We start from the raw sequence: 230,686 nt of genomic DNA, 5'->3' as shown, positions 1-230,686 counted from the left end.
TTTCAGGGAACTCGCCAGCATGCCGTCACTCTAAGGCGTCAATCTTTCTTGACCGATCGGGTGCTTCCTGCCTGCAGAAACTGACCGGTCGGTGCAGAAAACCGGACGGACGTCTTGCTACATGCCCTCTGACCTGCGGAAAAAGTGTGATCCCCGCCGCAGACAGCATCGCCCGACCCTGCCACACTTCCCGTCACCCGCAGCTCTCGGCGGTTCTGCGACGCAACTCGTCGGAGGCATCGACCGAGTTTCCAGGCCCCGTGTACCCGGCGTGACAACGCTGGGCCGGTGCGCCGTTTGGTGATGAGCCCATGTCTGGGCCACTACGCCGCCCGCACCGCAGGAGGGACGCCGTGACAGCCGTGAACGAAGCCCGCATCGAGAACTCCGATCCGACGCAGTTGACGGACGAGGAGATCTTCAACGCGCACCTGGGCGGGAAGCTCGAGGTCGGCGCGACCGCCTCGCTCGCTGACCCGAAGGCGCTGTCCATCGCGTACACACCTGGTGTCGCACGAGTGAGCAAGGCCATCGCCGAGGACCCCTCGCTGGCCGCGAAGTACACGTGGGCGCACCGCCTGGTCGCCGTCGTCAGCGACGGCACCGCGGTGCTCGGTCTCGGCGACATCGGCCCGAGCGCGTCGCTGCCCGTCATGGAGGGCAAGTCCGCGCTGTTCAAGACGTTCGGCGGCCTCGACTCCATCCCGCTCGTGCTCAACACGACGGACGTGGACGAGATCGTCGAGACGCTCGTGCGACTGCGCCCGTCGTTCGGCGCGGTCAACCTCGAGGACGTCTCCGCGCCGCGCTGCTTCGAGCTGGAGCGGAAGCTGATCGAGGCGCTCGACTGCCCGGTCATGCACGACGACCAGCACGGCACGGCCGTCGTGTCGCTGGCGGCTCTCAACGGCGCGAACACGGTGCTCGGCAAGAACATCGGTGACCAGCGGGTGGTCATCTCCGGTGCGGGCGCCGCGGGCATCGCGATCGCCAAGATCCTCATCGCCGCCGGTGCCGGCGACATCACGCTGATCGACTCGCGCGGCATCGTCCGCGCGGGCAGGGCCGGGCTCAACCCGGTCAAGGAGGAGATCGCGGCGGTCACGAACTCCAGCGACCTCGACGGCGGCATCGACGTGGCGCTGCGGGGCGCGGACGTCTTCATCGGTGTCTCGTCCTCCAAGGTCTCCGAGGACCTGATCGCGAGCATGGCGAGCGGCTCGATCGTCTTCGCGCTGTCGAACCCGGACCCCGAGGTGCACCCGGAGGTCGCCGCCCGGCACGCCGCGATCGTGGCCACCGGACGCAGCGACTTCCCGAACCAGATCAACAACGTGCTCGCGTTCCCCGGCATTTTCCGCGGGGCTCTCGACGCGGGTGCGCGACGGATCACGGAAGGCATGAAACTCGCCGCCGCGGATGCCATTCTCGCGGTCGCGAAGGATGATTTGGGCCCAGACCGAATTGTGCCCTCGGCATTGGACCCGCGCGTCGGACCCGAGGTCGCAGCGGCTGTGGCCATCGCGGCGAAGGCTGACGGAGTCGCCTGATCACACCCTTCTATTCGCCACTCATTTGCATCTTCACGGAGACCGGAACCACGACCGTGGCTTTTCGTTAACCCGTGCAGGGGTGGGCGATGACGCTCTGAAGCGCTACCGTCCCTCTACTCGGGTGTTCACCCGAGTAGAGGGTTCGTGTTTGCCGCCGTTCGGGTGCCGTTGTCGTGCCCACCTGAATTGCCGCGGGCGGCGGATGCGGGAGAGGGTGGGCCGGTGCCCAAGTGGGTGGGACGCGCGACGGTGGTGAACGGCCGTGCACGGACGGCTGTCCCGGAGAACGGGAAACCTCCGATGACGCTGGGCGGGTTGGCCCTGCCCGACGCACCGTCGTTGCTCGTCGACGCCAAGGGTGTCGTCATGCAGGCGAACCCCGCCGCCGTGGAACTCGCGGTCGCGCAGGGCCCCGACGACCTGGTCGGGCACGCGCTCGGTGACCTGCTCCTCGGCAACTCCGCCGACCTGAGGCTGCTGCGCGCGGACGGCACCGAACTGCCGGTGCGCGTCGCCCGGCACGCCGTTCCCGGCACGGGACTGCAGGCCGTCCTGCTGATCGACGTCTCCGACCTCGCCTCCGCCGCGGACGCGCTGCGCGACGAACAGCGCCGGCTGCGCAAGGTGCAGCGGGTCGCGAACCTGGGCTCGTGGGAGTTCGACCCCCAGACCGGCCTCACCGTCTGGTCGGACACGCACTACGAGCTCCTCGGCCTCGAACGCGGCAGCGTCGTGCCGGGCGCGCAGGCCGTTCTCGACGTCGTGCACCCGGACGACTACCGGATGGTGGAGACGTACTGGCACGGTCGCGAGATCACCGGCGACCCGATCGACATCGAGTACCGGATCGTGCGCCCGGACGGCCAGCTGCGGTGGATCCGCGGCGTCGCCGAGGCGAGGCTGGACGACGCCGGCAGCCTGGACAAGATCACCGGCTACATCCGCGACATGACCGACTCGAAGCGCGCGGCCACCGACCTCGCCCAGGAACGGGCGCGGCTGCTGGAGGCGCAGCGCATCGCCCGCATCGGCAGCTGGGCGTACGAGACGGGCACGCGTGCCGTGCACCGCAGTGAAGTGCTGATGGAGATGTACGCCGAGCTGGGCATGCACCCGGACGACGACCTGCTCAGCGGCGTGCACCCGGACGACCGCGAGGCGGTCAAGGCGATCCGCCACTCGTTGCTGCACGCGAGCGACGGCGAACCGGTCGAGGTCGAGGTCCGCAGCGAGGTCGGCGAGCGCGTCTACATGTGCCGTGCGCGCGCGGAGATCGCGCCGTCCGGCCGCATCGAGCGCTACCACGGCACCATCCAGGACGTCACCGAGGCGCGTGCGCTGGAACGCCAGATGCGCGAGGACCGCCGGAGACTGGCCGACGCGCAGCAGGCCGCCCGCCTCGGCATGTGGGAGTGGAACCCGGCGACCGGCGCCGTCGTGTGGTCGGACATGTTGAGCGAGCTCTTCGGCATCGCGGGCGAAGCCGTGGGCAACTACGAGACCTACCTCGGACTCGTGCACCCGGAGGACCGCGGCTGGGTCGACGACCTGTGGCGCCAGCTGGCCGTCGACGAGGTCGCCGTGCAGTGCGAACACCGCGTGGTGCGCCGTGACGGCTCGATGCGGATCTTCCGCTGCCACGGCATGATCGTCCACGACGCGCACGGCAAGCAGCTCGCCGTCGGCACCGCCCAGGACGTCACCGAACAACGTGCCGCCGAGACGCGCATGAAGCGTTCCTCGCAGCGCTTCACCGACCTCGTGTCCGTGACGCCGGTGGGCATCGGCCTGTTCGACGAGGGCGAGCGCCTGGTCGACGCCAACGACGCGTTGTGCGACCTGCTCGGCATGGAACTGGAACAGCTGCGCGGCATGACCGCCGAACAGCTCACCCACCCCGAGGACACCTCGCCCGGCCTGCAGTGGGCCGCCGAGCGCACGCAGAAGATCCCGCAGCGCATCCTCGTCCGCCCGGACGGCGAGAAGGTCTACTGCGAACTGCACATCGCGTTGTCCGTGCAGGACGACGGCCGCCGCTTCTGGCTGATCGTGTTCCTGGACATCACCGAACGCCGCCGCGCCGCCGAGGCGTTGCGGCACCAGGCCACGCACGACGAGCTGACCGGACTGCCGAACCGCGCGCTGGTGAAGGAGATCCTCGGCAAGCTGCTGGAGGGCCCCGGCCGTTCCAAGGTCGCCGTCCTCTTCTGCGACATCGACAACTTCAAGCGCGTCAACGACTCCCTCGGCCACGACGCGGGCGACGAGCTCCTGGTCGCCCTGGCGCGACGCCTCGAAGGCGGCCTGCCGGACGGCTGCACCGCGGCCCGACTGTCCGGTGACGAGTACGTGATCATCGCCGAGGACCTCGACGCCGTGGGTGGCGTCGACGCTCTCGCGACACGGGTCGCGTCCCTGCTGAGGACCGCGGTCCCGGTGCACGGCCAGCTGGTCAGGGTTTCGGCCTCGATCGGCGCGGCCGTGCCGAACGGCTCGCGCGCCAACGGTGCCGACCTGCTCAGGTTCGCCGACGCCGCGATGTTCGAGGCGAAGCGCGCCGGTGCCGGACGGGTGTCGCTGGCCTCGGCCGCGCTGATCGCGTCCGCGGACCGCCAGGTGCACCTCGAAGGCCAGCTCCGCGAGGCCCTGCAGAACGACGGCCTGGCGCTGCACTACCAGCCCGTCGTCGGCGTCGACGGCGCCATCCTGACCGCCGAGGCCCTCGTGCGCTGGCCGCATCCCGATCGCGGACTGCTGCCGCCGGACGTGTTCCTGCCGGTCGCCGAGCAGGGCGACCTGATGCGCGAACTCGACCGCTGGGTGCTGCGGACGGCGTTGAAGGAGGCCTCGACCTGGCCCGCGCCCGACGGCCGCCCGGTGTCGGTGGCCGTGAACCTCGCCGGCCTGGTGCCGGGCGATCCCGAGTTCGTCGACATCGTGTCGACCGCGATCATGGAGTCCGGCGTCCCGTGGGAACGCGTGGTGCTGGAACTGGTCGAGACGGCGTTCGTCGACCTGCCGTCCCGGGTCCGGCAGTCGATGGACGAACTGGTGAAGCGCGGTGTGCAGTTCGCCGTCGACGACTTCGGCACCGGCTACTCGTCGCTGGCCCGCCTGAAGGACCTGCCGGCCCAGATCATCAAGGTCGACCGGCGCTTCGTTTCGGGCGTGGGCAACGACTCCTCGGACTTCGCCGTCGCCCGCGCCGTCGTGGACATGGCGCGTGCGATGGGACGCAAGTGCGTCGCGGAAGGCGTGGAGACCGCCACCCAGTTCCACGTCCTGCGCGGTGTCGGCGTGGACGCCTACCAGGGCTGGTTGTTCTCGCGCCCGGTGCCGCCCAAGGAGTTCCGCGCGGTGCTAGCTCTCGGGCCGCTCCACATACCCCGCGCTGGCTGAGATCTCCGGCAGCAGTGCCGCGATCCGGTGCTTGGGCAGGTCGATCAACCGCAGTTCGAGGTCGTCCTGCGCCACCGGGGCGTTGTCGATGATCTCGGCTGCCTGCTTCTTGGTCAGCACGCCCTGCGACGCGGTGATCAAGGCCTCGCGCCAGCTGTTGCGCAGCTTGCCGTGCGCCTTCATCAGCACCTCGCGGACCGCGCGCTCGCCCAGCGACAACGTGCCGGTCAGCACCTGATCGGCGACGACGATCGTCGTCTTGCCATCTGGGTTGTTGCGCAGGAACTTCAACTTGAACCTGGTCGCCACCAGCTCCTGCAGTTCCCTCTGCCCTGCCTCCGACGACACCGCCGGGTGGTTGTTCGGCACCAGGCACGCCAGCCGCGCGGGCGACGAGGCGAGGAGCGTGCGCAGCAGCCACGGACCGGGGTCCGCCGACAGGTCGACGGCCAGCGAGGCCGCGCCCTTGCCGACCGGCTCGGCCCAGCCCGCCGGACGGGGCTTCGGCGGCGGGGAGGACTCCGGGCGGGGAGCGAGGTCGGACAACGCGGCCAAGGCTTCCTGCGACGGCCCGGACGACTCCACCGACTGCGCGCCGTGCGTGTAGATCCGCGTGCCACCGGACACCGCGCGGCGGCCCGTGGGACGGCACACGTAGAGGTCGGCGGCCGAGCCGATGGCCTGCGCACCGTCGAAGCGGTGGAACGCGGGCAGGATCGCCTCGAACACCAGGCCGAGCTTCTGCAGTTCCTGCTGCACCTTCAGGCCGAGGGCAGGCGTGCGGTCCGAGTAGCCGTACGCGAGCAGCAGACGGCCCGACGCGATGTCCTCCAGCGCCTCGATGCCGCGGCCGGCGAACAGCCCCATGCCCTCCGGCGAGTAGGGCGGGTCGCTGAAGACGAGGTCGAACGACTCGAGGAGCGAGGCGGGCAGCCCGAAACGCATGTCGCAGTGCAACGTTCGAACGTCGAGCCCGCGCGCGGCGGCCCGCGAGTCGATGAACTCCAGCAGGCGCTCGTCCAGGTCGACGACCGTGATCGACACGTGCGGGTCGACCGCGGCGACGGCCAGCGAGGTCAGGTCGTGGTCGCCCAGGCACAGCAGGCGCCTGCCCGTCAGGTCGTACGCCGAGTCCAGCCACACCGCGCGGTTCAGCGCCGTCTCGGCCGTGGCCTGCACGTGGTCCAACGAGGACAACGGCGGCGGGACGTCGGCGATGTCCACGAGGATCTGGCGCAGCACGTCCGTGTGGTCGCGGACACCCGAAACGCCGAAGGCCGAGCGGTACGAGGCGACCAGGCCGGGAGCGATGCGGTAACGATCGCCTGAAGATTCGGCGTCGTCGCCGAGGGCCTTGAGCAGGTCCTGCACGGTGCGGCGGGGCACAGCGGGAATGCGCACGAGTTCAGCCAGCGGGTGCCAGTCCTCGGAGAGCAGGGACAACACCTCGCGGAGCTTGCGGGCGTGCACGCCGCGCTCTGCTACCAACTGCCGGACCTGATCGATCGTCACAAGCGGTAAACCATACGGGCCGTCACATAGTGGAACGCTGTGCCGGGGTACGCCGAACGAGTTAAGGTCTTTGGGATCTACATCCAGGGCGGCCCAATCGGGGTGGTCGTCACGACCGGAGGGATCCGAAGGGTGATCGAGTTCCGGGCCGTAACCAAGCGGTTCGAGGACGGGACCATCGCTGTCGACGAGCTCGACCTCACGGTCGAGGCGGGCACCATCACAGTGTTCGTCGGTCCTTCCGGCTGTGGCAAGACGACGTCCCTGCGCATGGTCAACCGCATGATCGACCCCACGTCGGGCACGATCCTCGTGGACGGCAAGGACGTCCTGACAGTCGACCCGCCCACACTGCGGCGCGGCATCGGCTACGTGATCCAGCAGGCGGGTCTCTTCCCGCACCGGACCGTGCTCGACAACATCGCGACCGTTCCTCTTCTGTCCGGTTGGGACAAACGCAAGGCCCGCACGCGCGCGGCGGAACTGCTGGAGATCGTCGGGCTCGACGCGAACTTCGGCAAGCGCTACCCGGCGCAGCTCTCCGGCGGCCAGCAGCAACGCGTGGGTGTCGCCCGCGCGCTCGCGGCCGACCCGCCGGTGCTGCTGATGGATGAACCGTTCAGCGCCGTCGATCCCGTGGTCCGCGAGGACCTGCAGAACGAACTCCTTCGCCTGCAAGCGGAATTCGACAAGACGATCGTGTTCGTCACGCACGACATCGACGAGGCGCTCAAGCTCGGCGAGCGCGTCGCGGTGTTCCAGACGGGCGGGCACCTCGCGCAGTACGCGAAGCCGGCCGAGCTGCTCAGCGCACCCGCCAACGACTTCGTGGCCTCGTTCGTCGGACGGGACCGCGGCTACCGCACCCTCACGTTCCTGCACGCGGACGTGCCCGTGCACCCCGTCACGACCGCCAAGCTGGGCGAGCGCGTCACTATCACCGACTGGACGCTCGTCGTCGACGAGGAGAACCGGCCGAAGGGCTGGCTGTCCGGTGTGGACGGTGAGGTCGAGGTCGCCGAGAAGGACCTGATCTCCGGCGGCTCGCTCTACGACGGCACGACGTTGCGCGGCGCGCTCGACGCGGCGCTCAGCTCGCCGTCCGCGCTCGGCGTGGTCGTCGACGGCGCCGGTGCGGTCACGGGCGTGGTCCACGCCGGTGACGTGATCCAGGCCCTCGCGAAGGCCCGCGCGGCGGGTGAGGTCCCGAAGTGACCTGGATTTTCGAGAACTGGGAAAGGTTCTGGGAAGTCACCGCGGTGCACCTCCGGCTCTCCGTCGTGCCGGTGCTGATCGGTTTCGTGCTCGCCATCCCCATCGGGTGGTGGGCGAGCCGGTCGCAGACGGCGCGCGCGATCCTCTTCCCGTTCGCCAACGTCCTGTTCACGATCCCGTCCATCGCGCTCATCGTGATCACGCCGGTGCTGATCGGCGTGAAGATCCTCGACGAGATCAACGTCATCGTGCCGCTGGTGGTCTACACGGTCGCGCTGATGGTGCGCGCGGTCGCGGACGCGCTGGCCGCGGTGCCGGGCAACGTCGTCGCCGCGGCGAACGCGATGGGGTTCCGGCCCCTGCGCCGCTTCCTCACCGTCGACTTCCCGCTGGCGCTGCCGGTCACGATCGCGGGCCTGCGGGTCGCGACCGTGTCGAACATCAGCATGGTGAGCGTGGGCGCGCTCGTCGGGCTCGGCGGCTACGGTCAGCTCTTCACCGAGGGCTACCAGACCGACAACACCGACAAGGTCCTCGCGGGCCTGATCGGCACGGTGGTGCTGGCGCTGCTCGCGGACGGACTGCTGTTGCTGGTCGGACGGCTGCTCACGCCGTGGGCACGGGTGGGGAGGTGAGCTGAGATGGGCTGGCTCTTCGATCCCGCGCACTGGTCCGGCTCGAGCGGGATTCCAGTGCGGTTGCTGGAGCACTTCGGCTACACGCTGTTGACCATGGTGATCGCGGCGCTGATCGCGATCCCGCTCGGCGCGTTCGTCGGGCACACCGGCAAGGGCGGGTTCGTGATCGTCGGACTCTCCAACGCCCTGAGGGCGCTGCCGACCACGGCGGTGCTGATCCTCGTCGTGCTCTGGGCGGGCCTGGGTGACTTCCCGGTGTACGTCGCGCTGGTGCTGCTGGCGATTCCGCCGATCATGGCGGGCACGTACGCGGGCGTCCGCGCGGTCGACCCGGTGACGGTCGACGCCGCGAGGGGCGTCGGCATGCGCGAGTCGGGCGTGCTGCTCCAGGTGGAGATCCCGAACGCGCTTCCCCTGATCTTCGGCGGTTTTCGCGGCGCCGCGCTGCAAGTGGTCGCGACCGCCACCATCGCCGCCTACACCGGCGCCGGTGGACTCGGCAGGTTCGTCTTCGACGGACTCGCACTGCAGGATTTCGGACAGATGCTCGCCGGCGCGGTGCTCGTGGCACTGCTCGCCGTTCTCGTCGACCTGGGGTTCGCCGGCCTGCAACGGCTGACGGTCTCGCCAGGATTGCGTCCAGTGGGAACCGGAGGAAACAGATGAAGCGCATCGCCACGGCTGTCGCTGCCGTGATGCTTCTGTCGGCGTGCGGTGGTGACCCGCTGACGGGCGGCGCCGACAACCCGGCCCCGACGGACACCATCGTCGTGGGTTCGGGCAACTTCCCGGAGTCGCGCCTGCTCGCGGAGATCTACGCCGAAGCGCTGGCCGCCAAGGGCATCAAGGTGTCCAAGAAGCTGAACATCGGCAACCGGGAGCTCTACTACAAGGGCGTGCAGGACGGCTCGATCGACCTGATCCCGGAGTACTCCGGCGTGCTTCTCAAGTACATCGACAAAGAAGCGCAGGAGGTCGGCTCCGACGAGGTGTACGCGGCGCTGAAGAAGGCGTTGCCGCAGAACCTCATCGTGCTCGACAAGTCGTCCGCGGAAGACAAGGACGCCGTCGTCGTCACGAAGCAGATCGCGGCGCAGTACAGCCTGAAGTCGATCGACGACCTCGTGCCGTACTGCAAGGACATGGTCTTCGGCGGCCCGACGGAGTTCCAGAACCGCGCGGACGGCCTGCCGGGTCTGAAGACCAAGTACGCGTGCGAGTTCAAGGAGTTCAAGGCCCTCGACGTCGGCGGCCCGCTGACCGTCGCCGGCCTGAAGGACAACACCGTGCAGGCGGCCGACCTGTTCACGACGGACGCGGCCATCAAGGCCAACGAGTTCGTGGTGCTGGAAGACCCGAAGAACGTCTTCGCCGCGCAGAACGTGTTGCCGCTCATCAACGAGAAGAAGGCGTCGCAGCAGGTCCGCGACACCCTCAACGCCATCTCGAAGAAGCTCGACACGAAGGTCCTGCTGGAGCTGAACCAGAAGCTCTCGGCGCCGGACAAGCCGGAACCGGAGAAGGTCGCCAAGGAATGGCTCGCCTCCGCGGGCATCTGACCTGATCGACGGACGGGGCGGGCACCTTCGGGTGTCCGCCCCGTTCGCGTTTCTAGAGCTTGAGATCGGCCACGCGGGCGCTCAGGTCGACGGTGGTGATCCGGTCGGTGAAGCCGAGCGAGTGGTTGATCCGCCGCATGTGCTCGTTGGTGCTGTTCGTCTCGGTCTCGATGATCTTGATGCCGGTCAGCTGGCGGAGCAGGTGCGCTTTGACCAGCCGGCCGAGGCCCTTGCCACGATGTGCGGGGAGCACGCTGGTATGCCGTTGATGGCCAACAGAAGGCCGCGAGAGAGTCCGGTGCAGCACCGTCACCGCGGCAGCTTCGTCGCCGTGTGTCGCGAGGACCACCCACACGTCGATGCCAGTGGCTGACAGGCCTTCTTCGTCCAGCCGCACCCTTTCTCGGGTGTGCGTGGCGAGCTCGATCGCACTGTCGCCCATGGGCTGGTCCTTCGCCGAGTTGAGCGCGTCGACGTAAGCGTCCAGCAGTTCGTCCGGCGCCCGTCCCGTCCACTGCGTCAGGCGGTATCCGGCCGGTACCCCGCCCACCTCGGGCAGCGGATCGGTGAGCACGAGCTCCTGCAGGGTGAGCGCGCTGACGACTGCGAAACCGCGGTGGGTGGCCCACCGCACGCCCTCGCTGCTTTCAGGAATCCATGAGGCTTCCACCGATTCCCGGTTCGCCTGGCGCAGTGCGAACCGGAGCAGGGCGGTGCCGATGCCCCGGCCTCGCCACCGCGGATCCACCACGACGTTGCCCGTGACGAGGTGCACGTTGTCAGCCGTCGGCAGGTATCCGTCCGCATAGCCGACGATGCGCCCGTTCTCCCGGGCCACGGCGAACCGCGGGTGGCCCCAGCCGACTTCGGACGCCAGCCGCCGCCGCACCCATCCGCTGAAGTCCGGCAGCTCACGTGCGGGCATGGCGCTGCTCCACCAGGCCACCTGCAGGTCGAACAGAGCGCGCTGATCGGCTTCACCCGCACTGGCGAAGTCGAGTTCCTCGATGTGAACGTCCTCCATGCGCACTATGCAAGCAGGCCGTGGTGCTCCGCCCAAGCGGCGATGGCCGCCGCGATCTCCTTCGGCCGGTCCTCCTGCGCGTGGTGCCCGGCCTCACCGACGGCCTCCACGTCCAGCGCGGCGATGTTCTCCGAGCACCAGTCCTGAAGCTGCTGCCCGATGAGCAACGTCGGCGAGTTCTCGAACGTCACCAGCAGCTTCGGCACCTCGGAAGTGCCAAGCCACTCGCCGTAGGCCTCGATCCGCGGCACCAGTTCGGCGGGTTCTCCGTCGAACGGCATCTGCCGCGCCCACGCCAGCACCGGCCGGCGGCTCGCGGCGTCGGGGAACGGCGCCAGGTAGGCCGCCATGTCCTCGTCCGGCACCGGCGTGCGGACGCCGCCGGTGAACGCCTGCCGCACGAACCCGTCGCCGGACAGCACCAGTTCCTCGCCCAGCCCCGGTGTGCGGAAGCGGCGCACCCGTTCCTGTGCGGGCAGGGGGAGTTCGGACCCGGTCATCGGCTTCACGATCGTCTCGAAGAACGCGATGCCGGCCACGCGCGAGGGATGCCGTGCCGCCCAGTCGAACGCGAGCGCGCCGCCCCAGTCGTGGCCCACCAGCACCACGCGGTCCAGTTCGAGGGCGTCGAACCACGCGTCGAGGTAGCGGGCGTGGTCGGCGAACGAGTACTCGACGTCCGGCTTGCCGGAGCGGCCCATGCCGATCAGGTCGGGTGCCAGGCCGCCCAGTTCCGGCAGCACGTCGCGCCAGGAGTGGGACGAGCCCGGGTTGCCGTGCAGGAACACGTACGGCGCTGAACCGGACTCCAGGTAGTGGATGGAGGAGTCGAGGACGGGGACAACGGGCATCGGGGGCTCCTCAGAGGGGAACGGCCAGCAGTGCGGTCAGGTCGCGGGACAGCGCGTCGGTCCTGTCGCCCAGCGGCTCCAGCAGGCGGTCCAGCAGTGAGCGGACCAGTTCGACGGCGGGTTCGACGGTGGAGAGGCCGTGTGGGGTCAGAGCGAGCCGCACGGTCCGTGTGTCGACGGCGTCTCGTGTGCGCGAGATGAACCCCGACGCTTCCAGCGAGCGCGCCAGCTTCGAGACGTACAACGCCTCCAGGCCCGTGTGGTCGGCCAGTTCGCGTTGGGACGGGCGGTCCAGGGCCAGCAGCGACGACAGCACGACGTACTGCGCGTGCGTCAGCCCAAGCGGGTCCAGCGCGCGGTCAACGGCCGTCCGCCACTTCATCGCCAGACGCCACACGAGGTGCCCAGGCGTCGGTTCCGCACTGCTCATGGCAGATACGGTACATGGATACTATGTACATGGCTATTATCCGGAGGCCGCGTGCCCGCCGATCCGGACGGTCAGTTCCTCGGCTGCCTTGCGCACCTCTTTGGCCAGGTCGGGCCACGTCTGGCCGCAGGGCGTGTCGCAGACGTGCCGGAACGTCAGCGTGATGGCCGCGATCGGCCGCTCGCCGTGGTCGAACACCGGCGCGGCCACCGAGGCGAACCCTGCCGTCACGAACCCGTCCTCGACCGACCAGCCCTGCCGCCGCTCCAGCGTCAGCAGCCGGCGCAACGCCGGCAGGTTGTGCGGGCCGCGGCCGGTGCGGTCGACGAACGAGGCCACCGACGGCAGCACCGCCCTGACCTGCGCCGGCGGCAGGTTCGCCAGCATCGCGCGGCCCGAGGCCGTCAGGTGGGCGGGCAGCCGGACGCCGACGTCGGACACGATCGACTGCGGCTGCCGGGGTTGTTCGCGTACGAGGTACAGGGCCTCGGCACCGTGCAGGACGCCCAGGTGCGCGACCTTCTCCATCCGGTCGGCGAGCTTGCGCAGCAGCGGGCGGGCCAGCCGCTCCAGCGGGTCGTGCCGCAGGTAGGCGGAGCCGAGTTCGAACGCCGCGACGCCCAGGCCGTAGCGCTTCTCCTCGGGGAAGTGCGTCGCGAAACCGGCCTCGGTCAGCTCCGACAGCAGGTGGTAGGTCGTCGACCTGGGGAGGTTGAGCTCGCGCGCGACCGACGCCGCGGAGACGGGCCCCGGTCTGCCCGCCAGCAGCCGGAGGACCGCCAACCCTCGCCGCAGCGCGGGAACGTCACTGCTGCTGCCCACAAAAGTGATTTTCCCACGTGATGCAGCCCACGCCGTTACGACATCAGGGCACACTCAACAGAACACGCCCGGGGTGCGTCGTAGAGGTGTGACGGTTTTGAAGGGGGTCGAGATTGACACCGAGTTTCGATGACTTCGTGGCAGCACAGGTGACCCCGTTGCTGCGCTATGCCACCGTGCTCACGTGCGACCCGCACCTGGCCCAGGACGTGGTCCAGGAAGTGCTGCTGCGTGCGCAGCAGAAGTGGGACCGCATCGGTTCAGTCGACCTCCCTCACGCCTACGTCAAGCGCATGGTGACCAACGAGTACCTCTCGTGGCGCAGACGCAGGGCCGCCAAGGACGTCGCTCTCTGCATGACGACGCTCGAGTCCGTCACCCCGCCCGTCGGAGACAAGACGCACCACTACGACGAGCGGGAAGCAATGTTGCAGCGGATCGCGAAGCTGCCCCGCAAACAGCGGGCCGCCGTCGTGCTCCGCTACTACGAGAACTACGAGGACTCGGAGATCGCACAGATGCTCGGTTGTGCCGAGGGAACCGTGCGCAGCCACATCTCGCGTGCGCTGGCCACACTCCGCCTGGACCACACGCCGGAACCCGCTGGTGTCGGGTTGCGGATCGGGGAGGGCCTGTCGTGAACGACACCGAACAGCTCATCAAGGAGGCGCTCGGCCAACTGGCCGAACGCACTCCGCATCCGGGCCCGACGCTCAACGCCCTGCGGCGCAAGCGCAAGAGGCAGCGGAACAACATCTTCCTGATCGCCACGGCCGGCATGGCCGCGGTCGTCGTCCTGATCTTCGCCGGCGTCGTCGCCAGCGACAGGTACACGCCGCCGAACCCCAACGACGCGGCTGCGGCGCTCGTGCAGGACCACGGCAAGAGCGTCGCGTTCAAGTACGCACCGCACTGGCTGCCGACCGGGTTCGTCGAGAGCCTTCGCGCCACGAACATGGCGCCCACCAGGGTGTGGGGTCCCGCGGGCGTTATGCCCTACAGCAATCCGAGCCTCGTGATCAGAGCGCTCGGCGGGATGCCGGACACCCAGGGGTGGGACTCGGCACAAGTCCGCGGCCTGCAGGCGTGGGTACAGGTGAGGGGTGACGCCGCAACCGTCGTCTGGAAGGCGCAGGACGTCCTCGAGGTGACCGTGAGCGGAGTGAGCGACGCACGTGAGATCACTCTGCGCGTAGCCGAGTCGGTGCGAGCCGACGCCAAGATCACGCACGAGCCGCCGTTCAAGCTCGAAGGCAGGTACGCCGAGCTCGTGCGCGGCACCGCGCCGGACAAGTGGCACTCGTCGCTGGGCAGGAACTCGATCTCCGTGCAGGTGGCGACGGAGAGGCCGGAGCTGCCCGCGCCGACCGAAGCGCTGACCGTGCGCGGCAAGCAGGGCCTGCGCAACGGCAACACCGTGGCGGTCCAGGACGGCGGCCTATGGATCTCGGCGACCTCCAGCGCCTGGTCCGACGAGTTGGTCGAGCTGGTGAACGAGGTCGAGATCCTCGACCAGCCGGACACGGGCTGGATCGGCAAGGGCCTCTAACAGCCTGTCTGGCATCTCAGACACCATCGGGCGCTCCGGGGTCGCTGACTCGGCCCCGGAGCGCTGTGATGTCTCCATGCAGCAACCGGTGGAGCTGGGTCCGAAGCCTCTGACCCTCGAGGACGTTCATGCCGTCGCCCGCGACGGCGCCCCGGTGGAGATCACCGCGGCGGCCCGCGAGGCGGTCACCGCCGCCCGTGGCCACATCGAACAGCTCGCCACGGCCGAACGCCCCACCTACGGCGTCTCGACCGGGTTCGGCGCGCTCGCCGTCCGGCACATCCCGCCGGACCGCCGTGCCCAGCTGCAGCGGTCGCTGATCCGCTCGCACGCCGCCGGCGCCGGTCCGGAGGTCGAACGCGAGGTCGTGCGAGCGCTGATGTTGCTGCGCCTGCGCACGCTCTCGACCGGCCACACCGGCGTCCGGTTGTCCACTGTGGATGCGATGGCCGGGATGCTGAACGCCGGCATCACCCCGATCGTGCACGAGTACGGCTCGCTGGGCTGTTCCGGCGACCTCGCGCCGTTGTCGGCGAGCGCGCTCGCGCTGATGGGCGAGGGCATGGTCCGCAACTCCCGCGACGAGCTCGTGCCCGCCGCGGAGGCGCTGGCGGAGGCCGGCATCGAACCGGTGCAGCTGGCCGAGAAGGAAGGCCTCGCGCTGATCAACGGCACCGACGGCATGCTCGGCATGCTGTCGCTGGCGATCGCCGACTTCACGCGGCTGCTGGACATCGCCGACCTCACGGCCGCCATGAGCGTCGAGGCGCTGCTGGGCACCGACCGCGTCTTCGAGCCGGAGCTGCACGCGCTGCGCCCGCACCCCGGCCAGAACGTCAGCGCCGCCCGGATGCTCGCGTTCCTCAAGAACTCCGAGATCGTCGCCTCCCACCGCGGCCCGGACTGCACGCGCGTGCAGGACGCGTACTCGCTGCGTTGCTCCCCGCAGGTGCACGGCGCGGCACGCGACACCGTGGCGTACGCGGCGACGGTGGCCGACCGCGAGCTGGCGTCCGTGATCGACAACCCCGTCGTGCTGGCGGACGGACGCGTCGAGTCCAACGGCAACTTCCACGGCGCCCCGGTCGCCTACGTGCTGGACTTCCTCGCCATCCCGCTCGCGGACGTCGCCTCGATCGCCGAGCGCCGCACCGACCGCATGCTCGACGTCTCGCGCTCGCACGGCCTGCCGCCGTTCCTCGCCGACGACCCCGGCGTCGACTCCGGCCACATGATCGCCCAGTACACCCAGGCGGCGATCGTGTCCGAGCTCAAGCGCCTGGCCGTGCCGGCGTCCGTCGACTCGATCCCGTCCTCCGCGATGCAGGAGGACCACGTGTCGATGGGCTGGTCCGCCGCCCGCAAGCTGCGCAGGGCCGTCGACGGTCTCACCACCGTGCTGGCCGTCGAACTGCTCACCGCCGCGCGGGCCCTCGACCTGCGCGCTCCCCTCAAGCCCGCCCCCGCGACGGCCGCCGCCGTGGCGAAGCTGCGCGAGACGGTTCAGGGCCCCGGCCCGGACCGCCACCTCGCCCCCGAGATCGCCGCCGCCGAGGCCCTGATCCGAAGTGGAGCACTTCAGTGAATCCCTCTGGAATGGTTGTTCGCGCTGACCGCGGTACCGAACTGACCGCGAAGAACTGGTCGACCGAGGCCGCCCTGCGGATGTTCCACAACAACCTCGACCCGGACGTCGCCGAGCGTCCCGAGGACCTCGTCGTCTACGGCGGCACCGGCAAGGCCGCGCGCGACTGGCCGTCGTTCGACGCGATCACCCGCGAGCTCAAGAACCTCGAAGCCGACGAGACGCTGCTCGTGCAGTCCGGCCGCCCGGTCGGCGTCATGCGCACGAACGAGTGGGCGCCGCGGGTGCTCATCGCGAACTCGAACCTCGTGCCGGACTGGGCGAACTGGCCCGAGTTCCGCCGCCTGGAGGCCGAGGGCCTCACGATGTACGGGCAGATGACCGCCGGTTCGTGGATCTACATCGGCACCCAGGGCATCCTGCAGGGCACGTTCGAGACGTTCGCCGCCGTCGCCACCAAGCGCTTCAACGGCACCCTTCGCGGCACGCTCACGGTCACCGCGGGCCTCGGCGGCATGGGTGGCGCGCAGCCGCTGGCCGTGACGATGAACGAGGGCGTCGCGCTGTGCATCGAGGTCGACCCGCACCGCGCCCAGCGCCGTCTGGAGACCCGCTACCTCGACGAGATCGCGGACGACCTGGACTCGGCGATCGAGCGCGTGCTGGCCGCCAAGGCCGCCGGTGAGGCCGTGTCTGTCGGCGTCGTGGGCAACGCGGCCGAGATCCTGCCCGAACTGCTGCGCCGCGAGGTCGCCGTCGACATCGTCACGGACCAGACGTCTGCGCACGACCCGTTGGCGTACCTGCCCGTCGGAGTCCCGCTGGAGGAGTGGCAGGACTACGCCGCCGCGAAGCCGGAGGAGTTCACCGAGCGCGCGCGTGAGTCGATGGCCACGCACGTCGAGGCGATGGTCGGGTTCATGGACCGCGGCGCCGAGGTGTTCGACTACGGCAACTCGATCCGCGGTGAGGCGCAGCTCGGCGGCTACGAGCGCGCGTTCGCGTTCCCCGGCTTCGTGCCCGCCTACATCCGGCCGCTGTTCTGCGAGGGCAAGGGTCCGTTCCGCTGGGCCGCGCTGTCCGGCGACCCCGAGGACATCGCCAAGACCGACAAGGCGATCCTCGAGCTCTTCCCGGAGAACGAGCAGCTCCACCGGTGGATCAAGATGGCCGGCGAGCGCGTCGAGTTCCAGGGCCTGCCCGCCCGCATCTGCTGGCTCGGCTACGGCGAACGGCACCTCGCGGGCCTCAAGTTCAACGAGATGGTGGCGTCCGGTGAGCTGTCCGCACCGATCGTCATCGGCCGCGACCACCTCGACTGCGGCTCGGTGGCCTCCCCGTACCGCGAGACCGAGGCGATGGCCGACGGTTCCGACGCGATCGCGGACTGGCCGCTGCTCAACGCCCTGGTCAACACGGCTTCCGGCGCCACCTGGGTGTCGATCCACCACGGCGGCGGCGTCGGCATCGGCCGCTCGATCCACGCCGGCCAGGTCACGGTCGCGGACGGCACCGAGCTGGCCGCGCGGAAGATCGAGCGCGTGCTGACCAACGACCCCGGCATGGGCGTCATCCGGCACGTGGACGCCGGGTACGACGAGGCCAAGACCGTGGCCGCCGACAAGGGCGTGCGCATCCCGATGGAGGGCTGAGAATTGTCAGACCTCGCTGGGACAATTGAAATCGGGGGACCCCCTGGAGGGGACCCCTGCGTGAGCCTGCCGATGGAGGCGTGATGCTCGACCAGATCGCGGACGTCGGGCGTGACACCAAGCGAGGCGGCTACTCCCGCCACGGCTACGACAAGCCGGAGCTGGAGCTGCGGCACTGGTTCGTCGAGCAGGCCGTCAAGCGCGGCCTGAACGTCGAGACCGACCAGAACGGCAACCTCTGGGCGTGGTGGGGCGAGCGCGGCGACAACGCGCTCATCACCGGCAGCCACCTGGACTCGGTGCCCGGCGGCGGCGCGTTCGACGGCCCGCTGGGGGTGACGTCGGCGCTGGAAGCCGTGGACCTCCTGCAGGCCAAGGGGTTCAAGCCCGCGCGGCCGTTCGCGATCACGGTCTTCGCCGAGGAGGAAGGCGGCCGGTTCGGCGTCGCGTGCCTCGGCTCGCGGCTGCTGACCGGCGCCATCTCGCCGGAGAAGGCGCTGGCGCTCAAGGACCCGGACGGCGTCACGCTGGCCGAGGCCATGAAGGCCGCCGGCTACGACCCCGAACTGGCCGGCCGCGACGAACGGGCCCTGCGGCGCATCGGGCAGTTCGTCGAGCTGCACGTCGAACAGGGCCGCGGCCTGACGGTGCCGGTCGGGGTGGCGAGCAGCATCCTCGCGCACGGCCGGTGGCGCTTCACGTTCAGCGGCGAGGGCAACCACGCCGGTGCGACGTTGATCGAAGACCGCCGGGACCCGATGCTCCCGGCCTCCCAACTCGTCCTCGCCGCCAGGAAGGCGGCCAGGGCAGGCGGGCGTGCCACCGTGGGAAGGCTCGTCCCCAACCCCGGTGGCACCAACGTCATCGCGTCCACTGTGGACGTCTGGCTGGACGCGCGGGACAGCGACGACGCGCGCACCCGTGCGATGGTCGCGGAGATCTCCGAGGCGGCGCGCCAGGCCGCCGAGGAGGAGGGCTGCGAGGTCACCATCACCGAGGAGTCGTACGGCGACACGGTGCACTTCGACTCCGCGCTGCGGGACGACGTCGCCGGGGCGCTCGGTGGCGTTCCGGCGTTGCCGACCGGGGCGGGCCACGACGCGGGCATCCTCGCCGCGCACGTGCCCACCGCGATGCTGTTCGTGCGCAACCCCACCGGTGTGAGCCACGCGCCGGAGGAGTTCGCCGAGCAGGCCGATGTCGACGAGGGCGTCAAGGCGCTGGCCGCCACGATCGAACACCTCGGCTCATGAACTTCTGGTGCGAGCGAGCCTGGTTGCCCGCCGGGCTCGCCGAGCGCGTCCTGATCAGGGTCGAGAACGGTGTGATCGCCAGCGTGTCCACAGTGGACACGATTCCACTGGGTGTGCGGCGGCTGCACGGCGTCGTCGTGCCGGGCTTCGCGAACGCCCACTCGCACGCGTTCCACCGTGCTCTCCGAGGTCGCACGCACGACGGCGGCGGCACGTTCTGGACGTGGCGCGAGGGCATGTACGCGCTGGCGTCCCGCCTCACCCCGCAGTCGTACTACCGCCTCGCCCGCGCGGTCTACGGTGAGATGGCGCTCGCGGGTGTCTCCGCGGTGGGCGAGTTCCACTACGTCCACGACAGGTCCAACGAGTTCGGCTACGCCCTGCGCGAGGCGGCGAAGGACGCCGGCATCCGCCTCACGTTGCTCGACACCTGCTACCTCGCGGGCGGTATCGACCAGCCCGTCAACGAGGTGCAGCGGCGCTTCTCCGACGGCACCGCCGAGGCGTGGGCGTCCCGGGTCGCCGAGCTCGAGTCCGACGACGTGATGCGCGTCGGTGCCGCGATCCACTCGGTCCGCGCCGTCCCGCGGGCCGAGCTCTCCGTGGTGGCGCAGGCGTTCCCGGACGCCCCGCTGCACGTCCACCTCTCCGAGCAGCCCGCCGAGAACGAGGCCTGCCTCGCCGCGTACGGCCTCACGCCGACCGGGCTCCTGCACGAAGCCGGCGCACTCTCACCTCGCACAACGGCGGTGCACGCCACGCACCTGACGGCAGAGGACATCGCACTGCTGGGCGGCTCCGGCACCGGCGCGTGCTTCTGCCCGACGACCGAGGCGGACCTGGCCGACGGCATCGGACCGGCACGCGAACTGGCCGACGTGGGCAGCCCCATCTCGCTCGGCAGCGACCAGCACGCGGTGATCGACCCACTGCTGGAAACCCGCGCCCTGGAGCACAACGAGCGGCTGCGCACCGGTCAGCGCGGCCGTTTCTCACCGGTCGAACTGCTCGACGCCGCCACCCGCCACTCCGCGCTCGGCTGGGACGGCGGACGCATCGAGCCGGGTGCGCCGTGCGACCTCGTGGCGATCAGCTGCTCGACGCCGCGCACCGCGGGTTCGTTGCCGCAGCAGGTTCTCCTGTCGGCGGCGGCGTCCGATGTGGACACCGTGGTCGTCGGCGGCCGGGTGGTCGCCGCAGGGGGAGTGCACGAGACTCTGGGTGACGTCGGCAGGCTGCTGGCGGACGCGATCGAGGAGCTGTGGGCATGAGCGTGCTGATCACCGGTATCGGTGAGCTGACCACGAACAGCGAGGTCACCGGCGACGCGCTGGTGATCGACGGCTCGGAGATCGCCTGGGTCGGCAACGCGGACAAGGCCCCCGCCGCCGACGAACAGGTCGACGTCGAGGGCCGCGCGGTGCTGCCCGGCTGGGTCGACAGCCACACCCACCTGGTGTTCGCGGGCGACCGGACCGCCGAGTTCGGTGCGCGCATGGCGGGCAAGCCCTACACCGCGGGCGGCATCGCCGTGACCGTGAACGCGACCCGTGCCGCGACCGACGAGGAGTTGGCCGCGGTCCTGCGCAGGCACATCGCCGAAGCGCTCAAGCAGGGCACGACGTTCATCGAGACCAAGACCGGCTACGGCCTCAACGTGGCCGACGAGGTGCGGTCGGCCCGGATCGCCGCCGAGCAGGCCGACGAGGTCACGTTCCTCGGCGCCCACCTCGTGCCGCCGGGCGAGGACGCGGACACCTACGTAGACCTGGTCCGCGGCGAGATGCTCGACGCCGTCGCACCCCTGGTGCGCTGGGCGGACGTGTTCTGCGAGAAGGGCGCCTTCGACTACGACCAGTCGAAGGCCGTGCTCCAGGCCGCCGCGGCGAAGGGCCTGGGTCTGCGCGTCCACGGCAACCAGCTCGGCGAGGGCCCCGGCGTGCGGCTGGCCGTGGAACTCGGTGCCGCCTCCGTCGACCACTGCACGTACCTGTCCTCCGCGGACGTCGACGCGCTGGCGTCGTCGGACACCGTCGCCACGCTGCTCCCGGCGTGCGACCTCTCGACCCGCCAGTCGCTGCCGCCCGCCCGCGCCCTGCTCGACGCCGGCGCGACGGTCGCGCTCGCCAGCAACTGCAACCCCGGCTCGTCGTACACCTCGTCGATGGCGTTCTGCGTGACGACAGCGGTCCTGCAGATGCGGATGAGCGTCGAGGAAGCGGTCTGGGCGGCGACGGCGGGCGGCGCGCAGGCGTTGCGGCGCACCGACGTCGGTGTCATCAGGCCTGGTGCGCGGGCGGATCTCCACGTGCTGGACGCACCCTCGATCACGCATCTGGCCTACCGCCCAGGGGTCCCGTTGACCCACTCGGTGTGGCGTCGGGGCGAACGCGCCAATTGAGACTGGTGTCTCATCACCCTCCGTGTGGGCCTATTGGCGGAAGGTGCGGGACCGTACGGTGTCCCCGTGGTGGATTTCGCGGAGGCCCTGACGAAAGCCGTCGACAACAGCGGCCTCAGCCTTGAACGCATCCAGCACCACCTGGCCGCCAGGGGCATGCAGGTCAGCATCTCGACGCTCAGCTACTGGCGCCGCGGCCGCAGCCGTCCGGAACGCCCGGAGTCGCTGAGGGTCGTCGCCGCCCTGGAGGAACTGCTCGACCTCGGTGAGGGCTTCCTGACCGACCGGCTGGGCGACAAGCGGCCGCGCGGGCGCTGGGTGGACCAGTCGCTGTCGATCGAGGACATGTGGGACTCGCGGGCCACCGACCTCGGCGAGGTCATGTCGCGGATCGACCGGCTGCAGCCGACGGCGACGACGTACCTGAGCGTGCAGGACCGGCAGGTGGTCGGGCCGGACCGCCGTGAGGTCTCGAACCACTGCACGGGCGTGATCCAGGCACTGGAGGACGGCGTCGACCGGTTCCTCGCGATCCAGCTGGCCGATGCCACGGACCTCGGCGTGCCGTCGATCGAGGCGGGGCCGCCGTGCCGGCTCGGCAGGGTGCGCAGCGAGGACTCCACCGGGTTCCTCGTCGCGGAGATCCTCTTCGACCGGATGCTCAGAGCGGGCGAGACGGCTCTCGTCGACTACACGGTCCGGATGAGACCCGGCGCGGACAGCGAGGTCTGCGACCGGCGGTTCCTGCGACCGGTGAACGACTACACGCTGCAGATCGACTTCCACCCGGACGCGGTGCCGGCGCGCTGTTTCCAGTTCGCACGGCCGTCGTTGCACGAACCGGAGACCGCGCTGAACGACCTGTGGATCGGGACGACGGCGTCGACGCACATCCACGTGCGGAACTCGAAGCCCGGGATCTATGGAGTGCGGTGGGAATGGGAGTAGCCGCTACTCCCACTCCCACCGCAAGCGCCCCCAGTCGAAACGATGCGCTCGGCCGAGCCGCAATCGGCCTGCTCATCAAGGGCGCCCAGGATGGCCGTCACCGCTGCAGGGAGGCGGCGACAGCAGGTTCCTAGACCTTCAGCAACAGGTTCGGAGAACCCGTCCTGATGTCGGTCAGCTTGTTCGGCGTGGCCGCGCCGACCAGGGCGTTGCGCACCTGGGCGGGCGTCGCGGACGGGTTCGCGCCCAGGTAGAGCGCGGCCGCTCCGGCGACGTGCGGGGAGGCCATCGACGTGCCGCCCATGGACCGCGTGCCGGTGTCGCTGCTGTGCGACGCGCTCACGATGTCGCTACCGGGTGCCCAGAGGTCGAGGCACCTGCCGTAGTTCGACGAGCCGGCCGACCAGATCGAACGCTTGTCGGCGCGGTCCGACGCACCGACGGTGATCGCCTCCGGCGTGCGGGCAGGGGTGAAGTTGCACGCGTCCTGGCCGCTGTTGCCGCCCGCCAGCACATAGGTGAAGCCCGCGCTGATCGAGCGCCTGACGGCGTTCTCCAGCGAGGTGTTCGTGCCGCTGCCACCGAGGCTCATGTTGACGACGGCGGGCTTCTTGCCGTTCGCCGTCACCCAGTCGATGCCGCGGATGATGCCGTCCCACGCGCCGCTGCCGTTGCAGTCGAGGACGCGGACGCCGACGAGCTTGGCCTTCTTCGCGACGCCGTAGGTCTTGCCCCCGACCGTGCCGGCGACGTGCGAGCCGTGGCCCTGGCAGTCCTGCGCGACGGAGTCGTTGTCGATGAAGTCGTATCCGTCGGAAGCACGGCCCTCGAATTCGGAATGCGTTTTCCTGATTCCGGTGTCGAGAACGTACGCCGTCACGTTCGACGCGGTGTTCGGGTAGGTGTACTTCTGGTTGAGCGGCAGGCTCGCCTGATCGATCCGGTCGAGACCCCAGACCGGGTTCGACTGCGTCTCCTGGATCGTGGCGAACGTGTTCCGCTCGACGAATTGCACGTCCGGGTCAGCCGCGAGCCTCCGCGCCTGGCGTTCGGACATTCCGGTGACCGAGAACCCGTTCAGCGCGGCGCTGTAGGTGTGCTTGACGTTGCCCTGGTAGCGGGACGCCAACGCGCTGGCAGGGGTGCGCGCTCCGTCCTTCAGCACCACGATGTAGCTGCCCTCGACCGCCTGTGCGCCCGCACCGGGCAACACCGCTCGTTCAGCGATCGCGGTGGGCGTCCACATCGCTGTGGAAGCGATGCCCAATGCCGCCGCGATGGCGACATGACGCCGAAGTGCCATGGGGTTCCTCCTGGCAGGGAATGAACTGGGGAACACCAAGAAACTAACGCGATCTGTGCTTCGGATAACAGGTTCGAAACTTCGGTCCGCAATACTGTCAAAACTGTGGTGACGCGTACTCCGAGTGCAGGCTGGGCTGGAATCGATCACTGGCCGTAGCATTCGACCGTGTCGGAATTCGCGGAAGCGCTGACCCTGGCCGTCGAGGCGAGCGGCCTCAGCCTGGAGCGGATCCAGCACCACCTGGAGTCGCGCGGCGTGCAGGTGAGCCAGTCGACGCTGAGCTACTGGCGGCGTGGCCGCAGCCGTCCGGAACGCCCTGAGTCGCTCGCGGCCGTCGCCGCGCTGGAGGAGATCCTCCAACTCTCGCCCGGCTCGTTGACGACCAGGCTGGGGGACAAACGGCCACGCGGCCGGTGGGTCGAGCGCACCGCCGCGCTGGAGGGCATCTGGCGTGACGCCGCGATCGACCTCGGCCGTGAGATCGCGCGCGTCGGCAGGCTGCTCCCGGCCCCCGCGAGGTACCTCAGCGTGCGCGACCAAGCGGTGATCGGTCCCGACCGGCGCGAGATCGAGATCCGCAGCAGCGCCGTGATCGAGGCGTTCGAGGACGGCGTGGACCGCATCCTGCTCGCGAAGACCGCCGACGACACCGATCTCTCGCCCGGCGACGTCGTGGCCGAGAAGTCATGCCGCGTCGGCAGGGTGCGCAGGGACCCAGCTCGCAAGCTGCTGGTCGCGGAGATCATCCTCGACCGCGTGCTGCGCGCGGGCGACACGGCCCTCGTCGACCTGCGTCTGATCTCCGACCCCGGTGCGGACAGCTCCTCGGCGGACCGCACGTTCCTCCGCACGCTGCGCAACTACGTGCTGGAGGTCGAGTTCCACGCCGAGGCGGTGCCCGTGCGCTGTCGCAGCTTCAGCAAGCCGGCACCGGACGCATCCGACGTGGACACCGGCGAACTGTGGATCGGCACCACAGCGGCCGCACACCTCCTCGTGCACGAAGCACAGGCAGGCCACGTCCACGGCATCAGATGGGAGTGGGAGTAGCTGGAGCAGCTCCACGTGGCACAGGAGGTTCGTGAGGGGCAGGGTGGTGGGTATGGAGTACACCAACCTCGGTCGCAGCGGCCTGTCCGTGTCCCGCCTGTGCCTCGGCACGATGAACTTCGGTCCCGAGACGTCCGAGGCCGACAGTCACGCGATCATGGACCGCGCCCACGAACACGGCCTGAACTTCTTCGACACGGCCAACGTCTACGGCTGGAAGAAGGGCGAGGGAGTCACCGAGAACATCATCGGCAACTGGTTCGCCAAGGGTGGCACCCGCCGCGAACGGACCGTCGTCGCCACCAAGCTCTACGGCAGCATGGGCGACTGGCCGAACGAGACCAAGCTGTCCGCGCTGAACATCCGCCGCGCCGCGGACGCGTCGCTGAAGCGCCTGCAGACCGACTACATCGACCTGTACCAGATGCACCACGTCGACCGGGACACGCCGTGGGACGAGATCTGGGAAGCCTTCTCCGTGCTGCGCCAGCAGGGCAAGGTCATCTACTTCGGCTCGTCCAACTTCGCGGGCTGGCACATCGCCCAGGCCGCCGAGGCCGCCCGCACCCGCGGGTTCCTCGGGCTGGTGTCGGAGCAGTCGATCTACAACCTCATGACCCGCTGGGTCGAGCTGGAGGTCCTGCCCGCCGCCAAGCACTACGGGCTCGGCGTGATCCCGTGGTCGCCGCTGCACGGCGGGTTGCTCGGCGGGGTGTTGCGCAAGCAGCGCGAGGGTGGCACGTCCCGCAGCGCGTCCGGCCGTTCCGCCGACGCGCTGGAGAAGCACCGCGACACGATCGACGCCTACGAGAAGCTGTGCGCGGACATCGGCGAGGACCCGGCCAACGTCGGTCTCGCGTGGCTGCTGCACCAGGACGGTGTGACCGCGCCGATCATCGGGCCGCGCACCATCGAGCAGCTCGACAACTCGTTGCGCGCCGCGGAGCTGAAGCTCGACGCAGAGGTGCTGGCGAAGCTCGACGAGCTGTTCCCGGCACCGGCTCCGAACGGGTCGAAGCCGGCCCCGGAGGCCTACGCCTGGTAGCTCAGTCCTCGAAGTCGTCGTCGTCGCGCGCCAGGAACGTGGCGAAGCGCTCGATCGGCGTCTCGAAGTCGGGGTTGGCGTCGACGAACTCCCGCAGCTTGTCGGCGAGCCACGCGAACGTGACCTCCTCCTCGCCGCGCCGCTTCTCGAGCTCCTCGATGCCGCGATCGGTGTGGTACATGGCGAAACTCCTGTGAGGGCTTAGACAACGAGCCGCCGGACCCAGGTGGATCCGGCGGCTCGTTCGTTCATACAGGGCCTAGTCGAACGCGCGGGTGATGATCTCGCGCTGCTCGACCTCGTGCACCTTGCTCGAACCGGCCGACGGGGCGGCCATCGGGCGGCGCGACACGCGGCGGACGGTGCCCAGGTGCTCGGGCAGCAGTTCCGGCAGGGCCAGGCCGTAGAACGGCCAGGCACCCTGGTTCGCCGGCTCCTCCTGCACCCAGCGGACGTCCTTCGCGTTCGGGTAGCGCTCCAGGGTCTCGGTCAGCTTGCGGGCCGGGACCGGGTAGAGCTGCTCGACGCGCACGATCGCCACGTCGCCGCCGCCGCGCTTCTCGCGCTCGGCGTGCAGCTCGTAGGAGATCTTGCCGCTGCACAGCAGGACCTTCGTGACCGCGTTCGTGTCCTTGATCGTCGGGTCGTCCATCACCGAGTGGAACCGGTCGTTGATGAACTCGTCGGTGCCGGACACGGCGGCCTTGAGGCGCAGCATGGACTTCGGCGTGAACACGATCAGCGGCCGGTCGACGCCGTCGAGGGCGTGGCGACGCAGCAGGTGGAAGTAGTTCGCCGGAGTCGACGGCACCGCGACGGTCATGGAGCCCTCGGCGCACAGCTGCAGCCAGCGCTCGATGCGGCCGGACGTGTGGTCCGGACCCTGGCCCTCGTGGCCGTGCGGCAGCAGGATCACGACGTCGGAACGCTGACCCCACTTCGCCTCACCGGACGAGATGAACTCGTCGATGATCGGCTGCGCGCCGTTGACGAAGTCGCCGAACTGCGCCTCCCACAGGACCAGTGCCTGCGGGTTCGCGACCGAGTAGCCGTACTCGAAGCCGACCGCCGCGAACTCCGACAGCACCGAGTCGTAGACCATGAACTTGCCCTGGTCGGCGGACAGGTGCTGCAGCGGGGTGTGCTCTTCGCCGGTCTTGCGGTCGATCAGGGTCGCGTGGCGCTGCACGAACGTGCCGCGGCGCGAGTCCTGGCCGGCCAGGCGGATGTTGCGGCCCTCGATCGCGAGCGAACCGAAGGCGAGCAGCTCCGCGAACGCCCAGTCGATGCCGCCCTCGCGCGCCATCTTGGCGCGCCGTTCGAGCACCGGCTTGACGCGCGCGTGCGGCGTGAAGCCCTCCGGCAGGTTCACGTGGGCGTCCGCGATGTGCTCCAGCACCTCGCGGCTGATGCCCGTGGGCAGCTTCGCCGGGATCTGCTGCTCGGCCTCCACCGACGGGCTGACCGTCACCGGGTGCTTCTCGAGCTCGCGGACCTCGTTGAAGACGTGCTCCAGCTGGCTGGAGAAGTCCTGCAGCGCCTTCTCGGCCTCTTCGACCGTGATGTCGCCGCGGCCGATCAGGGACTCGGTGTAGGTCTTGCGCACCGAGCGCTTCTGGTCGATCACGTCGTACATCGCCGGCTGCGTCATCGAGGGGTCGTCGCCCTCGTTGTGGCCGCGGCGGCGGTAGCAGACCATGTCGATCACGACGTCCTTGTGGAACGCCTGGCGGTACTCGACGGCCAGCTTCGCGACCCAGTAGCAGGCCTCGGGGTCGTCGCCGTTCACGTGGAAGACCGGCGAGCCGATCATCTTCGCGACGTCGGTCGAGTACTTCGAGGACCGCGAGTGCTCCGGTGCCGTGGTGAAGCCGACCTGGTTGTTCACGACGATGTGGACCGTGCCACCGGTGCGGTAGCCGCGCACGAGCGCCAGGTTCAGCGTCTCGGCGACCACACCCTGACCCGCGAACGCCGCGTCACCGTGCATGGCGACCGGCAGGACGGGGAAGAAGTCGCCGCCCTTGTCGATCATGTCCTGCTTGGCGCGCACGATGCCTTCGAGGACCGGGTCGACGGCCTCGAGGTGCGACGGATTCGCCGTCAGCGACACCTTGGTCTCGCCGTCGCCGAACATGCGGAAGTACTTGCCCTCGGCGCCGAGGTGGTACTTCACGTCGCCGGAGCCGTGCGCCTGACCGGGGTCGAGGTTGCCCTCGAACTCGCGGAAGATCTGCGAGATCGGCTTGCCGACGATGTTCGCGAGGACGTTCAGGCGGCCGCGGTGCGGCATGCCGATGACGACCTCGTCGAGCTCGTGCTCGGCGGCCTTGTCCAGTACCGCGTCGAGCAGCGGGATGACGGTCTCGCCGCCCTCGAGCGAGAAGCGCTTCTGGCCGACGTACTTCGTCTGCAGGAACGTCTCGAAGGCCTCAGCCGCGTTCAGCTTGCTGAGGATGTACTTCTGCACGGTGGCCGGGGGCTTCTCGTGCGGAACCTCGACGCGCTCCTGGATCCAGCGGCGCTCTTCGGGCTCGAGGATGTGCATGTACTCGACGCCGACGGTGCGGCAGTACGAGTTGCGCAGCACGCCCAGGATGTCGCGGAGCTTCATCCGCTCCTTGCCGGCGAAGCCGCCGACCGGGAACTCGCGGTCCAGGTCCCACAGCGTCAGGCCGTGGCTGAGCACGTCCAGGTCGGCGTGGGAGCGCTGGCGGTAGTTCAGCGGGTCCGTGTCGGCCATCAGGTGGCCGCGCGTCCGGAACGCGTCGATCAGCTCGATGACGCGCGCGGTCTTGTCGACGGCGCCCTCGGGGATGTCCGCGACCCAGCGGATCGGCTCGTACGGCAGGCGCAGCGACGCGAAGATCTCGTCGTAGAAGCCGTCCTCGCCGAGCAGCAGCTGGTGGATGCGCTTGAGGAACTCGCCCGACTCCGCACCCTGGATGATGCGGTGGTCGTACGTGCTGGTCAGCGTGATGATCTTGCTGACGCCCATGTCGGTGAGCGCCTGCTCGCTGGTGCCCTGGAAGTGCGCGGGGTACTCCATCGCGCCGACGCCGATGATCGCGCCCTGGCCGGCCTGCAGGCGCGGCACCGAGTGGTTCGTGCCGATCGTGCCGGGGTTGGTCAGCGAGATCGTGGTGCCGGAGAAGTCGTCCGCCGTCAGCGAGCCACCGCGGGCCTTGCGGATCAGGTCCTCGTAGGCCTGCCAGAACTGCGTGAACGTCATGTTCTCGCAGCCCTTGACCGACGCGACGACCAGCGTGCGGCTGCCGTCCTTGCCGGGCAGGTCGATCGCCAGGCCGAAGTTGACGTGCTCCGGCGTGACGACGAACGGCTTGCCGTCGACCTCGGCGTAGTGGCGGTTCAGGTTGGGGAACGCCTGCAGCGCCCGCACCACCGCGTAGCCGATGACGTGCGTGAAGGAGACCTTCCCGCCGCGCGTCCTCTTCAGGTGGTTGTTGATGACGATGCGGTTGTCCGCCAGCAGCTTCGCGGGCACGGCACGCACGCTGGTCGCGGTCGGAACGGTGAGCGAGAGCTCCATGTTCTTCGCGATCGCGGCGGATGCACCACGCAACTGCTTCTGCTCGGGCTGCGCGCTCGGCTTGACCGGGGCTGCCTTCGCTGCCTGCTGCGGCGCGGGTTTGCCGGTCTGCGGCAACGTGGCCGCGGACTTCGGCGGCGCGGCGGCCGGCTTGGGTGCGGCGGCGGGCGCGGGCTTGCCGTTGTCGGCGGCCGGCGGCGTCACGGTCGCGGTCGTGGTGGCCGTGGAGCCACCCGCGCTGGCCGTGGCGGCGCTACCGTTGCCGCCCCCACGCTTGTAGTCGGCAAAGAAGTCGTGCCATGCCGGGTCTACGGATGACGGGTCCGCGAGGAACTGATCGTACATCTCCTCGACGAGCCATTCGTTCGGCCCGAACTGTGACGCAGGACTGCTGCTGGACACGGCTGGCGCTCGCCTCTATCCATCTCGCTTTTGGTGGTGACTCATGCGGTACTCAGGTTAGTCCCCCTGGCGCGGGCCTTCACACACTGGAGGCACCTGGCAAGGAGTGGTCTGTCACAGGATCGATCAGGACGGGCCTGTCGTCACCCTCAGTTGACCAGTTCTTGATGTGCGTCTCACCTCGTCACCTCCCATTCGAGTAACGCTCACGATGCTGTCGGACGGGCATACGCACCGAGAGCACTGATCAGTTCACGATAGGTACAACGCGGTGGCCCTGCGGATTGATCTTGGCCAGCCATCTTCGTTCAGCCCAGTGAATGCCGGATCGACGCCGCCATCGCGTTGACGAAGCCGGTTCTGGTGGCCTCCGGGGCCCGGTCCAGGGACAGGTACGGGTTCAGGTCCTCCAGTTCGACCAGCAGCAGCTCGCCCTGCCGGGTGCGGCAGGCGTCGACGCGCTGGATGCCGTGGTCCAGGTCGTTCCAGTCGACGAACCGCTGCGCGAACTCCAGGTCCTCCCTGTTCGGGGTGTACGGGCTGAGCTCCCAGCGCCTCGCCGGGTCCGGTGCGTTCAGGGCGTACTGGAAGTCGTGGTCCACGAAGTAGAACGACACCTCGTACCGGAAATCGATCTTCGGCTGGACGAGGACGTCGGCTTTGTCGCGGGCTTTGTCCTGCAGGTTGCTCAGGAGGTCGGTCTCGGAGACGAACTCCAGGCCGTGGGAGTCGGCGCCGGCCTTGGGCTTCACGACGTACTCGGTCGCTCGGGGGAGGCGGTCGAGGTGGTCCGCGGTGCCGATCGTGGGGATGACCGGGAAGCCCGCGCCGGTCAGGTCGATCAGGTACTGCTTGCCGGCCATGTCGCCCTTGCCGGTCAGCGGGTTGTAGACGCGCTGGTTCGTGGCCTTCGCCTGCTCGCGGAAGTGGAGGTAGGCCGGGGCGTAGTCGATTGTCGGGCCGCTGTTGCGGATCACGACCGTGTCGTGGGCGGCCATTAGGGCGGTGGCGTCTTCTGGGTGGCAGATGGCCAGGTCGAAGTGCTGTCTCAGGTGAGAGGTCAGGTAGATGTCCTCGTCGCAGTAGCGGCGGCCTTTGGCCGGGTAGGACAGGTTGGAGACGTAGAGGATCGAGGGGCGGGGTGAGCTGGAGGGCACCGGTCGGGCTCCTTTGACCTTTGGTCTGGGGACGAGAGTTCGTGGTGGGGCACCGGCTTGGGGTTGTGGGTGGCAGTGCGCGGGTCGGCTTGCGCTGGCGCGGTCAGGGGCGCCAACGGGTCGGCTTGCGTGGGCATGTCACATACCAGCGGGGTGGTCATCAATGCGCTCACGTCACCTTGCGAGGGTGACCGGGCGGGCAGTACCAGGCCGGTGCCGGTCATCGCCGCATCGCCGAGTGCGTGTCTCACCACCGCTTACCCGGCAGGAAGCAGTTCACACGCCTCGGCTTCGCCATCGGCTGTTGCAGGTGGTTACGCGGCCTCTGGGGTGTTGCCGTGACGCCATAGGCGGGCGTAGGTGCCGTTGGACGCCATGAGGTCGGCGTGGGTGCCCTGTTCGATTATTCGGCCGTTGGCCAGGACGACTATTCGGTCGGCCCTGGCTGCGGTGGCCAAGCGGTGGGCCACCACGAAGGTGGTTCTGGCGCCTGCTAGGTGGTCGCTGGCGTGCAGGACTGCCGATTCGGTGGCCGGGTCCAGGGCTGCTGTCGCCTCGTCGAGGAGCAGGAGGTCTGGGTTGACCAGTTCTGCCCTTGCCAGTGCTACGAGTTGGCGTTGGCCTGCGGAGAGGTGGTTGCCTCGTTCGCCCACCGGTTGGTGGAAGCCGTTCTGGAGGGTGGCGACCATCGGGAGGGCGCCTACGGCTTCGGTTGCCTGCTGGATTTCTTGTTCTGTCGCTGCGGGGCGGCCGTAGGCGACGTTGGTGGCCAGGTCGCCGCCGAAGAGGTGGGCTTCCTGGGGGACCACGCCCAGGCGTTGGCGGTAGGCGGAGAGGTCGTAGGTGCGGACGTCCACGCCGTCGATGAGGACTGCGCCCTCGGTGGCGTCGTAGAAGCGGGCTATGAGCTTCACGAGGGTTGATTTGCCTGCGCCTGTTTCGCCTACCAGGGCGACGGTTTCGCCTGGGCTCACGTGGAGCGTGACGTTGTCGAGCGCTGGGGTCTCGGCTCCTGCGTAGGTGAAGGAGACGTTGCGGAGCTCCACCTCGCCCCGCAGGCGGGGTGGGACCTCGACCGGGACCGACGGTGGTTCGACCGTGCTCGGGGTGCGGAGCAGGTCGCCGATCCTGCGGAGGCCGACCCTGGCCTGCTGGTAGCCGTCGAAGACGCCGGAGAGTTGCTGGATCGGGCTGAAGAACAGGCCCAGGTACAGGAGGAAGGCGAGTAGGACGCCCGGGGTCATGGTGCCCGCAGCTACTCGGTGGGCACCTACGGCCAGGACCACTGCCTGGGCAACGCCCGAGAGCATCGCCACGAACGGGAAGTAGGTGGCGATGTAGCGCTGGGCCCGCAGGCGGGTGCGGCGGTAGGCGTCACTGCGTTCGGCGAAGGCTTCGGCTGAACGGCGTTCCCTCGTGTAGGCCTGGGAGACGCGGAGGCCCGAGACGTTCTCCTGCAGGTCGGCGTTGACCGCGCTCACTCGTTCGCGCGCTTCCGCGTAGGCGGTGGAGGAGAGGCGTTGGAAGAGCACCGTGGCGGCGGCCAGGAGCGGGAGCACCGAGAGGGCGATCAGGGCCAGTGAGGTGTCGGTGACCACCAGGGCCGCGGTGATGCCCACGACGGTGACCAGGCTGATCACGGCGGTGACGAGGCCGGTCTGCAGGAACGTCGAGAGGGCGTCGACGTCCGTCGTCATCCGCGTCATGATGCGGCCGGCCATCTCGCGTTCGTAGTAGTCGAGGCCGAGGCGTTGCAGGTGGGCGTAGCTGCGGACGCGGAGCAGGTAGAGCAGGCGTTCGCCCAGGCGGGCGGCGAAGACCGTGCTGCCCGCCGTGGTCAGCCAGCCGACCGCGACCAGGCCGACGCCCAGGACCACGGCCTGCCACAGCGCCGACTCGGCGCCGCCCACCACTCCGCCGTCGATGCCGAGGCGCACGAGCGAGGGCATGCCCATGCCGACCAGTGCGTCCAGCACCACCAGCGCCGCCACGCCGCCCAGGGCCCAGCGGACCGGGCGCAGGAGGCGGGCGAGGCGGAAGGCGGGGTCGGGGGCGCGCGGGTCTTCGCCGTGCAGGACCGGGACCTCGATGGCCGGGGGCAGCGAACGGACCTGGGCCAGCAGCTCGGGAGTGGGTGGGCCGCCGGCCAGCGCCGCCATGCCGCCGCCCGCGCCACCTCCTCCGCTGCCGCCACGCCGGCCGGACGCGGCGGGCGTCGAGGTCTTCGCCTCGGCGATCAGGCGCTCGTCGAGGGCCTCCTGCGACAGCTTCGGCCACAGGTCGCCGGTCGTGGCCGGCGCGGCGGACTCGATCGCCTCGCCCGGCCCCGCCAGCAGGTCGCGGTAGAGGGCGCAACGCTCGGTCAGCTCGGCGTGCGTGCCTATGTCGATCACGCGGCCCGCGTCCAGGACGGCGATCCGGTCGGCGAGGGAGAGCGTCGAACGCCGGTGTGCCACCAGAAGGGTGGTGCGGTCGGCCGTGACCGAGGCGAGCGTCGCGTGGATCGCCGCCTCCGTCGCGTTGTCCACCGCGGACGTCGCGTCGTCCAGCACGAGGATGCGCGGGTCGGAGAGCAGGGCGCGGGCCAGGGCAACGCGCTGGCGCTGGCCACCGGACAGGGTGAGGCCGCGTTCGCCGACCACCGTGTCGTAGCCGAGCGGCAGGGCCTCGATGAAGTCGTGGGCCTCGGCGGCCTTCGCGGCGCGCTCGACCTCCTCGCGCGAGGCGTCGGGGCTGCCGTACGCGATGTTCGAGAACACCGTGTCGGAGAAGAGGAACGCCTCCTCGAACACCACGCCCACCGCGCCGCGCAACGACTCCAGCTTCAGCGTGCGCACGTCCGCGCCGCCGACCCGGACCGAGCCGCTGTGCACGTCGTAGAAGCGCGGCAGCAGCAACGACACCGTCGACTTGCCCGAGCCCGCGGTGCCCACCAGGGCCAGCGTCTCGCCCGGCTCGACCGAGATCGAGAAGTCCTTCAGGACGGGCTCACTGCGGGCGTAACCGAAGGAGACGCCGGAGAACGAGACGCCCAGCGGACCCGAAGGCACCTCGCCGGGACCGTCCGTCACGTCCGGCTGCGAGTCGATCAGTTCGTAGACCCGCTCCACGCCGGCCCTCGCCAGCTGGGCGGACACCATCAGGCTCGACAGCAGCCGCGTCGGGCCGACGAGGTTCGCCACGTACGTCGTGAAGGCGAGGAACGTGCCCAGCGTGACCTGGCCGTGCAACGCCAGCCAGCCGCCCAGGCCCAGCACCGCGACCTGGCCGAGCAACGGCAGCGCCGTCACGGTCGCGAGCGGCTTCGACGACAGCCGGGCGGCGCGCATCCGTTCCGCGAACAGGAACTTGGCGTGCTTCTCCAGCCGGGCGACCTCCCGCGCCTCCTGGCCGAAGCCCTTCACGACGCGGACACCGGTGACGGTCTCCTCGACGTGCTGCGCGAGATCCGCGGCCCGCTGCTGCGCCGACCACGTGGCGGGGAACAGCGTCAGCCGGGTGCGCCCGGCCAGCCACGCCACCAGCGGCAGCACGATCACCGCGATGATCGTCAGCGGGATCGACAGGTAGATCATCGCCGCCAGCGCGGCCAGTGCGAACACCACCGTGCCCACGGCCAGCGGCGCCATCATCAGCAGCGACTGCACCAGCTGCAGGTCGGTGATCGAGCGCGACACGATCTGCCCGGTCCGCAGCTCGTCCTGCTTCGCGCCGTCGAGCCGTTGCACCGCCGAGAACACGCCGAGCCGCAGGTCGTGCTGCACGCCCAGCGCCAGCCGCCCGCCCAGGTAGCGGCGCAGGAACGCCGACCCGAACGTCAGCACCTCGAGCACGATCAACGCCACCATCAGCGGCCACAGCCGGTCGGTGCGGCCACCCGTCGAGTCGTCGATCGCCGTCTTGAGCAGCAACGGCCCCGCCGCCTGAAGACCCACGCCGACGACCGCGGCGAGGACCGACAGCACCACCAGGCGGGGGTGCTGCCAGCACGCTGCGGTCAGTCGGCGGATCCAGCCCTTCGTCACGGGACCCACAGTACGTTCGGGGTCCGACACAAAAGTGTGACGTCAGGAACCGCAGGTCAGGTGATGTCCTTCTGGGTCATCCGGGCCCAGCCGCCACCGAACGCGGCGGCGACCCAGGCGAGGAAGATCAGCCCGGACAGCCACCACGCCTGCGCGCCACCCGCTCCCGCGAAGACCCGCAGCCAGTAGACGCCCTCCTCCGGCACGACCCCCGCGTCGGCCAGGAAGAGGTCGACGGCGACCGAACCGGTCAGCCCGTCCACCGACCCGTTCGGCAGGAAGCCGACGGCCGTCTCCGGCACGCCCGAGAGCCGGAGCCCCAACTGCAGCGCGTTCTCGATCACCAGGAAGTACATGATCAGCAGCACGACCACGCCGGCGGAGTTCGGGAGCAGCGCGCCGAGGCCGACGCCGAACAGGGTCATGAGGATCGAGGACAGCACGCAGACCAGGGCCAGCATCGCCCAGCCACCCGCGTCGGGCATCTGGCCGGAGGTGCTGGTGAGGACGATGCCGAGCGCGGTGAACCCGATGATCGCGAGGCCGTAGATCGCACCCCAGAGCGCGTAGACCATCATCTTGGCGGCCATGGCGTGCACCCGCGACGGTGCGGTGAGGAACGTCGTCGTGATGGTGCGCGTGCCCACCTCACCGGCGATCGCCAGCGCACCGAAGATCAACGGGAACATCGTGGCGAGGTTGATCGTCCGCCCGATGCCGAGCAGGGAGAACTTCCACTGGTCCGGCGTCACCCCGAGCGCGTCGGAGAGCTGCTCCGCCTCGGACGACGAGAAGAACTCGACGAACGTCCGGCCGGTCAGGCCGGACAGCAGACCGCCGCCCAGCGCGATCAGCACGGTCGGGATGAGCAGCGCCCACCACAGCGTGGTCGTCGTGGTCTTGCGGAGCTCCGCCTGTACGAGGTCGCCCATCAGGCCCAACCACCCTGCTGCTGCTGGTACGGAGCCGGCGCGTGCCCGACGAACTGGCCGCTGGTGAGCCGGAAGAAGATCTGTTCCAGGTCGGCCTGCTCCTCCTGGATGCCGTAGACCGACACGCCCGCGCGCAACGCGGTGTCCGCGACCTGCTTGGCGTCCACTCCGGACACGGCGAGACGACCGTCCGGCAGCTGTTCGAGCGCCTGGACCCCGGCCTCCCGCAACGCCGTCGCGAGGGCACCGACGTCCGACGGCTGCACGAAGACGCGGCGTTGTTGTTGCTGGCGAAGGTGTTCCAGCGGCCCGTAGTACATCGTCTGTCCGCGCGAGACGATCACGACCTGGTCGACGGTCTGCTCGACCTCGGCCAGCAGGTGGCTCGAGATCAGCACGGTGCGGCCCATGCGCGCGAACGACTGCAGGAAGTTCCGCAGCCACGCGATGCCTTCGGGGTCCAGCCCGTTCGCCGGTTCGTCGAGGACCAGCACCTGCGGATCGCCGAGCAACGCGGTGGCGACGGCCATCCGCTGCTTCATGCCCAGCGAGAACCCGCCGACGTTCCGGCCGGCGGCCGTGCTCAGGCCGACCAGGCCGAGGACCTGGTCCGCCTGAGCGTCCGGCACACCGATCGCCGACGCGTACACGCGCAGGTGGTTGCGCGCCGTCCTGTTCGGGTGGAACCCCTGTGCCTCCAGCACCGCGCCCACCACGCGGCCTGGCCGGCCGAGTTGGTGGAACGGCCGTCCGTTGATCGTCGCCGTACCGCTCGTCGGCTTCACCAGTCCCAGCAACATGCGCAGGGTCGTCGTCTTCCCGGCGCCGTTCGGGCCGAGGAAGCCCGTCACGCTGCCGGGTGACACGGTGAAGCTCAGGTTCTGCACCGCGGTCACCGAACCGAACTGCTTGGTCAGGTTCTGGACCGCGATGAGGCCGCTGCCGTCATGCATGCGGCCCATCCTGCCTGAAACGTCAGTCCGGCAAGGCGTGCTTGGGACGAGACACGACGGCCGCGCGGTGCACCACCGACTGTTCGGCCGCCATGACCGGCAGTTCGGTGGTCATCTCGGCCGGTGTCTCCGCCGGCAGTTCAATAACACCTGATCGAGTGAAAGGGTTGCGCAACGGCCGCCGCCGCTCGCGGTGGGGCAGACCCTCGCCGATCAGGTGCTGGTGCGCCATGTTCCAGATCTGGCACGGCCATCGGCGGCGGCGCAGCCAGCCGGGACAGGCCTTGCAGCGGCCGTCCTCGTCGGGCTGGTGCACCGTCAGCAACAGCCGCCAGCCGTCCGCGAGGCGGTGGATCTCCGCGCGGGCCAACGGAACCAGCGCTTCAGCCTCTCCGTGCTCCGCGACTTTCTCCAGCAGTGCCAAGCGTTGCAGCACCGCCTCGCGCAGGGTCTCGTCCATCACATCTTCGCCGTGGCCTGGTCGAGCAAAGAGCCCAGCCGACGCGTCTGAGTGGCGGACATCACAGCGGTCTCACCTGGCGGCGTGACCAGCAGGACTCGGTCGTTCTCCACCAGAACGGTCATCGATCTGTCGCGCCCGAACGGGTCGTGGCAGTGGATCCATCCCTGTGGTTCAGCCATGGAATCTCCCTTCGAGGGACACCCGACTCCGTCTTCATCGGCCGAACCCCCTGCTCGCCGCACCGTGATCCCGCTAATTCACTCGTTTGCCGGACGGGCAGGACATGGGCAGTGGTCCACTCGGGGAAACTTTCGGGTCGCGTTTCGGTGGGGGTGCTGGGCGCCGCGTGCCAAGGCCCGCTATATTTGGACACGGCGGCCCCGCTCCCAGTGACCCCCAGGCTGGTTGAGCGCGGCCGCCCCTTATTTTTTCTCCTCTTTCTTCCTCCTCCTTACTTCTCGCAGCGAAATCTCTTGTGCTCGACGGTCTCGTACGCTGTAAGTTCCTCGTACACCGTAAGGGGGAGAAGAGATGACTTCGACGACCGAGAAGGCCGTGGTGCACCCGCACCCTCAACGCTGGGCCGTGCTCGGCGTGCTGTGCCTGTCCGTGATGGTCGTGGTGCTGGACAACACCGTGCTGAACGTGGCGATCCCGTCGATCTCCACGGGCTTGGACGCGAGCACCGCAGACATCCAGTGGATGATCAACGCCTACTCGCTGGCGCTGGCGGGCCTGCTGCTCACGACCGGTTCGCTCAGTGACAGGTTCGGCCGCAAGCGCGCGCTGCTGGCAGGCCTGGTGCTGTTCGGCACGGGCAGCGCGGTCGCGGCGTACGCGAGCTCGTCCGAGACGCTGATCGCGGCCCGCGGGTTCATGGGCATCGGCGCCGCGGTGCTGATGCCGGGCACGCTGGCCGTACTCATGCAGTTGTTCGACGACGAGGAACGCCCCAAGGCCATCGGCATCTGGGCCGCGGTCACGAGCCTCGGCTTCGCGGCGGGGCCGGTGATCGGTGGCGCGCTGATCAAGCACTTCTGGTGGGGCTCGGTGTTCCTGATCAACGTGCCGGTGGCGGTCCTCGCGATCGCGGCCGTCGCGATGCTGGTGCCGGAGTCCAAGGACCCGACCGTGCGCAAGCCGGACGTGCTCGGCTCGATCCTGTCGATCATCGGCATGGTGTCGATCGTGTACGCGGTGATCGAGGTGCCGGAGCACGGGTTCGGCTCGGCGGAGTTCGGCGTGCCGGTCGCGATCGGCCTGGTGGCCATGACGGGATTCGCGTTGTGGGAGAGGCACACCGACGATCCGATGCTCGATCTCGGGTTCTTCAAGAACCGCCGCTTCACCGGCGCGGTGGCCTCGGGGGTGCTGGCGGCGTTCGGCATGGCGGGCTCGCTCTTCCTGCTGACGCAACACCTCCAGGGCGTGCTCGGCTACAGCCCGCTGGAGGCCGGCGTGCGCGTGGCGCCGATGGCGATCGCGTTGCTCGTCACCAGCAACACGTTGGGACAGCTGGTGATGAAGCTCGGTGCGGGCCAGGCGATGCTGCTCGGCATGACGATCGTCGCGGGCGGCGTGGCACTGCTGTCCATCGGCACCACCTACCCGCCGACGCTGGCCGGGCTGATCCTCATCGGCGTGGGTGTCGGTGTGTCCCAGCCGGTCGCGGTCAACGCGCTGATGGGCTCGATCCCGCCGGAACGCGCCGGGATCGCGTCCGGGCTGTCGGGCACGCTGACGGAACTGGGCTCCTCGTTCGGCATCGCCGTTCTCGGTGCGCTGCTGTCGGCGCGGTTCGTGGCTTCGCTGCCGGACGGCGTTCCGGCGCGATCGCTTTCAGAGGCCCTGAACAGCGGTGCGGACGTCACGGTCGTGCGCGAGGCGTTCTCGAACGGCATGAGCGTCAGCCTGGTCATCGGTGCCGTCGCCGTGTTCCTGGGAGGTGTTGTGGCCAGCGTGTTGCTCAGGCGTGCTTAGGATCGCTTCGTGGAGAGCGTGTGGTTCAGCAAGCCCAGGCCCAGCAGCGGTCAGCCCCTCGGCCTGAGCCGGGAGGCGATCGTCCGCAAGGCCATGGAGATGCTGGACGCGCACGGCCTGCAGAAGCTCTCGATGCGCAAGCTCGCGGCCGAACTGGGCGCGGCGCCGATGTCGCTGTACTGGCACGTGCCGACGAAGGACGCGCTGATCGAGCTCTGCCTCGACGAGGTCTACGGCGAGTTCACCCTCCCCGATCCCGAGACCGACTGGGAGACCGCGGTGCGCGCGATGATGCGCGAGTTGCGTCAGCTCGCGCTCAAGCACCCGTGGTGGATCCGCGGGATCGGGGAGTTCAACACCATCGGCCCGAACGCCGTGGCGTACGCGGACGCCATGTTCGGGCCGATGATGCGCGCCGGGCTGTCGACCGTGGCCGCCGCCCAGTCGATCTCCACGGTGGGCAGCTTCGTCAACGGGTACGCGATCGCCGAGGTCAACTTCATCGGCCGCGGCGGGATGGACTCGCCGCCGCCGGACATGGACAAGATCGCCGACCTCTACCGGGACAAGCACCCCCGGTACGTCGCGATGCTGGACGAGCACGAGCTGTGGTCGCTCGAGCGCCAGTTCGAGTTCGGGCTGGACTGCGTGATCGAGGGCGTCAAGACGAAGGTGGAGGCGTTGCGGTCGTGAGCACCGGCACCGAATAGGCGAAACCCCCGCAGCGATTCACGCGTGCGGGGGCCTCAGTCATTCGGTTGGCTTTCAGACCACGGTCTCCAGCGGCGTGTGCACGAGGCCGGTCGCCTCGGCCACCGGGCCGTTGGTCAGCAGTCCGGCGTGGACGTTGAGGCCAAGGGCGAGCGAACGGTCGTCCTTGAGCGCCGTCTCCCAGCCCTTGTCGGCCAGCGCGACGGCGTACGGCAGCGTCACGTTGGTCAGCGCGTAGGTCGAGGTGCGCGGGACGGCGCCCGGCATGTTCGCGACGCAGTAGAACACCGAGTTGTGGACCTCGTAGGTCGGCTCGGCGTGCGTGGTGGCGCGGGAGTCTTCGAAGCAGCCGCCCTGGTCGATGGCGATGTCGACGAGCACCGAACCCGGCTTCATGTCCGCGACCAGCGCGTTCGAGACGAGCTTCGGGGCCGCGGCACCGGGGACGAGCACGGCGCCGATGACCAGGTCAGCCTCGCGGACGGCCTGCTCGATGGCGAACGAGTTCGAGGCGAGCGTGCGCAGCCGGCCCTGGAACTGGGCGTCGATCTGGCGCAGGCGGTCGACGTTGGTGTCGAGGATCTGCACGTCCGCGCCCATGCCGACGGCGATGGTGGCGGCGTTGACGCCGGCCACGCCACCGCCGATCACGACCACGCGGGCCGGGGCGACACCGGGGACGCCGCCGGGCAGCACGCCGCGGCCGCCGGAGGGCTTCATCAGCGCGAACGCGCCGACCTGCGGGGCCAGCCGGCCCGCGACCTCGGACATCGGGGCGAGCAGCGGCAGCGAGCGGTTCGGCAGCTGCACGGTCTCGTAGGCGATGGCCGTGGTGCCGGACGCCAGCAGCGCCTCGGTCAGCGGCTTGTCGGCGGCGAGGTGCAGGTACGTGAAGAGGGTCTGGCCGGCGCGGAGACGGGGGTACTCCTCGGCGATCGGCTCCTTGACCTTGAGAACCAGGTCACCCTCGGCCCACACGTCGTCGGCGGTCGGGAGGATCTTGGCGCCCGCGGCGAGGTACTCCTCGTCGGTGATCGCGGAACCGAGACCGGCGCCCTGCTCGACGTAGACGTCGTGCCCGCGGCTGGTCAGTTCGTGCGCACCGGCAGGCGTGAGAGCGACGCGGTACTCGTGGTTCTTGATCTCGCGAGGAACTGCGATCCGCACGATGACTCCTCCGTTCGGTGGCCGACATCTCATAATGTGGGCCAGTCACAAGGTCATGTCACTGTGCTGGTTGCACTATCTGCCACCCCGCTGGTTGTTCATCTAGGACAAAGCGACCTGAGCTCCGTTCGCGTTCCGCTCGACCGTCCCGCGTTGACACTCGGCGGGGGCCGCACATAGCGTTCGCCCCGGACAACTGAACACCGGCCGCGGCGCGCCAGCGCCAGAACCCGCGTGGGAGAGACCTCGACGAACTGGTCGAGGCGCCGAAGGGGCAAGCTCCCGCACACTCTCAGGCAGCAAGACCACCCGGGGTAGGCAACTCTGCACGGCGGAGGGGGCGCAAGTTTCCTGACCCGTCACAGCCAGAGGAGTCGCGCCGTGGAGTTCCCCGAAAACCTGCTCTACACCGTCGAGCACGAGTGGGTCGACTGGACACCGGGCACCCAGGACCCGCTGACCTGCGGAATCACCGAGTACGCGGCCGACGCGCTCGGCGACATCGTGTACATCCAGCTCCCCGAGGTCGGTGCCAAGGTCGTCACCAACGAGGTCTGCGGCGAACTGGAGTCCACCAAGTCCGTGAGCGACCTGTTCTCGCCCGTCACCGGTGAGGTGATCGAGGTCAACAGCGCCGTCGTGGACGACCCGGCCGTCGTGAACACCGACCCGTACGGTGCCGGCTGGCTGTTCAGGGTTCGCGTGGACTCGGCGGAGAACCTTCTGACGGCGACGAAGTACGCCGAGCTCACCAAGTCTGACTGACCGCCCCACCACCACGAAGGACTGATCAGTGGCGATCAGCGTTTTCGACCTGTTCTCCGTCGGCATCGGACCGTCCAGCTCCCACACGGTCGGACCGATGCGCGCGGCCGCGATGTTCGTCGAGAAGCTCGGCGCGCGTGCGTCCGAAGTGGACCGCGTGCACGTCGAGCTGTTCGGCTCGCTCGGCGCGACCGGCCACGGCCACGGCAGCCCCAAGGCCGTGTTCCTGGGCCTGGAAGGCAACCTCCCGGAAGAAGTCGATCCCACCGCCGCGGCCGAACGCGTCGAGGAGATCATCTCCAGCCGCCGGCTGAAGCTCGGCGGCACGCACGAGATCGACTTCGTGCACGACCGCGACCTCGTCATGCACCGCCGCAAGTCACTCCCGTTGCACCCCAACGGAATGAGCTTCGAGGCGTACGCGGACGGCAACCCGGTCGAGCGCGCCGTCTACTACTCGATCGGCGGCGGGTTCGTCGTCGACGAGAACGCCAGCGGCACCGACCGGATCAAACCGGACTCCACGCCGTTGCCCCACCCGTTCCTGACCGGCGACCAGCTCCTCGCGCGCTGCCGCGAGACCGGCCTGTCGATCAGCGAGATCATGATGGCCAACGAGCTGTCGTGGCGCACGGAAACCGAGATCCGCGAAGGACTCCTGCACATCTGGCACGTCATGCAGGAGTGCGTCGAACGCGGCTGCACCGAGCAAGGCATCCTGCCCGGCGGACTGAAGGTCCGCCGCCGCGCCGCCGAAATGCGCAAGTCGCTGGAGGGCGAGCACTTCGTCACCGACCCGCTGCGGGTCATGGACTGGGTGACGCTCTTCGCGCTCGCGGTCAACGAGGAGAACGCGGCAGGCGGCCGTGTCGTCACCGCACCGACCAACGGCGCGGCCGGCATCGTCCCGGCGGTCCTGCACTACTACACGAAGTTCGTGCCAGGAGCGTCCGACGACGGCGTGGTGCGCTTTCTGCTCACGGCCGCCGCGATCGGCGTGCTGTTCAAGGAGAACGCGTCGATCTCCGGCGCCGAGGTCGGCTGCCAGGGCGAGGTCGGCTCGGCCTGCTCGATGGCCGCCGGCGGCCTCGCCGAGGTGCTCGGCGGCACCCCCGAACAGGTCGAGAACGCCGCCGAGATCGCCATGGAGCACAACCTCGGCCTGACCTGCGACCCGATCGGCGGCCTGGTGCAGATCCCGTGCATCGAACGCAACGCCGTCGCGTCCATCAAGGCCATCACGGCCGTGCGCATGGCTTTGCGCGGCGACGGTTCGCACTTCGTGTCGCTCGACAAGGTCATCAAGACCATGAGGGACACCGGCAAGGACATGTCGGTGAAGTACAAGGAGACAGCTCGCGGCGGACTCGCCGTGAACGTCATCGAATGCTGAACTCCACCATCAGATCGATGAGCTCCACCGCGCGCTGCGCGTTCCGTGTGTCCACTCCGGACAGGCGGGACCGCAGCGCGGGGGAGAGCAGCCAGTCGAGGATCGGCCGTCCGGGCTCGTCCCACGTCATCCAGATGAGCATGAAACCGTTGCTGTACGTGTAGTCCCCTGCGTAGGACTCGGCGAGCTGGGCGACGAGCGCGTCCTGGAAGTCGTCGACGAGCCGCAACCACGGAGTCATGTCCTGGTCCAGCTGTGGTGCGGCCTGGATCAGCTCGTCCAGCTGCCGCCAGCGCTCCTGGTCGCCGGCCACACGCCCGATGAGGTCGGTGATCGGTGCGCGTAGCGCGGTCCGCTCGGCCTCTGGCCAGCTCGGCCACCGCGCCCACTGCAGTCCCGCGGTCAGCTTGTCGTCCGGGAAGCGTTCCAGCTCCTGGACCACGCGGTACCCGAGCCTCCGCCAGGCGAGCTCGTACTCGTCACGCTCGAAGTGGTCCGTGCTCTCCCAGGCGAACTTCTGCACGACCGCGGCCGGCACCGGCTCGGGATCGCCGTCGAGCACGTCCAGCTCAGCCTGGCTCCAGCAAAGTCCACAACCTCTCACGCGATCAGCGTAAGCGGCCGAGACAAGCGGATTAGCCGGTCAGCGGGCGTCGTACGCGGCCTGCGCGGCCAGCACCTCAGGCATGCGGCCCTCGAGCAGGTGGATCAGCGACAGCAACCGCTCGGCCGTCTCCCGGCCCAGCGGCGTGAGGCTGTAGTCGACGCGCGGCGGGTTCGTGTTCTGGGCTTCGCGGAGCACGAGTCCGTCGCGCTCCAGCGCCTGCAACGTCTGGGACAGCATCTTCTCGCTGACCCCGTCGACGCGGCGGCGCAGCTCGTTGAAGCGCAGTTGCCCGTCGGCGAGCGCGGTCAGCGTCAGGCTGCCCCACCTGCCGGTGATGTGCTCCAGCGTGGGACGCGACGGGCACGCTTTCGCGAACACGTTGTAGTCCATGCGGGCATCATACCTGGTCAACACGCTAACGGAAAGTAAGTGTGAGAGCTCTCCGCGTCATGGAGAGCTCTCACACCGTCAGAACGGCCAAGCCGCGTCACGACCTGCTTCGAGCAGCGGGATCGCCCTGAACGTGGCGTCCGTGAGGCCGCCGAACTCGTGGCGGTTCGCCTTGCCGGTGGCGTACGCGGCGTTCCGGTAGCCACCGAGGTTGAACCCGTAGACCGGCACGTGCGCCGGCACGACGTCCGAGACACCCTGGCCGTAGTACCCGGACATCGTCTGCATGTCCGAGATGATGAACACGCGGTCGTGGCGCCGGTAGGTGCGCTTCAGCGACCCGACGATGTCGGTGCCGTGCCCGACCTCGCCGATCCGCTTGAGGAACCTGTCCACCTCGCGGATGACGGACGCACCGCGCGCGATGTCGTGCCGGAACGTGCCGTCCGCGAACCCGACGACGTCGACCTGCTCGCCCTTCGCGCCCAGCGCGACGCCGAAGACCGCCGCGGCCTTCGCCGGGGTGACCTTCGAACGCGCCGAGATCGCACCGGTCGTCATCGACGCCGAGGTGTCGACGAGGATCAGCGAGCGGCCGGGCAGTGCGGGCAGGTTCGACAGCGACGCCTGCAGTGCCTGGTCCAGGGCGTGGCCCCAGCGCAGGCTCGGCGCCGCCTCGTAGGCGGACAGGAAGCGGAACGGGAACTGCCGCGAGCGCGTGACCTGGCCCGGGTCGGCCAGTCGTGCCGCGACGGCTGCCGCCGCCTCGTCGGACATGCCGGCCTCGTCGAAGTTCCTGAGGCTCCTCAGCAGAGCCATGTAGCCCATGGACGGCGCCAGCGCCTCCCACACCTCACGGGTCAGCGGTCCCTGCAACCAGCCGGCCACGGACTCCCACGTCATCCCCGCCCGGCGCAGCACGTCGACCGCGTCGGGACGCTCGAACAGCGCGCGGCGCTGCTCGACCGGCCATGCCATCAGCGCCCGCCGTGCCGCGATCACGCGAAGGTCGGCGGGTACGTCGGCGTCGGCGGAACGGCGGCGGTCCAGCACGTGCTGGAACAGCGCGCCCTGCCACGGGGCTGCGGGCGAGGGGTGCGCGAGGTTCAGCACGTCGGCCATGCGGAAGCCGCGGGCGTCGCTGTCCCACTTGAGGACCGCGCGCTCGTTGTACAGGCGCTGGACGGCGTCGGCGATGCCGCGCTTGATGGGCTTCGGCACGCGCCGGCCGTTCTGGCTGGTCCAGTAGGCGAGGAGTTCGCCCGGCTCGTCGGCGCGCTGCAGCACGGAGGCCACGACGGCGCGGTTGGTGACGCCGGCGTCGGACTCGGCCACCAGCCGCGCGAGGACGAACTCGGCCGCGCCGACGAGCGACGCCGTGCGCATGTTCGCCTCGTTGCGCAGCCACTGGAGCAGGCGCGCGGTCCACTCGGGATCCGACAGGGCGGCCTTGTGCACGAGCTGGGCGAAGCGGTTGTCGCGCTGGGTGCCGGACTCGTAGAACGTGTCCTCGCCGCCCATGTTCGACACGGCGAGCAGGAACAGCTCGGACTTCGTGTCGCGCGCGTAGCCGTCGCCACCCTCGTGGGTGACGCTGGTCGGAACCGGCGCCGTGGCGACCGGGCTGGTGCCCGCCGGACGTGCGCGGAAGATGTTGAACTTCGCCATCGGCTCTTCCCCCTCAGGAAAAACGAAAGGGAGCCCACAAACCCCACACGTGTCCGAGATCAAGGTCGCGGAAGGTACGTAGCTGCTCTGCCATTTGAGCTACAGCCGGTTTCCCGTCTGGCGGGACTCGAACCCGCAACCCGCCCATTAACAGTGGAAGTAACCCTCTGCTTCGCACCGGACACGTGTGGAGTTGTGTGCTCCCGAGATCAAAACCGCCAACGGTGTGTTTGCGTTTTGAGACGAAGTAACCGTTGGCTTCGCACCGGGTGCTATTTCTATGCAACCACACCTGGCCAGCGATTTAATTCTGACCGGTGTGGAGTTTTTGGACGCCCGAGATCAAATCGCGGAGGGTGACGTGCTCACCGGGGTGAGCGGAGACCGGCCGGAACCGGCCTCAGGAGTCGAACCTGAGAAATCGCCGAAGTAACCCTTCGCTGCGCACCGGGCGCACATTCATACAACCACACCGCGCAAAGGGTTTTCCTAAGGCGCCGCCTTCACGAGCCGGCGCAGCATGTAGAACAGGCCGACCGTCAGCAGGAAACCGGCGGCGCTGATCATCACGATCTGCTCGACGGTGTCGGCCTGCGATCCGGCGAACACGTAGGCGGCGCAAATGGGGATGGTCCCGACGAGGGTGAACGACATGAAGGTCCGGAAGGACACCCGCGACACCCCGGCGGACACGGACACCGTCTCCGCCATCATCGGAATGCCGCGTGCCACTCCGAAGAACCAGGGCCCGAACTGACGGCCCCAGCGCCGCATCTCGGTGAGCTCCTCGATGGTGACCACCCGGCGCACCAGCCACGGGCCCGCGAACCGCCCCAGGGCGTACCCTGCGGCAGAGGAACCCAGGGATCCGACTACCGCGAGTGCCAGCCCCAGGGGCAGGCCGAGTGCCGTTCCGGCCAGCACGATGAGCGGGGTGGACGGAACGGGCAGCAGCACGTCCACGACCAGCAGGGCGAAGATCGCCGCCGCCGCCCACACCGGGTCGATGCCGCGCACCCACGTCACGACTCCGTCGAAGTCGATGAGGTCCAGTGCCTCGAACACGATCCAGCTCAGCAGCACGAAGCCGAGCACGACGGCCGGTATCCACTTCCACCGGACGCCCGTCTCATAACTCATCGGGTGATGGTCGCCCACGTCGATCCGCCGGACAATCCGCCAGTGGCGCAGGTTCCGCGAAGGGACACACATGAGTGACGATCTCGTGCCTTTTCTCGGGCACTGGGTGCTCGACCCGGCACGCTCCGCGTACACCGGTGGCACTCCGCCGCGAAGTGGTCACTACGACCTGAGGCTGGAACGCGATCGGCTGGTCGTCAGCATCGAGGGCGTGCTGGGGTCCGGCGACCCCATCCGCACCGGGTACACATTGGACCTCTGGCAGGACACGCCGATGAGCGTCGGCCACGTCGACCGCGTGCGCACGGTCGTCGAGCCGCGTCGTTTCTGCACGATCGCCTACGCGGGTGCGCAAGCGGTTGCGCGTGCCTGGAGGGTGCTCGGCCACCTCAACGAGATGACGGTCGTGCAGTCCGCGCCGGACGTGTTCGGCGTGTGGCGTGACGACGTGTCCGTGTACCGCAGGCAGTTCTAGTGGCGTGGCTCAGCGCGCCCCACGACGTTGATGAGGGGAGCTTTCCCAAACCTGAGGTTTATGAAAGCTCCCCTCATCAACCTTCAGACAGGCGCAGCTAGGCGCGTGGCCTGAGCACCGTGACGACCACGCGTAGGCCCAGCAGCACGGCGATGATCAGCAGGTTGTAGCCGAGCACCTGGTGCAGCCCGACGTCCGCCGCGATCTGCGGCCCGGTCGAGCCGAGCAGCAACACCGCCATCACGCCCGCGGTCGCGCCCAGCGCGGTCAGCATCACCTGGTGCAGCAGGCCCGTGATGAACGACCTGTCGCGTTCGTCCGCGAACAGCCTCATCGACATGCTCAGCCTGCCCTGCTCCACCGCCCCGGTGATCCGGTCGATCCGCCGCGGCAACCGGCGCAGCATCGGCAGCACGGCCTGCAGTTCCTCGGCCATGGTCCGCTGCACCGACTCCGGCGTGAGCCGTTCGGAGATCTGCTCGGCGGCGAACGACCGCGACTCCACGACGATGTTGAAGCCGGGCGCGAGCTCCGCCAGCGTGCCCTCCAGCGTCGCCAGGGCCCGGAACACCGCCGCGATCTCCGGCGGGATGCTCAGGCCGAACCGCGACACGATCAGGAACAGGTCACCGAACATCTCCACGTCCGGCCGCATGCCCGCCCCGAGGTGGCGGGCCATGAACTGGCCGAGAGCGCGTTCCAGCCGTTGCTCGTCGATGTCCTCCGGCCGCGAGGTCAGCTCCAGCAACGCGTCCGTGAGCCCCGCCGGATCGCTGCGGTCGATCGCCAGCAGCAGCCGTTGCAACGCCGAGCGCAGCGCGGAGTCGATCCGCCCGACCGAGCCGAAGTCGAGCAGGCCGAGGCGTCCGTCGGCGAGCAGCAGCACGTTGCCGGGGTGTGGGTCGGCGTGGAAGACGCCGTCCAGCATCACCTGGCGCAGTACGAACCGCAGCAGGGTGCGCGCGAGCCCCACGTCCTCCGAGGCGCCGCGCAACGGCACTCCGACGAGCCGGTCCATCACCAGGACCCGAGGGGTCGACAGGTGCACGTGGGGCAGCCCGACGGACGAGTCCGACGCCGCCGCCACGGTCGTGATGTTGCGGGCCTCGATCTTGAAGTCGAGCTCCTCGCGCAACGCCGCGGCGAACCCCGCCGCGAGGTCGCGCACGCCCAGCGCCGAGCCCCACCGCGTGCGCTGCAGCTTCTCGGCGAGCCGCGTGACGATGTCGAGGTCGCCCTCCGCGGTCGCGCGGACGTCCGGGCGTTGCACCTTCACGACGACCTCGGCGCCGGACTTCAGCACCGCCCGGTGCACCTGGGCGATCGAGGCCGCCGCCAGGGGCTCGGGGTCGACCTCCTGGAACGCGTCGAGGCCGACCTCGGCGTCGAGCACCGCCCGGACCTGGTCCCACTTCGCCGCAGGCACCTTGTCCTGCAACAGGCTCAGCTCGTCGACGAAGTCCTGCGGCAGCAGGTCGGCGCGCGTCGACAGCACCTGCCCGAGCTTCACGAACGTCACGCCGGCGTCCTGCAACGCGAGCCGCAGCGACCGAGCGAGCCCCGTGGACGTCCGTTCCCGGCCGCGCAGGTAGGGCCCCAGGCCGTGCCGGAACGCGATCGCGGTGATCCGCGAGTACCGCCGGGTCCGCGCGATGCGGCGCCGCGCCATGCCCCACCACTCGGTGGGCGGCGGGATCGAGCCGGTCGGCACGATGATCTCGGCGAACGCCAGCAGCCCGATGACCACCAGGATCGACAGGCCGAGCTGCACGGTGACGAGGGCGGCGGACGGCTCGGTGCTCGTCTCGCCGAAGATGCTCGTCGCGATCGACATCGCGAGCGCGCACATCAGCGCGGTGCGGATCAGGCCGATGCGCAGGCCGAGGATCCGCCGCGCGGCCAGGGCCATGCCCATGACCAGCAGCAGGAACGTGATCGGGAAGCCGATCGTGTAGACGAGGAATTCCCCCATGATCGGCAGCCTAGGTGGTGGCAGCTGAGGGCCACCGGCTAGAACGCCACCGGTGTTCCAGCGCGACGGCGGTGCGCTGGAACACCGATGACGCGGTCACGGGGTCAGAAGTCGAAGACCTTGCCGGTGTACGCGCGCAACACGCACGGGTTCGAGAAGACCTGCTGGAAGTTGATCTTCTTGGTGCGCCACTTGCCGCTCAACGTGGCTTTGGTCGGGTTCAGCTCCATCGTGCACATCGCGCCGGTCTCTTCCAGCTTGCGGAAGTCACCCTCGACAGGCGTGAGCTGGTCGCACGCCTGTGCGGCGTTCTTGTGCAGTCCGCCTGCGGGTTCGCAGTTCAGCTGCGTGGTGCTGTGCGTGCCCATCTCCGGTTGCACCGACAGCACCAGGCCGGATGCGGGCAGGAGAGGCGCTGTCAGTGGCGCCGCGTGCGCTGTCGCCGGAACGATCGGTGCGGCGAGAGCGAGACAGGCAAACAGAATTCGGGTCCTTGCCATGCCGACACTCTGGCGCGGCAAGGACCCGGAACTCCAACCAACTGGGCGGTAAGCACCGGATCGTGTAAACCGCCGGAAGTGCGTGCAACTAGACGCCGGTCAGTTCCGTCCCGGCGAGCGCGGCGGCCACCTGCTCACCCACCGCTGCCATGCCTTTGGCATTCGGGTGAACCGGGAACGCGAGGCTCGTCGGGATGATGCCCTCCACCCACTTGTCCCAGGGGGCCGCACACGTATCGCGACCGGAGCTGATGTCGTACGGGTTCACGAACGTGGCACCGGCGGCGTTCGCCTGGGCGCCGAGCATTCCGTTGAGCTGCTTCTGCACGTTGTCGAGGTACGGCACGTCGCCCCTCGAGATCGGCACGATCGGCCAGCACCCGCCGGACGACGGCAGGATGCGCAGGTAACCGACGACCACGATCCTGGCCTTGGGCGAGCGCTGCTTGATGCCGGCGAGAACGGCGGCCACCTTGGCGGCGGTGGCGTTGACGCGCTGGGTGAGCGAGTCGCCGTAGTTCGCCTTGCAGGGAGCGCCGATCGGGTCGAGCACGCTCTTGCCGGCGCAGGTCAGGATGATGTCGGAGAAGCCGATGTCGTTGCCGCCGATGGAGATGGTGACGAGGTCCGTGTCGGCCTTGAGGGCGGAGAACTGAGGCACGGACTGGCCGGGGACGCCGCTCTGCACACCCGCCATGTCCTTGGTCTGCGCGCCGCCGCAGGAGATGTCGGTGAAGCTGGCGACGCCGAGCCTCTTGGCGAGGACGGACGGGTAGTTCTGGGTGGACTTGAAACAGCTCAGCGGGTCGAGCCGCTGCAGGGGGATGAACGGTCCCGACACGAACGAATCTCCGAGCGAGACGTAGTTCCGGTACTGCGGGGCGGCGCTGGCGGGCGGTGCCAGCATTGCCGCTATCAGGGCCGTGAGCAGGGAAACGACAGTCACTCGGCGCGTCATTGCTACCTCGTTACTGAAGAGTAGGAACGTAGGACGAAGGGTGACCGGGCCATTGCGCAGTGTCAATCCCTCGACCAGGCTGGAACGATGACGGGGGTGCGCAAGGTGGCGGCCGCTTCAGCGGTCGGCAACACGATCGAGCTGTACGACTTCCTGCTCTACGGCACGGCCTCGGCGCTCGTGTTCGACAAGATCTTCTTCCCGCAGTTCGACTCGCGCGTCGGTGTGCTGCTCGCGTTCGCGACGTTCGGCGCGGGCTTCTTCGCCCGGCCGCTGGGCGGCGCGGTGATCGGTCATCTCGGCGACCGGATCGGGCGCCGCTCGATGCTCGTGGTGACCCTGTCCGCGACCGGGTTGTCGACGGCGTTGATCGGCCTGCTGCCGACGTACGCCCAGGTCGGCATCCTCGCGCCGGTGCTGCTGGTGATGTTGCGGATCGTGCAGGGTTTCTTCATGGGCGGTGAGCAGGGCGGCGCGTCGCTGATGGCCGTCGAGCACGCGCCGCCGGGGCGCTGGGGCTGGTACGGCAGCTGGGTGTTCATCGGGTCGCCGGTCGGGCTCGTGCTCGCGAACCTCGCGATGTACCTGTCGTCGCGCGCTTCCGGGCCGGACTTCCTGAGCTGGGGCTGGCGGTTGCCGTTCCTGTTCTCGGTCGTGCTCGTCGGGATCGGCCTCTACATCCGGCTGCGCGTGTCGGAGTCGCCGCGGTTCGTGCGGGCCGGGAAGTCGCGGCTGCCGATCGCCGAGGTGCTGCGCGACCGGTGGCGGATCGTGCTGCTGGGAGCCGGCGTGAACCTCGGCTTCACGATCTTCATCTACGTGCTGAGCGTGTTCATGATCGGGTACGGGCGCACGGCGTTGAAGATCTCCGCGGACGACCTGCTGATCGCGACCGTCGTCGGATCGGTGGCGCAGGTCGTCGCGGTGCCCGCGTTCGCGTTGCTGTCGGATCGCATCGGGCGGCTGCCGGTGATGTTCGGCGGGGCGATCTTCCAGGCCGGGTTCGCGTTCCCCCTGTTCTGGCTCACGGACTCGGGCTGGTTCACGTTCGCGATGGTGCTCGGGTTCGTGGGCTCGGCCGCGTTGTTCGGGCCTTCCGCCGCCTACTTCGCCGAGCTCTTCCGCACTCGCGTGCGGTACAGCGGGGTGGCGTTGAGCTTCCAGCTCGGCGCGGTGCTCGGTGGCGGGCTCGCGCCGCTGGTCGCGCAGTCGTTGCTGCGCACCGGAACCTGGGCCATCGCCCTGTACCTGATCGCGGGTGCCGTGCTGTCCGGCGTGTGCCTGCTGGTGATCGGGTCAGCGCACGAGGCGGAGCCGGCGGGCGGCGAGTCCGATGCTCAGCCGTTGTCCCCAGCCCAGTCGTAGCGCGTCGCTCTCGATGCCGTCTCCGAACACCACCAGTCCGTCCGACTCCACGTCGACGTCGAGGGGCTGGTCGGTGATCTGCCCCTCGGTGTGCTCGATGCCGGTGCTCGGCGACGGCCAGGCCTCCCTGACGAACCAGACGAGCCTGCGCTCGGCCGGGGTGGGCAGGGTGAGCGAGCTCTTCCTTTCGCGGTGCGCGGAACTGCACCAGCCCGTCGCCCCGGTGCCGCTGCCCACGAGGATGCCGGACGACGCCTGGCGTTCGTTCCCGATGCGGTAGCGGCTCGTCTGGTGGCTCGGGTGGCCGACGTAGATCTCGTTGAGGGCGTGCAGGGTCTGGCCGTCGTCCGCCCTGGCCTCGACCATCGTCCTGTCCTCGGTGTTCCCGGTGCTGTGCAGGAGTTCCGCGGCATCGCCGGGGGCGTGCTTCGCCAGCACGCCCCGGTCCGGGTTGATGCCGATCACGGGTTGGCCGTCGAGGTACTTGGCGACGTTGGCGACCAGTCCGTCCTGACCGACGATGACGACTACGTCCTCGGGCGCGAACAGGAACCGCGACAGGTCTTCCCGCTCGACGACGCCGCGGCGCCAGTCGAGCGGGATCGCGGAGCTGACGTCTCCCAACGCCCTGCGGGCCTGCTGGTCACGGTCCACCACCTCGTCCAGGGTTCTGTTGCGGGACTTGAGGAAGAACTCGACCTGCCCTCGCGTCCCGTGTCGTGCCAGCAACTCTGTCAGCTCGGTGCGCCGGTGCACCAGCACAATTCGCGGGGCGAGGCTCATCGGGCCAGTCTCTGCAGGAGCGGCTGGATCAGGTCCGGGGTCAGGGTGAGGCTGCCGATCTCGGGGAGGTTGCCGGCGAGTTCCTTGGCCGCCAAGGCGTAGAGGGTCTCCTGCGGGATCTCCCTGTAGGCGTCCAGTCTCGCCTTCTCGCCCGCGGCTTCGGCTTCCGCCAGCTTGCGGATGCCGTCGGCCTTGGCCTCGTCGGCAACTCGGCTGGCCCTGGCGTGGTCTTCCGCCTTCTTCAGGGCGTTCGCGCCTCGCTGGACCACCAGGAGTTCTTCTCTCTTGGCGAGCTCGATCTGGTTCTGGAGTTCGTTCTCGCTGATCGAGCGCTCGCGTTCGACCGCCATCGCGCGACGCTCGTAGGTGGCCTTGTCCGCCTCCTGCTGGACCTTCTCCCTGACGGTGGTCTGGAGGGCCTTCTCCATGTCCGCGTCCGGGCGGATCGCCACGACGCGGATGTCGATGATCTCGAGGCCGATGTGGGCCGCGGTCAGGTTCTCGGTGACCGCCTGCTTGACCCGTTCCACGCCGGTCCTGATGGCGGTGTCGAGGTTCAGGGTGCCGAGGATCTTGAGGGCGTGCTGCTGGGTGCTCTCCGTCAGGGTGTTCGCGATCTGGCTCAGCGGGTCCTGGCGCCAGGTGCCCGTGTGCGGGTCGATCGAGAAGTCGATCCTCGCCGTGGCGGTTTCCGGGTCCGTGCAGCGGTAGGTGATGGTCAGCTGGACCGTCACGTCCTGGTAGTCGTGGGTTCTGGCGTGGAAGAGCATGGGGAGTTCCCGGTCGTCCACCGGGACTTCGGAGAGGACTGCGGTTCTCGGGCGGAACCAGAAGCTCAGGCCCGTGCCCTCGTGGATCAGCTTGCCCTTGTCCACGTGTCGGATGTGGACGGTGGGGGCTCCCCTGAGGTGGCGTAGTCCTGGGTAGCGGCTGATGTCGGCCATGGGGCTGGCTCCTCTTGGCTCGCGGTCTCTCGGCTTGTCGTCGGTCTGACGATAAGCCTATGCTTCGTGGGGTGTACACGCCAAGTGATTTCCCTCCCTTCGCTGTCACGGTCGATCTTGTGGTGTTGACCGTTCGGGCCGATGCGTTGTGCGCGCTGCTGGTTCGGCGGGGGGAGGCGCCGTTTCTTGGGCGGTGGGCCTTGCCTGGGGGGTTCGTTCAGGTTGCCGAGTCCGTGGATGCCGCTGCCGGTCGGGAGTTGGTTGAGGAGACCGGGGTCGCCGGGCTGCATCTTGAGCAGCTTGCTACCTATGGGGAGCCTCGGCGGGATCCTCGGATGAGGGTTGTTTCTGTGGCCTATCTGGCTTTGGCGCCTGATCTGCCGGTTCCTGTGGCTGGGACTGATGCTGCTGCGGCTGCTTGGGTGCCTGTGGAGGAGGTTTCGTCGTTGGCCTTTGATCATTCTCGGATCTTGGCTGACGGGGTTGAGCGGGCTCGGGCCAAGTTGGAGTACACCGGGCTCGGGACCGAGTTCTGTGGGGATGAGTTCACCGTGGCTGAGTTGCGGCGGGTTTATGAGATCGTTTGGGGGGTTGGGTTGGATCCTCGTAACTTTCATCGGAAAGTTACTGGGGTTGAGGGGTTTCTGGTTCCTACCGGGGGGAGTACCTCTCGGGATGGGGGGCGGCCGGCTGCGCTTTATCGGCGGGGGGAGGTTGGGGTTTTGAGTCCTCCGTTGGTTCGGGCGCCGGTTGGGTAGGTGGCGTGACGCGGCCGGGTGGGTGGTCGCCTTGCGGGCGGCGGGCTTGCGGTTGCGTGCGTTTCCTAAGGGCTCTGCCCCAGACCGCGGCAATCTGATCGGGGGTGGCGCCGCGGGCGGGTTGATGGCACGCCTGTTGCGTTGGGCGGCCGCCGGTTGCGTTGAGGGTGCGTTGTGACGGGACCCCACCGCCCTGACCGCGCGGTAGGGACGGCTCGCCTGCGGCATCGCGTGCGGGCGGGCGGCTCGCCTTCGGCTTCGCGGTGTTAGAGGCGGACTGAGTCGCCTGTTGTTGCTGACTGCTTTGCTGCCTCGATCACCTCTAGGCCCGCTACTGCGTCTTGTGGTGATACTGGGGGGTTGCCTGTTGCCACTGCGGCGTAGAAGTCTTGGTATGCGCCTGGTTCTGTGCGGTGGGGCTTGCCGTTGAGGGTGCCCCAGGCTGCTTCAGGGTCCTCGCCCCAGCCTGGGGTGGCGGGGGTTTCGCCTGCCTTCAGGCGGTCTTCCTGGGGGTCCATGCCGTACTTCACGTAGGCGGCGTCGTGGCCCAGTACGCGGAAGCGGGGGCCCAGGTCTGCTGCCAGTGCGCTCATCCAGAGGTGGGAGCGGACGCCGTGTTCGTGGGTCAGGGAGAGGAAGACGTCGTCGTCTGCCTTGGCGCCTGGGCGGACTGTGGCGATTTCTGCGTGTACTGAGGTTGGGCGGCCGAAGAGGGCTACTGACTGGTCTACCAGGTGGGTGCCCAGGTCGAAGAGGATGCTGCCCAGGTCTGCCGGGTCGCCTGATTCCTTCCAGGAGGACTTGATCTCTGGGCGGTAGCGCTCGAAGCGGGACTCGAACTTGTGGACTGTGCCCAGGGTCTTTTCAGTCAGCAGGCGCTTTACCGTCAGGAAGTCGCCGTCCCAGCGGCGGTTGTGGAACGGGACCAGCATCAGGCCCTTGGAGTTGGCGATTGAGGCCAGGGCTCTTGCTTCCATCGCTGAACCAGCGAAGGGCTTGTCGACCACTACGTTGAGGCCGTGTTCCAGGACCTGGCGGGCGTGGGTCGCGTGGAAGCGGTTCGGGGTGGTGATGACCACCAGGTCGAAGTTGCCCGTCCAGACTTCGTCCAGAGAGGACAGAAGGCTCGCGTTCGGGTAGCGGGCCGCAACCTCTGCCTGGCGCTTCGGGTTCGACGTGACGACGGCGGAGAGGTCCAGGCCCTCCGTTGCCTCGATGAACGGGGCGTGGAAGGCCGCCCCACCTAGTCCGTAGCCGACCAGAGCTGTGCGCATGCGATCAGCCTAAGCGGTCTCACCTGGTGGACGGGGTGTCGGAGGGACCGTCTGGCCCCCTACCTTCGTGACCATGACCATGCCCCTGGTTAGCCGGCGCCACGTCGACTACGTGCGCGTCACCAGCATGGCTTGTCGTCGCTCCCGTTGATCCGAGACCCCCCGCATCTGCGAACGTTGGAGCACAGCCATGTCCTGGTCCTTCGAGACTGCTCAGATCCACGCGGGCGCCGCGCCCGACCCGGCCACTGGTGCTCGTGCCACGCCGATCTACCAGACCACCTCCTACGTCTTCAGGGACACGCAGCACGGTGCGGATCTTTTCGCGCTGGCTGAGCCCGGGCACATCTACACGCGCATCAACAACCCCACGCAGGACGTGCTGGAGCAGCGGGTCGCCGCGCTCGAAGGGGGCGTTGCGGCTGTCGCCTTCGCGTCCGGGTCTGCTGCGGAGACCGCCGCGATCCTGAACCTGGCGCGGTCCGGGGACCACCTGGTGTCCAGTGCCTCGTTGTACGGCGGCACGTACAACCTGTTCCACTACACGTTGCCCAAGCTCGGGATCGAAGTGTCGTTCGTGGACGACCCGGATGATCTCGACGCCTGGCAGGCGGCTGTGCGGCCGAACACCAAGTTGTTCTTCGCGGAGACGTTGGCCAACCCGCGTTCCCACGTGCTGGACGTCGAAGGGGTGGCCGGGGTCGCGCACGCGAACCAGGTGCCGTTGATCGTCGACAACACGGTGCCGACGCCGTACCTGCTTCGGCCGTTGGAGCACGGGGCGGACATCGTGATCCACTCCGCGACCAAGTACCTCGGTGGGCACGGTACGGCCATCGCCGGTGTGGTCGTGGACGGCGGGAAGTTCGAGTACGGGGCGGAGAAGTTCCCCGACTTCCACGAGCCCGACCCCAGCTACAACGGGCTGCAGTACTGGCCGGTGCTCGGGCACGGGGCGTTCGCGGCGAAGCTGCGGGTGCAGGGGCTGCGGGACACGGGTGCGGCCATCGCGCCGCTGACCAGCTTCCTGGTCATCCAGGGCATCGAGACGTTGTCGCTGCGGATCGAGCGGCACGTGCAGAACGCGCAAGCGCTTGCCGAGTGGCTGGAGGGACGGGACGAGGTCGAGAAGGTCCACTACGCGGGCCTGCCGTCGTCGCCGTTCCACGAGAACGCGCGGAAGTACCTGCCCAAGGGTGCCGGCGCGGTCGTCAGTTTCGAGCTTCGCGGTGGTGTTTCGGCCGGTCGGGCGTTCGTGGACGGCACGACTCTGTTCAGCCAGCTGGTGAACATCGGTGATGTGCGGTCGTTGATCGTGCACCCGGCGTCGACCACGCACAGCCAGCTCTCGCCCGAGGAGCAGCTCGTCACGGGTGTCTCGCCCGGCCTGGTGCGGCTGTCGGTCGGGCTGGAGGGGCTGGAGGACCTCAAGGCGGACCTGGAGGCGGGCTTCACCGCGGCGAAGTCCGAGTTGTAGTGGGCGGCTGGCGGTTCGGTGATCCGTTCGGCCGGCGGAAGTGGTTCAGCCACGCCGGGACGTTCGGGGAACTGCCGGGTTTCCAGCTCGCGTACGAGACGTGGGGGACCTTGAACGCCGAGGCCTCCAACGCGGTGCTCGTGCTCCACGCCCTGACCGGCGACAGCCATGTCGCCGGGGGCGTGGAGCCGGGCCACCCGACGCCGGGCTGGTGGGACTCCCTCGTGGGGCCGGGAAAGCCGCTCGACGCGTTCTTCGTCGTCGCGCCGAACGTGCTGGGAGGCTGTCAGGGCAGCACCGGGCCCTGGCAGCACCCCCGGTTCCCGGACCTCACGATTCGCGACCAGGTCGCGGCCGAGGTGCACCTCGCGGACCACCTGGGCATCGGGCGGTGGGCCGCGGTGCTCGGCGGGTCCATGGGTGGCATGCGGGCCGTCGAGTGGGCGGTGAGCGAGCCGGAACGGGTCGAGTCGCTGCTGTTGCTGGCGACGACCGCCGCGGCGTCCGCCGAACAGATCGCGCTGGCGTCCGCGCAGGTGCACGCGATCAAGGCCGATCCTTTGGCAGGACTGGGGATCGCGCGGCGGATCGCGCACATCAGCTATCGCAGCGAGCAGGAGTTGCAGGCCAGGTTCGGGAGGCAACGGCAGGAGGACGGCCGGTTCGAGGTCGAGTCCTATCTGGACCACCACGCGGCGAAGCTGGCCCGGCGGTTCGACGCGGCCAGCTACGTCACGCTGACGGAGGCGATGAACTCGCACGACGTCGGGTACCAGCGCGGTGGGATCAAGGCGGCGTTGCGGAAGGTCACCGCGCGCACGATCGTCGCCGGTGTCGACTCGGACCGGCTCTACCCGCTGGCGCAGCAGGAAGAACTGGCGGCGGGAATCCCCGGGGCCGACGGCCTGCGAGTGATCGAGTCGCCGTACGGGCACGACGCGTTCCTGATCGAGAGCGAGCAGGTCGGCGCGCTGGTCACGGAGCTGGTGCCCGTGCGGTCAGGTACTCGTTGAGGCGTGCGGAGGCGGCCAGCATCGCCAGGCCGCGTGCGGTGAGGCGGCGGCGCCAGTCGGCGAGGGCGGCACCGAGGGTGTCGGTGCCGCCCGCCGTGCGGATCTGCTCGACGACCAAAGCGATGCGCGCCAACGGATAGCCGCCGCGCCGGAGCAGGTGGGCCAGTTCGGCGTCGCGGACGTCCTCGGCCCGGAACAGGCGGTAGCCGGTCGGCTCGCGGGACGGCACGAGGATGCCGGCCTCCTCCCACGCGCGCAGCGTCGCCGGGGTCACGCCGAGCCGCCGGGCCAGTTCGCCGATCGTGCGCGGCTCCAGGACCGGTTCGAAGTCGGTGAGGTCCTGCACGGCGTGGCTGACCGAGTCGAGGGTGGAGCGGTCGCGCAGCAGCTGTTCGTGGCCCCGGTCGATCGCCATCAGCACGTCGTCCAGCGAGTCGGCGTGAATCGCGTTCATGATCTGGCCCGCGGTGGCGTGCCCGAACGCCGGGACCAGTGCGAGGAACGTGCGCAGCGCGGCGGCGTGGACCTCGGTGTAGACGCGGTAGCCGGACAGCGTGCGCTCGGCGGGCGGGAGGAACCCGGACTCCTCGTAGTTGCGCACCGCCTGGGTCGAGAGGCCGTGCTCACGGGCGAGGTCAGTTGGTCGCACGGTTGAGACTTTAAGTGCGAAAGTCGAGAAGATCGCGCCAAAGTCTCAACTGAGCTTTCAATGTTACGGTTGAACCACATGAGCCAGGACATTCGCGAGTTCATCACCCCCTTCACCGAGCTGCTGGGGTTCGGGGAGCCCACGCACCTCGAGCACGCCCACACCTGGATCCGCAACGAGCTCTTCGAGCAGCTCACGGGCCTGGGCTTCCGCTCCATCGCCCTGGAGACCTGCCGGATCCGGGGCCTGACCGTCAACGACTACGTCCACGGCGGCCCCGGTGACCTCGACACGATCATGAAGGAGGGCTTCTCCCACACGTTCGGGGAGAACTGGCCCGCCAACCGCGAGCTCGTGCAGTGGATGCGCGAGTACAACGCGGACAAAGCGCCGCGGGAACGCCTGTCGTTCCACGGCTTCGACTTCCAGACCGAGACGGCCAGCGCGCCCAGCCCTCGTCCCTACCTCGAACACGCCCGCGACTACCTGGGTGAGGACGTGGACCTGACGATCGACGACGAGAAGTGGAGCCGTGACGAGGCCGTCATGGACCTCACCCAGTCGCCGGGGCGGTCGGAGGAGGCGATCAGGCTGCGCGAGATCGGCACCGGGATGCTCAGGCGGCTGCACGAGTGCAGGACCACCGACGAGGCGTGGGCCCGCGCGGAGACGCACCTGGTGGCCGGGCTGAGCCTGCTCCAGTACCACCGGGAGTGCGCCGAACCGAACCCGCTGGGCGTGCGCCTCAACCGCCTGTGCCAGATGCGGGACGGCGTGATGGCCCGGAACCTGCTGGAGATCCGGCGTGCCGAGGCCGCGAACGGGCCGACGTTCGTGTTCGCGCACAACGCCCACCTGCAGCGCACCGGCTCCTCGATGGAGATGGCCGGCGAACGCGTCGAGTGGTTGTCCGCGGGCGCGCTCGTGGCGCCGGTCCTCGGTGACCAGTACACCGTGATCGGCGGCACGCTCGGCCGCAACGACTCGATCGGGCTCGGCGAACCGGACGAAGCCACCTTCGAAGGCAGTCTGCAGGACCGTTTCACGACCTGGGGCATCACGAAGGACAAGCCGGAGGGAGTGCGGCGCACCGACTCCGGCGCCGACCCGATGCTGGCGATGGCCTACTTCCCGCTCGACCAGCACCTCATGGACGGTGTGGACGCTCTGCTGCACATCAAGGTTGGTCGTCCAGCGACGCGGTGATCCACGGCGCGACGGGCAGGTCGCGCGTCTCACACTCGATCGCCAGCTTCAGGGTCCACCGCAGGGCTTGTAGAACGACTGTCGCAAGCTCCTGCGGGTGCCCGTTGGCCAGGGCGATCTCGATCTGCTCCGAGGCCGCGTCCTGGTCGCCGTGCACCTCGGCCAGCAGGGCGCGGATCGCCGTGCGGACGGGTGGGTCCGCGTCGTCGATCTGGACCTCGTTCCCCTCCTCGTCGAAGACCTGCATCTTCACCGGGGTGGCGCCGCCGGAACCGAGAGCGCTGACCATGCTGCTGCACTCGGCGAACAGCAGGAGCACGAGCTCACGGATCTCCTCGTTGCCCTCGGGCGACCCGCTGAGGTACCCGGTCACGAGGTCTACCGCCACAGCGTCTTCCCCGGCCCTGGCCGCAGCCAGCGCCTCACCGGCGACGGCCGTCAGCCGTGACCAGCGATCTGGATCCTGTGGTGGTGTCACAGGTACTGCCTACCGCGCGGTGTCACGCGTTCGCAATGCCCCATCTTGATCAGAGTGCTACCGGGGTATGTCACTCCGCAGGTCAATGTGCTGATGAACGGATCCACCTAGCATCGGCTGGTGTTCCGCGCGTTGTACCGAACCGTTCTCGGTCCCGATCACACCCGAGTGCTCGCCAAGGGGCTCGGTCGGTGGCGCATCCCGGTGCACGGCGCGCTGATCATCTACGCTTTCGTGTGGGCGGTCGTCGCGAGCGCCGGCTACGTGCGCCAGGAGGACTCGGACGGCTGGTGGGTCGTCATCTTCCTGGTGACGGTCGGGCCGTACGTGCTGCTGATCTGGTCGCCGCTCTACGCCTGGCGCCTGGCGGTGCCCAGCTTTTACCTCGTCAGTCTCCTGTGTGACGGTGAGGGCGCCGAGGCCTTCCAGTACTGGACCGCGGCGCCGCTGTTCGTCGCGGTCGCGGCGTTCTACTCACGCGCCATCGTGATCAGCGCCACGGTGGTCACCATGGCGCTGATCATCGCCTCCGAACCGCAGGCCGCGGACAGGGCGCTCTTCGTGCCCATCGTCGGTGCCGCCGTCTACCTGTTCGGTGCGCGCGGCAGGGCCGAACGCGAACTCGAGGAAGAACGCGACGCCAAGGCCGCGCTGGAAGAACGTGCCCGCATCGCGCGCGAGATGCACGACGTCGTGGCCCACCACATGTCGCTGGTGGTGGTCAGGTGCGAGACCGCGCCCTACCGTCTCAAGGGGCTGAACGAGGAAGCCCAGCAGGAGTTCGCGGAAGTCGGCGAGGCCGCGCGTGAGGCGATCACCGACATGCAACGGCTGCTGGGCGTGCTGCGGACGAACGGCGAGGTTCCCCAACGGGAACCGCAGCCGGGCATCAGCCGCATCCCGGAACTGGTGCGGCCCGGCGACGAGGCCGAGGTCGGCGTGGACGACGTCCCGGAGGCGGTCGGCCTGACCGCGTACCGGATCGTGCAGGAGGCGCTCACGAACGCCACCAGGCACGCGCCCGGCTCGAAGGCGTCCGTCCACGTGCACGAAGACGAGGGTGTGCTCGAGGTGCTGGTGATCAACACCGCCGGCGGGCCGTCCAGGGGCGGCGGCAGCGGGCAGGGCCTGGTGGGGATGCGAGAACGCGTCGCCGTGCACGGCGGCACGCTGACCGTGAAGTCGACCGAAGCCGGCGGGTTCATGGTCCGGGCGAGAATTCCGTTGGGGGACAAGTGATCAGGGTGGTCGTGGTCGACGACCAGGAGATGGTGCGCGAGGGGTTCTCCGCGCTGCTCGACTCGCAGGAGGACATCCAGGTCGTCGGCGCCGCGGGGAACGGCGTGCAGGGCGTCGCGCTGGCGCGTACGGTCAGACCGGACGTCGTGCTGATGGACATCCGCATGCCCGAAATGGACGGTCTGACGGCGACGCGGTTGTTGCTGAACGGGTCGGACGGGGTGAAGGTCCTCGTGCTGACCACGTTCGACCTCGACGACTACGTCTACGAGGCGTTGCAGGCCGGCGCGAGCGGGTTCCTGCTCAAGCACGCGCCCGCCCGCGAGCTGCTCAACGCCGTCCGCGTGGTGGCCGCGGGAGAGGCCCTGCTGGCGCCGTCGATCACCAAGCGCCTGATCGAGGACTTCGTGCGGTCGCGCCGGTCCGACCGCGTCCGGCCCGCCCAGTTGTCGGTCCTGACCGACCGCGAGACCGAGATCCTCGTGCTGATCGCGCAGGGCCTGTCGAACACCGAGATCGCCGCGCACCTGGTGCTGGCCGAGCAGACCGTCAAGACGCACGTGAGCCGCGTGCTCACCAAGCTCGGCCTGCGCGACCGCGCCCAGGCCGTCATCGCGGCCTACGAGAGCGGGCTCGTGGTACCGGGGTAGCAGCGGGAAGACGGCACGCCGGGGTGACGATCCGGGGCCCGTGGTCTTCCTAGCTTCGGTTCATGCGCCGAGCCGTCCTGTTCCTCCTGCTGATCGCCCTCCCGTCGGTCGCGCCGTCGATCGCGCAGTGGCGTTCCGACGTCGCCCGCCGCGTCGCGGTCGTCGGTGACCTGAGCACCGCGCGTGACGTCGTGGTCCTCGTGCCGGGGTCCGACGTGGACGTCGGCAGGTTCGAGCGCACGGTCGGCCGGATGGCGTCCAACCTGTACGAGCAGGCGCACCGGGACGACCTCGCGGTGATCGCCTGGCTCGGGTACCGGACGCCGCAGGGGCTCGGCGTGGACGCGATGACCGGTTCCTTGGCACGTCGGGGCGCTGACGCGCTCGTCGACTTCGTCCGGTCGTTGCGAACTCGGGCGCGCGTGCACGTCGTCGGCCACAGCTACGGGTCGGTGGTGGTCGGCCTCGCGGCACACGAGCTGGACGTGGCGGACGTCGTGTTCACCGGAAGCCCCGGTGTGCGGGCGGATTCCGTCGCGGAGCTCGGGACCGGGGCTCGGGTGTGGGCGTTGCGGTCCAGCGGGGACTGGATGAGGTTCGTGCCCAACGCGCGGCTGTTCGACCTCGGGCACGGCACGGATCCGGCCTCGGACGGTTTCGGGGCGACCGTGCTGCGGTTCGAGGGCGGGAAGCACGACACGTACTACGAGCCGGGCAGCGAGACGTTGAACGCTCTCGTCCGGATCGCTTCGGGTTCGGGTTCGGGGGAGAAGCTGTGAGAAATCCGTTCATCGACGCCGTGCGGGCCATCGCCGTCGTCACGGTCGTGCTCGGCCACTGGCTGGTGACCGCGCTCGTCGACACGCCCACCGGTATGTACATCGACAGCCCGTTGAAGCACTTGTCCTCGCTGACACCGGTTTCGTGGGTGCTCCAGACGCTCGGCCTGTTCTTCTTCGTCGGTGGGTTCGCGGCCGCGCACTCGAAGACGTCGTTCCTCGTCCGGCTGAAGCAGCTCGCCGTGCCCACGCTGCTGATGCTCGGCTGCTGGGCCGCTGTCCTGTTCGGACTGACGTTGCGCGGCGTGGACCAGGGCACCGCCTGGAACATCGGGTTCCTGGTCACGACGCCGCTGTGGTTCTTCGGCGTCTACCTGGCGCTGCTCGCGTTGAAACCGTTGGTGCGCAGGCTGGACGAGTACTCGTGGGGTGTGCTCGTCCCGGTTCTGCTGGTGCTGGTCGTGCCGTACGCGGTGTGGTGGGCGGCCTGGCAGCTCGGCTTCTCCCTGGCGCGCAGGAGGATTCCCGGACCGCCGCTGCTGGTGCTGGGCGTGCTCGGGTACGCGCTGCTGACGACGTTCGGCGGCTATCCGCTGTCGGCGGTGGGCATCCCAGGCGAGGCGGTGTCGAACCTGAACCCGCCGAACTACGCGACGCTCGCGCTGGCGTTCGCGCAGATCGGCCTGGTGCTCACGATCGCACCGCTGCTGACCAGGATCGGCACGGCTAAACCCGTGACGTGGCTGAACGAGCGGGCGCTCGGGATCTTCCTGACGCACCAGAGCGCGTTGGTCACCGTGACGCTGGCGCTCAGCGCGTGGGGTGCGCTGCCGGGACTCCAGCAGCCACCAGAGGATCCGGACTGGGTGTGGCAGCGACTGCTGTGGCTGCCGGTGTGCGCGGCTGTGACCTGGGGATGGCTCCGAGCGCTGCGAGGCCGATCGCCACGGCGTGCAGCACCACCACCGGCGGGGCCGGGTCCAGCGCCAGCATCGGCGGTACGCACGCCAGCGCCGTGAGCAGCCACGGCAGACGGGTGTCGCAGCTGCCGGTGCGGGCGGTGTGGATCAGGTACCAGCCGAGCAGCAGGTGGATGACGTTCTGCAGCGGGTCCACGGGCAGCAGCACCAGCACGCCGTCACCGAGGAACCCGCTCACGACGAACCCGAGCACGCCGAGCGTCCCGAACGACACGCCCATGGCCGTCGCGAGCCGGGTGCGGTGCGACTCGTGTGCGAGTTTCGGAAGCCGGACCAGGCGCCGTTCGAACCGGTGGAACACCAGGATGAGCGGCACCAGGCCGAACACCAGCCAGGCCGGCGCCTGCGTCAGCCCCAGCAACCCGACCAGCGCGCCGACCCCGGCCAGGTACGTGAGGTACACCGTCATCGGGGCGCGGCGGGCGAAGTCCACGACGTGCCACGACCAGCCGTCGAGCCACGAGGTGACCCGGCCGCGGGCCAGCAGCGCCAGGCACACCTGCGCCACCCCGAGCACCATCATCGAGCGCGGGTAGTCGCTGAAGAACACCAGCGCGGGCAGCGTGACGGCACCCAGTCCGGCCAGCAGCCTGCGGGAGAGCTCGGTCAGCGTGCCGTCCGCGTAGAAGAAGCCGATCTGCTGCATCAGCAACGCGCCGACGATCAGGTTGACGTACCCGCCGGTCTTCCAGTCCGTCGACGTGCGCGCGATCTCGACCGCGAGCGTCAGCAGCACCAGCACGAACGGGGTGGTGCGGCGGAAGTGCTCGTGCAGCCACGCGGCCGCCGGTGTCGCGGCCACGGCGAGCAGGTAGACCCCGAGGAACCACAACGGATGCGTGATCAAGCGGCTGTACGCGTCGACCTTGACGTCCATCAGGTTCAGCGCCGCGAACAGCACCACCCACAGCAGCACGAACGCGAGCACGGGCCGCAGCAGCCACGACGTCCGGCTCGACACCCAGCAGCCGAAGCCGCCCTGGTGCGCCTGCCAGCTGCGCAGGTTCGCGTGCCCGCCCGCGAAGAAGAACAGCGGTACCGCCTGCAACGCCCACAACCACGACGTGCCGGACCCTCTGAGGTGCGCGAGCGTCGCCACCGTCTCGCCGAGCACGAGCAGCGCGAGGCTGAAGAGCCGCAGGAACGTCGCGTACCGGTCCTGCTCCGCGTGGGCCAGCACCAGGGGCAGCGAGTTCGCCGTCGTGCTCTCGCGACGACGGCCGTGCAGTCGTGCCAGCAGGAGGAACACCACGACCGCGCTGCCGAACGCCCACGCCACCACGGGTTCGTGGCCGGGCGCTCCCCACCGCTGCCGCCAGGAGTTGAACTTCAGGCCGAGCGCGTAGGTCTCGGCCACCGCGTGACAGCTCTGCCCGGCACCGCGCGGGTTCAGCCGGCACTGCGCGTGCAGGTCCGTCGTGAGCCTGTCGTCCAGCGCCTTGCGCGCCTGCGGCCCGAGCGGATCGCCCTTGTGGTCGGCGTAGCGCAGCAGGTCGTAGCCCAGGTCGTGCGCGCGGCACGCGGCGCTGAAGTCCCATTCCGTGTCACCGGCCGGGCCGGAACACCCGCCCCCCGCGTCGACGACCCGGAGCGTCCCGTCCGGTGCCGTGATGGTCTGGGGATCGCGCCCCATCTCGCGCGCGAAGTCCGACGGCAGGTTGAGGTACGGGTCGTGCGTCGCGGACGGCGCCACGAACGCGTCGACGGCGTTGGCCGCGGCGATCACGTCGGCGCTGGGCGGGATCCCGTTGTCGCCGGTCGCCGGCCGGGAGGCGACCACCCCGCAGACGAACACCGCGAGCGTGATCACCGTGAACCGGAACCAGGCCGGGAGTCGGAGGAGGAGTTTGCGCGCGCCCATTGTCGGGCAAGGTTACGGAAGGGTCTCGGCTGACCGCCAGTTCACCAGGTCAGGCGCACGCCATCCGTCGATCGGTGGATCCCCGCCCATCCCCGGCGGAGGACGGAGTGCACGACACGGCCGATGTTGCCCGGCTGGGTGCGGCGACAGGCTCGAGGAATGAAACGCCTGCTCACACCTGATCTCGCCCGCGGCGGCATGCTCGCGTTGATCGCGCTGGCGAACTCCGCGGTCTACCTCTACGGCCGTCCGTACGGGGTGCGGCAGCACGTCGTCGAGACGGACCTGGCCGATCGCCTGGTCAGCGCCGGTGTGGTGACGTTCATCGACGCCCGTGCGTACCCGATGTTCGCCTTCCTCTTCGCGTACGGCGTCGCCCGGATGGCACCGGAACGGGCCCGGTCGCGCAACCTCTGGCTGATCGTCTTCGGGTTCGTGCACGCCCTGCTGCTGTTCCCCGGCGACGTGCTGGGCCTCTACGGCCTGCTCGGGTTCGCGGTGATCGCCACGAGCAGGCTGAAGGACAGGACGTTGCTCGTGCTCGCGGCCGTCTGGCTGGTGCTGACCGCGGTGGTCCAGGGCCAGGCCTACGCGACGCCGCCGAACGGGCAGCGGTCGTTCTTCCAGTCGTTCGAGACCGCGGACCCGCTGGCCGCCATCGCGATGCATCCCGTCGAGTGGTTGCTGGTCCCGTTCGGGCTCTTCGGGGTCGGCGCCGCCGCACTCGCCGGCGTCTGGGCCGCCCGCCGTGACCTGCTGGCCGAGCCGGAACGCCACCGGCGGCTGCTGCGGCACGTCGCGACCTGGGGTCTCGGCCTGGCCGTGCTCGGCGGACTGCCCAGCGGCCTCGCGGTCGCGGGCCTCTGGCACACCTCCGCGTTGTGGCAGCTGGGCGCTCTGCACGCGGTCACCGGCGTCGCGGGCGGACTCGGGTACGCCGCGCTGATCGGGTTGGTCGTGATGCGGGTCAGGCGGCCGAACGCGGTCGTGCGGGCGATCGCGGCGTGCGGGGAACGGTCGCTGAGCTGCTACCTCTTCCAGTCCGTCGTCTTCGTGCTGCTGCTCAAGCCCTACACGCTCGGGCTGGGCGGGACGCTCGGGTCCGCGGAGGTCGCGGTGCTGGCACTGGCGACGTGGCTGGCCTCCGTGCTGCTCGCCGACCTGTTGCGGCGCAAGGACGTGCGCGGACCTGCGGAGACCCTGCTCAGCAAGGCGCGGAAGCTGCGAAGCTCACCGGCGTGAAGTCCATGGTGGAGCAGGAACGCCGGTGGAACCTGGTGTGGGCGCTCGCGCCGTACGGCCTGCTGGCCGTGGCGACGGGCGTCTACCTGGTGAGCCGGCCGGTCGCCCCGGTGCCACTGGTCGTGGTCGCCGTGCTGGCGGTGTGGCACTGGTGGTTCGTGATGGCGCACCCCGAGTGGTGGGAGCGCAGGGTCGGGCTGATGCTGCTGTACTTCGCCGGCCTGCTCGCCGCGACCGCCGTGCTGCTGCTGCACGACAGCGCGTTCGTGATCTTCGTACCGGCTTGCTACGGCCTCGCGTTCCTGGCGTTGCCCGGTTGGCTCGCCTACGCGGGCGTGGTGGTGGTGAGCGGGTTGTGGCTGGTGCCGCAGGGCACTGACATCGGCGCGACCCTGCTGGTCAACCTCGGCGTCACCACCCCGATGGCGGTCCTGATCGGCTGGATCATCCGCGTGATGGAACGCGAGGTGATCCGCCGCCGGGAGATGAACGAGCGGCTCACCGTGCTGTCCGCCGAGAACGCGAGGCTGCAGGTGCTGGAGGAACGGGCGCGGGTGGCGCGCGAGATGCACGACACCGTCGCCCAGGGCCTCACCGGCATCGTGACGCAGCTGGAGGTCGCCGAGGAGCTGACGTCCGCCGGTGATCCCGTGCGCGGCCGCATCGCCACCGCCCGCCGGCTCGCCAGGGACAACCTGGTCGAGGTGCGCCGGTCGATCGAGGCCCTGCGGCCGGGCCCGTTGCGCGACGCCAGGCTCGGCGAGGCCGTGGAACGGGCCGTGGTGGCGTGGCGGGAGGAACACGGCGTGCCGGTGCACTGCACGGTGACGGGCGACGCGCGTCCGTTGTCCGCGGAGACCGAGATCGCGGTGCTGCGCGCAGTTCAGGAAGCCTTGGCGAACGCGGGAAGGCACGCCCGCGCTCAGAGAGTGGACGTCACACTGTCCTACATGGAGGACGTGGTGGTGCTGGACGTCCTCGACGACGGCGCCGGGTTCGACCCGTCGGTGCGCGGCTTCGGCCTGACCGCGATGGAGGAACGGGTGGCGTTGCTGGGCGGCACGGTGACGGTGGAGTCCGCGCCCGGTGGCGGAACCGCGGTCAACGTCACGCTGGACGCCCGATGATCCGCGTGGTGGTCGTCGACGACCACCCGGTGGTGCGGGACGGCCTGCGCGGCATGCTCGGCACGCAGGACGACTTCGAGGTCGTCGGCGAGGCCGCGAGCGGAACGGAGGCGCTGACCGTGATCGCGGCCGTGCGCCCGGACGTCGCGGTCACCGACCTGCGGCTGCCCGCGCCGAGCGGGGCCGAGCTGGTGCGGCAGATCCGCTCACGCGCGCCCTCGACGCGGGTGCTGGTGCTGACGACGCACGACACGGACGCCGACGTGCTGTCGACGATCGAGGCGGGCGCGACCGGTTACCTGCTCAAGGACGCACCCCGGGAGGAACTGTTCCGCGCGGTGCGGGCGGCGGCGCGCTACGAGACGGTGCTGTCGCCCTCGGTCGCCGCGAGGCTGGTGCAACGGGTGCGCACGCCGGTGTCCGCCGCGCCGCTGAGCAACCGGGAGCGGGAGGTGCTGACCCTTGTCGCACAAGGGAAGACGAACCGCGAGGTGGGCGCGGCGCTGCACATCAGCGAGGCGACGGTGAAGACGCACCTGCAGCACGTCTACGCCAAGCTGGAGGTGCCGGACCGGGCTTCGGCCGTGTCCGCGGCGCACCAGCGAGGACTGCTTTAGGACGCCACCACGGCGGGTGTGAGCGAGGCGAGCGCCATCCGGGAGAGCAACGCGGCCATCTGGTCGCGGTCGAGGTGGGCGCTGTGCGGCGTCGAGTTGATGAGCCCGAACACGGCGTGCGCGGCGGCCCGTGCGGTCGGTTCGTCGAAGCCCGGCACCGTGCGCCGGATCGTCTCCACCCACACCTCGACGTACCGGCGCTGCAAGGCGCGCACCCGCCGGCGGTCCGGATCGGTGAGGTTCGCCAGGTTGCGCATCTGCACGGTGATGAGCGCGGGGTCGTCCAGTGCGAAGTCGACGTGCCAGCCGATCAGTTCCCGCAACGCCTCCTCGGCGTCCGGCGCGGCGTCCACCCGCGCCTGGCCGCCGTCGAGCAGCCGTTCGGAGATCGACGTCAGCATCTCGCCGAGCATCGCGTCCTTGCTGCGGAAGTGCCGGTAGAGCGCTGGGCCGGAGATGCCCACGGCCGCACCGATGTCGTCGATGCCCACGCCGTGGAAGCCGTGGCGTGCGAAGAGTTCGGCCGCGGCGTTGAGGATCTGGTCCCGACGTGAGGGTTTGTCGACCACGGAAGGAGGTTAGCAGCCGTTTACATGAGGCCGTGTCCTGCAGATCAGCCCGCGACAGTCGCGCCCGAGGGGGCTTCTGGCGGCACCGCCGCAACCCCCGAATGCAACCCGGTATGAGGAGGTCGCGGCGGCACCGCCAGAAGCCCTCTCGGACGTGACTCTCATCGAGCCGATCTGCAGGAGACGGCCTCACCCGATGGGTGGAATTCACGCAGGTGCAAGCGCTGATCGTTGACTATTGACCAATACTTCACACAGGCCTTACCCGTGGGTAACCATTGACCCGCAATGCATCACCCCCCTGCGGCCCCTTCGGGAGTCTTCGATGCGTCCTGCTCACTTCATCGCCTCGGTGGTCACCGCCGCCGCGGCAGTCATCGCGCTCGCCAACCCTGCCAGCGCGGCCCCCGTCAACTACGTCGCGCTGGGCGATTCCTACGCCTCCGGGCTGGGGACCGGCAGTTATGACGGTGCCAGCGGCAGCTGCAAGCGTGGTCCGCTCGCCTACCCGGCCCTCTGGGCGGCGGCGACAGCGCCCGCGACGTTCAAGTCCGTGGCCTGTTCCGGCGCGCGAACAGGCGACGTCCTCACCCAGACCAACAACCTCACGGCGGCGACGAACCTGATCACCGTGCAGGTCGGCGGCAACGACGCCGGCTTCGCCGATGTCATCACCACCTGCACCTTCGGCTCGGACCAGGACTGCACCAACCGGGTGAACCAGGCCAAGACCTACGCCGCGAACACGCTTCCCGGCCTGCTCACCAACGTCTACGGCACGATCAAGTCGAAGGCCCCGTCCGCACGGGTGGTCGTGCTCGGTTACCCGCGCATGTACAAGGTGCCGGGCTCCTGCAACGTCGGCCTGAGCGACAGCAAGCGCGCCGCGATCAACTCCGGTTCCGACGCGCTGCACAACACCATCGCCGCTCGCGCGGGGGCGGCCGGGTTCGGCTACGTCGACGTGCGCGGTGCGTTCAGCGGGCACGAGATCTGCTCGTCGAGCTGGTGGCTCAACAGCCTGAGCTGGCCGGTCGAGGAGTCGTACCACCCGAACAGGGCGGGCCACCAGAGCGGCTACCTGCCCGCTCTGCGGGCGGTCATCGGGTAGCCCTTTTCCGGAACGTGGGAGTGCCTGAAAGGCTGCTTGACCTGCGTTCGGGTCACTCTCGAGCCGTTCCTGTGGACCGCTAGGTGAGCGGGCGTTAACATGGCCTTGTTAACGCCCGCTAACCTGAGGTCTGGGGAGCATGGACGCACCTGTCCTGCGCAGCGCCGCCGAGCCGTCGGACCGCTACGCCAAGGAGCACACCGCGCTCGTCGACGAGCTGCGCGGCAAGCTCGCCACCGCCGCTCTCGGCGGTCCCGAGAAGGCACGGCAGCGGCACGTCGACCGCGGCAAGCTGCTGCCGCGCGAGCGCGTCGACACGCTGGTCGACCCCGGTTCGCCGTTCTTGGAGCTGTCGCCGCTGGCCGCCAACGGCATGTACGGCGACGAGGCACCGGCCGCGGGCATCATCACGGGCGTCGGACGCGTCTCCGGCCGTGAGTGCGTGATCGTCGCGAACGACGCCACGGTCAAGGGCGGCACCTACTACCCGATCACGGTCAAGAAGCACCTGCGGGCGCAGGAAGTGGCGCTGCAGAACAACCTTCCGTGCATCTACCTCGTCGACTCCGGCGGCGCGTTCCTGCCCCGGCAGGACGACGTGTTCCCGGACCGCGAGCACTTCGGCCGGATCTTCTACAACCAGGCCACGATGTCGGCGCGCGGGATCCCGCAGATCGCCGCCGTGCTGGGTTCGTGCACCGCTGGTGGCGCGTACGTGCCGGCGATGAGCGACGAAGCGATCATCGTCAGGAACCAGGGCACGATCTTCCTCGGCGGCCCGCCGCTGGTGAAGGCCGCGACCGGTGAAGTGGTCAGCGCGGAAGACCTCGGCGGCGGCGACCTGCACTCGCGCACGTCCGGCGTCACCGACCACCTGGCGGAGAACGACGCGCACGCGCTGCGGATGGTCCGCTCGATCATCTCCACGCTCGGCCCTCGTGCGCAACGGCCGTGGGACGTCGCGCCCGTCGAGGCGCCTGCGGTCAAGGACGACCTCTACGGTGTCGTGCCGACGGACTCCCGGACGCCCTACGACGTGCGCGAGGTGATCGCGCGGGTCGTCGACGGCTCGAAGTTCCAGGAGTTCAAGAAGGAGTACGGGCAGACGCTCGTCACCGGCTTCGCGCGCATCCACGGCCACCCGGTCGGCATCATCGCCAACAACGGCATCCTGTTCGGCGAGTCCGCCGTGAAGGGCGCGCACTTCATCCAGTTGTGCGACAAGCGGTCCATCCCGCTGGTGTTCCTGCAGAACATCACCGGGTTCATGGTCGGCCGCGAGTACGAGGCGGGCGGCATCGCCAAGCACGGCGCCAAGATGGTGACGGCGGTGGCGTGTGCGCGCGTCCCGAAGTTCACCGTGATCATCGGCGGTTCGTTCGGCGCCGGCAACTACTCGATGTGCGGCAGGGCGTACTCGCCGCGGTTCCTGTGGATGTGGCCCAACGCCCGGATTTCAGTGATGGGCGGCGAGCAGGCGGCTTCTGTGCTGGCGACGGTCCGCCGCGACCAGCTCGGTGACGAGTGGTCAGCGGAGGACGAGGAGGCGTTCAAGGCGCCGATCCGCCAGCAGTACGAGGACCAGGGCAACCCGTACTACTCGACCGCGCGGCTCTGGGACGACGGCGTGATCGACCCGCGTGACACCCGCACGGTGCTGGGACTTGCCTTGTCCAGTGCGGCGAACGCCCCCATCGACGATGTTTCCTACGGCGTCTTCCGGATGTGATCATGTTCGACAGCGTTCTGGTGGCGAACCGCGGAGAGATCGCGGTCAGGGTGATCCGCGCGTTGCGGTCGCTCGGGATCCGTTCCGTCGCCGTGTACTCCGACGCGGACGCCGAGGCGTTGCACGTCAGGCTGGCCGACGAGGCCGTGCGGATCGGGCCCGCCGCGGCCCGGGAGAGCTACCTGTCCATCGAGAAGATCGTTCAGGCCGCCGTTTCCACTGGCGCGCAGGCGATCCACCCCGGCTACGGCTTCCTCGCGGAGAACACCGCCTTCGCGGCGGCCTGCGACGCCGCGGGAATCGTGTTCGTCGGGCCGCCCGCGTCGGCGATCGACGCGATGGGCGACAAGATCCGAGCGAAGCTGACGGTGTCGGCGGCGGGCGTTCCCGTCGTGCCGGGCCGCACTCGCGCGGGCATGTCCGACGACGAGATCGTCGACGCGGCCCTGGAGATCGGTTTTCCGGTGCTGCTCAAGCCTTCCGCGGGTGGTGGCGGCAAGGGCATGCGGCTGGTGCACGAGGAATCGGCGCTGCGCGAGGCGATCGAGTCCGCACGGCGTGAGGCGCGCGGTTCGTTCGGTGACGACACGCTGCTGATCGAGCGGTTCATCACGAACCCGCGCCACATCGAGATCCAGGTCCTCGGTGACGCGCACGGCAACGTGATCCACCTCGGCGAACGCGAGTGCAGCCTCCAGCGGAGGCACCAGAAGATCATCGAAGAGGCCCCGTCGCCGTTCCTCACGCCCGAAATGCGCGAGGCCATGGGTTCCGCGGCGGTCGAGGCGGCGAAGTCCGTCGGGTACGTCGGCGCGGGCACCGTCGAGTTCATCGTGGACGGTACTTCGGGCGACTACTTCTTCATGGAGATGAACACCCGGCTGCAGGTCGAGCACCCGGTGACCGAGATGGTCACGGGCGTCGACCTCGTCGAGTGGCAGCTCCGCGTGGCCTCCGGCGAGGAACTGGATCTGAAGGTCGGACTGAACGGCCACTCGGTCGAGGCTCGCGTCTACGCCGAGGACCCGGCGCGCGGCTTCCTGCCGACCGGTGGCCGCGTGCTGGCGTTGAGCGAACCGGCCGACGTGCGCGTGGATTCCGGTTTGTACGAGGGACTTGTGGTCGGTTCGGACTACGACCCGATGCTGGCCAAGGTCATCGCGCACGGCCGCACCCGCGAGGAAGCTCTCAGGCGTCTCGACCACGCGCTCGGCCGGATGGTACTGCTCGGCGTCACGACGAACATCCCGTTCCTGCGCGCACTTCTGCGCGACGAGGACGTGCGTTCGGGCGCCCTCGACACCGGGCTGGTCGAGCGGAAGCTGGACTCGCTGACCTCCGCCGAGATCCCGGACGACGTGTACGTGGCAGCGGGCCTGGAACGTTCCCTGCAGCCGCACGGCGACGACCCGTGGGACCAGCTGGGCGGCTGGCGCGTCGGTGAACACGCCTGGACGACCTGGCGGATCAACGACGTCGACGTGCGCGTGCGCGGCGAGGAAGTCGTGGTGGGCGCCGGAGAACCGGTCCGCGCTCGGGCCCGCCGTGAAGGCGCCGACCTGCTCGTCGGCTCCCGCCGCTACTCGATGGCCCGCGACGGCGACGTGCTGTGGCTGGGCCACGACGGTGCCTCCTGGGCGCTGGTCGAGGCCGAGTTCCTGGTCGGAGCCGCCGACGATGCCGCCGCCTCCGGTGGCCCGGTGAAGTCGCCGATGCCCGGCACCGTGCTGGTCGTCCGAGCCCAGCAGGGCGAGGAAGTGACCGCTGGTCAAGCGTTGTTCGTGGTCGAGGCCATGAAGATGGAGCACACCGTGACGGCACCCGTCGACGGCGTGCTCGCCGAAGTGAACGTGCAAGCAGGCCAGCAGGTCGCACTCGACCAGGTACTGGCCCTCGTCGTCTCTCACGAGGAGTGACAGCAATGTTGGACTTCAGGCTCCCGAGCGAGTACGAGGACCTGCGCAAGACCGTCGAGGAGTTCGCGCGCGACGAGGTCGCCCCGGTCATCGGCGACTACTACGAGCGCTGCGAGTTCCCGTACCCGATCGTCGCGAAGATGGGGCAGATGGGCCTGCTGGGCCTGCCGTTCCCCGAGGAGCACGGCGGCATGGGCGGCGACTACTTCGCCCTGTGCATCACGCTCGAGGAGCTCGCGCGCGTCGACTCGTCGGTCGCGATCACGGTGGAGGCGGCGACGTCGCTGGGCGCCATGCCCATCTACCGCTTCGGCACCGAAGAGCAGAAGGCCGAGTGGCTGCCCTCCCTGACGTCCGGCCAGAAGCTCGGCGCGTTCGGCCTCACCGAACCGGGCTCCGGCTCCGACGCGGGCGCCCTCGCCACCACCGCACGCCTCGAAGGCGACGAGTGGGTCATCAACGGCACCAAGGCGTTCATCACGAACTCCGGCACGGACATCACCGGCCTGGTGACGGTCGCCGCGGTCACGGGCACCCGCCCCGACGGCCGCAAGGAGATCTCCTCGATCATCGTCCCGTCCGGCACCCCGGGCTTCACGGTGTCGAAGAAGTACTCCAAGGTCGGCTGGAGCGCCTCCGACACCCGCGAACTGTCCTTCCAGGACTGCCGCGTGCCCGCGGCGAACCTGCTCGGCACGCGAGGCCGCGGCTTCGCGCAGTTCCTGCGCACGCTGGACGAGGGCCGCGTCGCCATCGCCGCGCTGTCGGTCGGCCTCGCCCAGGGCTGCGTGGACGAGTCGGTCCGCTACGCCCACGAGCGCGAGACGTTCGGCGCGAAGATCGGCACCTACCAGGCGATCCAGTTCAAGATCGCCGAGATGGAGGCCCGCGTGCACACCGCCCGCCTGGCCTACTACGAGGCCGCGTCCCGGATGCTGCGCGGCGAGCCGTTCAAGAAGCAGGCGGCCATCGCGAAGCTGGTCTCGTCCGAGGCGGCGATGGACAACGCCCGCGACGCCACGCAGATCTTCGGCGGCTACGGCTTCATGAACGAGTACCCGGTCGGGCGGTTCTACCGCGACGCCAAGATCCTGGAGATCGGCGAGGGCACCTCCGAGGTGCAGAAGATGCTGATCGCCCGCGAGCTGGGCCTTTAGTCCGTTTCATCTAAATAGTTTCAAAACACCGGCTCGAATCGGTCTGTCCGGCTACCGTCGTCTGCCTTCCGCACGAGTGTGAGGGTGCAGATGACAGGTAGTCGGCCAGAACCGGTTTTCCCGGGTTTGAACGTTCTTCTCGAAGTCATTCACGGCCTGTGCGACCGGCCCGGCTTCTTCTACCGGAGCAAGACCGAGGAAGTGGTCGGTGACCAGCCACTTCCGCTGCTCTACCTGGAGAGCGAAGCCAGTCCGACGCCATTTCTGCGTGCTCTCGAACACAAGCTCGACGAGGGACGCCCGGCAATACCGCACGCTTATGTCGACGTGTCCTCGGTGCGCGGGGAAGTGGACAAAAGATGGCCACCGGAAGCGCGTGAGACGCCGCCGCTGTTGCCGTTGCTGGACGTGTTGAGCCATCGGTTGTCGGAGGTCCACGTCGGCTCCGAGCGGCTGACGCGCTTCGACCACTACCGGCTCGTCGACTGGCTCACGAGCAAGCGGCTGCCGCGCAAGCCGGGGCGGGACGACCGGGCGAGCGTCATCGAGCTGCTGCGGCAGTGGACCGGCAGGACCGGCGAGGACGGCGAGTCGCTGAACCGGGCCGTCGACGCGTTCATCCCGAACCTCGTGACGCGGCTGGGGCTCGGGCTGGTCGCCTGGGTCGGCAGCAAGGCCGGCTTCCGGTGGCTCGGCAAGCGGGTGCCGGGGCTCGCGCGTGAGTCGAAGTGGTTCATGCGCGGGCAGAACTTCGCGCTGCCCCACCACTCCATCGAGTTCCTCGGGTTCGCCGAGCGGCTCACGCTGGGCAGGCGCGAGTCCGAGAACGAGGAGCAGATCAAGCTGCTGCTCGTGCACGCCTTCCTGGAGGACCTGCGGATCTCCTACCGGCGGCGCCGGCGGTTCCTGCCGCGCAGGGCCGGCTTCCGGCGCACGGCCTACCTCCCCGTGCTGCTCGACGGCGTGACGAAGGACAACGGCGGCTGGGAGCTGCTGGAGCTGATCAACGACGTCCGCAACGAGACCGGCGAGGCAGATCCGCTGCTGGTGATCGCCGCCAGTTCGGTGCAACCGGCGTTGTCGCAGCGGCTCGGGACCACGCCGGTCGCGCCGGACGAGACCGCGGACGCGCTGGCGACGTGGCGGGAGGAGCTGCCGCGCAAACGGCAGATGCTCGCGCCGGACGCCCGCTACCTGATGATCAGGCTGCCGTTCGCGAGCCCGGACAAGAAGAAGTGGAAGGGAGCGCCCGCGTTCACCGCGGCCCCGGTGAAGTGGCTGGCGCGGCCGAGGCGGCTGGAGACGATCATCGCGACGATCGCCGTGGTGTTGCTGCTGCCGGGGTTCGTGACCGTGCAGAACCACCTCCAGGCGAACTGCGCGCTCGTCGGTTCCGCCGTCTCGCCGGGGGTGTCGACGCGTCTGATGGACGTCGACGGGCACGCCGAATGCGTCGGCTACAGCGACAACGACAACCAGGTGTTCGGGTCGAACGAGCGGCTGAGGTGGACGCAGAAGGCGGTGTTCGCGCAGAACGAGGAGGCCGAGCGGCTGCACGAGTCGAACGGTGAACGCCCGCTCGTCTCGTTGCTCTACTTCTCGAGTCTCACCCACAAGGACAGCAACCCCGACGCCGACCACTCCAGGGCGGAGGAGCTGGAGGGGATGCTGCTCAAGCAGCGGCAGCAGAACGACAGGTCGGGTTCGGGGCCGTTGCTGCGCATCGTGGTCGCGAACGGCGGCGCCAAGATGGACCGCGCGTACGACGTGCTGACGGAGATGCTGACCCCGTTGCTGGAAAGGGATCCGAGCATCATCGGGGTGATCGGGCTCGACCGCAGCGTCGAGCAGACCAGGAAGGTCATCACCTCGCTCGGGTCGCTCGGTGTGCCGACCATCGGCACCACGCTCACCGAGGCGTCGCTGCCGAAGCTCTCGACGATGTACTTCCAGCTGATCCCCGGCAACGTCAGGCAGGCCGACCTCGTCCGGAGGTACGCGCAGCACGTCCGCGCGACCAGGGTGACGATCCACCACCCGAAGCTGAAGCAGGACGACGTCTACCTCGACAACCTGGTCGCGGTCCTGGGACAGGAGCTGGCCAGGTGGGGCGTGACGTTCGAGGCGCGCGAGTGGGCCGGCGGACCGCAGGAGGTGCCGTCGCAGTGCGTCGAGGACCACTCCAGCGAGCTCGTGTTCTTCGCAGGCCGTGAGGAGCACTTCGGCGAGTTCCTGCAGGCGGTCGGCAGGAACTGCTATGACAAGAACCGCCTGCCGCGCATCCTCGCGGACGACGCGATCATCCGGTTCATCGCACAGGAGGCGAGTCGCAAGCGCGACTCGCTGGCCGGCATGCGCGTGTCCTACGTGAGCATGGCCGGACTCGTCGTGCTCGCGGGCAAGTCCTGCGTCGACGGCAAGCCGGACGCCGGGGTCCGCGGCGGACTGCCCCTGGACGCCTTCTGCGCCGGCTACAGCAAGCTGGCCAAGGAGGTTCAGGACTCCGCGCTGCCGCGGGAGGACAAGCCGGCCAAGCCCTGGCCCGGCGAGCACATGGCGGTCGCCTACGACGCGGCAGGGCTCTTCCTCGACGCCGTGCGCAACGCCCAGGCCCGCCTGGCCGGGTACACCCCGCACCGCGGCGCGATCGGCGGGGAGCTGCGCGAACTGGAGTTCTTCGGCGCCACGGGACGTACGGACTTCAAGGTGTCCAGGGTCGGCGAGACGAGGAACTTCACGATCCTCGAGATCGCCGACATCTACGACTTCGAGCAGCAGCCCGCGTGCGTCTACCTGACCGGTGACCTGTACGGCCCGGACTCACCGCGCCGGGAGAACGGTTGCCCTGCCTAAATCTTGGGTACAGCGCGGTCGATGATCGAGGCGAAGTCGGTGGACTTGGGGAGCGTGCCGAACGCAACTCCCCAGTCCCCGCCCAGCCGTGACCCGAGGAACGCGTCCGCGACGGCGGGGTGCCCGTGCTTCACCAGCAGGGCGCCCTGCAGGATCAGCGCCATCTTCTCCACGACCCGGCGCGCCTGCGACTCGTCCACATCGGACAGCGCGGTGCCGAGCTCGTTCAACGCCCTGTCGATGCGCCGGTCGACCCCGGTGACGGCGGCGAGGAACTCCTGCACCGAGTCGGGTTCCTTCTTCATCGCGCGCAGCACGTCGAGCGCGGCGACGTTGCCGGAGCCCTCCCAGATCGACATCAGCGGCGACTCGCGGAACAGCCGCGGCATGCCGCTGTCCTCGATGTAGCCGTTGCCGCCCAGGCACTCCAACGCCTCGGCGGCGTGCGCGGGACCGCGTTTGCACACCCAGTACTTGGTGACCGCGAGGCCGAGCCGCGGCCGGTGCCGCGCGAGCCACATCGCGGCCGTGGTCGCCGCCTCGGACTCGATCGCGAGGTCCGCCAGCACGTTGCGCATGGCGGGCTGGTCGATCAGGTAGCTGCCGAACGCCTTGCGGTGCGCGGCGTGGTGCGCGGCCTGCCTGAGGCCGGCGCGCATGCCCGCGGCGCTGCCGAGAACGCAGTCGAGGCGGGTCATGTTGACCATCTCGATGATGGTCCGCACGCCGCGGCCCTCGTCGCCGACGCGGTGCGCGAACGCCTCGTCGTACTCGATCTCGGCGGAGGCGTTGGACTTGTTGCCCAGCTTGTCCTTCAGTCGCTGCAGGAAGAACCGGTTGCGCGTGCCGTCCGGGAGCACTCGCGGCACGAGGAAGCACGTCAGTCCGGCGGGTGCCTGCGCGAGGGTCAGGAACACGTCCGACATCGGCGCCGAGGTGAACCACTTGTGCCCGGTCAGCAGGTAGCCGTCGGCGACCGGCCGCGCGACAGTCGTGTTCGCGCGCACGTCCGATCCGCCCTGCTTCTCGGTCATGGACATGCCGGCGATCAGGCCCTGCTTGGACAGCGGTGCGCGCAGCCCGAAGTCGTAGTTCCGTGCGGTGAGAAGGGGTTCGTAGTTCCCGGCCAGATCCGGCGCCACGCGCAAAGCGGGCACGGAGGCGTAAGTCATCGAAATCGGACAGCCGTGGCCGGCCTCGACCTGGGACCACACGTAGAACTTGGCTGCCCGTTCCAGGTGCGCACCGTCGACATAGGCGTGCAACCCGTGCGAAACAGCGACGTCCATCAGTTCGTGCCACGCAGGGTGGAACTCGACCTCGTCGATTCGGTTCCCGAATCGGTCGTGGGTGTGCAGCACCGGCGGGTAGGCGTTGGCGAGCCTGCCGCGCTCCTGCCACTCGTGGCTGCCCGCGAGCCTGCCCAGCGCGTGCAGTTCGGCGTCGTCGACCCAGCTGAGCAGGGCCGGGTCGTCCGCGACGTCGTGGCCGCTCAGCAGCGGGACCTGGTTGGTCACCTCGTGCGTAGCCATGCCCGCACGTTACTACTCGCAAGTAACTTTGGGCAGGGGGCCGGTGAAGATCGCTGGCCCATTCGGGCTTTTGGGCGTGCCAAGGACGCTGACGAGGAATAACGTCGTTCTGGTGAGTGACCATGGGCACAGCTCGGCCGTGGCTGCGCTGAGCGCGCAGTACGCCGCGATGCGCGAAGGTGCGCCAGTGCGGCTCGCGAAGAAGACGTCGAACCTCTTCCGGTTCCGGGCCGACCAGGCCGGCGGGCTCGACGTCGGCAGGTTCGACCAGGTCCTGTCCGTGGACCCGGTCGGACGCACCGCACAGGTGCAGGGCATGACCACCTACGAGAACCTCGTCGCCGCGACACTTCCGCACGGCTTGATGCCGTTGGTGGTGCCGCAGCTCAAAACCATCACCATCGGCGGTGCGGTCGCCGGGCTCGGCATCGAGTCCACGTCCTTCCGCAACGGGCTGCCGCACGAGTCCGTGCGGGAGCTCGAGATCCTCACCGGCGACGGCGAGGTGGTCGTCGCCAAGCCGGACGACGACCTGTTCCGCGCGTTCCCCAACTCCTACGGGACGCTGGGGTACGCGCTGCGGCTGGAGATCGAACTGGAGCCGGTGCGCCAGTACGTCCGGTTGCGGCACGTGCCGTTCGGTTCGTTCGCGGAGTGCGCCGCCGTCATCGAGGAGGTCTGCGAGGACGGCTCTGCGGACTTCGTCGACGGCACCGTGTTCTCACGCGGTGAGATGTACCTGACGTTGGGCCATTACGCCGACATCGCGCCCTACACGTCGGACTACACCGGCAACCAGATCTACTACCGGTCCATCCAGGAACGCCGCACGGACCACCTGACGATCCACGACTACCTGTGGCGCTGGGACACCGACTGGTTCTGGTGCTCGCGGGCGTTCGGCGCGCAGAACCCGGTCGTCCGTCGCATGTGGCCGAAGCGCTACCTGCGTTCGGACGTGTACCGCGGGCTCGTCGCGAAGCACCGGCGGCTGAGGCCGCGCACGGACGTCGAGCCGGTGATCCAGGACGTGGAGATCCCGGTCGCCGGACTGGCCGACTTCCTCGACTTCTTCGACCGCGAGATCGGCATCACGCCGGTGTGGCTGTGTCCCGTTCGCCTGCGCGACAACACCGGCTGGCCGCTGTACCCGATGGACGAGGACACGCTGTACGTCAACGTCGGGTTCTGGTCGGAGGTCCCGGTACGACCGGGGGAGAAGATGGGTGACCGCAACCGGCTGATCGAGCGCGAGGTGGCGCGGCTGGGCGGCCACAAGTCGCTGTACTCGGACTCCTACTACACCGAGGACGAGTTCTGGCGGCACTACAACGGTTCGCACTACCGGTCCGTGAAGGCCCGGTACGACCAGACGAACCGCCTGCCTGATCTGTACGCCAAGTGTGTCAGGGGACGATGAATGCGGTTGGCCTCCATTTTCCAGAGCATCACAGGTGGCAGCGACGTTCGCTTCCAGGCCTACGACGGCAGTACCGCCGGGCCTTCCGCGGCCTCGGTGTCCATCGACATCAAAACACCGGAAGCCCTGTCCTACCTGGCATCCGCGCCCGGTGAACTGGGGCTGGCCCGTGCCTACGTGACGGGTCACCTGGAGATACTCGGCGACGTGCACGCCGGTCTCTCCCGGCTGTCGGAGTTCTCGCTGCGAGAGCTCCCGTGGCTGCAACGGGTCGAGTTGCTGCGGTTCCTCGGCCGGATCCGGTTGTCGCACAAGGTGTCTCCGCCGCCGCAGGAGACGCGCCTGCGTGGCCTGCGGCACTCCAAGGCCCGCGACTCGCAGGCCATCGCGCACCACTACGACGTCTCGAACCAGTTCTACGAGTGGGTCCTCGGCCCGTCGATGGCCTACACCTGCGCCGTGTACCCGGCCGCGCACTCCACATTGGAGGAAGCTCAGTTCGCCAAGCACGACCTGGTGGCGCGCAAGCTGGGGCTCAAGCCCGGCATGAGACTGCTGGACGTCGGCTGCGGCTGGGGCGGCATGGTCATGCACGCGGCCCGCGAGTACGGGGTGCGGGCGATCGGCGTGACGTTGTCGCGCAACCAGGCCGAGTGGGCGCAGAAGGCGATCGTCGAGGCCGGGTTGTCGGACCTGGCCGAGGTGCGGCACCTCGACTACCGCGACGTGCGGGAGACCGGGTTCGACGCGGTGTCGTCCATCGGCCTGACCGAGCACATCGGCAAGGCCAAGCTGCCCGCGTACTTCGATTCGCTGTACCGCAAGCTGAAGCCCGGCGGCCGGCTGCTGAACCACTGCATCACCCGGCCGGACAACAAGCAGCGGGCGTTGTCGGGACCGTTCATCGACAGGTACGTGTTCCCGGACGGTGAGCTGGTCGGGCCCGGCCACCTCGTGTCGCTGATGCACGACACCGGGTTCGAGGTGCGGCACGAGGAGAACATCCGCGAGCACTACGCCCTCACGCTCGCCGCCTGGAGCAAGAACCTCGACGCGCACTGGGAAGAGGCGGTCGAGGAGGTCGGCGAGGCTCGGGCGCGGGTGTGGCGGCTGTACCTCGCGGCGTCACGGCTCGGGTTCGAGCGCAACAACATCCAGCTGCACCAGGTGCTCGGGGTGAGGCTGGACGGGACGACGTCGCACATGCCGTTGCGCCCGGACTGGCTTTCCTGATCTTCGGCAAATCCAAAGAGTGATCTTCGGCAGATCGAAAGAGTGATATTCGGCAAATGTGAAGTGGATCGGTCGGCAGATCTGAACTGACCAGTACGATGAGGTGGTGCGAGAAGGTATCGACTACCGGCCGCGACGTGCGACTGAGCGGGTGACCGAGGCTATGTCGGACACCCGCGTCATCGTCCTGAACGGGGCTCGTCAGGTTGGCAAGAGCACCCTGGCTGAGAAGGTGCTTCGCGAGTACGGAGGCGTGGCACGTCTTCTGGACGACGGTGTGACAAGAGCGGCTGCCGCGGCGGATCCGTCAGCGTTCGTCCGGCACGACGGGCTGATGCTGATCGACGAAGTCCAGCGGGTGCCGGACCTCTGGCTCGAGATCAAGTACGTGGTCGACCACAACCAGCGGCCGGGTCAGTTCCTGCTCACAGGTTCGGCTCGACTTCTGGCGTTGCGAAGTCTGCCGGACGCCCTGCCTGGGCGTTCGGAGACGGTGGAACTGTGGCCGTTCTCCCAAGGGGAAATCGACGGCGCACCTGACGGTTTCGTGGATGCCGCCTTCGCGGAAGGTGCCGAACTGCGAGCCGAACCCAGCGAACTGCGGAGGAAGGACTACCTGGTCCGCGCCGCCAGAGGTGGCTACCCGGAAGCGTTGCGACGGGACAGTCCACGTCGTCGCGCTCGGTTCTTCAACGACTACCTCGCCGATCTCATCGCGCGTGATGTGAAGCAGGTGGCCGACATCGAGAGAGCGGGCGACATGCGCACGCTCATTTCGTTGTTGGCCGCACAGACCACAGGACTGTTGAGCTTCAACAGGCTTTCCGGTGATCTTGAGCTGACCGCTCCGACTGTGCGTCGATACGTGGAGATCCTCGAAACGATCTATCTCGTGCGCACGGTGCCGGCCTGGTCGGCAAACACCACAACGCGGGCTCTCGCGACCCCGAAGGTGTTCTTCGTCGACTCCGGGATTGCTGCGCATCTGGGGGCCGCCGACGGTGCGCTTCTCGAGAACTTCGTGTTGGGCGAACTCGCACGTCAGCTGACGTGGTCGGAGACGTTCGCGACGCTTCATCACTACCGGGACCGGGATCAGTACGAGGTTGACGCAGTCCTCGAAGACAACCGGGGGCGTGTGATCGGGATCGAGGTCAAGGCCGCGGAGTCCGTCCGGACGGACGATTTCCGCGGCCTGCGCTTGTTGCAGCGGCGTCTTGGTGAGAGGTTCTACGCGGGGTTCGTGCTGTACACCGGTCGCGAGTCGTTCAGCTTCGGTGACGGCATGACCTGTTTGCCGATCTCGGCGCTCTGGACCTCTTAGCTCAGCTCGTCCACGATCTGCTTGGCCGTGTTGGACGGGATCGCGAACCCGATGCCCACGCTCCCGGCCTCACCGCTGCTCGACGCCGGCGAGTAGATCGCCGAGTTGATCCCGATCAGCTCACCGGCCGCGTTCACCAGCGCACCGCCGGAGTTTCCGGGGTTGATCGACGCGTCGGTCTGGATCGCCTGGTACGACACGGAAGACGCGCGGCGGGTCTCGCCCGGCACGGTCACCTTGCGGTCCAGCGCGGACACGATGCCGGTCGTCACGGTGCCCTGCAGCCCGGACGGCGAGCCGATGGCCATCACCGCGTCGCCGACCTTCACCGAGCCGGAGTCCGCCCGCTTGATCGGCGTCAGGCCGGACGCCCCGGAGACCTGCAGCACGGCGAGGTCCGAGGCGGGGTCGGTGTTGACCAAGGTGGCCGGCAGCTCGCGGCCGTCGTTGAACTTCACCGTGATCTGGCCACCGGCCGAGGCGACGACGTGGTTGTTGGTGAGGATCTTGCCGTCCCCGGAGAGGACCACGCCGGAGCCGAGGCCGTTGCCGACGTTCACCTGCACCACCGAGGGCAACACCTCGGAGGCGACGGCGCTCCAGTCCAGTGTGGACGTGTTCGAGATCGTCTGCGCGGAAACGGTGGTGGACGTCGGGGCGGCGTCCGGCGAGGCGATCACCGCTCCGGTGACGCCTCCGAACAGGCCGGCGACGAGCGCCGCGGCCGTGAGCATCGGGGCCGTTCGGCGCCAGAACTTCGGCGCGACGACGGCGGGCTGCGGTTCCACCAGTGTCCCGCTCATCGCGGGGAAGCTCTGCTCGGTCATGACTCCACGATGGACCCCCATCATGTGAGCCGGCTGTGCCGAAACCCTCGAAAATCCTGATAAGAACTAGCTGAGGAGGAGCGCGGAGACCTCGGCGGCCGACAGCACCGGCCCGAAGTGCGCGCCCTGGCCGCCCGTCACGCCCAGCTCCGCCAGCCTCGCGGCTTCGGTGGCGGTCCGCACGTCCTCGGCGTAGAGCGGCAGCTTGAGCAACGAAGCCCACCGCAGCAGGGCCACCGAGGCGCTCGCCTCGACGCGGTTCGCGCCCTCGTCGAGACCGTGCACGACGGCGCCGGTGAACTTCACGCCGCTCAACGGCAACTGGCGCAGCCGGTCGACGCCGACGTTGCCGCCGTTCATCTGGTCCAGCACCAGCCCGATGCCGCGCCCGGCGAGGATCGTGAGCTCGTCGAGCTGTTCGTCGTTCAGCAACGCCGGCAGGTGCTCGTGCAGTTCGAAGCGCAGCAACGACGCGGGCAGACCGGTGCGCTCCAGCACGCGGGCGACCTCGGCGACGAGCTCGGGCTCCTGGCACAGCCGCGGCGGCAGGTCGATCGACAGCGCGGGCATCCGCGCGCCCAGCGCCAGGTGCCAGTCGGCCGCGTGCCGGCACGCGGCCTCCAGCGCCCAGTGCACCAAGCGGACGATCATGCCGTTGCTCGACGACTGGCCGAGGAACGCGTCCGGGCACAGCACCCCGCGTTCGGGGTGGTCCCAGACGATCTTGGCCTCCAGCGCGAGCACCGAGCCGTCGGTCAGCGAGTGGACGGGCAGGTAGTCGACGCGGAACTGGCCCTCTTCCAGCGCGCCGGGGATCGAGGCCGCGAGCGCGTACCTCTCCTTGTCGTGCACGTCCCGTTCGTGGTCGTACAGTGCCCACTGTGCCTTGCCGTCGCGCTTGGCCCAGCCGACAGTGACGTCCGCCGCGCGCAACAGGTCCGCCGAGTCGCCGCCGCGCGCCGCCCGCGCCACGATGCCGACGCTCGTCGTCACGCCGACGCCGTGCGAGCCGATCCAGATCGGCTCCTCCAGGCGTGCGGTGAAGTCCTCTACAAGGGCGACCACGCTCCGCACGTCCTGCGGGTTCTTCACCAGCACGCCGAACTCGTCCTCGCCGATGCGCGCGACCTTGGCGGCCTCCTCGGAGAACACCGCCCGCAGGTGCGTCGCGACGTGCATCAGCACCCGGTTGCCGGCCTCGTGCCCGAACGCGTCGTTCACGCCGCGGAACCCGTCGATGTCGACCTGCACGAGCGCGAGCGTCTCCGGCCCCTTCGAACCGGCCACGCCCTCCAGCCAGCCGAGGAACTGCGCCCGGTTCGGCAGACCCGTCTGCACGTCGTTGAGGCTCTGCCGCACCAGCTGCGTCTGCAACGCGCGCATCTCGCTCATGTTCTCGATCATGGTGACGAGGTACGGCGGCGTGCCGTCCTCCTCGCGCACCACCGAGATCGCCATGTGCGTCTGGATCGTCTCGCCGTCGCTGCGGACCATCCGCTTCTCGACCCGGACGTTGTCGTGCTCCGACGCGATCAGCTGCTTCGTGAGCTCCCGCAGCCCGGCCCTGTCGTCCGGGTGCACGATGTCGCGGCCGCTCATCCTGCTCAGGTCCTCGTGCTTGTAGTCGAGCATCGCGAGCAACGCCTCGTTGACGTCGATGATCTCGCCCTTGAGGCCGCTCACGACGATGCCGAACGCCGAGCTCTCGAAGACCGCGCGGAACTTGGCCTCGCTCGCCCTGACCGCGGCCTCGGCCCGGCGCATCGTGGTGATCGCGGCCGTGCGGCTGAGCTCCTGCTGGTCGAGCGTGCGGTCGCGCAGCCCCTCCGCGTACCCGGCGGCGAGCGCGGCCAGCTGGGCCGGCGTGACCGTGGTGTGCTCACCCAGGCACGTGAGCGACTGCTCCAGCGTCGCCGAGGCGATGAGGTCGTGCTCGACCATGGACCGGCCGACCAGCCGCGCCTCGTCCACCCCGCCACTGAGCAACTGCTCGACGTAGCCGCCGAGCAGTTGCTCGAGCTTCGCGCGCGTGAAGCCCGCGACGAGGGTGCTGGAGATCGCCGCCGCCCAGCGAACGGCGGGCTCTCGGCTGTCGACCGTGTTCATTCAGCTCAGGTGGCCGTTCGTGGGGGACCGGGGTGATCTGCTCGATCGGCTGACGCGGTACCACCACCAGGAGTGGGTCCAACGGGAAAGCTTACTGATCAGTCAGTACCTGTCCAACGGAACCCCAAAAGCCGGTCGAGAATCGACGAATCGACCACGATTTCACTCGTTTGAACTAATGAATCACCTTGCTGAAGGCCAGTGGGCCAATTGTCAGGGGGTCTGTATCAACGTCGAACAACGGTGTGTAACCGGTCGCCAGGTACAGCCCTTTCGCCTCCGGCTGGCGCGGTCCCGTGGTGAGGTAGATCCTGCTGTACCCAAACGTTCTGGCCTCGGTCTCCAGTTCCACGAGCACCCGCCGCGCCAATCCACGCCGGCGGTGTTGTGAATGCGTCCAGATCCGTTTCATCTCGGCGGTTTCCGCGTCGAACCGCTTGAACGCACCGCCCGCGACGGCCACTCCTGCTTCCACCAGCAACAGGAACTGTCCGTTCGGCGGCTCGAACACGTCCGCCGGTCGTCGCATCTCCTCTGCGCCCATTGGTCCGTAGCGAGAGGTGTATTCGTACGTGAGTTCGGCGACCAATGGTGCCGCGGCCGGATCCGACTGCCGGACGCGGCGCACTTCGAGAGTCGTCATGCGGCCTTGGCCCGGTCTCGCTTCGCGACCTCCTCGCGAACGATCGGGATCACGTACCGGCCGAAGTCGATCGCGTCGCCGAGCAGGTCGTAGCCACGGGCGGACAGGACGTCGACGCCGAGGTGGTAGTAGTCCAGCAACGCCTGCGCGACGGTCTCCGGCGTGCCGACCAGCGCGTTGGAGTTGCCGGCGCCGCCGGTCGCCTTCGCCGTGGGTGTCCACAGTGCACGGTCGAACCGCTCGCCGCGGTCCGCGACCGCCAGAAGTCGTTGTGAGCCGGTGTTCTCCGGGCTGGTCAGCGAGTGCCGCCGGCTCAGCGGCCCGTTCGCCTTCCGTGCCTCGATCCGGTCGACCGTGCGGTGGGCCTTCTCCCAGGCCAGTTCCTCGGTCGGCGCGATGATCGGCCGGAACGCGACCTGGATCCGCGGCACGTCCGTGCGCCCGGCGTCCTTCGCGGCCTGCTTCACCGACTCGATCTGCTGCGCGGTCTCGGCCAGCGGCTCGCCCCACAGACAGAAGACGTCGGCCTCGGCGCCACCCGCCGCGTAGGCCGCGGGGGAGGAGCCGCCGAATGACACGTCCGGGCGTGGTTGCTGGACGGGGAACACGTCGCTCACGAAGTCCGCGAAGTGGTAGTGCTCGCCGTCGTGGTCGAACGCCGACCTGCTGGTCCAGGCCTTCTTGACGATCTGGATGTACTCGCGGGTGCGGCCGTAGCGCTGGTCCTTGGTCAGGTAGTCGCCCTCGCGCTGCTGCTCGTGGTCGGTGCCGCCGGTGATGAAGTGCACCGTCAGCCGGCCGTCGCTGATCTGGTCGAGCGTCGCGAACGTCTTCGCCGCGAACGTCGGGTAGCTGACGTTCGGCCGGTGTGCCAGCAGGATCTGCAGCTTGTCGAGCTTGCCGGCGAGATAGGCGGCCGCTGCCGAGGGTTCCGGCGCACCCGATCCGTAGGCGAACAGCACGCGGTCCCAGCCGTGCTCCTCGTGCGCCCTCGCGAGCCTGAGCGTGTAGTCCTTGTCGAACGCGCCGCTGGACGACCGCGGCGTCGTTTCCGACCCGTCGTTCGTGGCGGCGATCCCGAGAAACTCAACTGGCATGACCGATTCCCCAGAACTGGTAGTGGGAGCAGGGCGCGTTGAGGGAGGCGCCCTTCGAGTGCACACCCGGACCAGGCTCGTCGCAACGACGTCCACAGAGCGGGATTTGCTTGCACGCGCGGGGTACCGTGGTGGTGTTCGCGTTGAGGGACGTGGCTCGTTTCTCGTTGCCCTCCAACGGAAAGACGCGCATGCGCTCACTCGTCGTGATCGGCGGCGGCCCTCGTGCCGCCGGCCTGCTGGAACGCATCGCCGCCCAGTCACCCGCCTCGGCCCTGGCCGTGCACGTCGTCGACCCGTTCCCGCCGGGTGCGGGCCGGGTGTGGCGGCACGCCCAATCCCCGTTGCTGCGCATGAACTCCATGGCCGAGGACGTCACCGTCTTCACCGACGACTCGTTCGACGGTCTCGGTCCGATCCGCCCCGGCCCGTCGCTGGCGGAGTGGACCGGCACCGACCCGACAGCATTCCCGTCGCGTCAGGTGCAGAGCAGGTACCTGGAGTGGTTCTTCGACCACGTAAGGAAATCTCTGCCTCCGAACATCTCTGTGATCGTGCATCAGGCTTCGGCCATGAAGGTCGACGGCGACCGGGTGTGGCTCGACAACGGCTCCTCGCTGACCGCGGACGTCCTGGTGCTCGCCTTGGGACACCTCGACGCCGAGCCCGAACCCGAACACCGCAAGCTCGCCGAGCACGCGTCAGAACAAGGCCTGGTCTACGTGCCACCGCTGTACTCGGCCGACGCGGACCTGTCGGCCGTGTCCGGCGACGTGGTGCTGCGCGGGTTCGGGCTCGCGTTCATCGACCTCATGGTGCTGCTGACCGAGGGCCGCGGCGGCCGGTACGTGCGTTCCGGCGGTCAGCTCACCTACGTGCCTTCCGGTGCGGAACCGACGCTGTACGTGGGCTCGCGCCGAGGCGTGCCGTACCACTCGAAGACCGGCTACCGGCTGCAGGGAACCCGTCCGTCGTTGCCGCACTTCTTCGTCGCGGACGCCTTGCAGGGCCGCGAGCTGGACTTCCGGGCCGACGTGTGGCCGTTGATGGCCAAGGAGATCGCCTGGGGTCACTACCACGAGCTCTTCACCGGACACCCCGGCCTGGTGCGGATGCCCTTCGTGGAGTTCGCCGCCTCGTTCACCGCGTTCCCCTGGTACAGCAACGAAATGCGGGCGCTGGAGGAGCTCGCCGTGCCCGATCCGGCCGACCGCATCGACTTCGAACGGCTCGACCGCCCGCTGGCCGGCGTGACCTTCGGGTCCGCGGAGGAGTTCCAGGAGCACCTGCGTGCATACGTCGAGGCCGACGTGGCCCGGCGTTCCGATCCGCGGCACAGCGCCGACCTCGGGGCGTTCCTCGCACTGCTGTCGGTCTACGGCCAGCTCGCGGGCCTCATGCCGTTCGACGGCTGGTGGCACGGCTACTTCAGCTACCTGGCCTCGGGCCCGCCACCGGACCGGCTGGAGGAGCTGCTGGCGTTGTCGCGCGCGGGAATCGTGCGGTTCCTAGGCGCCGACATGTGGGTGGTGGCGGTGGAGGGCGCCTTCGTGGCGGGCAGCGCGACGACGCCGGACGTGGTGCGCGCCAACGGCCTGGTCGAAGCCCGGCTGCCGACGCACTCGCTGTCGCGCACGGCTGATCCGGTGCTGCGGTCGTTGCGCGCGGCCGGCGACGTCTCCGAGGACGCCGCCGGGCTGGTGCGGGTGTCGCCGGCGGGACGCCTGATCAACGAGAACGGCGACGAGGACCCGGTCCGGTTCGCCGTGGGGCCCTACACGACGGGGAGGGCGTTCGCGGCGTTCGCGCGGCCGAACACGAACGCCCCGGCGTTCCGGCAGAACGACTTGCTGGCGCGGGAGGTCCTGCGCCGGCTAAGCGACTGAGGTGTAGCGCCCCTGGTGCCGCACCAGGGGCGCGGCGAGGTCGGAGTGCGTGATGTCCAGCGGTTCGCCGACCAGCGCCACGTGGTCGCCGACCGCGATCCGCCGCGCGGTCCGGCACCGCAGCCGCACCGGCGCGTCCAGCAGCCACGGCACACCGTCGTCGTCCTCCTGCCACCGCGTTCCCGGGCCGAACCTGTCGACGCCCTTGGTGGCGAACAGGTCCGCGAGCCCGGTCTGCGCGGCGTCCAGGAGGTGCACGGCGAACAACGGCGCGGTGCGCAGCACCGGCCACACCGACGCGCCCTCACCGATCCACACGACGACGAGCGGTGGTTCGAACGAGACGGAGGTGAACGAGGAAACCGTTGTGCCGACCGGACCTTCGGACCCGGTGGCGGTGACGATCGTGACGGCCTGGGCGTGGTGCCTCAGCGCGTCGCGCAGCTGGTCCTTCATCGCAGCACCTTCAGCGCGTCCAGGTCGAAGTCCGCGGCGTCGGCGGGAAGCGCGGCCTCGTTGAGGAACAGTGCCTGGGGCACCACCGCGCCCAGTTCGGCGAGCACCGGTCGCAGGTGCACCTCGACGGCGAGGGCGTGCTTGTCGGACGCGGCGATCTGCAGCGGAACGACGAGCTTGCCCTTCAGCCAGCCCGGCGGTGCCTGGTCCAGCACGGCCTTCAGCAGGCCGGTGTACGCGGCCTTGTACGTCGGCGTCGCCACGACCAGCACCTCGGCCTGGCCGAGCGCCGCCAGCGCGGCCTTGATCGTGTCCGGTTCCGTGAACACGGCGGGCGCCAGAGCGGCCGCCTCGACGACGGGCCCCTCGACGGGCACGCCCAGCGTCGCGGCGAGGGCCTCGCGCAGGGCCAGGGCCGCCTGCAGCGTGCGTGAGGCGGGCCGCGGGTTGCCGACCAGAACACCGATCTGCGTCATGCCTTCCAGCACAGCCGCAAGCTCGGGGACCGTCAACCCGCGTCCACCACGCGGGACCTACTTGACGGCCTCCGCCGCCGCACGCCCGGCCACCCGGCCGGAGAACAGGCAACCACCGAGGAACGTGCCCTCCAGCGCGCGGTAGCCGTGCACGCCACCGCCACCGAACCCGGCGGCCTCACCGGCGGCGTACAGGCCCGGCAGCACCTCGCCGGAGTTGTCGAGCACCCGCGACGACAGGTCGGTGTGCAGGCCTCCCAGCGTCTTGCGCGTGACGACCGAGAGCCTGACCGCGATCAGCGGACCGGCCTTGGGGTCGAGCAGCCGGTGCGGCTCGACGACGCGGATCAGCTTGTCGGTCAGGAAGTGCCGTGCCGCGCGGATCGCGTTGACCTGCATGTCCTTGCTCAGGCCCGCGGTGACCTGGCGGTCGCGCTCGACGATCGTCTTCTCCAGCTGGGCCGCGTCGATCCGCGAGTCGCCGGTCAGCGCGTTCATGCCGCGGGCCAGGTCCGCGACCGTGCCCGCCTGGATGAACTCCTTCGACTTCTGCGCGAACGCCTCGACGGGTGCCACGGCGCCCGGCAGCGCGCGCTTGAGGACGGCCTTCGTGTCCTTGCCCGTGAGGTCCGGGTTCTGCTCGGAGCCCGACAGCGCGAACTCCTTGCCGATGATCCTCTTGTTCAGCACGAACCACGAGTGCTCGTGACCGAGCGAGGTGATGTGCTGCAACGACCCCAGCGAGTCGAAGCCGGGGAAGAGCGGGATCGGCAGCCTCTTGCCCTCGGCGTCGAGCCACAGCGGCGACGGGCCGGGCAGGATGCGGATGCCGTGCCGCGACCACACCGGGGCGTAGTTGGCGATGCCCTCGGGGTAGTGCCACATGCGGTCGGCGTTGATGATCGCGCCGCCGGCCTTCTGCGTGATCTCCATCATCGAGCCGTCGACGAAGTCCGGCACACCGGCCAGCATGAACTTCGGCGGCGTGCCCATCCGCTCCGGCCAGTTCTTGCGCACGAGGTCGTGGTTGCCGCCGATGCCGCCGGACGTGACGACCACGGCCTGCGCCGAGAACGAGAAGTCGCCCGCGACCGTCCGCGAGCTCGGTTCGGCCCTGCCGGTCGACGAGGCCTCCAGCACGTCGCCGGACACGCCGTCGCACACACCGTTGGTGACGTTGACGTTCGTGACCTTGTGGCGGAACTTGAGCGTCACGAGTCCCTTCGCGACGGCCTCCCGCACCCGGCGCTCGAACGGCTCGACGACGCCCGGCCCGGTGCCCCACGTGACGTGGAAGCGCGGCACCGTGTTGCCGTGCCCGTCGGCCAGGTAGCCGCCGCGCTCGGCCCACTGCACGAGCGGGAACCAGCGCATTCCCATGTTGTGCAGCCAGGAGCGCTTCTCACCGGAGGCGAAGTCCACATAGGCCTGTGCCCACAGCCGTGGCCAGTGGTCCTCCTCCCGGTCGAACGCGGCCGAGCCCATCCAGTCCTGCAACGCCAGGTCGTGCGAGTCCTTGACCCGGAGCCTGCGCTGCTCGGGGGTGTCCACCATGAACAACCCGCCGAACGACCACCAGGCCTGGCCGCCGAGCGACGCCTCAGGCTCCTGGTCGAGGAGAATGACCTTGCGACCCGCGTCCGCGAGTTCTGCGGTCGCGACGAGACCTGCGAGGCCCGCGCCGACGACGATGACATCCGCGTCATGTGCCATCGGGCGAGTCTAGATCTACCGCTGGTCACACACGAGACCTGAGTCAATTTCACTTTTTGGGGGATGGGGTTCGATGAGCTTCCGACCGGCTTCCGAGGTGGGCTTCGCGACGGCGACCACGCGTTTTGTGGCGCCGGGGTCCGTCACGAACGGCGAGTTCGGCCTGTTCGAATGGCGGATGGAGGCCCGCCAGCCCGGTGCGCGCCCGCACTTCCACAAGACCTTCTCGGAGTCGTTCTACGTGCTCGAGGGCGAGATCACGCTGCTCGACGGCGAGGAGTGGGTGACGGCCGGCGAGGGCGACTTCCTCTACGTGCCTTCCCATCGGCCGCACGCGTTCCGCAACGACAGCGACGCCCCGGTGCGGATGCTGATCCTGTTCTCGCCCGGGATCGCCCGCGAGGACTTCTTCCTGGAGGTGCGGAACGCGAAGGGGCTCTCGCCCGAGGAGTTGGTCGCGTTCTACGAACGCCATGACCAGTACAACCTCTGAAAAGAGCCGTCGACCGTCACTGCCGGTGAGGGGGGTTTACCGGAGTGCCGGTCGACGGCGGGTTGACCGCGGCGCGAGCACGCGACGCCTGCGGAAGGGCTTTTCCGGCCTGGGGGTGCCGGATCGCCCTGGCGAGCAGCTCGAGCGCCAGCGGCCAACCACTTCGTTGAACGTACAACCGGGCTGTTGTGTTCCGGTCGGCTTTCACTGTGACCAGGCTCAATTCCTTCAGCTGGCCTTCAGGTTTCCGGCAGTTTCGGCCGGGTACGTCACTTGGCGTGACAGCACGGCTCCCGACGATCACGAGCCTCGCCGAGCTCACGGGCTTCATCGGCGAGGACGTCTACCTGCGCTGGTCCAAGGGCCCCGAGGCCGACGCCGCCTCCAGGTCGCGCGACTCGCTGACCGGGGTGGAGCTCCCCGGCCTGTCCGCGAGCCCGTTGCGCGTCGAACCGTGGTGGGACGACCGTTCCCGCGAACTGTGGGTGGCCCGCCGCCTCTTCGACTACCGCCACCTGCGGGACCTGCGCGGGCCCGACGTCCGCGCGTGGGTGCTGCGAGGCACCGAGGTGGGCCGCGGCCCGGACAACGAACCCCTGGTCCGCTGCCTGGAGCCGCTCGCCTGGGTGGCCGACAGCGCGCTCGAGGAGTGCTCGTCGCTGGTCGGCGCCCAGCACTCCGACGAGTGGGGACCGCTGGACCGCTCTAGCTCAGGTCGTTGAGCTTGCGTTCGGCGGCCTTCCGCGCCTTCTCCGCCGCGCTCGTGACCCGCTTGGCGTCCTCCAGCCGTTCCGCGGCCCGGTCGAACGCCCGCTGCGCCGCCAGCTGGTCGGCCTGGGCCTCGCCGAGGGCCTGTTCGGCCTCGTCCAGTGCCTGCCGGGCCTCGGCCCGCTTGCGTTCCTGCCGCTCCCGCCGCTTGCGGGCCAGCGCGTCCTCGCCTGCCTGGGCCGGCTCGGGCGTGGGGAGCGCGAACCCGAACCCCGAGTACTCCAGCGCCTTGGTCAGGTGCCCGGCGCGCACCTGCTCGGCGGACTCGGGGTCCGCCATCGCGGCCGTCAGCGTGCTGCGCACCTGCGTGACGGCGTCGTCCGCGAGCGGCCCGGTCAGCTCCAGCGTGCGGTAGACCAGGGCCTCCATGAGCTCTTTGCGCTTGCGGCCCAGCTCGCGCATGGTCAGCTGCGCCGTGGACAGGCCCAGCGCCTCCTCCAGGCCCTCGGGGGCGTCCCGCACGAGCTTGTTGACCGCCCAGGCGCCGACGGTGGGCTTGCGGAGCTCCTGGATGGCCTTGGCCAGGTCCTTGTCCTCGGCCTGTTTCGCCGCGGCGTTGCGGGCCGCGGTGAAGTCCTTCGGAGGCAGGCCGTAGAGCTCGTCGGCGACCGGCTTCAGGTCCATGGGCGCAAGGTAGCGCCTGACCGGCCGTCAGTCCTGCCGAACGGCGCTCAACAAGACGGGCTCCGGCGGCGTTCAAGGGACAGGATCGGGTAAACAGGATGGAGACATGCACACCAGGTGGAGATGGGTCCTGTTCGGCCTCGGCGTCGCCGTGGCCGCCATCGGTCCGCTCGCGGCCGTGAACGGTCCCTGGTACGGGTACGTCTTCGGTGGCCTGTGGTTCCTCATGGGCGGCACGGTGGCGTGGCGGACCTTCAAGATGGGCACCAAGGTCACGAGCGAGGGCATCACGTCGAACGGGCTCGACCGGCAGGTCGTCGTCGAGTGGTGCGACGTCGAGGTGGTCGAGCCCGCGCGCAAGCGGAACCTGATCTTCTTCCACACCATCGCGCCCACGGCACGACTGCGCCGGGGCCGGCACGCGCTGACCGAGCTGAGCCTGCTCTCGATCAAAAAGGACTCGGTGCCCGAACGGACCGCGAAGCAAGTGACGGAACTCCAGCAGGCCCTCGTCGCACATCGCGCCCACTGCCCCGCGTGTGGAGCGCAGCCTGAAGTGCTCGCCATCCCGCAGGGGATCGTCGGGCGCCTGCGTGCGAGATTGCGTGGGCTAATGGGCGGAAATAGCGATCAGTCCATCGCCTGATGCCGGGATCCTGTTACACGCCAAGGTCGTTCACCGTTGACACAGCCTTGACATTCCCCTCCATCAGCTCTTGACTGGAGGACGGTTGCTCGTTCCACGTTGGAAAAGAAACGCGCAGCATTAAAAGCGCGCCCGTTCAAGCCGCTGAACAGTCCAATGTGGATCTGAGAATTAGTCCGGTCCGACGATTGCCCTCCGCGAGGCGAAGAGATGTGCTTCGGAGCACTCTTTACCCCACGAAGGGCACATGCGCCGTGAAGAACTGGAGACGCCGCACCGGAACGGTCTTGTTGACCGCGGTGTTGGGCACTACCGGGTTCGGCTTCGCCGCCACCCCTGCCATCGCGCAGAACGCACCACAGCAGCAGCCGGCCGCTGACAAGCAGCTGGACAAGCAGGACCGGGCGCTCGTCGACCAGGCGGCCAGCGAGGGCCGGCCGACCGTCGACCTGCTGGTCGCCGCCGAGGACGGCAAGACCGACGCTGCGGTCAACGACCTCAAGGCGCTCGGCGCCACGGTCCAGAAGACCGAGAAGGACGTCGACTACGTCAAGGTGACCATCCCGCGTGAGAACGCGGCGAAGGCCGCCAAGCTGGCCTCGGTCAGCACCGTGGACGTCGACGGCCTCATCGCTCTCGACAACCCGCGGCCCGAGGGCATGGAGCAGCCCGCTCCGCAGAAGGCGCCGGACTCGAAGACGCCGCGCGTCAACCCGTACATGCCGACGCAGGACACGCAGGCGGCGCAGTTCGCTCTCGCGCACCCGAAGTGGGACGGCCGCGGCTCCACGATCGCCGTGATCGACTCGGGCATCGACCTGGACACGCCCGCGCTGCAGACGACCAGCACCGGTGAGCGCAAGATCATCGACTGGTACAACGCGAACGCCACGAACTCCGGCGACGGCACCTGGGTCACCATGACCAAGACCGGTCGCGTCGGCAAGTTCACCGAAGGCGGTCGCGAGTGGACCGCGCCGGCGACCGGTGGCCCCTACTCGTTCGGCCTCTTCAGCGAGACCGCGGGCGACCTGAACCTCGCCAACAGCGAGACCGGCGGCGACATCAACCGCGACGGCGACCGCACGGACTCGTTCGGTGTCATCCAGGACATCACGACGAAGGAAGTTTTCGTCGACAACGATGGTGACGGCAACTTCACCAACAACAAGCGCATGATCGACTACAAGGTCAAGCAGGACGTCGGGTTCTTCGGCACCGACAACCCCGCGACCCCGGTCATGGACCGCATCGCGTTCGTCGTGCAGACCGACCGCTCGATCTACGACAACGCGGGCACGCCGTACGTCAACCTGGGCATCTCCGCCGCGCACGGCACGCACGTCGCCGGCATCACCGCGGCCCACAAGATGTTCGACGGCAAGATGGCCGGTGCGGCGCCCGGCGCGAAGCTGATGGCCATCAAGGCCTGCCTCACCACGCCGTCCTGCACCAGCTCCGGTCTCATCGACGGTGTCCTCTACGCCGCGCGCAACGGCGCCGACGTCGTGAACATCTCCATCGGTGGCCTCCCGGCCCTCAACGACGGCAACAACGCCCGTGCGGAGCTCTACAACCGCACGATCAACGAGTACAACGTCCAGATCTTCATCTCGGCGGGCAACTCGGGCGCGGGCGCCAACACCGTCGGTGACCCGTCGGTCGCCACGGACGCGGTGAGCGTCGGCTCGTACATCACCAAGGAGACCTGGCTCTCCAACTACGGCTCGAAGACCACGCAGAAGCAGAGCCTGCACGGCTTCTCGTCGCGCGGCCCGCGTGAGGACGGCGGCTTCAAGCCGAACATCGTCGCGCCCGGCTCGGCGATCTCCACCACGCCGCGCTGGCAGGCCGGCGGCCCGGTGGCGGGCACCTACGCCCTCCCGCCCGGCTACTCGCAGTTCAACGGCACGTCGATGGCCGCCCCGCAGGCGACCGGTGCCGCCGCGCTGCTCGTGAGCGCGTTCAAGGCCACGCACAACGGCCAGAAGCCCACCAGCGCCGAGCTGCGCTACGCGATCCAGCGCAGCGCGAACTTCGTGAGCACCCTCGGTGCCTACGAGCAGGGCGCGGGCCTCTTCAACACCAACGCCGCGTGGACGCTGCTGGACAAGCACTCCGTGCCGGACCAGGTCACCACGTCCGTCGCGGTCAACACCGTCCTCAGTGGACTGCTGGCCACCCCGAACGTCGGTGTCGGCATCCACGACCGCGAAGGCGTGAGCGCGGGCCAGGAGTACACCCGCACCTACACGCTGACCCGCACCACGGGCCACGACGACGAGACGTACAAGGTTTCCTGGAAGGGCAACGACGGCACGTTCACGGCGCCGAAGACGGTCGAACTGCCGCTGAACACGCCGGTCCAGTTCGCCGTCAAGGTCAAGGCCAAGACCGCGGGTGTGCACAGCGCCGTCCTGCAGCTCGACAACCCGGAGACCCCCGGTGTCGACGCCCAGACCCTGAACACCGTGTTCGCGGCGGAGAACTTCAACGCCGCCAACAAGTTCTCGGTCACCAAGTCCGGCACGATCGCGCGCAACCAGTCGACCAGCCTCTTCGTGAACGTGCCCAAGGGCACGACCGCGCTGAAGGTCGACATGAACGCCGGTGGCGCCGAGGCCGGCAAGGGCCAGGTCCGCTTCCTGCGCTTCACCCCGCAGGGTGTGCCGCTCGACGTGACCAGCTCGACCAACTGCTACAACCCGGACGCGGGCGCCGGTTGTGCCGGTGGCACGCCGACCAGCCGCACGGTGGCCAGCCCGATGGCCGGTGTGTGGGAGATCGTGATCGAGGCGCGTCGCACCTCCGACGTCGACGCGGCGCCGTACTCGGTGACCGCGTCCGTGCTCGGCGCGACGATCAGCCCGAACCCGGACACCATCGCGTCCGGCACGCTCGGCACCCCGATCGAGCGCTCCTACACCGTCACGAACGCGCTGGCCAGCTTCAACGGCCGGCTCGCGGCGGGCGCTGTCGGCAGTGCCAAGACGGACCGTCCGACGATCGCGAACCTGGAGTCCCAGCAGTACGCGATCGTGGTCTCGGCCGGCTCGTCGAAGCTCACCGTCACGATCGGCAACACCGCCGACCAGGGCGCTGACCTCGACCTGTCCGTCTACAACTGCACGTCGGGCAGCTGCGTGCTCGCCGGTCAGGCGGCGGACGCGGACTCCGAGGAGTCGGTGACGATCAACAACCCCGCCGCCGGCAACTGGGTCGCGCTGGTGGACGGCTACGCGGTGCCCGCGGGCACCACGGAGTTCGACTACTTCGACGCCTTCACCTCGGCCGGTCTCGGCACGCTGTCCGTCACGGACAGCAACGCCGACCGCGCCGCCGGTGCGACGTGGAACGCGACGGGCGTCATCACGCCGCTGGGCCAGCCCGGTGCGGGCCGCGTGCTGCGCGGTGAGCTCGAGGTGCGCACGGCGGACAACACCGTCGTCGGTGGCGGCGCCGTGATCATCCAGGCAGTCAGCTAGTAGCTCGAAGCAACGCAGAAAGCCCCAGGTTCCACGAGATCCTGGGGCTTTCTACGGTTCTGGCAGCTTGTTGCCGAGCGGCTCGTCCAAGTCCACCTTGGACACACCGGCGATCAGATACGCGTCTTCCACCTTGTCGACCGGCATCTCGGCGCGCAGGTAGCCGATTCTGGGATCCCGCGACTCGACGGTCGCGCCCAGCCTCTGCAGTGCCTGCTCGACCTCCTCGTCGCGTCCCGGCTGCACGGAGATCATCAGTGGCACTGTGAGGTGGCCGTCGCGTTTCGCCTGCTCGACCCGGAGCTTGTCCGGTTTTGCTGAGGACACGATCGGCACCTCCGCCAAGGGCACGGCTGGGGACCCGTTCGTACCACAACTGCCGAGAGCCAGCGCGCAGAACGCGACGGCGAGCGGTCTTCTCATGTGTCCAGGACGGAACGGCCTCCGCGGGCGGTTGCACGCCTGAGCGCGAAAATCGTGGACCGCCCTACGGCTTGGGTCCCGCAAACGCTTGCTCCCGCAGCGCACCGTCTGCGCTCTCACCGAACACCCGAGCGTCCGTGTGCTGGTCACCGGCGGGCTGAGCCTTCTTCACCCCGGTCACGGTCTTAGTCCTGACCTGCGGCAACGCGCCGCTGTGCTGCCGCTGCACCCAGTCCACCAGGTGCTCGCGCGTCAGGCACCGCAGGTCCCACAGCTTGCCGGCGTCGGCGGCGCTCACCAGCGCACGCAACCGCACGAACCCCTGCGTGGCCTGCGTGACCTGCAGAACCGACACCCGCCCGTCCCACAGGTCGCTGCCCTCCAGCATGGACCGCATCTCCTGCCGCATCGCCTCGACCGGCACCGTCCAGTCCAGATCGAGCTCCACGGTCCCGAGCAACGCCGACTGCGTGCGCGTCCAGTTCTCGAAGGGCGTCTTGAGGAAGTACGAGGTGGGCAACACCATCCGCCGGTCGTCCCACAGGTGCAGCACCACGTACGTCAGCGTGACGTCCTCGACCCGTCCCCACTCGCCCTCGACCACCACGACGTCGTCGAGCCGCACCGCGTCGCTGAACGCGATCTGCAGCCCCGAGATCAGGTTGCCCAGCAACGACTGCGCGGAGAACGCCGCCACCGCACCGATGACCGCGGCAGAAGCCAGCACTGTGGACCCGACCGCCCGCGCGCCGGGAAACGTCATCAGGATCGCGCCGATCGCCAGCACCCCGATGACCACCAGCACCAGCCGCCGCACCAGCACGACCTGCGTGTGCACCCGCCGCGCGTGCCGGTTGTCCGTGACATCAGTGCGAATCCGCGACAGCGAAACGTCCACAAGGGTGCTGATCAGCGCGGCCAGCAGCCATGCTCCCGCCAGGATCAGCACGATGCCCAGCACGTGCAACGTGACCGGGGCGTCGACCGGGTACGCGCTCAGGCTTATCTGCGCGGCCAGCAACGCCCCGAACACCTGGCCGGGCCGGTACATCCTGCCGCTGAGGGTGAAGCGGCGGACAAGTCGGTGGATCACCTCCACCGCGAGTAGTGCGAAGGCCACTGAGCAGCCCATGACGACGTAAAGCACTGTTCCTCCTCCCGTATCCCGACGGGGTACCCGGTGTCTGGGGAGGGGAACACCATGAGACGGCTCACGACAAAGGGCGGACAGCCGCAGCTGTCCGCCCTTTGTCGCACTAGGTCAGAGCTCAGCCCTCGGCGGGAAGTCGTTCACCGCCTCGGCCAGGTACTCGGCCAGCCTGCCGTGGTAGGCATCGTTGGGTACCCCGTCCGTGAGGTACTGCGCCGCCACCTTGCCCACGTCACTCGAGTCGCGCACCGCGGCGTCGAAGTCGACGATGTGGTCAGCGTCGTAGTTGCGATAGTTCAGCAGCATGTCAGCGTTGAGCTCCCGTCGCTGCACTTCACGTGGATCGTTGTCAGCGAGCCCGAGCGGCGGGATCGTCGTCAGCACCACGTGCAGGGCGGTGCCGTCCTGCCGCAGCTGCTTCTTCAGACCTGTGCGCGTGTTGAACAGAGCGGTGAGCGAAGTGCGAACCTCGTCGGCGGGCACGCCGCGGAGGATCTCCGTGCTGCCGAGTGCCACCAGCGCCGTCCGCGCGTTCGCCGAGCTGAGCACCGAACGCTCGATCTCGGTCTTGTAGTCAGGCCCGACCAGCACGCCCGTGTTCGGGAACGACGTGAAATCCGGCTGTTGAAGGGCGAGGTACACGTCGTTCTGTGTCAACGCCCGCTGGTGCGCTCGCACGTCGGAGACGAAGCCGTTGAACCAGTTGACGGCGCTGGTGCCTGACCTTGACCGGCCGATCACGAACTTTCCGTTGGCGGGGAATGAAGCCACGTCGTAGATCGCGCCTTGCAGCAGGCCGTTCACGTACAGCTTGGCCATTCTCGTCTCGGCATCGAACGTAGCGGTGAGGTGCGTCCACTCCATCGTCGCCTCGCCCCAGGCAGACAGGTCCCTCACCAACGGCGTAGTCGCGCTGTCGGAGCCGCGCAACGTGAACGTCCAGCGGCGCGTCGTAGGGGAGTAGTGCAAGGAGAATCCGTCGGTGGTGTTGCCCTCCTGGCTCACGGCGGTCTGGGCGGTGGACAGCGACCGGGGTTTCACCCAGGCCGACACGCTGAAGTTCCTCGTCGTGTCGAGTACTTTGCCGTTGGAGGCCAGTGCTGCACCGCTGCCGCTGAGCAGCACACTGCCGTTGTGGTCGGAACCGAAGACAACGTTGCCTGTCGCCATCGCGGGAGCGTTGCCGCTCGAGTCCCATGCCACCGTGCCGTTGCCGTCGTTCAGCTTCCACCTGCCAGCATCTGGCACACCCGCGCGGCTCGCGTTCACCAGACCGCCGGGCAACAGTTGCCCGACTGAGCTCAGCTTGCCGGGCAGGAGATCGACCCAGGTGTCGCGCTGTGCCGAGCCGGGAGGTGCGGTGGCGGACAGGGCGTCGCCCAGCACGACCACGGTGCCGTGGCTGGTGTCCGTTGTGGACACATCGACGGCCGAGACGAAGTAGCTCCCGGTCAGGACGGTCGTGAACGGGGCGCCCGTCGAGTCGGTGACGGCGTTGCTCGACGCCAGAAACGTGGGCGCAGTAGCGCCTCCGTGTACAGGAGCGAGCGTGGTGCCTGTGGGCAGGTACAGGCTGACCACGAGGTTGCCATTGCCGCCAGTCGGCATCGAGATCGGGTCGCTGTAAACATCCGCGCCCGCGGCGAGGGTGACCGCGCCGTTGCCGGAAAACTTCAGCGCAGCCGGGGCACCGGACGTCGCTGCCCCCGTGGCCGCCCCCGTGGCCACCGTGGCCGCGCCGATCTGGACGGGAGAGCCGTTGCCCACGTTGGAGAACTTGACGCGAACCTGCGTTCCCCGCACGGTTGGTTTGAGCACCGTCCGCAGCGTCCGGTCAGCGAACCTGTGGCCGTTCGGGGGCACGACAGCCCCGTCTGCAGGAGCCGCCCAGGTGCTCACCCAGCCTGCCTCCACCGGCCTCGGCGCCATCGACAGGACGTGCAGCGCGGTCGAGCCCACGCCGGGCATCAAGCTCGCACTCGAGTTGGGCAGAGTGATCGACTTCAGCGTCTTGTTCGGGTCGGTGGGCAGGAACACAGGCCGGATCACCGGCCGGCGGGACCGGTCCACGCTGCTGCCGACCTTCCAGTAGGGCAGCGTGATCTCGTCCGTGTGCTTGGCGGGGGCGGTCCAGTCACCGATCGCCGGCGTCGTCGGGTCCGAGGTGGTGCCGTCGGTGTAGGTGACAGTGGCGTTGCTCGAGGCGGTCTCGCCGGCAGTGCTGAGTACCAGCAGACCGACTGAGTTCGCCTTCACCTGCTGAGTGGCCGGGAACGGGATGGTCTGGCCGATCGCTACGACGTTGTCGTTGCCGGTGGTGGCGTTGCGCGCCGGCATCGCGAACGTGGCCCCGTTGATGGTCAGGACCGATCCGGGGGCGAGCCCGGCAGCGGCCATGGCCTCGGTGGAGAGGCCGGAGTTGACGTAGTCCAGTGCCGCGGTCGGTCCGGCGTCGTTGCCGATGCCCCTGTTGTTCATCGCGTCGGCGAAGCTTGCCGTCGTGACGTTGTTGATCGGCAGGAACGACAGGTAGTCGAGGCCGATCCGGTAGCGGAGGTCGGTCGAGTTCGGATCGGTGCTCACGGTGGTGAAGGTGATCTTGTGCTTGCCCGCGGTGAGATGCACGCCGTTGAGCGGCACGAACTTCGCCACGGCTGCAGGGTCATAGCCGTTGACCGGTGTCGTGTCGGTCTTGCCGATCGGCTTGTCGTCGATCTTCACCGAGAAGTTGCCGTAGTGGTAGGCGGCGGTAATGCCGGCACCGACCGCGTAGTCGGCCTCGATCGGCGTGCTGAACTCGAGGCTGAACGACTGGCCTTCCGCGTTGCCTTCGAACCGTCGCTGCGCTCCACCGTTCCACGGGATCCCACAGCAATCCGAGAACATGTGAGCAAACGCCTTGTCACTCGCCACGACAGGCATGGCCTCGGCGTCCAGCCGGGTGGTCGGACTGAGGCTGATGTAGTCGAGACCTGCCTTCAGCGGTGAGGTCGTGCCGCCCCGCGCGATCTTCACTGTGAGTTCGTGTTGGCCTGCTGCCAGCTGAAGGCCGCCGAGCAGGCGCCGCGAGGCCGATCCACTGGTGCCGGAACCGCTGGCCCAGGGCCTGCTCAGTTCCTTGCCGTCGAGGAGGAAGCTGAGCCTGTCCGGCAGGTTGACCGCGTGCTCCATCATCCCGGCCGAAAGGTCGTAGTCACCCGTTGCCGGCACCTGGAGCACAAACCTGGCCGAAGCGTTGTCCTTGCCGCCGAGGAGCGTCAGGAACTTGCCGCCGGACGCCGAGGAAGCGGTCTCGGTCGTGAAGGAAGTCGAGTCCGAACCGGACACCTGCAGCGCCTCGGCTTCAAAGGTGACGGTCGGTGCCGGTGCGACGAATGATGGCGATATGAAGAACTCGAATGCCTGGGACTCCGGTGACATCTTGTGCGCTTCGTCGAAGCTGCGCACATGGAGCGTGTGCCTGCCGGGCGGCAGGTTCTGCGGCACGGTGATGGAGGCGGCGCCGTCGGAGGAAGCGATCCAGCCGCCGTTGCCGAACGTCTTGTTGACGTCGCAGTCGGTGGTGGACGGGATCGTCTCGGTGCCGGAGCCCGCGAACGTGTAGGTGAAGCCCTTGATGTATTGGCCGCCGTTGGCGTCGAAGGTGAACTTGCCCGGCTGGTTCTGCGGCCGTGACCAGTAGCCGGGGAGGTAGTCGTCGCTCTTGATGGTCGGAACCTGTGTGACCGGGTTCGCGCGGACAGTGAACCAGTACTTGTTCGACTCGTTGGCCCACAGCTTCCAGCCCGGTTCACCGGGATAGATGTTGTGCCCGAACGACCAGAACCCGTATGGCCCGTCGGGCAGGTCTTTGTCACTCAGGAAACTGGCGACAGTTCCGGAGGAGATCTGCTTCGGCGGATTCGACTCCGTGACGGTGGCGCCGGTCCCGTTCACGACCCTGTGGTAGACGGCGAGGTCGAGGGGAGTGACGTTGGAGTCGCTCATCGTGGACGAGAACGTCGGACGCCGGTCAGAGGTGAAGGCGGCGTTGTTGCACACCACCGCGTTGCTGAGCGAGTACACCTGCGGGTCGAATGGCCGGAAGGAGAACTTGATGTCCAGGCGTGGGTTGTTAGCGAACCGCTTCCAGTGGTCCATCGTGTTCTCCGAGTCCGGAGCGCGCAAGCCGAGGGTCAGCACAGCCCAGTCGAGCCTGGCCGTGTCCTTCGCGACGCCCAGGACATCGAACCTGACTTCTCTCGGACCGCCGCACTGGTCGCCAGCGTTGGACGACCGCGTGTCGATGTCAATGGTCCAGGGGCCCGGCCACGCCGTGCCGGAGTTGATGCCGCCGGTGTGCATGGCGACGGTCGGCTGCTCGGCGCAGCCCATCGCGGTGTGTGCCTGGTTGACGTAGAAACCGGCGTCGAAGATCGTCGCCTCGTAGCCGAAGCGGTGGTGGAGTTCGTTCATGGGGAAGTCGAAGAACGATCGGGCCTTGAAGCTATTGGTACCGCACGAGCTTTCCCGCATCTTGTCGCAGTAGCCGACCTTGGCCCAGTCACCGGTGTTCCACGTCTGCCAGCCGGTGCTCGCGGTCATGGTCCAGTTCGTGCGGTTCTTGGAGAACGGCGGGTCGATGTAGACCGGGTACTTCACGTCCGGTCCCGTCAGTGCGCCGGGAGAAGGCTTGATCTCCACATCGGTGGAGGCACCGTTGTCCACGGGCTTGGCGGTCATGTCGAGCTTGGAGACCGTGCCGTTCGCGGGATCGATTCCCTGCACCGAGCCGGGTTTGCCGACCTTCGACGAGTCCCACATGATCGGTGACGACCCACCGAAGGTGACGTTGCCCTTGCTGTCCGTCGCCCTCAGTAAATCGTCCGATTCGGACAGCTGAACGCCGTTGCCGGAGAGGCGGTACTTGATGCGCGTCAGTTCGGGGTTGGCCGCGGCCTCTGCGTCGTGCACGACGAGGATGTGCGAGTAGCCGAGGGTGTTCGCCTTGACCTTGAGGTCGACGCCGGGGAGGACTCCTGGGTAAGTGGCCGAGTCACCGTCGATGACGGGCTTGGGCAGCGGCTTGTCCCAGTTGAGGGAGACCGACTTGTCGCCGTCCTTCAGCGTCGCAAGCGGTCCGTTCCCGCCGCCGGAGAACGTCACGTCCGAAGTGGACGCTTTCGGTGTCAGCGCGCCGTCCGCCCGCTGTGCCAGCGAGTTGTCCGTCGCGATCCAACTACCGTTGCGCTGCACGCGGACCGGCTGGTTGTGCACGCTCAGGGTCATCGTGCCGTCCGGATTGGCGCGCACGACGGAGTTCTCCGTCGTCTTCTCCGGAATCTCCACGGGCTTACCGGTCCGCTGAGCCTCAGTCGCCGCGTTCGTCTCGCCCGCTGACATCACGGCGGGACGTGGTGGTGCCTGCTCTGACCGAGGTGCCGCCGTGGCGGGTTGGGTGAGGCTCAAAGCCGTCGCTGCCGCGGCGAGCACGGCGACGGCAAGCCTGAATCTGGGCGTGCTCGTAGAGAGCGGTCTGTGACGCACTTGTACAACCCCCCAGGTCGGACCGGCTCGCGACATGCGAGCCGGGCGCACGATAACTCCGGGGCGTCCTTTCAGGCCAGAGGATGTTGGTCATCTGCGTACGACTGTGTGTGACTTCTGTAAAGCATCTTCCCTAACAGCTGCTCACTGGCTTACAGTCCCCGTCGCGGCGCTCCCGTGCGGGACGTCAGTGCGCTGGGGGGTGTACATGTTCGGTGGGGGTTTCACGCGCGCTGAATCTGCCGGGTCCGGCCTGAGACGCAGACGCAGTCGAACCAGGATCGCATTGCTGGCGGTGCTCGCCGTCCTGTCGTCGACCGCGGTGGCCATCACGGTGACCAGGTCGTCCACGCAGGAGACGGGCACCGCTTCCGCGCGCGTGCTCGATCATGTCGATCTTCCAGTGGCGCCGAGGCAAGAGCCGCCCGAAGCCGAGAACGGGAAGCTGCGCAACGCGAACTGGCCATCCGGTGCGCGCGGCGCCGTGCTGGCCACGGACAAGCCCCGCAAGGTCACCAAGACCCCTGTCACCGTCGCGAAGAAGAGCGGAAAGCCGCAGGTCGTAGCCGCGACTGTGATCGACCAGGAGCAGAGCCGCAAGGCCGGCGTCTCCGGCGTCGTGATCGAGGTCCGCCCGACCGAGAATCATCAGGCCAAGGACGACGACGAACTTTCCGTGGGCATCGACTACACGGAGTTCGACAAGGCCATCGGTGGTGCTTTCGGCTCACGGCTCGGCCTCGCCAGGATGCCCGCTTGTGCGCTCACCACCCCGGAACGCTCCGAATGCCGGACGCAGGAACGGATCCCGTCGCGCAACGACCACGGCAACCGCACGGTCTCCGCAGACGTTCCCGCGGAGACGATGGTGCTCGCCGCGGTGGCGGACCAGTCCGGCCCTCAGGGCACGTTCAAGGCCAGCTCCCTCGGCCCGTCCGGCAACTGGTCGGTCTCTCCTGGCACCGGATCGTTCAGCTGGTCCTACCCGATCGACGTGCCGGCGCCCGCATCGGGCAAGGTCGCTCCGAAGCTGTCGCTGGCCTACAGCTCCTCCAGTGTGGATGGACGCACCTCCGCCACGAACGGCCAGGCGTCGTGGATCGGTCAGGGCTGGGACTACACTCCCGGTTTCATCGAGCGCTCCTACAAGTCGTGCGCCGAGGACAAGACGCTGCCACAGGCCCAGCAGACAGCCGACAACTGCTGGCAGGGCCAGATCGTCACGATGAACCTGGGTGGTCAGTCCAACCAGCTCGTCCGGGACGACAACACCGGCGTCTGGCGTACCTCGGGTGATCACGGCGCCAAAGTCGAACTCGTGCAGGGCGCGAACAACGGCCTTGCAGAGGGCGAGCACTGGAAGATCACCACGACCGACGGTGTGAGCTACTACTTCGGCCGCAACAGGGGTGACGGCTACAACGGCCAGGAGGAGACGAAGTCCGCCTGGGGTGTCCCGGTCTACTATCCGAAGGCCGGAGACATCTGCTACCGCGCCAACTTCGCCGACTCGTGGTGCAAACGTGGCTGGCGCTGGATGCTCGATTTCGTCGAAGACCCGCACGGCAACGTCAGCTCGTACTACTACACGCCCGAAACCAACTTCTACGGCGCCAACGGCAAGGGCGTCGGCGTCGAGTACACCCGTGGCGGCGTCCTGAGCCGGATCGACTACGGCCTGCGCAAGGTCAACGGCTCCATCTACACCGCGCCCGCGCCGAATCAGATCGTCTTCACCCCGGCCGCGCGCTGCGTCCCCGCCGACGGCTACAACTGCGACCTCGCACAACTCGACGAGTCCAAGGCCAAGTACTGGCCGGACCTGCCAGAGGATCAAATCTGCAAGCCGGGTGCGACGTGCGAGAACCACGGGCCGTCGTTCTTCTCCACCCAGCGGCTGAGCAAGATCACCACCCAGTACACCGTCGGTGGCACGACGAAGCCGGTGGACGTGTTCGAGCTGGGGCAGACCTATCCCGAGCTGGCGGACAAGGAACTGCGGCTCGACTCGATCAAGCGCACCGGACACCACCCGGACGGCACGGCGATCGCCATGCCGCCGATCACGTTCGAGAGCCAGGCGCTCGCGAACCGTGTCGAGGGCTACAACTCAACCGGTGCTTACTTCCACTGGCGTCTCACCAAGGTCATCACCGACACCGGCGGTCGGATCAACGTCACCTACAGCGACCCGGACTGCACCGTGTCCAGCTACCCGACGAACTTCGCCCAGAACGACCGGCTCTGCTACCCGGTGTACTGGACGATGCCGCTCAACAGCGACCCCGTGCTGGACCTGTTCCACAAGTACGTCGTGCGCAAGGTCGTCGTCGAGGACAGCAACAAGGTCGGTGACGACCCGCCCCGGCCGGTGTCCCCGCAACAGATCACGACGTACCGCTACCTGGGCACGCCCGCGTGGCACTTCGACGACAACGAGCTCGTCAAGCCCGAACACCGCACCTACGGCCAGTTCCGCGGCTATGAGAAGACCGAGGTTCTCAAGGGTGACGGCGACGGCCCGGAGAAGGAGACGCTGACCCGGTCGACGTTCTACCGCGGCATGGGCGGCAGCATCACCGACTCGCGCGGACAGTCCGTTGTGGACAACAACCTCTTCGCCGGCACCGTTCGTGAGGAAGAGGTCTTCGACGGCGATGGCGGCACGCGCCTGTCGTCGAGCTTCTCCACCCAGGCGGTGGTCGGCACGCCGACGGCCAGCCGAGCTCGCCCAGGCCTGGATCCGTTGACCGCCAACGTGGTCGAGGTCGCCGGCACCGCGTCCGTCACCTACCTCGCCGCGGGCGGGGAGAAGAAGGCCTCGACGGTCAACCGCCACGACGCCCTCGGCCGAGTGGTCGCGAAGACCGACTCCGCCGACGGCCTCCCGGACCTCTGCACGACGAGCAGGTTCGCGGAGAACCTCGCACTCGGCATCCGCGACCGGATCTACGAGGTCGTCCAGTCGCAGCAGGCCTGTCCGGCAGAGGGCGTCGAGCCGGCACCGGTCACCAAGCTGGTCCGCACCTACTTCGACGGTTCGGCCACGCTCGGCGCGATTCCCGGCGTGGGCAACCCGACCAGCACCGCCGAGGCAGTGCGCGCCCCCGGCGGCTCGCTCACCTTCCAGCCGAGCGGCACCATCTCCTACGACTCGTCGGGCCGGCCCAACAAGACCGTCGACGCGTCCAACCGCACCACGCTCACCAGTTACACCCCGGCTGACGGCGGACGACTGTCGAAGATCGTCTCCGTCAACGCGAAGAACCAGACCAGCACTGTCGAGTTCGAGCCGTCGCGCAGCGCCACCGTCAAGACCACCGACGTGGGCAACCGCGTCACGGAGGCGACCTACGACGCGCTCGGCCGTCTGACCGCGTTGTGGAATCCGGGTCAGGCCAGGAGCATCAGCGATCCGTCGGTGAAGTACGAGTACGTGCTGCGCGCCGACGGGCCGCTCGCGGTGACGTCGAAGGCGCTCATCGACAACGGCACCAGCAAGAACTACGTGACGGCGGTCAGCCTCTTCGACGCGTTCGGCCAATCGCGTCAGACGCAGTCGGAAGCGCTCGACGGGTCCGCCAACCGCGTGATCAGCGAGACGTTCTACGACTCGCACGGCTGGGCGGTGTCGAGCAACAACAACTTCCTCGTCGCGGGAGCCCCGGGCACAACGCTGGTCGACGTGGCGGAAGCGTCCGTCGACAACCGCATGGTCACTCAGTTCGACGGCTCTGGTCGCGCCGTGCAGGCCACGTCCTACAAGGGGCTCACGGCGATCGAGCAGACCATGACCGTCTACGGCGGCGACCGCACCACGACGTTCCCGCCGACCGGTGGCGTGATCAACGAACAGGTCAACGACGCGCGCGGCCGGGTCGTGGAAACCCGCCAGTACACGACCGCGCCCGCGGTCAACGGGTCCGTCGTCTCCGGCGGCGCGTTCCAGGCGACCACGCGCCGGTACACCGCCAACGGCCTGCTGGACCAGATCAAGGACACGGCCGGCAACGAGTGGTCGTTCAACCACGACCTGCGTGGCCGCGTCGTCAGCCAGACCGATCCCGACGCGGGCACGGTGAGCACCACCTACGACGCACTCGGCCAGATCGAGTCGACCCGCAACGCCGCTCGACAGACGTTGTTCTACGAGTACGACGAACTCGGCCGCAGGACGGTCGAGCGCGCCGACTCGAAAACCGGCGCGATGCTCGCGCAGTGGCGTTACGACGGTGCCACCAACGGCGTCGGTCTTCCCTTCTACAACACGCGGTACACCGCGAACGGCAACTTCGACTCCGGCCCGAGCGCCTACGACGGCGCGGGCAACGTGACCGACCTGATCTTGCGCGTTCCGACGTCGGAACACGGTCTGGCCGGCACCTACACGACGAAGACCGCCTACACGACGACCGGCCTGCCGAAAACCCTGACGCTGCCGGCGAAGGGCGGACTTCCCGGAGTCTCGATCGCCACGTCGTACACCAAGTACGGACTGCCGGAGAAGACCGAGGGCTACAACGCGTATGTCTCCGCGTCCACCTACACGCCGTTCGGTGAACCGCTGAATTACGTGCTGGGCGCCAACAACGCCGCCACCGATCTGTCCTTCGGCTACGACGCCCACACCCGCCGCCTGGCTCTCACCAAGCTCTCCGGCGGGCCATCACCCCTGATCGACGAGACCACCTACAGCTACGACCACGCGGGCAACCTGCTCAAGCAGATCAACAACCAGGGCGACCGCGGCGTCCGCTCGCAGTGCTTCGCCTACGACACGTTGCAACGCCTCACCGAGGCGAGGACGTCGACCGACGCCTGCGCCACCGCCCCGTCCAAACTGACCCTCGGCACCCTGTCGCCCTACTGGCACTCGTGGACCTTCGAGCCGACCGGCCTGCGCAAGACCCAGGTCGCGCACAGCCTGACCGCAGGCCAGCCGGACAAGACCACCACCTACGACTACCCGGCCGCGGGCACAGCCCGTCCGCACTCGCTGACGAGCACCTCCGACGGCACCTCGTACACCTACGACGCCTCGGGCAACACCAAGACGCGCACTCTGCCCACCGGCGTCCAAACCCTCGACTGGGACTACTCGAGCAGGCTGAAGTCCGTCACCGCGCCGGAAGGCACGACGTCGTACATCTACGACGCCGACGGCAACCAGTTGATCCGCCGCGACCCGGACAAGACGACGCTGTTCGCGCCGGGCCAGGACCTCGTCCGCAACCACGAGTCCGGCATCGTCACCGGCACCCGTTACTACGCGCACAACGGCATCAAGGTCGGCATGCGCATCGCCGGCGGCAACTTCAAGTTCGAGGTGTCCGACCTCCACAACACCGGCCAGCTGACCGTCGACTCGGTCTCGCGCGACGTCACCCGCCGCGCATCGGACCCGTACGGCAACGTGCTGGGCGAGATCACCGGCGGCCCCTGGCCGAACGGCCGAGGATTCCTCGACAAACCCGTGTCGACCGTGACGGGTCTGACCGACATCGGCGCCCGCAAGTACGACGCGTCGACCGGCCGCTTCATCTCGGTCGATCCGTTGCTCGACCTCACCGCCCCGCAGACCTGGACCGGCTACACCTACGCGAACAACAACCCGACCACGTTCGCGGACCCGTCCGGCCTCTTCTGCGACGGCTGCGAGTACGCGGGCAGCGGCGACAACCACGGCGTCGGTTGTTCCTACGACCCGACCGGTTCCTGCCGCTCGCAGGAGGAAGTCGACCTGTCGTACCAGATCCGCACGGGCCGCAACGAGAACACGGTCAAGCAGCCGATGATCGGCGGCCGCCGCGTGCCCACGCTGAAGGAGCTCAACAGCCGCGTCGTCTACGGCACCTTCGGTCACAACGACTACCTGGAGGGTGTCGAGGCCTGGGCGAAGCAGTCTTGTCAGCGTGCGAGTGCTGCGGATCGTGACTTCTGCAGCGCGGCCGACGCGATGGGGCTGTTGGATCCGAACCCGGTGGGCAAGGCGATCCTCGAAGTCGCCTTCCAGTTCGTGTGCAACAGGTTCGCGCCCTGTGCGGTCGCTTCCATGGCCGTCGGGTTGCTGATCGCGATGAACGAGGGGCCCGAGGCCCAGGTCGACGCGGCGATGGACACGAAGGGGCCGCGTTCGCCCGGCAACAGCACGAAGAGCCGGACCGCTTCGTGTTTCGGCAGGAACAGTTTCACAGGCGACACGCTGGTGTTGATGGCTGATGGTTCGACCAAGCGAATCGACGAGATCGAGGTCGGCGACAAGGTCACCAACGGCGATCCCGAGAGCGACAACGCCGAGCAACATGACGTTCTCGCTGTGCACGTCACGGATGAGGACAAGCAATATGTCGATCTGACGGTCACGACCGCTGAAGGTGTCAGGGCGATCAATACGACTGCGCACCACCGGTTCTACAGCGTCACGGCCGGCGACTGGATTCACGCAGCTGACCTGAAGCCCGGCGATGCGTTGAACACGCCTGGCAATGGTCGTCTGCTTGTGACATGGGTGCGTCAGTACAGTGCGCAATTGCGTACGTACAACCTCAGCGTTGAAACAGTCCACACGTACTATGTGATGGCTGGTCGCGTGCCGGTGCTCGTGCACAACGGCAACGACGATGACGAGCCGCTGCCGACTCAGGTGAAGGGTAGAAATCAGCCGCTCACCAACAAGCAGGCAACGCACCTCGCCAAGTACCTCGGTTACCGGAAGACGAACGAGTTCATCAAGGGCCAGATCGTGTTCACGAACGGGAAAACGTTCATCTCTCAGGACATCGGTAATGGCGACGGGTCGCACAACGGTGGAACATGGAAGATCGGTAAGTCGGTTGATGCGCTCAGGACCAAAGACACCCGGACCGCCACGACCGACGCGCTTCTAACGGAGATTGGGTGTTGAGAAGGATGACGGAAGACGAGCCGTATTACTGGAGCCTCGATATTCCGGGTTTGACATCCGGGCAGGTTCCTTCGGTGGCCTCCGCCGTCGAGGACAAGGGGCTTGATCTTCAGGTTCTTCCGGTGGATCCAGCCGTCTTCCTGACCCTGCATCTGGACCAGCACACCGTCGAAGCGCTGGTGGCTGGGCTGGCTGGGGCTCAGTCCGGCCCGATTCTCGATGGAATCAGGGAAGTGTTCGTGGACTGGCTTGCATGGCTGGACACTTCGCCGGTCGAGCCGAAGGAGTAGGGCGGGCTCGGACGACCACCTGCTGAACAGGTCGTGGTGGCCAGCGAGGACGAGATGGTCCTCGCTGGCCACCTTTCTGTGTGAGGCGACGGTTGCGTTCCTAGTTTGAGTCTGCAAGACTCAAACCATGTTCACCACATCGGAGGCGCTGGAACTGGTCGAGCGCGCCGCATCGGCCGAGGCCCTGTTCGGGCCTCGCAGCGCCGATCCCGGCAAGCGCAAGGAGGTGCGGCGCCGCTACCACGCGCTGGCCTCGGTGCTGCACCCCGACGTGGTCGGACCAGCGAACACTCGGGCGCACGCGGCCTCGGCGAACCTGACGCGCCTGCATCACGAGTGGACCCACAGCACGAGCGTCGAACTGAGAACGAGGACCGGCGCCTACCGCATCGGGGAGCCGTTCGCGGTGGGCAGCATCGCCAACCTGTACGAGGCCGACGGTCCGTACGTCGTGAAGGTGGTGCGCAATCCCGCGTTGAACCCGCTGCTGCACGGCGAGTGGCAGGCGCTGCGCAAGCTGGAGCGCTTCACCGACGTGCACCACTGGTTGCGGCCCTTCTACCCGCGGCTGCTCGACACGTCCGGTGATGTCGCCAAGGGCTCGCGTGCCTTCACGGTGCTCGACCCGCTGGTGGACGGGTTCGTGACGCTCGCGGACGTCAAGAAGGCTTTCCCTCGGGGCCTGGACGGGCGCGACTACGCGTGGATGCATCGCAGGCTGCTCAAAGCGTTGGCCGGCGCACACGAGATCGGTCTGGTGCACGGGGCCGTCACTGCCGAGAACGTCATGGTGCATCCGGAACAGCACGGGATCGTGCTGGCCGGTTGGTCGTTCGCCGTCGAGACCGGCCAGAGGCTCCTCGCGACCAGCAAGACCATCGCCTATCCGCCGGAAGTCCAGGCGGGAGAACCGGTCACGGCCGCGACGGACGTCCACATGGCACACACGCTGATGGTCGATCTGTTGCGACACGACGAACATCGGCAGATCGCGTTCGCCCGGGGCTGTCTGCAGGAACGCCCGTCGCGCCGGCCCGATGCCGCCGACCTGATCACCGAGTACGACGAGCTGCTCGAAGAACTCTACGGACCAAGGGTTTTCCGCCCGTTCGCTCTGCCAGAAGGAGAATGACCATGGGACACGGCAAGTGGGACGACAACGCGTACGCCGCTGCGAAGACCTTCCGCGCGGCCAAGGGGATCGCGGACTTCGGCTACACCGCCTCGATCAAGTCGGCGCCCGCGTCCAGCTGGAAGGCGGCGCCGTCGCTGGACCCGCTGAACGTCGAGTACCGCGAGTGCCGCGACTCGCCCGACCACGCCGACTCGACACCGATCGCGGTGCTGTTCGACGTGACCGGGTCGATGGGTGCGGTGCCGCGGATCATGCAGGGCAAGCTCGGCAAGCTGCACGGGCTGTTGCAGCGCAAGGGATATCTTGCCGACCCGCAGCTGATGTTCGGCGGGATCGGTGACGCCGACAGCGACCGCGTGCCGCTGCAGGTCGGCCAGTTCGAGTCGGACAACCGCATGGACGAGCAGCTGCGGGACATCTTTCTCGAAGGCAACGGCGGCGGGCAGAAGAGCGAGTCCTACGAACTCGCCGCGTACTTCGTCGCCCGGCACGTCGTCACCGACGCGTGGCAGAAGCGGGGCCGCAAGGGCTACCTGTTCATCATCGGCGACGAGCTGAACAAGCCCCGGCTGGAGGCCAGGCACATCCGCCGGATCATCGGTGACGACGTCAAGCAGGACATCGACCCGGTGTCGGTCTACCGCGAGCTCGCTCTCAAGTGGAACGTCTACTTCATCCTGCCCAACCAGTCGTCGTACTACAACGACGACAGCATCGGTGACCACTGGCGGACGATCCTGGGGCAGAACTTCCTCAAGCTGGACGACCCCGGCGCGGTGTGCGAGCTCATCGCGGCGACGATCGGCATGGAGGAACGCGTGGTCGATCTCGACCAGGCCTTGGTGGACCTCGCCGAGATCGGGTCGGTCGCCGAGAGCAAGGCCGTCGGCAAGGCCCTGGTCGCCGTCGGCAACGCCGCACGGCCGGTCGTCGCCGCACCGCTCGGCATCGACGGTCCCGACGACGTGGCGCTGAGCTGATGAACGGTCACGTGATCGTCGTCGGGCTGGGGTTCGGTGACGAGGGCAAGGGAGCCGTCGTCGACGCGTTGTGCGCCGACGGGCCGGTGTCCGCCGTCGTGCGGTTCAACGGGGGAGCGCAGGCCGCGCACAACGTGATCGCCGGCGGCAGGCACCACACCTTCAGCCAGTTCGGGTCCGGCACGCTCGCGGGTGTGCCGACCTGGCTGTCGCGGTACGTGCTCGTCGAGCCCATCGCGCTGGCGACCGAGTCACGCGAACTGGAGGCGCTCGGCGTCGCGAACCCGCTGTCGCTGATGTCGATCGATGCTGACGCGCTGCTCACCACGCCGTTCCACGTCGCCGCGAACCGGGCCAGGGAGAGGGCCAGGGGCGGCGACCGGCACGGGTCGTGCGGGAAGGGGATCGGCGAGACCGCCTGGTACGGGCTGCTCGCCGGGGCGAGCGAGGGGGACGTGGTCGAGGGGCAACGGGTGCTCGGCGTACCGGGTTCCGCCCCGACCGTCGGCGACTGCCTGAACCCCGCGGTGCTGCGCACGAGGCTGGACGCGCTCGCCAGGTTCTACGAGCCGCTGATCGGTGACGGCCCGAACGTCGACGAACTGGTCGGGCTCTACGGCGCTTTCGCGGACGCCGTCCGGATCACCAAGGGCCACGAAGGGCTGCTCGACGCGGGCCGAGTCGTCTTCGAGGGCGCGCAGGGCGTCCTGCTCGACGAGACCTACGGCTTCCACCCGCACACCACCTGGTCCACGGTCGTGCCGCGCAACGCCCGGGAACTGCTGCGAGGACGTCAGGCCCGCGTGATCGGCGTGACCAGGACCTACCAGACGCGCCACGGCGCCGGTCCGCTGCCGACCGAGGACCAGGCCGTCCTGCAGCGCTTCCCGGAGCTGCACAACGGCACAGGGGAGTTCCAGGGCGCATGGCGAGCCGGGCACCTGGACGCCGCGTTGCTGCGCTATTCCGTCGATTGCTGTGGGGGTATCGACGGGCTGGCTGTGACGCACCTGGACGCTGACGGCCTGAAGGTCGCCACCGGGTCGAGCCTGGAGGACATGCCCGACCCCGTCGCGTACCTGGAGGACCTGCTCGATGTCGACGTGCTCGTCACCGGCGCGGGGCCGGCCAGGGAGGACTACGCGGTGCGGGACAATCCACGACATGATCGAGTCGACGTTGGTCTCGGTAGACGTGATCGTGCTCCGGTTTGATCCGGAGGCACGCACGGTGCTCGTGGGGGTGGCACCGCGCGCACAGGAGCCGTTCGCGGGTGAGCTGGCGCTGCCCGGCGTGCTGCTGGGCAGGGGTGAGCGGCTGCGGGACGCGACCGCCAGGGCCGTCACCGGGAAGCTGGGCCTCAGCGAGAAGTCGGTGACCGCGACCGGCCAGCTCGCCACGTTCGACGAGCCGTCGCGTGACCCGCGCGGTCCGACGCTGTCGATCGCGCTGTGGGCCACGGTGACCAGGGCGACCGGCGATCTGGCGGTCTGGAGCCGGCTCGACGCCATGCCCGCGCTCGCCTTCGACCACGACCGGATCGTCGCCGACTGCCGGCCGTTGTTCGCGGACAAGCTGTGGCGCGACGTGCCGTTCACCGCCGGCCTGCTCGGGCCGGAGTTCACGACGGCGCAGGCACTCGACGTGACCGAGTCGCTGACCGGCGACCGGCCCTATCCGGCCAACCTGGGCCGCACGATGGACCGCGTGCCGGGTCTGGTCCGCACCAGTGAGCACGCGGCGGCGTTGCCCAAGGGCGGACGGCCGCCGCTCGTGTGGAAATGGACTAGCGAGGTAGCTCGGGCTTGAACAGCCAGCGGTTGAGCAGATCGCGGTGCCCGGCGAGTGAGAGGAAGTCCTCCGTCGTCACCACGCCGTGCCGGTTGCGGGCGCACCACTCCCGCAGCAGCGCGAAGAACGAGTCGTCGCCCATCTCGCGGCGCAGCGCGTGCAACGTCAACGCCCCGCGCTTGTAGACCCTGTCGTCGAACCAGTCCGCACGCGGTGGCCGTCCGATCACCAGGTTCTGCGGCAAGCGGCGCAGCAGGTCTCGTGCCGCGGCAGCACAGGCGTCCGCGGACCGGCCGCCGGAGGCCTCGGACCAGATCCACTCCGAGTAGCAGGCGAAGCCCTCGTTGAGCCAGATGTGCTCCCACGCGGCGATCCCGACGGAGTTGCCGAACCACTGGTGCGCCAGCTCGTGGGCCACCAGCCGTTCCGAACCGCGGCGGCCGTCCACGTGGTTGGCCCCGAACGTCGACAACCCTTGCGCCTCAACGGGAACGTCGAGCTCGTCGTCGGTGACGACGACCGAGTACTTCGGAAACGGGTAGGGCCCGAACAACGACGAGAACAGCTCGATCATCGCGTCCTGGCGGCCGAAGTCGTGCGCCACGAGCCGGCGCAGCCGGGCAGGCGCCCACACGTCCGGCAGGGCCTCGACGTACTGTCCGATCTGGACGGTCGCCAGGTAGGTCGCCATCGGCGCGGCCATCGAGTACGTCCACCGCGTCGTGCTGCCGGACACCTTGCCGTCCACCAGCACCCCGTTGCACACCACCGTGTACGGCGAGGGAGCCGTCACCTCCAGGTGGTAGGACGCCTTCGAGGACGGGTCGTCCAGGCACGGGAACCACGACGGCGCCCCGATCGGCTGGGACGCCACGATCGAGCCGTCGGTGAGCTGGTCCCAGCCGAGGTCGCCCCACTCGGGCGTCGAGACCGGCACCGGCATGCCCGAATAGCGGACCTCGACCGAAAAAGCCCCTCGCACGGCGGCACGGATGTTCAGCACGCCACCGGCGTGCCCGTAACGCGCGGGTTTGCCGTTCACCAGCACCTTCGAGATCCGCAGAGGACCGAAGGACAACGAGAAGGACGACAGCGAGGTGCAGGAAGCCTGCAACACCGCGCGCCCGGTCAGGCGCGCGGAGTACGGCTTGTAATCAAGCTCTAGCGCGTAATGGTGTACGGAGAAGCTCATGTCCACGCGGAGATCGGGTTGCCCAGCCAACGGGTTCCCGACGGTACATCCTCTCCGCGCATGACGAGAGAGGCGGGTCCGATCGTGGTGTGAGCGCCCACGGACACCCCGGGCAGCACGATGCCGTGCGGGCCCAAAGTAGAACCGGCGCCCAGTTCGACGCGGTCCATCCGCAGGATCCGGTCGTGGAACAGGTGCGTCTGCACGACGCAGCCGCGGTTCACCGACGCGCCGGCACCCAGTTTCACCAGGTCGGCCTCGGGCAGCCAGTACGACTCGCACCACACGCCGCGGCCGACCGACGCGCCCAGCGAGCGCAGCCACAGGTTCATCAGCGGCGTGCCACCGGAGAACCCGATGAGCCACGGCACCGCGAGCACCTCGATGAACGTGTCCGCCAGCTCGTTGCGCCACACGAACGCCGACCACAGCGGGTACTCACGCACCTTGAAGCGGCCCACGAGCGCCCACTTGGCGACGACGGCCACGAGGCACGCGGCCACACCGGCACCCAGCAGCACGACGCCGGACCACCAGACCCCGAACTCCTTCAGGGCGAACAGCACCAGCACGACGAGAGCGACGTTCAGCATCACCGGGACGAACCGGCACAGCTCGACCAGCGCCCGCGCCCACATGAGGTGCTTGGGCGGGTCGAACGTGCGCGACTGGTCCGACACCTCGGCGGCGCGCGGCAGCTTCATCGGCGGCATGCCCAGGTACGACGAACCGGCCTTGGCCCGCTTCGGCGCCGCCGACAGCACGCCGACGAGCCCGCCCTTGGGGACGTTGCGGCCCGGCGCGGTCATGCCCGAGTTGCCCAGGAACGCCCGCTTGCCCACGCGCGCCGTGGCGATGCGCAGCCAGCCGCCGCCGAGCTCGTACGTCGCGACCATCGTGTCGTCGGCCAGGAACGCCCCGTCGCCCACTCGGGTCATCTTCGGCAGCGCGACCACGGTCGACGCCTCGACGTTGCGGCCGACCTTCATGCCGAGCAGCCGCAGCCACACCGGCGTGAACAGCGACGCGTACAGCGGGAACAGGGCCGTGCGCGCGTTGTTCATCAACCGCTCGGTCGTCCACGCCGCCCACGCGACGCGGCTGTGCACGGGGTAGTGGCCCTCGCGCATGCCGATGCCCAGCAGGCGCACCGAGACCAGGATCAGCAGCGCGTAGGTGCCGAACCAGATCGCCGAGGCGACCGGGACGTCCCACAGCGCCGACGTCAGGGTGACCGGCCGGCGCAGCACGTAGAGCAGGGCCGGGGCCGCCGCCAGCAGCGGCAGTGCGGCCAGCAGGCCGGACGAGACTCCGTACATGAGGTTCCAGAAGCGCGACCGCTCCGGGCGGCGCGACGGGAACGAGCGCGCCGCCTTGCCCTCGCGGGTGGCGGGCACGCCTGACCAGCGCTGACCGGTCGGCACGGACCTGACGACACCCGAACCGGGCGCCACCTCGGCCTTCTTGCCGATCCGCGCGCCGGGGAACAGCGTGCTGCGCGCACCGACGGTCGCACCCGCGCCGATCCTGATGCGGCCGATGCGCAGCCGGTCGCCGTCCAGCCACCAGCCGGACAGGTCGACCTCGGGCTCGACGGCGGCGCCGCGCCCGACCTTCAGCATGCCCGTGACCGGCGGCAACGAGTGCAGGTCGACACCGGGGCCGATCTTCGCGCCCAACGCCCGTGCGTAGTGCGTGACCCAGGAGCCGGAAAGATCGGTGGCGCGTGACATCTGCGCCAGCATCTCCGCGGTCCACAGTCGCAGGTGGACGGAGCCACCGCGCGGGTACTCGCCGGGCTTCACGCCGCGCAGCAGCAACCGGGCGCCACCGGCGGAGATCGCGAGGCGTCCGGCGGGGCTGAGGAAGACCGCGAACCCCGCGGCCACCCACCACCACGACACGGACGTCCAGCCCAGCACGTTCGACAGGGCCGTCAGCGCGACGACCCAGCGGGCGCCGGCGATCGTGAGCAGCGGGATCATCAGCAGCGTCTGGACGACGCCGGTCCAGCGGGGCGTCGGCGCGACCTCGTGCACCTCGGCCGTCTCGCCGTACGACTCCAGCCGCCGTGCCAGCTTGTACAGCGTCGGGTTCTGGTAGATGTCCGACACCGACGTGCTCGGGTACCGAGTGCGGACCATCGAGACCAGCTGTGCGGCACCCAGCGAGCTGCCGCCGGACGAGAAGAAGTTCGCACCCTCGGAAGCGGGCCCGGAACCGAGCACCGCGGCCCACTGCTCCGCGAGCCAGCCCTCGAGCCCGGAGAACACCACTCCGGCGGTGTCCATCGACGCCAGCGGCCACGGCAGCGCGGCGCGGTCGACCTTGCCGGACGTGCGCGTCGGCAGCGTCTCGACCACGGCGATCAGCGGGACGAGAGCCGCGGGCAGTTCCGCACGCAGCTGCTCGACGGCCGCGTCCTGGTCGAACTCGCCGTCGGTCAGCACGTAGCCGACGAGGATCTGGTTGCCGCCCCGCGTCGTGCGCACGGCGGCGGCCGCTCCGGCGACACCGGGCAGCGCCGCCAGCGCCGCGTCGACCTCGCCGAGCTCGATGCGGCGGCCGCCGAGCTTGATCTGCTCGTCGCCGCGGCCGAGGAAGACGAGGCCCTCCGGCTCGGCGCGGACCACGTCACCGCTGCGGTACGCGCGGTCCCAGCCCATCGAGGGCAACGGCGCGTACTTCTGCGCGTCCTTCTCGGCGTCGAGGTAGCGCGCGAGGCCGACGCCGCCGATCACCAGTTCGCCGGACTCACCCATGGGCACGACCTCGCCCTGGGCGTCCACGACGACGAGCTCCCAGCCGTCCAGCGGCAGGCCGATGCGCACGGGACCGGTGCCGGTCATCTGCGCGGCGCAGGCGACGACCGTCGCCTCCGTCGGCCCGTAGGTGTTCCAGACCTCGCGGCCGTCGACGGCGAGCCGTTCGACCAGCTCAGGCGGGCAGGCCTCGCCGCCGAAGATCAGCAACCGGACGTCGTCCAGCGCCTCGACCGGCCACAGCGCGGCCAGCGTCGGCACCGTGGAGACGACGGTGATCTCCTGCTCGACCAGCCACGGGCCCAGGTCCATGCCCGTGCGCACCAACGAGCGCGGCGCGGGCACCAGGCAGGCGCCGTAGCGCCACGCGAGCCACATCTCCTCGCAGGAGGCGTCGAACGCGACGGAGAGCCCGGCCAGCACGCGGTCGTCCGGCCCGATCGGCTCGTCCTGCAGGAACAGGCGCGCCTCGGCGTCCACGAACGCGGCGGCGCTGCGGTGCGTCACCGCGACGCCCTTGGGCTTACCGGTCGAACCGGACGTGAAGATGATCCACGCGTCGTTGTCCAGACCCGGTTCGCCGGGCACGCCGAGCGTGGTGCCGTGCCGCACGAGGGAGCGGCCCTCGCCGAGCACCGCACCGACTTGCGCCTCACCGAAGACCAGCTCCGCCCGCTCGTCCGGGTCCTCGAAGTCGACGGGCACGTAGGCCGCGCCGGCCGCGAGGGCCGCCAGGATCGAGACGTAGAGGTCGACCGTGCCGGACGGCACGCGAATGCCGACCCGGTCGCCGGCCCCGACGCCCTCGGCGGCGAGCTTTTCCTTGATTTCCAGTACTTCCGTGATCAGTGCGCGGTACGTCAGCGCGGTGGTGCCGTCGTCGACGGCCAGCGCGTCCGGGTACCTGTCGGCACTCGCGCGCAGGATGTCCAGGAGGGTGCGCGGTGTGGGCGCCTCGCCTGCGGTGAACATCGATCGAAGGACAACGGGTTCAGCCGCGATCGTCACGTCAGCGTCACTTCTCACCCTCTCGGCAACCGGTAGCTGTACAACTTTACAGCCACGTAACGGACTACCTCTCTCCCGAGTACGGACCCTCACAGGTGACCTCAGTCACCGCAACACTTTCGAGTGACTTCTTCGCGTTGTGGCGCGCGAGGTTCCACTCCCGCCAGTCCTGCTCGACGGTGCGATTCTTCATCCACCGCAAGGCACACGAGCGTTCGTAGGCCGGCAGCCTGACCAACGCGGGCACCGCGTCCTCCGACAACTGCGACAGGTAGTACGTGTCGATCTTCTTCGTCGCCTCGAACCGCGACACGTTGTAGTCGGCGACCACCCGTTCGGGGTTCATCGCCACCACCGCGAGGAAGAACGCGGCGCCGGTCGCGACGATCGCCTTGGGCAACCACTTGGCGCGCAACGAGATTCCGCTCGCGATCACCATGAGGTACACGACCGCCAGCCACACCTCGCACGACGCGACGAGCAGCCGCAGCACCGTCCACCCGTACGCCTGCTGGTAGAACCACATGCGGCTCAAGGCACTCGCCACGATGACCAGCGTGAGAACAGCCAGTGAACCGAGCAACACCCGCAGCCACAACTGTTCCTGCTTGGTCTTCTTCACGGCGAACCGCGCGACACCGGCGATTACGCCGAGCGTGAGAACGGCGACCCACAGCAGCTGCCAGAACCCGGACCGCGCGTACTCGGCGAACGTCACGCCCGCCGTCCTCATCACGTAGGCCTCGCCACCGAACAGCACCGCGAGCTGCGTCCCCACGAACCCGGTGAACAGCAACACGAGCACACCGACCGGCAGCCCGTAGTCCTTGAGCCGCAACGACCCCGGCTTGCCCTCGGCGTCCTCGTCGATCTCCGGCGGCGCCGCCACCAGGTAGCAGGCACCCAAAGCACCGAACGCCGCGACAACCCCGAAGAACGTCTTCTGCACGTACGTGCCGAGTTCGAGGTCCGGCACCAGGCCCTCGAGGAAGTCGGCGAACCCCTTGTCCGCCCCGGCCAGCAGCGACCCGAAGACCACCAGCAACACCAGCGCCACACCGACGGAGATGAACGGCCGGATCCCGATCGGCCCCCGCCTGCGGGCACCCTTCGCCACCCACGGAATGGACCGAAGCCCGCCCAGCCCGACACCCAGGGCGCCGAACACGAGCCCGCGCACGGTCTTGCCGCCGGCCATGGCGATCGACCCGCACAACATCGACGCCATCAGCGCCAGCGGGAACACCCACTCCGCGGCGCGCAGGAAGCCCATCGCGAGGAACGCCAGCGCGCCCGCCAGCCACAGTGCCCGCTCGACCGTCGGCCTGCCCGCGTAGAACAGCACCCCGCCGACGCCCACGAGTCCCGCCAGGAACCAGCCGATGCCGTTGTTCGGCGCGGCTAAGAACGCGCCGCCCAGACCTGCGACGAGGCCCGCGACCAGGGCTTTGCCCGGCGCACCGGTGGTGGGTGGACGCCACCAGGGCATGAACGGCACGCCGGGTGCCGTCATGGCGGCCGCCGCCGGGTAGCGGGGCGGGCCCTGCCACGGGGACGGCGGGGGGAGGGTGGCGGTGACGACCGCGGCCTGCTGGGCGGGCTGCGGTGTTTCCGCGGGCTTGGGCTGCTCCGCGACTGGCTTCGCCTTCGCGGGCTGCGCGGGTTGCGGTGTCTCTGCTGGCTTGGGCTCGTCCGCGACCGCGGCGGCCTTCGCCTTCGCCGGCTGATCTTGTCGGACCTCCTGAGTAGGTTGAGTCGCAGGGGTTCCCGACTCGGGGGTACCCCTGCGCGAGCCTGCCCCGGCCTCGCCAGCGGCCCCAACTGTGGCCTTGCCAACGGGCCCAGCCCCGGCCTCGTCAGCGGCCCCAGCGGCCTCGCCAGCACCCTGACCAGCGCGTTCGTCGACGCCCCCACCCTCAGCGGGTTCCGGCGAGCCCCCAGAGCCCGCCGGCTTCCCGCTCCCGGACACCGGCCGATACCCGGTCTTGCGGAAGTTCCGGTACTTCGGCCGCCCAGCGGCCTTGTCGTCAGTCATGTCTCTCTCCATAAGCCCGAAAAGGGCGCGCTTCACCGCCACACCGGCGATCGCGGTGCGAACGAACAGGTCAGTCAGGAAGTCAGCGGGGCAAGGTCACCCGGATGCACGAGCCGGGGTCCACCACGGCGATCGTCCCGCCGTGCAGGTCCACCACCCACCGGGCGATGGCGAGCCCGAGCCCGGTCCCGCCACCGCCCGCCCTCTCCCCCCGGGTGAACCTCTCGAAGATCCGCGACCGGTCGGCCGGCGCGATGCCGGGCCCCTCGTCCCGCACCTCCAGCACCACGCACGAAGCCGTGGAGTACCCGGCCACGGACACCAACCCCCCGGTGGGTCCGTGCCGGGCGGCGTTGTCCACCAGGTTCACCAGCACCTGGTGCAGCCGCTCCCCGTCGGCGAGGACGGTCAGGTCCCCGGCGACGTCGATCGAGAACGACGCCGAGGGGGCCGCCACCGCCGCCTCCGCCACCACGTCGGCGACCAGGGACGAGACGGACAGCGTCTCGCGGTTCAGGGACAGCACGCCGGCGTCGATCTTCGACAGGTCCAGCAGTTCGGTGACCAGCCGCCCCAGTCGTTCGGTCTGCGCCAGCGCGGTCCGCATGGTCGCCGCGTCGGCCACCGCCACCCCGTCGACCACGTTCTCCAGCACGGCCTGCAACGCCGAGATCGGGGTCCGCAGCTCGTGCGACACGTTCGCGATCAGTTCCCGCCGCTGCTGGTCCGCGGCGGCGAGGTCGGCGGCCATCACCGTGAACGCCTCGGCCAGCTGCCCCACCTCGTCGGACGACGTGGCGCGGATCGACCGCGAGTAGTCGCCGGACGCCATCGACCGGGCGGCAGAGGTCATCTCCCGCAACGGCGAGGTCATGCCGTGCGCCAGCAACTGCGAGGTCAGCAACCCCAGCACGAGCGCGATGAGCGTCGTGCGAGGCGGCAACCACCCGGTCACGTAACGGAAGTAGGCGAACGAGACGCACCCGGACACCACGATCACCATGCCGAGCTTGAGCTTGATCGACCGCACCGAGTCCAGCGGACGCGGCAGCAGGTCCAGCAGGTCCAGCAACCGCCTCACGAAGACACCTTCTTGGCGGGTACTTCCAGCGCGTACCCCACGCCGTGCACGGTCCTGATCAGGTCGGCCCCGAGCTTGCGCCGCAGCGCCTTCACGTGGCTGTCGACCGTCCGCGACGACGCTCCCTCGTGCCACCCGCACGCCTCGGCCAGCAACCGTTCCCTGGCCTGCACGGCGGACGGCCGCTCGGCCAGGAACACCAGCAGGTCGTACTCGGTGGGCGTCAGGTGGGCCTCGACCCCGGAGCGTGACACCCGCCGTGAGGCCAGGTCGATCAGCAGGTCACCCAGCTCCATCGACTGCGTCGACGCCGCCCGCGACACCCGCCGCAGCAGCACGTGCACCCGTGCCGCCAGTTCGCGCATCGAGAACGGCTTGGTCAGGTAGTCGTCCGCCCCCACGGCGAGCCCGACCAGCAGATCGGTCTCGTCCCCCCGCGCGGTCAGCATCAGCACCGGCACCGAACGCGACGCCTGGATCCGCCGGCACACCTCGAGCCCGTCGAACCCCGGCAGCATCACGTCGAGAACGACCAGGTCAGGGAGGAACGCGGCCGCCTGGGCGACCCCGGACGGCCCGTCGTGGGCCACCGCCACCCCGAACCCCTCGGCCCGCAGCCGCACGGCCACGGACTCGGCGATCGTGATGTCGTCCTCCACGACGAGCACCCTGCGCTGACCTGTCATGACGGCGACTTTATGGGTATGTCGTGGAGGACGCCGGGACAAGTTGTGAAGATCGTGTGCAGAAGCTTGTAGGTTCTCGGCATGAACGTCCTCGAAGCGGTCCTGGAGAGGATCACCTACGCCAACGAGGACAACGGCTACACCGTCGCGAAGGTCGACACCGGCCGCGGTGACCTGGTCACGGTCGTCGGCGCGCTGCTCGGCGCGCAACCCGGCGAGTCGATCCGCATGCGCGGCACCTGGGGCTCGCACCCGCAGTACGGCAAGCAGTTCCACGTCGACGACTACACGACGATCCTGCCCGCGACGATCCAGGGCATCCGCCGCTACCTCGGCTCCGGCCTGATCAAGGGCATCGGCCCGGTGCTGGCGGACAAGATCGTCACCCACTTCGGCGTGGACGCCCTGGACGTCATCGAGCACTCCCCGGAACGCCTCATCGAGGTCCCGAAGCTCGGTCCCAAGCGCACGAAGCTCATCGCGAACGCCTGGGAGGAGCAGAAGGCCATCAAGGAGGTCATGGTCTTCCTGCAGGGCGTCGGTGTCTCCACGAGCCTCGCCGTCCGCGTCTACAAGCAGTACGGGGACAAGGCCATCGAGGTCGTCCGGGAGGAGCCGTACCGGCTCGCGAGCGACGTCTGGGGCATCGGCTTCAAGACCGCCGACGTGATCGCGAAGGCCGTCGGCATCCCGCACGACAGCCCGCAACGCGTCAAGGCGGGCCTGCAGTTCACGCTCTCCGAGGCCACCACCGACGGCAACTGCTACCTGCCGGAACAGGCCCTCATCGCGGAGGCCATCAAGATCCTCCAGGTCGACACCGGCCTGGTCATCGACTGCCTGGCGGAGCTCGTCGAGGAGGAGGGCGTCGTCCGCGAGGAACTGCCGGACGACGAGATCGCCGTCTACCTGGTCCCGTTCCACCGCGCCGAGATCTCGATGGCGGCGCAGCTCAAACGCCTGCTGCACGCCGACACCGACCGCATGCCGAGCTTCGCAGGCGTCGACTGGGACAAGGCCCTCGCCTGGCTCGGCACCGACCTCGAGGAACACCAGGCGGCGGCGGTCAGGCTGGCCCTGACACAGAAGGTCGCGGTGCTGACCGGCGGCCCCGGCTGCGGCAAGAGCTTCACGGTCCGCTCGATCGTCCGCCTGGCCAAGGCGAAACGCGCCAAGGTCGTCCTGGTCGCCCCCACCGGACGCGCCGCGAAACGCCTCGCCGAGCTGACCGGCCACGAGGCCCGCACCGTCCACCGCCTGCTCGAGCTCAAGCCCGGCGGTGACGCGGCGTACGACCGCGACCACCCGCTCGACGCCGACCTGGTGGTCGTGGACGAAGCTTCGATGCTGGACCTGTTGCTGGCCAACAAACTCGTGAAGGCCGTCCCGCCCGGCGCGCACCTCCTCCTGGTCGGCGACGTCGACCAGCTGCCGTCCGTCGGCGCGGGGGAGGTGCTCAGGGACGTGCTGGCGGAGGGGAGCCCGATCCCGAACGTCCGCCTGACGCACATCTTCCGCCAGGCCCAGGAGTCCGGAGTGGTCACGAACGCCCACCGCATCAACAGCGGCGACTACCCGATCGTCCAGGGGCTCCCGGACTTCTTCCTCTTCAGCGCCGACGAGGCCGAGGACGCGGCCACGCTGACCGTCGACGTCGTCGCGAACCGCATCCCGCGCAAGTTCCGCCTCGACCCGCGCAAGGACATCCAGGTCCTCGCCCCGATGCACCGCGGCCCGGCCGGCGCGGGCGCGCTCAACACGGTGCTCCAGGAAGCCCTCACGCCCTCGCGCGACAACCTGCCGGAGAAGCGCTTCGGCGGCAGGGTGTTCAAGCTCGGCGACAAGGTCACCCAGATCCGCAACAACTACGACAAGGGCAAGAACGGCGTCTTCAACGGCACCCTGGGCGTCGTCATCGCGCTCGACCCCGTCGAGCAGAAGCTGACGATCCGCACCGACGAGGACGAGGAAGTCGACTACGAGTTCTCCGAACTGGACGAGCTCAGCCACGCCTACGCCATGACCATCCACCGCTCACAGGGCAGCGAGTACCCGTGCGTGGTCATCCCGATCACGACCAGCGCGTGGATGATGCTGCAACGGAACCTGCTCTACACCGCCGTCACGCGCGCCAAGAAGCTCGTGGTGCTCGTGGGCAGCAAGCGAGCCATCGGCCAGGCCGTGCGCACCGTCGGCGCGGGCCGCCGCCACACGGCGCTGGCCCACCGGCTGAGGACCTCGCAGGCGTTCTGAGTTTCGTCAGTCCAAGCTGCGCACGATGATCGGCTCCAGGCCCTCGTCGTCGTCCGCGGGAGAACCGCGCCAGGGAAACGAGAACTCGGCGACACCGTCGTTGTAAAGGTGATCCATGGCTTGCGCTCCCGCTTCCGCACGACAACTGCACCGATGCCAGGCGGGATGTTATTGATTTTCGTCACAGCGCGCCAAGCGGCCGCTTCCGGTGTCCCAAAAACCGGACGGTAATCATCCGGTCGGTCGAACCGACTGGCGGCGCCCGGCGGAACGGTCGATGATCGGTGATCATGCGGACCGCCGTCGCCCTGCTCGCCTGCCTGGCCCTCCTGTTCAGTCCTGCCCCGGCTCCAGCGAAGGGTCCACAAGCGACATACGTGCTGCGCGTGCCCGCACCGATGGGTGATTCCGCACAACGGTTGCTGGGCCTCGGTTACGACGTGCTGGAGCAGCGCGACGGCGCCGACCTGTTCGTCGTCGGCGATCCGCAGACCTCGCAGAAGCTCCGTGGGGACGGTTTCCCGTCCACTGTCGAGACGGCGATGCCCCCGACCCAAAGGGCACCGCGCTCGCTCGGTGACGCGACCTACTACGGCGGCTACCGGACCGTGACCGCGCAGCTCGCCCACCTGAACGAGGTCGCCCGGGCGCACCCCGACCTCGCCACGGTCGTCGACTACGGCGACTCCTGGCGCAAGACCCAGGGCGGCGGCGGACACGACCTGAAGGCCATCTGCATCACCCGCAAGAGCCCAGGTGACTGCGCGCTGACGCCCACCGCGCCGAAACCGCGCTTGTTCGTCATGGGCCAGCTGCACGCCCGCGAGATCACCACCGGCGACATGGCGTGGCGGTTCATCGACGACCTGGTCGGCTCCGACCTCACCGCGAAGCTCGGTGACCTGGAGGTCTGGGTCGTCCCGATCGCGAACCCGGACGGCGTCGAGATCGTCGAGTCCGGCGGCGACACGCCCGTGCTGCACCGCAAGAACGCGAACGGCACGTGCACCTCAGGCCCGCGCGGCGTCGACCTCAACCGCAACGCGGGCTCGCACTGGGGCGAGGTCGGCTCGTCCGCGAACAAGTGCAGCGAGACCTACCAGGGCCCGCGCGCCGACTCGGAGGTGGAGGTGCAGGCGCTGGAGTCGTTGTGGCGCAAGCTCTACCGCGACACCCGCGCGCCGAGCGACACCGCGGCGGCCTCCGCCGACACGACCGGCGCCGTGATCTCCATGCACAGCTTCGGCGACTACGTGCTCTTCCCGTGGGGCTGGAGCACGCAGAAGACGGGCAACGACGCCGCCCTGCGCAAGATGGCGAACGACCAGGCGGCGCTGTCCGGTTTCGCCGCGGGCCAGCCGGGCGAGCTGCTCTACAACGCGTCCGGCGCGACCGACGACTGGGTGTACGACGACCTGGGCGTGCCGAGCTTCGTCTGGGAGATCGGCGCGGGATCGGGCCGCTGCGGTGGCTTCCTGCCGCCGTTCTCGTGCCAGCAGGACGTGCATTGGCCGAAAGTGCGTCCCATGCTCGTTTCGGCCATGAATGCAGCAAAACGCCCGTACTGACGCATTGTGGAGGCATGGGGACACGCTTACTCGCAACTCTTGCCGCGTTCAGCCTGCTCTTCACCGGTACGGCGGTCGCAGACGACACCCAGGTCGACCGCAGGATCGTCCAGGAGGGGCTGGACGAGCTCGCCGCGACGGGCACCGCGCAGGGCACCCAACTGCGCGTCACGGACGGCCGCAACCGCTTCACCGCGCGTTCCGGCACCGCCGAGATGAACAACCCGCGCCCGGTCCCGCTCAACGGCCGGTTCCGCGCGGGCAGCATCACCAAGTCCTTCACCTCCACCGTCACGCTGCAGCTCGCCGGCGAGGGCAGGATCTCGCTGGACGCTCCCGCCGACCGGTACCTGCCCGGCTTGATCGACCAGCGGATCACCGTCCGCCAGCTGCTCCAGATGACCGGCGGGCTCTTCAACTACACCAACGAGCTCCCGTTCGACCCGCAGGGCTTCGAGGCGATCCGGTTCAAGCGGTGGCAGCCGGAGGAGCTCGTCGCGATCTCCACGAGCAAGCCGCTCGACTTCGAGCCCGGCACGCGGTGGGAGTACAACAACACCAACTACGTCATCCTCGGCATGCTGATCGAGAAGGTCACCGGCAGGAAGTACGAGCAGGTCGTCGCACAACGCGTCCTGAAGCCGTTGCACCTCGACGAGACCACGTTCCCGGGCAATGACCCGGAGATCCGCGGTCCGCACGCCCACTCGTACGGGATCGTGAACGGGCAGCCGGTCGACACCACGCGCTGGAACCCGTCCGTGTTCTGGGCCGTCGGTGACGTCATCACGACCACCAAGGACCTCGACACCTTCTACGCAGCGCTGCTCACCGGCAAGCTCCTCAAGCCCGCCCAGCAGGCCGAACTCACCAAGACGACCGCAGTGAGCACCGACTACGGCCTCGGCGTGTTCGTGGAGAAGGCCCCGTGCGGCACCACGATCATCGGCCACCCCGGCGGTGTGCCGGGCTTCGCGAGCTACGCCTACTCGACGCCGGACCTGAAGCGCCGCGCGGAGCTCTCCATCTCCACCGGCGTCGGCACGGGTGACCCGAACCCGGCATTCGAGAAGCTGATCAACGAGATCTTCTGCTGAACGGCGTCAGGGAAACCCCTTAGGCCGCCTCGGCCCCTGGTCTGATGTAAGAGCACGCGGGGCTGCGGCAGGGTGCGGGCATGGGGATCAAGACCATCGCCGCCCTGACCGCGGCCTGCCTGCTCGTCACCGGCGGCACCGCGCTCGCGAGTACCGATCGCAAGATCGTCCAGGAAGGCCTGGACGACTGGATCAGGGCCGGCACGCTCGGCACCCAGATCCGCGTCACCAGCGGGAAGGAGCAGTTCACCGCCCGTTCCGGCGTGGCGCAGCTGAACACGGCCAAGCCCGTTCCGCTCAACGGGAAGTTCCGCGCGGGCAGCATCACGAAGACCTTCGCCTCCACCGTCGTGCTCCAGCTCGCCGGTGAGGGCGAGGTCGTGCTGGACGCGCCGGTCGAGCGCTACCTGCCGGGCCTGGTGGACAGCCGCATCACCGTCCGCGACCTGCTCCAGCACACCAGCGGCCTCTACAACTTCACCGACACCGTGCAGCTGGAGCCGGACGTGTTCGAGCCGATCCGGTACCGGCACTGGACGCCGGCGGAGATCGTCCGGATCGCCACCGGCAGGCCGCTGGACTTCGAGCCGGGCACGCGGTTCAGCTACTCCAACACGAACTACGTCGTCGTCGGCCTGCTGATCGAGAAGCTCACAGGCAGGAGCTTCGAGCACCAGGTCAAGCGGCGCATCCTCGCACCGCTCCGGCTGAGCGACACCGACCTGCCGACCAGCGACGTGAACATCCGCGGCCCTCACGCGCACGGCTACTGGCGCTACAACGGCGAGCCGTCCGACATCACGCGTTTCAACCCTTCCGTCGCCTGGGTGGCCGGCCACGTGGTGTCGACGACGAAGGACCTCGACACGTTCGTCGACGCGCTCATCGACGGCAAGCTGCTCAAGCCCGCCCAACAGCGCGAACTCCTCAAGACCACGGCCATCAGCCCGAACTACGGCCTGGGCCTGGAGGTCGAGGTCCTGAGCTGCGGGACCACCGTCGTGGGGCACAACGGCGGCACGCCCGGCTACCTGTCGTCCATGGCCACCAGCACGGACACCCGCAAGCGCATGACGCTGAGCGCCACCACCGGACCTGACCAGGGCAACCCCGGCGAGGGCTACGACAAGATCATGAACGCCGTCTTCTGTTGACGTTTTCTCAGCAAAACCCCTAGGGCCTTCGTACGACTGAAGGTGGATGCGCGCTGACACCTCGCCTCGACAGGGTGTGAGCATGGGGATTCGATTGGTAGCCACAGTCACCGCGACGAGCCTGCTGGCTCTGACCACGGTGGGCGTCGCGTCGGCGGACACGTCGAGCGTCGACCGCAAGGTCGTCCAGCAGGCTCTGGACCAGATCACGCAGAGCGGGGCGGCTCTGGGCGTGCAGGCCAGGGTCACGGACGGGCGGCAGCGGTTCACCGCCGGCTCCGGCACGGCCGAACTGAACAGCGACAGGCCGGTGCCGCAGAACGGCAGGTACCGCGTCGGCAGCATCACCAAGACGTTCGTGTCGACGGTGACGTTGCAGCTCGCGGGGGAGGGGAAGGTCGACCTGGACGCACCGGTCGTCCGCTACCTGCCCGGCCTGATCGACGGCCGCATCACCGTCCGCCAGGTGCTGCAGCACACGAGCGGTCTCTTCAACTACACCAACGCGTTGCCGCTCAGCCCGGACGAGTTCGAGCAGATCCGCTACAAGAACTGGTCACCGCAGGAGCTCCTCGCGCTCTCCACGAGCAAGCCGCTCGACTTCGAGCCCGGTACGCAGTGGAACTACTCCAACACGAACTACGTCGTCGCCGGCCTGCTGATCGAGAAGATCACCGGCAATCCGTACGAGAAGGCCGTCGAGCAGCGGATCCTGAAGCCGTTGCGCCTCAACGACACCGAGGTGCCGGGCGGCAAGGTCGGCATCAGCGGCCCGCACGCGCGCGCCTACTGGACCGTGGCGGGCAAGCCGTCCGAGATCACCCGCTTGAACCCGTCGGTGGCCTGGGCCGCCGGTGAGATGATCTCCACGACCCGTGACCTCGACACGTTCGTCACCGCCCTGTCGAGCGGCAAGCTGCTCAAGCCCGCGCAGCAGCAGGAGATCAGCAAGACCACGGCCGTGAGCCCCGAGTACGGACTCGGCCTGCAGGTGCAGACGCTGCCGTGCGGCACCAAGGTGTGGGGTCACGGCGGCGGCATCCCCGGTTACTCCTCGGAGATGATGACCACGCCTGACAGCAAGAAGCGGTTCGAGCTCAACGCCACCAGTGGCCCCACCGAAGGCAACCCCGGTGGCGCCTTCACCAAGCTCCTCACCGAGGTCTTCTGCTGATCATGAAACTCGTAGCCGCACTCACCGCGGTCACCCTGCTCGCCACGGCCGGTGTCGCTTCGGCGGCACCGGCCCGGCAGGGTGCCGTGCAGGAGATCATCGACCAGCTCACGACGTCCGGTGGCGCACTGGGCATCCAGGCGCGGATCAACGGACGTGACACCGTCCGCTCCGGCGTCGCCGAGCTGGGTTCCCGGAAACCCGTGCCGCACAACGGAACCTTTCGCATCGGCAGCGTCACCAAGCCGTTCGTGTCGACCGTGGTCCTGCAACTCGCGGGGGAGGGGAAGGTCGGTCTGGACGCGCCGGTCGTCCGCTACCTGCCAGGTCTGGTCGACGACCGCATCACCGTCCGCCAGTTGTTGCAGCACACCAGCGGCCTCCACAACTACACGGACTCGATGCCGCTGGACCCGGCAGGGTTCCCGTCGATCCGCTTCAGGACGTGGAAGCCTCAGGAGCTGCTCGCGATCGCCACGAGCAAGCCGCTTGACTTCGAGCCCGGCACGAGTTGGAACTACTCCAACACGAACTACGTCGTGGCGGGTCTGCTGGTCGAGGAAGTCACCGGCAGGCCGTTCCAGCAGGCCGTCGAGCAGCGGATCCTCAAGCCGTTGCGGCTCAGGGACACCGTGCTGCCCAGGAACTCGGTGGAGGTGCCCGGCCCGCACGCGCACGGCTACTTCCCCGATGCCTCCGGCAAACCTGTTGACGTCACGCGGCTCAACCCGTCGTGGGGCGGGGCGGCGGGGGAGATGATCTCGACGACCCGCGACCTGGACACGTTCCTGACGGCCCTGCTGGCCGGAAAGCTGCTCGAACCGTTGCAGCAGAAGGAACTTACGAAGACGACAACGGTGAGCCCCGGCTACGGCCTGGGTGTCGCGGTCGCGTCGTTGCCCTGCGGCACGAAGGTCTACGGCCACGACGGCCAGATCCACGGCTACGGGACGATGATGGTCGGCACGCCGGAAGGCAAGCGCCTCGAACTGTCCCTCACCGAGGCCGCCGATGGCGGTACCCCCGGCGACGGCTACCGCAGGCTGCTGGACCACGTCTTCTGCTGATTTTCGGGCAAAACAAAAGGGGAGCTGGGTTGACCCAGCTCCCCTCCCGGCGTTGAGAAGGACTACCCGAGGGCGTTCTTCATCGCTGTGATCAACTCACCGTTCGCGGTGTCACCGTTGAGCTCCCAGAAGAACGCGCCGCCGAGACCCTGGCCGCGTGCCCACTGGATCTTGCTGGTGATCGTCTGCGGGGTGTCGTAGCTCCACCACTGGCCGTTGCAGAACGCGTAGGCCGTGCCGGCGATGGTGCCGGTGGCGGGGCACTTGGTCTTCAGGACCTTGTAGTCCTCGATGCCCGCCTCGAAGGTGCCCGGAGCCGGACCCGTCGCCGTGCCACCGGGGGCAGCCTGCGTCACGCCGGTCCAGCCGCGGCCGTAGAAGCCGATGCCGAGCAGGAGCTTGCTGGCCGGAACGCCCTTGGAACGCAGCTTCGAGATCGCGGCCTCGGAGTTGAAGCCGGCGGTCGGGATGCCGCTGTACGAGGTCAGCGGGGAGTGCGGAGCCGTCGGGCCCTGAGCCGCCCATCCACCGAAGTAGTCGTACGTCATGACGTTGTACCAGTCGAGGAACGCCGCTGCGGGGCCGTAGTCGGCGGCGTCGATCTTGCCGCCGGCGGAACCGTCAGCCGTGATCGCAGCGGTGACGAGGAAGTTCTGGCCGAACTTCTTGCGCAGCGCCTCCGCCATGTTCTTGAACGCGGCCGCACCACTCGCGTCGCACGTCAGGCCACAGGCGTTCGGGTACTCCCAGTCGATGTCGATGCCGTCGAACAGGCCCGCCCAGCGCGGGTCCTTCAACAGGTCGTAGCAGGAGTTCACGAACGTGTTCAGGTCCTTCGAGGCATCGCCGAAGCCACCGGACCAGGTCCAGCCACCGAAGGAGTACAGCACCTTGAGGTGCGGGTACTTCTTCTTCAGCTTGAGCAGCTGGTTGAAGTTGCCGCGCACCGGCGCGTCCCACACGTCAGCGACGCCGTCGACGCTCTCCGCCGCCGTCATCGACTTCTCGATGGCGGGGAAGGTCTCGCCGATGGTGCACTTGCCGCCGGTCACGTTGCCGAACGCGTAGTTGATGTGCGTGAGCTTCGACGCCGAACCCGAGGTGTCGATGTTCTTCACCTGGTAGTTGCGCGCCGGGTACACACCCCACTCCGCGAAGTAGCCCAGGTTAATCTTCCCGGGAGGCGGCGGCGGACCAGTCGTGGTCGTCGTCGTGGTGGTGGTCGTCGTAGTCGTGGACGTAGTCGTGGTGGTCGTCGGGTTGGTCCCGCCGGCCTCACACGAGCCACCGTTGAGCTTGCAGTTGGTCGGCGCGCCGAACGTGCCGGAGTAGGAGCCGTTGAAGCCGAAGCTCACCGACCCGCCGACACCGATGCTGCCGTTCCAGGTGTTCTTGACCGTGACGGTCTGACCGCTCGTCGTGTACGAGCCGTCCCACAGCGAGGTGACCTTGTGGTTCGCCGGCATCGTGAACTCGACGGTCCACGACGTCAGGGCCGACGCGCTGTTGTTCTTGATCGTGTATTTGCCTTCGAAGCCGGTTCCCCAGTCGGAACCCTTCGAGAACGTGGCGGAAACGCCACCGGCACCGCTGGCAGCGGGCACGACGACGATTCCGAGGACCATCGCGGCAACGGCCGCGAAGAGAGCAGCTAGATGCCATCGGGACTTGGACATCGGTCTCCTCAGACGCAGGGGGTACCGGAACGATGTGGTCCAGACCACTGGAAGGTCAAGGTCTAGACCTCTGCCGTCACTCGAATGGAGCAGCCCGAAAACGGTTTAGTAGGCCCGGGGTGTCCCGTTTCGGTCTAGTTGGTTAACCATTGGAGGGGTTCCGAGACGAACTCCCTTCGGGTCGAGTTTCGCCTGAGCCACTGCACAAAGAGGACGGTCGGCCCTAACTTCGTTCCATGCCAAAGCGTTTCTCCACGGCGCGCGGGCGCGAGTTCGGCGACGCGGTACGGGCCGCGCTGTCCGCCACGGGCATGACCGCGCGCGAGATCTGCGAGAAGATCGACTGGGACCCTGGGAAGTTGTCCGACCTCGTCAACGGCAAGGGCGGCTGCTCAGAGGTGGACCTGGCCGTCCTGCTCGGCTTCTGCCGCACACCGCCAGAAGAGCGGGAGCACCTGTTGGCCGTCTTCCGCAAGACAGACATGAAGGACTGGTGGCAGCAGCACGGAGCCACGCAGCCGGTTCGCCCTCGCACCCTCACGGAACACCTCAAGAAGGCCAAGAAGTTCGTCGGCTGGTCGCCGCTGGCCGTGGCCGGACTGCTTCAGCTGCCTGACTACATCCGTGCGGTCTGCCTGGCGACCGACAAGATCCCTGTCAAGGAGATCGAGGAACGCGTGGTCGCACGTCTGGCCATGCAAGAGGTGTTCCGGCAGCGTCTTGACTGCGTGTTCTACCTCCATGAGCAGGCACTCCAGTTGCCTGTGGGCGGTCCGGATGCGTTGCGCGCGCAGCTGCATCATCTGCTGGAGATGTGGGTGCGGCCGTACATCGACATCAGGATCGTGCCGACCGACGCTGGTGCTCACGCAGGCCTGGCCGGCCCGTTCACGTTGATGGAGTTCGACAGGATCGAGCCGGTCGTCTTCGTGGAAGCGGAGAACTCAAGCCTGGTCATCGAGGGTCGGACTGCTGTCACCGGCTACCAGGACGTTCTCAAGGCTCTCGATCGGATCGCGCTGAATGCGGAAGAATCGCGAGAGAGGATCTCCAAGTACGCAACTTGAGGAGGCGCCTGTCATGTGGCGCAAGAGCAGCTACAGCGCGAACGCGATGGACTGTGTCGAGGTCGGTCTTGGCATCGGCATCCGTGACAGCAAGGCGCCCGCCACCCACCTCGCCGTCGAGCCCGGCTCGTGGTCCGCGTTCCTGCTCTCCGTGAAGGCCGGGAAGTTCGCACGTTCGGGTCAAACCGACTAGTCCGCCGAGCGTCACCACCGCCGGTTCCCAACGATGAGGACGTGAACCTCACCGTTCCTGAACAGGCAAAACGCACACCAGGCCTCGACTCGGTCCAGGCGGCCATCGCCGACCTGCGCGCGGGCCGCCCGGTGCTCGTGGTCGACGACGAGGACCGGGAGAACGAAGGCGACCTGATCATGGCCGCCGAGCACGCCACCCAGCAGGCGCTGGCGTTCTACGTGCGGCACACGAGCGGGCTGATCTGCGCGCCGGTGTCTGCCGAGGTCGCCGACCGGATGCGGCTGCCGTTGATGGTCCAGGACAACGAGGACCCCGAAGGCACCGCCTACACGGTCTCGGTCGACGTCACGAACGGCATCGCGTCCGGTATCTCCGCCGCCGACCGGGCCCGCACGCTGCGCGTCCTCGCTGATCCGTCGAGCACGCCGCAGGACGTGCGCCGGCCAGGGCACGTGTTCCCGTTGCGCGCCAGGGCAGGTGGGCTGAGCGAACGGCGCGGGCACACCGAGGCCGCCGTCGAGCTGATGCGGCTGGCCGGGTTCGAACCGGTCGCCGTGATCAGCGAGGTGTGCGACGAGGACGGCGGTGTCGCGCGGTTGCCGCAGCTCAGGGCATTCGCGGACAGGCACTGGCTGAAACTGGTGTCCATCGAGCAGCTCGCGGCGTTGGTGTCGGAGAGCGTGGTCGCACGATGACGCTGCTCGCGACGGTTTTCGACCTCGACGAGACCCTCGTCGACAGTGCGGCGACGTGGAACCGGGTGATCGGCACGGTCGCGGCCCGCCACGACCACCGCTGGACCCACGCCGACTGGACGGCGATCCAGGGCACCTCGACCTGGAGTGCCTACCTCGCCGAACGGTGCCGCGGCCTCACGCCGGAGCGCGCGGCGTCCGAGTGCGTGGACGGCATGGTCGACGCGATCGCGCGCGGCACGTTCGGATTGCTGCCCGGCGCGGCGGATCTCGTTGCACTGGCGGCGGAACTCGGGCCGGTCGGGCTGGTGTCGGCGTCGCCGCGCAGGTACGTGCGGGCCGCCGCGTCGGCGTCCGGACTGCGCAGGCACGTCGAGGCGATCGTGACGGGTGACGACGTCGTGAACGGCAAGCCCGCGCCCGACCCGTACCTGCTCGCCGCGCGCAAGCTCGGCCTTGATCCCGTGAACGTCCTCGCGGTCGAGGATTCGGCATCGGGCATCCGTTCGGCGCACGCGGCCGGGATGACGGTGCTCGCGATTCCCAGCGCCGCCACGGCCCGCGACTCCGAGGTGCTGGAACTGGCGGCGTGCACGGCGTCCGACGCCCGCGTCGCGGCCAAGGAGATCTGCCGGCTGTGGGTGGAGGTCTACGCGCTCAGCCGATAGCGCGCTCCGCACCCCAGGCCGCGATGTCCTCCCGGCTCTGCAGCCCCAGCTTGTCCCGCAGCCGCTGCAGCCGGGAGGCCACGGTCCGCACGGACACGTTGAGCCGGTTCGCGATCTGCTGGTTCGTGAGCCCGCTCGCCAGCAACGCGACCACCCGCCGCTCGTGGTCGTCGAGCGAGTCGAACGCCGCCTCGGTGCGGTCCAGCCACACCTCGTCCTGGATGAACGCCTCGGTGTCGGCGGCGGTCAACGGGGTGGCCGCGGCCTCTGCGCGCGCGACGGGCAGCATCAGCCGTGCGGTTCGCATGGCACCGGCGACCTTCTCCGCCCAGAACGGGTTCGGCACCACACCGACAGACCGGCGCATGGCCCGTCCGGTCGCTTCCAGCCGTAGCGCGCGCTCGGCCTGACCGCGCGTCAACGCGACCACGGCGAGGCCTTCCAGGGCGTCAGGAGCGGTCAACGGGTTGAGGCCGTCCATCCGCAGCGCCTCCTGGAAGGCATGGGTGGCCTCGTCCAGGTCGCCCTGCACCAGCGAGACGGCGCCGCGTGTGTTGAGAGCGGAGGCGATGCGCGCGGGAACGCCCGACGCGCGCGAGATCGGCAACGCGGACATGACGTTCTTCTCGGCGCGTTCGTGCTTGCCCAGCGACAACGCCGTGCGCGCGAGATCGACCAACGCCGTCGCACGCGCGAGCGGCTCGCCCAGCAGTTCCGCGACGCGCAAGCACTCGGTGTTGTTCTCGACCGACGCCTCCCATTCGCCCGACGACTGCTGAACGGCCGCCAGCGTGCTGCGGCTGCTCATCACCAGCGCGGGCTGCCCGATGTCCCTGACCAGCCGCGACGCCTCGGCGGAGAGTTCGGCGGCCTCGGCGTGATCACCCTGCCCTGCCGCGAAACGGGCGGCGTGGTTCAGCGCCACGCAGCGGTAGTCGTCCCGGGTGGACGGTCGCCGCAGCGCGTCCCGCAGCATCATCCGTGCCTGGCCGAGCAGTCCGCGTCGCGCGGTGCAGTCCGCCAGGGCCGCGGTGAGCAGCAGCAACCGTTCGTCGGCGCGATCGGCCGCCCACTCGACGGTGCCGAGCAGGCTGTCGACGTGGTTGTCGAGCTTGTGCTGCACGTCCGCGGGCATCGACAGCGGCGCGGTGATCAGCACGTCCGACAGGTCCGTGAACCAGCGGGCCAGCGCCTCGTAGGCGACGTCCAGCTCACCGGCCGCCAGCAGCTTCTCCCTGGCGTGCAACCGAACCGTCTCCAGCTGGCGAAACCTCGTGGTGCCCGGGATGGCCGCCAGCAACGACTTCGCCTGCAGCCGCGACAGCACGTCCAGCACGGGTTCCGCGGAGCGTTCCGACGAGCAGACCTCGTTGGCCGCGGCCAGGTCGAACCCGCCGTCGAACACGGAAAGCCGCCGCAGCGCGAACTGCTCGTCCGGCTGCAGCAGCTGGTAGCTCCAGTCGATGGCCTCGCGCAGCGAACTCTGGCGCGACGGCGACTTGCGGCAGCCCAGCGTCAGCAGTTCCAGCGGCTCGTCCATGCGGTCGCAGATGGCCGCGACCGGCAGCAACTGCACCCAGCGCGCCGCCAGTTCGATCGCGAGCGGCATGCCTTCCAGCCGTGCGCACAACAGGGCGACCGCGGCGGTGTCGTCGAGGGTCAGCCGGAAGTCGGGCTTGCGCTCACGAGCCCTGTCCACGAACAGCTTCACGGCCTCCGAGCGCGGCGCCGCCATCGTGACCACGTCCCGATCCGTTGAGGGAACGGGCAAACCCTCGACGTGGAAACTGACCTCACCGGTGATCCACAGAGCTTCGCGCGACGTCGCGAGCACCCGGACACCGGGGCAGCGGTTGAGCAGCACGTCGGTGAGCTCGGCGCACGTGTCGAGGAGGTGCTCGCAGTTGTCGAGGACCACGAGCATTTTCATGTTCACGAGCGTCTCGACCACGGTGTCGCGCAACGGCTCGTCGAACTGGGCGATGACCCCGAGCGCGTCAGCGAGGGCAGGCATGACGTCTCGGGAAGCGGTGATCTCGCCCAGCGAGACGAGCAGGACCCGGTCGGTCCTCCCGCGTCGCAGCCTTCCGGCGGCCTCCAGCGCGAGCCTCGTCTTGCCCGCACCCGCACTGCCGACGAGCGTAACGAGACGATGCCTGCGCAGGAGCTGGTCGAGCTTCGAAAGCTCCTGCTGGCGGCCGACGAACGTGTCGCGCGCGGCGGGCAGGTTCGAGAGCACCCGCACGTTCTGCCTGGTGACGGGCGTTGCCGACACGGTGACCCGCCGCCGATACGCCCGCTGGCGGCATGCGTTGGAGCAGTAGGACCTGCGTTGTTCGGAGGTGGCGGGAGGCATCGTGCCGTCGCAAAGCGCGCAACGTCCGTCGCTGGTCATGAGTCCCTCTCGTCAAGCCGTAACGGCAGGTTGTTCCTGTCTCGGTCCGGCGTTTTCGCAGGTGGTGTGCGGTGAACCGGCACGTGCAACCCGTTACGCCTGCGTGTGCGTGAGACGGTTCGCAACCTGTTCGTTATGCCTGCCTTCCCGTGGCCCTCGTTCGGGAACAAACTGGTGACTGGTCCGGTCTGACAGGGAGTGCGCATGACGTTGACGACGAGCACCTCGTGGGCGAGCGCAGGTCTGCAACTGGTGGACAAACCGCGCACGATCACCGTCGGCATCGCCGACGACGAGGTTCTGATCCGCACGGGAGTCCGCGGTGTGCTGGAACGCGCCGGCAACGTCGTGGTGGTCGGCGAGGCCGGTGACGGCGGCGGAGCACTCGAACTCGCGCGGCGCCAGCGTCCGCAGGTGCTGCTGATGGACGCCTCCATGCCCGGCATGGAAGGCCTCGCGGCGGTGCGGATGGTGCGCAGGCACGTGCCAGGCACGCAGGTGATCATGCTGTGCACGCCGCCGACCGAGGAGATGTTGTTCCCCGCGTTGCGCGCCGGCGCGGCGGGATTCCTGTTCAAGAGCGGCGAACCCGACGCGTTGGTGAACGCCGTGCGCGCCGTCGCCGCCGGAGAGGCCATCCTGTCGCCGTCCGCGACGCGTGCGTTGATCGACCACTTCACCGGCGCCGACTCGGAACGCCGTGACGCCGCACGCAGCCGCATCGGCCTGCTCACTCGACGCGAGCAGGAAGTGTTGGTGTACCTGGCGCAGGGCATGGCGAATGCACGGATCGCACGGCTCATGTACCTCTCAGAAGGGGCTATCAAGGCCCACGTCAGCCGACTGCTGACGAAACTTCGGTGCGACAACCGCGTCCAAGCCGCTCTCATCGCACGCGACGCCGCCCTTCCATGCTGAAACCGACAACTGCTGCCACGGCGCGACGGTCAGCCTAGCCACGGATTTTCGCGCCGCGAAGCAGGTCACCCGGTTGGCCCCGTCCGGAATGATGTCGCTTTCCCGCCAGCGTCTCGGTAGGAATGGCGTCATGCTGGTGGACATGCCGCCGGTCACGTTCTCGGAACAGTTGCACTTTCAAGCACCGCTGTGGCCCGACAGCCTGTTCGGCCACCTCATCGCCACCGCCGTGCCCGGAGTGGAAGAGTGGCGGAACGGTGTCTACCGGCGAACCTTGCGACTTACTTGCGGTTTCGGCATCGCGTCTTTGCGTCCGTTCCCGGATCACGTCGAGTGCACGCTGGAACTGTCGGACTCTCGCGATTCGGCTAGTGCTCTAGACCTTTGCCGGTTTCTGCTGGACCTCGACGCCGATCCGTTAGCGGTCGATGCGGCGTTGTCCGCGGACCCCCTTTTGGCGCCGTTGGTTTCGGCTGCTCCTGGGCGCCGTGTGCCGCGCACGGTCGACGGCGCGGAGTTCGCCATTCGGGCCGTGCTGGGTCAACAGGTGTCGACGAAGGCCGCGCGCACGCACGCAGCACGCCTCGTGACGGCCTTCGGCAAGCCGGTGGGGGACCTGTTCCTGTTCCCACTGTCGTTCGATCCCGCGGCGCTGGCGATGCCCGAGTCCCGCCGCCGCACGATGGCCGCGTTGCTGGGCGCCCTCGAGTCCGGTTTGGACCTGTCTCCCGGCGCGGACCGGGCCGTTGCGCGCGAATGGCTTTCGTCGCTGCCGGGCTTCGGTCCGTGGACCGTCGAGTCGATCCTGATGCGCTCTTTGGGCGATCCCGACGCGTTCCTGCCGACCGATCTGGGCGTCCGGCTGGCCGCGGAGGCCCTGGGACTGCCGTCGACGCCCGCGGCGCTGGTCAGGCGTTCGGAGGCGTGGCGGCCGTGGCGTGCGTACGCGGTGCAGCACCTGTGGGCGACCGGTGATCACGAGGTGAACCGAATCCCGGCCTGACCTGCACGCTCGAGTACATCGCCGACGAGCCGTCCCGCACGAAGCCGGGCAACGCCGGCGGGTCCTGCGCGAACCCGTGCAGGGCATCGAAAACCTCCAGCGCCGTCGCCGGCCGTCCGTCGGGTTCCTTGGCCAGCAACCGTTGCACCAACGGGTCGAGCGCTCCCTCGACCGGCCGCGGCGTCTCCTTGACGTGCTTGTCGAACACCGCGTAAGCCGTTGGTCCGGTGAAGAGTTGTTCGCCCGTCAGCATCTCGTGCAGCACGCACCCCAGCGCGTACAGGTCGCTGCGGGGCTCGGCGGTACCGCGCTGGATCTGCTCCGGCGCCATGTACGAGGGCGTGCCGAGGATCTGGCCGGCCCGGCTGAACGGCGCGACGTCACTCTCCCGTAGCAGCGCGAGGCCGAAGTCCAGCACCTTCACCGCCCCGTCCGGGCACAGCATCAGGTTGGTGGGCTTGAGATCCCGGTGGCAGATGCCCTGTTCGTGCGCCGCCGCCAGCACCGCGGCCGTCTGCGCGGCGATGTTCGCGGCCCAGGCCTCGGGCAGCGGGCCGAACTCGCCGACCAGTTCGTCGACCGTGACGCCGTCGACGAACTGCATGACCTGGAAGAGGCGCTGCTCGAACGTCCCGAAGTCGTACAGCACGGGCACTCCGGGGTGTTCCAGTCTGGCGACGATCCGCGCCTCACGCGCGAACCGCTGCGCCACCTCGTCGTCGCTGCCGGGCAGCCGCAGCAGCTTGACCGCGACGCGCCGATCCAGGCGCAGGTCCCGGCCCTTGTGCACGGCACCCATGCCACCCCGCCCCAGCGGCAGGTCGTCGATCTCGTAGCGGTCGGCGATCAGCACCCTGGGAGCCTAACTGCCGTCACCTGTTCGCTGACCCCGCGCTTCCTCGTACGCGAGGCGACGGTAACAGCGTTTCAGGACATCCCGATCGGGTGAAACTGCCAGACTCACGCTGGCCCGACCTGTCCGCTCAGAAGTCCGCTGTAGCCCAGACGGACCAGCGTGGCGGCCTCGTCCAGGCCCGCTTCCAACGCCTTGAGCTGCGCGAACGCACGTCCGTACCGCTGCTGCTCCGCCAGCGGCAGCGACGGCACCTGCGTCCGGCGCACGTCCAGCCGGGTCGAGCCTGTCGGCGTCCTGGCGAACGCGGCGCGCAGCACGCCCTCCAGGAAATCGGGGTCGACCTTGCGCGGATCGATCTCGTACGTCGCGCCGGTGGGGGACGAGACGACGTGCGGGCCGGGGGCCGCGCGGACCAGCTCGCCGATCGTGGTCATCGGGGGAGCGTCCTGGTGCCGCAACTCGGGCAGCGGGGGCAGGCCGAACGTCGGCTGCGCCGCGAGGTAGGCGGACGCGTCGGTGCCGCTGCGGCGTGACGGGCTCAGGTCGACGTCGTCGTCCAGCAGGTCGATGACCCGCGTGTTCGGGTCGAGCGGGCCCGGTGCCTCGAGGAGCGCGATCTGTTCGGGCGCGCGGCCGATCGGATTGCGCAGCAGCCACAGGTCGCGTCCCGGCTGCACGGTCATCACCGCGCGCACCGCCCCGGCGCGCAGCAGGTTGCCGCGGATCCGCTTGCCGGGCCTGCGCGAGGCCGCCGCGGACGGCAGCAGCACCGCCACCAGCCCGCCGGGCTTCGCCAGCGACAGGGCGTGCTGCAACCACGCCAGCTCCGGTTCGCCGCGGGGTGGCAGGCCGTAGGTCCACCGGGCGTCGCCGACCAGTTCCTCGTGCCCCCACGCCCGGTCGTGCCACGGCGGGTCGCACACCACCGCGTCGGCCTTCGCCTGAACCCCGTTGTGCCGCAACGAGTCGCCGGTGAAGATCTGCGCGGCCGGCATCCGGCGCCGCGCGATGACCGCCGACACGGGATCGAGCTCCTGCCCGATCTTGTTCCGCGCCCTGGACGCCTTCAGCAGACTCCCCGTGCCGCACGCCGGATCGATCACCGTGTCGCCGTCCGTCGTGGCCAGGACGGCCTCGACGACCTCGGGTGGAGTGGGGTTCAGCAGACGGGAGTGGGCCTCCAGGTACCGCTCGTGGAGGAACTCGAACGTCTCCGCGTCGGCCTCGACCGCGGCCAGCGCCTCACCGAGCTTCAGGTCGTCCGCGGTCCGCAGTTGCGTCCACAAGCGCTCGGCCGGGGACACCCGGAACGGCTTCCCGTTGCGCCGAAGCCATGACTCCACGTCGCGCAACAGGTACAACGGACTGGAGGCCGTCCCACCGACCGGCGATGGGAAGTCCTCGAACCGCCGCCGCCAGTTCGACACGGCCGCCCGCCCCACATCGGCGAGGCGCGCTATGTCACCGGCGTTGACCGTCTCATCCATGTTCACAACCGTATTGCTTGTGAACTCACTTCACAACTGATCTACTGGGAGACATGACACACGAGCTGCGCATCGCCGTGGCGACCGATCCTGGGCTCGTCCGCGAGCACAACGAGGATTCGGTCTACGTCCGCGCGGACCTGCAGGCCGTGGCGGACGGCATGGGCGGCCACGAGCACGGTGAAGTGGCCAGCGCGCTCGCGGTCGACGTCCTCGCGGCCTGGAAGGGCGACCTGGGCCCGGCCGTGTCCGAGATCGCGCGCAGACTCGACGCCGAGACGCCCCAGGGCGCCGGCACCACGCTGACCGCCATCCGGTGGGAGGGTCTCGCCTTCCAGCTGGCGCACATCGGCGACTCCCGCGCGTACGTGCTCAGGGAAGGCGAACTCCGCCAGATCTCCCACGACCACACCATGGTCCAGGCGTTGGTGGACGCCGGTCGCATGACGCCGGAAGAAGCCCTGGTGCACCCGCGCCGCGCCTACGTGCTGCGCGCCCTGCAGTCCGGCAACTCGCACGACCCCGACCTCTCGTGGCACCAGGCCAAGATCGAGGACCGCTACCTGCTCTGCAGCGACGGCCTGACCGACTACACCGACCTCGGCGACGTCCACGACGTCCTCCTGTCCACTGAGGACGGCACCGACGCGGCCTGGCAGCTGATCGCGCTGGCGAACGGCAACGGCGGCCCGGACAACATCACCTGCGTGATCATCGACGTCGTCCGCAAAAAGTGGTGGCAGCGCTAGCGAATCCCGTTACGGTCACGGCGTGACTAGAGGCGTTGACCTGGGGAGCACGGCCGCGCGCCGCCTGGCCGAGCTGGAGTGCTGTGAGATCGCTCCGGGGCTGACCGACGCGGAGTTCGCCCGCATCGAGGCCGAGCACGGTGTCGAGTTCGCCGACGACCACCGGGCGTTCCTCGCGGCCGGGCTGCCGGTGAACAGCCCCTTCGAGCCGGAACCGGGTGTCTTCCACACCTGGGAGCAGCCGTGGCCCGAGTGGCGTGGAGGCGACCAGGCCGGACTTCGCGAGCAACTCGAGTGGCCGGTCCGGAAGGTGTTGGAGGAAGTCGAGACCGGCGGTCACTGGAACCGGGCCTGGGGTGAGCGGCCGGACGCACCCGAGGCAGCGTTGGCGGTGGCGCGGCAGGCGCTCGCGGAGGCGCCCAGGCTGGTGCCGGTCTACGGGCACCGGTTCCTGCCCGCGGGGCGCGGCACGTCCGGGCACCCGGTTCTGTCCGTGTGGGGAACGGACATCATCTGCTACGGCACCGATCTGGCCGATTACGTCGACCGGGAGTTCCGCGACCCCGCGCCCGAGTTCCCGGACGACTGGGCACCGCGAGCCACCGTGCCGTTCTGGCGCGATTACCTGTAAATGGAAACGGCCCCCGGCGCATCGCGCCGAGGGCCGCAGCTCTACAAGGGTGTTACAGGTTGGCCGGCATGCCCGACTCGTCGGCGCTCGCCGTCGAGGAACCGCTCAGCAGGTCCTTGACGATCTTGTTGGCTTCCTTCACCGCGGGCGTGATCATCTTGATCTTCACCTTGCCGTTGGTGAGCTTGCCGCCGACGTCGAACGTCTTGTCCTCACCGGGCAGCGGAAGCGCCTGGCAGCCCGTGAACTGCTTGCGCGGGGTGGCGCCGGTCTGGAAGAAGAAGACGATCGGGTCGTCGACGCAGTCCGTGTTGTACGGGAACAGGCCGTGCGAGCCCTCGTTGTCGACACTGATCAGCTTGGCGTTCGGCAGCGCCTTCGCCGTGGCGAGGCCGCCCTCGTACGCGGTGGCGGCGTCGAGCTCGGACTGCGCGACCAGCAGACGCGGGAACGTCTTCTTGTCCGGCTTCGGCATGGCGTTCTTCGTCGGCCAGTACGCGCACAGCGGGGTGCTCATGAACGGCGCGATGAACGGCGCGTTCACGGTCAGGTCCGCGAGCCAGTAGTTCCAGTAGTGCAGGTTCTGGTTCCACTGACCGTCCTGGCAGCGGATCGCCTCGAACGTCGCGTCCCAGGTCTCGACCTCGGCGGCGGCGGTCGTGGTCTTCACCGCGACGCGCTCCTTCTTGGCGATCGCGGCGAGCGCGTTGGCCTTGGCCTTCGCGATGAACGCCTTGTTCTCGTCGGTGAGGCCCTTGGTGGCCAGCATCTTCGAGACGAGTTGCTCGACCTTCTCCGCGTCTGTGCCGGTGGCCGGGGTGCTGATCACCGCGGACACCGCGGCGGCCGCGGTCGGGTACTGGCTCGTGTCGTACATGGCCGGGATCACGAACCACGCGACGAACAGCTGACCCACGAACTCACGGGTGCCGCCGGCCTTCTCCCAGTTGCGGCGGATCTCCATCGGGTCGGTGCCCTGGCCGTACTCGGCGTCGTTGCGCGCCATGTACGGCAGCAGCGCCTCCTGGAACTGGCGGTCGCGGGTGCGCGGCTGCAGGTCCCAGGTGTTCTCGAGGGTCGTCTGCGAGGCGTCGACGGCCGAGTCGAGCAGGAAGCGGTGCGCCTTGCTCGGGAACGTGGCGGCGTACCAGGTGCCGAGCCACGTGCCGTAGGAGTAGCCGATGTAGCTCATCTTCTTCTCGCCGAGCACGACGCGGATGAAGTCCATGTCGTATGCGGTCTGCTCGGTGGTGATGAACTTGGTCAGCGGGTTCTCGAGGCAGCCGTCGACTTTCGCCTTGTTCAGCACGTTGACGTCAGTGCTGTTCGGGACGGTGTAGCTGCAGGTGAGCGGCGAGGAGAGGCCGACACCGCGCGGGTCGAAGCCGATGAAGTCGTACTGGCCGGCGAGGACCGGGGCGCGCAGGGCCATGGCCGCGCCCCACGGCAGGCCGGAGCCGCCGGGGCCACCGGGGTTGACCAGCGCGATGCCCTGGCGGCTGGTGCCCTTGTAGGCGGTCTCGGTCTTGGAGACGCGGACGCCGATCGTGTTGCCGTCGGCCGGGTTGTGCCAGTCGCGCGGGACCTGGATGGTTGCGCAGGCGAGACCCTTGACGGTCTTGAACTTCTTGACGGTCTCCTCTGCCACACCGGGGAAGGTGCACTCCTCCCAGGTCACCTCCTGCGTGGCGAGGGCACCCGCGAGTGCCTGGGTGTCCGGGTCCTGCTTGGCGGCCGCGCTCGCCGTCGGCGTGAGCACGATGCTCGTCGCGATCAGCGCCCCTGTGACCGCGGCGATACCGCCTCTGAAGTACTTCCTCACGGTAGATCCCTTCCTGCCCCCGCACGGCCTGGGTAAGACCGCGCTTGCAACAGAGGAGAAAGGAGAAAACGGCGTTTAACACTCTTGGGTGATGGCAGAAAGTCGCCATGTCTGGAAACTGTCACCGATCGTGCTCATAGAGTGATGAAGATCGTCAGCTCTGTGACTTTGGGTGACTAAAGCCAACCTCGCCGTGATGCCTGGACGCCGAGCTGGAACCGGGTCTGCGCCCCCAGCAACTGCTGCAGCCGGCTCACCCTGCGGTGCACCGTGCGCTCGCTGACGCCGAGCTCGCGCGCGATCGACTCGTCCGTCAGGCCGGCGCTGAGCAGCGCCATCAGCCGCCGGGTGGCCGTGGTTGGCTCCTGCTGGCTGTCCTCCTGGCCGCCAGGGGTGATCGACACCGCCATCCGCCAGAAGGCCTCGAACAACTCGATCAACGCGCTCAGTAGCACGGACGGGTGAATGAGCAGTGCGACGACGTTCCCGCCCTTGACGGTCGGCACCGCGATCAACGCCCGGTCCGAGTCGGCGATCACGAGCTTCAGCGGCACACCGGGGAACGTCCGCGCCTGCTCGCCCACCGCGATGCTCTCCTGCACCGACGCGAACCCGCGTTCGGTCTGCAGCAACGCCGACTCGTACACGACCCGGTAGGCGACACCGCGGGCCAGCGCCGGCGGCTGCGCGGGACTCGCCTCCGGCTGCGGGCTCAGGTACGAACCGGGATCGAGCGCCCGGATCTCCGACTTGGCCTGGCTCTGCATCTCCTCGAACGCGCTGATCACCTCGTCCGCCTCCTTGAGGACCTCGACGAAGTCGACCTCTTTCGCACCGTGCTCGGCATAGGCGGCGGCCAGGAGCTCTGCGGTCTCCCTGGCCCGCACAGCGGCGACCTCGTGCCCCGACGCGATCGCGGCCAGCGCGGAACGCGGCGGGCGCACGTCGTTGTTCCTGATCAGCCCGAGCCGTTCGAGCTCCTCGTGTGCCGGGCCGGGCTCGACGGCGTCTCCGCGCAGCATCGCCAGGTAGAGCTTCTCGGCCTCCGGCGACAGCCCCTCGTGCACACGACTCCCCTCAGTGGTTCTGAACCGAAGGTACCTGGCCAGATGGTTGCAACACGCCTTAGGCGAACCGGCGCATCGCCCCGAGGAACAGGGCGTCGAACGCCCGGTCGGACAACACCCGGCGCGCGAACAGGATCGGCCGTGCCCCGAACCCCGCCGCGTACCTCGTGCGCGGCCTCCTGGCTTCGGCGGCCTTCACGATGACGTCCGCGATCACCTTCGGCTCACTCGCGCGGCCCATCTGCGAGAAGACCCCGGACAACTGCCTGACCTGCCCCGCGTAGGCACCGCCGCCAGAGGTCTTCCGCAGGTTCTCGACCGCGATCCCGCCCCACTCGGTCTTGATCCCGCCGGGCTGGATCACCACGACGTCGATCCCGAACGGCTTCAGTTCAAGCCGCAGCGAGTCGCTGAATCCTTCGACCGCGAACTTCGTCGAGTGGTACCAGGCCCCGAGCGGCTCGTAGATCCGCCCGCCGATGGACGAGACGTTGACGATCCGCCCGCGCCCGGCCTCGCGCATGTGCGGCGACACCAGCTGGACCAGCCGCGCCAGCCCGAACACGTTGACCTCGAACTGGTACCGCGCCTCGTCGAGCGGCACGTCCTCGACGGCGCCGTACGACCCGTACCCGGCGTTGTTGACGAGCACGTCGATCCGCCCGGCCTCCGCGACGACCTGCTTGACGCCCTCGACCATCGACTCGTCCCGCGTCACGTCCATCTCCAGCACCCGGATGCCCTGCGCGGCCAGCCCTTCCATCCGCTGCACCCGCCGTGCCGCCGCGTACACCGTGTAGCCGGCTTTGTGCAGCTCGACCGCCGTGGCCTCGCCGATCCCCGACGAGGCACCCGTGACCAGTGCGACCTTCATGACGCTCTCCTGACTGACCGGTTGGCTGAACTAACCAACTGTTTGGTTGCTGAACCAGGCAACCAGACCGGCGCAGGCCTGTCAACCAACTGGTTAGTTGTCAGAACCAACCGGTTGGTTAGAATGCGGGTGTGGTGAGGGACAAGGAAGCGACCAAGGCCAAGCTGCTCGACGCGGCGATGGACGAGTTCGCGCAGTACGGCGTCGCCGGCGCGCGGGTCGATCGCATCGCGGCCAAGGCCGGGTGCAACAAGGCGATGATCTACGCCTACTTCGACAGCAAGGAAGGGCTGTTCGACGAGCTGCTGAAGATCCAGATCGACCGGATGATCCAGCAGGTCCCGATCACGCCCGAAGACCTGCCCGGCTACGCGGGCCGGTTGTTCGACTCCTACCGCGACCAGCCGCAGCTGCTCAGACTGGCGGCGTACCACCGGCTCGAGAACGGCTTCGAGGCCGTTCCGGCGGCCGAGGCCGAGGCGTACCGGCACAAGGTCGAGGCCATCGGGCGGGCGCAGATGGAAGGCAGGATCTCGGCCGAGTTCAACGCCAACGACCTCCTGGACATGGTCGTGCACATGTCGATCCTGGCGTTCACCACGCCGAACGCGACCCGTGCGCTCGTCGAACGCTCGGTCGGCCGCCTGATCGCGGAGTAGCCCCGATCAGGGCCTGCGCAGCAGGTAGGTGTCCATGATCCAGCCCTTGCGCGCACGGGCCTCGTCCCGCACCTCGCGGATCCGCGCCGCCACGTCCCCGACGCGGCCCGACACCAGGATCTCGTCCGGCATCCCGAGGTAGGCGCCCCAGTAGATCCACGTGTCGGGGTCGACGCCCTCGAACGAGTACGACGCGTCGAGCATCACGGCCACGTCGTCCACATCGGACGGCCACCCGGCGGCCAGCCTGCGGCCGGTCGTGATCTGCACCGGCTTGCCGACCTGGTTCAGCGACACCCGGTGGCCGGCGGTCAGCGCGGCCACCGACGTCACGCCGGGGATGACCTCCACCTCGAACGACTCGCCGCGGGCCAGCAGGTCGTCGAGAATCGCCAGCGTCGAGTCGTACAGGGACGGGTCGCCCCACACCAGGAACGCCCCGACCTCGTCCTCGCCCAGTTCCGACAGCAGGCCCAGGACGACGTCCGCGCGGTCGCGGCGCCAGGCGTCGATCGTCGCCTTGTAGTCGGCGGGGTTGCGGTCGCGTTCCGGATCCCGGCCCTCGACCCAGCGGTACGGGCGCGTCGCGTGCTCCGCCAGGATCGACGCGCGCAGGTCGACGAGCTCCTGCTTCACGGAACCCTTGTCCAGCACGAAGTACACGTCGACCGTCTGCAACGCCTTGACGGCCTGCACCGTCAGGTGGTCGGGGTTGCCCGCGCCGATACCGATGACCAGGATCTTTCGCACCGGCACACACTAACTACACGGGACGCTCGTCGAGGAGCGCACGGTCTTGCCTGTGCGGGGATTCACCTCCAACGAGGGGAGTGGAGCTCGTCGGCGGCGAAGAGGTTCGCGACGCGGTCGCCGTGCCGAAGTCCTGCCGCGGGCAGTGTTTCGCGTAGGTGCGGCACATCGCGTCCCATTCCCCGTTTGGTGTAGAAGGAGACTCGGGGAGCCTGGTTGTCGTGGCCGAAAAGGAGGCTACTTGCTGGTGCAGCCGCCATTCACGTGCCAGAAGCGTGGGAGCTGCGGAATTGATTCCTGAGGAGATCGCGTAACGGAATTTCTCCCCGCATCGAGTGTCAACGCGCTGCTTTCGCTTTTCGCTGTTTTCAACCGACTTCCGCGATTGTTGATTGGTGAAACACCCGCTCGTGCAGGTGTGATCGACTAGCCTCGATCGAGTGCTCCGACTGGAAGTGCTCGACTACGCAGGTCCTGCTCGCTGGCGTTGGCGCCTCACCTCGGCCACGGGCGCGTTCCTCGCCGATCACCAGGTCGCGCTCGACCCGTCGTCGTGGCAGCACGAGGCCCTCCTCAACCTCCAGGGGTATCTGCGCTCCTACACCGCGCCGGACCGCCGCAGGGAGCAGGAGATCGACCTGCTCGCCCGGGTCGGCGACTGGCTGGCGTCCTCCGCACTGGGCCCGGTGGCCGACGAGCTGGCCCGGCAACGTGGCGCCGTCCGCGTCGAGGTGCCCGCGGACGCCGCGATCGTCGGCTACCTGCCGTGGGAACTGGCCAGGGTCGGCGGTCGCACGCTGGCGTCGTCGCACGTGACGTTCGTGATGGACCACCGGCCGCGCTCGGTGATCGCGAAGCGGCCGGTCGGTGAGCGGTTGCGGATGCTCGCGGTCTTCAGCGTTCCCGAGGGTGCCGGTGCACTCAACCTGCGCAAGGAACGTCATGCGCTGGCACGTCTGGTGCACACGATCGCGCAGGTCAACGACAAGGCGATCGAGCTGCGGGTGCTGCAGTACGGCGCCACGCGGGAGCGTTTGGCAGAGGCGTTGCTCGAGCAGGAGGGCTGGGACGTCGTGCACCTCTCCGGTCACGGCCTGCCTGCCGGCGTCTTGCTGGAGACGTCGTCGGGTGAACGCGACCGGGTGTCGAGCACCGAACTCGTCGACCTGCTGGAACTCGCGTCCGGGCAGATCAAGCTGGTGACGTTGTCCGCCTGCTCCTCGGCCGCCGTGACCGCGGACGAACAGCTGTCGTTGCTGGGCATCACGCCGCCCGAGTCCGCCGCGGAACCGGGCGGAGGGTCGCTGCCCGCCGTGGCCACCGCGGTGACGAGCCGCCTCGACTGCGCCGTGGTCGCGATGCGCTACGAGGTCGTGGACACCTTCGCGATCGCACTGGCCGGCGAGTTCTACGACCTGGTGCTGGGCAAGGGACAAACGGTCGCACGGGCGTTGCCCCTGGCGCTGACCAGGGCGGGGAGCTTCACACCGTTGTCGGTCGTGACGCCGACGTTGTTCGGTGCCGCGGCGGGCGAGCTGACCCTGGTACCGCCGCAGGGCGGGCCCGTCGTGTTCGACCTCGAACGCGTGAAGCTCGCGGAGTTCCCGCCGCAGCCCGACCGGTTCGTCGGCAGGGTGGGGCCGATGGCCCGGGCGACCGCCGCTCTCGCCCCGGACAGCGGGAAGACCGGCGTGCTGTTCCACGGAATGGCGGGTGGTGGCAAGTCCGCCTGTGCGCTCGAACTCGCCTACACGCACCAGGATTCGTTCCCGCTGCTGGCCTGGTACTCGGCCACGTCGGAGCCTTCGGTCGCGTTGACGGACTTCGCGCTCGCCCTGGAACGCCAGCTGCCCGGGCTGAAGATCGCGCACGTCGTCAACGACCTCGAGGCGTTGCGCGGTCTGCTCCCCGCCCTGACGGAACTGCTGGCGCAGCACCGAATCCTGATCGTGCTGGACAACGCCGAGTCACTGCTGACCCCGGACGGCCAGTGGCGCGACGAGCGGTGGGAGCACCTCGTCAGCGCGCTGACCGCCCACGAAGGACTTTCCCGGCTGGTGATCACCTCGAGGACGCGGTTCCAGGTGGCTGATTCCGTGCCGGTGGAGGCGGTGCACGCGTTGTCCCTGAGGGAGGCCATGCTGCTGGCCCGCGAGTGGCCGGAGCTGAAGTCGTTGATCGAGGACGACTTCCGGCTGGCGGCGAGGGTGATCGCGATCGTGCAGGGGCACCCGAAACTCATCGAACTCGCGAACGGCCTGGCCGCAGACCGCTCGACGCTCGCGGAGCGCCTGGCCGAGGCACAGCGGGTCTGGAAGGAGCGGGGCGTGCGGCTGGAGCCGTTCCTGCAAGGGGACGATCCAGCGCCGTCGGACACGGACTACCTGTCCGTCCTGACGGACTGGACGCACGCGGCGGCCGCGTCGTTGCCGGCGAGCGCACGGGAGATGTTCCTGGCGCTGTGCTGCTGCGAGGAGGCAGACCGCCTGCCCCGTTACTTCCAGGCCACGGAAGAGATGTTGAGCGAACTGGACCGAGGACTCGTCGAGATCACTCCCGCGCGCTACCGGATCCACCCCGGCGTGGCGGAGGCCGGCCGCGCGCTGGCGGGTCCCGACTTCGTCGCCGCGGTCGACGCCCACTACGGAGAGCTTTGGCTGTCCACACTGAACGCGGCCCACGACGACGGGGACACGCGAGCCGTCCTGGGCGCCGCGGTGCGCGGGGTGCCGTACTTCCGCCGGGCAGAACGCTGGTACGACATCTACTGGGTCTGCTCGAAGGCGCTCAGGTACGACAGTTCGCCCGCGATGCTCGGCAAGCTGTTGCCCTACCTCGACGTCGCGGCTCTCGGCAGCCGGGGCACCAGGCACGAGATGACGATCCGGGGGCTGCACGCCCGTGCTCTCGGGCTGCTCGACGCGCAGCGTGGCATCGATGAGTTGCGGGCGTTGGTGGCCGAATCGGTGCGGCGAGAGGACTTCACGGCAGCATCGATCCTGAGCAGCGACCTCGTCGGCGTCTACCGCAGGGCCGGTCTCCTGGAAGAGGCCCTGGAGCTGTCCGAGCAGGTCGCGGGCCACACCGAACTCGCCGGCCTCGGCCCGTTCAGCCGTGCCGCCAACGAGCACGACCTGCTGGGCGTCCTCTCCGACATGGGCCGCTCCCGTGAGGTCCTGGACGGCGTCCACCGCGTGCTCGCCTCACTCCCCGAAGAGAGCGGCGATCGTGTCGAGAACGTGGACCCGCGCTTCTTGGTGGAGAACCTGCTGCACACGGGCACCAACGCCGCAGCCCGGCTGCGGGAGTTCGACATCGCGATGAACATGGGCGAGCAGCTCATCGGTCTCAAGCGCGCACGCGGCGCGGCCGACGTCGAAGTCGCCGACACCGTGCAGAACGTGGCCCAGACCCTGCTCTTCCTGGGACGGCACCAAGAAGCCAAGGAGCGCCTCCTGTGGTGCCGCGCGGTGTTCGAGCGCAGCACGGACATGGTCGCCCTGGGGCGCAACACCGCGATGCTCGCCCAACTGGAGGGTCTGCTCGCCCGCTCCTCCCGGGCGGTCGACCTCCACGTAGACGGCCTGCGCCTCGCCTACAGCTCGGGCAATCCCGTCGAGATCGCCAAGAACCACCACAACACGGGAATCGCGCACGGCCACGCCGAGCCGGTGGCGTGGTGCGCCCACTACATGGCCGCGGCCCTGATCTACGCCCAGACAGGAGATGAGCAGGTGTCCGGCCTCGTCGAGGGGATCGGCGACCTGTTCTTCGTGCACGGGCGGCTGTTCGAAACGTTCGACGACGTCTGCGCGATTGCCGGGAACACGGGCGGAGTGGAACTCCGCGCGCTGCTCGACCGGTTGCCCGTCCGCTTCACCGACAACGCCGCCCTGACCGCGGCGCTGCTCGTGGAGGCGGACCGGTACGCGAAGGACCGCCTGGCAGAGTGGAGCCCGATCATGGACGAGGTGGTGCAGTCGGCTTCGTCCGGCGTCGTCTCCGCGGGCCTCGCCGCTGAACTCACTCGCCTGGAATCCCACGCTTCCGGCGTCGCGCTCGCCACGTCGCTGCGCCGCGTCGTGGAAGGTGAGCGAGTGCCGGAGCTGTGGGAGGGCCAGGTGCCGCTCGCCTACGGCATCGTCCGCGGTGTGCTCGGCCGGCTGGAAGGAGGGGCGTGAACGTTGCTGCGCCTTGAGGTGCTCGACTACGCCGACTCGTCGCGGTGGCGGTGGCGGCTGACCTCCGAGGCCGGGGACCTTCTGGCGGACCACGAGGTTTCGCTCGATCCCGGGGCCTGGCAGCGTGACGCGTTCGCCGACCTCCACCGATACCTCCGCGACTACGTCGCCCAGGACCGGCGCGCCGAACGAGAAGCGGAGCTGCTCGCCCAGATCGGCGACTGGGTCGGTGAGTCGGTGCTGGGGCCGGTGGCGGGCGTGCTGGCCGGGCGACGCGGTCCGGTGCGGCTCGAGCTGCCTGCCGAGGCCACTCTCCTGGGCAACCTGCCGTGGGAGCTGGCCCGCGTCGACGGCCGTCCGGTGCAGGCATCGTTCGTGGTGGACCACCAGCCGAGGGAGGTGGTACCGAAGCGTCCGGTCGGCCGGCGGTTGCGGATGCTGGCGATCTTCAGCCTGCCCGAGGGCGCCGGTGCGCTGAACCTGCGCAAGGAGCGGTTCGCACTGGCTCGCCTCGTGCACACGATCGCGCAGGTCAACGGCAAGGCGATCGAGCTGCGCGTTCTCCAGTACGGCGCCACTCGCGAGCGTCTCGAGGACGCGTTGCTCGAGCACGACGGGTGGGACGTCGTGCACCTGTCGGGCCACGGCCTGCCCACCGGCGTGGTGCTGGAGACCTTGGCAGGCGAACGCGACCTGATCACCAGCACCGAACTGGTCGACCTGCTCGAGCTCGCGGCGCCGCAGATCAAACTGGTGACCCTGTCCGCGTGTTCGTCGGCTGCGGCGACCGCGGAGGAGCACCTGTCGCTGCTGGGCTTCTCCTTGCCGACGAGGGCGGAACAGTCCGACGAAGGCTCGCTGCCCGCCGTGGCCGCGGAAGTCGTCCGCCGGCTGGACTGCGCGGTCGTCGCCATGCGGTACCCGGTCGTCGACGACTTCGCGATCGCGCTGGCGGAGCAGTTCTACGACCTCGTGCTCGGCAAGGGTCGGCCGGTGACGGACGCACTGCCCCTGGCGTTGCGCCGGGTCGAGCTGATCACCGCGTTGTCACCCGTCACGCCGACGTTGTTCGGTGCACGCTCGGGAGAACTGACGCTGGTGCCGCCCGCCGGTGAACCACTGGTGTTCCAGCCGGAACGGGCGAAGCTCGCGGACTTCCCGGCCCAGCCGGACCGGTTCGTCGGCAGGGTCGGGCCGATGACCCGTGCCACGACGGCATTGGCACCGCACAGCGGCAAGTCAGGGGTGCTGTTCCACGGCATGGCGGGTGGCGGCAAGACGGCCTGTGCACTGGAACTCGCTTACACGCACCAGGACTCATTCCCGCTGCTCGCCTGGTACGCCGCACTCGGCGAGACCTCGGCGGCACTCACCCAGTTCGCGCTGGCACTGGAACGTCAGCTGCCGGGTATCAAACTCGTGCACCTCGTCAACGACATCGAGGCGCTGAGGGGTTTCCTGCCGTCGTTGACGCAGGTGCTCGAACAGCACCGGGTCCTGATCGTGCTGGACAACGCCGAGACCTTGCTGACGGAGGACGGCCAGTGGCGTGACGAGCGGTGGGAGTTGCTGATCGACGCCCTCACCGCCCACCAGGGGCTGTCCAGGCTCGTGATCACTTCCCGCGTCCGGCCTCGACTGCCGGATTCCGTTCTGGTGGACGCCGTGCACGCGCTGACGTTGCACGAGTCGCTGTTGCTGGCGCGGGAATGGCCCAACCTCCGTGAGCTGGTCGACGGCGCCGACTTCCGGCTGGCCTCCGAGGTGCTGACGACCGTGCAGGGGCATCCGAAGCTGATCGAGCTGGCGAACGGCCTCGCCGCCGACCGTGCCTCCCTGTCGAAGCGGCTCGCCGCCGCCCAGCGGACGTGGCTGGAACGCGGCACCAGGCTGGAGCCTTTCCTGCGCGGCGACGCCCCGGCCGCGTCGGACAACGACTACATGTCGGTGCTGACCGAGTGGACGCACGCGGCGGTTCGGTCGGCACCTGAGGCGGCCCGGCGGGTCTTCCTCATGTTGTGTTGTGTCGAAGAGAGCGACCGGCGTGTGGACTTCGTCCGCGACCCTGAGAAGTCGTTGGGGTTCCTCCTCGACCGCGGCTTGGTCGAGGTCGTCGGGTCGCGGCTGCGCATCCACCCCGGTGTGGCAGAAGCTGGGCGGGCATTGGCGGATCCGATGTTCGTCCGCCAGGTGACCGGGGGTTTCGCGAATAGTTGGGCAGAGGCGTTCAACGCCGCACTACATGGTGAAGGCACCGATACCTCGACCGAGGTGCTCGTGCGGGCGGCAGTCGGCATCGCACCCTACTTGTGCAGGCTCAAGCGGTGGGATGACTTGGCGGAAGTGTGCTTGCTCGCGATGCGCCGCGACGACTCGCCTTTGATGGCGGCACTGATGCTGCCGTTTCTGGAAACCGCTGCGCAGCACGATGTCGGAGTGAACGTGCGGAGCATTTATTCCCGTGCGGTTGCCGTGCTCGATCCTGCACGCGGCTGGGCGATGCTGGAGGACCTGCTGGAGCCGGCCCTGGCGAATCAGGACTACGACAGTGCGACGGCGATCGCGAGTGATCTGGCTGTGCGCCTCCGACGTGAAGGAAAACTGGCGGAGGCGTTGGAGATGATGCGCCGGGGAAGCGAGTACACGCGACTGGCGGGCTTCGGGCCGTGGACCCAACTCGACGACGAGCAGCTCAAGTTGTGGATCGTGTTCGAAATCGGCCGGGACCAGGAAGCGCTGGACGGCGTACGGCGGCTGCTGGTCGGCCTGCCTGCCTCGACGAGCGCCGCACCGGAGAAGGTGGCGCCCTGGTGGGTGCGGGAAGCATTGGTGGAACTAGGTGCTGTCGCCGCTCAGTCAGTAGGTGAGCATGAAGCGTCCGGGAAGTACGTCGAGGACTTGGTCGCGCTCAAGAAGAACCGGGGAGCACCTCCGATGGAGCAGGTGCTGGGTATAAGAAACCTGGCCGGCGTGTATGCGGCGAACGGCAGGTACGCAGAAGCGCGTGACATGCTGCTGCGATGCAAGGAGATTTGCGAGCAGCACGGCGATATTCGCAGGCTTGCCGGCGTTGTCGGCACGCTTGCCATCATCGAGCACGAGCTTGGACATGACTCGCGCGCCATCGAGATGAGTGAAGACGCACTCCGCTTCGACTACGTCGTTGCCGACCTGACTCGGATCATCGCGGGGCACCACGACCTGGCCTCGTTGTACGACGTGGTCGAGCAGGCATCTCATCGCGTGCGGGCGCACCGCCTGGCAGCGGCGTTGGCGGCGTTCCGGATCGGCCACCGCACCCTGGACACACGGGTCCGGACACTCGCCGAGTTCGGATTTTCCCACGGCCTGCCTGGACAACCATCGTTCGAGGACATCTGCCAGGTGGTCGAGGAAGTCGACGGAGTCCGGTTCCGCGAGCTGCTCGACTCCTTTCCCCGGCGCGCGCCTGACGAGATGCGGTCGCTGATGGACCTGGTGGCCGTTCAGACGCAGGACGTCATGAACGAGTGGTCGCCGCTCATCACTGCGGTGGTGAACGCGGCCAAGACCGCAGGTGAGACCGAAGAACTCCAAGCCACGCTCGCGAGATTGGACGAGGACGAAAAGCCGCTGGTGAATGCGTTGCGTCGTGTCGTCGCCGGTGAGCGTGGCCCGGAGTTGCTCGACGACGTCACGTGGATGTCGTCCGGAGTTCTGAGGAGAGTGCTGGACGCGCTCAGTGAGCAAGAACGTGCAGGATCCTGACCGGCTTCTTCGGTGCGCCGTCGAGCAACCCGTCCGGCTGCGGCACGATCCCGGCCTTCACGATCCGGTCCAGCGTGTCCATGCCGTAGGTGACGTGGCCCATCACGGTGTAAAGCGGCTTGATGTTGGCGAACGAGTGCACGATGAAGAACTCGCTGCCGTTCGTGCCCGGCCCCTGGTTCCCGTACGCGATGGTGCCGCGCGGGTAGGTCTCGTTGCCCGTCACCTCGTCGGCGAACCGGTAACCGGGCCCGCCCTCCTCGGCGCGGTAGATGTCACCGCACTGCAGCACGCCCAGGCGCGAGGTGTCGGTCAGGCGCCAGCACTGCGACATCGTGTAGAACCAGCTCCGCGCCAGATGCGCGAAGTTCTCCACGCCGCACGGGGCGTTGGCGCGGTCGAGGTGCGCGATCACCACGCCGTAGTTCGTCACGATGGTGACCTTGACGGTGCCGCGAGCCGGCACGACGGCGCTCGGCGGCTGGACCGGACGGGCGGCCGGGTTGTCCGGCGTCGGGATGAACTCGCAGCGCGCCGTGGGTGTGGCCGGTGCGGCGGACGCGACCGGGGCGAGGACGACCATCATCAGGACAGCGAGCAGTAGCCTCATGACCGCCGACCGTAGTCGCCCCATAACGCCTTGTCAGCCCACCTGGGTTGGGTCACATGGGGGGACGACTTCGTCATCGACTGGACCTTTCAGTCCGTGTCGATCAACGCGAACACGGACGTGCGCACCACCGCGATCTGTACTCGCCGACTTGGATGCTTCCGGCGAACAGCTGTCGGTGAGGACGGGCGGGCCTGAACAGGGCATCCGTTCATCTGCACGGAACGTCCATGGGCCACGCGACCGTAGATGCGTTGTCCGGATCGGAGTTCCGGCTGAGCCACCTCCGCCCGGTTCCCAGCGAGTGTTGGCAGCGCGCCGAGGCCGGGGGAAGCGGTCCCGCCAGTACTGCGAGAGGAGTGGCTCACACGCTGACCGCCTCGCGCTGCTCCACCACGGCCCGCCGCCGGGGCTTGCGCTCCAGCCACCACTGCGAGAGCAGCAGGGGAATCGTCCACCCGGCCCAGGTCGAGATCCCGGCGACCATGTGCGCCAGCTCCGCCTCGGGCACGCGATCGGCCAGCCACAGGAACACGAGCACACCCCAGATCCGGTTCGTGATGATCGAGACGGTCAGCACGAAGCTGCGGATCATCCACTTGCGGTGGTCGCGGAACTGGCGCTGCCGGGCCGCGCGCCACGCCAGCCAGGTGAAGGTCAGCCACATCACCGCCAGCAGCACGTTGCTCACCTGGGCGACCGGGCCGAACGGCGTCATCCAGCCGATGACCAGGCCGGCCAGCCCGGACGGCAGCACGCCGGCGAACACGTAGACACGGCCGATGCGGCGGTGCAACACGGGGAAACGGCCGCGGAACCACGGCCAGATCTGCACCACGCACGTGACGATGGCGATCGACGCGCAGACGACGTGCACGACGAGCAGGGGGTAGTGCGGTCCCCAGTCCGACTGCACGCGTGCCTGCAGACGATCACCTGTCAGGTACGGCGGTAGCGAGAACGCCACGAACGCCACCACCACGAACGCCAACGGACCCACCCAGGGCTTGCGCAACCACGTCATGGCAACACCATGGCCACTTCCGCTGACCGATCACGCACCGCTCGCTGACGTGGCCTTCTGACACCCCGCTGACACCTGACGGGGTGTAGCTGTCAGGTCGCTGTGAGCGCCGGTCGGCAGTGTCAGCGCCATGAAGCCGACAGCCTTGATCGCCGCAGCCGCGTTCACGCTCCTCATGGCGCCGGACGCGCAGGCCGCGTCCTGCAGCGGACGCGGCTGCAACGACGAGGACCCGGTGTCCGCCGGGTGCAGCAGTGGTTCGACGACCGCGGACACCGCGCCCATGTACACGGGCGGTACGGCGGAGCTGCGGTGGTCGCCCGGTTGCAGGACGAACTGGGTGCGGGTCTCGAACTACTCGGGCGGCGACTCGGCTCTGCGCATCACCGTGTGGTCGGGCAGCGACCACGTCGGCTTCGTCGCGGCGGGAACGCCCGGCAACCACTGGGGAAACATGGTCCACGCGCCCGGCTGTGCCCGCGGCGAGGTGCTCTACGCCGACAAGAACGGCGTGCACCGCACCGCCCGCCTCGCGTCGAGCGCTTGCTGAGGGGGCGCGCCGTGACCGGCTACATCACCGACTGACAGACCTTCGCACCGCCATCGCAGAACCTTTGAGGGAGAAGCATGTTCAGCAAGATCGCCAGCACCGTCGGCGCCGCGGCAGTGGTGGCCGCCGCGATGCTCGGGTTCACCGCGCAGGCGCAGGCGGCGCCGGGGTGCGCCAGGGTGGACCAGATCGGTTCCACCGGTTACATCACCAACTCCGCCGGTACCCAGATCGCCTCGGTCAAGCAGTTCAAGGGCTGCAACAAGAACTTCGCCTACACCTACGTGTGGGAGGGCTTCCGCAGCTCGCACTCGCAGTGGTACTTCTGTGCGTCCATCGCGAAGGAGGACGGCGGCCGTCCCACGTTGATGGACACGAAGTGCGAGCTCAACAAGGCCGAGGTCTGGTCCTCCGGTGCCAGCACGCTTTCCTCCTGCACGCACGCCGCCGGCCTGGTCCAGTGGGGCTCGAACGAGCGTCAGGGCAAGTCGAGCACCCGCTGCTGACATGAGGAAGACGGTTCTCACGGCGGTCGCCGCGCTGGCCGTGCTGGTACCTCTCACGAGCGCCGGTACGGCTCAGGCCGAGGTCCGCACGTTCACCGCGACCACCGCCCTCGACGGCCGCACCGTCAAGGACCCGGACGTTCCGGTCGGCCGGAAGCGCGTCGCCGACATGTACCTCAAGGGCCAGAAGGTGAACGTCGTCTGTCAGGACACCGGGCCTGAGCACGGCGGCAAGAACGTCTGGGACCTGACCACCGAGGGTCTGTGGATCCCGGACGGCTACACGAGCAACACCTCGGACACGATGGTGCTGCCCAGGTGCGCCACCTCGAAGTCGTTCCCCGCCAAGGCCGACCTCAACGGTCGCAAGAACAAGGGCGACGCCGCCACGGCACCCGGTGCGGTCGCCGACAGGTACCGGGCGGGACAACAGGTTCCGGTGAAGTGCCAGGCCCAGGCCGAAAGCGGCACGATCTGGGACTTCACCACCGACGACTTCTGGGTGCCGGACAACTACGTCACCACCGGCACGAACGGGTTCGTCCAGGGGCTGCCGCGCTGCGACACCGACGGCATCGAGCCGGGCGAGACGCCGCCGGGCAACGCCGTGCACGGCCGCAGCAACGGTCCGGCGGGGCCGGCGACCGGCACGAACGCGCAGAAGGTCCAGCGCGTGATCGACACCGCGAAGTCCCAGATCGGCAAGGGCCACCTCTACTCCTGGGGTGCGGGCGGCAAGGGCGGTGCCTCCTACGGCGTCCACCACTACCCGGACAACGACCCCTCCCAGGGCGACGACTACAACCGGCTCGGTTTCGACTGCTCGGGCCTCACGCTGTACGCCTTCTGGAAGGGCGCCGGGTTCGACATCGGTGCCTGGACGGGGGCGCAGAACACCAAGGGCCGCGCGGTGGCCATCGCGGACCGCAAGCCGGGTGACCTCGTCTTCTGGGGCCGCTCCGACAACGACTCCGACGCCACTACGCACGTCGCCCTCTACCTGGGCGACAACAAGATCCTGGAAGCCTCGCCGCCGCGTGACGGCAAGAGCGTCCGGATCAGCGAGCTCAACAGCCACGGCACGCCGTACACGAAGGTCCGCCGGATCTTCGGATGACGAGGGGAAAACGATGAACGTCAAGAGAATGATCTCAGGGGTCGCCGGTCTCGCGATCGGGCTGGGCGTGCTGGTGCTCGGTGGCCCGCAGGCCAGCGCCGCCACCAACTTCGAGCTGCCGTTCCCGTGTGGACAGACGTGGTCGGGACAGACCAGGACCAACCACAGCCCGCAGCTGGCGATCGACCTGAACCGCGGCGCGGACGAGGGTGACGCCGTGGTGGCGTCCGCCTCGGGCAAGGTGAGCAAGGTCCGCAACGAGGGCAGCACGAGCTACGGCCGCTGGGTCGAGATCGACCACGGCAGCGGCTGGACGACGCGCTACGCCCACCTCTCCGCCCAGCGGGTGTCGGTCGGCCAGAGCGTCTCGCAGGGGCAGACCATCGGCAACGTCGGCAACACCGGCGGTTCGAGCGGCGCCCACCTGCACTTCGAGCAGCTGCTGAACGGCACGCCGCAGAAGATCAAGTTCTCCGGGTCGACGATCCTGTACTACGGCACCCAGAACTACAAGTCGAACAACAAGTGCGACGGCGGCGGTGGCACCACCAACCCGTACACGCCGGAAGAGGCCTGCGGCGACGGCTACAAGGTCGTCGACGGCGCGAACGTGACCGGCGCCCGCGTCTCCCTGCTGTACAACGCCTCCAACGGCTACAACTGCGTGGTCGCCATCAAGACCACCAAGATCGGCACGGCCTCCGACGTCGGCGCGTTCCTCGAGGTGCAGGGCGCCGCACGCACGACTGACCGTGGCGAGTACGGCTACTACGCCGGCCCGGTGAAGAAGAAGGCGCCCGGCACGTGCGTCAAGTGGGGCGGCGTGGTCGGCTCTTCCAGCTACACCAGCGGTTTCGAGCACTGCGGCTGATCAGCCGATCAGGCTGTCCAAGAGGTTGTCCCTGCGCAGACCGGGTGTGCCGAGCAGTTCGGCCGCCCGGTCCGCGTGCGTTTCCCCGCCTGATCTGGCGAGCACGAGGTGGGCGACGCCCTCGCCGTACCGGTCGCCGCGAGCGGCGGTGATCTCCAGGCAGCGTTCGGCGTCCACTGTGGCCAGTCCTGGCCTTCCCGTGGCCAGCAGCACTTCCGCACGGCACAACAGTGCCTGCCACTCGTCGTTGTGCTCACCCGTGACCCGGCACAGCTCGATGCACTCGCTCAGCGAGACCTCCGCATCCGCCAGTCTGCCGAGCTTGAACAGCGCCTGTCCCCGCGAGGCCAGCGCGTACGCCGTTCCAGCCTCGTCGTCGTGCTCGCGGGCGAGCTTCAGGCTCAGCTCGGCGGCGTCGAGCGCCTGCTCGTACCGTCCGGCGACCTGGTGCACCTGGGCCAGTGCGGACAGCGGAACCCGTTGCGCGCCGGCCGGGCCGTGCTCCGACGTGAGCTCGACCGCCCGCGCCAGGGTCGACTCCGCCTGCTCCAGCTCGCCCAGCTCGCGCTGGATCGTGCCGATGCCGGACAGGGCACGACCCTGCCCGAACGGGTCGTCGGCGCGCGCCTGCAGCACTTCTCCCAGCTGGGCGAGGGCGATCTCGAACGCACCGGTCCTGCGGTTCGCGGCCGACCGCACCAGGAGTGCCGTCTGCAACGCGGCCGAGGTGCCGACGGTGCGAGCGGCCTGGTCCGCGATCTGACCCAGCTCGACCAGGTCCGCGACCCTGTCCTGCTTGAACAGGTGCGGGTAGAGCATGTGCGCGATGGCCAGCCCGTGCTCGGCCAGCGCGGCGGACGCCACGGTGGAACGCGCTGCTGCCAGCAGGTTCTCGGCCTCGTCGGTCAGCCACCGCAACGGTTCGTCGATGTCCTTCTTGGTGGCGGAGTACGTGAGCGCGCCGTAAGCGTGTGGCCGCAGCTTCTTCAGCGCAGCAGCGAGGGTGGAACGGTAATGCGTGAGCGCACGGGTGAGCGCCTCCTGCTTCTCCTCGTGCACGTGCTCGGCGCCGAACAACCGCAGCAGGTCGTGCACCCGGTACCGCTCCGGCCCGCACGGTTCCACGAGTCTGGCGTCCACCAACGGGTCCAGCGCGCGGTCCACGTCGTCCTGCCCGAGCAACGCCCGGACCACGGGCTCGCCGACGGACGGCACGTTGAGGCAGCACAACAGGACGAACGCCCTGGTCGCGCCGACGTCCAGGCCCTCGAAGCCCAGCTGGAAGCTCGACCGCACACCGAGGTCGTCGAAGTCGAGCTCGTCCAGCCGGTGACGCCGGTCCGCGAGCCGTCTCGCCAGCGTCCCGGTCGTCCAGTCCGGCCGTGACCGCAGCCGCGCGGCCGCGATCGTGAGTGCCAGCGGCAGGTGGTCGCAGGCACGGGCGACCTGCTTCGCCGCCTCGCTGTCGTCACCCAGCAACCGCAGCGCGTCGGCCTCCGGCAACGGGTCGAGCCGGACGTGCCGGGCGCTCAGCGTCGCCAGCATCCGGCGGCTGGTGACCAGCACGGTGGAACCCGGTTCGCCGGGCAGCAGCGGGCCGACCTGCGCCGCGTCCACCGCGTTGTCGAGCAGCACCAGCACCTTCCGCCTGGCCAGCGTCGACCGGTAGAGCGCGGCGGCCTCGGAGACGTCCGTGGGGACGGCCAGCGGTGGCGTGCCGAGGGCGCGCAGGAACCGCCTGATCACTTCGGCGGGCGACAGCGGCGCCCGGCCCGGCGTGGCGCCGTGCAGGTCGGCGTACAACTGTCCGTCCGGGAAACGTCCGGCCATCGCGTGCGCGGCGGCGGTGGCGAGCGCGCTCTTGCCCTGGCCGCCCGGCCCGTGCACGGCGATCACCGTCTCGGCCGCGCCCGTGATCAGCTCGACCTCCGCCCGGCGGCCCACGAACGGGTCGGGTCTGGCGGGCAGTTCGCGCGGCACGGCGGGGAGGTCGCCCCGCAGGATCGCGGCGTGCAGGTCCTGGAGCTCCTGGCCGGGATCGAGCCCGAGCTCCTCGGCGAGCCGCCGCCGACCCTCGTCGTACGTCCTGAGCGCGTCCGCCTGCCGTCCGCCGCGGTGCAGGGCGACCATCAACGCGCCCCGCAGCCGTTCCCTGGTCGGGTGTTGCGCGACGTATCCGGTCAGCTCCCCGATGATCTCGTGGTGCCGGCCGTCCCTGATCGCCTTGTCGGCACGGCGCTCGACGGCCGCGAGCCGTTCCTCCTCCAGCTGGTTCGCGAGCTGGGTGTTCGTCGTCAGCTCGGCCAGCGCGGGCCCGCGCCAGTACCCCAGCGCCTCGTCCGGGTCCTTCGCGTCGCGGAACAGCCGCAGGTCGAGCGACCGCTGCGGGACGTTGATCCGGTACCCCTGCCGCGACCACTCCAGCGACACGCCGGGAAGGCCCTTCAGCGCCCTCCTGAGCTGTGAGACGTACACCTGCACGGCCTTGCGCGCGCTGGCGGGCGGATCGCCGTCCCAGAGGACCGACATGAGGTGGTCGACGCTGACGGTCTGACCGGCGTGCAGGAGCAGCAGCACCAGGACCTGCTGCGGCTGGCCTGCGGGAATGCGGACGTCCCGCCCCTCGTGCGTGACGAGCAGCGGCCCAAGCACCCCGAACCGAACGCCGTCCACCGGCTCACGATAGTCCGTTGATCGTCACGCCCACCTCATCCGCGACCCCGTACGAGCAACGGTCAACGACGAAGGTCTTGTGAACGCGTTTACCGACCAACGGGTCGGAAATAACAGTGGCACAAGGTGCGCGAATCACCGCCGAGCAGCGAAAAGTCGTGCGAAAATCGTCGGGTACCACCCACGGGCACGGATCGGCGACCAGCGAGATCAACGCAGTCGCAGTGGTGGAAAACAGAACAGGGATTTGCGGTAGCGTCGTAATGGTGGGTCACCTCATTGGAGTAACGACGGTGCCGCGATCATCCCAAGTCGGGCATCATCACCTGGCTCGACCGATGTCGTAGAACGAGGGGTCTCGTGTGACCATCTTCCGTACCGGCCACACCGGGGCCTGGTGGATGTACCTGGTGGCGGGTCACCTGCTGCTGGGCCTCTACTACCTGATCCCGGTGAGTCCCGCGGGGACGACGGGGCAAACGGTTCGGGTGGTGCTCTACTGCACGATCAGTGCTTCGGCCGCGATCGCGACATTCGCGGGTGTCAAGCGCAACCGCCCCCAATGGAGGCGGCCATGGGTGTTACTCGCACTCAGCCAGGTCGTTTACGCGATCGCCGACCTGACGTTCTACGCATCGCACTACATCTTCGAGTACACGGTTTACCCGTCGTACGCGGACATCTTCTACCTGGGTCATTACCCGTTGATGGTCGCGGGTGTGATCCTGCTGATCCGCCGCCGCACCCCGGGCCTCGACCTGCCGAGCCTGCTCGACGCCGCGGTGCTCGCCGTCGTCGCGGGCATGGCGTCCTGGCTCTACATGATCGGCCCGCAGGCCCGCCTCACCTCACCGGTCCTGGTGAAGATCGCGTCGCTCGGCTACCCGATGATGGACCTGGCGCTGTTCGTGGTGGCGTTGCGGCTGATCTTCGGGGCGGGCCCCCGGCCGCGCGCGTTCGTCCTGCTGACGTGCAACCTGCTCGGCATCCTGACCGCGGACACGATCTACGTGCTGCAGCGCCTCGACGGCAGCTACCACGCGGGCAACTTCCTCGACGCCATCTGGCTGTCGGCGAACCTGTGCATCGGCGCGGCGGCGCTGCACCCGACGATGGCGCGGCTCGTGGACCGCGGGCACGTCAAGGACGTCGGGCTGAGCCGCGGCCGGCTCATCGCGCTGTGCTCGGCCGCCCTCGCCGCCCCGGTCCTGATGCTGGTGCACGACGTGGGCCAGTCGTCGCAGGACGTGCTGGTGATCGCCGCCGGCAGCGGGCTGCTGTCGCTGCTGATCATCGCGCGCCTCGCGGGGCTGGTCGCGGACCAGCGCAAGCTCGCGATCACCGACAGCCTCACCGGGCTGCACACCCGCAGGTTCTTCGAGGCCCAGCTGCCGCTGGAGATCTCCCGCGCCCGGCGGGGCGACGGGTCGGTCGCGGTGTTCATCATCGACGTCGACCGCTTCAAGTCCATCAACGACAACTACGGCCACCCCGCGGGCGACGACGTGCTGATGGAGGTCGCGGCACGGCTGCGCGCGGCGTCCAGGGCCGGTGAGGTGCTCGCCCGGTACGGCGGCGAGGAGTTCGCGCTGCTGGTGCCGGACGCCGGTCCAGGCCGGTTGTCCGTGATCGCGAACCGGTTGCGTGAACGCGTTGCGGAGAAACCGATCCCGGTCAACGCGGGCAACGACGACATCCCGTTGTTCGTCACGGTGTCGGTCGGCTCGGCGAGCTTCCCGACGCACGGCGACGGTCCCGACGACATCGTGGTGATCGCGGACCGTGCCCTGTACGCGGCGAAAGCGGCCGGGCGCAACAGGATCGCGGTCGGCCCGGAGCCGCTGCCCGCGGTCGACCCGGACACCGACGGCGCGATGGCGGAGTTCCTCTGCCAGGTCGCCGACAGGGTGGACGGCTGGCTGCACCGCTACGACCACAGCCGGTCGGTGTCGCGCTGGGCCGGTGTGGCCGCGGGGGAGTTCGGGCTCGACGCGCCCACGATCAGGGTCACCCAGCTCGCCGGGCGCCTGCACGACATCGGCAAGGTCATCATTCCCGAGGTCGTGCTCACCAAGCCCGGCGCATTGTCCGAAGAGGAATGGCGGCTGCTGCGCCAGCACCCCGACTTCGGCTACCGGCTCGCGCGGATGGTGCCGGGGTTCGCGGGTGTGGCGCACGTCATCAGGCAGCAGCACGAACGCTACGACGGCGCCGGCTATCCGGACGGCCTGCGCGGCGCCGACATCCGCGCGGAAGCCAGGATCCTGTCCGTGTGCGTGGCGTGGGCCGCGATGAGGTCGAATCGTCCACATCAGACGGCGCTGGACGAAAGCCGTGCGAGGCGGGAACTCTGGTCGGGCCGGGGGCAGCAGTTCGATCCGGACGTTGTGGACCTTTTTCTCGATCTGCACACCCAGGGCAGCATCGGAACGCTGCGTCCGTCCGGATTGTCCGTTCAGGAGGCTGGTTTCCCGGCCGAGTTCCGGCCGTGATCAGCTGACGGTGGCATGCTCTGCGCCATGAGCACGGAGTTCGCCATCCCCGCCGAGGTTCCGAGTCCGGAACGGCCGGCTCCTCCCGGCGGACCGCTGGGCAGGTGGTTGCTCGCGGACAGAGTGGCGCCCTCGGGTCCCGAGAGCCCCGAGTCGCACGCCAAGCCGCACCCGTGGTGGAAGGTCATGACGCTCACCGGCGTCGACTACTTCTCCACCCTGTCGTACCTGCCCGGCATCGCCGCTCTGGCGGCAGGCGCGTTGTCCCCGCTGGCGACGTTGCTCATCGTGGCGCTGACGCTGTTCGGCATGCTGCCGATGTACCGGAGGGTGGCGCGGGAGAGCCCCAACGGCCAGGGCTCCGTGGCGATGCTGGAGGACCTGCTGCCGTTCTGGCGCGGCAAGATCTTCGTGCTGGTGCTGCTGGGGTTCGTGGCGACGTCGTGGATCATCACGATCACGCTGTCCGCCGCCGACGCCTCGGTGCACGCGCTCGAGAACCCGTACGTGCCGGAGTCGTTGCACGGCACGGAGCTCCTGCTGACGATCGTGCTGCTGGTGATCCTCGGCGGCGTGTTCCTGATGGGCTTCAGCGAGGCCGTGGGCGTCGCGATTCCGCTGGTAGTGGTGTTCCTCGCGCTGAACGCCGTGGTGGCCGTGGTGGGGCTCGTGGACGTCTTCGCGACGCCGGACGCGCTCGACCGCTGGGTGTCGGCGCTGGGCGCGCACGGCGGCGGGTTCTTCGGTGTCATCGGCCCGGCGATCCTGGCGTTTCCGTTGCTGGTGCTCGGTTTGTCCGGCTTCGAGACCGGTGTGAGCATGATGCCGCTGGTCGCGGCGTCCGGTGACACGCCGGAGAAGCGCCTCGACAGCCGGGTGCGCAACACCCGCAAGCTGCTGACGACCGCCGCGCTGATCATGTCGGTGTACCTGGTGGCGACGTCGTTCATCACCACCGTGCTGGTGCCGCAGGACAAGTTCGCGCCCGGCGGCCCCGCGAACGGTCGTGCGCTGGCCTATCTCGCCCACGAACTCCTCGGTGAGGTGTTCGGCACGGTCTACGACATCAGCAGCATCCTGATCCTGTGGTTCGCCGGTGCCTCGGCGATGGCCGGCCTCATCAACATCGTGCCGCGCTATCTGCCTTCTTACGGCATGGCGCCGGAATGGGGCCGGGCCGTCCGTCCCGTCGTGATCGTCTACACGGTCATCTGCATCATCATCACGATCATCTTCAACGCCGACGTGAACGAGCAGGCCGGCGCCTACGCCACCGGAATCCTGGCGATGATGGTGTCCGGATCGTTCGCGGTGACGGTCTCCGCGTGGCGCAAGAGGCAGCGCGGCGCGGGCATCGGGTTCACCGTGCTGACGCTGGTGCTGCTGTACGCGCTGGTGGAGAACGTGATCGAGAAGCCGGACGGCATCACGATCTCGATCGGCTTCATCATCGGCATCGTGGTGATCTCCCTGGTGTCGCGCATCTCGCGCACGACCGAACTGCGCGTCGACAGGATCAAGTTCGACGAGCAGGCCCGCCGGTTCATCACCGACACGATCGCGAACGACGGCCTGATCACGTTGATCGCGAACCGCCGCCAGGTCGGAGACAAGGCGGAGTACGACGAGAAGGAGGCCGAGCAGCGCGGCATGAACCCGGTGCCGGGATCCGCGGACGTGATCTTCCTGGAGATCGACATCGTCGACCCGTCGGCGTTCAGCAACGTCCTGTGCGTCTCCGGCGTCGAGGTGGACGGCCACCGCGTCCTGCGTGCCTCCGCTCCCGCCTCACCGAACGCGATCGCGGCGATCCTGCTGGCGTTGCGCGACTCGACCGGCGTGATCCCGCACGCGCACTTCGAGTGGTCGGAGGGGAACCCGCTGGCGCACCTCTTCCGCTACCTGATCCTCGGTCGCGGCGACACGCCTCCGGTCGTACGCGAAATCATCCGCTCGGCTGAGTCGGATCCGACTCGAAGGCCACGCGTGCACGTCAGTTAGCTGGAAAACTCCCCCTGTACGTCCGACACAGGGGGAAGGACGCTTCATGTTCCGCAAGTTGTTGACATCGCTCACTGTCTTGGGAACAGTGGCGGCGGGCATCGCTCCCGCCGCCGCCACTGCTCCCACGCGTTCGTGCGCCGATCTGGTGCGTTCGTTCGACGTGCCGGACGCCCGCACGCGCGTCGCGTCCGCCGCCGTTGTCACTGGTGCCAAGGAGTTCTGCGACGTCCGCGGCACGATCGAACCGAACATCGGCTTCCAGCTGAAGCTGCCGGTGCGCGGCTACCAGGGCCGCTACCACCAGTACGGCTGTGGCGGATTCTGTGGAGCCATCGGCGATCCGTCCTTTCCGTCCGGCTGCGGGCCCGCCTTCGGTGACGCCGCGGTGGCCGCGACGGACGACGGACACCAGGCCCCGCCGGAGAACCCGTTCGACACGACGTGGGCCGCTTCGGACCAGAAGGCCCGCGACGACTACTTCTTCCGCGCGCCCCACGCGTTGTCGAAGGTGTCGAAGCACATCATCTCGGTCTTCTACGGCAAGGCACCGTCGAAGTCGTACTTCAGCGGCTGCTCCAACGGCGGCCGCGAGGGCCTGCTCCTGGCCCAGCGCTACCCGCGGGACTTCGACGGCATCATCGCGGCCGCGCCGGGCGCGTACTACACCGCGCTGATCGGCTACCAGGCGTGGATCGCGCGCAACACCATCCCGAACGACAAGATCGTCCTGCTGCACAACGCGGTGATGGCGGCCTGCGACGGCCTGGACGGTCTCGTCGACGGCCAGATCGACGATCCGCGCCTGTGCGAGTTCGATCCGGGTGCGTTGACGGGCCAGCTGACCGACGACGAGATCGCCCGCGTCCGCCGCCTCTACGCCGGCCCGTCCGACGGCGGCGTGCGGCTCTACCCCGGCGGCCAGCCCTACGGTTCCGAAATCTCGTGGACGTTCTGGCTGAACCCGTCTCCCGGACTGGGCAGGGGCATCGCCCCCGAACTGGCCGACAACGGCCTCAAGCACCTCGTCTACCCGATCGGCGAACCGCACTCGTCGCTGGAGTCCTTCGAGTTCACCGTCCGCGAGTTCCGGCGCCTGGTCCCCGAAACCGTGAAGGCGAACTCGCTCTCGCTGGACCTGCGCGCGTTCCAGCGCGCCGGCGGCAAGCTGATCATCTGGCACGGCGCGGGCGACCAGGGCATCCCGTTCGAGGGCACGCTCGACTACTGGCAACGCCTCACCGGCGGCAAGACCCCGTCCTGGGCAAGGCTTTTCGTCGTACCGTCGATGTGGCACTGCGCCGGCGGCGACACGCTGACCGACTTCGACCCGTTCCGCGCGCTCGTGTCGTGGGTCGAGGGCGGCTCGGCACCGTCCCGCATCTTGGCCACGGGGCGTGACTCGGACGGCAAGGTCGTGCGCACCCGGCCGGTGTTCGCGTATCCGTTGCGGGCGCGGTACGACGGCTCGGGTTCGGTGGACGACGCGGCCAACTTCGTCGCTGCGCCTGGGTTCGGCTTCGAGGACCGGATCCGGTGGGCCGGCGAGGACCTCTACCGGTCTGGACCCGTGGCGCCCTAGCGGGGCCTGTGGATGGCGGGTTGGGACCGCGCGGGCCGGCTTGCGTCGGCTCGGCTCGGCTTCGCCGTTGCGTTGAGGTGCAGCGGACACGCCGACACGCCCACTGCCTTCGCGGCTGCGGACGTGTGATTGGCGTGCTGGTCCTGGTGCGGTGTCAGGACTTCTGCTTGGCGGCGATCTGGTCCAGCACCTCGGTCTGCGACACGATGATCTTCCCTGCCAGGGCCTTCGAGCCGATGTGCTCGCCCTTGGCCTGGGCGGTCTTCGCCATGTCCACGCCACTGCGGAGGTGGCGGGAGAGGGTCGCGAGGAAGAGGTCGTCGTACTGCTTGCCGGTGGCGGCCTTGAGCGCCTCGACGTCCTTGACGGTCATCATGCCCGCCATCTTGTGCGTGGCGTTGGCGTCGTTGCCGGGCACCTGGATGTTCCAGCTGCGCAGGTAGGTGGCCATCTGCTCGATCTCGCCGGTCTCGGCGTTGGCGATCTTGTCCGCCACGTTGACCACGAAGTCGTCCTTGGACTTCTGCATGGCGACCTTGGCGATCTCGATCGTCTGGTGGTGGTGCGGGATCATCTGCAACGAGAACGTTGCGTCCGCCTCGTTGGCCGCCGGTTCGCCCGAGCCTCCGCCGACCGTTGAACAGCCCGTCAGCGCAACCAGCCCTAGCACGATGATGAGCAGACGCGCTCGCATGAAGCCTCCCGTCTCGCGGTTCCCTGCCGAGGGATACGGGTGGCCGATGTGTCCGGTTCAGCGAAAGTTTCGCAGCCTAAGTGGTTCGGTGGAGTTCGAGCGCCGCGAGCACGCCCTGGACCACGTCCGGGTGGCCGAGCGGGAGCGGTACCGGGGTGGTGTTCGTGTGAGGGATGACCTGGGCGAACGGGGCGTCGACCTGGATCTCGGGATCGACCAGCAGGACTGAGCGCACGAGGTCCTGGTGGGATCCCACGAGGTCCAGGACGTCGGCCGCGAGCGGTCCGCTGGTGAGCACGTCGAGCACGGCGTGCGTGTCGTCGCGGTGCCTGGTCAACACGGTGTCCACTGTGGACTTCCAGGTCGGTGCGGCGGGAGCGCGCAGCCACACGATCCGCAGGTGCTCGGTCAGCGGCCGCCAGGTCGCCGGGATCTCGTCGTGGACGGCTTCTCCCGCTGGATCGATCACGAGGACCGTCGGAGCGCCCGCGGGGCCGTCGGTGACAACGCCGGGGCCGGCTGCCCTGCTGGGCTCGTCGAATTCACGCATGGCACGGGGATACCCAGTGTGCGGGGTTCGTACCACTGGGCCGGCTGGTCCGATCCGGTGACCCGAATGGGGTAGTAAACGTTGTCAGCGAGCGTGAACTTGTTGGCAGGCGCCAGTTTTCGGTTCGCATCCGGTGATCGCTTGACCGTTTTCCAAATCCCGGTTTATGGTCTAGACCACAGACCGAAACTGGATCGGCGAGCGATCTAGAGCGCTCCCGGTTCCCGCCCCCTGCTTACGGGTCAACCCGTTTGGGAACGATCCAAGGAGTTCGGAAGTATGAAACTCATGCGCAAAGCGGCGCTCGTCATGGCCGCTGTCCCTGCCATCGTCCTGATCACGCCGGTCGGTTCGGCGAGCGCCCACGGTTACGTGTCGTCGCCGGCCAGTCGTTCGGCGCAGTGTGCCAGGGGAGACGTCTCCGTCGACCTGTGCGGCCAGGCGAAGTACGAGCCGCAGAGTGCCGAGGGCCCCAAGGGCCTGAAGAACTGCAGTGGTGCGAACGGTCCGTTCGCGCCGCTCGACAACGACTCGCTGCCCTGGAAGGTCACCAACACCGGTCAGACCCTGTCGCTGACCTGGACCTTCACCGCCCGGCACTCCACGCGCGACTACGAGTACTTCATCGGTAACACGCGCGTCGGTTACGTCGCCGGCAACAACCAGCAGCCGAACAACCCGACCACGCACACGATCAACCTCGGCGGGTTCTCCGGCCGCCAGAAGCTGTACGCGATCTGGAACATCGCCGACACGGTGAACGCGTTCTACTCGTGCATCGACCTCAACATCAACGGTGGTGGAGGCACGACCCCGCCGCCCACCACCACGACCACCACTCCTCCTCCGACGACCACCACGTCGTCCAGCACCACGACGCCCCCGCCCGCCGGTGGCACGTGGGCGGCGAACACGTCGTACGCGGCCGGTCAGACCGTCACCTACGGCGGTTCGACCTACCGCTGCCGTCAGGCGCACACGTCGCTGAACGGCTGGGAACCGCCGAACGTGGCGGCGCTGTGGGAGAAGGTCTGACCTGATGAAGCGCCTGGTGATCGCGGTCGCGGTCCTGGCGCTGGCGGGGTGCGGCGGAGAGGCGGTCGTGCCGGAGGGCCAAGGAGCCCACGGGCACGGCGCGTCTTCCGCCGCACCACCCGTTCCGGGTGCCAGTGCGAGGTTCAACGACGCGGACGTGATGTTCGTGCAGATGATGGTGGACCACCTGCAACTCGGCATCAGCCTCTCGCAGGTCGGCCTGGCGAAGGCGACCACGCAGGAGGCGAAGGACCTCGCGGGCGCGATCGACGTGACCCAGCGCGAGGAGCTCACGATGCTCAAGTCGTGGCTGAAGCTGTGGGACAAGCCGGAAGGTGACGGCGCCAACCTGCACGCCGCCCACGGCGGTCAGCCGCTGCTCGACGACAAGGTCATCAACGAGACCAAGGACAAGAGCGGGGCCGAGTTCGACCAGCTCTTCCTCAACCTGATGGCCGGGCACCAGGGCGCCGGCGTGGAGATGGCGCTCGACGAGAAGAAGGACGGCATGAACCCCGAGACGACGGCCTACGCGGATCGGGTGGTCAACACCCGGCAGGGCCAGATCTCGCAGATGCTCAAGATCATCGGCGGAGCCTAGGTCAGCGCTTCGCCAGCGTTCGGTCAGCGGCCCGGCGTTGCATCCCGTGCATGGACGTACTGATCTCGGGAGCGGGAATCGCCGGGCCCGCTCTCGCGCACTGGCTGACGCGGTTCGGCTTCTCCCCGGTGGTCGTGGAACGGGCACCGTCGCTGCGTGACGGTGGCCAGGCCGTGGACTTCCGCGGCGAGGCGCACCTGTCCGTGCTCCGGCGGATGGGTGTGCTCGACGCGGTGCTGGCCGCGCAGACCACGCCGCGGGACATGGTGTTCCGCGGCGTCGACGGACGCGAACGGGCACGGCTGCCCGCGTCGTTCACCGCCGGGGACGTGGAGATCCTCCGTGGCGACCTGTCCCGCCTGCTGTACGAGTTGACCGCTGCCGACGTGGAGTACGTGTTCGGCGACTGGATCACGGCTCTGCACGACGACGGCGACGGCGTGGACGTCACGTTCGCGCACGGGACGTCACGGCGGTTCGACTTCGTGATCGGCGCGGACGGGATGCGATCCGGGGTGCGGCGGCTGGTCTTCCCCGAGTACCGGCCGAAGTTCCAGGGCTACTACTTCGCGATCTGGGACGCGGAGGGCGACGACCGGGACCTGACCTGCTCACCGGGCGTGCTGACCTCGCCGGGGTGGCTGCTGTACAAGTCGCCGATCCCTCCTGAGCTGATGCCGGACGAGGTGGTGGCGCGAGGCGTCTACTTCGACTCGATCAGCCAGGTGCGCATGCCCGCGGTGAGCTCCGGGCGGGTCACGCTGATCGGCGACGCCGGGTACGGCTCCACACTGGGCGGCATGGGAACCGGGCTCGCGGTCGTCTCCGCCTACGTCCTGGCGGGGGAGATGGCGGCGGGAGGCGACGCCTTCGCCCGGTACGAGGCGCGGATCAGGCCGTACGCCCGCGGCAGCCAGGGCAACCCGGGGCCGTTCCTCGCGCCCGGCAGCAGGCTCGGGATGTGGGTGCGGGACCGGATGTTCGGTCTGCTGCCGAAGATGCCGATGTTCGCGCGGATGGATCTGCGGGCCGCCACCGCGATCACACTCCCCGAGTACGCCACAGTTCGCTGAGCGCCTCGTCCACCTGCTGCTTGGCCGCTGTGTGCATCCACCCGAACCCTAGCTCCTGCTGGGCTGCCAGCAGGAGCTCCTCGGCCCGCGCCGGATCTCCCCGGCGCTGGGCGATCTTGGCCAGTCCGGCGTGGGCGAGCGCCCGAGTGGCGGCCAGCCCCGCCCGCGCCGCCATCTCCAGCGCCTCGAGGTAGTCGCGCTCGGCCTGGTCCTGGTCGATGTCGAGCAACCGGTCCGCGCGCCGGCCCCGCAGCTCTGCCAGCTCCTCCACGGCGCCCAGTTCGGCGACGGCCCGCAGTGCCTGGTCCGTCAGCGCGAGAGCTTCGGCCGGGTCCTCGGTCATGGTGGCCAGCACGTCCAGGACCTGCGCCGATCCCCACCGTTCGCCCAGGTCCTGGAACCGCCGCAGGGCTTCGCGGGACTGCTGGATCGCGACGGCGCGGTCGCCGCTCGCGGTCCAGGTGGTGTAGGCGTTGCTGAAGCCGATCAGGCCCTGGATCCACGGGTCCTGGCTGTTCTCGACCTCGTCCTGCAACGCGGTGCGCGGCGCGGACGGGTCGGGCGGGCCGCTGAGCATGGCCCAGGCGATGAGCACGAACGGTTGCTTGATCGGGCCGCGCAACTCCAGGAGCTTCTCCTGGACGTGTTCGGGTTCGGCCAGGGCGAGCAGGACCGTGTATTCCTCTGTGGACTGTTCGGGCACCCGGTCCAGCAGCCGGCGGGCCGCGCCCCGGACCTCCGTGCGGCTGCCCTTCAGGTACCAGTACCAGGCCAGGTCACTGACGAGTCGCAAGGCCTGATCCGGCGCGAACGAGGTGGTCCATTCCAGTGCCTGCATGAGGTTCGCGTGCTCGGCGGTCAGCCGGGTGAACCACCGCACCTGGTCCCGCCGGCGCAGCTCGGGATCCGCGCGGCGGGCCAGCTCCTGGAAGTACGCGGCGTGCTCGGCGTCGACGCGCTTGTGTTCCGAGCAGAACTCGCGGATGGTCTCCAGCATTCGGTAGCGGCCGTCGCTGGCTTCCACCAGAGACTTGTCCACCAACGCTTCCAGCGTCTCGACGTCGTGCCGGCAGACTTCCTCCACGGACTCCAGGCTCGCCCCGCCGCTGAACGTCGCGAGGCACGCGGCCAGGTCGCGTTCGTCCTCCGTCAGCAGGTCCCAGCTCCACTCGACGACGGCCCGCAGCGTCTGGTGGCGGGGTGCGGCGGCGCGGTTTCCCTTGGTGAGCAGGCGGAAGCGGTCGTTCAGGCGGGCGGCGATCTCCTCGGTCGTCAACGTGCGGGTGCGCGCCGCCGCCAGCTCGATCGCCAGCGGCAGGCCGTCGAGCTCCCGGCAGATGTCGGCCGTGTGCTGGTCCCGCACGAACGTGGGGTTGACCAGCCGGGCGCGGTCGGCGAACAACGCCACGCTCTGCTCGGGGTCCAGCGGCGGCACCGGGCACAGCGTCTCGCCGGTGATGCCGAGCGCCTCCCGGCTCGTCGCGAGGATGCGCACCGACGGGCACGTGCTGAGCAGGTGCTGGGCCAGCTGTGCGGCCTGGACGATCAGGTGCTCGCAGTTGTCCAGGACCAGCAACGTGTCGCGCTCGCGCAGCGCCAGCGTCAGCCGGTCTTCCGGCTCCAGCACGGTCTCCTTGAGCCCCAAAGCCTGCAGCGTCGCCGCCGCGACGTCCTTGGCCGGTGCCAGGTCCACGAAGATCGCGCCGGGACCGGCGGCCTGCAGCGCGAGCCTGGTCTTGCCCGCGCCACCGGGGCCGGTGAGGGTGATGAGCCGGGCGGAGAGCGAGGCGATCCGCGAGAGTTCTTCCTGCCTGCCGACGAAGTTGGTGAGCTGGGCGGGAAGTTCGCGGTGGGACTGGCCGCGCAGGACCTGCAGGTGCACGGCGCGCAGTTCGGGCGACGGGTCGGCGCCCAGTTCGTCGGCCAGCAGGGCGCGCGCGTCCTCGAACGCCTGCAACGCCTCGGCTTGGCGGCCCTGCTGGTTCAGCGCCTGCATCAGGTAGCCGCGCAGGCGTTCGTCCAACGGGTTCTGCCGCACCAGGTCCTGGACCTCGGCCACGTCGGCCTTGCCGAGCCGGATCCGTGCCGCGACCAGCGAACCCGCTGCCGCGGAGCGTTGTTGTTCCAGGCGGGTCGCGTGGCCGGCCAGGGCGACGTCGGCGAGAGCGGGGCCGCGCCAAAGCTGAAGTGCTTCGGACAGGAGGGATTCCGCCGTCTGCGGATCGCCCTGCTCCAACGCCTGCCGGCCGTCCGCCGCCAGCGAGACGAACCGGTGCGCGTCGACCCCGGAGGCGGGCAGCGCCAGGCGGTAGCCGGCCGGGTGGAACTCGACCAGTGACGTGTCCCCGAGTGCCCGGCGCAGGCGCGAAACCTGGCCCTGCAAGGCGTTCGCGGCGTCCGACGGCGGCTCGGAGCCGTAGAGCTCGTCGACCAGGCGGTCGAGCGGGACGATCTCGCCCACCCGGATCGCCAGCAACGCCAGCAGAGTGCGAGGCCGTGGGCCACCTACCGCGATCTTGCCGTCGGGGGAGTGCGCTTCAACTGGCCCGAGTATGCCGATGTGCACGGTGTCAGCGTACGAAGCGCCCGGGACTCGTACCCAGGACACGGCGAAAGTGACGCGTCAGGTGTGACTGGTCGTGGAACCCGGCCAGCACCGCCGCCTCCGCCGCCGACCGTCCCCCGACCAGGTGACCGCGGGCGAGGTCCACCCGGCGGCCGGTCAGGTACTTGTGCGGCGGCAACCCGAACCGGCGGCTGAACGCCCGGACGAGGTGCGTCGGGCTGGTCTGCAACTCCCGCGCGGCCGCGTTCAGGGTCATCCCGTCCGGCAGGGAGGCGTCCAGCAGTTGCCGCAACCGGTCGGCGAGCGTCGGGTCCGCGTGCACGACGGGTGCGGTGCCGGCGAGGTGGTGTGTGAGCCGTTCGGTGATCAACGCCAGCCTGCTCGCCGCCTCGAACGGCTCGTCCAGCGTCAGGTGCAACTGGTGGACCCGTTGCCGCAGCAGCGGATCGGGCAGCATCGGCGTGTCGACGGCCTGGCCGACCAGATCGGCCGGCAGCACCGAGTCGTCCAGGTACAGCACGCGCTTGTGGAACCCGGTCGGATGCGCGGAACGGCCGTCGTGCGGCACGTGCGGCGGCAACAGCGTGACGCCGTCCACGAGCGCGCCGTGCTCGTGGCGGTCCAGTTCGTATCGCACGGCACCGGTGTCGAGCACCATCAACGTCCAGGCATCGTGCGTGTGCGCTGGGTAGACGTGCGTGGTGAAGGAGGCGTGGAAGACCTCCTTGATGCCCTCCACGTCCGGCTTCCAAGCCGTGACGCTCATGTCAGAAACGTACAAGACGCGTGACGGGCCTGCCCGCGATCGTTGTGTCCATGTTCGACACCAAGATCGCTGTGCTGCTGCGGGACGACCTGGCCGGGTGGCAGGCGCTGAACGTCACCGCCTTCCTCGTCAGCGGGCTGCCCGAAACGCTGCGCGGCGAGCCCTACGTCGACGCCGACGACGTGCACTACCTGTCGATGTTCGGCCAGCCCGTCGTGGTCCTGCAGGGCGACCAGGACCTGCTCAAGAAGGCCCACGAGCGCGCCCTCAACCGCAAGCAGCCGATGAGCATCTTCACCGCCGACCTGTTCGCGACCGGCAACGACGACGACAACCGGGCCGCCGTGCGCAAAGTCCACACGCAGGACCTCGACCTGGTCGGGATCGCGGTCCACGGCCAGAAGAACGCCGTCGACAAGATCTTCAAGGGCGCCCGGATGCACCCCTGACGGAACCGGGTTCTAATGCGTGCGTGATCAAGCTGCTCCGGATGGCCGTGTTCCTGCTGGTTCTTTCGGCGGAGATCTACCTGGTGGTCGTGCTGGGCGAGAAGTTCCGCCCGGCCGACCACTTCAGCTACTTCACCGTGCTCTCGAACGTCTTCGCCGCGGTGGTGGCGTTGCTGGGCGTCTTCAGCCCGGTGTCGGCGCAGATCAGGGGCGCAGCCGTGCTCTACATGGGCACCACGGGGATCGTGTACTGGCTGCTGCTGCGAGACATCGACGTGCAGACACCTGCTTATGCGAACTGGGTGCTGCACACCGTCGTGCCGATCCTCGTGGTCGTGGAGTGGCTGCTCGCGCCCGAGCGGACCAGGCGGTGGTGGACCTGGCTGTCGTTCCCGCTCGCCTACCTGGTGTACACGCTGGTCAGGGGCCCGATCACAGGCTGGTACCCCTACCCGTTCATGGACCCGCGCCAGAACGGCTACGGCGCGGTGCTCCTGAACTGCTTGTTCGTCGCGGTGGTCTTCGGCGTGCTGGCATTCGCGGTGTCCTGGGCGGGGAACAAATTGGCCCAGAAACGCAGTGCATCCTTGTCCCACAGCGCGGGCCAATAACAGCCCTACGGTCAGGACATGACCAGGCGACTCGCGTACGCACAGCTGACGAACTCGATCGGGGACGGCGGTTTCCTCGTCGTCTCCGCCCTCTACTTCACGCAGGTCGTCGGCCTGAGCGCGGCGCGGGTCGGCCTCGCGCTGACCCTCGCGTGGGGCGTCGGAGCCGTCGCCGGCGTCGCGCTCGGACACCTCGCCGACCGCCTGGGTCCGCGCACCACCGCCGTCGTGCTGGCGCTCGCCACCGCCGCCAGCATCGCAATCCTGCTCCTCACCCGGAACTTCGCCGCGTTCGTGCTGGTCATGTGCCTGTACGCGAGCTTCCAGAGCGGTCTGCAGGCGTCCAGGCAGGCACTCCTCGCGGGCCTCACCACCCCGGAGGAACGCACGCGGGCACGTGCGCGCATCCAGTCCACGGCCAACGCGGGCATCGCGATCGGCGCCGCGGCGGGCGGGTTCGCGCTGCACCTCGGCACCGAGATCGCCTACACGGCCGTGTTCGTGCTCGACGTGGTCGCGTTCCTCGTCGCGGCAGCCGTGCTGAGCACGTTGCCGGAGACCGTGATGACCAGGGCGAAGGGCAAGTTCGACGTCCTCAAGGACCGCCCGTACGCGCTGATCACGCTGATCAACGCCGTGATGCTGCTCTACATGCCGCTGCTGAGCCTGATCATCCCGCTGTGGATCGTGCAGCGCACCGAGGCGCCGACGTGGCTGGCGGCCGCGTTGCTGGTGCTCAACACCGCGGCCGTCGTGCTCTTCCAGGTGCGGATCGCGCGGCGCGCCACCGGCCTCAACGAGGCCTCGAAGCTGGTGAAGCACTCCGGGCTGATCATGTTCGCGTCCTGCGTGGTCTTCGCGGCCACGGCGTTCAGCTTCGGCGCCTGGCCCGTGGCGGCGCTGCTGATCGCCGCCGCCGCGCTGCAGGTGCTCGGCGAGATGATGCTCGCGTCCGGGGCGTGGGAGATCAGCTTCTCCCTCGCGCCCGCCGACCGGCAGGGCCAGTACCAGGGCTTCTTCGCGACCGGAACGGCCGTCGCGCGCATGGTCGGCCCCGCCCTGCTCACCACCGTCGTGCTCGGCTGGGGAGCACTCGGGTGGCTCGCGGTCGGCGGGCTTTTCGTCGTGGCCGGTTACGCGATGGGACCGGCGGTGCGCTGGGCGCGCGAGAAGAACTCCACCAGTTCCGGCGCCATGACCGACGACTTGTACATGTGCGTCTGACCGGGCAGCGTCCGGTGCTCCGCGTCCGCCCCGAGCACTTCCGAAACGTTCTTCATGGCGTTGCGGAGGTACTCGGGGCTCTTGCCGCCGTCCATCGCGAGCGTCGGCACCTTGACGTTCCAGCGGTTCGCCGGGAGCTTCGAGCCGCGGCCGTCGTCGCCGAGGATCGTGAGATCCCACGGCAGCGTGTGCGCGACAGGCTTGAGCTTCTTCCACATCGGGGTCAGCTTCATGATCGCGAGGCCGAAGCCGGGCACGCCCACCATCTTCATGAACGTCGTGAGCATGCCCGAGCGGTCACCGCGCGCCAGCATGTCGTTCATCTGCCGCACGATGTCCGCCGGACGCGGCTTGTAGGTGCCGTCCACGACGAACGGCGCCTCGTAGATCGCGAGCCGGGAGATGCCCGGCAGCCGTGACGCCGCTTCGAGAGCGAGAACCGCGCCCGAGGACACGCCGAAGACGAACGCGCTGCCGCCGGCCTCCTCGATCACGGCGTCGATGTCCTCGACCTCGCGCTCCAGCGACCACGGCGTCGCGCCGTCGCCGGTCTCGCCGCGGCCGCGCCGGTCGTAGGTGTGGACGGTGAAGTTCTTGTCCAGCACCGACGCGAGCTCGGTGGTCGGGCCGAACATGCGGTGGCACATCGCGCCGTCCACGATGATCAGCGCGGGGCCGGAACCGGTGATCGAGTAGGCGACCTCGGTGCCGTCGGCGGAAGTCGTGAAGCGCGTCATTTCTGCTCTCCCAGAGTGGTGTCGAGGAAGTCCTGCCAGTCCTGCTCGGACTCGGTGCCCTCGAAGACGTGGTGGGCGGCGATGACCGGCCCGAAGAAGCCGCGCATGAACCGGTACATGCCCCTGTCGGTGCGCAGCGCGAGGGTGTGGGCGTTGCGGTGGAACTCGACGGCGTCCGGGAGCTTGGCCGCGATCGCCTCGTCGAGCTTCTTCCAGGCCTCGTCCCAGTCGCTGACCATCGGCCCGAAGACCGTGAGCGGACGGGCCGTGCGGCCGGGGAAGTAGGTGAGGTACTCGAGCAGCGTGCGCCGGAACAGCGCGCCACCCAGCGTCATCGCCTCGAACTCGTCGGCCCAGTCGTCGCCGGGCAGGAAGCCGCTCGTGACCATCCGCAGCACCGTGCTGCCGTGCTCGCGGCCCTCGACGAGGAACTCGTAGGCGACGAACCGGCCGTCGGGTGCCTTCCCGCTGTTGTACGCGAAGTGGCGTCCCGGCTCCGACGCGGTGATCCCACTCGTCGGCTCGTACCCGCCGAAGGCCATCTTGACCTGGCCGTTCGCGACCTCGTTGCGGCCCATGAACCACGAGTCGATGCCCGGCCCTGTGGCGATGGCCGTCCAGACGTCCTCGACGGACGCCGGCACCTCGATCTCGTCGGTGCTCTTGAACTCGTGGCCCATCGGTTCTCCCTGTCCTGGTGCGTGATGGTCCCATCCTGCCGCCGACGATTCTCTTCGTCAAGACAGTGACTCTAGTCTTGACAAAAAAACTTGTCGGTGATTCCGTTCTCCCCACACCGAACTCCAGGAGGAACCCTTGTCCCGCATCGCCTGTGGCGTCGTCGCCGGTCCGCTCTACCTCGCCGTCGGGTACGCCCAGGCGTTCACCCGAGAGGGCTTCGACCTCTCGCGGCACCCGTTCAGCATGCTCAGCCTCGGATCACTGGGCTGGGTCCAGATCGCGAACTTCGTCGTCAGCGGCGCGCTGTTCCTGGTCGCGGCGACGGGCATGGCCAGGCACACGCGGTGGGGAGCGCGGCTGATCGGCCTTATGGGGGCCGGGATGGTCCTCGGCGGGGTGTTCGTGGCGGATCCGGCCATGGGCTTCCCCGCCGGAGCACCCGACGGCCCACCCGCGGCGCTGTCCTGGCACGGCACTCTGCACGCCGTCGCGTTCGGGCTCGCGATGATCGGCTGGATCGGGGCGTGCTTCGTGTTCGCGCGTACGCTCGGAGGGTGGCTGGCGGTGATGAGCGGCCTGACGGGCGTGCTCCTGATGGTGCCGATGGCGTTCCTGGGCGACCCCGGGGGCACGGTGCTGCTCTACGTGGTCGCGACGATCGGCTGGGTGTGGACCTCGGTCGTGTCCCTGAAGCTGAGCCGGCCTGCCTTCTCGAGCTGATCTGCCCGGAGTGCGGGCGCGTCACCACCGACGAGTACGCGCCTGGCTGCCCTGCCTGTCAGACGAGCTGATGCGCGTGCATCTTGCTGATGTCGTACGAGACGCCGCAGAAGGTGCACTGCAGCCCGTACTTGCTGCTGATGGTGAACAGCGGGATGAAGAAGACGGTCGGCTTCGTGTAGCGCCGGAACAGGTTGTGCGCCGCCTGGTGGTGGCAGTGCCCGCACACCAGCGTCAGCATCCGCAACTGCTCGATCGTCGTCCGCCAGCCGAAAATGACCATCTGCTCTCCTCGTCCCGGATGTCCTTCTGACGTTCGAGCACCCCTCTGAGTTGCAGAGGGCCCGCGGAATTCAGAAGGTGGACAGGTGGACACCCTGCTGCGGCCCTGGTACCCCGAAGACGCACCGATCATCCTGGCCGCGTCGGCCGAGAAGATGATGGACCGCCAGTTCACCTCGCAGATCGACTCCCTCGCCGCCGCCGAGGAGTGGATCGCGCTGCTCACGTCCCGCCAGATCGACGACAGCGCCTACTCGTTCGCCGTGCTGCACGAGGGCGTTCCCGTGGGCAACGTCGCCGTGTCCAGCGTCGAGCGCCGTCACCTGACCGGGTGGGTCTCCTACTGGATGCGGGAGGAGGCGCGCGGCAAGGGGCTGGCGACCAGGGCGTGCCGCGAGCTCAGCGAGTTCGCCTTCTCCGAGCTCGGCCTGTTCCGCCTCGAACTCGCGCATCGCATGGACAACCCCGCTTCCTGTCGTGTCGCGACGGGAGCGGGTTTCGCGGTGGAGGGCGTCGAGCGGTCCCGGTTGCTCTACGACGGCGCCCGGTTCGACACCGAAACTCACGCGCGGCTCGCGACGGACTGAGGTTCACCTCGCGATCAGCCGGGTAACCGCGAGTGCATGAGCGACGTGCAGGCCGAGCTGCTGCGGACGTTGACCAAGGTCGCCAAGGCCTTACGCGGAGCGGAGATTCCGTTCGCCTTGACCGGTGGTTGTGCCGGTTACGCGCGAGGAGGTCCGGCGAGTGAACACGACGTCGACCTCCTGGTGCGGGAACAGGACGCCACCGAGGCCGTGCGGGTGCTGGTGGAGGCGGGACTCCGTGCCGCGGAGCCGCCCGAGGACTGGTTGCTGAAGGTCTACGACGGCGATTCGCTGGTGGACCTGTTGTTCCGGCCCAACGAACGGCCGGTGACGGACGAGATCCTCGCCATGGCCGAGGACATGCCCGTCGGATCGGTGTTGCTGCCGGTCATGCCGGCGACGTTCGTGCTGAGCAGCAAGCTGCTGGTGCTGGACGGGCACCGCTGCGACTTCAGCGAACTGCTGCCCTTCGCCCGTGCATTGCGAGAACAGATCGACTGGGAACGCGTGCGCGAGGAGACCAAGCACTCTCCTTACGCCGAAGCGTTCCTGGTCCTCATCGAACGCCTGGACATCATCGGGAGAGGCAATGAGTTCCGAGCAGTACCTGGCGGCAAATCTGCGTAGGGCGGTGGCCGAGGACCCGCGGACCGCCGAGCTGGGCGTCCGGGTCACGGTGCGCGGTGACCACGTGATGCTCTCCGGCGACGTGGCCTGCGCCGAACGCCGGGCCGCCCTGGAGGAGGTCCTGCACGAGACCGCCCCCGAGCTGACGATCTACAACGACGTGCGCGTGACACCTGCGGGTGAACCGGAGGGTGAGGAGGACCTGCGATGATCCGAGTCGCTGCGGTCGGGGACATCCACCTCGGCGAGGACATGCGCGGGCACCTCCGGCCGGCGTTGGAGAAGGTCGGCGAGCACGCGGACATCCTGCTGCTGGCCGGCGACCTGACCAGGCACGGCACGGTCGTCGAGGCCGAGGTGGTCGCGGACGAGTTCGCGGACCTGCCGGTGCCCGTGGTCGCCGTGCTGGGCAACCACGACCACCAGGACGACAAACCCCTCGAAGTCACCAAGACGCTGCAGGACAAGGGCATCCACGTGCTGGAGGGCACGACGTTCACCCACCGGGTCAACGGCTGCTCGATCGGCATCGCGGGTGTGAAGGGGTTCGGCGGCGGGTTCGCGGGCAAGTGCGGGAGCGCGTTCGGCGAGCGCGAGATGAAGGCGTTCATCCAGCACACCTGCGACATCGCGGAGACCCTCGAGCAGGCGCTGTCCGAACTGGACACCGACATCAAGGTCGCGCTGACGCACTACGCGCCCGTGCCGGACACGTTGCGCGGCGAACCGCCGGAGATCTACCCGTTCCTCGGTTCGTACCTGCTCGGTGAGGCCATCGACTCGACCGGCACGCATCTCGCCGTGCACGGCCACGCGCACTTCGGCACCGAGCAGGGCCTGACGCCGGGCGGGGTGCGGGTCCGCAACGTCGCGCAGCCGATCATCCGTTCCGCCTACACGGTCTACGTGTTGGAGGGAAGCTCGTGACGACCGTCGGCGACTTCGTCGTCCAGCGCCTGCGCGACTGGGGTGTCAAGCAGGTGTTCGCGTATCCCGGCGACGGCATCAACGGGATCGTGGCGGCGTTCGGCAAGGCGGACAACGACCCCAAGTTCATCCAGACCCGCCACGAGGAGATGGCCGCGTTCGCCGCGGTCGGCTTCGCGAAGTTCAGCGGCGACGTCGGCGTGTGCCTGGCCACCAGCGGTCCTGGCGCGATCCACCTGCTCAACGGGCTGTACGACGCGAAGCTCGACCACGTGCCGGTCGTCGCGATCGTCGGCCAGACCGCCCGCACCGCGATGGGCGGCAGCTACCAGCAGGAAGTCGACCTGCACTCGCTGTTCCGCGACGTCGCCTCGTTCCTGGTCGACGTGACGGTGCCCGAGCAGCTGCCGAACGCGCTGGACAGGGCGATGCGCACGGCCGCCGCCGACCGCGCGCCGGCCGTGCTGATCATCCCGAACGACGTGCAGGAGCAGGAGTACTCCGCGCCCAAGCACGAGTTCAAGTACATCCCGTCGAGCCCGCCGTCCCGTCCTGTCTCGTCCGTCGTGCCCGCGCTCGACGACGTCCGGCGCGCGGCCGAGGTGCTCAACAGCGGCGAGAAGGTCGCGATCCTGATCGGGCAGGGCGCCCGCGACGCCGCCGAGGAGGTGCGCGCGGTCGCCGACCTGCTCGGTGCCGGTGTCGCGAAGGCGTTGCTGGGCAAGGACGTGCTGCCGGACGACCTGCCGTACGTCACGGGGTCGATCGGGCTGCTCGGCACCAGACCGTCCTACGAGATGATGCGGGACTGCGACCGGTTGCTGATCGTCGGGTCGAACTTCCCGTACTCGCAGTTCCTGCCGCAGTACGGCAAAGCACGCGGAGTGCAGATCGACGTCGACGGTCGTGCGATCGGCATGCGCTACCCGACGGAGGTCAACCTCGTCGGCGACGCGCGGGAGGCGTTGCGCGCGCTGATCCCGTTGCTGGAGCACAAGACCGACCGCTCGTGGCGGGAGACGATCGAGGCGAACGTCGAGCGCTGGTGGGAGGTCGTCGAACGGCAGGCCCAGGTGCCGGCCGATCCCGTCAACCCGATGCGGATCGTCTCCGAGCTCTCGAAACGCCTTCCCCACAACGCGATCGTCACGGCGGACTCGGGTTCCGCGACGAACTGGTACGCGCGGCTGCTCAAGATCCGCGGCAACGTGCGGTCCTCGCTGTCCGGCACGCTGGCCACCATGGGCTGCGCCGTCCCGTACGCGCTGGGTGCCGCCTTCGCACAGCCGAACCGGCCGTTGATCGCGTTGGTCGGCGACGGCGCGATGCAGATGAACGGCATGGCGGAGTTGCTGACACTGCGTCGATACGGCGTTCGTTGCGTCGTGTGCGTGTTCCACAACAACGACCTCAACCAGGTCACGTGGGAGCTGCGCGCGATGGGCGGCGCGCCGAAGTTCGAGGAGTCGCAAACGCTTCCGGACATCTCGTACGCCGCCTTCGCGCGGTCGATCGGCCTGCAGGGCATCGAGGTCAACGACCCCGCGCAGCTCGGCACGGCGTGGGAGACGGCGCTCGCGTTCGACGGCTCGACCGTCCTCGACGTGCGCTGCGATCCGAACGTGCCGCCGATCCCGCCCCACGCGACGTTCGAACAGATCAAGGACATGACCGAGGCGGTGCTGCGTGGCGACCCGGACGCCTGGGAGCTCATGACGCGCGGCCTCAAGACCAAGATCCAGGAGTTGCTGCCGTGAAACTGGGCTATTTCCTCTCTTCAGAAGAACACGGACCGCGTGAGCTGGTCAGGAACGCGAAGATGGCCGAGGACCACGGCTTCGAGTCGCTGTGGATCTCGGACCACTACCACCCGTGGAACGACGAGCAGGGCCAGTCACCGTTCGTCTGGGGCACGATCGGCGCGCTGTCCGAGACCGTGTCGCTGCCGATCACCACGGCCGTGACCTGCCCGACCGTCCGCATCCACCCGGCCGTCATCGCGCAGGCCGCCGCCACCGCGGCCGTCCAGACCGAGGGCCGGTTCGTGCTCGGCGTCGGCAGCGGCGAGGCCCTGAACGAGCACGTGCTGGGCGACCGCTGGCCGTCCGCCGACGTACGGCTCGAGATGCTGGAGGAGGCGATCGGCCTCATCCGCACGCTGCACCAGGGCGACGAGGTCACCCACCACGGCAAGCACTACACGGTTGAGAACGCCCGCATCTACACCGTGCCCGAACGCCCGGTGCCGATCTACGTCTCGGCGTTCGGCCCGAAGGCGGTCAAGCTCGCGGCCCGCTGCGGTGACGGCTACGTCAGCGTCGGCCCGGTCGGCGACCTGGTGGAGAAGTACCGCGCCGAGGGCGGCCGCGGTCCGGCGCAGAGCGGCCTGAAGGTCTGCTACGCGGCGTCCGAGGACGAGGCGGTGGCGACCGCGCACCGGTTGTGGCCCAACGACGGCCTGCCCGGTGAGCTGGCCCAGGTGCTGCCGACGCCCAAGCACTTCGAGCAGGCGTCCGAGCTGGTCACGCCCGAGATGATCGGGAAGGCGATCCCGTGCGGCCCGGATCCGGAGAAGTACGCGGAGAAGGTCAAGGAGTTCGCCGAGGCCGGTTTCGACGAGCTCCACGTGCAGCAGATCGGGCCGCAGCAGCAGGAGTTCTTCGAGTTCTGGGCCAAGGAAGTCGTGCCGCTGATCGATGTTTGATGCCTTGAGCGCAGGGCACCCGGTCCTATGAGGAGATTCCTGCGCGAGCACAGCCTGACGCTCGTCTTCGGCGGGCTGTTCCTCGCGGCGCTGGTCGGCCAGTTCTTCGCGGGCCACGCCGACTACAACGAGCGTCAGGCTGCGCTGGGTCAGCCGTTGATGACACTAAGCTCCTACCTGTTCTCCGCCGACTTCCTCGTCGACGTCGTGGAGAACTGGCAGTCCGAGTACCTGCAGTTCTTCCTGTACGTGACCGCTACGGTCTGGCTCATCCAGCGCGGCTCCACCGAGTCGAAGCCCGCGGAGAAGGCCGGCCACGAGACCGACGAGGAACAGCAGGTCGGCGCGTACGTCAAGAAGGACTCGCCGAAGTGGGCGAAGGCCGGTGGCTGGCGCACCGCCTTCTACTCGAAGTCGCTCGGGCTCGCGATGCTGGTGCTGTTCCTGATCTCGTGGTCGTTGCAGTGGGTGGCGGGCTGGTACGCCAACAACTCCGACCCGCTGGCCGAGAAGATGGGGCTGTTCCAGTACTTCCTGAGCGCCGACTTCTGGAACCGGTCGCTGCAGAACTGGCAGTCCGAGTTCCTCGCCATCGCGTCGATGGCGATTCTGAGCGTCTACCTGCGGCAACGCGGCTCGCCCGAGTCGAAGCCCGTCGGCTCCCCGCATGCGGTGAGTGACAGGTCCGGTTGACGACGAAAGCGCGGCGGGACTGTTGTCCCACCGCGCTTTCCAAGGCAGCGCGACCACCTTCGCGGGTCGTCGCCGCCCAGCGCGGTGACCACAATCTCCACCGGTTGCTTCGGGCACCCAGTAGGGCACCTCACGACACCGCCCCCGCACCCCCATATGTCCGATATGAGGGTGCGGGGCGGCGCCGCGATGCGCCCGCCTGGCCGCTCGAAGCAACCGGCGGAGGTTGGTGGTCACCGCGCTCTAAGCGAGGATCTCGCCGACCGTGCCGGCACCCACGGTCTTGCCGCCCTCGCGAATCGCGAAGCCCAGCCCGGTGTCCATCGCCACCGCCTTGCCCAGCTCCACCGTGACCTCGACGGTGTCACCTGGCAGGGCCAGCGTCCTGTCGAGCTCCACCACGCCGACGACGTCGCCGGTGCGGAAGTGGAACTGCGGGCGGTAGTTCGACGCGATGCCCGTGTGCCTGCCGCCCTCGGCGTGCGAGAGCAGGTACACGGACGCGCGGAACCGGGTGTGCGGCGCGACGCTGCCCGGCAGGGCCAGGACCTGGCCGCGCCGGACGTCACCGCGCTTCACCCCGCGCAGCAGGATCGCGGCGTTGTCTCCCGCCTGGGCCTGCTGCATGGGCTTGCCGAACGTCTCGATGCCGGTGGCCACGGACGTCACGGAGTCGCCCAGGCCGAGCACCTCGACCGCGTCGCCGAGGCCGAGCACACCGCGCTCCACCGCGCCGGTCACAACGGTGCCGCGGCCGGTGATGGTCAGGACGTTCTCGATCGGCATCAGGAACGCGCCACCCAGGTCCCGCTCCGGCACCGGCACGTGCGTGTCCACGGCGTCGAGCAGCGACACCACCGACCGCACCCACTCCGGGTCGCCCTGCAGCGCGCGCAGGCCGGAGACCCGCACGACCGGGGTGGCGTCACCGTCGAAGCCGTACTGCGAGAGCAGGTCGCGGATCTCCAGCTCGACCAGGTCGAGCAGCTCCGGATCGCTCACCGCGTCAGCCTTGTTCAACGCCACCACCACGTACGGCACGCCCACGCGGTGCGCCAGCACCACGTGTTCGCGCGTCTGCGGCATCGTGCCGTCCTCCGCGGACACCACGAGGATCGCGCCGTCCAGCTGCGCCGCCCCCGTGATCATGTTCTTCACGTAGTCGGCGTGGCCGGGCATGTCGACGTGCGCGTAGTGACGCGTCGGCGTCTCGTACTCGACGTGCGCGATGTTGATCGTGATGCCGCGGGCCAGCTCCTCGGGCGCCCGGTCGATCCGGTCGAACGCCGTGAAGGTGGTGCCCGAAGGGTCCATTTCGGACAGAACCTTGGTGATGGCCGCGGTCAGCGTGGTCTTGCCGTGGTCGACGTGTCCCATGGTGCCGATGTTGAGGTGCGGCTTGGCACGCACGAACTCTTGCTTCATTGCCCTATGTCCCTCAGGAGTCACAGCTGGAGGTTCAGAACCGATGGACCGCTACCACCCTCCTCCAGTGGTCCTGAAGGATGGACTGGAGAAGGGTCAGAGTCGGGCGCCGGCCAGCTGTGCCAGGGCAACGGCGAGCGCGTCCGCAGGAACACCTGCGAACGTGTTGTGCTCAGCCGTCAGGAACATGCGGTGATCGTGACAGGGCCGCTAGTTCGTTGTCACGCGGTTTTCCACAAGCCCGATCAACGCCCGTGCGGCGGGACTGTGCGGACCGTCCGCACGCCACGCGAACGCGAGCCTGCTGTGCGGTGCGGGATCGGTGATCCGCACGGCGTGCAGGCCGGAGACCATCGACGCCGCCAGGATCGCCGGCCCGAGCCCGCGCTTCGCCAGCGTGATCACCATCGGCGGCGCGGACGCCTCGAACGCGATCCGCGGCCGGCGCGCACCGCAGGCGGCGTCCAGCGCCCCGCGCAACCCCGTCCCCGGGCGGCAGGCTGATCAACCCGCGCTCCAGCAGTTCGTCCAGCGGAACGGACTCCCTGCCGTACCAGGGATCCGAGGCAGCGACTGCGGCCACGAGCGGCTCGTCGGCCAGTACCCGGACGGACAACCCCTCCGGCTCCGCACCCGTGTAACCGACCAGTGCGAAGTCCAGCCTTCCGTCCACAAGGGACGAGATCAGCTCGTCGGAGTCGGCCTCCGACAACGTGATCTCGACAGCCGGGTAGGACGAGTGGAACTCCGACAGCAGCTCGGGGAGGTCCATGATCCCGCACGACACGACCATCCCGACGCGCACGGCCCCGCGCACCAGCCCGGCCATCTCCTCCACGGTCCGCCGCGCCGACTCCACCGACCCCAGCGCGGCCCGGACGAGCGGCAGCACCGCCGCGCCCACGTCGGTCAGCGTGACCGTGCGGCCCGACCGGTCCAGCAGGGCGTGCCCGAGTTCGCGTTCGAGCCGACGGACCTGCGCGCTGACCCCCGGCTGGGCGACGTGGACCCGTTCCGCCGCCCGCGTGAACGAGCCCGATTCCGCGACCGCGACGAAGTACTCAAGCTGGCGAAGCTCCATAACTGATGATTATAGGAAGCAGTACAGCTAGATGTTGGACATATAGGTGCAGGCCAGAGACGCTGAAGATATGCAGATCTTCTACCCCGGAGACACCGGTTACGACGAGGAACGCAGCGGTTTCCAGACCGGACTGCGCCACGAGCCCCAGGTGGTCTTCGCCGTGGAGACCGCGCAAGACGTCGAAGAAGCCCTCCGGTACGCCGAGAACCACGGCCACGAGTACGCGGTCCAGGCCACCGGCCACGGCCTCACCACGGCGACCACCGGCGTCCTGATCTCCACCAAGCGCATGAACGACGTCCGGATCGACCCCGCGACCGGTACCGCGAGGGCCGAAGCCGGCGCCGTGTGGCAGCAGGTGATCGAGAAGGCGGCCGGACACGGCCTCGCCCCGCTCAGCGGCGACGCCAGTGACGTCGGCGTCGTCGGCTACACGCTCGGCGGCGGGTACGGCGTGCTGGCGCGGGAGTTCGGTTTCGCGAGTGATCGCGTCCGCGCGACCGAGAAGGCCGGGGACGTCGTCACCGCGCTGGAGTTCGAGCTCCTGCCCGTCACCGAGGTCCACGCGGGCGAGATGTTCTTCGAGGCCCGGCACGCCGAAGCGGTCTTCGAGGCGTTCCACGGCTGGGACCTGCCGGACCACGTCACACCGGCGCTCACCACCCTCGGCGACGTCGTGCGCATCACCTTCGCGAGCACCAAGCCGTTCGACATCGGCCATCTGCATGTCGCTCCCACGGTGAAGGAGGAGTTCGGCGTGAAGCCGTTCTCCCAGGCCGTCGGCAGGCCACTGCCCCCGCACGCCTACCAGGGCGACAACGTCCTGGTGGAGGACCTGCCGCTGGAAGCCCTCCAGCGAGCCCGGGAGACGGCCGCGAACTCCAGCGCCGAGATCTTCCTCGGAGTGCTCCCGCTCGGCGGTGCCCTGGGTACCGGAGCCACCCACCTGATCAAGCTCATCTCCCCGCAGTCGGGTGTCGGGGAGCAGCACGAAGAGGTGTTCGACCAGGTGCGGTCGTTCGTGGTCGGACGGTCGCGGAACTTCCGGTACGCCGTAGGCTGACTCGCATGACCCGAGTGGTTCTCGTGGAGGACCACGACATGGTCGCCGAGGCGATCGGCCTGGCCCTGGAACGCGCGGGGATCGAGGTGATCGCCCGCGCGTCCACCGTCGCGGCCGCACTCGCGGAGGCGAGCCGAGGTGAGCCCGACGTCGTCCTGCTCGACCGCAGACTGCCGGACGGCGACGGCACCTCGTTGATCGGTGAGTTCGTCGGGCTCGGCGCCAGGGTGCTGGTGCTGACCGGGGAGGCCACGGCGTCGGTCGCCGCGCGCGTCGCCGAGGCCGGCGGTGCGGGTCTGATCCTCAAGTCGGCGAGGCTGGACGAGCTGGTCGAGGCCGTCCGCAGGGTCGCGGCGGGCGAGGTCGTGTTCGACCCGAAGCTGCTCGCGGGTGTGCTCGACCGGCTGACCGGCCGCGTCGGCGTCACCGGCGCCACGCTCACCGTGCGCGAGCGGGAGACGTTGGCGCTGCTCGCGGACGGTGCCGGTACCGACCAGATCTCGGCGCGGCTCGGTGTGGCTCGTAACACCGCGCGCAACCACGTGCAGCACGTGCTCGACAAGCTCGGCGCGAGCTCGAAGCTCGAAGCGGTGTCCATCGCCCGCCGCGAGGGCCTGCTCGACTGATGCAGACGCACCAGACGGCATGGGTTGGTTGCGTCTGCGCGAAACGCTGCCGCAGGTGCAGTGTGGGTCCGTGGCCACGAACTCGCTCGTCCAAGCCGTGTTCTCCCTGCCGGAGAACGACCGGCGCGGTGGCGTGGCGCTCGCCCGCGACTTCGCCCGCCGGGCGGCGCAGAGGTGTGGTTACCGAGGCCATCACGAGGACGTCGTCCTGGTCGTCAACGAGCTCACGACCAACGCGGTCTGCCACGGCAGCGGCCACCCCGTCGTGCGCATCTTCGGTGGCGAGGAGCAGGTGCTGGTCGAGGTCGTGGATGACGCGGCCGACCCTGCTGGACCACGTGCGCCCAGCAGGGGCCTCCAACTCGTCGCCGTCCTCGGTGAGAGCTGGGGCGTCACGGAACGAGCCGGCCGGAAAATCGTCTGGTGTGAGCTGACGGCCTAGCCGCGATGATGAGCCCGTGCACCCGGACGCCTCGCGAGACAACGACCTCTTCCGGCTGCTCGTGCAGGGCGTCCGCGACTACGCGATCTTCGCGCTCGACCCCGGCGGCCACATCGTGAGCTGGAACGCCGGAGCCGCGCGCATCAAGGGCTACGCCGCCGAGGAGATCATCGGACGGCACTTCTCGGTGTTCTACCCGCCGGAGGACGTCCGGTCCGGCAAGCCCGAGTGGGAGCTGCGGACCGCGAGGGCCGAGGGCGCGATCGAGGACGAGGGCTGGCGGGTGCGCAGCGACGGCACCCGGTTCTGGGCGAACGTGATCATCACCGCGCTCTACGACGACAGCGGTGAGCTGCGGGGGTTCGGCAAGGTCACCCGCGACATGACCGAACGGCGGCGTGCCGAGCAGCAGCTCACCGACCGGCGCCGGCTGCTCGCCCACCTCGTCGAGGCGCAGGAACGGGAACGGCAGCGCATCGCCTGGGACGTGCACGACGACACGATCCAGGCCATGGTCGCGGTCGACATGCGACTGCAACTGCTCGCCGGCAAGCTGCCCGCCGAGCACCGGGCGACCGTGGACCAGCTCGACGGCGCGGTCCGCGCCTCCATCAGCAGGCTGCGCAACCTGGTGTTCCGCGTTCGCCCGCCCGGCATCGAGCGCCACGGGCTGCGGGACTCGCTGGCCGTGTACCTGGCCGACACCTCCACGGCGGCGGAGATCCGCTACGCGCTCGAACGGGAGCCTGGGGCCGACGCGGCCATCACGATCTTCCGCATCTGCCAGGAGGCGCTCACCAACGTCCGCAAGCACGCGCGCGCCTCGTCCGTCCTGCTCGAACTGTCCACCGCGGACCGCGGCTTCCTGGTGCGGGTGGTGGACGACGGCGTCGGGCTGCCCGACCTCGACCCGGACGCGGGTCACTTCGGGCTGATCGAGATGCGGGAACGGGCGGAGTCCGCCGGCGGCTGGTGCACCGTGCTCGGGCGGGAGAGCGGGGGCACCGTCGTCGAGTTCTGGCTCCCGGACGTGCGGTCATGATCGTCCGCGTGCTCATCGCCGACGACGACCCCCTGATCAGGGACGTCCTGCGCGACGTGCTCGACGACGAGCCGGACCTCGAGGTGGTGGCGGTCGCCGCGGACGCCCGCGAGGCCGTCGAGCTGGCCGGACGGCACTCGCCGGCGGTGGTCGTGCTCGACGTGCGGATGCCGTTCGGGGGTGGCTCGCACGCGGCCGCCCAGATCCTGCGGCGTGCGCCCGGAACCCGGATACTGGCGTTCTCCGCGTACAGCGACGCGGGCGCCGTCGACGACATGCGACGAGCCGGCGTCACCGACTACCTGGCCAAGGGGGTGCGCAACACCGAACTGGTCGCCGCCGTCCGGAGGTTGGCGGGCGGGTAGGTTGTGGTGGGGAAGCAACGGCCGTAACGTCGGGGATGTAGCCGGGTTCAGCAGCGTGCTCGGAGTCAGAGTCTCATGCGCTTCGGCCACCGGGGAGTGCTGGTGAACGAAGAACAGTTCAGGGAATCACCGCTGCTGACAGTCCGTGCCGCCGAGGTGGCCGGGCTGGTGGTCGTCGCGGTCGAAGGTGAGATCGACGTCGACACCGCCGACGACGTGCTGGACGCCGTTCGCCTCGGGTTCGTCTCCGCGGGCCCCGCTCTGATCGCCGATCTCACGCTGGTCAGCTTCTTCGGCTCCACCGGCATCTCGACGTTGATCTCGGCCCACGAACTGGCCGAGGAGAACGGCAAGAAGCTCCACATCGTCGCCCCGCAGCGCGCCGTCCGCAGGCCGCTCCAGGTCACGGGTGTCGCCGACGTCCTCTCGCTGCACGACTCCGTCGAAGAGGCGGTCTCGGCGTTGAAACCGGTGCCCAGCGAGTAGGCCCTGTCCTGCAGGGCCTAGCCGCCGGTCCGCACGTCTTCAGCCGGCCAGCTCGACCAGCTTCGGCACCACGTCGTCCGGGGACGGCATGGCGGCGATCTCCGCCGCGATACCGGCGTTCGCGGCTCGCACGTCGTTGTCCCGCAACAACTTCCTCGCCACCTCCTGCGCCGCGTCCGCCGTGAAGTCCTCGCCCACGAGCTGGGCGCCCAGGCCGGTGTCCGTGACGATCTCGGCGTTGCGGAACTGGTCGGCACCCTGCGGCAGCACGAGCTGCGGCAGGCCGCGCGTCATCGCGGCGACCGTGGTGCCGGCGCCACCGTGGTGCACGACGAGATCTGCGTGCGCGAGCAGATCCGCCTGGGGCACCCACGGGAGCACGTGCACGTTGGCCGGCACGTCGGTCAGCACGGACGGGTCGACCTGCGGCCCGGTCGCGACCAGCACCTCGGCGTCGACACCGGACAGCCCGGCGATCGCGGTGCGCAGCACGTCCGGGTTCGAGAACGCGGTGCCGAACGTCAGGTAGACCAGCGGCCTCTCGTGCTCGACGACCCAATCGGGCAAATCGCCCGGTTCGGCGAACGGAACCGGCCGCATCGGAATTCGATCCACGCTCGCGAGATGGTCAAGATCCTGTAAAGAAGGCGGGAAGACGTCGAGATAAGTCGATCCGAGTCCGTAATGGTGCCCATTCGGCAAGGTGATACCGAGTTCGGCGACGTACTCCAGGAGGAGGTTGCTCATCGCCTCCGGAATGAGGTTCTCGTCCATCTTGCCGAATCCGTGGCAGACCGCCGGAATCCCGGCGCGCAGGGCGGCGAGGCCCGCACCGGGGTTGATGAGCTCGAAGACGACCAGGTCGGGTTTGTCCCGCTCGAGCACCGGTTCCAGATCGTTCACGAAGGCCCTGGGCAGCACGGACCCGAAGGCGTCCACGGCGGTCTGCCGCAGCATGTCCCGGCGGAACTCGGCCGTGCCGTGCAGCGCGTTCGCCTGGCGGAACGCGTCCCAGATGCTGATGCCCGCGTCGACCACCGTGAACCCGAGCTTTTCCACGGTCGCGTGGAATCCCGAGTCGACGGCGTAGAGAACGTCATGTCCTTGCGCTCGCGCGGCGATCGCGAGCGGAAGTATCGGGTAAACGTGTCCGTGCGAGCCTAAGCTCGAGAAGAGAATGCGCACCCGGTCAGATTAGGTGTTGTTCTATTGCATGGGGAGACTTTCCCACCGTTCAGCTACCTCGTGGGGTGAGGGCATCGCCGCCATCTCGGCGCGCACCTCGCCGGCGGCCCGCTGCAGCTTCGAGTCCTCGATCAACCGGGTGAGCAGCGCCGCCGTGACCTCACGCGGCTCGGCCCGCAACCCGGCCCCGCGCCCGGTGATCGCCGTCGCGTGCACGGTCCGGTCGCCGGGCCCGGGCTCGACCAGCTGGGGCACCCCGGCCGCGAGCGAGCCGAGCAACGTGCCCGCCCCGCCGTGGTGCACGATCCCGTCGCAGAACGGCAGCACCCGCGGCATCGGCACCCACCCGACCGTCCGGACGTTGCCCGGCAGGCCGTCGGTGCGATCCGGGCGGACCAGCACGAACTCGGCGTCCACCTGCCCGGCCGCCTTGACCACGGCCGCCATCATCCGCCCGGCACCGGGACCGGGCGCGGTGCTGCGGCTGACCAGGATGCGCGGCGTGCCGGACGGCTCCGCGAGCCACTGCGGCACCTCGCCGTCGCCGCTGTACGGCACGAACCGCATCCGCTCCCCACCGGGAAACTCCGCGAGAGACGGCGGCGCGGTGCGCAGAACCGTTGCGGGAGAACGCACTTCGGACTTCATCCGCGCACCGACCGCGTCCGTCAGCACCAGCCCGTCGAACAACGACACGTCGTGGACGATCGACGGCACCCCCAGCGCCGACCCGGCGGCAGCAAGCGGTTCGTGCACCACGACGTCCGGCCGCCACTCGCGAGCGAACGCCCGCAACGGCTCGGTCATCGCGTCGCCGACCCTGCCGAACATCCGCGACACGAAGTCGAGCCGGCCACTGCCCCGCATCTCCCTCTTGGCCACCAGCGGATGCCTGAGCATGATGCGCAGCGCCATCGGCCCGAAGCGGAGGCCGGCCGGCACGACGTCCTCGACCCGCAGACCGGAGTCGCGGACCCGCAGCGCCTCACCGCCCGTCGCGACGACGACCTCGTGACCCGTCTCGCGCAGTGCCAGGGCCAGCGGCATCAACGGGAAGACGTGACCCAGGAGGGGAGCGGAGACCACGAGAACACGCATAGGTCCAGGTTAACCGCATGCGCGCGGTGCCTCGGATATCAGACTCCGGCCTACGGCTCGACCAGCCGCCGCACGGCCTCCTCGACGGACCGCCGCCGCTCCAGGTGACCCGAGCCGGTGCCGTTGGACCACATCGACGCCACCGCCAGCACCAGCTGCAACACGTGCTCCGCCGAGAACCGCGCCGACACCACCCCGGACTCCTGCGCGGACCGGATCGCCTCGACCTCGGCCACACGGCTGACCGACCCGCGCCGTTCCAGCCGCTGCCAGGTCGCGAGCCGCGCGAACTCCGGGTGCCGGTGCTGCAGGTCGTACAACCGGGCCGCGTACCCCGGCAGGTCACGGGCGTCGAACTCCACCATGGCCGCGCCCACCACCTCCGACTGCACGGCGTCGAACAGCTCGTCCTTGCCGCCGTAGTAGTTGTAGGCGAGGCCCGCGGAGCACCGGGCGATGCGGGCGATGCGTTCCATCCGCGCCCCGGCGATCCCGTGGGCGGCGAACTCGACGAACGCGGCGTCCAGCAACCGGCGGCGGGTGCGTTCCCGATCGCGGCTGTGCATGGAACCAGGCTAGGGCGAAGGGGCCGCACCCCTGAAGGGATGCGGCCCCGGAAACCGGCGACTACTTGGCCATGTCGAACCAGTTGAAGCCCTCGACCATGTGACGGTTCGTCTCGCTGACGTAGCGCGGGCCGTCGAGCTCCCAGCGCGTCACCCAGCGGTAGGTGCCCGGCTCCAGCGACTCGTCCTCGCGGGTGTTCTCGTCGTCCTTGACCGGGACGTACTCCTTGAACGTCCTCTTGGTCAGGGTGACGTCGAGCGACTCGTAGGCGGACTGCGTGTAGAGGTAGTTGCCCTGGCCGCTGTCGGCCGCACGGCCCGGGTCGGCCAGCTTCAGCTTCATCGTGCTGCCGTGGAACGAGCCGGTCGCGGACACGACGGTGACGATGTGGCCACCGCCGCGCTGCAACGAACCCGTCGCGGGGCCGGCCCCGTAGCGGCCGTAGACCAGCTGCAGCGGGCCCTCGTTGAGCTTCTTCGCGAGGTCACCGGCGAAGTCCGGGTGGTCGTTGGTGCTCACCACGCCCGTGGACGTGGTCCAGCCGGCGTCGCGGGCGGGCTTGGTGGCGATGTCCCATGCCTTGCGCAGGTTGGTGAGGTTGGTGCCGTCGCTGGTGTACTTCGCGTCGACGCCGATGCGTCCGATGGAGTTGGTGATGACGCCGAAGTCGGCCGGGTCCTTCGGGTCGAGGTTGCCGACCTTGGTGGTCAGCCAGCCGACCGGGGCGTCCTTCTGATGGCCCCAGTAGTGCAGGACGTTGTAGAGCGAGGCGGGGCCGCAGTAGGCGCCACCGTTGTTCTCGAAGCCGGCGCGGTGCTGATCCACGTCGCTGACGCCGCACTTCTTGACGTTGAAGTCCGCACCCGCCAGGTCGGAGGCGCCGACGCACGGGGGCGGCGTGCCGATGATCGGGTCGGCCACCGCGGTGGCGGGAGCGACGACGGCGGTCAGAGCGGCGGCGGCGATCAGAGCGTTGCGGATCATTTCGGTTTCCCCTTTGAGATCTTGTGTTCCCCTGCGGTGACACAAGATTCGCCGAGGCGACCCCCCAAGGGCATGAGGGGAGATCCCTCAACCCTCCAGCCGAAAAGATGGGTGTATCAGGGGCACCCCCACGTCGCTCCGTCTCAGGCGAGGACGCGTGAGAGATCCTTGCGACCTGCGATTCCGAGCTTCGTGTAGATCCGGCCGAGGTGGTTCTCGACGGTCTTGGGCGTCACGAACAGCTCCTGCGCGATCTCCCTGTTCGCCCGGCCCGCCGCCGCCAGGTCGGCCACCCGCCGTTCGGACGCCGTCAGCGCCTCCGCCCCCAGCACGATCTGCCGTCGTGGCCGGTCACCGAGTGCCTCCAGCGCCTCGGCCGCGCGGGTCTGCAGGACCGTCGAACCGCAGTCGCCCGCCAGTTCGATCGCCCTGTGCAACGGCTCGCGCGCGTCCGTCCGGCGCCGGGCCACCCGCAACGCCTCGCCCAGGTCCACCAGGGAGCGGGCGAGCTCCAAGCGTGAAGGCGAGTCCTCCAGCACGGTCACGGACTCGGTCAGCAGCTCCAGCCGCGAGTCCGCGTCGGCGTTCGAGAGCAACCGCAGAGCGGCGCCGACCTCCGTGGCAGCGCCCCACTTGCGGGCCACCTCGAGTTGTTCGGCGGCCAGTTCCAGCGCCAGTTCCTGCTGGCCCAGCAGCAACGCCGCGCGGGTGGCCGGTCCGCGCCAAGGAACGGTGGGCGGGTCGACGTGCACGTGGTGCATCGCGTCGCGCTGGCGGTACGCCTCGGCCATCGCGCGCCGTGCGTCGCCCTCGGCCAGTGCGATCAACGCGCGCACCTCGTGCAACCAGATCATCGGCATGGTCAGCCGGGCATCGGCGTGGGCGCCGTCGAACGCGCCGATGAACGCGGACGCCGCCGCGACGTCGCCTCGTTCGAGCGCCGCGTAGACCGCGAAGTGCGTCGAGGTCGCGCGCAGGCTGATCACCTCGGACACCGGGTCCTCGTGCGCGACGGCGGCCAGCGCGCCCTCGGCCTCTGCCTCGACGGCCCGCATGTTGCCGCAGCGCCAGTCCAGGAACAGCGACGCGTTCGCCACCATCGCGAACTCGACCGGCGACCCGTGCGCCCGCACCTTGAGCCTGGCCCGCTCGATCTCGTGCCGTGCGGTGTCCACGCCGTCCGCCGCCATCAGCGCGAGCAACGCCACCAGCCACGCGACCATCGCGTCCGTGCTGCCCGTCGCGTCGTCCAGGTACGCACCGTTCGCGAGCGCGCGCGTCGCGGTCGCGGCGACCTCGTCGTGCGGCCACACCTCGTAGCGGCCCATCTGCGCGAGGAGACCGAGCAACGTGCGTTCGTCCGGGGTGCCGCCCGCGAGTCCGGAGTAGCCGCTGAGGTGCGCGGACGCGATCTGGCGCTGGTCGGGGAGGAACGAGCGGAACACCGCCAGCCGTGCCTCCAGGTGCAGGCGCGACTCGCCGTCCGGGCGGGCCGCGATGGCCTCGGTGAGTTCCGCGATCGCCGCGGCGGGGCCTTCCAGCGCGGCCGTCGCCGAAGCCGCTGCCGCCACCAGTTCCGCGTCCGGCAGCCCTTGCGCCGCGGCTTTCAGGTGCCGGTGCGCGTTGACCGCGTCGCCGAGCCGCAGCAACGCGCGCCCGAGCTCCGCGCGCAGTCCGGCGTCGGTGGGCCGCTCGTCCACCGCCCGTGTCAGATGTCCCGCGGCAGTGCGCGGGTCACCCGCCGAGAGCAACGTCGCCGCGGCCTTCCTCAGCACGTCCGCGGCGTTCGGCAACGTCCCTTTGGGAGCGTGCACGAGATGTGCGGCCACCCGGTCAACCGATGCGTGCGACTCCTGCAACGACTTCGCGGCGCGCGCGTGCAGCGAGGCACGCGCGATCGGCCCGAGACCGGTCAGCACCGCCTCGCGCACAACGGGATGCACGAACTCCAGGTGCTCACCGGTGACCAGGACGTTCGCCGCCGTCAACGCCTCGACCGCGGCCGGCAGATCGGTGACCTCCGCCAGTTCCGCGGCCTGCCACGGATCGGCGTGCGTGCCGAGCACGGCGACGGCGCCGGCGAGCTTGACCGCCGGTGCCGGCAGGCGTCCGAGCGTGGCGCGGAAGACGGTGCTGGGGCCGAGCCCGCCGACCTTCCCGGCCGTCGCGGCGTCGTCCAGCGGCAGCCCGAGCGCCGCGAGCTCGTCGACCAGGACACCGGACAGGAACGGGTTCCCGCCGCTGGCCGCGTGCAGGGCGGTGATCACCTCGGGGTGCCCGCCGACGAGCGCGCTGAGCGCGTCCGTGGTGAGCGGACGCGGCAGCAACCGGTCGGCGGACACGCTGAGCTGCGCGAGCGGCCCGAAGTTGTCCGCCGGCGGCCTGGTCGCGACGACCAGCGCGATCGGCAGGTCCGCGATCCGGCGCGACAGGTAGACGAGGAACTGCAGCGACGAGTGGTCCGCCCAGTGCGCGTCGTCCACCGTGATCAGCAGCGGCCGGGTGGACGAGAGGTCCACCGCGACCCACCACAGCGAGTGCAGCGTGCGGGCGAGCTCGGCCTGGCTCGGGTCGAGCGCGGCGTCGTCCAGGGCCTTCAGCGCCGCCCCGGACGGCCCGGCGAGGATCTTCTCGCGCAGCTCGCCGGAGTACCGAGACACGGACCGCTCGACCATCTGCCGGACGACGCCCCACGCCATCGCGCTCTCCATGGCGTCGCCGACGGCCTGCAACCGCCCGAACCCGCGTTCCTTGGCCAGCTCGCGGCACTCGTGCACGAGCCTGGTCTTGCCGATGCCCGCACGGCCCTCGATGACGACGACACGACCCTCACCACGGGTGGCTGCGTCCAGAGCTTCACGAATGTGCGCGATCTCGGAGTCACGTTCAAGCGGTTCGCGCACGAATCGATCGTAGCGGCCGTTTCGCGCGCTACATGCCGATCATCGGCTGCGCAGAAGAGCGACTTGATGCTCCATCCGAGTGATCGTCAGGACACGCACTCGTCTCGCACGGGCCCTTCGCCGTTGAACTGCTTCTCCACGAACTGCTTCGTCTGAGCGGGGTCGACGGCGAATCCGGAGGTGCCGTCGCGCTGAACGGCCTCACCCACCGGCAACGTCGCCGTCCGGATCTTCACCGGTCCCTGGAACCGTGCCGCGAACTCCACCACGTCCCAGCCCTGGTCGACCTGGATCGCCTCCCTGACGCTGCGGGCCATCATCACCGCTTTGTCCCCCGCGATCTTCGCGGCGAGCCCGGCGAGGAAGGCCTGGTGCCGTTTCGTCCTGTCCAGGTCGCCGCCCGTCAGGTCGAACCGCTGCCGCAGGAACGCCAGAACCTGGTCGCCGGCCACCACCTGCTTGCCCGCGGGCAGGTCAACGCCGCTGAGCGGATCCTTCGCCGGTGCGCTCAGGCACACCTCCACACCGCCCACGATGCCCGCGATCTGCCCGAACGCGGACATGTTGATCGCCGCCCAGTGGTCGACCTTCGACCCGGTCATCTGCTCGACGGCGTCCGTCAGCTTGCGCGGGTCCTGCATGTACAGGCCGTTGATCCGGTCAGGGCTCGACCCCACGTAGATGTCGCGGGGCAGCGAGATGATCGTCGCCGACCCGTCGCCCTCGAACCGCGCGAACACGAGCGCATCGGTGCGGTGGTACTCGTCCGTGCCGATGAGCAGGACGTTCTGTGCGGCCGGCGTCTGCGCGGCCGGTGACGCGTCGGTCTTCTTGATCGCCGTCGGGATGATCACGGCGGCGGCCGCGGCCGCCGCGGTCAGCGTGGCGACCCCGACGATCAGCCCGAGCGGCTTGCGCTTCTTGGCCTTGTGCAGGTCGGCCAGCACGGTCCGGGAGTCGACGCGTTCGTCGGCCTCAGCCTTGATGGCCTGTCGGATCAGGTCGTTCATGAGTGCACCCCCAGGGTGGCGGATCGGGCGAGTTCGTGAGTGCGCAGCGTTTGCAGCGCGCGAGAGAGTTGGCTGCGCACAGTCGATTCCGTGCACCCGAGCACTTGTGCGATCTCCGCGTCGCTGCAGTCCTCGTAGAACCGCAGCACCAACGCGGCACGTTGCTTGCGCGGGAGGACGGCGATCCGTGCGCGCATGGCCTCGCGTTCGGCGTGTGTGTCAGCCGGATCGGCCATCGACGGCACGTGCCTTGCGAGCTCGCTGCGTTCTACGGCGATCTCCCGCGCGGCCCTGCGGCGCCGCCACGACAGGTAGTCGTTGGTCACCATGCGCTTCACGTAGAGGTAGGGCGCGTCCATCGACCCGATGCGTTCCCACTTGCCTTGTGCGCGCATGAGCACGTTCTGCACGATGTCCTGCGCCAGGTGTTTGTCGCACGTGATGGCTGTGGCGTACCCCAGCAGCCGGTCCAGCCGATCAGTCACGAACTGGTCGAACCCCACGCCGCCCCCTTCTCGTCCTCGGTCGTTTGCCGTGTGGGAAACCCCCTTCACCCCTCTATCCGCTGCATCGGCTTTTGTGGCCCGGGCCACAGATGTCTCGGTTTGGACGGAATTCGAAGTGAAGCCTTTTCATGTTCACGTCCATGGTCGAGCCTTCACCCCATGCGCATCATCCCTGCACTCGCGCTGTTGTGGCTGCTGCTCGTCCCCGTGGACGCAGCCGCCGCTCCCAACGGCAACTACTACCTGCAAAGTGCCGTGACCGGCCAGAACGCCGCCGTCTCCGGCTCGTCCGTCGTCCAGCGCCGCCCCAAGGGCAACGAGGACCGCCAGCATTTCTCCTGGAACGGCAGCACCCTCTCCGAAGGCGGCCAGTGCCTCGGCCGCGCCGGCGACGCCGTCCAGATGGTCAGCTGCACCAGCGCGGAGGCCCAGTGGGTCGGGCTGCTCGACGACCAGGACAGGTACCGCTTCAAGGACCCCGGCGCCGACCGCTACCTGATCGCGTCCGGCACCGACCAGATCCGCGTCGGCACCGGCACCGACACGTGGTTCCTGACCCCGGTGACCCCGGTCCGCGTCCAGACCCCGGCCGACCCGCGCCTGGACGAGATGACGTTCCTGACCTCCCACAACGCCTACGCGAACGGCGTCGACGGCGGCTTCATGTTCGCCAACATCGCCCCGAACCAGTCACGCGGCATCGTGCAGCAGCTCAACGACGGCGTCCGCGGCTTCATGCTCGACATCCACCAGACCCCCGACGGCGCGATCCTCTGCCACAACAGCTGCACGGCCGTCAGCAGGCCGGTGGCGTTGAACGTCGACATCCAGCGCATCGTCGACTTCCTGAAGTCACGCCCCACCGAGATCGTCACGGTCTTCCTGGAGGACTACGTCTCCGCCGACGTCCTGCGCAACGAGCTCGCCCGTGTGCAGGGCCTCAACGACGTCCTGTTCCGCGCCGAAGGCGTGCGGGAGAACGGCTGGCCGACGTTGTCGCAGATGAGGACGTCCGGCAAGCGCCTGCTCATCTTCACCGACCACGGCCGCGACGGCCGCGAGAACTCCGGCGTGCTCTACCAGAAGGACTGGACGGTCGAGAACTACTGGTCGATGGGCTCCGGCACCGGCGCCTCCGACTGGTCCTGCTACTCCCGCTGGGGCGACAAGCCGCTCACCGCGGCGGAAACCGGCTTCCGCCCGCTGTTCGTGATGAACCACTTCCGCGACGTCCCGATGCAGGGCACCGCCGCCACGGACAACTCCAAGCTCGTCAACCGGGCCCAGCGCTTCTGCGAACCCGCGGCCCGCAAGACTCCGAACTACCTGGCCGTCGACTTCTACCACCTCAACACGCCGTCACTCCCGGCGGAACGCCACCCGTCCGGCGCCGGCTCCGTCGAACTGGCGGCCACCCCGGCCCTCTGCCTGGACAACGACAAGGGCGGCGCCGCCAACGGCAACCCGGTCCAGATCTGGACCTGCAACAACACCTACGCGCAGAAGTGGCGCGTAGTCGCCGACGGCACCATCGCCATCGCCGGCAGGTGCCTCGACATCGACAACGGCGGCACCGCCAACGGCACGAGCGTTCGGCTGTGGGAGTGCAACGGCACGGGCGCGCAGCAGTGGCGCGTGCGGTCCGACGGCTCCGTGCAGAACCCGCAGTCGGGGCTGTGCCTGGACAACCCCGGTGCGTCGACCACGCCCGGTACGCGCCTGAACATCTGGAGCTGCAACGGTTCCGCGGCCCAGGCCTGGAAGTTCCGCTAGACGCCGTTAGTTCTTGCGGCCGATGCCCACGTAGACGTCCTCCGGGCCGCCTTCTCCGGCCGGGCCGAGTTCCGGGTGCCAGTTCGGCGCCGGGACGACGCCCGGCTGGAGGACCTCCATGCCGGCGAACATGGGCTCGAACTCCGTGCGCGCACGGAAGTACATCGGGTCGCGGCTGTGTTTCATGGCCTCGACGACGGCGCCCATCTCGTCCGGCTTGAAGTCGGCGGTGAGGTGCGACAACGCGATGAGGCTGCCCTCCGGCACGGCGTCGCGGTAGCGGGCGACGACCTCGGCGGGGCCCTTGTCGTCCGAGACGAAGTGCAGCACGGCGATCATCAGCAGGCCGACGGGCTTCGAGAAGTCGATCAGGTCCTTCACGACCGGGTCGGACAGGACGTCGTCCGGGCGGCACATGTCCGCCTGCACGACACCCGCATTGTTGTTGCCCTCCAGGATGAGCTGGCTGTGCGAGACCGCCACTTCGTCGTAGTCCACGTACACGACTCGTGCGTCGGGGTTCTTCTGTTGCACGATCTCGTGGACGTTGCCGACCGTCGGGATGCCTGAGCCGAGGTCGAGGAACTGCGTGATGCCCTGTTCCATCATCAGCAGGACGGCACGGCGCATGAACGAGCGGTTCGACGCGGCGATCGCACGGCCTTCGCGCAGGATCTGCAGCACCTTGTCGCCGACCATGCGGTCCGACGCGAAGTTGTGGCCACCTCCCAGCAGGAAGTCGTAGACGCGTGCCGCGCTGGGCACGTCCGTGTTGATTCCCGCGGGCACCCAGGAGAAAGGCTCGGACATGCCGCAGAACTTACTCGTCTGCGCGCACGCGTGTGTCGGCCCGGATCCGGTGAAGCGTCATCCAGAACGCGCGAAACGGGCCGAGATCTGCTCTGCCAGCAGGAACGCGCCGGCTGCCCGGGCTTCCTGGTCGAGCCAGCGCAGGTGGTCCTCCGCGCGTGCCGAACGGAGGTTCCTGGCCGACTCCACGGCTTCCTCCGCGAATTCGGTCGCCGCGGGGAGGTCGCCCAGAGCGAGGTGGTTGCGGGCCAGCGCCGTCAACGTCAGGGTGCGTGCCCGGCCTTCGCCACATGTGCTCACCTTTGCGGCCAGAGAGGCAATGGCCTGCGCGGGATCGTTCAACGCGCGCCGGTCGGCCCAGGCGTTGTGCGCCGCCACGAAACCGAGCTGGAACGCCTTCAGCGCGTCGTCGGGTGCGTTGTGGTGCAGGAACATCCGGCCCGCGCGGGTCAGCACGGAAGCGATGAGCGCCTCGTTCTCCGCCTGCCGCGCCAGCGTCAGCGCCTTCGCGAAGTGCGGCAGGGCCGTGCCGGGCTGACCGCTGTCGAACGCGGTCCAGCCCGCCAGTTCGTGGACCTCGGCGACTGCGGTCCACGAGGTCTCGTCCACGACGATCATCGGTTCGACGGCGGCGAGGTGCTCCAGAACCGTGCTGTGGCAGGCGATGCCGCCGTAACGCTGGTCCAGCGTCCGCAACGCCTGGGTGCGCGCCGCGATCGCATCGGCCGAGATGCGGCGGGACGGCATCGCGGGCGGCAGCCAGTCGAACGTGGGCGCGCCGACCGTGATCCGGGCGGCGTGCTCCAGGAACCGTTGCCGCGCCTGGGAGTTCTCCCTGGCCAGCTCCTCGGCCTCGGGGAACCCGTCCGCCACGGCGGCCGTGCACCACTGCGCGGCCTCGGTTTCCTCGCCGAGTGCGAACAGGACGTGTGCCAGCCGCACGGCGGCGTCACCGAGGCGTTGGTCGGCGGCGACCCGGAAGTGCACGGCTGCCTCGCGCAGGCGACCGGCGCGTTCCGCGGCCTCTCCCAGGCGGTACTGCCGCTCGACGGCGTCGTCGAGCTCGAACTGGGCCAGCAGCTCACTCATCACTGCCTCCGAGGATCCGCCGCAGCTCGGCACGGCCGCGGGTGAGGTGCGTGCGCACGGTGGACTCGCCGACCACGAGCACCGCGGCGATCTCGCTGACCGAGTAGCCGAGCAGGTGGTGCAGCGCCACGGTCTCGCGGTGCCTGGGGGAGAGTTCGCGCAACGCCGCGTGCAGCGCTTCCACGTCGTGCGCCTGCTGAACGACCTCGGGCACCTCGGCCAGCGGCGTTTCGCGTTCGTACCGCTGCTGCCAGCGCCGCATCAGCCGTATGGCGACCTTGAGCACCCACGCCTCGGGCTTGTCGTACGCGTGGATGTCGCTCCATCGGTGCTGTGCGATCAGCATGGCGTCCTGCGCGATGTCCTCGACCGCGCGAGTGTCGCTGCTCAGAGCCGTCAGCGTCCTGGTGACCACGGGCAGGCACTCGCGGAAGAACTCCGCGAAGCCCAGATCCGGTGCGCTCAACGGCCTTCCCTTCAGCGTCCGCACATGTCGTTGACCGCCCTGGGGCGACCTTCACCGGTTACAGGCGTTGAAACCAGCGAAGGCTGACAGGGGGAAGGGAATTCACCCGTTCGGAGGGCCTACGGGAGAAGGTGGCGGAAGGCGGCGACCAGCAGCATTCGTTGTTGGTCGACGTCCAAGCCTTCGTTCAGCTCGTCGTCCTGGCGGTACTCCCGGTTGCCGGGGGAGCCGCGCCCGCCGAACGACTCGACGCGCACGGCGATGTCCACGACGTCCGACGCCAGTTCCACAACGGACTCGTCGTCGGGAATCGGTTCGTTCTGCTGGTACAACTCGTAGGAGAACCGCATCCCGATCGTGCCGTCGAACGTGATCTGCTCGGTCGGCAGCTGCATCGCGTCGAACACCGACCGGTACAACGAGGCGCCGGTGAGGTGCAGCGGGGTCATCACGACGTGCGTCGTGCCGAGGTCGTGGCTGCGCACCGAGATCGCGACGGTCGGGCCGTCCGGCTTCGGCGGGACCGGTTGCGGGAACACGGGAAGCTCCGACTTGCGGTCGGAGCGCCAGGTGGCGACGAGGCGGTCCGCGGCGTCCACTAGGTCGATGTGCTTGCGGGGCGCGAGGCGGGGCGGCAGCGGTTCCTCGTCCAGCCGCACGATGAACAGGAACGCGCGGCGGCGCGTCATCTCCCGGGTGAACGCCGCCGTCCACTCCACCGCCGGCTCGCGCCGCGGGGTGTTCGCCGACCACAGCAGGACGTGGTAGTCGGAGGTGGCCAGTGCCTCGTCGATGGCGGTGGCAGCGTTGTCACCGGGAGCGATCTCGTCCTCGGCCAGGTAGGCGTTGACGTTGCGGGACTCCAGTTCGGCACGGAGTTGCTCGGCGTGCGCACGGTCCTTTCCGGCGAACGACAGGAACACCTTGGGACGGGTTTCGAGCGGCACGGGGTCTCCGTTCTTCCTGAGTCTTCTGCGCAGCGGGCCCGCTGAGGTCTGGAAGCCCGCGTCGCCGTGCAGGGACCAGCACGCCCAGTCCGCCGGGTGCCGATCGGCGACTTCGACCAGCGCGTGCTGCAGGGCGCGATCTCGGGGGAGCTTCGCCAGGTGGCGGCCGAACGCGTCGAGCACCTGCCGTGCGGCCGTTTCCTCCGCCTGCCAGCGGGCGGCGACGACCGCGCCCGCCCCCGCGGACGTGACCGCGCGGACCACGCCGGACTCGCAGGCGCCGAGCACGACCGTGCCGCACGCGCTGAAGTCCATGTCTCCCAGCGTTTCCACGGACACCCGCTCGTCGGCGAACTGCAGCCACGACTGATCGAGGTTCATGCGGTCGTGCGCGGCCTGGGCGTCGATGCGGATGCGTTGGGAGCGGCCTTCTCCGAGCGTCCGCCGCAGCTGCGAGGCTTCCTTGCAGATCACCGCCTCTTCGCCCCTCTGCCTGCGGGCGCCGCGTTGTCTGGGCCGCAGCGCGGACAGGCACGGCAGGCTGGACAGCGCGTGGGTCATGCCGAGGAAGAGGTTCGTGCCGGGGACGGGCAGGCCGGCCAGCGGGACGTCCGCGAGGACTCCGCCCGCCACGACGACGAGCCTGGTCGCCTTGGGCGGCAGGGCCGCGACGACGTCCCGCAGTCCGATCAGGCCTGCCAGCTCGGCGAGCAACGCGCCGAGGATCGCTTTGTCGTACTTGGGTTTCCAGGACTTCAACCGGCGGATCGTGTCGGTGAGGTCGCCGATGTGGACGGCGGTCGTCACGTGCGTGACCTTGCGGCCGACGAGCACGTGGTGGAGCTGGTCCGGCGTCGCGTGCATCATCCACACGACCTGGTCCTTCGGCAGGTGCCTCGTCGTCCCGGCGAGCCAGCGCCTGGCGGCTGGCAGGTCGGCGAAACCCGGGAGCTCGCGCTGTCCGGTGGGACCCGGTCCGGCTCGGGCCGCCTCGACGGCGACCACCAGTCCCGCCAGCGCTTTGCGGCCGTCTCGCCGGGCCCGGCGAGCTGCGGCGCGCACGCGACCGTCGCGCACGTCGGGGGCCGCACGCAGCATCCGGAGCTTGACGCTGGGGCTGTCCCGGTGGTCGGCGAGGTCCTCCTCGACGCGGTGCGACTCGGCCCAGTGCCGGGCGGCCATGTCCTCATGGCCCGCGTCGGCGAACGTGTCACCGAGCTTGCGCAACGCCAGCGCGGTCAGTTCGGCGTGGCCGGCCCGGCTCGCGATCTCGAAGTGCCGCGCGGCCTGTTCGAGCCGGCCCTGCGCGTAGGCGAGCTCGGCGGCGGTCAGGTGCCACAGCGGCGAGTTCCCCTCGCCCAGCATGCCTTCTGCCTCGAGCAGCTCGTCCCGGGCGATCAGGCGGCGCACGTGCGTGAGCCGGCGTTCCGGCCTGAGCGTGTGGGTGGCGTCGGGGAGCTGCGAGATCACCTCGGGACCGGCCGCGGCGGCCAGTAGCGGGAAGAGCCTGCGGGCCGTGCCCGCCTGCCTGGTCATGACGAGCAGCACGGTCAGCTCGTACAGGACGGCGAACCGCAGCGCGGGTTCGATCTGGTAGCTGGTGGCGCACCTCGTCATCAACGCCAGCGCTTCCTCGTACCGGACCTCGCGCCGCAGCGCGGCGGCGCGTTGCAGGTACTCGGCCGGCGTGCGGGGAGTGCGGTCGCGGAGCTTCGAGACGCGGGTGCCCCTGCGCACGTCCAGCAGCAGCCGGTCCCTGCCGACGTGCTCCAGGTGCTCTGGCCGGCCGGCGCGGCGGAAGTGGCGTTCGGCGGCGTCGAGCTCGCTTTCCGCGGTGGGGTAGTCGTAGCGGTCCGCGGCGGCCAGCGCGGCGACTCTCGCGAGCCTCGCCTGTTCGAGTTCGGTGAGTTTCAGCTTCCGCAGCTCGCGGACGTCCCGTTCGGCGGCGACGTGATCCGTTGCGGCACTGCGGATCTGGGCCCGCAGGATCCTCAGGGTGGTGTCGTTGCCGGTGCTCAGGTACTCGTCGCAGCGCTGCGCGGCCTTCGCGACGGCACCGAGGTTGAGCAGGGTCGCGCAGTGGTCGTGGGCGACGGCCGGGCTGATCTTCGCTGCCTTCGCGTAGGCGAGGTCGACGCCGAGGACGTTGCCGCGCAGTGCGGCGGACCTGGCGGCCTTGACCGCGTCCGCGAGTGGGGTGCCTGGTTCGAAGTGCATCAGTTCCCGCAGCTCCGAGCGCCTGCACTGTCCTTTGTGGTCGGTTGACGGCCGGCGCAGCCGGTTGTGGTCCCGCCCATTGCTCCGTCTGATCGCAACGGCGGGCGCGTGGCCGCCGTGAAAGGCGTTCGTTGGCGCATGCACGATCCTCCGTGCGTCGCAGGTTAACGATCCAGACGGCCCACAGATCGTTTGTCCACTTTCTGTCAACGAACTGCTCAAACGATCTTGTCGGTGCTCCTCGGCACACTGGATCCACCACCGATCCGAGGAGACCGTCATGTGCTGGAGCTGCGACCACCCCGCCGGCCGCATGGAAGAACACCTGGCCACCCTGCGCCGCTGCATCGACGTGCGGGGCTGGGCCGTGCAGGCGATCGAACGGGACCGGGCCCATCCACCCTGGGCCTACACCGTCGGCCTGACCCCGCGCGGTCTCCCGGAACTCGTCGTGACGGGCATGGCCGTCCTGGAAGCGGGCCGCCTGCTCGACGACATGGCCGAACACCTGGTGCACAGCTGCCTGCCCGCACCCGGCCACCGCTTCACCGTGCCGGGCGGCCCCCTGCTGGAGGTCGTCCGCGTGGCGCGCCCCTGGGCCCACCTGCTGGTGTCCGCGCGGCTGTACGGCGAGGGCATCGAGGCCTTGCAGCTAGTGCACGCCGACGACTCCGGGCGCTGGCCCTGGGACGGCGCCTACGAGGGGGTGGTGGGAGGCCAGCCGGTGCTGGGGGTGAGAGCGGGGTCGCCCGGCGGATGAGCCGCGCCCCGGTGCGGGGGACCGCCTTCCTCGTGGCCCCCAGGCGACACGTCCTCAGCCATGTGAAGTCCAGGGCTCAGCCCACCGCCCGGCCGATCCGCTCGCCGAGCCCCCGCAGGTGTGCCACCAGTTCGTCGGGCCCGTGCACCATGAAGTCGCACCCCAGCAGCGTCAGGCGGAACGCGAGGTAGTCGATCGTGTCCTCGACGCTGTGCCAGGAGCACGAACCGTCGTCGACCGCGGTCAGGTCACCGGCGAAGTCCGCCAGCCGAGCCCTGGCCAGTTCCAAGGGCAGCCGCAGGGTCGCGCGGGCCCGGAAGGTCGGGGCCGAGTCGTACATCTTCCGCGTCACGAACTCCGTCGCGTCCCCGCCGGGCGGCACGCGGGGTGTGAAGCGGGCACCGGTGGCCAGGGCGGCTGACACGCGGTCCAGCCGGAAGATCCGCCAGTCGTCACGGTCCACGTCGAAAGCGAGGAGGTACCAGCGCCGGCCGAGCGCTACCAGCTGAATGGGCTCCACGTGCCGTTTCGACAGCACGTTCTCGTTGGCGACGTAGGCGAACCGCACCCGTTCCCGGGCGGCGACCGCGCCGGCGATCACGGTCAGCTGACCGGGGTCGACCAGCGCGGCGTACGAGGCCGGGGCGGGAGCGGTGGCCGACGTGAGCGACGAGACGCGCCGGGCCAGCCGGGGCGGCAGCACCTGCTGCAGCTTCGCCAGGGCACGCAACGACGCCTCGGCGATGCCCGCCACCGGTTGCCGGGCGGCGGTGCGCAGGCCGACGGCGATGGCCACGGCCTCCTCGTCGTCGAGCAGCAACGGGGGCATCGCCGCACCCGCGCCGAGCCGGTACCCGCCGAGCACGCCCATCGAAGCCTCGACGGGATAACCGAGGTCGCGCAGCCGGTCGATGTCGCGCCGCACCGTTCGCGGCGTGACCTCCAGCCGGGCCGCGAGTTCGCTACCGGGCCACTCGCGCGGTGTCTGCAGCAACGACAGCAGGCGCAACAACCGGGCCGCATCACTCATGCCGCGAACCTAGCCGTGAACTAGGACCGATGTCGTCCTACATGCCTCATACGGTCGTCCTGACGAGCAAAGGGGAGACCGGATGAACATCGTGCCCGAGGGCTACCACACCGTGACGCCGTGGCTGATCAGCCGAGGCAGGACGGCAGAGCTGATCGACTTCATCACCGAGGTGTTCGACGCCACCGAACTGGGCCGCGTCGGCGAGGCGCCGGAGATCGGCCACGCCGAGGTCCGCATCGGCGACTCGGTCGTGATGCTGTTCGACCAGCCGAACTGGCAGCCCACGCCCGCGTTCCTGCGCCTCTACGTCGCCGACGACGCGACCACGCTCAAGCGCGCCGTGGAACGAGGCAGCAGGGTCGTCACCGAGCCCACCGAGCTGTTCTGGGGAGACCGGGTCAGCAGGTTCGCCGACCCGTTCGGCAACCTGTGGTGGCTGCACCAGCGGGTCGCCGAGCCCACCGGGGCCGAGTTGGAGGCCAGGATGGCGGACCCGAAGTTCGTCGAGGCCATGACCTACGTGCAGAGTGCGGAGTTCACTCCGCAGACGTGACCCAGTCCGCCACCTGTCCGCTGTCCGGCGCGTCGAACAGCGGCAGCAGCACCAGGTCCTGCGCCAGCGGAACGACGAGACCGCTCACCAGCACGCCGGCGCGAGCGATGGCGGCCTGAAGGCGGTACGCGTCAGCCGGTGACCCGGTCCCGTTCGGCCGCGGTCAGCGTCGGCTCCGGTGCCGCCGACCGCGGGCCGCGCAGGGTCGCCCAGATCATCTTGGGCTTGACCAGGTTCGCCATCGGCGCGGACAACGTGAAGGCGTCCAGGAACGCCCGCGTCACCGGCGCCTCCGTGGTCGCCGTGCGCACGAGCCGGTCCACATAGCGCTGCAGCACCCGGCCGGCCAGCGGCAACGGCTTCCCGACCGCGCCGGGGTACAGGATGTCCTGGTTGGTCGCCATCGCCCAGGCCCCGTCGACCACCTTGCCGATGCCGCGCTGGACCTGCTGCGCGGAGTGCCCGGCCGCGAGACCGGCGTCCAGTGCCTGCGCGCTCTGCGCCGCGACCGACATGCCGTGCCCGTAGACGGGGTTGTAGGTGGCCACCGAGTCGCCCAGCGCCAGCAGGCCGCGCGGCCACGACTTCAAGCGCTCGAAGAACATCCGCCGGTTCGCGGTGCTGTGCGACCCGTACACCGGCGACAGCGGCTCGGCCGCGGCGATCAGCTCGCCCACGACCGGGTTGCGCACCGAGCGGGCGAAGGCGACGAACTCCGACTCGTCGGTCGACGGCTCGCCGCCGCGCGTCCCGGACAGCGTGACCAGCCACTTGCCGTCCTCGATGGGCAGCAGGGTCGCGGTGCGACCTGGGAAGGGATCACGCGGGTTCGCCTGCACGTTGACGATCGGGAAACCGGAGGCGGCCGTAGGCGGCGCCTGGAAGATCCGCGTGGCGTAGGCGAGTCCGGAGTCGACGCTCTCGGAGTGCACGGCTGGCAGGCCGAAGTCCACCAGCCAGGCGGGCAGCCGGGAGCCGCGCCCGGTCGCGTCCACGACCAGGTCGGCCTCCAGCGAGATCTGCTCGCGGGAGATCCGGTCCTCGACCAGCACCCCGGTCACCGCCTGCTCGTCACCGAGCAGCGACACCGGTTCGGTGCCGGTCAGCACCGAGATCTTGTTGTCCCGCAACGCCTGGCTGCGCACCACCCAGTCCAGCAGCCCGCGGCTGCACGAGACGATGAACTGCATCTCGGGGAACCGCGGCACCCAGCCCTGGGCGCTCAGCGACACCAGGTCGTTCGGCACGCCGACCCGGTGCGCCCCGGCGGCGAACAGCGCGTCCAGCGTGCCCGGCAGCAACGACTCGATCGCCCGCGCGCCACCGGACATCAGCAGGTGCGCGTGGCGGGCCTGGGGCACGCCGGAACGCGGCGAGGGGCCGTCCGGCAGCTTGTCGCGCTCCACCACGGTGACCTCGTCGAAGTGCCGGACGAGGACGGACGCCGTGAGCATGCCCGCGAGTCCACCGCCGAGGACTACGGCGTGTGTGGGTGCCATCTCTAATCCATTCCCCCTGCTGTTTGCACGCGTGCCGCGCCGGCGACGGCGGCGTCGACGATCGGCGAGTGCTGGTACGCACGCGAGATCCGGACCCACCTGTCGTGCTCGGCGGCGAGGTCGGTGCCGTCGACGATCACCGAGGCGGGACGGCGTTCGGGTGCCCGCGCGCGGCCGTCGGACGAGCCCGCGGCGCGCAGCTGGGCGGCCTCCACGACGGCGGCCAGTTCGTCGGTGGGCAGCGCGGCCTGGCGTGCGAGGGACGTCGCGGCCTCGCCGATGCTCAGGTCGAAGTACGGCGTGAGCGCCCAGCGCCAGTCGTTGAGCTCGATGATCTGCCGGCGCACGCGGTGGTGCGGGTTGAGGAACTTGCCCGGCGCCACCAGCACGATGCCGGGGTTCACGTGCACCAGTGCGCGGTGCAGCGGCCGCAGCGCGAAGTACGTGCGCCAGCGCCGCACCCACAGCGAGGGCGACGGGCGGCGCGGCCCGAAGACCGGCAGCGCCATCGCGATCACCAGCGGGATCATGCTCAGCGACGCCATCAGCGGCGCCGTCGTGCTCAGCACGTCGAAGCTGCGCTCGCCGGCCCAGTCCATCAGCAGCACGAACAGCTTGATGACCGCGAACGCCATGGGGAACAGCGCCGCGGCGCAGTACCAGCGCAGCCCGAGGCGGAGCCACGGCCGTGCGGAGATCGCCTGGTCCCGCGAGCCCTGCCAGCAGTGGTAGGCCTGACCGCCGCAGCCGACCATGGTCGCGACGAGGTAGATGAACAGGAAGACCGCGATCGTCGGCTGCGTCGCGTAGTAGGTGTCGAAGTCGACCTGGCGTTCCTCGTCGACCTCGGACTTGAAGAACAGCACGACCATCGCCGCGACGATCGTGCTGTAGCTGACGAGGATCAGCCGGACCCGTTGCCACGCCTGGGCCGCCGGGTACCGCCAGTACAGCACCAGCGCGAACGCCGCTCCGGCGAAGCAGACCACCAGGCTGTAGACGAGCAGGGCGGCGAAGTTCGGCACGCCGCTCGTCCAGTTGATCCAGGCGATGTTCGCGGGGGCGGCGAAGAGCAGGGCGAACGCGGAGAAGAACACCGTCGAGATGAGCGCGACGACACGGGGACTGCCCCAGCTCGACCGCAGCGCGCGGATCTTGTACGCGAGGAGGAACAGACCGACGATGCCGCAGGAGAGGTAGATCAGGTTAAAGATCGCCACGACGCACCCAGCGAGATCTTCCTTCGAGCGACTCGGCCACCCGGCGCACGTGCGCGGGCTCCTCGGTGGTGGCCGTGTCCGCCCAGACCCGGTGCTCCGTCAGCCTTTCCAGCAGGTGGTCGGCGAGGTTCTCGGCCTCGCGCTCCTCGTCCTCGGTCAGCGTCGTCCGCCCGGCGATGATCTTCGCCATCCGCGGCAGCAGGTGCGGCGCGAGCCTGCGCATGCCCTCGTCGCGGGTGAGCGCGACGGGCTGGTGCTCGAGCAGCACGTGCGCGAACTCGTGCAGCAGCACGTGCAGGCGGTGGTACCAGGACGGGGAGTCGGCGCAGATGACGAGATACGTGCCGTTCTCGAGCAACGCGGTCGCACCGCTGAGGCAGACCGCGTTCGTGATGGCGGCGAAGCGGACGTCGACAGCACGCCCGAGCCGTTCGCTCATCAGCTCGCAGACCCGGCGGCTCGCCTCCTGGTGCGTGGCGTCGGGCGGCAGGTCGAGGTCCCGGGCGACCTCGTCGACCAGCTTGCGCAGTTTCCTGCGGTTCACCCGTCGCCTCCTCTCGATGTCGTCTGCAGCGATCCAAGCAGAGATCTTCACGCCGTCGTCGTCATCAAGTCCGGTCCGCGGACGGACGGCGGCTGTTCAGTGGGAACGACCAGCCTTCGCCGACTTCGAGCGCCTGCCGGAACCCTTCTACCGCAGCGGCCCTGGCCTGCGGGGACAGATCGCCGGTGTGTTCGGCCAGACGGGTGACGAACTCGACGACGCCGAGTTCGCGCAGGGCGAGGAAGTCCGTCAGCTCCGAGTCGACCCGTGCCGCCAGGTCGTCGTCGAAGAAGTACGCCGGATCGGCGCCGAAGTGGTCGGCCAGGCCGAGGATGTGCTTGAGCCGCGGGTTGTCGCTGGTGTTGCTCAGCAGTTCGCGGATGTAGCTGGCGGAGATGCTGCCGAACTGGCCGGACGAGCTGATCGCGGTCGCGACCTCCTCCGGTGACCAGGGGCCGCGGTCCGGCGGGTGCACGGCCTCGAAGAGCGTGCTCAACGCCGTGGGGCGCCAACCGGGCTGTTCTGCCGTGTGCAGCTCACGGCGACCGTTCAGGAACGCCGCGGGGTGCACGCCGAGTGCGCCGGCGAGGTCGACGATCGCCTGGCACGTCGGGTTGTCCTTGACGCCGAGCCGCAGCTGCGAGATGTAGCCGTGCCCGATGTCCCCGCCCCGCGACTTCACCGCGGCGGCGAGCGCTACGTTGGTGACCTTGCCCCGGCCGTCGGGCGGGTTGTTGCACAGCTCGTTGAGGACCTCGGCGAACGGCCTCACGCCACACCTCCGCTGGAGCGACCAAGGGCCCGGGGATCTTTCCACTGTTGTGGAACCAAGAGAGCATATGGCATCACAAGGGTTGAAACCACCTGTCGGTAGCCCTATGATCACACTCCGCCGCTTGCACTGATGTGTCGCGTTTGATCCGAACGACGTCACCTCAGTTGAAAGGGGCAGATCGGGCCGGTCAGAGCTGAAGTCTGGGGGGACTCATGGCGACTGTGCGGATGGGGCTACCGGTGGACCACGGTTCTCTGCGCCTGCACGACGAGAGCGCTCCCTCGCGCTGTAATTCGTGCGCACAACCCGTTGGCGCGTGGGCAACTGACCGCTTGACGGGCCTCCTCGGCCGTTGGGGCTGGGACGACCAGGCGCCCGCGACGTACCGCCGCGCCCAGCGCCGCTGGGAACAGGTCGCGCTGCTCATGATCGACCTCGACCGCTTCAAGAAGATCAACGACGAGTACGGCCACCCCGCCGGCGACGTGGTGCTGAGCGACGTCGCCGCCGTGCTGACCGCTCACACTCGCCCGACGGACCTCGTGTGCCGCCACGGTGGCGATGAGTTCCTCGTGCTGCTGCCCCGCACCACGGGCGGAGAAGCGGCCATGGTGGCCGAACGCATCCTGCGCGGCATCCGCGCACTGCAGACCGAGATCACCACGAACGACGGCTACCACGTCACCCTGCACGGCCAGACGGCGTCCATCGGCGTCGCGTCGCACGTGCCCACCGCCGAGGACACGCTGATCGACCTGGTCCGCGACACCGACGCGGCCCTGCAGCGCGCCAAGCGAGGCGGCCGGGCCCGCGTCCAGCTCCACGACCCGAGCACGTTCGCCACCGAGCGCAAGGCGGACTCCGCGGCCCTGCACCACCTGCTCGCGTTGCAGGACCTGATGAGCAGCGACCAGCTGCCTCAGGTCCTCGTCACGCTGTCCGACGGCGCCAAGAACGCGGAAGAGCTGCTCTCGATCCTCGGCCCGAAGGTGATCCTCACGCTGGAACGCCTGCAGGACAACGGCTTCGTACTCCGCCGCGCGGCCCGCTACGAACTCACGGCCGCCGCCCGCGAGTGGATCACGGACGTGCTGCCGGCCGTCGCCGCGTGGACGAACCGCCACCACGGCCTGGTCCACTAGGACGTCACCTGCGTGTAGTGCCTTGCCCCGATCAGTCATATTCGCGGAGGCATGCCGGTGAGCGGGTGTTTTGGAGGCGTACTAAGTCGTAGCGTGGGCCTGGGGTGATGCCGGATGGCAAGAGTCGAGAACACCGTGTCCGGGGCCTCCTGCGGGAACGTGGTGCAGGCCGGATCGATCGGAACGGTGCACGTCCATTCCGGATCACCTGGAAAACCTGTGCCGCAACAGCTTCCGCCGGCACCCAGGCTGTTCGTCAGCCGGGCGGGCGAGCTGACCGAGCTCGACAGGTGGCACGAGCGCGCAGACCACCAGTTGCTCGTCGTCGTCAGCGGACCAGGCGGTGTCGGCAAGACCTCGTTGGCGCTGAGATGGCTGCACGACACGCGTGGCCAGTTCCCCGACGGACAGTTGTACGTCGATCTGGGCGCCCACGCGCAAGCCGCGCAGCCCGACGACGTGCTCGAGTGGTTCCTCGGTGCGCTCGGCGTCGAGGTGGTGCCTCCGACACTGGCCCAGCGGCAGGCGCTGTTCCGGTCGCTGACCGCCGACAAGTCGTTCGCGGTCCTGCTGGACAACGCCGCCAGCGCGGCACAGGTCAGGCCGCTGCTCCCGGCGTCGCCGAGCTGTGCGGTGGTGGTGACCAGCCGCTGGAGGCTCAGCCCGCTCGCCATGGACGGCGCCCGGTTCATCGAGGTCGACCCGATGGACCTGCGGGACTCGGTCGAGCTCCTGGAGCGGGTGGTGGGGGAGCCCAGGCTCGCCGTGGAGGCCGACGCGGCACGGGAGCTCGCGCGGCTGTGCGGCGGAATGCCGATCGCACTCGGGGTGATCGGTGCACGGCTGTCGCGGCGGCCGCGGCGCACGCTGGCCAAGGAGGTCGACGAGCTGAGCGCGGAGAACCGCCGGCTCGCCGGTCTGGACCTCGGCGGCGGCGCCACGTCGGTGAGCGCGGTGCTCGATCTGTCCTATGTGGAGCTTCCGTCGCGTCAGGCCCGGCTCTACCGCCTGACGTCATGGCATCCGGGTATCAGCTTCGGCGTGGAGGCCGCGGCGGCGATGCTCGCGGAGGACGTCGGTGAGGTCGAGGACGACCTCGACGACCTGGTGGAGAAGAACCTCCTCATCGAAGCCGGTGACGACCGGTTCCGGTTCCACGACCTCCTGCGCCTCCACGCGCGCGGGCAGGACGACGCCGAACGCGAGGAGGCGGTCCACCGGGGTGTGGAGTTCTACCTCGACAAGGCGGTCGTCGCGGATTCGGCCGCGATCCCCGGCCGGCCGCGCGTCGGTCCGCGCTTCAAGTCCGCCGATCCGGACGTGTTCGCCTCACGAGCGGAGGCGCTGGACTGGCTCGACCACGAACGCGACAACCTCGTGCAGTCGTTGCGCGTCGCCGACGACCACGGCTGGCCGGATCTGGTCTGGCAACTGGCCGAGGCGATGTTCGCGCTGTTCCAGCGCCGGCACCACTACTCGGACTGGTTGTGGACCCACGAACTCGGCGTGCGTGCCGCGCAGTCGTGCGGCGAGAGGACCGCCGAAGCCAGGCTGCGCAACCAGCTCGCCGTCGCGTTGCGCAACCTCGGACGTCTCGACGAGGCGGCCACCCAGATCCGGACCGTGCTCGGCCTCGCGGGCGACCACGACCTCGGCAGCAGGGCGACCGCGTTGGTGCAGCTCGGCTACACCTACAAGTTGAAGGGCGAGTTCGAGATCGCGCTCCGGTACTTCCGCGAGGCCGTCGACGTGGAGACCCTCCACGAGCGGACCCGCGGCATCGGCCTCGCCCGGCGGCGCGTCGGTGAGGTGCTCGTCGAGATGGGCCGCCTCGACGAGGCGATCACCGAACTCAGGGAGTGCGTGACGCTCCTCGACAACGTCGTCGACAAGGCGCGCGCACGGATGTTCCTTTCCCGTGCGCTTCTCCACTCGGACCGGCACGACGAGGCCGCGCGCCTGGCAGACGGCGTGCTCGCCGACGTTCGTGACGCTGGTTCACCGGTGCACGTCGCCGATGCCCTCGAGCTCAAGGGTGAGATCGCCGAGCGGCAGCGCGAGCTCGTGCACGCTCGTGACCACTACCGCTCCGCTCTGGCCTGCTACGGCGAATCCTTCGATCCCAGCGCCGACCGCCTCCGGGACCGGCTCGCGGCGCTGGATCGGCACCACGACGAGCGAACACCCGACGTACCGCGACAGCAACAGCCCGGCGACCGCGAGCGCGATCTCGGCTGACGGCTCGGGTCCGGCCAGCAGCACGTCCGCCAGTGTCCGCCACCTCGGTGCCGCCCGGTCGCCGCGGACGAGCAACACGCCGTCGTGCCTGACCACACCTTCGTCAACGACCATGGCGCACCGGCGAGACCGGCACGGCGTGTGCCGGCTCCGGGATACCGAGCAGCCGGTACATGGCCGCGCGCAGGATCACTGCGGACCGGTCGAGGCGTGAGCTGATCAGGCCCGCGAACTCCGGGACGGCGACGGCCTGCGAGATGTCGCCGGTGTACCTCGGAACCGCCTCCCTGATCGCGTGCGCAAGGCTGCCGTGACGCACATCGGGACAGGCGGCGAGCAGCATGCGCGCGCCGACAGCCGCGGCGTACTGCGTCGTCGACCCGTGGTCGCCGATGACGACGTCGCTCGCGATCATCGCCGCGCGCCAGCCTTCCTCGGGCGGAACGACGACCACATCGCAGTCGGCGAGCCAGGACCGCACCTGCCAGGAGCCGTGCACGGCCCAGATGTTCGGGTGCAGCACCGCGGCCACCCGTGCCTTGGCGGTCAGTTCCCGGTACAGCTCAGGACATTGGTAGAACGTCGACTCCGGGGTCCACGTCGAACTGATCGTGACGAGCGCGTCACCCGGCTGAACACCCAGCGCCCGCCGGTACTGCTCGCGGAACGGCAGACTGGCCCGCATCCGGTCGAGGCAGATGTCACCCGCGACCACAGCGGCGGGCAGCGCCTCAGGGCACGATTCGGCGAGCACTTCGAGTTCGTCGTCGTGTGCCAGCACGATCGCCGCGGCCTGCACCTTCCCGTCGCGCGTCAGCATCTGCCTGTCGAGTCCGTGCACGGGCCGCGCTTCCCGCCCCGCAGACCGGACCCGCCGGCGTGACTTCATCGAGCCCGCTCCGTGCGGCAGAACGAGCACAGGCCCCGGCGCACGGTCGACGAACCGGTAGCTGGCCGCGAGCACGAGGTCGAACTCGTGCTGCAGAGCCATCTCCCACCCGATGACCAATCCACCGGCCGCACTGACGAACTGCGCGGTGGCCGCGTCCGGCTCGGGCAGCGTGAAGTAGGTCTGGACCCGGAAATCGCTGTCCAGCAGGGGCAACAGGTCGAGCAGGCGCGTACCCGCCACCACGCTGGGCACGATCACGAGCACCTTGCGGCATCCCGGCACCGTCACCCGGTGCGCGCCTCCCGCACCGAGCGGGGTGGTGAACCAGTTCATCCCGGCCTCCATCGGTCGAAGCAATGCCAAGACCGTCCCGGCCCGAGTGTTCATCGAGCTGTCAGAAACTCTTCGCGCACTTCAACGCGTTTCCGATCAAGCCCCTTGTCCTCTTGGGGGTGCAATTCATGTCCGCATGTCAATGGACTGTCACGGAACTGTCATCTTGGGCCGATCGAGTGCATTGCATTGATGCTGAACTGGGAGGACACTCTTTGGTCGGGGACTCGAGGGGTGGCGCTGGTGGATGCGCGATTCATGATTCTGGGACAGACGGGAATACGGGTCGGCGACGCGGTCGACAGGCAGTGGGGCCCGCTCAAGCTCAGAGCCATGCTCGGGGCGTTGCTGGCACAGCCTCGAGTGTCGTTACCTGCGGCGGAGCTGGCAGACTGGGTCTGGTCGGACGACGGTGACCTCCCGCGGAACCCCGTTCAAACCCTGTACTCGTATTCCTGGCGGATCCGGCGCGCACTCGATTCCATGCAGGACCGAGTGGAATTGGTGGTCTCGAACGGCACTTATCGGCTCGACGTCGAACGCAAATCCGTGGACTACTTCCAGTTTCGCGATCGCCTGGAACGTGCGCGAGGCCTGGTGCGCCGCGGAGATCATCAACAGGCGCTGGACGTCATTCGCGGCGCATTCACCCTCTGGGGTGATCAGCGCCTGCTCGAAGACCTCAGATCCGAACGGGCCGACGCCTGGCGGCATCGGATCCGCCTGAACGTCCTGCTGCCCGCCTACGACATGCTGTGCGGCGAGTACCTGGTCCTGGGTGACTACCCCGAGGTCCTGGAAGTGCTGGAAGACCTGGATCACAAGGAACACCCGGCGTTGCTGAAGCGGCGCCTGGAGGCCCTCTACCGGCTCTCCCGCACCGAGGAGGCCACTGAGCTCTTCTTCAGCGCCTACAAGGGTTTCAAGGCCGATGTCAACGACATCGCGGCGGATGACCTTCGCGAGTTCCACGACCACTTGAAGGAGAACGGCGTCGCTGGCAGTCGGCACCGCGAAAGCGTCGCGGGCGTGCTGATACCAGAACAGCTCCCGCTTGACGTGCCGATGTTCGTCGGCCACGAGGAGAAGTTCACCGAGCTCGACACCGCAGCCGCGAATCCCGGCGTGGTGGTCATCGACGGCGTAGGTGGTGTCGGCAAGACCGCGTTCGCCGTGCACTGGTCCCACACCCGGCGGCAACAGGTCCCTGGCGGCGTGCTTTTCGCGGACCTGCAGGGTTTCTCCGACAGCGCGACCGTGGATGCGTCATTCGTCGTCGACCGGTTCCTGCAGGGCTTGGGCGTTCCGCCGGACCGCATCGCGAATCCGGACCACCGCATGGCGAAGCTGCAGTCCGTGTTGTCCGGACGCAAAGTCCTGGTGGTGCTGGACAACGTCCGCAACACCACGCAGATCCACTCGTTGCTGCCGTTGTTCTCGTCGTGTGTGGTGATCGTGACGAGCCGTTCGCGACTGTCCGGACTGTCGGCGCGCCTTGCGCCGCAACGGATCTCGATCGGCCCCCTCAGCATGGACGACGCCGGCGCGCTTCTGGTCGACCGCATCGGAGGGCGTGCTCGCGACCACGTGGAACTCGTCGAGTTGACGAAGGTGTGTCAGGGCCTGCCGATCGTCTTGAAGGTTCTCGCGAACCACATCGCCACGCGGCCCGCGGTGCCGCTGAGCGAGTTCGTCAAGCACTTCCGCGAACGCGGTGTGCTGGACCTCGGTGCCACCCACGGTCCACGAGCGGTGTTCATGCAGTCGTTGCGCGCATTGGATTCTGACGCGGGTGTGCTCTTCCGGATGATCGGCGCGCATCCGGGGCCGAGCATCACGGTCGGCTTGGCGGCCGTGATGGCGGAGTTGCCCAGGAGGAGGGTCCACGAGGCGATGGATGCCTTGGCGGAGGCTCACTTGCTGGAGCAGGCGGGGGAGTTGGACCGTTTCAGGCTGCACGACCTGCTGCGTGAGTTCTCCGCGGGTCTGCTCGAGGATGAACAGGAACGGAGCGCGCTCGAACTCCGCATGCTGGAGCACTACCTCCGGACGGCCGAGCGCGCGGACCAGATGATGTTCTCGACGAGGGTCAGGGTGCCCACACCTGACAGCGAGCAGGACGCCGGAGCAATCGAGTTCGAGAGCGTGGCCGCCGCGCATCACTGGTGCTCGGCCGAAGCGCACAACCTCCTTGCCTTGGTGCGCCTTGCTTTTCACGCGGGGCACTACGAGCATGCCGTGTCGATCCCGCAGTTGGTCGGTGAGATATGGCTGCGGCAGGGGAACACGGTGGAGGTCCTCAACCTCCTGCACGCCGGACTCGCCGCGGCGAAGTTCCTCGGTGCGTCCGCCGAGGAGGAGTCTTCTGCGTTGCTGCTCCAGATCGGTTTCACCTATCTGCTCAGGCAGGAGTACGCACGCGCGGAACATCATGTGCACCTGGCGCATCTGGGGTTCGCCCGTGCCGAGGGTGACCAGAGCCTGGCCATCGCCACCTGTCTGCACACCGGTGCCCGCATTCTGGTCGCGACCGGCAGCATCGTCATGGGAATAGACTCACATGAACGTGCATTGCTGATGCTGCGCCAGTCGGGGTCCGAGGCTCGCAGCATGGAGATTGGTTTTCTCTATCGCGCAGGTGAGGCGTACAAGCACGCTCTCGAATACGCGCGCGCCGCGTCCTATTACCACCAAGCTCTCGCGCTCGCGCGCGAAGTGGGCGACGAGGCGTCGGAGGCGACGGTTCTGCACCTGCTCGGGGCGTTGAATTTCGCTCGTGAACACGCGGCAGAGGCCCGCGGATTCGCTGAGGCCTCACTCCTCAAGTATGCCCGACTGCACGCGGTCGGCCTCGCTGGTGAGGTGTGCGCCCTTCTCAGTGAGATCGAACTGGAAGACGGAAGGTTGTTTGAAGCTAAGCAATATGCCCGCCAGGCGATCAGGCTGTGCGGCAGGGCGGGCGCGTCGCTTCACGAGGCGAAGGCGCTGCACGTGCTCAGCGGGATCCTCGAACGGGTGGCGCAGTTCGACGGTGCCGTCGAGGCGCTGGAGCGCGCGCACGCCATATTCGCCGACCTGGATCGGGAACGCGCAGAAGTTATAGCTGCTGAACTGCGAGAACTCCAGGTTGAGTTGTCATTGCCGACCGCTCGCTCCGAGTCGCTGGTGCTCGAGCTCGGCAGCGGCCCGGAAGCTAGTGGTACTACCGGTAGGTAATTGAATCAGCGGGTACCTGTTGGGTGTCGCCCGTTAGTAGGAATTTGACTCTGCATCTCATCTCTGTGAGTATCCGGATTCCAGCTGAACCCGGAATTTCCCCGAAGATGCAGGAGTACAACCAGTTGAAGAAGGTCCTGCGCCGCCTGCTGCCCACGTCCGGCATGCTCGCGGTTGTTGTCGCGGTGGTCTACACCAATCCGCTATCAGCGGTCGTGGCCAGCCGTTTCTGGATCAACATGATCGAGCAGTCAGGTCCGTTGCTCTGAGCTAGTCCTGACGCCGGGTGTTCCCCCGCTCCGGCAGCCGAAATCGCTTCAGGTTGATTGCCTTCCCAGGTGGGCGGTCGCACGCCCACCTGGGATCAACTCGCGAACTTCTCCGTCAGCGCGTTCGACCGGTAGGCCAGCCCGAAGTGGCGCAGGCGGCGCCGCGACGCGTCCTTGCTCAGCGCACAGGCCCGCAGCGCGGCAACCATCCGCCGGAACGGCTGCACGTCGTCCTCCGACGTGATCACTACGATCCCCGGCATCAGCGTCAGCACCACCTGCTGGTCGCCGTGAACCTCGAAGCCGTGCAGAAGCGCGGGCGTGACGGTGGTCCGGCCGAGAATCACGCGCACGACGACGTCCGGATGACGCTCGCCGACTGAGGAGAGTTCGAGCATCTGGTCGCTCATGATCCGCGCGGAACCGACGTGGGTACCCAGTGCCGACTCGAACACGAAGAACTCGAACCGCAGTCCCGGCGTTGCCATCAGCCGCTTCCGCTTGCGCAGCAACGCCATTGCTGCCCTGATGTTGCGCTCGGACAACGGACCGGTCGCCGCCAGCAGGTACTCGCGGGTGCGCAGCCAGTCCGGCACGACGGCGGGATCGGCGGCCACGACGCAGTCGGCGTCGCCGAACTTCGCCAACAGCGCCGTGTGCTCGGTGAGTGCTCCGCGGCGTATCACGATTCGCCGCGCGGCCGGATCGTCCTGCAGGCGATCGATCAACTCAAGCGCGTGCGCCGCCGCAACGGAATCCATGTCCAGAGCCGTCGTGAGGCGACGCACGTCGTCCGGACTCGGCAGCAGGACGCCGTTCTCGATCTTGGACAGCTTGGACTGGGTGAACCCGGCCCGCCGCGCCGCTTCGACACCCGTGAGCCGGGCCTTCTTGCGGTGCACGCGGAGGAGGGCGCCCAGGTCGTCGAGGTCGTGCTGGGCGTCGTCGGAGCGGGCCATCGGGATTCCTGTCGTTCGATTGGCCGCAAACGTACCGCTGAACGGTCTAGGCCGTCGAGCCCACTCCCTTGATGCGGCCGTCCCGGAACGCGTCCACGAACAGCCGGTGGTCCTCCCGGGTCTGCCGCGCGTAGTCGAGGGCGAACGCCACGACGGACTCGCAGAAGTCGGCGTCCCGGCCCCCGATGGCCGTCGCGATCGCCTCCTCGCACTGGAAGTCCACGAGGGTCTGCGCGGAGTCCGAGTCGGCCACGCAGTGCATCTTCGCGGTGGCGCGGCCCAGGTAGCCGAGCACGGGCAGCATGTCGGCGGGCTCGGTGAGGTCCGACCAGTCCAGGTCGGCCTCGTACGGGGAGAGTTCGGCGACGACGTAACCGACGCCGTCGATCTCGGTGTGGCCCAGCCACGGGTCGGCGTGGGCCTGCAGGGCTCGCTGCGAGACGGCGGTGCGGTGGCCGTGGTCGGTGAAGTACTCGCGGATCCTGGCGTCGGGGACGATGCGGCTGGGCGCGGCGACGTTGGCCTGCTTCATGGACAGCACGACGTCGTTCTCCAACGCCTGGGAGCGGCCCTCGACCAGGATGTTGTAGGCGTGCAGGCCTGCTGAGCCGATGCCGAAACCGCTGCGGCCCACCACGTCCTTCACGGCGTAGGTGCGGCTCGACGCCCGTTTGCCGGTGGGGATGGTGTTCAGGTAGGACGCGAAGGCGCGGGCGACTGTCTCGAGGACGTCCTCGGAGAGTTCGTGGATGCCCTCGCGGTCGCGGCGGAAGCGGCGTTCGTAGTCGACGATCGTGGTCTTCTCGTCCAGCAGGCCGATCCGGGTGGCCAGGCGGGCCCGTTGCAGGACGCGGTGCAGCGCGCCCTCGGTGCTGTCGAGGCGCAGGCTGAAGAGCTCGTCGTCCGGGTGTTCGGCGAACGAGCGGACCTGGGCGACGTACGCGGTGACGTAGGTGCTGATCAGGTCGGCGATCGCGCTGTCCGGCAGGGCCTTGCGCCAGCCGAGCAACGCCATCGAGGCGGCGAAGCGGCGGAGGTCCCACGTGAACGAGCCCAGGTAGGCCTCGTCGAAGTCGTTGACGTCGAACACCAGCGTGCCCTCGGAGTCCATGTACGTGCCGAAGTTCTGCGCGTGCAGGTCGCCCTGGATCCAAATGCGGCCGGTGTGTTCGTCGGCCCACTCGTCGGGCAGCTCGGCCATGTCGGCGTAGAACAGGCACGCGCTGCCGCGGTAGAACGTGAACGGTTCGGCCGCCATTTTGCGGAACTTGTGCCGGAACGCGGCGGGGTCGGCTGCCATCAGGCCGGCGAAGGCCTCCTCCAGCACGCTCACGATGCGGTCGCCGCGATCTGTCATGGTGCATGACAGCACGCGGAAGTCCGCGGGAGAAGCCGGACGCGCGCAAAAGAGCGAGCAGGAATCGAGAAGCTCTCGCGGATCGACGCGCCTACCGTCGCAGGCATGTGCTTCATGTTCGGTGCGAGCGAGGAGCAGGTGCGTCGCGTGCTCGAGGAGGCGCGGCAGGCCGACGAGGAGGCCGAGACCGAAGACTGGCCTCAGGACTAGGGATCGCGTTCATGCCCGGCGCAAGACTGCCGGGCATGAACGGATCGATGTCTCGCCGGAGCGTTCTCGCCGCGGGTGTGGCGGGCTCAGCGGCGACTCCAGCTCCACCACCGGCTCGGCGACCCAGACCTACTTCGTCCAGGCCGCCTGCCAGTACGTCCGGGGCATCTCGACCGGCATCGACGGCGACTGGGGCCCTCAGACGCAGCAGAACTCCTCCACCGCCCTCGCCCGTGCCGGACATGACGGCGTGATCACCACCCAGAGCCGGTGGCTCGCCTTCTGCAAAGCCAGTGCGCAGCAGGCCTGGGCGCTCGTGCCCTGACCGTCACGCGTGGCACTCCAGCAGTTGCGCGGACCCGCCACCGTAGGCGTTCGGGTCCACTGTGGAGCAGTGCGCGGCGATCCACTCCTGGCGGCCG

At 68.9% G+C, this 230,686-nt stretch carries 189 protein-coding genes, 1 pseudogene and 1 riboswitch (2 of these 191 only partly in view); of the genes and pseudogenes, 103 read left to right on the top strand and 87 right to left on the bottom strand.

Going from position 1 to position 230,686, the window contains the following annotated elements; genetic code table 11:
* Positions 1 to 21 carry the 5' end (the start) of a dTDP-4-dehydrorhamnose 3,5-epimerase family protein gene (locus tag LX88_RS34710; protein ID WP_258952020.1) on the bottom strand. The gene continues 579 nt to the left of window position 1, outside the view, so 21 of the gene's 600 nt are visible here — the first part of the coding sequence; it begins with the start codon at positions 19 to 21; its stop codon lies off the left edge, out of view.
* Between the two features lie 332 nt (positions 22 to 353).
* Between LX88_RS34710 and LX88_RS34705 the strand changes: the two genes are divergently transcribed.
* Together LX88_RS34705 and LX88_RS34700 are read left to right on the top strand one after the other, a co-directional pair.
* Complete coding sequence (locus LX88_RS34705) at positions 354 to 1,550, top strand: NAD(P)-dependent malic enzyme (protein WP_258952019.1); 1,197 nt, start codon at positions 354 to 356, stop codon at positions 1,548 to 1,550.
* A gap of 225 nt (positions 1,551 to 1,775) precedes the next feature.
* A complete protein-coding gene (locus LX88_RS34700; RefSeq protein WP_258952018.1) occupies positions 1,776 to 4,952 on the top strand; it encodes a bifunctional diguanylate cyclase/phosphodiesterase in 3,177 nt (1,058 codons plus the stop codon).
* Here LX88_RS34700 and LX88_RS34695 read toward each other — a convergent pair.
* Entirely contained in the window at positions 4,914 to 6,464 is a 1,551-nt protein-coding gene (locus LX88_RS34695) for a bis-aminopropyl spermidine synthase family protein (protein ID WP_258952017.1), read from the bottom strand. The genes LX88_RS34700 and LX88_RS34695 overlap by 39 nt on opposite strands.
* A 132-nt stretch (positions 6,465 to 6,596) precedes the next feature.
* On the opposite strand from LX88_RS34695, the gene LX88_RS34690 reads away from it, so the two are divergent.
* Genes LX88_RS34690 through LX88_RS34675 form a run of 4 tightly spaced genes read left to right on the top strand, consistent with a single transcriptional unit; the run spans position 6,597 to position 9,876 of the window.
* Positions 6,597 to 7,679, top strand: coding sequence for an ABC transporter ATP-binding protein (locus tag LX88_RS34690; protein ID WP_258952016.1), 1,083 nt, complete (start codon positions 6,597 to 6,599; stop codon positions 7,677 to 7,679).
* Positions 7,676 to 8,314 carry an ABC transporter permease gene (locus tag LX88_RS34685; RefSeq protein WP_258952015.1) on the top strand — a complete coding sequence of 213 codons (639 nt, stop codon included), beginning with the start codon at positions 7,676 to 7,678 and terminating at the stop codon, positions 8,312 to 8,314. The genes LX88_RS34690 and LX88_RS34685 overlap by 4 nt, the downstream gene beginning before the upstream one ends.
* Before the next feature lie 6 nt (positions 8,315 to 8,320).
* Complete coding sequence (locus LX88_RS34680) at positions 8,321 to 8,983, top strand: ABC transporter permease (protein ID WP_258952014.1); 663 nt, start codon at positions 8,321 to 8,323, stop codon at positions 8,981 to 8,983.
* On the top strand, positions 8,980 to 9,876 hold the full coding sequence (locus LX88_RS34675; protein ID WP_258952013.1) for an ABC transporter substrate-binding protein: 897 nt from the start codon (positions 8,980 to 8,982) through the stop codon (positions 9,874 to 9,876). Before LX88_RS34680 ends, LX88_RS34675 begins: the two co-directional genes overlap by 4 nt.
* A gap of 52 nt (positions 9,877 to 9,928) precedes the next feature.
* Here the strand turns inward: LX88_RS34675 and LX88_RS34670 are convergent, their stop codons facing one another.
* Genes LX88_RS34670 through LX88_RS34655 form a run of 4 tightly spaced genes read right to left on the bottom strand, consistent with a single transcriptional unit; the run spans position 9,929 to position 13,003 of the window.
* A complete protein-coding gene (locus LX88_RS34670; protein ID WP_258952012.1) occupies positions 9,929 to 10,900 on the bottom strand; it encodes a GNAT family N-acetyltransferase in 972 nt (323 codons plus the stop codon).
* Positions 10,901 to 10,905: 5 nt separating this feature from the next.
* Complete coding sequence (locus LX88_RS34665) at positions 10,906 to 11,751, bottom strand: haloalkane dehalogenase (RefSeq protein WP_258952011.1); 846 nt, start codon at positions 11,749 to 11,751, stop codon at positions 10,906 to 10,908.
* 10 nt (positions 11,752 to 11,761) lie between these two features.
* Positions 11,762 to 12,181: a MarR family winged helix-turn-helix transcriptional regulator gene (locus tag LX88_RS34660; protein ID WP_258952010.1), complete on the bottom strand. Its 420-nt coding sequence runs from the start codon at positions 12,179 to 12,181 to the stop codon at positions 11,762 to 11,764.
* 36 nt (positions 12,182 to 12,217) lie between these two features.
* A complete protein-coding gene (locus LX88_RS34655; protein ID WP_258952009.1) occupies positions 12,218 to 13,003 on the bottom strand; it encodes an IclR family transcriptional regulator in 786 nt (261 codons plus the stop codon).
* A 113-nt stretch (positions 13,004 to 13,116) separates the two neighbouring features.
* Here LX88_RS34655 and LX88_RS34650 point away from each other — a divergent pair, with 113 nt between their 5' ends.
* The 8 genes from LX88_RS34650 to LX88_RS34615 all read left to right on the top strand — a co-directional run bounded on the left by LX88_RS34650 (position 13,117) and on the right by LX88_RS34615 (position 22,391).
* Entirely contained in the window at positions 13,117 to 13,644 is a 528-nt protein-coding gene (locus LX88_RS34650) for a SigE family RNA polymerase sigma factor (protein ID WP_090067377.1), read from the top strand.
* The gene (locus LX88_RS34645) at positions 13,641 to 14,552 is read left to right on the top strand and encodes a hypothetical protein (protein WP_258952008.1); all 912 of its coding nucleotides are present in this window, start codon (positions 13,641 to 13,643) and stop codon (positions 14,550 to 14,552) included. The genes LX88_RS34650 and LX88_RS34645 overlap by 4 nt, the downstream gene beginning before the upstream one ends.
* A 76-nt stretch (positions 14,553 to 14,628) precedes the next feature.
* Positions 14,629 to 16,137, top strand: a complete 1,509-nt coding sequence (gene hutH / locus LX88_RS34640; RefSeq protein WP_258952007.1) for a histidine ammonia-lyase — start codon at positions 14,629 to 14,631, stop codon at positions 16,135 to 16,137.
* 11 nt (positions 16,138 to 16,148) lie between these two features.
* Positions 16,149 to 17,789, top strand: coding sequence for a urocanate hydratase (gene hutU, locus LX88_RS34635; protein WP_258952006.1), 1,641 nt, complete (start codon positions 16,149 to 16,151; stop codon positions 17,787 to 17,789).
* An 83-nt stretch (positions 17,790 to 17,872) separates the two neighbouring features.
* Entirely contained in the window at positions 17,873 to 19,042 is a 1,170-nt protein-coding gene (locus LX88_RS34630; RefSeq protein ID WP_258952005.1) for an allantoate amidohydrolase, read from the top strand.
* On the top strand, positions 19,039 to 20,313 hold the full coding sequence (locus LX88_RS34625) for a formimidoylglutamate deiminase (RefSeq protein WP_258952004.1): 1,275 nt from the start codon (positions 19,039 to 19,041) through the stop codon (positions 20,311 to 20,313). The genes LX88_RS34630 and LX88_RS34625 overlap by 4 nt, the downstream gene beginning before the upstream one ends.
* A complete protein-coding gene (hutI, locus tag LX88_RS34620; protein WP_258952003.1) occupies positions 20,310 to 21,443 on the top strand; it encodes an imidazolonepropionase in 1,134 nt (377 codons plus the stop codon). Before LX88_RS34625 ends, hutI begins: the two co-directional genes overlap by 4 nt.
* A gap of 66 nt (positions 21,444 to 21,509) precedes the next feature.
* Entirely contained in the window at positions 21,510 to 22,391 is an 882-nt protein-coding gene (locus LX88_RS34615) for a hypothetical protein (protein WP_258952002.1), read from the top strand.
* Between the two features lie 130 nt (positions 22,392 to 22,521).
* Here LX88_RS34615 and LX88_RS34610 read toward each other — a convergent pair whose 3' ends face one another.
* Positions 22,522 to 23,694, bottom strand: a complete 1,173-nt coding sequence (locus LX88_RS34610; RefSeq protein ID WP_258952001.1) for a S8 family peptidase — start codon at positions 23,692 to 23,694, stop codon at positions 22,522 to 22,524.
* Between the two features lie 168 nt (positions 23,695 to 23,862).
* Here LX88_RS34610 and LX88_RS34605 point away from each other — a divergent pair, with 168 nt between their 5' ends.
* Together LX88_RS34605 and LX88_RS34600 are read left to right on the top strand one after the other, a co-directional pair.
* Positions 23,863 to 24,747, top strand: coding sequence for a DISARM anti-phage system protein DrmE domain-containing protein (locus tag LX88_RS34605; protein ID WP_258952000.1), 885 nt, complete (start codon positions 23,863 to 23,865; stop codon positions 24,745 to 24,747).
* A gap of 52 nt (positions 24,748 to 24,799) precedes the next feature.
* Entirely contained in the window at positions 24,800 to 25,792 is a 993-nt protein-coding gene (locus tag LX88_RS34600) for an aldo/keto reductase (RefSeq protein WP_258951999.1), read from the top strand.
* A 1-nt stretch (position 25,793) separates the two neighbouring features.
* On the opposite strand, the gene LX88_RS34595 is transcribed toward LX88_RS34600, so the two are convergent.
* From LX88_RS34595 to LX88_RS34560, 8 genes are all read right to left on the bottom strand, one after another.
* Positions 25,794 to 25,973: a DUF6104 family protein gene (locus tag LX88_RS34595; RefSeq protein ID WP_030471325.1), complete on the bottom strand. Its 180-nt coding sequence runs from the start codon at positions 25,971 to 25,973 to the stop codon at positions 25,794 to 25,796.
* A 78-nt stretch (positions 25,974 to 26,051) separates the two neighbouring features.
* On the bottom strand, positions 26,052 to 29,744 hold the full coding sequence (locus LX88_RS34590; RefSeq protein ID WP_258951998.1) for a multifunctional oxoglutarate decarboxylase/oxoglutarate dehydrogenase thiamine pyrophosphate-binding subunit/dihydrolipoyllysine-residue succinyltransferase subunit: 3,693 nt from the start codon (positions 29,742 to 29,744) through the stop codon (positions 26,052 to 26,054).
* A 308-nt stretch (positions 29,745 to 30,052) separates the two neighbouring features.
* The gene (locus LX88_RS34585; protein ID WP_258951997.1) at positions 30,053 to 30,901 is read right to left on the bottom strand and encodes a hypothetical protein; all 849 of its coding nucleotides are present in this window, start codon (positions 30,899 to 30,901) and stop codon (positions 30,053 to 30,055) included.
* Between the two features lie 314 nt (positions 30,902 to 31,215).
* Positions 31,216 to 34,935 (bottom strand): ABC transporter ATP-binding protein, encoded by a 3,720-nt coding sequence (locus LX88_RS34580; protein WP_258951996.1) that lies wholly within the window; start codon positions 34,933 to 34,935, stop codon positions 31,216 to 31,218.
* Between the two features lie 47 nt (positions 34,936 to 34,982).
* Entirely contained in the window at positions 34,983 to 35,858 is an 876-nt protein-coding gene (locus LX88_RS34575) for a hypothetical protein (protein WP_258951995.1), read from the bottom strand.
* Positions 35,858 to 36,811 carry an ABC transporter ATP-binding protein gene (locus tag LX88_RS34570; protein ID WP_258951994.1) on the bottom strand — a complete coding sequence of 318 codons (954 nt, stop codon included), beginning with the start codon at positions 36,809 to 36,811 and terminating at the stop codon, positions 35,858 to 35,860. Before LX88_RS34570 ends, LX88_RS34575 begins: the two co-directional genes overlap by 1 nt.
* A gap of 22 nt (positions 36,812 to 36,833) precedes the next feature.
* On the bottom strand, positions 36,834 to 37,271 hold the full coding sequence (locus LX88_RS34565) for a hypothetical protein (RefSeq protein ID WP_258951993.1): 438 nt from the start codon (positions 37,269 to 37,271) through the stop codon (positions 36,834 to 36,836).
* The gene (locus LX88_RS34560) at positions 37,271 to 37,453 is read right to left on the bottom strand and encodes a hypothetical protein (RefSeq protein WP_045312139.1); all 183 of its coding nucleotides are present in this window, start codon (positions 37,451 to 37,453) and stop codon (positions 37,271 to 37,273) included. The genes LX88_RS34565 and LX88_RS34560 overlap by 1 nt, the downstream gene beginning before the upstream one ends.
* A 352-nt stretch (positions 37,454 to 37,805) precedes the next feature.
* Here LX88_RS34560 and LX88_RS34555 point away from each other — a divergent pair, with 352 nt between their 5' ends.
* Both LX88_RS34555 and LX88_RS34550 read left to right on the top strand, forming a co-directional pair.
* Positions 37,806 to 39,254, top strand: coding sequence for an MFS transporter (locus LX88_RS34555; protein ID WP_258951992.1), 1,449 nt, complete (start codon positions 37,806 to 37,808; stop codon positions 39,252 to 39,254).
* Between the two features lie 9 nt (positions 39,255 to 39,263).
* Entirely contained in the window at positions 39,264 to 39,947 is a 684-nt protein-coding gene (locus LX88_RS34550; protein WP_258951991.1) for a TetR/AcrR family transcriptional regulator, read from the top strand.
* Between the two features lie 72 nt (positions 39,948 to 40,019).
* Here LX88_RS34550 and ald read toward each other — a convergent pair whose 3' ends face one another.
* Complete coding sequence (ald, locus tag LX88_RS34545; RefSeq protein WP_258951990.1) at positions 40,020 to 41,132, bottom strand: alanine dehydrogenase; 1,113 nt, start codon at positions 41,130 to 41,132, stop codon at positions 40,020 to 40,022.
* Between the two features lie 225 nt (positions 41,133 to 41,357).
* Positions 41,358 to 41,450: riboswitch (glycine riboswitch) on the top strand.
* Positions 41,451 to 41,513: 63 nt separating this feature from the next.
* Here ald and gcvH point away from each other — a divergent pair.
* Both gcvH and LX88_RS34535 read left to right on the top strand, forming a co-directional pair.
* Complete coding sequence (gcvH, locus tag LX88_RS34540; protein ID WP_258951989.1) at positions 41,514 to 41,897, top strand: glycine cleavage system protein GcvH; 384 nt, start codon at positions 41,514 to 41,516, stop codon at positions 41,895 to 41,897.
* A gap of 28 nt (positions 41,898 to 41,925) precedes the next feature.
* Positions 41,926 to 43,290 carry an L-serine ammonia-lyase gene (locus LX88_RS34535; protein ID WP_258951988.1) on the top strand — a complete coding sequence of 455 codons (1,365 nt, stop codon included), beginning with the start codon at positions 41,926 to 41,928 and terminating at the stop codon, positions 43,288 to 43,290.
* Here LX88_RS34535 and LX88_RS34530 read toward each other — a convergent pair.
* The 4 genes from LX88_RS34530 to LX88_RS34515 all read right to left on the bottom strand — a co-directional run bounded on the left by LX88_RS34530 (position 43,277) and on the right by LX88_RS34515 (position 47,095).
* Entirely contained in the window at positions 43,277 to 43,894 is a 618-nt protein-coding gene (locus LX88_RS34530; protein WP_258951987.1) for a hypothetical protein, read from the bottom strand. The two genes, LX88_RS34535 and LX88_RS34530, sit on opposite strands and share 14 nt — an antisense overlap.
* Before the next feature lie 39 nt (positions 43,895 to 43,933).
* Positions 43,934 to 44,287, bottom strand: coding sequence for a winged helix-turn-helix transcriptional regulator (locus LX88_RS34525; protein ID WP_258951986.1), 354 nt, complete (start codon positions 44,285 to 44,287; stop codon positions 43,934 to 43,936).
* Positions 44,288 to 44,365: 78 nt separating this feature from the next.
* A complete protein-coding gene (locus tag LX88_RS34520) occupies positions 44,366 to 45,955 on the bottom strand; it encodes a TROVE domain-containing protein (protein ID WP_258951985.1) in 1,590 nt (529 codons plus the stop codon).
* 489 nt (positions 45,956 to 46,444) lie between these two features.
* A complete protein-coding gene (locus LX88_RS34515) occupies positions 46,445 to 47,095 on the bottom strand; it encodes a TVP38/TMEM64 family protein (RefSeq protein WP_258951984.1) in 651 nt (216 codons plus the stop codon).
* 70 nt (positions 47,096 to 47,165) lie between these two features.
* Between LX88_RS34515 and LX88_RS34510 the strand changes: the two genes are divergently transcribed.
* Positions 47,166 to 47,570 (top strand): hypothetical protein, encoded by a 405-nt coding sequence (locus LX88_RS34510; RefSeq protein WP_030476638.1) that lies wholly within the window; start codon positions 47,166 to 47,168, stop codon positions 47,568 to 47,570.
* Between the two features lie 97 nt (positions 47,571 to 47,667).
* On the opposite strand, the gene LX88_RS34505 is transcribed toward LX88_RS34510, so the two are convergent.
* From LX88_RS34505 to LX88_RS34495, 3 genes are all read right to left on the bottom strand, one after another.
* Entirely contained in the window at positions 47,668 to 49,542 is a 1,875-nt protein-coding gene (locus tag LX88_RS34505) for an ABC1 kinase family protein (protein ID WP_258951983.1), read from the bottom strand.
* 104 nt (positions 49,543 to 49,646) lie between these two features.
* Entirely contained in the window at positions 49,647 to 50,042 is a 396-nt protein-coding gene (locus tag LX88_RS34500; protein WP_258951982.1) for an SSI family serine proteinase inhibitor, read from the bottom strand.
* Between the two features lie 88 nt (positions 50,043 to 50,130).
* Positions 50,131 to 51,000 carry an SGNH/GDSL hydrolase family protein gene (locus LX88_RS34495; protein ID WP_258951981.1) on the bottom strand — a complete coding sequence of 290 codons (870 nt, stop codon included), beginning with the start codon at positions 50,998 to 51,000 and terminating at the stop codon, positions 50,131 to 50,133.
* An 87-nt stretch (positions 51,001 to 51,087) separates the two neighbouring features.
* Between LX88_RS34495 and LX88_RS34490 the strand changes: the two genes are divergently transcribed.
* Positions 51,088 to 52,365, top strand: coding sequence for an MFS transporter (locus LX88_RS34490; protein ID WP_258951980.1), 1,278 nt, complete (start codon positions 51,088 to 51,090; stop codon positions 52,363 to 52,365).
* Here the strand turns inward: LX88_RS34490 and LX88_RS34485 are convergent.
* Together LX88_RS34485 and LX88_RS34480 are read right to left on the bottom strand one after the other, a co-directional pair.
* On the bottom strand, positions 52,297 to 53,148 hold the full coding sequence (locus tag LX88_RS34485; protein ID WP_258951979.1) for a hypothetical protein: 852 nt from the start codon (positions 53,146 to 53,148) through the stop codon (positions 52,297 to 52,299). The two genes, LX88_RS34490 and LX88_RS34485, sit on opposite strands and share 69 nt — an antisense overlap.
* The gene (locus tag LX88_RS34480; RefSeq protein WP_258951978.1) at positions 53,145 to 54,092 is read right to left on the bottom strand and encodes an SPFH domain-containing protein; all 948 of its coding nucleotides are present in this window, start codon (positions 54,090 to 54,092) and stop codon (positions 53,145 to 53,147) included. The genes LX88_RS34485 and LX88_RS34480 overlap by 4 nt, the downstream gene beginning before the upstream one ends.
* A gap of 59 nt (positions 54,093 to 54,151) precedes the next feature.
* On the opposite strand from LX88_RS34480, the gene LX88_RS34475 reads away from it, so the two are divergent.
* Positions 54,152 to 54,850 (top strand): NUDIX hydrolase, encoded by a 699-nt coding sequence (locus LX88_RS34475; protein ID WP_258951977.1) that lies wholly within the window; start codon positions 54,152 to 54,154, stop codon positions 54,848 to 54,850.
* Positions 54,851 to 55,116: 266 nt separating this feature from the next.
* Here LX88_RS34475 and LX88_RS34470 read toward each other — a convergent pair whose 3' ends face one another.
* The gene (locus tag LX88_RS34470; RefSeq protein WP_258951976.1) at positions 55,117 to 56,124 is read right to left on the bottom strand and encodes a Gfo/Idh/MocA family oxidoreductase; all 1,008 of its coding nucleotides are present in this window, start codon (positions 56,122 to 56,124) and stop codon (positions 55,117 to 55,119) included.
* 190 nt (positions 56,125 to 56,314) lie between these two features.
* On the opposite strand from LX88_RS34470, the gene LX88_RS34465 reads away from it, so the two are divergent.
* Both LX88_RS34465 and metX read left to right on the top strand, forming a co-directional pair.
* Entirely contained in the window at positions 56,315 to 57,601 is a 1,287-nt protein-coding gene (locus LX88_RS34465) for a bifunctional o-acetylhomoserine/o-acetylserine sulfhydrylase (protein WP_258951975.1), read from the top strand.
* Positions 57,601 to 58,614, top strand: a complete 1,014-nt coding sequence (metX, locus tag LX88_RS34460) for a homoserine O-acetyltransferase MetX (protein WP_258951974.1) — start codon at positions 57,601 to 57,603, stop codon at positions 58,612 to 58,614. Before LX88_RS34465 ends, metX begins: the two co-directional genes overlap by 1 nt.
* Here metX and LX88_RS34455 read toward each other — a convergent pair.
* Entirely contained in the window at positions 58,577 to 59,263 is a 687-nt protein-coding gene (locus LX88_RS34455) for a TioE family transcriptional regulator (RefSeq protein WP_258951973.1), read from the bottom strand. The genes metX and LX88_RS34455 overlap by 38 nt on opposite strands.
* 78 nt (positions 59,264 to 59,341) lie before the next feature.
* Between LX88_RS34455 and LX88_RS34450 the strand changes: the two genes are divergently transcribed.
* The gene (locus LX88_RS34450) at positions 59,342 to 60,469 is read left to right on the top strand and encodes an erythromycin esterase family protein (protein ID WP_258951972.1); all 1,128 of its coding nucleotides are present in this window, start codon (positions 59,342 to 59,344) and stop codon (positions 60,467 to 60,469) included.
* Here the strand turns inward: LX88_RS34450 and LX88_RS34445 are convergent.
* On the bottom strand, positions 60,441 to 60,947 hold the full coding sequence (locus LX88_RS34445) for a hypothetical protein (protein ID WP_090067413.1): 507 nt from the start codon (positions 60,945 to 60,947) through the stop codon (positions 60,441 to 60,443). The two genes, LX88_RS34450 and LX88_RS34445, sit on opposite strands and share 29 nt — an antisense overlap.
* A 120-nt stretch (positions 60,948 to 61,067) precedes the next feature.
* On the opposite strand from LX88_RS34445, the gene LX88_RS34440 reads away from it, so the two are divergent.
* From LX88_RS34440 to LX88_RS34425, 4 genes and pseudogenes are all read left to right on the top strand, one after another.
* Positions 61,068 to 62,186 (top strand): sensor histidine kinase, encoded by a 1,119-nt coding sequence (locus LX88_RS34440; protein WP_258951971.1) that lies wholly within the window; start codon positions 61,068 to 61,070, stop codon positions 62,184 to 62,186.
* Entirely contained in the window at positions 62,183 to 62,836 is a 654-nt protein-coding gene (locus tag LX88_RS34435; RefSeq protein ID WP_258951970.1) for a response regulator, read from the top strand. Before LX88_RS34440 ends, LX88_RS34435 begins: the two co-directional genes overlap by 4 nt.
* Before the next feature lie 62 nt (positions 62,837 to 62,898).
* Complete coding sequence (locus LX88_RS34430) at positions 62,899 to 63,615, top strand: alpha/beta hydrolase (protein ID WP_258951969.1); 717 nt, start codon at positions 62,899 to 62,901, stop codon at positions 63,613 to 63,615.
* Positions 63,612 to 64,463: pseudogene (locus tag LX88_RS34425) on the top strand (acyltransferase family protein); the annotation flags it as partial. The gene LX88_RS34430 and the pseudogene LX88_RS34425, both read left to right, overlap by 4 nt.
* On the opposite strand, the gene LX88_RS44675 reads toward LX88_RS34425, so the two are convergent.
* Positions 64,426 to 66,456 (bottom strand): phospholipase A2, encoded by a 2,031-nt coding sequence (locus LX88_RS44675; RefSeq protein ID WP_372511479.1) that lies wholly within the window; start codon positions 66,454 to 66,456, stop codon positions 64,426 to 64,428. The pseudogene LX88_RS34425 and the gene LX88_RS44675 overlap by 38 nt on opposite strands.
* Positions 66,457 to 66,615: 159 nt before the next feature.
* On the opposite strand from LX88_RS44675, the gene LX88_RS34415 reads away from it, so the two are divergent.
* Genes LX88_RS34415 through LX88_RS34405 form a run of 3 tightly spaced genes read left to right on the top strand, consistent with a single transcriptional unit; the run spans position 66,616 to position 69,442 of the window.
* Positions 66,616 to 67,698: a DUF418 domain-containing protein gene (locus LX88_RS34415; RefSeq protein WP_258951967.1), complete on the top strand. Its 1,083-nt coding sequence runs from the start codon at positions 66,616 to 66,618 to the stop codon at positions 67,696 to 67,698.
* 5 nt (positions 67,699 to 67,703) lie between these two features.
* On the top strand, positions 67,704 to 68,825 hold the full coding sequence (locus LX88_RS34410; protein ID WP_258952027.1) for a sensor histidine kinase: 1,122 nt from the start codon (positions 67,704 to 67,706) through the stop codon (positions 68,823 to 68,825).
* On the top strand, positions 68,822 to 69,442 hold the full coding sequence (locus LX88_RS34405; protein WP_258951966.1) for a response regulator: 621 nt from the start codon (positions 68,822 to 68,824) through the stop codon (positions 69,440 to 69,442). The genes LX88_RS34410 and LX88_RS34405 overlap by 4 nt, the downstream gene beginning before the upstream one ends.
* Here the strand turns inward: LX88_RS34405 and LX88_RS34400 are convergent.
* On the bottom strand, positions 69,439 to 70,011 hold the full coding sequence (locus LX88_RS34400) for an SACE_7040 family transcriptional regulator (protein ID WP_258951965.1): 573 nt from the start codon (positions 70,009 to 70,011) through the stop codon (positions 69,439 to 69,441). The genes LX88_RS34405 and LX88_RS34400 overlap by 4 nt on opposite strands.
* A 325-nt stretch (positions 70,012 to 70,336) precedes the next feature.
* Here LX88_RS34400 and LX88_RS34395 point away from each other — a divergent pair, with 325 nt between their 5' ends.
* The 5 genes from LX88_RS34395 to LX88_RS34375 all read left to right on the top strand — a co-directional run bounded on the left by LX88_RS34395 (position 70,337) and on the right by LX88_RS34375 (position 78,777).
* Entirely contained in the window at positions 70,337 to 71,122 is a 786-nt protein-coding gene (locus LX88_RS34395; RefSeq protein WP_258951964.1) for an SGNH/GDSL hydrolase family protein, read from the top strand.
* Between the two features lie 139 nt (positions 71,123 to 71,261).
* Positions 71,262 to 72,851 (top strand): carboxyl transferase domain-containing protein, encoded by a 1,590-nt coding sequence (locus tag LX88_RS34390; protein WP_258951963.1) that lies wholly within the window; start codon positions 71,262 to 71,264, stop codon positions 72,849 to 72,851.
* Positions 72,852 to 72,853: 2 nt separating this feature from the next.
* The gene (locus LX88_RS34385) at positions 72,854 to 74,767 is read left to right on the top strand and encodes an acetyl/propionyl/methylcrotonyl-CoA carboxylase subunit alpha (RefSeq protein ID WP_307791681.1); all 1,914 of its coding nucleotides are present in this window, start codon (positions 72,854 to 72,856) and stop codon (positions 74,765 to 74,767) included.
* Between the two features lie 5 nt (positions 74,768 to 74,772).
* Positions 74,773 to 75,924: an acyl-CoA dehydrogenase family protein gene (locus tag LX88_RS34380; protein ID WP_258951961.1), complete on the top strand. Its 1,152-nt coding sequence runs from the start codon at positions 74,773 to 74,775 to the stop codon at positions 75,922 to 75,924.
* A 126-nt stretch (positions 75,925 to 76,050) separates the two neighbouring features.
* Positions 76,051 to 78,777: a hypothetical protein gene (locus LX88_RS34375; protein ID WP_258951960.1), complete on the top strand. Its 2,727-nt coding sequence runs from the start codon at positions 76,051 to 76,053 to the stop codon at positions 78,775 to 78,777.
* On the opposite strand, the gene LX88_RS34370 is transcribed toward LX88_RS34375, so the two are convergent.
* Positions 78,774 to 80,309 (bottom strand): acyl-CoA dehydrogenase family protein, encoded by a 1,536-nt coding sequence (locus LX88_RS34370; protein ID WP_258951959.1) that lies wholly within the window; start codon positions 80,307 to 80,309, stop codon positions 78,774 to 78,776. The genes LX88_RS34375 and LX88_RS34370 overlap by 4 nt on opposite strands.
* A 169-nt stretch (positions 80,310 to 80,478) precedes the next feature.
* Between LX88_RS34370 and LX88_RS34365 the strand changes: the two genes are divergently transcribed.
* The 3 genes from LX88_RS34365 (at position 80,479) to LX88_RS34355 (ending at position 84,286) form a co-directional block, all read left to right on the top strand.
* Positions 80,479 to 81,729, top strand: a complete 1,251-nt coding sequence (locus LX88_RS34365) for an FAD-binding oxidoreductase (RefSeq protein ID WP_258952026.1) — start codon at positions 80,479 to 80,481, stop codon at positions 81,727 to 81,729.
* The gene (locus tag LX88_RS34360; RefSeq protein WP_258951958.1) at positions 81,730 to 82,962 is read left to right on the top strand and encodes an SAM-dependent methyltransferase; all 1,233 of its coding nucleotides are present in this window, start codon (positions 81,730 to 81,732) and stop codon (positions 82,960 to 82,962) included.
* Between the two features lie 106 nt (positions 82,963 to 83,068).
* The gene (locus LX88_RS34355) at positions 83,069 to 84,286 is read left to right on the top strand and encodes an ATP-binding protein (protein ID WP_258951957.1); all 1,218 of its coding nucleotides are present in this window, start codon (positions 83,069 to 83,071) and stop codon (positions 84,284 to 84,286) included.
* On the opposite strand, the gene LX88_RS34350 is transcribed toward LX88_RS34355, so the two are convergent.
* From LX88_RS34350 to LX88_RS34335, 4 genes are all read right to left on the bottom strand, one after another.
* Complete coding sequence (locus LX88_RS34350) at positions 84,283 to 85,113, bottom strand: S1C family serine protease (RefSeq protein ID WP_258951956.1); 831 nt, start codon at positions 85,111 to 85,113, stop codon at positions 84,283 to 84,285. The genes LX88_RS34355 and LX88_RS34350 overlap by 4 nt on opposite strands.
* Positions 85,114 to 85,179: 66 nt before the next feature.
* A complete protein-coding gene (locus tag LX88_RS34345; RefSeq protein ID WP_258951955.1) occupies positions 85,180 to 87,219 on the bottom strand; it encodes a putative bifunctional diguanylate cyclase/phosphodiesterase in 2,040 nt (679 codons plus the stop codon).
* A 175-nt stretch (positions 87,220 to 87,394) separates the two neighbouring features.
* The gene (locus tag LX88_RS34340) at positions 87,395 to 87,862 is read right to left on the bottom strand and encodes a GNAT family N-acetyltransferase (protein WP_258951954.1); all 468 of its coding nucleotides are present in this window, start codon (positions 87,860 to 87,862) and stop codon (positions 87,395 to 87,397) included.
* On the bottom strand, positions 87,859 to 88,959 hold the full coding sequence (locus tag LX88_RS34335) for an LLM class flavin-dependent oxidoreductase (RefSeq protein WP_258951953.1): 1,101 nt from the start codon (positions 88,957 to 88,959) through the stop codon (positions 87,859 to 87,861). Before LX88_RS34335 ends, LX88_RS34340 begins: the two co-directional genes overlap by 4 nt.
* A gap of 191 nt (positions 88,960 to 89,150) precedes the next feature.
* On the opposite strand from LX88_RS34335, the gene LX88_RS34330 reads away from it, so the two are divergent.
* A complete protein-coding gene (locus LX88_RS34330) occupies positions 89,151 to 90,845 on the top strand; it encodes an FAD/NAD(P)-binding protein (RefSeq protein WP_258951952.1) in 1,695 nt (564 codons plus the stop codon).
* Here the strand turns inward: LX88_RS34330 and LX88_RS34325 are convergent.
* The 3 genes from LX88_RS34325 to LX88_RS34315 are packed head-to-tail and all read right to left on the bottom strand — an operon-like array spanning position 90,834 to position 93,490.
* Positions 90,834 to 91,301: a flavin reductase family protein gene (locus LX88_RS34325; protein WP_258951951.1), complete on the bottom strand. Its 468-nt coding sequence runs from the start codon at positions 91,299 to 91,301 to the stop codon at positions 90,834 to 90,836. The genes LX88_RS34330 and LX88_RS34325 overlap by 12 nt on opposite strands.
* Positions 91,298 to 91,777, bottom strand: a complete 480-nt coding sequence (locus LX88_RS34320) for an NADPH-dependent FMN reductase (RefSeq protein WP_258951950.1) — start codon at positions 91,775 to 91,777, stop codon at positions 91,298 to 91,300. Before LX88_RS34320 ends, LX88_RS34325 begins: the two co-directional genes overlap by 4 nt.
* A 57-nt stretch (positions 91,778 to 91,834) precedes the next feature.
* Positions 91,835 to 93,490 (bottom strand): FAD-binding dehydrogenase, encoded by a 1,656-nt coding sequence (locus tag LX88_RS34315; RefSeq protein ID WP_258951949.1) that lies wholly within the window; start codon positions 93,488 to 93,490, stop codon positions 91,835 to 91,837.
* Positions 93,491 to 93,563: 73 nt separating this feature from the next.
* Here LX88_RS34315 and LX88_RS34310 point away from each other — a divergent pair, with 73 nt between their 5' ends.
* Both LX88_RS34310 and LX88_RS34305 read left to right on the top strand, forming a co-directional pair.
* Complete coding sequence (locus LX88_RS34310; RefSeq protein WP_258951948.1) at positions 93,564 to 93,983, top strand: cupin domain-containing protein; 420 nt, start codon at positions 93,564 to 93,566, stop codon at positions 93,981 to 93,983.
* A gap of 278 nt (positions 93,984 to 94,261) precedes the next feature.
* Positions 94,262 to 94,705 (top strand): DUF6098 family protein, encoded by a 444-nt coding sequence (locus LX88_RS34305; protein ID WP_258951947.1) that lies wholly within the window; start codon positions 94,262 to 94,264, stop codon positions 94,703 to 94,705.
* Here the strand turns inward: LX88_RS34305 and LX88_RS34300 are convergent.
* The gene (locus LX88_RS34300; RefSeq protein WP_258951946.1) at positions 94,689 to 95,375 is read right to left on the bottom strand and encodes a hypothetical protein; all 687 of its coding nucleotides are present in this window, start codon (positions 95,373 to 95,375) and stop codon (positions 94,689 to 94,691) included. The genes LX88_RS34305 and LX88_RS34300 overlap by 17 nt on opposite strands.
* A 106-nt stretch (positions 95,376 to 95,481) precedes the next feature.
* Between LX88_RS34300 and LX88_RS34295 the strand changes: the two genes are divergently transcribed.
* Both LX88_RS34295 and LX88_RS34290 read left to right on the top strand, forming a co-directional pair.
* Positions 95,482 to 96,021 (top strand): hypothetical protein, encoded by a 540-nt coding sequence (locus LX88_RS34295; protein ID WP_258951945.1) that lies wholly within the window; start codon positions 95,482 to 95,484, stop codon positions 96,019 to 96,021.
* A 299-nt stretch (positions 96,022 to 96,320) separates the two neighbouring features.
* Positions 96,321 to 99,506 (top strand): S8 family serine peptidase, encoded by a 3,186-nt coding sequence (locus LX88_RS34290; RefSeq protein ID WP_372511481.1) that lies wholly within the window; start codon positions 96,321 to 96,323, stop codon positions 99,504 to 99,506.
* A gap of 51 nt (positions 99,507 to 99,557) precedes the next feature.
* Here LX88_RS34290 and LX88_RS34285 read toward each other — a convergent pair whose 3' ends face one another.
* The 3 genes from LX88_RS34285 to LX88_RS44465 form a co-directional block, all read right to left on the bottom strand.
* A complete protein-coding gene (locus tag LX88_RS34285; protein WP_258951943.1) occupies positions 99,558 to 99,833 on the bottom strand; it encodes a hypothetical protein in 276 nt (91 codons plus the stop codon).
* A gap of 160 nt (positions 99,834 to 99,993) precedes the next feature.
* A complete protein-coding gene (locus LX88_RS34280) occupies positions 99,994 to 101,076 on the bottom strand; it encodes a mechanosensitive ion channel family protein (RefSeq protein ID WP_258951942.1) in 1,083 nt (360 codons plus the stop codon).
* Between the two features lie 114 nt (positions 101,077 to 101,190).
* On the bottom strand, positions 101,191 to 106,407 hold the full coding sequence (locus tag LX88_RS44465; RefSeq protein ID WP_258951941.1) for a LamG-like jellyroll fold domain-containing protein: 5,217 nt from the start codon (positions 106,405 to 106,407) through the stop codon (positions 101,191 to 101,193).
* Positions 106,408 to 106,900: 493 nt separating this feature from the next.
* Here LX88_RS44465 and LX88_RS34270 point away from each other — a divergent pair, with 493 nt between their 5' ends.
* From LX88_RS34270 to LX88_RS34245, 6 genes are all read left to right on the top strand, one after another.
* Entirely contained in the window at positions 106,901 to 113,509 is a 6,609-nt protein-coding gene (locus tag LX88_RS34270; RefSeq protein WP_258951940.1) for a toxin C-terminal domain-containing protein, read from the top strand.
* A gap of 5 nt (positions 113,510 to 113,514) precedes the next feature.
* Positions 113,515 to 113,799, top strand: a complete 285-nt coding sequence (locus tag LX88_RS34265) for a hypothetical protein (RefSeq protein ID WP_258951939.1) — start codon at positions 113,515 to 113,517, stop codon at positions 113,797 to 113,799.
* Between the two features lie 127 nt (positions 113,800 to 113,926).
* Entirely contained in the window at positions 113,927 to 114,931 is a 1,005-nt protein-coding gene (locus tag LX88_RS34260; protein WP_258951938.1) for a protein kinase family protein, read from the top strand.
* 2 nt (positions 114,932 to 114,933) lie between these two features.
* Complete coding sequence (locus tag LX88_RS34255) at positions 114,934 to 115,914, top strand: hypothetical protein (protein ID WP_258951937.1); 981 nt, start codon at positions 114,934 to 114,936, stop codon at positions 115,912 to 115,914.
* Complete coding sequence (locus LX88_RS34250; RefSeq protein WP_258951936.1) at positions 115,914 to 117,128, top strand: adenylosuccinate synthetase; 1,215 nt, start codon at positions 115,914 to 115,916, stop codon at positions 117,126 to 117,128. The genes LX88_RS34255 and LX88_RS34250 overlap by 1 nt, the downstream gene beginning before the upstream one ends.
* Positions 117,079 to 117,723, top strand: a complete 645-nt coding sequence (locus tag LX88_RS34245) for an NUDIX hydrolase (protein ID WP_258951935.1) — start codon at positions 117,079 to 117,081, stop codon at positions 117,721 to 117,723. Before LX88_RS34250 ends, LX88_RS34245 begins: the two co-directional genes overlap by 50 nt.
* On the opposite strand, the gene LX88_RS34240 is transcribed toward LX88_RS34245, so the two are convergent.
* From LX88_RS34240 to LX88_RS34220, 5 genes are all read right to left on the bottom strand, one after another.
* The gene (locus tag LX88_RS34240; RefSeq protein ID WP_258951934.1) at positions 117,701 to 118,897 is read right to left on the bottom strand and encodes a M1 family metallopeptidase; all 1,197 of its coding nucleotides are present in this window, start codon (positions 118,895 to 118,897) and stop codon (positions 117,701 to 117,703) included. The genes LX88_RS34245 and LX88_RS34240 overlap by 23 nt on opposite strands.
* Positions 118,894 to 122,631, bottom strand: a complete 3,738-nt coding sequence (locus tag LX88_RS34235) for a Pls/PosA family non-ribosomal peptide synthetase (protein WP_258951933.1) — start codon at positions 122,629 to 122,631, stop codon at positions 118,894 to 118,896. Before LX88_RS34235 ends, LX88_RS34240 begins: the two co-directional genes overlap by 4 nt.
* 100 nt (positions 122,632 to 122,731) lie before the next feature.
* Entirely contained in the window at positions 122,732 to 124,702 is a 1,971-nt protein-coding gene (locus LX88_RS34230; protein WP_258951932.1) for a DUF4153 domain-containing protein, read from the bottom strand.
* Positions 124,703 to 124,784: 82 nt separating this feature from the next.
* Entirely contained in the window at positions 124,785 to 125,762 is a 978-nt protein-coding gene (locus LX88_RS34225) for a HAMP domain-containing sensor histidine kinase (protein WP_443674883.1), read from the bottom strand.
* 17 nt (positions 125,763 to 125,779) lie between these two features.
* Positions 125,780 to 126,469 carry a response regulator transcription factor gene (locus LX88_RS34220; RefSeq protein WP_177224566.1) on the bottom strand — a complete coding sequence of 230 codons (690 nt, stop codon included), beginning with the start codon at positions 126,467 to 126,469 and terminating at the stop codon, positions 125,780 to 125,782.
* An 81-nt stretch (positions 126,470 to 126,550) separates the two neighbouring features.
* On the opposite strand from LX88_RS34220, the gene recD2 reads away from it, so the two are divergent.
* The 6 genes from recD2 to LX88_RS34190 all read left to right on the top strand — a co-directional run bounded on the left by recD2 (position 126,551) and on the right by LX88_RS34190 (position 134,782).
* On the top strand, positions 126,551 to 128,722 hold the full coding sequence (gene recD2 / locus LX88_RS34215; RefSeq protein WP_258951931.1) for an SF1B family DNA helicase RecD2: 2,172 nt from the start codon (positions 126,551 to 126,553) through the stop codon (positions 128,720 to 128,722).
* Between the two features lie 290 nt (positions 128,723 to 129,012).
* Positions 129,013 to 130,290 (top strand): M14 family zinc carboxypeptidase, encoded by a 1,278-nt coding sequence (locus tag LX88_RS34210; RefSeq protein WP_258951930.1) that lies wholly within the window; start codon positions 129,013 to 129,015, stop codon positions 130,288 to 130,290.
* Between the two features lie 14 nt (positions 130,291 to 130,304).
* Positions 130,305 to 131,387 (top strand): serine hydrolase domain-containing protein, encoded by a 1,083-nt coding sequence (locus LX88_RS34205; protein ID WP_258951929.1) that lies wholly within the window; start codon positions 130,305 to 130,307, stop codon positions 131,385 to 131,387.
* An 80-nt stretch (positions 131,388 to 131,467) separates the two neighbouring features.
* Positions 131,468 to 132,541 (top strand): serine hydrolase domain-containing protein, encoded by a 1,074-nt coding sequence (locus LX88_RS34200; RefSeq protein ID WP_258951928.1) that lies wholly within the window; start codon positions 131,468 to 131,470, stop codon positions 132,539 to 132,541.
* 82 nt (positions 132,542 to 132,623) lie between these two features.
* Entirely contained in the window at positions 132,624 to 133,715 is a 1,092-nt protein-coding gene (locus LX88_RS34195; RefSeq protein WP_258951927.1) for a serine hydrolase domain-containing protein, read from the top strand.
* Positions 133,716 to 133,717: 2 nt separating this feature from the next.
* Entirely contained in the window at positions 133,718 to 134,782 is a 1,065-nt protein-coding gene (locus LX88_RS34190) for a serine hydrolase domain-containing protein (protein WP_258951926.1), read from the top strand.
* 62 nt (positions 134,783 to 134,844) lie between these two features.
* Here LX88_RS34190 and LX88_RS34185 read toward each other — a convergent pair whose 3' ends face one another.
* Complete coding sequence (locus tag LX88_RS34185; protein WP_258951925.1) at positions 134,845 to 136,458, bottom strand: glycosyl hydrolase family 18 protein; 1,614 nt, start codon at positions 136,456 to 136,458, stop codon at positions 134,845 to 134,847.
* Positions 136,459 to 136,694: 236 nt separating this feature from the next.
* On the opposite strand from LX88_RS34185, the gene LX88_RS34180 reads away from it, so the two are divergent.
* The 4 genes from LX88_RS34180 to LX88_RS34165 are packed head-to-tail and all read left to right on the top strand — an operon-like array spanning position 136,695 to position 139,084.
* Positions 136,695 to 137,525 (top strand): helix-turn-helix domain-containing protein, encoded by an 831-nt coding sequence (locus LX88_RS34180; protein WP_258951924.1) that lies wholly within the window; start codon positions 136,695 to 136,697, stop codon positions 137,523 to 137,525.
* A 13-nt stretch (positions 137,526 to 137,538) separates the two neighbouring features.
* Positions 137,539 to 137,718 carry a DUF397 domain-containing protein gene (locus LX88_RS34175; RefSeq protein WP_258951923.1) on the top strand — a complete coding sequence of 60 codons (180 nt, stop codon included), beginning with the start codon at positions 137,539 to 137,541 and terminating at the stop codon, positions 137,716 to 137,718.
* Positions 137,719 to 137,759: 41 nt separating this feature from the next.
* Positions 137,760 to 138,416 carry a 3,4-dihydroxy-2-butanone-4-phosphate synthase gene (ribB, locus tag LX88_RS34170; protein ID WP_258951922.1) on the top strand — a complete coding sequence of 219 codons (657 nt, stop codon included), beginning with the start codon at positions 137,760 to 137,762 and terminating at the stop codon, positions 138,414 to 138,416.
* Positions 138,413 to 139,084, top strand: a complete 672-nt coding sequence (locus LX88_RS34165) for an HAD family hydrolase (protein ID WP_258951921.1) — start codon at positions 138,413 to 138,415, stop codon at positions 139,082 to 139,084. Before ribB ends, LX88_RS34165 begins: the two co-directional genes overlap by 4 nt.
* On the opposite strand, the gene LX88_RS34160 is transcribed toward LX88_RS34165, so the two are convergent.
* Positions 139,074 to 141,359: an ATP-binding protein gene (locus LX88_RS34160; protein WP_258951920.1), complete on the bottom strand. Its 2,286-nt coding sequence runs from the start codon at positions 141,357 to 141,359 to the stop codon at positions 139,074 to 139,076. The genes LX88_RS34165 and LX88_RS34160 overlap by 11 nt on opposite strands.
* 324 nt (positions 141,360 to 141,683) lie before the next feature.
* On the opposite strand from LX88_RS34160, the gene LX88_RS34155 reads away from it, so the two are divergent.
* Together LX88_RS34155 and LX88_RS34150 are read left to right on the top strand one after the other, a co-directional pair.
* The gene (locus tag LX88_RS34155) at positions 141,684 to 142,397 is read left to right on the top strand and encodes a response regulator (RefSeq protein ID WP_258951919.1); all 714 of its coding nucleotides are present in this window, start codon (positions 141,684 to 141,686) and stop codon (positions 142,395 to 142,397) included.
* A gap of 130 nt (positions 142,398 to 142,527) precedes the next feature.
* Positions 142,528 to 143,400, top strand: coding sequence for a DNA-3-methyladenine glycosylase family protein (locus LX88_RS34150; protein ID WP_258951918.1), 873 nt, complete (start codon positions 142,528 to 142,530; stop codon positions 143,398 to 143,400).
* Here LX88_RS34150 and LX88_RS34145 read toward each other — a convergent pair.
* A complete protein-coding gene (locus LX88_RS34145; protein WP_258951917.1) occupies positions 143,306 to 144,253 on the bottom strand; it encodes a serine/threonine-protein kinase in 948 nt (315 codons plus the stop codon). The genes LX88_RS34150 and LX88_RS34145 overlap by 95 nt on opposite strands.
* A gap of 107 nt (positions 144,254 to 144,360) precedes the next feature.
* Complete coding sequence (locus tag LX88_RS34140; RefSeq protein ID WP_258951916.1) at positions 144,361 to 145,743, bottom strand: N-6 DNA methylase; 1,383 nt, start codon at positions 145,741 to 145,743, stop codon at positions 144,361 to 144,363.
* Between the two features lie 53 nt (positions 145,744 to 145,796).
* On the opposite strand from LX88_RS34140, the gene LX88_RS34135 reads away from it, so the two are divergent.
* Both LX88_RS34135 and LX88_RS34130 read left to right on the top strand, forming a co-directional pair.
* Positions 145,797 to 146,492 (top strand): PP2C family protein-serine/threonine phosphatase, encoded by a 696-nt coding sequence (locus LX88_RS34135; protein ID WP_258951915.1) that lies wholly within the window; start codon positions 145,797 to 145,799, stop codon positions 146,490 to 146,492.
* A 22-nt stretch (positions 146,493 to 146,514) separates the two neighbouring features.
* Entirely contained in the window at positions 146,515 to 147,123 is a 609-nt protein-coding gene (locus tag LX88_RS34130) for an SMI1/KNR4 family protein (protein WP_258951914.1), read from the top strand.
* A gap of 52 nt (positions 147,124 to 147,175) precedes the next feature.
* Here the strand turns inward: LX88_RS34130 and LX88_RS34125 are convergent, their stop codons facing one another.
* From LX88_RS34125 to LX88_RS34115, 3 genes are all read right to left on the bottom strand, one after another.
* Complete coding sequence (locus tag LX88_RS34125) at positions 147,176 to 148,945, bottom strand: alpha/beta hydrolase (RefSeq protein ID WP_258951913.1); 1,770 nt, start codon at positions 148,943 to 148,945, stop codon at positions 147,176 to 147,178.
* A gap of 176 nt (positions 148,946 to 149,121) precedes the next feature.
* Entirely contained in the window at positions 149,122 to 150,012 is an 891-nt protein-coding gene (locus LX88_RS34120) for a helix-turn-helix transcriptional regulator (RefSeq protein WP_258951912.1), read from the bottom strand.
* Positions 150,013 to 150,070: 58 nt separating this feature from the next.
* Entirely contained in the window at positions 150,071 to 150,886 is an 816-nt protein-coding gene (locus tag LX88_RS34115) for an oxidoreductase (protein WP_258951911.1), read from the bottom strand.
* 131 nt (positions 150,887 to 151,017) lie between these two features.
* On the opposite strand from LX88_RS34115, the gene LX88_RS34110 reads away from it, so the two are divergent.
* Positions 151,018 to 151,545 (top strand): TetR/AcrR family transcriptional regulator, encoded by a 528-nt coding sequence (locus tag LX88_RS34110; RefSeq protein WP_258951910.1) that lies wholly within the window; start codon positions 151,018 to 151,020, stop codon positions 151,543 to 151,545.
* Between the two features lie 6 nt (positions 151,546 to 151,551).
* Here LX88_RS34110 and cobF read toward each other — a convergent pair whose 3' ends face one another.
* Positions 151,552 to 152,295, bottom strand: a complete 744-nt coding sequence (cobF, locus tag LX88_RS34105) for a precorrin-6A synthase (deacetylating) (protein ID WP_258951909.1) — start codon at positions 152,293 to 152,295, stop codon at positions 151,552 to 151,554.
* A 440-nt stretch (positions 152,296 to 152,735) separates the two neighbouring features.
* Here cobF and LX88_RS34100 point away from each other — a divergent pair, with 440 nt between their 5' ends.
* Complete coding sequence (locus LX88_RS34100; protein WP_258951908.1) at positions 152,736 to 156,476, top strand: CHAT domain-containing protein; 3,741 nt, start codon at positions 152,736 to 152,738, stop codon at positions 156,474 to 156,476.
* Between the two features lie 3 nt (positions 156,477 to 156,479).
* Entirely contained in the window at positions 156,480 to 160,223 is a 3,744-nt protein-coding gene (locus LX88_RS34095) for a CHAT domain-containing protein (RefSeq protein ID WP_258951907.1), read from the top strand.
* On the opposite strand, the gene LX88_RS34090 is transcribed toward LX88_RS34095, so the two are convergent.
* Positions 160,195 to 160,833 carry a peptidylprolyl isomerase gene (locus LX88_RS34090; protein WP_258951906.1) on the bottom strand — a complete coding sequence of 213 codons (639 nt, stop codon included), beginning with the start codon at positions 160,831 to 160,833 and terminating at the stop codon, positions 160,195 to 160,197. The two genes, LX88_RS34095 and LX88_RS34090, sit on opposite strands and share 29 nt — an antisense overlap.
* Before the next feature lie 364 nt (positions 160,834 to 161,197).
* Positions 161,198 to 161,857: a DUF2306 domain-containing protein gene (locus LX88_RS34085; protein WP_258951905.1), complete on the bottom strand. Its 660-nt coding sequence runs from the start codon at positions 161,855 to 161,857 to the stop codon at positions 161,198 to 161,200.
* A 130-nt stretch (positions 161,858 to 161,987) separates the two neighbouring features.
* On the opposite strand from LX88_RS34085, the gene LX88_RS34080 reads away from it, so the two are divergent.
* The 4 genes from LX88_RS34080 to LX88_RS34065 all read left to right on the top strand — a co-directional run bounded on the left by LX88_RS34080 (position 161,988) and on the right by LX88_RS34065 (position 164,901).
* Positions 161,988 to 162,407, top strand: a complete 420-nt coding sequence (locus LX88_RS34080; protein ID WP_258951904.1) for a DUF2690 domain-containing protein — start codon at positions 161,988 to 161,990, stop codon at positions 162,405 to 162,407.
* Between the two features lie 77 nt (positions 162,408 to 162,484).
* A complete protein-coding gene (locus LX88_RS34075) occupies positions 162,485 to 162,913 on the top strand; it encodes a hypothetical protein (protein ID WP_258951903.1) in 429 nt (142 codons plus the stop codon).
* 1 nt (position 162,914) lies between these two features.
* A complete protein-coding gene (locus tag LX88_RS34070) occupies positions 162,915 to 164,030 on the top strand; it encodes a C40 family peptidase (protein WP_258951902.1) in 1,116 nt (371 codons plus the stop codon).
* Between the two features lie 13 nt (positions 164,031 to 164,043).
* A complete protein-coding gene (locus tag LX88_RS34065) occupies positions 164,044 to 164,901 on the top strand; it encodes a M23 family metallopeptidase (protein ID WP_258951901.1) in 858 nt (285 codons plus the stop codon).
* Here the strand turns inward: LX88_RS34065 and LX88_RS34060 are convergent, their stop codons facing one another.
* Positions 164,902 to 167,574 carry an AfsR/SARP family transcriptional regulator gene (locus LX88_RS34060; RefSeq protein ID WP_258951900.1) on the bottom strand — a complete coding sequence of 891 codons (2,673 nt, stop codon included), beginning with the start codon at positions 167,572 to 167,574 and terminating at the stop codon, positions 164,902 to 164,904.
* A gap of 362 nt (positions 167,575 to 167,936) precedes the next feature.
* On the opposite strand from LX88_RS34060, the gene LX88_RS34055 reads away from it, so the two are divergent.
* Genes LX88_RS34055 through LX88_RS34045 form a run of 3 tightly spaced genes read left to right on the top strand, consistent with a single transcriptional unit; the run spans position 167,937 to position 173,649 of the window.
* The gene (locus LX88_RS34055; protein ID WP_258951899.1) at positions 167,937 to 170,066 is read left to right on the top strand and encodes a bifunctional diguanylate cyclase/phosphohydrolase; all 2,130 of its coding nucleotides are present in this window, start codon (positions 167,937 to 167,939) and stop codon (positions 170,064 to 170,066) included.
* Positions 170,067 to 170,093: 27 nt separating this feature from the next.
* Positions 170,094 to 172,067 carry an APC family permease gene (locus tag LX88_RS34050; protein WP_258951898.1) on the top strand — a complete coding sequence of 658 codons (1,974 nt, stop codon included), beginning with the start codon at positions 170,094 to 170,096 and terminating at the stop codon, positions 172,065 to 172,067.
* A gap of 46 nt (positions 172,068 to 172,113) precedes the next feature.
* Positions 172,114 to 173,649, top strand: coding sequence for a tannase/feruloyl esterase family alpha/beta hydrolase (locus LX88_RS34045; RefSeq protein WP_258951897.1), 1,536 nt, complete (start codon positions 172,114 to 172,116; stop codon positions 173,647 to 173,649).
* Between the two features lie 154 nt (positions 173,650 to 173,803).
* Here the strand turns inward: LX88_RS34045 and LX88_RS34040 are convergent, their stop codons facing one another.
* A complete protein-coding gene (locus tag LX88_RS34040; RefSeq protein WP_258951896.1) occupies positions 173,804 to 174,343 on the bottom strand; it encodes a DUF305 domain-containing protein in 540 nt (179 codons plus the stop codon).
* A gap of 76 nt (positions 174,344 to 174,419) precedes the next feature.
* Complete coding sequence (locus LX88_RS34035) at positions 174,420 to 174,893, bottom strand: hypothetical protein (RefSeq protein WP_258951895.1); 474 nt, start codon at positions 174,891 to 174,893, stop codon at positions 174,420 to 174,422.
* A gap of 279 nt (positions 174,894 to 175,172) precedes the next feature.
* On the opposite strand from LX88_RS34035, the gene LX88_RS34030 reads away from it, so the two are divergent.
* The 3 genes from LX88_RS34030 to LX88_RS34020 are packed head-to-tail and all read left to right on the top strand — an operon-like array spanning position 175,173 to position 177,602.
* A complete protein-coding gene (locus LX88_RS34030; protein ID WP_258951894.1) occupies positions 175,173 to 175,928 on the top strand; it encodes a lytic polysaccharide monooxygenase in 756 nt (251 codons plus the stop codon).
* 4 nt (positions 175,929 to 175,932) lie between these two features.
* Positions 175,933 to 176,529, top strand: a complete 597-nt coding sequence (locus LX88_RS34025; protein WP_258951893.1) for a DUF305 domain-containing protein — start codon at positions 175,933 to 175,935, stop codon at positions 176,527 to 176,529.
* Positions 176,530 to 176,579: 50 nt separating this feature from the next.
* Entirely contained in the window at positions 176,580 to 177,602 is a 1,023-nt protein-coding gene (locus LX88_RS34020) for an FAD-dependent monooxygenase (protein ID WP_258951892.1), read from the top strand.
* On the opposite strand, the gene LX88_RS34015 is transcribed toward LX88_RS34020, so the two are convergent.
* Positions 177,571 to 180,168: an AfsR/SARP family transcriptional regulator gene (locus LX88_RS34015; RefSeq protein WP_258951891.1), complete on the bottom strand. Its 2,598-nt coding sequence runs from the start codon at positions 180,166 to 180,168 to the stop codon at positions 177,571 to 177,573. The two genes, LX88_RS34020 and LX88_RS34015, sit on opposite strands and share 32 nt — an antisense overlap.
* Positions 180,169 to 180,172: 4 nt before the next feature.
* A complete protein-coding gene (locus tag LX88_RS34010; RefSeq protein ID WP_258951890.1) occupies positions 180,173 to 180,934 on the bottom strand; it encodes an AraC family transcriptional regulator in 762 nt (253 codons plus the stop codon).
* A gap of 50 nt (positions 180,935 to 180,984) precedes the next feature.
* On the opposite strand from LX88_RS34010, the gene LX88_RS34005 reads away from it, so the two are divergent.
* Genes LX88_RS34005 through LX88_RS33995 form a run of 3 tightly spaced genes read left to right on the top strand, consistent with a single transcriptional unit; the run spans position 180,985 to position 183,218 of the window.
* Complete coding sequence (locus tag LX88_RS34005) at positions 180,985 to 181,383, top strand: DUF2000 domain-containing protein (RefSeq protein ID WP_258951889.1); 399 nt, start codon at positions 180,985 to 180,987, stop codon at positions 181,381 to 181,383.
* A gap of 23 nt (positions 181,384 to 181,406) precedes the next feature.
* A complete protein-coding gene (locus LX88_RS34000) occupies positions 181,407 to 181,994 on the top strand; it encodes a Pr6Pr family membrane protein (protein WP_258951888.1) in 588 nt (195 codons plus the stop codon).
* 18 nt (positions 181,995 to 182,012) lie between these two features.
* Positions 182,013 to 183,218 (top strand): MFS transporter, encoded by a 1,206-nt coding sequence (locus tag LX88_RS33995; protein ID WP_258951887.1) that lies wholly within the window; start codon positions 182,013 to 182,015, stop codon positions 183,216 to 183,218.
* Here the strand turns inward: LX88_RS33995 and LX88_RS33990 are convergent.
* Both LX88_RS33990 and LX88_RS33985 read right to left on the bottom strand, forming a co-directional pair.
* Positions 183,128 to 183,955: an alpha/beta fold hydrolase gene (locus LX88_RS33990; RefSeq protein WP_258951886.1), complete on the bottom strand. Its 828-nt coding sequence runs from the start codon at positions 183,953 to 183,955 to the stop codon at positions 183,128 to 183,130. The two genes, LX88_RS33995 and LX88_RS33990, sit on opposite strands and share 91 nt — an antisense overlap.
* Positions 183,952 to 184,635, bottom strand: coding sequence for an SRPBCC family protein (locus LX88_RS33985; RefSeq protein ID WP_258951885.1), 684 nt, complete (start codon positions 184,633 to 184,635; stop codon positions 183,952 to 183,954). The genes LX88_RS33990 and LX88_RS33985 overlap by 4 nt, the downstream gene beginning before the upstream one ends.
* Before the next feature lie 136 nt (positions 184,636 to 184,771).
* Here LX88_RS33985 and LX88_RS33980 point away from each other — a divergent pair, with 136 nt between their 5' ends.
* A complete protein-coding gene (locus tag LX88_RS33980; RefSeq protein ID WP_258951884.1) occupies positions 184,772 to 185,356 on the top strand; it encodes a DUF998 domain-containing protein in 585 nt (194 codons plus the stop codon).
* Between the two features lie 58 nt (positions 185,357 to 185,414).
* Here the strand turns inward: LX88_RS33980 and LX88_RS33975 are convergent, their stop codons facing one another.
* Entirely contained in the window at positions 185,415 to 185,639 is a 225-nt protein-coding gene (locus LX88_RS33975; RefSeq protein ID WP_090066790.1) for a zinc-ribbon domain-containing protein, read from the bottom strand.
* 85 nt (positions 185,640 to 185,724) lie between these two features.
* Between LX88_RS33975 and LX88_RS33970 the strand changes: the two genes are divergently transcribed.
* Genes LX88_RS33970 through LX88_RS33940 form a run of 7 tightly spaced genes read left to right on the top strand, consistent with a single transcriptional unit; the run spans position 185,725 to position 191,176 of the window.
* Complete coding sequence (locus LX88_RS33970; RefSeq protein WP_258951883.1) at positions 185,725 to 186,225, top strand: GNAT family N-acetyltransferase; 501 nt, start codon at positions 185,725 to 185,727, stop codon at positions 186,223 to 186,225.
* 36 nt (positions 186,226 to 186,261) lie between these two features.
* A complete protein-coding gene (locus LX88_RS33965) occupies positions 186,262 to 186,852 on the top strand; it encodes a nucleotidyltransferase family protein (protein ID WP_258951882.1) in 591 nt (196 codons plus the stop codon).
* Positions 186,815 to 187,063, top strand: coding sequence for a BON domain-containing protein (locus LX88_RS33960; protein ID WP_258951881.1), 249 nt, complete (start codon positions 186,815 to 186,817; stop codon positions 187,061 to 187,063). The genes LX88_RS33965 and LX88_RS33960 overlap by 38 nt, the downstream gene beginning before the upstream one ends.
* Positions 187,060 to 187,779, top strand: coding sequence for a metallophosphoesterase family protein (locus LX88_RS33955; RefSeq protein WP_258951880.1), 720 nt, complete (start codon positions 187,060 to 187,062; stop codon positions 187,777 to 187,779). Before LX88_RS33960 ends, LX88_RS33955 begins: the two co-directional genes overlap by 4 nt.
* Positions 187,776 to 189,536: a thiamine pyrophosphate-requiring protein gene (locus LX88_RS33950; protein WP_258951879.1), complete on the top strand. Its 1,761-nt coding sequence runs from the start codon at positions 187,776 to 187,778 to the stop codon at positions 189,534 to 189,536. The genes LX88_RS33955 and LX88_RS33950 overlap by 4 nt, the downstream gene beginning before the upstream one ends.
* Complete coding sequence (locus tag LX88_RS33945) at positions 189,533 to 190,483, top strand: TIGR03557 family F420-dependent LLM class oxidoreductase (protein ID WP_258951878.1); 951 nt, start codon at positions 189,533 to 189,535, stop codon at positions 190,481 to 190,483. Before LX88_RS33950 ends, LX88_RS33945 begins: the two co-directional genes overlap by 4 nt.
* 27 nt (positions 190,484 to 190,510) lie before the next feature.
* A complete protein-coding gene (locus LX88_RS33940; RefSeq protein WP_258951877.1) occupies positions 190,511 to 191,176 on the top strand; it encodes a DUF6766 family protein in 666 nt (221 codons plus the stop codon).
* Positions 191,177 to 191,419: 243 nt separating this feature from the next.
* Here the strand turns inward: LX88_RS33940 and tuf are convergent, their stop codons facing one another.
* Entirely contained in the window at positions 191,420 to 192,601 is a 1,182-nt protein-coding gene (tuf, locus tag LX88_RS33935) for an elongation factor Tu (protein ID WP_258951876.1), read from the bottom strand.
* Between the two features lie 172 nt (positions 192,602 to 192,773).
* Positions 192,774 to 193,682 carry a LysR family transcriptional regulator gene (locus LX88_RS33930; protein ID WP_443674882.1) on the bottom strand — a complete coding sequence of 303 codons (909 nt, stop codon included), beginning with the start codon at positions 193,680 to 193,682 and terminating at the stop codon, positions 192,774 to 192,776.
* 70 nt (positions 193,683 to 193,752) lie between these two features.
* Here LX88_RS33930 and LX88_RS33925 point away from each other — a divergent pair, with 70 nt between their 5' ends.
* The 6 genes from LX88_RS33925 (at position 193,753) to LX88_RS33900 (ending at position 197,709) form a co-directional block, all read left to right on the top strand.
* Complete coding sequence (locus tag LX88_RS33925; protein WP_258951875.1) at positions 193,753 to 194,748, top strand: FAD-binding oxidoreductase; 996 nt, start codon at positions 193,753 to 193,755, stop codon at positions 194,746 to 194,748.
* A gap of 5 nt (positions 194,749 to 194,753) precedes the next feature.
* The gene (locus tag LX88_RS33920) at positions 194,754 to 195,374 is read left to right on the top strand and encodes a response regulator transcription factor (RefSeq protein WP_258951874.1); all 621 of its coding nucleotides are present in this window, start codon (positions 194,754 to 194,756) and stop codon (positions 195,372 to 195,374) included.
* Positions 195,375 to 195,444: 70 nt separating this feature from the next.
* Positions 195,445 to 195,816 (top strand): ATP-binding protein, encoded by a 372-nt coding sequence (locus LX88_RS33915; RefSeq protein WP_258951873.1) that lies wholly within the window; start codon positions 195,445 to 195,447, stop codon positions 195,814 to 195,816.
* 16 nt (positions 195,817 to 195,832) lie between these two features.
* Positions 195,833 to 196,858: a PAS domain-containing sensor histidine kinase gene (locus tag LX88_RS33910; protein WP_258951872.1), complete on the top strand. Its 1,026-nt coding sequence runs from the start codon at positions 195,833 to 195,835 to the stop codon at positions 196,856 to 196,858.
* Positions 196,855 to 197,223, top strand: coding sequence for a response regulator (locus tag LX88_RS33905; protein ID WP_258951871.1), 369 nt, complete (start codon positions 196,855 to 196,857; stop codon positions 197,221 to 197,223). Before LX88_RS33910 ends, LX88_RS33905 begins: the two co-directional genes overlap by 4 nt.
* 102 nt (positions 197,224 to 197,325) lie before the next feature.
* Positions 197,326 to 197,709, top strand: a complete 384-nt coding sequence (locus LX88_RS33900) for an STAS domain-containing protein (protein WP_258951870.1) — start codon at positions 197,326 to 197,328, stop codon at positions 197,707 to 197,709.
* Positions 197,710 to 197,748: 39 nt separating this feature from the next.
* Here the strand turns inward: LX88_RS33900 and LX88_RS44460 are convergent, their stop codons facing one another.
* From LX88_RS44460 to LX88_RS33865, 7 genes are all read right to left on the bottom strand, one after another.
* On the bottom strand, positions 197,749 to 198,894 hold the full coding sequence (locus LX88_RS44460; protein WP_258951869.1) for a glycosyltransferase: 1,146 nt from the start codon (positions 198,892 to 198,894) through the stop codon (positions 197,749 to 197,751).
* 21 nt (positions 198,895 to 198,915) lie between these two features.
* The gene (locus LX88_RS33890) at positions 198,916 to 199,992 is read right to left on the bottom strand and encodes a nucleotide disphospho-sugar-binding domain-containing protein (protein WP_258951868.1); all 1,077 of its coding nucleotides are present in this window, start codon (positions 199,990 to 199,992) and stop codon (positions 198,916 to 198,918) included.
* 50 nt (positions 199,993 to 200,042) lie between these two features.
* Positions 200,043 to 200,558 (bottom strand): TetR/AcrR family transcriptional regulator, encoded by a 516-nt coding sequence (locus LX88_RS33885; protein WP_258951867.1) that lies wholly within the window; start codon positions 200,556 to 200,558, stop codon positions 200,043 to 200,045.
* A gap of 61 nt (positions 200,559 to 200,619) precedes the next feature.
* On the bottom strand, positions 200,620 to 201,543 hold the full coding sequence (locus LX88_RS33880; RefSeq protein ID WP_258951866.1) for a hypothetical protein: 924 nt from the start codon (positions 201,541 to 201,543) through the stop codon (positions 200,620 to 200,622).
* Between the two features lie 143 nt (positions 201,544 to 201,686).
* Complete coding sequence (locus LX88_RS44455) at positions 201,687 to 204,446, bottom strand: helix-turn-helix transcriptional regulator (protein WP_258951865.1); 2,760 nt, start codon at positions 204,444 to 204,446, stop codon at positions 201,687 to 201,689.
* Between the two features lie 86 nt (positions 204,447 to 204,532).
* On the bottom strand, positions 204,533 to 205,456 hold the full coding sequence (locus LX88_RS33870) for an LCP family protein (protein ID WP_258951864.1): 924 nt from the start codon (positions 205,454 to 205,456) through the stop codon (positions 204,533 to 204,535).
* Entirely contained in the window at positions 205,453 to 205,959 is a 507-nt protein-coding gene (locus tag LX88_RS33865) for a SigE family RNA polymerase sigma factor (RefSeq protein WP_258951863.1), read from the bottom strand. Before LX88_RS33865 ends, LX88_RS33870 begins: the two co-directional genes overlap by 4 nt.
* 162 nt (positions 205,960 to 206,121) lie before the next feature.
* On the opposite strand from LX88_RS33865, the gene LX88_RS33860 reads away from it, so the two are divergent.
* A complete protein-coding gene (locus LX88_RS33860) occupies positions 206,122 to 207,735 on the top strand; it encodes a ricin-type beta-trefoil lectin domain protein (protein ID WP_258951862.1) in 1,614 nt (537 codons plus the stop codon).
* Positions 207,736 to 207,741: 6 nt separating this feature from the next.
* Here the strand turns inward: LX88_RS33860 and LX88_RS33855 are convergent, their stop codons facing one another.
* From LX88_RS33855 to LX88_RS33840, 4 genes are all read right to left on the bottom strand, one after another.
* Positions 207,742 to 208,545: an SAM-dependent methyltransferase gene (locus LX88_RS33855; RefSeq protein ID WP_258951861.1), complete on the bottom strand. Its 804-nt coding sequence runs from the start codon at positions 208,543 to 208,545 to the stop codon at positions 207,742 to 207,744.
* Between the two features lie 57 nt (positions 208,546 to 208,602).
* Positions 208,603 to 209,634, bottom strand: coding sequence for an NsdA family TPR-like regulatory protein (locus LX88_RS33850; protein ID WP_258951860.1), 1,032 nt, complete (start codon positions 209,632 to 209,634; stop codon positions 208,603 to 208,605).
* Positions 209,627 to 210,100 carry an RNA polymerase sigma factor gene (locus tag LX88_RS33845; RefSeq protein ID WP_258951859.1) on the bottom strand — a complete coding sequence of 158 codons (474 nt, stop codon included), beginning with the start codon at positions 210,098 to 210,100 and terminating at the stop codon, positions 209,627 to 209,629. The genes LX88_RS33850 and LX88_RS33845 overlap by 8 nt, the downstream gene beginning before the upstream one ends.
* A gap of 119 nt (positions 210,101 to 210,219) precedes the next feature.
* Positions 210,220 to 213,264 carry a TIR domain-containing protein gene (locus LX88_RS33840; RefSeq protein ID WP_258951858.1) on the bottom strand — a complete coding sequence of 1,015 codons (3,045 nt, stop codon included), beginning with the start codon at positions 213,262 to 213,264 and terminating at the stop codon, positions 210,220 to 210,222.
* Between the two features lie 280 nt (positions 213,265 to 213,544).
* Between LX88_RS33840 and LX88_RS33835 the strand changes: the two genes are divergently transcribed.
* Positions 213,545 to 214,024: a DUF4262 domain-containing protein gene (locus LX88_RS33835; RefSeq protein ID WP_258951857.1), complete on the top strand. Its 480-nt coding sequence runs from the start codon at positions 213,545 to 213,547 to the stop codon at positions 214,022 to 214,024.
* Positions 214,025 to 214,100: 76 nt separating this feature from the next.
* Here the strand turns inward: LX88_RS33835 and LX88_RS33830 are convergent, their stop codons facing one another.
* Positions 214,101 to 215,054 (bottom strand): helix-turn-helix transcriptional regulator, encoded by a 954-nt coding sequence (locus LX88_RS33830; protein ID WP_258951856.1) that lies wholly within the window; start codon positions 215,052 to 215,054, stop codon positions 214,101 to 214,103.
* An 82-nt stretch (positions 215,055 to 215,136) separates the two neighbouring features.
* Between LX88_RS33830 and LX88_RS33825 the strand changes: the two genes are divergently transcribed.
* Positions 215,137 to 215,610 (top strand): VOC family protein, encoded by a 474-nt coding sequence (locus tag LX88_RS33825; RefSeq protein WP_258951855.1) that lies wholly within the window; start codon positions 215,137 to 215,139, stop codon positions 215,608 to 215,610.
* Between the two features lie 131 nt (positions 215,611 to 215,741).
* On the opposite strand, the gene LX88_RS33820 is transcribed toward LX88_RS33825, so the two are convergent.
* The 4 genes from LX88_RS33820 to LX88_RS33805 form a co-directional block, all read right to left on the bottom strand.
* Positions 215,742 to 217,109 carry an FAD-dependent oxidoreductase gene (locus tag LX88_RS33820; RefSeq protein WP_258951854.1) on the bottom strand — a complete coding sequence of 456 codons (1,368 nt, stop codon included), beginning with the start codon at positions 217,107 to 217,109 and terminating at the stop codon, positions 215,742 to 215,744.
* A gap of 2 nt (positions 217,110 to 217,111) precedes the next feature.
* Positions 217,112 to 218,329, bottom strand: a complete 1,218-nt coding sequence (locus tag LX88_RS33815; protein WP_258951853.1) for an MAB_1171c family putative transporter — start codon at positions 218,327 to 218,329, stop codon at positions 217,112 to 217,114.
* Positions 218,316 to 218,873, bottom strand: a complete 558-nt coding sequence (locus LX88_RS33810; protein WP_258951852.1) for a hypothetical protein — start codon at positions 218,871 to 218,873, stop codon at positions 218,316 to 218,318. The genes LX88_RS33815 and LX88_RS33810 overlap by 14 nt, the downstream gene beginning before the upstream one ends.
* Positions 218,874 to 218,937: 64 nt before the next feature.
* Entirely contained in the window at positions 218,938 to 219,645 is a 708-nt protein-coding gene (locus tag LX88_RS33805) for a hypothetical protein (protein WP_258951851.1), read from the bottom strand.
* A 335-nt stretch (positions 219,646 to 219,980) separates the two neighbouring features.
* On the opposite strand from LX88_RS33805, the gene LX88_RS33800 reads away from it, so the two are divergent.
* Complete coding sequence (locus LX88_RS33800) at positions 219,981 to 220,790, top strand: GGDEF domain-containing protein (protein ID WP_258951850.1); 810 nt, start codon at positions 219,981 to 219,983, stop codon at positions 220,788 to 220,790.
* 219 nt (positions 220,791 to 221,009) lie between these two features.
* Entirely contained in the window at positions 221,010 to 223,028 is a 2,019-nt protein-coding gene (locus LX88_RS33795) for a tetratricopeptide repeat protein (RefSeq protein ID WP_258951849.1), read from the top strand.
* A gap of 103 nt (positions 223,029 to 223,131) precedes the next feature.
* Here the strand turns inward: LX88_RS33795 and LX88_RS33790 are convergent, their stop codons facing one another.
* Positions 223,132 to 224,253, bottom strand: coding sequence for a hypothetical protein (locus tag LX88_RS33790; protein ID WP_258951848.1), 1,122 nt, complete (start codon positions 224,251 to 224,253; stop codon positions 223,132 to 223,134).
* Positions 224,254 to 224,487: 234 nt separating this feature from the next.
* On the opposite strand from LX88_RS33790, the gene LX88_RS33785 reads away from it, so the two are divergent.
* Together LX88_RS33785 and LX88_RS33780 are read left to right on the top strand one after the other, a co-directional pair.
* Positions 224,488 to 227,469, top strand: coding sequence for an AfsR/SARP family transcriptional regulator (locus LX88_RS33785; protein ID WP_258951847.1), 2,982 nt, complete (start codon positions 224,488 to 224,490; stop codon positions 227,467 to 227,469).
* A gap of 107 nt (positions 227,470 to 227,576) precedes the next feature.
* Positions 227,577 to 227,738, top strand: coding sequence for a hypothetical protein (locus tag LX88_RS33780; RefSeq protein ID WP_258951846.1), 162 nt, complete (start codon positions 227,577 to 227,579; stop codon positions 227,736 to 227,738).
* Between the two features lie 95 nt (positions 227,739 to 227,833).
* Here the strand turns inward: LX88_RS33780 and LX88_RS33775 are convergent, their stop codons facing one another.
* The 3 genes from LX88_RS33775 to LX88_RS33765 all read right to left on the bottom strand — a co-directional run.
* Positions 227,834 to 228,697, bottom strand: coding sequence for a Scr1 family TA system antitoxin-like transcriptional regulator (locus LX88_RS33775; RefSeq protein WP_258951845.1), 864 nt, complete (start codon positions 228,695 to 228,697; stop codon positions 227,834 to 227,836).
* A 46-nt stretch (positions 228,698 to 228,743) separates the two neighbouring features.
* Positions 228,744 to 230,054, bottom strand: coding sequence for a DUF2252 domain-containing protein (locus LX88_RS33770; RefSeq protein ID WP_258951844.1), 1,311 nt, complete (start codon positions 230,052 to 230,054; stop codon positions 228,744 to 228,746).
* Positions 230,055 to 230,592: 538 nt separating this feature from the next.
* Positions 230,593 to 230,686: the 3' end of an ArnT family glycosyltransferase gene (locus LX88_RS33765; RefSeq protein WP_258951843.1), read on the bottom strand. The gene runs 1,856 nt beyond the window's last position; the window shows 94 of its 1,950 coding nt (coding positions 1,857-1,950); the start codon falls outside the window, past its right edge; its stop codon occupies positions 230,593 to 230,595.

It is taken from the genome of Lentzea californiensis (assembly GCF_024648825.1).
Lineage (GTDB): Bacteria > Actinomycetota > Actinomycetes > Mycobacteriales > Pseudonocardiaceae > Lentzea > Lentzea californiensis.
The sequence above is the reverse complement of the archived record's forward strand: the minus strand, read 5'-3'. Positions and strand labels throughout refer to the sequence as shown.

Bases quoted from the DNA above. Each gene is read 5' to 3' on its own strand.
- LX88_RS34405 (WP_258951966.1), top strand. From the start codon at position 68,822: ATGATCCGCGTGGTGGTCGTCGACGACCACCCGGTGGTGCGGGACGGC.
- LX88_RS34515 (WP_258951984.1), bottom strand. From the start codon at position 47,095: ATGAGTTATGAGACGGGCGTCCGGTGGAAGTGGATACCGGCCGTCGTG.
- LX88_RS34175 (WP_258951923.1), top strand. From the start codon at position 137,539: ATGTGGCGCAAGAGCAGCTACAGCGCGAACGCGATGGACTGTGTCGAG.
- LX88_RS34335 (WP_258951953.1), bottom strand. From the start codon at position 88,959: ATGCCAGTTGAGTTTCTCGGGATCGCCGCCACGAACGACGGGTCGGAA.
- LX88_RS34240 (WP_258951934.1), bottom strand. From the start codon at position 118,897: ATGAGCTTCTCCGTACACCATTACGCGCTAGAGCTTGATTACAAGCCG.
- LX88_RS34180 (WP_258951924.1), top strand. From the start codon at position 136,695: ATGCCAAAGCGTTTCTCCACGGCGCGCGGGCGCGAGTTCGGCGACGCG.
- LX88_RS33955 (WP_258951880.1), top strand. From the start codon at position 187,060: ATGATCCGAGTCGCTGCGGTCGGGGACATCCACCTCGGCGAGGACATG.
- hutU (WP_258952006.1), top strand. From the start codon at position 16,149: ATGGTTGTTCGCGCTGACCGCGGTACCGAACTGACCGCGAAGAACTGG.
- LX88_RS34020 (WP_258951892.1), top strand. From the start codon at position 176,580: ATGGACGTACTGATCTCGGGAGCGGGAATCGCCGGGCCCGCTCTCGCG.
- LX88_RS33985 (WP_258951885.1), bottom strand. From the start codon at position 184,635: ATGGGCCACGAGTTCAAGAGCACCGACGAGATCGAGGTGCCGGCGTCC.
- LX88_RS34555 (WP_258951992.1), top strand. From the start codon at position 37,806: ATGACTTCGACGACCGAGAAGGCCGTGGTGCACCCGCACCCTCAACGC.
- LX88_RS34505 (WP_258951983.1), bottom strand. From the start codon at position 49,542: ATGGGGGAATTCCTCGTCTACACGATCGGCTTCCCGATCACGTTCCTG.
- LX88_RS34385 (WP_307791681.1), top strand. From the start codon at position 72,854: ATGTTCGACAGCGTTCTGGTGGCGAACCGCGGAGAGATCGCGGTCAGG.
- LX88_RS34210 (WP_258951930.1), top strand. From the start codon at position 129,013: ATGCGGACCGCCGTCGCCCTGCTCGCCTGCCTGGCCCTCCTGTTCAGT.
- LX88_RS34595 (WP_030471325.1), bottom strand. From the start codon at position 25,973: ATGTACCACACCGATCGCGGCATCGAGGAGCTCGAGAAGCGGCGCGGC.
- LX88_RS33835 (WP_258951857.1), top strand. From the start codon at position 213,545: ATGTGCTGGAGCTGCGACCACCCCGCCGGCCGCATGGAAGAACACCTG.
- LX88_RS33775 (WP_258951845.1), bottom strand. From the start codon at position 228,697: ATGGCCCGCTCCGACGACGCCCAGCACGACCTCGACGACCTGGGCGCC.
- LX88_RS33960 (WP_258951881.1), top strand. From the start codon at position 186,815: ATGAGTTCCGAGCAGTACCTGGCGGCAAATCTGCGTAGGGCGGTGGCC.
- LX88_RS34510 (WP_030476638.1), top strand. From the start codon at position 47,166: ATGAGTGACGATCTCGTGCCTTTTCTCGGGCACTGGGTGCTCGACCCG.
- LX88_RS34075 (WP_258951903.1), top strand. From the start codon at position 162,485: ATGTTCAGCAAGATCGCCAGCACCGTCGGCGCCGCGGCAGTGGTGGCC.
- LX88_RS34520 (WP_258951985.1), bottom strand. From the start codon at position 45,955: ATGGCGAAGTTCAACATCTTCCGCGCACGTCCGGCGGGCACCAGCCCG.
- LX88_RS34250 (WP_258951936.1), top strand. From the start codon at position 115,914: ATGAACGGTCACGTGATCGTCGTCGGGCTGGGGTTCGGTGACGAGGGC.
- LX88_RS34140 (WP_258951916.1), bottom strand. From the start codon at position 145,743: ATGGATGAGACGGTCAACGCCGGTGACATAGCGCGCCTCGCCGATGTG.
- LX88_RS34010 (WP_258951890.1), bottom strand. From the start codon at position 180,934: ATGAGCGTCACGGCTTGGAAGCCGGACGTGGAGGGCATCAAGGAGGTC.
- LX88_RS34670 (WP_258952012.1), bottom strand. From the start codon at position 10,900: ATGGAGGACGTTCACATCGAGGAACTCGACTTCGCCAGTGCGGGTGAA.
- LX88_RS34480 (WP_258951978.1), bottom strand. From the start codon at position 54,092: ATGGCCGACATCAGCCGCTACCCAGGACTACGCCACCTCAGGGGAGCC.
- LX88_RS34065 (WP_258951901.1), top strand. From the start codon at position 164,044: ATGAACGTCAAGAGAATGATCTCAGGGGTCGCCGGTCTCGCGATCGGG.
- LX88_RS33840 (WP_258951858.1), bottom strand. From the start codon at position 213,264: ATGCACTTCGAACCAGGCACCCCACTCGCGGACGCGGTCAAGGCCGCC.
- LX88_RS34490 (WP_258951980.1), top strand. From the start codon at position 51,088: ATGACGGGGGTGCGCAAGGTGGCGGCCGCTTCAGCGGTCGGCAACACG.
- LX88_RS34365 (WP_258952026.1), top strand. From the start codon at position 80,479: ATGCGCGAAGGTGCGCCAGTGCGGCTCGCGAAGAAGACGTCGAACCTC.
- LX88_RS33940 (WP_258951877.1), top strand. From the start codon at position 190,511: ATGAGGAGATTCCTGCGCGAGCACAGCCTGACGCTCGTCTTCGGCGGG.
- LX88_RS34600 (WP_258951999.1), top strand. From the start codon at position 24,800: ATGGAGTACACCAACCTCGGTCGCAGCGGCCTGTCCGTGTCCCGCCTG.
- LX88_RS34485 (WP_258951979.1), bottom strand. From the start codon at position 53,148: ATGAGCCTCGCCCCGCGAATTGTGCTGGTGCACCGGCGCACCGAGCTG.
- LX88_RS34390 (WP_258951963.1), top strand. From the start codon at position 71,262: ATGGACGCACCTGTCCTGCGCAGCGCCGCCGAGCCGTCGGACCGCTAC.
- LX88_RS34345 (WP_258951955.1), bottom strand. From the start codon at position 87,219: ATGAACACGGTCGACAGCCGAGAGCCCGCCGTTCGCTGGGCGGCGGCG.
- LX88_RS34475 (WP_258951977.1), top strand. From the start codon at position 54,152: ATGCTTCGTGGGGTGTACACGCCAAGTGATTTCCCTCCCTTCGCTGTC.
- LX88_RS34330 (WP_258951952.1), top strand. From the start codon at position 89,151: ATGCGCTCACTCGTCGTGATCGGCGGCGGCCCTCGTGCCGCCGGCCTG.
- LX88_RS34080 (WP_258951904.1), top strand. From the start codon at position 161,988: ATGAAGCCGACAGCCTTGATCGCCGCAGCCGCGTTCACGCTCCTCATG.
- recD2 (WP_258951931.1), top strand. From the start codon at position 126,551: ATGAACGTCCTCGAAGCGGTCCTGGAGAGGATCACCTACGCCAACGAG.
- LX88_RS33860 (WP_258951862.1), top strand. From the start codon at position 206,122: ATGCGCATCATCCCTGCACTCGCGCTGTTGTGGCTGCTGCTCGTCCCC.
- hutH (WP_258952007.1), top strand. From the start codon at position 14,629: ATGCAGCAACCGGTGGAGCTGGGTCCGAAGCCTCTGACCCTCGAGGAC.
- LX88_RS34315 (WP_258951949.1), bottom strand. From the start codon at position 93,490: ATGGCACATGACGCGGATGTCATCGTCGTCGGCGCGGGCCTCGCAGGT.
- LX88_RS34185 (WP_258951925.1), bottom strand. From the start codon at position 136,458: ATGTCCAAGTCCCGATGGCATCTAGCTGCTCTCTTCGCGGCCGTTGCC.
- LX88_RS34340 (WP_258951954.1), bottom strand. From the start codon at position 87,862: ATGACGACTCTCGAAGTGCGCCGCGTCCGGCAGTCGGATCCGGCCGCG.
- LX88_RS34575 (WP_258951995.1), bottom strand. From the start codon at position 35,858: ATGGGCGACCTCGTACAGGCGGAGCTCCGCAAGACCACGACGACCACG.
- LX88_RS33975 (WP_090066790.1), bottom strand. From the start codon at position 185,639: ATGGTCATTTTCGGCTGGCGGACGACGATCGAGCAGTTGCGGATGCTG.
- LX88_RS33825 (WP_258951855.1), top strand. From the start codon at position 215,137: ATGAACATCGTGCCCGAGGGCTACCACACCGTGACGCCGTGGCTGATC.
- LX88_RS34245 (WP_258951935.1), top strand. From the start codon at position 117,079: ATGATCGAGTCGACGTTGGTCTCGGTAGACGTGATCGTGCTCCGGTTT.
- LX88_RS34200 (WP_258951928.1), top strand. From the start codon at position 131,468: ATGGGGATCAAGACCATCGCCGCCCTGACCGCGGCCTGCCTGCTCGTC.
- LX88_RS34050 (WP_258951898.1), top strand. From the start codon at position 170,094: ATGAGCACGGAGTTCGCCATCCCCGCCGAGGTTCCGAGTCCGGAACGG.
- LX88_RS34070 (WP_258951902.1), top strand. From the start codon at position 162,915: ATGAGGAAGACGGTTCTCACGGCGGTCGCCGCGCTGGCCGTGCTGGTA.
- LX88_RS33925 (WP_258951875.1), top strand. From the start codon at position 193,753: ATGCAGATCTTCTACCCCGGAGACACCGGTTACGACGAGGAACGCAGC.
- LX88_RS34300 (WP_258951946.1), bottom strand. From the start codon at position 95,375: ATGGACCTGAAGCCGGTCGCCGACGAGCTCTACGGCCTGCCTCCGAAG.
- LX88_RS34500 (WP_258951982.1), bottom strand. From the start codon at position 50,042: ATGGCAAGGACCCGAATTCTGTTTGCCTGTCTCGCTCTCGCCGCACCG.
- LX88_RS33790 (WP_258951848.1), bottom strand. From the start codon at position 224,253: ATGAACTGGTTCACCACCCCGCTCGGTGCGGGAGGCGCGCACCGGGTG.
- LX88_RS34570 (WP_258951994.1), bottom strand. From the start codon at position 36,811: ATGCATGACGGCAGCGGCCTCATCGCGGTCCAGAACCTGACCAAGCAG.
- LX88_RS34320 (WP_258951950.1), bottom strand. From the start codon at position 91,777: ATGACGCAGATCGGTGTTCTGGTCGGCAACCCGCGGCCCGCCTCACGC.
- LX88_RS34085 (WP_258951905.1), bottom strand. From the start codon at position 161,857: ATGACGTGGTTGCGCAAGCCCTGGGTGGGTCCGTTGGCGTTCGTGGTG.
- LX88_RS34465 (WP_258951975.1), top strand. From the start codon at position 56,315: ATGTCCTGGTCCTTCGAGACTGCTCAGATCCACGCGGGCGCCGCGCCC.
- LX88_RS34415 (WP_258951967.1), top strand. From the start codon at position 66,616: ATGAAACGCCTGCTCACACCTGATCTCGCCCGCGGCGGCATGCTCGCG.
- LX88_RS34220 (WP_177224566.1), bottom strand. From the start codon at position 126,469: ATGACAGGTCAGCGCAGGGTGCTCGTCGTGGAGGACGACATCACGATC.
- LX88_RS34005 (WP_258951889.1), top strand. From the start codon at position 180,985: ATGTTCGACACCAAGATCGCTGTGCTGCTGCGGGACGACCTGGCCGGG.
- LX88_RS34675 (WP_258952013.1), top strand. From the start codon at position 8,980: ATGAAGCGCATCGCCACGGCTGTCGCTGCCGTGATGCTTCTGTCGGCG.
- LX88_RS33855 (WP_258951861.1), bottom strand. From the start codon at position 208,545: ATGTCCGAGCCTTTCTCCTGGGTGCCCGCGGGAATCAACACGGACGTG.
- LX88_RS34525 (WP_258951986.1), bottom strand. From the start codon at position 44,287: ATGGACTACAACGTGTTCGCGAAAGCGTGCCCGTCGCGTCCCACGCTG.
- hutI (WP_258952003.1), top strand. From the start codon at position 20,310: ATGAGCGTGCTGATCACCGGTATCGGTGAGCTGACCACGAACAGCGAG.
- LX88_RS34090 (WP_258951906.1), bottom strand. From the start codon at position 160,833: ATGAGGCTACTGCTCGCTGTCCTGATGATGGTCGTCCTCGCCCCGGTC.
- LX88_RS34115 (WP_258951911.1), bottom strand. From the start codon at position 150,886: ATGAAGGTCGCACTGGTCACGGGTGCCTCGTCGGGGATCGGCGAGGCC.
- LX88_RS33870 (WP_258951864.1), bottom strand. From the start codon at position 205,456: ATGAACGACCTGATCCGACAGGCCATCAAGGCTGAGGCCGACGAACGC.
- tuf (WP_258951876.1), bottom strand. From the start codon at position 192,601: ATGAAGCAAGAGTTCGTGCGTGCCAAGCCGCACCTCAACATCGGCACC.
- LX88_RS34625 (WP_258952004.1), top strand. From the start codon at position 19,039: ATGAACTTCTGGTGCGAGCGAGCCTGGTTGCCCGCCGGGCTCGCCGAG.
- LX88_RS34495 (WP_258951981.1), bottom strand. From the start codon at position 51,000: ATGACGCGCCGAGTGACTGTCGTTTCCCTGCTCACGGCCCTGATAGCG.
- LX88_RS34230 (WP_258951932.1), bottom strand. From the start codon at position 124,702: ATGACTGACGACAAGGCCGCTGGGCGGCCGAAGTACCGGAACTTCCGC.
- LX88_RS34045 (WP_258951897.1), top strand. From the start codon at position 172,114: ATGTTCCGCAAGTTGTTGACATCGCTCACTGTCTTGGGAACAGTGGCG.
- LX88_RS34030 (WP_258951894.1), top strand. From the start codon at position 175,173: ATGAAACTCATGCGCAAAGCGGCGCTCGTCATGGCCGCTGTCCCTGCC.
- LX88_RS34370 (WP_258951959.1), bottom strand. From the start codon at position 80,309: ATGGCTACGCACGAGGTGACCAACCAGGTCCCGCTGCTGAGCGGCCAC.
- LX88_RS33885 (WP_258951867.1), bottom strand. From the start codon at position 200,558: ATGCACAGCCGCGATCGGGAACGCACCCGCCGCCGGTTGCTGGACGCC.
- LX88_RS34325 (WP_258951951.1), bottom strand. From the start codon at position 91,301: ATGAAGGACCAGCTGCGCGACGCGCTGAGGCACCACGCCCAGGCCGTC.
- LX88_RS34295 (WP_258951945.1), top strand. From the start codon at position 95,482: ATGCACACCAGGTGGAGATGGGTCCTGTTCGGCCTCGGCGTCGCCGTG.
- LX88_RS33780 (WP_258951846.1), top strand. From the start codon at position 227,577: ATGCAGGAGTACAACCAGTTGAAGAAGGTCCTGCGCCGCCTGCTGCCC.
- LX88_RS34135 (WP_258951915.1), top strand. From the start codon at position 145,797: ATGACACACGAGCTGCGCATCGCCGTGGCGACCGATCCTGGGCTCGTC.
- LX88_RS33880 (WP_258951866.1), bottom strand. From the start codon at position 201,543: ATGATCCGCAACGCTCTGATCGCCGCCGCCGCTCTGACCGCCGTCGTC.
- LX88_RS33820 (WP_258951854.1), bottom strand. From the start codon at position 217,109: ATGGCACCCACACACGCCGTAGTCCTCGGCGGTGGACTCGCGGGCATG.
- LX88_RS33770 (WP_258951844.1), bottom strand. From the start codon at position 230,054: ATGACAGATCGCGGCGACCGCATCGTGAGCGTGCTGGAGGAGGCCTTC.
- LX88_RS33930 (WP_443674882.1), bottom strand. From the start codon at position 193,682: ATGGAGCTTCGCCAGCTTGAGTACTTCGTCGCGGTCGCGGAATCGGGC.
- LX88_RS34410 (WP_258952027.1), top strand. From the start codon at position 67,704: ATGGTGGAGCAGGAACGCCGGTGGAACCTGGTGTGGGCGCTCGCGCCG.
- LX88_RS34610 (WP_258952001.1), bottom strand. From the start codon at position 23,694: ATGGCACTTCGGCGTCATGTCGCCATCGCGGCGGCATTGGGCATCGCT.
- LX88_RS34025 (WP_258951893.1), top strand. From the start codon at position 175,933: ATGAAGCGCCTGGTGATCGCGGTCGCGGTCCTGGCGCTGGCGGGGTGC.
- LX88_RS34665 (WP_258952011.1), bottom strand. From the start codon at position 11,751: ATGCCCGTTGTCCCCGTCCTCGACTCCTCCATCCACTACCTGGAGTCC.
- LX88_RS33965 (WP_258951882.1), top strand. From the start codon at position 186,262: ATGAGCGACGTGCAGGCCGAGCTGCTGCGGACGTTGACCAAGGTCGCC.
- LX88_RS33920 (WP_258951874.1), top strand. From the start codon at position 194,754: ATGACCCGAGTGGTTCTCGTGGAGGACCACGACATGGTCGCCGAGGCG.
- LX88_RS34265 (WP_258951939.1), top strand. From the start codon at position 113,515: ATGACGGAAGACGAGCCGTATTACTGGAGCCTCGATATTCCGGGTTTG.
- LX88_RS33905 (WP_258951871.1), top strand. From the start codon at position 196,855: ATGATCGTCCGCGTGCTCATCGCCGACGACGACCCCCTGATCAGGGAC.
- LX88_RS33995 (WP_258951887.1), top strand. From the start codon at position 182,013: ATGACCAGGCGACTCGCGTACGCACAGCTGACGAACTCGATCGGGGAC.
- LX88_RS34660 (WP_258952010.1), bottom strand. From the start codon at position 12,181: ATGAGCAGTGCGGAACCGACGCCTGGGCACCTCGTGTGGCGTCTGGCG.
- LX88_RS34255 (WP_258951937.1), top strand. From the start codon at position 114,934: ATGGGACACGGCAAGTGGGACGACAACGCGTACGCCGCTGCGAAGACC.
- LX88_RS34450 (WP_258951972.1), top strand. From the start codon at position 59,342: ATGAGCCAGGACATTCGCGAGTTCATCACCCCCTTCACCGAGCTGCTG.
- LX88_RS34260 (WP_258951938.1), top strand. From the start codon at position 113,927: ATGTTCACCACATCGGAGGCGCTGGAACTGGTCGAGCGCGCCGCATCG.
- LX88_RS34395 (WP_258951964.1), top strand. From the start codon at position 70,337: ATGCGTCCTGCTCACTTCATCGCCTCGGTGGTCACCGCCGCCGCGGCA.
- LX88_RS34560 (WP_045312139.1), bottom strand. From the start codon at position 37,453: ATGGCTGAACCACAGGGATGGATCCACTGCCACGACCCGTTCGGGCGC.
- LX88_RS34630 (WP_258952005.1), top strand. From the start codon at position 17,873: ATGCTCGACCAGATCGCGGACGTCGGGCGTGACACCAAGCGAGGCGGC.
- LX88_RS34565 (WP_258951993.1), bottom strand. From the start codon at position 37,271: ATGGACGAGACCCTGCGCGAGGCGGTGCTGCAACGCTTGGCACTGCTG.
- LX88_RS34470 (WP_258951976.1), bottom strand. From the start codon at position 56,124: ATGCGCACAGCTCTGGTCGGCTACGGACTAGGTGGGGCGGCCTTCCAC.
- LX88_RS34155 (WP_258951919.1), top strand. From the start codon at position 141,684: ATGACGTTGACGACGAGCACCTCGTGGGCGAGCGCAGGTCTGCAACTG.
- LX88_RS34040 (WP_258951896.1), bottom strand. From the start codon at position 174,343: ATGCGAGCGCGTCTGCTCATCATCGTGCTAGGGCTGGTTGCGCTGACG.
- LX88_RS34350 (WP_258951956.1), bottom strand. From the start codon at position 85,113: ATGACCGAGCAGAGCTTCCCCGCGATGAGCGGGACACTGGTGGAACCG.
- LX88_RS34360 (WP_258951958.1), top strand. From the start codon at position 81,730: ATGCGGTTGGCCTCCATTTTCCAGAGCATCACAGGTGGCAGCGACGTT.
- LX88_RS34310 (WP_258951948.1), top strand. From the start codon at position 93,564: ATGAGCTTCCGACCGGCTTCCGAGGTGGGCTTCGCGACGGCGACCACG.
- LX88_RS44675 (WP_372511479.1), bottom strand. From the start codon at position 66,456: ATGGGCGCGCGCAAACTCCTCCTCCGACTCCCGGCCTGGTTCCGGTTC.
- LX88_RS34035 (WP_258951895.1), bottom strand. From the start codon at position 174,893: ATGCGTGAATTCGACGAGCCCAGCAGGGCAGCCGGCCCCGGCGTTGTC.
- LX88_RS34680 (WP_258952014.1), top strand. From the start codon at position 8,321: ATGGGCTGGCTCTTCGATCCCGCGCACTGGTCCGGCTCGAGCGGGATT.
- LX88_RS34165 (WP_258951921.1), top strand. From the start codon at position 138,413: ATGACGCTGCTCGCGACGGTTTTCGACCTCGACGAGACCCTCGTCGAC.
- LX88_RS33830 (WP_258951856.1), bottom strand. From the start codon at position 215,054: ATGAGTGATGCGGCCCGGTTGTTGCGCCTGCTGTCGTTGCTGCAGACA.
- LX88_RS34195 (WP_258951927.1), top strand. From the start codon at position 132,624: ATGGGGATTCGATTGGTAGCCACAGTCACCGCGACGAGCCTGCTGGCT.
- LX88_RS34235 (WP_258951933.1), bottom strand. From the start codon at position 122,631: ATGTTCACCGCAGGCGAGGCGCCCACACCGCGCACCCTCCTGGACATC.
- LX88_RS33990 (WP_258951886.1), bottom strand. From the start codon at position 183,955: ATGACGCGCTTCACGACTTCCGCCGACGGCACCGAGGTCGCCTACTCG.
- LX88_RS34190 (WP_258951926.1), top strand. From the start codon at position 133,718: ATGAAACTCGTAGCCGCACTCACCGCGGTCACCCTGCTCGCCACGGCC.
- LX88_RS33890 (WP_258951868.1), bottom strand. From the start codon at position 199,992: ATGCGTGTTCTCGTGGTCTCCGCTCCCCTCCTGGGTCACGTCTTCCCG.
- LX88_RS34205 (WP_258951929.1), top strand. From the start codon at position 130,305: ATGGGGACACGCTTACTCGCAACTCTTGCCGCGTTCAGCCTGCTCTTC.
- LX88_RS34430 (WP_258951969.1), top strand. From the start codon at position 62,899: ATGCGCCGAGCCGTCCTGTTCCTCCTGCTGATCGCCCTCCCGTCGGTC.
- LX88_RS34150 (WP_258951918.1), top strand. From the start codon at position 142,528: ATGCTGGTGGACATGCCGCCGGTCACGTTCTCGGAACAGTTGCACTTT.
- LX88_RS33850 (WP_258951860.1), bottom strand. From the start codon at position 209,634: ATGAGTGAGCTGCTGGCCCAGTTCGAGCTCGACGACGCCGTCGAGCGG.
- LX88_RS34380 (WP_258951961.1), top strand. From the start codon at position 74,773: ATGTTGGACTTCAGGCTCCCGAGCGAGTACGAGGACCTGCGCAAGACC.